The sequence below is a fragment of the Pseudodesulfovibrio tunisiensis genome (assembly GCF_022809775.1).
Classification (GTDB): Bacteria; Desulfobacterota; Desulfovibrionia; order Desulfovibrionales; family Desulfovibrionaceae; genus Pseudodesulfovibrio; species Pseudodesulfovibrio tunisiensis.
The window spans coordinates 1563826-1791186 of sequence record NZ_CP094380.1 but is presented as its reverse complement, the minus strand read 5'-3'; the positions used below and the strand labels follow the sequence as shown (position 1 = coordinate 1791186).

Genomic DNA, 227361 nt, shown 5'->3' with positions numbered 1-227361 from the left:
GCGCAAGGCTCGTATTCTGACCTCGGGCAGGCCGCTGGCCTTTTCCATGGCAGTGGACCTGAAGCTCAGGACCGGAGACACGGCCTGCAAATACGGGTATCGGTTTCGATCGGTCATGGGCAGGGGCATTCCCCGCATTGCCGAGGGGGATGAACGCAGGACCGGGCTGGATGCGCTCGTGCGCAAATACGCGGGGGAAGTGCTCCCCTGCGATGAGCGGGTGCTGGAAATCACCGAGGTGTTTGCCGTGGACATGGATGCCGCTTCGGTACGAACAAAGGAATAGGAGTCGTCATGGTCATCTGTTTCATCGGGGATTCCCTGACCCTTGGATTCGGGGACGAGACCGGGCTGGGCTGGACCGGACGCATTGCCCGGCAGCTTGCCGAGCAGGGCGAAAGCGTGACCGCGTACAATCTGGGCGTGCGCAAGGACACCACGGTCAGAATGCGGCATCGCTGGCAATCCGAGAGCTCGCTTCGGCTGTTGCCCGAGGAGCCAGCCAAACTGGTATTCAGCTTCGGCGTGGCCGATGTGGCCAACAGCATTCCGGCCGAGGAGAGTCTGGGCGCTGCCGTTGCCATGCTCATGCAGGCAAGGCAGGTCGGAGACGTGCTCGTGATCGGGCCGACCCCGGTGAACGACGCTGACAAACGGGCCGAGATTGCATCCCTGTCCCGCCAGTTCGAGGCCATGTGCCGCAGGCTGGAAATCCCGTTCGTGCCCGCATTTGACGCCATGCACCATTCCTTCGTATATGGCGAGGCGTTGAACAAGGGGGACGGCGTGCATCCGGCAGCCTCGGGCTATGCCGATCTGGCCGACCACATCCTGAAATCCGATACGGCAAGGACTTTTTTCGGGATCGCCTGATCCGGCGGTCGCAACCATGAAACCCGCGGATAGGGACCGCCCCGGGGGACTGTCCGCCAACGCGAGGAAATCCATGCGTTCTTTTGCCAGCGACAATAATTCCGGTGCGCATCCCGCCGTGATGCAGGCCCTTGTGGACGCCAATCCCGGCGACATGAAGGCCTATGGCGACGATGAAATCTCCATTCACACCGACGAGGTGCTCAAGGAATATTTCGGGTCTCAGGCCCGCATTCACTACGTGACCACGGGAACCGCGGCCAACGTGCTCGGCCTGCGCGCCGTGACCCATACCTACAATTCCGTGATCTGTTCGGACGTGGCGCACATCAACACGGACGAGTGCGGCGCGCCCGAGGCATTCGGCGGCATCAAGCTGGTGCCCGTGCCCACGGAGAACGGCAAGCTCACGCCTCGCGCCATTGCTCCGTATCTGGGGCACATCGGCTTCGTGCACGCCAGCCAGCCCAAGGTCATCTCCATCACCCAGCCCACCGAGGTGGGCACCCTGTATTCCCTGAAGGAGATCGAGGACATCTGCCAGTTTGCCCATGACCGCGACCTGCTCGTGCACATGGACGGCGCGCGCATCGCCAATGCCTGCGCCGCGCTGGACTGCTCGTTTTTCGACATGACCACGGCTCTGGACGTGGACCTGCTGTCCTTTGGCGGCACCAAGAACGGCTGCATCATGTCCGAGGCCGTGCTTTTCCTGAATCCGGACATCGGGAGCGGGTTTCCGTACCTGCGCAAGCAGGCCATGCAGCTCGTGTCCAAGATGCGGTTCGTGTCGGCCCAGCTTCAGGCGTATCTCAAGGATGACCTGTGGCTGAAGAATGCGAGCAACGCCAATGCCATGGCCCGCCGTCTGGCGGAAAAGGCCGGGCAGATTCCGGGCGTGACCATCAAGGGCAGCGTGGACTGCAACGCGGTGTTCGCCACCATGCCCCCGGCAGCCACGGAAATCCTGCTGGAGAAATACTATTTCTATGTCTGGGACGAGCATGACCACACCCTGCGCTGGATGACCTCATGGGCCACCACCGAGGAAATGGTGGACGAGTTCGTGGAGGACATGCGCAAGGCAGTGGAAAGCTGCTGACCACCCGTTTCGGGCGTTTCCGGCAACTTGTCGGAAAGGTCCGATTATTTCGTTGCCATGACAACGCAGGCCCTTCGCGCACGCAAGTGTGCGTTGGGCCTATGTTTTTCGAACCATCTGCATATTGACGAGGAAAACGGCATGAAACGGATTTGCGTGTATCTCGGGTCCAACCCGGGGAATCGGCCCGAATACAGGCAGGCTGCGGTCGCACTCGGCCGTGAACTGGCCGAACGCGGCATTGGCGTTGTTTACGGGGGCTCTTCAGTGGGCCTGATGGGCAGGCTGGCCGACGCGGCTCTGGAGGCTGGCGGCGAGGTCGTGGGCGTGATTCCCGAGCTGCTGGTGCAGAAGGAAATCGCCCATGAAGGGCTGACCGACATCCATGTGGTCACGTCCATGCACCAGCGCAAGAAGCGCATGGCCGACCTGTCCGACGGATTCATCGCCTTGCCCGGGGGCATCGGCACGCTGGAGGAATTCTTCGAGGTGCTGACGTGGAATCAGCTCGGCTACCACGCCAAGCCCTGCGGTCTGCTCGACGTGAACGGCTACTACAAATGCATGGCCGACCACTTTGATCGCATGGTGGATGAAGGCTTTCTCATGTCCGAACATCGCAGCATGGTCCTGACCTCGGACACCCCCGCCGACCTCCTCGACAAGTTCGCAGCCTACGAACCGCCCGTCGTGGAAAAGTGGATCGAACGGAAGAAGGGGCTGTAGAGAGAGGGGGCTAAGGCCCAAGTGGGCGGAGTACGGATTTAAGAAATTCTAGTTAGAGGCATAAAGTTGTATTCCTTGCGGATGAGAGCTGGGGAGCCGTCAGACGTTTTGTAGGATATTTGCGATAGTAGCGTGATGTGATTTTATTTGTTCAGCATTTACCCAGTAGCTGGGAGTAGTAATAATTCAGATGTGCGCTTGCACCATGTACATTAAGTTGTTATTATATCTGAAAATTAATATAGGAGAATGTCATGAACGGTATCTATTACATCCAATTTGGTGTTCCTGGCAACGGTGGCGTAGGTCTTGTGGTGCTTAGTGACGGCAAGGCACACGGCGGTGACGCATCTTATTTATACGCTGGCGAGTATGAAGGTCAGCCCGGTGGTTTTACTGCGAAAATTGACGTTTCCCATTGGAATGGGCCACATAACAATATTTTCGGAAATGTTGAAAAAATTAGTTTGGAGATGGAAGGGGAAGAGAAAGGCCCCGGCTTGATTGTGGGGAGCGGACATCCCGTGGGCTCCGCAGATCAAATGATATTTGAAATGCAAAAATTGCGTGACCTTGCTTAAAGACTTTTCGCAATCAATGGGCTTGCCAACAACTATCAAGCAGGCTTCTTTATTGCTGTACCAAGAGACTAGAGGCCTACGCAGACAAAACTAATGCCCCCTAAGGCTGATATCCTTGCCGTGAGGCTGCCTCTTTTTTGGTCGATGTGCTGAGATTGTTGGCGAATCATCAAAATCGTTCGGGATACAGATAGTTATATTTGGGGGAAAGCGTCCGCTATCCACATCCAGCCCCTCAATTCGAGGGGCTTTTCATTAGCCAAAACCTCCCCCCTCACCGCGTCCCCCAGACGTGCAGGATGTGGGCGCTGGTGCGGATGCCTTTTTCCTCGCGGAAATGGGTTTCGCAATAGTCCAGAAAATCGAGGTAGGCGGCCTTGGACGGGCGGACCTGTCCGGGGGCGGCCGTGGCTCCGGTGGCGCGGTGGGCGCGGAGCATGGCGCGGGCGTCGGGTGCGAACGTGGCGTGGCGGACCAGATGGAAGTGCATGGCCTGTGGTTTGGCCCGGGTGACAGCTTCAAGGTAGTCCTCGGGCGGACGCATGGGCAGGACCGAGCCGAATCCGGTTTCCTGCGCTGCTTCGGCCATTTCCACGAGCGTGCCCTGCACGAACACGGCAAGGGAGAACCGGCCGCCTTCATGCACCAGATTCAGGTTCGCGGGAATGGATTCCACCGGGGTCTGATACCATTGCATGGTCGACGAACTCAGCAGCAGGTCAAAGGACTTCGGAGGAAAATTCAGGTGTTCGCCGTCCGCGACAATGAAGCGGGGCGCGTTGAGCCGCGAGGTGTCCACCTGTTCCAGCATGGCCTCGGACAGGTCCACGCAGGTGTAGCGGTCATGTTCGAATTGCAGGGCCGCGACCTTGGTGAGTACACCGCCGCCAGCGCCGATTTCCAGTATTTCCGGGTAGTCGCCTTCGGGCACCATGGCCGCGCAGGCCTTGGCTGCCGCAGCCTGTACCCGGGCGGCTCCGGCATAGGAATCCACGGCGCGGTCGAACGCGCGGCGGATGCGGGACTTAGGCAAGAAAGGTTTCAAGTTCATCCTCGGGTATCCAGTGTCCGTGGGGCAGGGCCACGAAAGTGGCACCGCGCATGATTTCCCAGATGTCCTCGCTGGCCACGGGCGGGACGATCCGGTCGTGTTCGCCGTGCAGTATGGTGACCTTTTCCGCATGCAGATTGGAGGGCATGGCCCGGGATGCCCGCAGGTATTCCAGTCCGGTGAACAGGCCGTCCAGATGGCTGCGATCATATCTGTAGTTCCCGTTGTACCCGCAATTCCGGAGAAAGGCACGCACCACGGCTTCGTCGTCCCTGCGCAGGTCGCGGATCATGTGGCGGACGAGTTTTTCCCGCACATGGTCCGTGAAGCAGAGAAACGGGGCCACGAGCACGATGCGGTCGAACTTCGGGGCCACACGCGTCCAGCGCTTGAGCACCATGTGCGCGCCCGTGGACCACGCCACCAGTGTCGAGGCCGTGGTGGAATCCAGCCTGTCGAAGACCTCGCGTTCGGTCTGGTGGATGAAGGGCAGCAGGAATTCGGACCGCGCCGCCAGATTCGGGAACAGGTCGGCATATCCGGCCCAGCCCGTGACGAATATCGTGTCGCTCACAACACCTCCTCGTGCAGTCCGGTCAGGGCGGCATACAGGGTTTCCATGTCATTGTCGGTCAGGTCCGCGCGCAGGCTGATGCGCAGTCGGGCCGTGCCCTGCGGAACGGTTGGCGGACGCACTGCGCCCACGTACACGCCTTGGCGCATGAGTGCGTCGCGCGCGGCAAGGGCATGTTCGCTGTCGCCGATCATCACCGGAATGATGGGCGTGGCCGACTCCCCGGTGTCCAGCCCCATTTTCCGCAATCGGGTTCGGGCCTGATCACCCAGCGCAAGGACGCGTTTGCCCATGTCCGGGGTTTCGCGCACCAGCCGCAGGGCTGCGAGATTCGCGCCGATCACGGCCGGGGGCGGGAACGTGGAGAAGATGAACGGGCGGGCGCGGTTGCGCAGAAAATCGATGATCTGTCGGTTGGCGGCCACGAATGCGCCGCTCGATCCCAGCCCTTTGCTGAAGGTGGACATGTGTACGTCCACGCGGTCGGCAACGCCTTGCACATGGGCCAGTCCCGGCCCCATGACGCCGGTGGCGTGCGCTTCGTCAACCACGAGCAGGGCGTCGTGCCTGTCGCACAGGTCGGCCAGCCCGCGGAGGTCGGCCAGATCGCCGTCCATGCTGAACACGGTGTCGGTCACCACCAGCTTGCGCGTGGCGGACGCGTGTTTTTCCATGAGTGCGGCAAGGGCGGAAAGATCGTTGTGGGCGTAGCGGACGTGTCTGGCTCCGGACAGCCGCACCCCGTCGATGATGCTGGCGTGGTTGAGCCGGTCCGCAAACACCACGGTCTGCCGGTCGGCCAGCGCGGACATCACCGCGACATTGGCTGCGAATCCTGCCCCGAAGAACAGGGCCGCCTCGGTGTCCTTGAACGCGGCGGCTTCGGTTTCAAGCTCGTCGGCCAGCGCGAAATTCCCGGAAATCAGTCTGGACGCGCCGCTGGATGCGCCGTATTTCTCCACGGCTGAGACTGCGCCCGCCTTGAGAGCGGGATGTCCGGCAAGGCCGAGATAGTTGTTGGAGGCAAGGTTCAGCAGCGGTTTTCCGTCAAGGAGCAGAAATTTGTCCGCGCCGTGGTCCACGGGCGGAATTTGACGGAAAAGGCCGCTTTCCCTAAGCTCCCGCAGACTGTTTCCTATATGATTTTCATAACCAGCAAATGACATGGCGGTTCCTGACATGGAAAGACAGACGATTTGGCATCCCTGCACGCAGATGAAGGACCTCGAACAGTACGGACTGATCCGGGCCCACTCCGGCAAGGGAATATACATTTATGATGAGCAAGGCAAATCCTACATCGACGCGGTCAGCTCATGGTGGGTGAATCTGTTCGGCCATGCCAACCCGCGCATTGCCCGGGCCATTGCCGAGCAGGCCAGCCAACTGGAGCACGTGATCTTCGCAGGGGTGACCCACGAGCCCGCGCGCAGGCTGGCCGACAGGCTGGTGGACCTCATGCCCGAGGACATCTCCCGCGTGTTCTTTGCGGACAACGGTTCCGCTGCCGTGGAATGCGCCATGAAGATGAGCTACGGCTACCGCAGGAACACGGGGCAGGCCGAACGCAACCGGTTCGTGTATCTGACGAACGGCTACCACGGCGAAACCCTGGGCGCGCTCTCCCTGTGCGGCGAGGATTTGTACACCGAGTTGTACGGTCCGATCATGCCCCGGAACATCCGGGCGCAGGGACCGGACTGTTTTCGCTGTCCCTACGGCAGGACGCGTGACGATTGCGCGTGCGAATGCTTCGAGCACATGGAGCGGATTCTGGAGGAACAGGCATCGGAAATCACGGCGGTCATGGTCGAACCGCTGGCCCAGTTTGCCGGGGGATTCAAGTTCTATCCGCCCCTGTATCTGAAAAAGCTCCGCGAATGCACGGCGCGGCATGGCGTGCATCTCATTCTGGACGAGATCGCCACGGGCTTCGGTCGCACCGGAACCATGTTTGCCATGGAGCAGGCGGGCATCACCCCTGATCTGGTGTGCGTGTCCAAGGGCGTGACCTCCGGAACCCTGCCCCTGTCCGCTGTCCTGACCACGGACGAGATATACGGCGCGTTCTATGCGGATTACACCGAGATGAAGGCGTTCCTGCACAGCCACAGCTATACGGGCAATCCCCTTGCCTGTGCTGCGGCCGTGGAGACCCTGAACATTTTTCGGGACGACGACGTGATCAACGTGAACCGGGCAAAGGCCGCACATCTGCGCAAGGCCGTGGAAGCGCGGTTCGCCGGGCATCCCAATGTGGGCGAAATCCGTTCGCTGGGCTTCATCTGCGCCGTGGAACTGGTGAGTGATCCTGCCACGAAGGAGCCGTTCGACTGGAAGGCGCGCACCGGGTACCAGATCTACCGCAAGGCCGTGGAGCGGGGTGCGCTCCTGCGCAATCTGGGCGACGTGGTCTATTTTCTGCCGCCCTACGTGATCACCGAAGAGCAGATCGACGAACTGGCGGACATTGCCATTGCCTCGGTCACGGACGTTCTGGGGGAATGATGCTGCGCTATTTCGTTTCCGGCACGAACACGGACGTGGGCAAGACCGTGTTTTCCGGGCTGCTGGCCCGGGAACTGCGTGAAAAGGGCATGCGCGTGCGCTACGTCAAGCCCGTGCAGACCGGGCATCCCCCGGACAATGACGCGGAAACCGTACTGCGCATCTCCGGACTGGAACCGGACCGGGTTCACCTGCTCTTTACCGGGACCGAACCCGTGGCGCCGTGCTTTCTGTGGGATGAGTTCCCGTTTGAGGAAGCCGTGGACGCGATCAATGCCATCCGGGATTGCGACGCCCTGATCGTGGAAGGCGCGGGTGGTCTGCTCGTGCCGCTGGACCGTGAACGCTTCGTCTACGAGTTCGCCGGAGCGTGCAACCTGCAAACCTGTCTTGTGGTGCCCAATCGTCTGGGCTGCATCAGCGACGCGCTTCTGTCCACGCACTTTCTGCAAGCAAAGGGATTGCCGCTGGCCATGCTGGCCGTGAACAATCGCTATGCGTCCGATTCCGTGAACCGGGATCGCAACGTGGATTCCCTGATTCGGCTCGTTCCGGAAGCGTCGGTACGCACTTTTGATGCCGTGCCCGGCCTCTGATCCGGATTTTGAATGAATGAAAAAGGACTCCCCCGGCCGCAAGGTCGGGGGAGTTCTTTTTTTCATGAAGCAACGCCGCAGATTGCCGTTCGGGAACAGCCTGTCATGCGCGGACTCCGCCGGAAGGATACTTGGACATGTCCCAACGCGTGGGCCCGTCCCATTGGCCAACAGGACCGGATTCGTTCAGAAGCCGGTCCACGTATTTCAGGTTCAGATCGGCAAGCCGTTCGGATGTGGGCCTGCCGGACTCGGGATCATACCCCCGCGCCTCGTAGTAGCGGGCCACCATGGCATGATGCCGTTTCAGGTCTTCCCGGCCTTCCGGAGTGTCCCGGATTTCCGGCTTCTGGGGCATGCGGTCGTCCTTGCGGGTCACACCCATGCGGATGTTGAAGGCGTGCTCCATGGCATAGACGCGGTCCGCGACGCGCGCCAGTTCCTCGCCGGTGTAGTCCATGCCCGTGGCCGTGTTCAGGAGTTTGGCCAGCCCGTCGTAGATGGGATGCTTCCAGACAAGGGGCATGGCGCATATCCACGAGTTGACCGCGCCCTTGCATCGGCCGATGCAGTCCGTGAGCGTGGTCATGCGTTCGCCCAGAATCAGGGCGGCCACGGGATTGGTGTCCACGTCCCCGGGCAGGTATCCCTGTTCGCCGAGTTTCGGAAAGATGTCGGGATCGTTTTCGCCGTAGGCCCACGAGCGCCCGCGCAGATGGTCTGCCCCGCGCGTGGACGTGGCATGGGCCAGCGCGAACAGACCGGACGGGTAGGGACCGCGCGACAGCCCCTTGACGTGATAGCAGTAGTCCATGGCCTCGTCCCCGAGGCGGCGGGCAAGGGTGTACATGCCCTCGGCCACCATGCTGCCGAATCCCTGACGCAGGGCCGTGCAATGGATCAGTTCGACCTGTGCATCCGCGTCTTCCCAGCTCAGGTCAAGACCGTCGGTGTCCTTGCTGGTCATGATGCCCCGGTTGTACAGGTCCTTGACCATGGCAATGGTGTTGCCGAGCGCGATCACGTCCATGCCGTAGGCGTCGCACAGGTTTTCCATTTCCATGATGGCAATGGGATCGGTCACACCGCAATTGGTGCCGAGGCAGAAGATGCACTCGTACTCCATGGCCTGACCCTTTTCCCCGGCGCGTCTGCCGGACGGAATGCGGTACTGGTCCTTGCATTTGACCGGGCAGCCGTGACAGCCGTAGCGTCCGGTTTCGTACTGGAGCCATGCCTCGGGCTGCAATGCCTCGGGCACTTCGTCGCCGGAAAGGTATTTTTCGTAGTTGCGGTATCCCGGCTCCCACATGACCATGCCCACGTGCGTGCCGTACCTGCCGGCCACGTCCCGTTGCAGGTCGGATTCCGCAAAATATTTCCTGTCCTCGGCAGCCAGCACGCGATATGCGGAATCGTCGGCCCAGGGGCACGCGCTGATTGCCGCGTACCACCACGGCCTTGAGGTTCTTGGCTCCGAGCACTGCGCCGGACCCGCGCGCGGCGGATGCGTATTTGTCTACGATGGTGGAGGCGAAGCGCACGAGATTTTCCCCGGCCTGACCGATGCAGGCCACGCTGGATGCCCTGCCGTGCCGCTGCTTGAGGATGTCCGTGGCCTCCCATGTGGTCCTGCCCCACAGGTCGGATGCGTCCAGCACCTGAACCGTGTGGTTTTCCACCAGCAGATATTTCGGGGATTCGGCCCGGCCCGTGATGATGAACTGGTCCCAGCCCGCGCGCTTCATCATGAAGGCAAAGGCGCCGCCTGCATTGCCGTCGCCGAGGATGCCGGAATAGGGCGACAGGGTGCTGACTTCCACGCGGCTGGTCAGGCCCAGCGGCGTGCCGGACAGGGGACCGGGCGCGAAACAGATCACGTTGTCCGGGCCGAGAGGATCGGTACCGGGCCGGATTTCGTTCAGCAGGACATGGGAGTTGAGACCGCGCCCGCCGATGAGGTCGCGGGCGAGTTCGGGATCAAGGGGAAGACTGGTGGACCTTCGGGTGTTCAGGTCCACGCGCAGCACGTGGCCGGTCCATCCCCGGAAGGACGTTGCCTGGGTCATGGGTGCTCCTTGGGCTTGTGTTCCGGCCGCCATGATACGGCGGCCCGCAAGTCCGGCCCATGATAACCAGTGCGTCAGGTGTGGTGGGAACCGGAAAGTACCACCCGCGCGAAATATCAGAAGTCCATCAGGCCGAGGGGATCGAGCTTGTCCTGCTCCACGCGGTGGAACCGGGCCACGTCATAAAAGAGATCTTCCTCGATGGCGAAGAGCTGCCACTCGCCGCCCGAGCCGAACGCATTCCAGAGTTCGGTGTGGATGCCCTTGTGGACCAGCAGTTCGACAATGTCGGACTCCGCTCCTTCCAGATGGGTCTGCATGAGCGGCACAAGGCCGCAGGTCACGTGCTTGACGTCGTATCGTTCGATTTTTTCCTGACTCATGGCTACTTCCCGATGCAGAAGGTGTCGAAAATGGCGTTGAGAATGTCTGCGGAAGCGATCTCCCCGGTGATGGAGGAGAGCAGGTCGCACGCGGTTTCGAGCCGCACGCCAAGAAGGTCGTAGGGGATGCCCTGCCGCGCGTCAAGGACGAGCAGTTCCAGTTCGTCGTGCGCGGCCTTGAGTGTTCTGGCCTGCCGGGCATTGGGCGCGATTTCGTCCGGGTCGGGCTGGCCTTCCCCTTCCAGAATGCGTGCCCGGATGCGGGCACAGAGTGCATCCAGTTCCGTGCCGAACCTGGCGGAGATGCGTACGGTTTCAAAGCCTGCCTGTGCGAGCAGGTCTGCCGGAGCCGGATCGGCCGGGGCAAGGTCCACCTTGTTCAGGGCGATCAGGGTCTTGTCCGGGGAAATGGCGTGCAGGGCCGTTTCGGTTTCCGGAGACAGCGGAGCGCTGTTGTCCACCACGAACAGGATCAGGTCGGCCTGTTCCATGAGTTCGCGTCCCATTTCCAGCCCTGCTGCCTCGATGGCATCGTCCGTGCTGCGCAGCCCTGCCGTGTCCGCGATGCGCACGGTCAGACCGTCCAGATTCAGTGATTCTTCGAGATAGTCGCGCGTGGTGCCGGGCTGGTCCGTGACAATGGCCCGGTTCTTTCCGAGCAGCGCGTTCATCAGGCTGGACTTGCCTGCGTTGACCCGCCCGGCCAGCACCACGAGTGCGCCTTCGCGCCATGCCCGGGCACGGTTCACGGCCGAAAGCAGCGTGGCGATGGTGGTCATGACCTCGTTGCAGGCAGCCTTGAGCTCTTCCGGGGTCAGACATTCCATCTCTTCCTCGGGAAAGTCCACGGCAAGGCAGAGCTGGGCGCGTACCTGTTCCAGCCGGGCGCGAAGGTCGGCAATGGTGCGTCCGAGCACACCGGAGAGCTTGACCTGCGCCATGTGCATGGCGGCCCGGGTCGGGGCGTGGATCATTTCGGCCACGGCCTCGGCCTGCGTCAGGTCCATGCGGCCGTTCATGAAGGCACGGTAGGTGAATTCCCCGCGTTCGGCCATGCGTGCGCCGCGACTGAGGATTTCCTCCAGCACGCCTTGCAGCACGGCCCGGCCGCCATGGCAGTTGAACTCGATCACGTCCTCGCCCGTGTACGAATGCGGACCGGGCATGAACGCGGCAAGGCCGTCGTCCAGCGTGTTGCCGTGGGCGTCGGCAATGGTGCCGTAATGCAGGTGATGGGGCCGGAAATCCGTGAAGGAGGATGCGGCCGGGCGGAACAGGGCGCGGGCAATGGCCTTGGCTTCCGGGCCGCTGATGCGGATGATGCCGACGCCGCCCTCGCCGGGCGGAGTGGCTATGGCCGCGATGGTGTCCTTGGCTAGCCTCGGGTCTGGCATGGCCGCGCTCCGTGGAAAAAGGGGATTGCCGGGGAGGAGAAAAGGCTCCTCCCCGGCTGGGAATGTCGTATGTCGGGCCGGGACGCGGCTAGTGCCGCTGCTGGCCTCGACCGTTGTTGTAATTCTTGCGCTTGGGCACGATCAGCACGCGCTTGAGCGGGCCGTCTCCCTTGGAGCGCGTGAACACGGACTCGTGGTCCTGCAACGCAAGGTGCACGATCCGGCGATGATAGGAGCTCAGGGGCTTGGTGGACTGGGTCCGGCTCATCCTCAGCGCCTTGTCCGCCAGATGCTGTGCGAGCTGGCGCAGCTTTTCGTCCTGACGTTCGCGGTAGTCGCCGGTATCCACCTGCACGCGCACCGAGGCGCCCATGCGGCGGGCCACCAGTCTGTTCACCAGATACTGGATCGAGGACAGGGTCTGCCCCTCGCGTCCGATGATCAGGCCGCTGTTTTCCTCGTCGTCGATGAACACCTTGACGCGGTCCGTGTCAAAGGTGACCTCGAGTTCGGGCCTGCTCTGGACAATGGGCTCCAGAATGCGGGTGAGCACGTCACGCACGGTTTCCTGAAGCTCGTCGCGGTCCAGATCGGCCAGAGCACTGGCCATGGGAGCCTGAACTTCGTCCTCGGCTTCCCCGGCCTTTTCCTCTTCGGCAGGCTCGGCCTGAATAGCATCAGGAGCCTCGCGCACAGGCTCCTGAGCCGGGGCGACTTCGGGTTCCGGAGTCTCGATCTCGGGTTCGGCTGCCGGAGCTTCGGCAACAGGTTTCGGTTCGGGCTCGGGTTGCGCCTCGGGTTCCGGCTGCTGCCGGACCTGAGGTTCGGGCCTGGCTTCTTCCTTTGCCGGTTCGGGCTTGGGCTGCCTGGGCTTGCGTTCCTGGCGGGGTTTCTTTTCCGCCGGGCCGGAATCGCCATTCATCAGATCGGCCGTACGCATCTGGGCGCGGGGACGGGCCTTGATTCTGGCCTTTTTCACCCCGACGATGCCGAAGATGCCGGTCGATCCGCCGCCGACGATTTCGATCTCAAGGCGGTCGCGCTTGAGATTGAAGTAATCGCAGGCGGTGTCGATGGCTTCATCCAGGTTCTTGCCCTGGAATTCTTTGAAGTCTGTCATTTCAATTCCTTGCATGGCCGGGGAATCAGGCCCCCCGGTGGCGTTGGGTAATCGTTACGCGTTCGCCTTCTTCCTGGTCTTCCTGGCGATCATGAGCTGCTGGCCTATGGACAGAACGTTGTTCAGGAGCCAGTAGACGACCAGACCGGACGGGAACTGGAGGAACAGGAAGGTGAAGACCACGGGCATGATCAGCATGATCTTGCGCTGAGTCGGGTCGCCTGCGGACGGAGTCATCTTCTGCTGCAGGAACATGGTCGCGCCCATCACCAGCGGGGTGATGTAGAGCGGGTCCTTGGCGGACAGGTCGGCCAGCCAGGTGATGTCCGTGAAGGGCAGGTGGGCGATGAACGGTGCGTGTCGCAGCTCGACCGCGCCCAGAAGCGCCTTGTACAGTCCGAAGAAGACCGGAATCTGGACCACCATGGGCAGGCATCCGCCCATGGGGTTGACCTTGTACGTCTTGTACAGGGCCATGGTTTCCTGGTTCAGGCGCTGCTTGTCGTCACCATACTTCTCGCGCAGCTTGGCCACCATGGGCTGGAGCTTCTTCATCTGCTCCATGGACTGGTAGCTCTTCTGGGAGAGAGGCCAGAAGATCATCTTGATGATGATGGTCAGGATGATGATGGCAATGCCGTAGTTGTGGACGTACTGGTACAGGAAGTCCAGCATCAGAAGCAGGGGCTTCGCAAGTACGTCGAACCAGCCGAAATTAATGGCATCGGACAGGTCGTTGGGCATCTGGGCCAGCATGTTTCTGTCCGTGGGCCCGACAAAGTAGGACGCCTTCATGGTCTTGGCCACATTGGGCATGAAGGTCGCCTTCTCCTCGATGGCGAGGCGGAAGATGTTGTCCTGAAGCCCGGCGTACAGCGAGGAGTCCTTGCTGTCGGGCATGATGGCGAACATGAAGTAGTTGGATTCGATCACGCCCCACTTGAGGCCACCGGTCGCGGAAAAGCCCTTTTCCTTGAGGTCGTCGCGGTCGTCTTCCTCTTCCCGGCCGTTGTCGGTCAGGTAGGCCACCTTGGTGGGATTGTAGCGATCGTCTTCGGCGGACATGGACTTGGCCGCGCCCGTGAAGGACAGGGAGCCTTCCACGCCGATTCCGCCGAGGTTGGTCACGGTGGCGGATTCCTCGATCAGGTAGGTGTCCGCGTGAAAGGTGAGTACGCGCTCGATGCGGAAATTGCCGGAGCGGCCCACGAATTTCAGGGTGTTGGTTCCCTGGGCGATATTCAGGTCGTCGCCTTCGAAGGACCATTCACCGCGCTTCCAGGTGTGGAACTCGTCGCCGCCCTTGCGCAGGATCAGACCCAGCGGTCCCTTGCCCACGGCCTTGGCGCCCACGAGGTCGACATGGGGAGAATCGGCTTCCAGACTGTCCTTGAAATTGGTGAGAATGAATTTCTCGAGAATGCCACCCTGGGAGTTGAACACGGCGGTGTAGAGCGGGGTGGTGACAGTGACCTGCCTGCCCTTGGTGGGAACGAAATCGTCGGCCGGGGCAGCAGCCTCGGGCGCGGTCTGTTCAGCGCTTTTTTCGGTCAGGGCCGCCGCTTTCTGTTCAGCCTGCTGAGCCTGTTCGGCCATTTGGGCCTGTTCCTGAGGGGACGGGCTGAAAAAATACTGCCACCCGAAAAGGATGACGGCACTGAGAACAACAAAGATGATTACGCGGAATTGGTCCTGCTTTTCCATGGAAATGATCTCGCTTTGGGTTTGTCGCTGGGCCATTTTTCAGGCACGGGGTCATAGCCGCCTTTGCAGAGAGGTTGACAGCGAAGGAGACGCCAAAGCGCAAGGAGACCACCCTTGATCGCACCGTGCCGGATGATCGCCTGTCTCGCGTATTCCGAGCATGAGGGAACGAACCGGCAACTGGGGGGAAGCAGGGGGGAGATGAGTTTCTGATAAAACCAAATGAGCGCCAAGCATACCTTGCGCATCATTTCCTCTCATCAGAGTTGTTCCGCAAGAGCCGACGCTCGAAAAACGGGACGAACTCTTCCGTGGCGAGGGCGAGGTTCAGCTGCGTGGTCTTGAGATTGCGCTTGGGGATGACGACAACGTCCAGTGGCGACTCAAATGTGTGTTGGTGCAGCCTGAAGACCTCGCGGACCACTCTCTTGATTCTGTTGCGCGCCACCGCGTTCCCCATTTTCCGACTGACGGTCAGGCCCAGACGCAAGCCGTCGGGCCCGCCGTCCCTGCGGAATATGAAAAGGATGAAGTGCCTGGTGTGGTGCTTTTTCCCTTGTTCGTAGCAATGCACGAACTCGGGGCGTTTACGCAGGCGGCGCTCCTTCGGCCAAGTTAGACGGCTAATCTTTTGCGCCCCTTGGCACGGCGGCGGCGCAGCACGGCGCGGCCGTTTTTGGTGCGGGAGCGCACCAGGAATCCGTGAGTTCTCTTTCTGCGGGTTTTGCTCGGCTGATACGTTCTTTTCATATCAATGATCTCCTGAGAGTAGAATTTCGTTTACGGAAACGGTGAACGGAAGCATATATCCTTTGATGGACTTGCCGTCAAGAAGATAGTTGCCACTGCTCCCCGGAGCCTTCCCCTTGGGCCGCTTCCGTGCGGCGGGGATTTCTGCTACATGTTTTCCCCGGCTTTGGCAAAAGAAAAATCATTGCCCGCCCCGGGGCTTGCGCGATCTTGCGCGGTCCTGCCCCACATCCGGGTGAGCCAGCCGAATTCATACACGTTTCCCAAGGAGTAGTACATGAAAAATCCCATCGACAACTATTGGTCCGTTCGACTTGATCAGGTCAAGGCCCGACTGGAAAAGAACGGATTCGACGTCTTTTCCGCCACCGACACCGACGAAGCAAAGAAGATCGTTCTCGAAGACATTCTGCCGGGACTGGCTCCGAAAACCCTGTCCTGGGGCGGTTCGGTCTCCTTCGTGAAGTCCGGTCTGTATCATCATTTCCGCGACGAGAGTGATTTCGAATTGCTCGACCACTGGGGCAAGGGGTTGTCCGAAGAGGAAAGAGACGATCTGCGGCATCGCTCCCTGCTGTGCGACTGCTTTTTTGCCGGAACCAACGCCCTGACCGAGGATGGCCAGCTCGTTAATTTGGACATGGTCGGCAACCGTGTCGCTCCCATGATGTATGGCCCGAAGAACGTGGTGCTGATTGTCGGCCGCAACAAGCTGGTTGCGGATCTGGAAGGCGCCATGGCCCGCATCAAGGAATTCGCTGCCCCTGTCAACGCCATGCGTCTGGACATGAAGACCCCGTGCCGCAAGACCGGCTACTGCATGGATTGCGACAGCCCGGACCGCATCTGCAACATGTGGACGATCATCGAGAAGTGTTTCCCCAAGGGACGCATCAAGATCGTTCTGGTCAATCAGGACCTCGGATTCTAGAAGCTGTGGAAAAGCATGTTCGCAACATGTTCCTTTCCTGAAAACATCCGGAGCGCATCATGACCCGCCGCCATCTGTCACAGGATCGCACGTACCGGGAAATGGTGCGCCCCGGCACGGACGAGGTCCGGTTTCAGGTCGCCGTGGAGCAGACCGATCTGCTCGTGGTGGCCGAAACCGACCTGTCTGTGGAAATTTCGTCCTTCGTCACCCGCGTGCGCGGGGACATCAAGAACTGGATTCTCTTTCATCCCCAATTTCTGGAAAGCCTTGTCCCGGTTCCGGTTCCGGATTCGGCACCGGAAATCGTGCGTTGCATGGCCCGGGCTGCGGAAATCTGTGGCGTGGGCCCAATGGCCGCAGTGGCCGGGGCAGTGTCGCAGGCCGTGGCCGACGAATTTGTTTCCCGATCCCCGAACATCCTGATCGAAAACGGCGGGGACACCTATCTGCATTCCACGCATGAACGCGTGGTGGCCCTGCTGCCCGAACCCGAATCCGGGGCCATGATGGGGCTGCGCATCGAGAAGGACGGCTTCCCCGCCTCCATCTGCGCCTCGTCCGCCACGATCGGCCATTCCCTGAGTCTCGGACATGGCGATCTCGTGGCTGTGCGTGCCCGGTCCGGGGCGTTTGCCGATGCTGCTGCCACTCATCTGTGCAACATGCTTGGTTCTGCCGCTGATCTCGGACCCGTCCTCGAACGCACCCGGCAACTTGCCGACAAGGGACTTCAGGGAATCTTCGCCCAGTGCAACGGCAAGCTTGCCGCATGGGGCGAACTGGAACTCGTCGCGCTGGGGTGAGGATGCTTTCGGCGACCAGAGAAACTTTGATTCGGCCCGTCCTGGGCCTCACCCTTCGGGCGCTGCAAAGTCAGCGTCCAAATCCGCTGTCCTGCGGATTTGTCGTGAAAGTTTCTCTGGACTCTTCAAAGTCTTTTGGTTCTACGCCGCCTGTGAAGACGGGGGAACGTGAAAAGCTGCTTCGGCGGCGTAGTTGGTCGCGGAGCTGCCTGACTTGCCTTGTCGAAGGACAAGTCTCAGGGGAAACAACATATTGCAAAGAAGAAGCGTTTTCTTTTTGGGTATCCGTTTTCGGAATGTGAAGAGCCCGGCTGCCTGTCCCGTCAGGGCAGGCAGCCGGGCTCTTCACATTCCGAAAACAGATGGGGATCCAAGGGGCCTTGCTCCTTGGCGGGTCCAGGGCAGCGCCCTGGTCTCCCCCGAAGGGGCCGCCGGAGGCCTATTTCTTCTGTTTGAGCACGGCGTTGAGCAGATCGCGTTCGAGAATGCGGATGATGCGGGTGTCGTGCTCGTCGCGGCCGATGGCGATGAAATTCTGCTGTGCCAGCCCGTGCAGATAGCGTTCGATGGTTTCCGGGTTGGTGACAAAGGCTTCGGCGATGAGCCGCACGGCCGTGTCATAGCGCACCTCGGTGGTGTCGTTCACGGCAAAGAGCTGGAGGATGCGCACCATGCCCATGGGAATGCTGGGCACGCGCATGGCCTTCTTCGTGGTGGTCTTGAGGCGGCTGACGAGTACGGTGAGAATGGAGGAGATGACCTGCGGCATTTCGCGCATGGACTCGTCGAGATCGTCCTTGGTGACCACGATGACCTTGGAGTCCTCCAGAGCAATGGCCGTGGCGGTGCGGGTCTGATCTTCGAGAAAGAGCGCCATTTCTCCGAAAAGGGAGATGGGGGAGAGGATGGCGAAGACCTTCTTGTTGCCATCCACGATGCCGGAGATTTCGATCCTGCCATCCGTCAGGATGTAGGCTGCGTCGCCTTTGGTTCCCTCGTTGAAGACCACGTTGTGCTTGAGCACGTTCTTCATGAGAAAATTTCCGTGGGAAACGCGTTTCATCTGAAGCGACGGCTGCTGGATGATGGACATGCTTTTCTCCGGTCCGGGGAAGGCGGGATTGCCGAGTATGTACGGTTTGATACCAGAACCGTGGTGCAATGCAACCGGGTTATTTCCCGGACGCCTGTTTTGCACGGACACTGGCGACCTTTCTGTTCAGTCCGTCCGTGCGGTCGGCGCGATAGTCGATGCTCATGGTCATGTAGACGCGGTCGCAGTCCGGTTCCAGCTCGCGGAAACAGGCGGTGACGACCTGCATGACCTCGTCCCATTCGCCTTCGATGCTGGTGCTCATGGGGCCGAGTTCGTGGGGCAGGCCGGAGGCGGCGATCACGTTCAGAACACGAGCTACATACGGGCTGAGAGAGGTGCCGGGCTGGTTCGTTGGAAAGATGGAAAGGGCGGCAAGCACGCTCATGATGATTCTCCTTGCGTTGGAGTAGGAATTGATCTTGTCGGGCCGAACGCATTGACACGATTCCCCATGTGTCTGTAAATGGCCCGGTCATCGCAACTGAAAACCGCCTTTCGGGCGAGATAACATATGAGGTAATTCATGGGTGTCTACTATATGCCTGCCGAGGGCGACGGTCGAGTCGAACAATTGCTCCACTGGTACAAGACCAGGGAACGCCCCCGCCCGTCCTTTCCTCGGGCCATCCAGATCCAGACCACGAGCCGTTGCAATGCCCGGTGCCTGTTCTGCGGGTACATGGACATCCACAAGACCCTGCCCATGGGCGACATGGACGACGATCTCTTCAGGAAGATCGCGGACGAATGCTGCAATCATTACGTGGGCCGCATTTCCACCTATCTGATGAACGAGCCGCTCGTGGACCCCAAGCAGGCCGAGCGCATCGCGTACATCGAGGCGCGCAGAAAGCCGTTCACCAAGACCAAGATCAACAGCAACGGCGCCCTGCTCACCCCGGATGTGAGCGAGGGCCTGATCGATGCCAAGCTGCGCCATCTCTGGGTCAGCGTGCAGGGATATTCGCAGGAAAGCTACAAGAAGAGCATGGGCCTGTCCCTGACTCGCGTGCTGGACAATATCGACGCGTTTCTGGACATTCGGGACAGGAAGGGCGCGAAATTTCCCAAGCTGACCGTAACCACTCTGCGCACCAAGCTGGTGGAGGACGAGCTGGAATACGCCGCAAAATATTGGGCCGACCGCAACGTGCGGTTCAAGATTCACACCATGGACAACCGTTCTGGCAAGGACGAGATCAAGGAAATCGCGGTGAGCAAGCCCAAGTTGCGCCGCAATTGCGATCTGTTCCTGAAGCAGGCGTACATCCTTTATAATGGAGACATGATCCTCTGCTGCCACGACTGGAAGCGGACCGTGGTGCTCGGCAACGTGCGCGAGCATTCCATCGAGGAAGTCTGGAATTCTCCCCGGTTCCTGCAAGTGATTCGCGAGTACGAAGCCGGTGACTATACCAACTGCGAGATCTGTCGGACCTGCACCGGCTAGATCGGAATTTTCGGAAACTCCGGTTTCGTAAGACGGGAGCCCGTCGGACACATGCTGTCCGGCGGGCTCCCTGTCTTTCGGAATGTGTCATGCGGAACGACTGTTGCCTATTCCGGACGGCTCACAAAGGCGCGGGCCAGAAACTCCAGAAAACGGGCGGCCATGTCCTTGGCAGGGAGTTCGGGCAGCGGACGGTCCGTGAACGCGCCTTCCATGTGCAGGCTGAGGATGTGCGGAATCACTCTGGAGCGCTGTCCGCCCGTGCCCGTGAACGAGGCGAGTGCGCCGCCCACGTCCATCGGGTGCCTGACCACGCGAAGAGGAGTGCCGTCCTCGTATATGTGGGCGCAGAGTTCCGGGGGCGAGGTTACGGAATACTGACGGCAGGTCACGGGGCGCATGGGGTGGATCGAACAGGAACCGTCCTCCACGAACGGGCAGAGCAGGCGCTGGTCCCAGTAGAGCTTTTGCAGCTCGCGCACCTTGCGCCAGTCGTGAGCATGGTTGTTGAACACGTCCAGCAGCCGGGAGAGCAGGCCGTTTCCTTCCAGTTTGGCTACGGCATCGTGAAATCTCGTGGTAACACGATCGCGTTGTTCTTCCGGCAGGGAGCGGACCACGCGGGCCAGATGCACGGCCTCGTATTCGCTGATCGGAACCATCTGGTGGCAGCATACGCCGCAATTCGGACCGCAGGAGATGCGTTGGCCCATGTTTTCCAAATCCTGATTCGACCGGACAAAAATGGTATCAGCCATGGTGAAAATCGCAGGAAGCAGTTCCATGACCGTGACATTTTTTTGCGGAAGGTCGAGCTTCACGGGAAGTGGAGAACCCTTCGTGAATTCAAGCACAAAATGCCATTTTTTCATGTGTGGACGATTTCCCTTTTTTGGGATTAAGTGTTTGCCCTGAATACGTTTTTGCAAAATATTCCACAGATGACATAGCATAGGCTCTAATCGTGCGTTATGCAAGCAACCATGCGTGTAGCGCACCGATAGCGCTGGAAAATTTTCAAATTCCCTATTGATTTTGTTTGTAAAGCAGGCTACTACCCGATTAATTAGTTTTTCCGGGTGGTTATGGCACGAACTCGGGAAAAATGTGTGTATAATGTCACGAAGCCGTATTTCGTGTCATTGAAGAAAACGGATGGGTTTTTTCCCGGGTAATCCTGCCCGGAGTCGTGAGCGGGGCCACTTCGTTCCGCATCATGACAGACTTACCCTATTACGGAGGTGTTCTATGAAATTTTCCGTAGGTCATGGTAGGGACGGAGCCGTGGAACGGCTGGAAAAACGCGGCGTTTCCCGTCGTGATTTCATGAAGTTCTGTGGTACCGTGGCTGCTGTGATGGGCATGGGTCCGGCTTTTGCTCCGAAAGTTGCCGAAGCCCTGACCAATGACAATCGCCCCGATGTCATTTGGCTGCACAACGCCGAATGCACCGGCTGTTCCGAGTCCATTCTGCGTACTGTCGAGCCGTACATCGACGCGCTGATTCTTGACGTCATTTCCCTGAACTATCACGAGACCATCATGGCCGCAGCTGGCGAAGCCGCTGAAAAGGCCCTGTGGGATACCGTGAACAAGGGCAACTTCGTGGCCGTTGTCGAAGGCGGCGTTCCCACTGCCGCCGCCGGCATCGAAAACGAGCCCGGCGCGTACGGCAAGGTCTCCGGCCACACCATGCTGCACACCACCACCGAGGTGGTGAACAGGGCTGCCGCCACCATCACGTACGGCACCTGCGCCGCTTACGGCGGCGTGCAGAAGGCCGCCCCGAACCCGACCGGCGCCAAGGGGCTGGACGAGCTGTTCCCGGACAAGGCCATCATCAATGTACCCGGCTGCCCGCCGAACCCGTACAACCTGGTTGGCTCCATCGTGCACTTCCTGACCAAGGGCATCCCCGAGCTCGACGAAGTCGGTCGTCCCATGGTGTTCTTCGGCGAATCCGTGCACGACAACTGCCCGCGCCAGGAATTCTTCGACAACGACCAGTTCGCGCCTTCCTTCGGTTCCGAAGAGGCTCGCAAGGGCTGGTGTCTGCGGAAGCTGGGTTGCCGCGGTCCCGAGACATACAACAACTGTCCGACCGTGAAGTTCAACCAGTACAACTGGCCCGTTCAGGCTGGCCATCCCTGCATCGGCTGCTCCCAGCCCAACTTCTGGGACGGCGAGGACTGGGACGGCGAGACCTACATCTACGCCGACCTCACCTAGTGTGGCCCCCGTACAGGTTTCGTTGTTCTAACCCGCAGACTGTGTCAGAATTCCAAGGAGGATAGAATATGTCCGGTTGCTCCCCGAAAGCCGCCCCCATGGCCAAGGGCAAACATGAAGTCATCGTCGATCCGGTTACCCGCATCGAGGGTCACCTTCGCATCGAGGCCGTTGTCGAAGACGGCAAGATCGTCGACGTTCGCAGCAGCGCTCAGCTGTTCCGTGGCCTGGAAATCATCCTGAAGGGCCGCGATCCCCGTGATGCCCAGCACTTCACCCAGCGTTCCTGCGGCGTGTGCACCTACGTGCATGCTCTGGCTTCGGTTCGCTGCGTGGACAACGCCGTGGGCGTTGACAAGGTGCTGCCCCATAATGCCACCATCATCCGCAATCTGGTCATGGCCGCGCAGTTCATGCACGACCACATCGTGCACTTCTATCAGCTGCACGCTCTGGATTTCGTGGATGTTGCCGCCTGTGCCGAGGCCGACGTCGACAAGACCGCGGAAATCGCTCAGGCCGTTGCCAGAACCGTGCGCCCCAATCCGAAGATCGTGTCCTCCAAGGCCGACCTTCAGAAGACCAAGGACACCGTCATCGGCATCGTGAAGTCCGGCCGTCTGGGCATCTTCACCAACGCCTACTTCCTCGGCGGTCATCCGTCCTACGTGCTGCCGCCCGAGGTCAACCTGCTGGCGACCAACCACTACCTGAATGCCCTGCATCTTCAGGTCAAGGCCGCCCGCGCCATGGCCATTTTCGGCGCAAAGAACCCGCACACCCAGTTCACCGTGATGGGCGGCGTGACGTGCTACGAAGGCCTCACCGACAAATACATCAACGACTTCGTCGGCCTGTACGACGACATCCTCGACTTCATCCTGGATTGCTACATCCCGGATCTGATCGCGGTTGCCAAGGGCTACAAGAACTGGGCCTCCATCGGCGGCACCACGAACTTCATGACCTTCGGCGAATACCCGGCGCAGGGCGGCGAAGCCGACCTGAAATCCCGGTACGTCAAGCCCGGCGTGATCTTTGATCGCGACCTCGGCAACGTCATGGATCTCGATCCCGCGAAGATCGACGAACACGTCAAGCACTCCTGGTACAAGCCCGGCGAGCCGAAACACCCCTACGAGGGCGTTACCGAGCCGGAATACACCAGCCTCGACGACAAGGAACGCTACTCCTGGATGAAGGCCCCGCGCTACGACGGCCGTTCCACCGAGGTCGGCCCGCTGGCCACCTGCCTGGTGAACTATGGTCTGGGTCATCCCGAGTTCAAGAAGTACGTGGACTTTGTCCTTGCCCAGCTGGACGTGGGCCCTGAGGCCCTGTTCTCCACCCTCGGCCGTACTGCCGGCCGCGGCATCGAATGTCTGGTCACTGCCTTGAAGACCGCTGACTGGGTCAACGATCTCAAGGAAAACATCGCCAAGGGCGATCTGGACATCTGCAAGGATTGGGACATGCCTTCCGAGGCGCAGGGCGTTGGTTACGTCAACGCTCCTCGCGGTGCCCTGAGCCACTGGATCAACATCAAGGGCGGGAAGATCGACAACTTCCAGCTCGTGGTGCCCACCACGTGGAACCTTGGCCCTCGCTGCGACAAGGACCTGCCCAGCCCCGTGGAAGAGGCCCTCATGGACAACACCCCGATTGCCGATCCCGAGCGCCCGGTGGAAATCCTGCGCACGGTCCACTCGTATGACCCCTGCATCGCCTGCGGCGTGCACGTCATCGACAACAAGACCGGCAATGTGGCCAAATTCCGGGTTCTGTAGTTCCCGATAAACCGACCAACCGGCGGGAATCCGGAGTTGACCTCCGGGTTCCCGCCTTTTATGCAGGACCTATGGCAGACACAGAAAAGCGCATTCTCGTACTCGGCGTGGGCAATGTCCTGTTTTCCGACGAAGGCTTCGGCGTTCGAGTGGCCGAGGAACTGGACAGGGACTATGTATTTTCCTCCAATGTGGAGGTCATGGATGGAGGCACTCTGGGGCTTCGGCTCATGGGGCCGATCATGGAATCCGACTACCTGATTCTCGTGGATATCGTCATGAACGACGGCAGCCCGGGTGAAGTGTTCCGGCTGCTGGGACAGGACCTCGAAAAGGCCTGTTCGTTCCAGAATTCCATGCATCAGACCGACTTGCTCGATACGCTTGCCCAGTGTAATCTGGTGGGGACCGTTCCCGAGGACGTGATTCTTTACGGCGTGGAACCCAAGGATTTCACCACCATGTCCACGGCCCTGTCTCCCGAGCTGGAAGCCGTGCTCGGCAAGGTCAAGGAAACGGTGCTTGAGGAAATCAGGTCCGCGGGTGGCGAATTCGCGCCCCGGACAAGCAACAACCCTTCCACGGAGAAAGTCTATGTGCCTCGCGATACCTGCTGAGATTCTCGAAATTGAGGACGGCGTTGCCACCTGCAAGGTGGGTGAGGGCAATACCACTGTCCAGTGTTCCATCATGCTGCTGCCCGAAGAGGCGGTCATTGGCGACTACGTGATCATTCACGCGGGATTCGCCATCCAGAAGATGGACCCTGCCGAGGCAAAGGAAACCCTCAAAATCCTCCGCGACATGGTGGAGGTGATGGGCGGCGCGAATTATCAGCACGACATGCTGTAATTTGCCGTTCCCCGCAAGACGCAAAAGGCCCGGACCTTCAAGGTCCGGGCCTTTTGCGTCTTGCGGGCTTTGCCGACTGATGCTTTTGGGGAAGCTATGCTCTCCTCTTGCCCGGCAGAAACGCGGAGCGGATGAAGCTCGGGGAGAGAAAGACCAGCGGATTGCGGCATACCGAGTCGGGCAGGATGTGATACCAGCGATAGCCTCGGGACCGGAAATAGTCCCGGGCATGGGCGAGGTGCCCGGTTTCGGCTGCCGCCAGCAGGGCGGCGTCGCGCTGGCAGCGGGATGCGGATACCGGGGCGAGGATGCGCCGGTTGAATCCGTATCGGGCGAACATGGCCTTGATACGGCGGTATTCCCTGTGCCGGGAGATTCCGTCCGCTCCGGCGATCAGAGCGACCACGAGCCAGCCAAAGGCCCAGCAGGCGACCATTGCGGCTTCAAGACGCAATCCTTCGGCCAGCGAGGAACTGGCGTTCACCCCCAGCCCGAGAGCCACAAGCAGGGAACACAAAGCCGTGCCATGCGGCCAGGGCGCTGCCTTGATCCTCCGCATCCACCCCGTCTTCCATTCCTTCATTCCTTTTCCTCCCCGGGGCCTCTTTTCGACAGGACAAACCGAGCTGCCCCGCAATTCACTGCGCTGCCATGCAGGTCGCGCAAGCTCCCTTTGGACGGCGTAGCATCCTGATGTTCGGGATTTCCCCCCCCCGCATAGAGGGGAGCCGCCGAGTGCCTGTTTTTCCCTCCTAGCCTACGGTCACGTACCGGTCAACGAACTGGCACGCGAAAAAAAGCCCGCAGGGACGGCTGGGGCACGGATGCCGTCCTTGCGGGCCGGGCCATTCCCGAAACATGTGCCTCGGCTTTAGAAACCGGGCTGGCTTTCGGTCGCGGCTTCGCGATATTCCATGAAATCGTGACGCTTGAAGAGTCCCCAGACCGTGGCGGCGCAGAGCACCAGAGTGGCCCAGCCAAGAACCACGGGATGAGACCAGTTCACGTCCAGCCAGGGATTGCCTGCGGCGTCGTGGATCATGGTGAGGAAGACGCCGGGCCAGTCGAACTTCATGCCGATGTACTGGTACACGAGCATGAACCCGAATGACAGATACGTCATGGCGTAGAGGCCGACGAAAAAGTGGCGGAACCAGTTTCCTGCAATGGAGCGATGTGCGTTCATGTCAACCCATCCTGTTGTAGAACCAGAATCCGATGATCAGCACGAGGATGAGGATGATCTCCAGAAGCGTGACCTTCATGATGAAGGCACATATCCTGCGCTGGGTCGGATTCATCCTGAGCATGATCCGGTTCATGAAAAAGCGCCAGAACCGGGTCTTGAAAGTGTCCTCGGCATAGAGCCGGTAGTATTCCCGGAGGCTGGCGAGCCAGTAGCGGAGATTTTCCTCCATCTGTCCGATGGTGACCCCGTTTCCTGCGGGCTCGCAGACATAGGCCAGCGCCGTGTTGTCGCCCTGATTCATGGGCTTGGCCCGCAGGGTCAATCCCATGTCCGGAGCGTGCATGGTCCAGCCTGAGTCGCTTGCAACGCATTCCGTCCGGAGCGTGAAGCGGGTGCGCAGCAGGATGTCCTCGACCTCGAAACCTCCGTCGGGCATCGGCGTGATGTGCCAGTGCGGATTCAGGGCCAGCAACCTGTCCGGGGTGAGCGAGCTCCAGAACTCGGCGGTCCAGGGCAGGTTCAGTTCCATCCATGTGGATTCCATGCGTTCGGCTTTTCGGTTCATGGTCGTATGTTGGCCTGTTTTTCGTGTCATGGCAACGAACTACGGCGCCACGACAAGGGGGCAGGGCAGCAGGGGATGCAGTTCCTTGTTCTTGAGCCGCGCCTTGAATCCCGGGGCCTGCTTCTTCTGGTTTGCACCCACGACGAGCACGTCCGTGCCGAGTTCCCGAGCTGTTTCGGCCAGCACGGTTTCGGGTTTGCCCACCTTGCGGAGAAATTCCGGTTCCAGGGGGGCGAAATCCTGACGGATGCGCTCCCAGAGGCGGCCTATTTCCCCGGAAATCTGGTCTTCCACGTACTTGGCGAACTTGTTGCGGGTGGTGGAGGTATTGAGCCAGTCATCCCCGGTCATGAAGCTCCAGTCCTCGTTGACAATGGACAGCACGGTGAGTCTTGCGCCGGATTGTCTGGCCCAGTCCAGTGCGAGGGTCTCGGCCTTTTGCGCGCCCGGGGTTCCGTGGGTGGCGAGGAGAATGTGTCTGAACATGGCTATCCTGCTGGAATGCCGGAGGGGAGCGGATACTCCCCTCCGGGTCGGTTGTTGTCTGGCTGCTAGGCGAGCCACTTGGTGAACAGGAGCACGAAGAAGGTCACCACCAGCACGAGGCTGAGTGCGGTGAGGTCCTCATTCCGTTCCGAGGCGAACACGGACAGGGCGCGCTCCTCGTTGTCCTGCTGATCCTGCTGGCCGTTGTTCACGGTGCAATTTTCCGCTTTCACGTTCTTTTCCATGATGGTCTCCTTACTTGAGCACGACGTCCTTGACGAAGTACATGACGACGATGAAGGACAGGGTGGCCTTGGTCACGCCGGAGATGGCGCCCATGACCAGAGGCCAGCCGCCGGCCTGAGCCAGGGACTTGCGCGTGATCTGCATGCCGAGGCCGATGAGGCCGTAGGCAAAGAACCAGATCATGGCGTCGGTCAGGGTCACGATGGTCTTGGACTTCTTGTGTACCTGCTTGACCGCGTGCTTGATTGCGGACTTCACATCCTTGGCTATGGTGATTTCGCCGCCCTTGTCGCGGGCGATGATGGATTCCAGAGCCGCCATGCGCTTGCGGGCCGTGGCATCGAAAACGGACTTGTTGTCGCGTTCGTCATAGTTGCCCGCGATCTGGCGCTGGTGCACGAGATCGTTGAATGCGGCCTGTTCCTCGGCTTTCAGGCCGGGAATGCCCGCAGCCTGAGCAGAGCCCAGCACCACGAGTTCCTCGGGAGTGACTTCGGTGCGCTGGTTGTAGCTGAAGTCGAGATACTTGCCCTTGTAATGGCTGGGCGGTGAGAACACGCCCATGGAGGACATGAAGAACAGGATCAGGAAGCCGATGATGAACAGGGGAAACTTGTCGATCACCACTTCCTTGAAGGACAGTTTCTGCCCGGACTGCTTGCCGTACCAGGAGGCCAGAACCAGCACGATCACGGGCAGGAACAGGACGCGGGTGATGTTGAAGATTTCGCCGACCTTCAGGGTCTTGATGTCCACGGAGTTGAAGGCGAGGCACGCAGCCGCGACCTGTGCGGAGTTCAGGATGCCTGTACCGGCCCACGCGCCGAACTGGGTCGGGTTCATGCCCACGATCTTGCCGATGGTGGGGAAGGCGAACATGCACAGGATGCCGAAGCCGAGGATGGTGCCGATGGTATAGGCCATCTCGGAGCAGCGAGCGCGCACGACCGGGGCGCAGGCCACGGTGGCGGACACGCCGCACACGCCCATGCCTGCGGAAAGCACGCCGGTCATGGACTTGGGCTGCCGGAACATCTTGCCCAGAAAGAGCACGAAGAACACGGTGCCCAGCACGAAGAAGCCGATCATCCAGACGGAAACCATGCCCAGCTTGGCCAGCTCCGCAAAGGAGTAGCGCGCGCCGAGCAGGATGACGCCCATCTTCAGCACGAATCGGGCGGTCTTGACACCCGAGGCGGCAAAGGCCGGGATGCCCCAGCTGTTGGTGATCACGATGCCCACGATGATGCCGAGCACCACGTAGTTGAGGTTCAGGACCTTGTGAATCTTGAACCCGAGCACCGGCACCAGGCTGTCCGACATGATGGTGACCAGAGGCTCGGCAAACCAGCGGATGCCCATGGCCAGCACGATGATGAACAGGATGCCGGGAATGGTTTCCAGAACAAAGATGTCCAGTTTGGTCTGGGGTTTGTTCATGCGTCCGCCGCGCATCAGGGCCGTCACGACACCCACGCCGCCCAGAATGAAACTCATGGCCTCCATGAGGTCGACCTGCTTGTGGACATGCAGGGTCTTGAAAAGCTGTTCGAACATGCCGGAATAGACGAGGATTCCGTAGAGCAGCAGGAGTCCGCTCAGAATCCAGAGGGGGACGTTGCTCGGACGTCCGACATCGGAATTTGCCATATCACCTCTCCTTTGGGGTTGGTTTTGCCTTTTCCCTAGGCAAGGCGCGTGCCAAAAATCACAAACATGTATTCATATGAATTCATTGGATTTGATTTTCATGTCTTCTGGTTTGGTGCAAACCGCGGTTTGCAGGTTGAATAGTCGGGTTTGCGCTTTTCCCGATTGTGCTGTCCGGCTTGCCCTGAAACGCGGCATGAGCATACAATGGACGGGCCGTACATCGTGAATCGGGAGTTTCCAGTCTATGAAGTTTCCACCGCTCAGCCTTCAGACCAAGTTTCTGCTCGGGCTCGGAGCCATTGTCCTGACCCTCGGCATATTCTTTGCCGCTGGCATGTCCTTTCATCTCAATTCGCTGCTCCGCTCCCAGGTGCAGGACAAGGCGCATCTTGTGCTGGGACAGGTGGACGCGGTGCAGCGGTACGTGCGGGAAACCCTGCGGCCCAAGATGTTCGAGACCATCCCGGACGACGAATTCATCATCGAGGCCATGAGTTCCTCGTTCATTTCCCGGCAGGTCATGGATCGGCTCAAGATGACCGAGGCCGACTACCTGTATCGTCGCGTGGCCGTGAATTCCCGGAATCCGGATTATGAAGTGAATGCCATGGAAAAGGGGATTCTGGACCTTTTCCGGGCGAATCCCGCAATGGACATGTGGGCGGGGTATCGCAAGGTGGACGGCAACGAATACTTTCTTTCGGCCCGGCCCGTGCGGTTCCATGCCAAGTGCATGCATTGCCACGGCGAGCCCGGGGAAGCGCCCCGGGAGCTGCTGTCGCGGTACGGTTCGGAGCGCGGTTTCGGCCATACGCTGGACGGATTGGACGGGCTGGACATGGTGGGCGTGCCCGTGGAGGACGCAGTCATGCAGATTCGGGACGCCACGGTTGGCTATCTCGGGGTGTACGCCTCGGGAATGCTGATCTTCTTCGCCCTGATTCAGGTCTTTTTCAACAGACTGGTCACGCACAATCTGCGGCGGTTGACCGCGGTGTTTCGCGGTCGGTTCAGGGAGCAGGGCGATGTGGTCATGCCCCGGTCTCTGGAACACGGGGACGAGATCGAAGGCATGGTGCGCGGCATGGAGGAACTGGGCGACAGGCTGCTGGATGCGCAGCGGCAGCTCAAGGACAATGCCGCGAATCTGGAGCGGACCGTGGATTTGCGTACCCGGGAACTGTCCAAGGAGGTGGCCGAGCGTCAGGCCGACGTGCGGCTGTTCGTGCGGCTTCTGGGGCGGCTGAACACCAGTCAGTCCCGGCGGGTTCTCTGGGAACGCAGCCTGCCCCTTGTCGGGCGTCGTTTCGGTGCGGACCGCGTGGGATTTCAATGCATGCTGACCTCGACCCGCTTTCATTCCTGGCCGGACAGGGAACACAAGCCCGTGCTGCCCGATGACTGGAAGGAAATTCTGGTGTCGGCCATGCCCCGGTTCGTTCCGGGCCGGGCCTACATCCCGGTGGGCGCGACAGAGGCCGTGTCCGACGGGCTTCTGGTCATGGAATGGGAGGACGGCCGCACGATCCGGCTTCAGGATCAGGAGGTCCTGCGCGCTCTGGGACAGCAGCTCGGCATTGCCATGGAAAATCTGACGATTCTGGACAATCTGCTTCGTCAGAAGGACATGCTGCAATCCATTGTCGAGGGCATCAGCGATCCGCTTCTGCTGCTGGACGGCTCCTGCAAGGTCATTCTGGCCAATCAGGCGGCGCGTAACCTGACCGGCGATCTGACCGGACGGGAGTCCGGGGATGCAGGCAGCCTGCTGCCCGTGCTCTTTGGCGGGGATCAGGAAATGCCGGACTGCCCGCTCAAGTCGGCCATGGGGCGTGGCGTGCCTCATTCCGAGGAAATTCAGGCCGAGTCCCGGTTCTTCATGGTCAGCATGTACCCGCTTGCCGAGGCCGGGCGCATGGTCGTGTACATCCATGAAATCACCCAGCAGAAACGCATGATGGCCCGGGTACGCCAGAGCGAGAAGCTGGCCACGGTGGGGCAGTTCGCGGCCGGGCTGGCCCATGAGATGAACAACCCGCTGGGCGTGATCAAGTGTTACGGCGAGTTGCTCAGGAATACCCTGTCCGAGGAACAGGGCAGAGAGGACGTGATGGTGATTCTGCGTCATGCCACGCAGGCCCAGAACGTGCTTCAGGACCTGCTGACCTTTGCCCGACCCGAGCGCGTGAGCGACGAGACCTGCGATCTGCGTCAGGCCCTTGCCGCATCCGAGCGTGTGTTCAGCGTGCAGGCGGCGAAAAAGGGCGTGTCCGTGAGCGTGGACGTGGCCCCGGAGCTGGAGCCGTTTCAGGTGAACAGCCAGAAGTTCGAGCAGGTCATGGCCAACCTCTTCAACAATGCCATGGACGCGGTGGAGCCGGAAACCGGGAGCATTCGCATTGCCGCAGTCCCGGACCGCGAGGGAGGAGTGGCGGTCTCCGTGGCGGACAACGGTCCGGGCGTGCCCGAAGACCTGATGGACGCGGTGTTTGATCCGTTTTTCACCACAAAGGAAGTGGGCAAGGGCACCGGGCTGGGACTGGCCGTGGTCTATGGCCTGATCAAGGATCAGGGCGGCCGCATCGAGATCGGCTACGAGGACGGAGCCGTGTTCACCATTCATCTTCCCTCGCAGGAACAGAGGCATTCATGATCGAAGCAAGCGGAATACTCGTTGTCGACGATGAAAAGGATTTTGCGCACGGCATTGCCCGGCTGCTCCGGAGTCGGTTTCCGGAAGAACGCATAGCCACGGCCAATTCCGGGGCACAGGCCTTGGACATGATCCGGGAACAGCCGTTTCACGTCATGCTCACGGATCTGAACATGCCGGGCATGGACGGCATGGAACTCATGCGCCGGGTTCTGGACATTGCGCCCCAGACCTCGCTGGTCATGCTTACGGCCTATGGCACCATCGAGTCGGCCGTGGAGACCCTGAAGCTCGGGGCCTACGATTTTCTGACCAAGCCCATCGAGCCGGATCAGCTTTTCAAGGTCGCGGGCAAGGGGCTGGAACGCAGTCGGCTGCTCGGTGAGAATTCCCGGTTGCGCGCCATCGTGGCCCGGCAGGGCGCGGACGGCTCCCTTGTGGGCGAAAGCCTTGCCGTGCGGCGGCTCAAGGAGGCCGTGGCTGCCGTGGCCGCGTCCGAATACACCGTGCTCATTCGGGGCGAGTCCGGCACGGGCAAGGAACTGGTGGCCCGGACCATTCATCGTCTTTCCGCGCGACGCGACAGGGAACTGGTGACCGTGAACTGTCCGGCCATCCCGGACCAATTGCTGGAAAGCGAACTCTTCGGCCACGTCAAGGGCGCGTTCACCGGCGCGGATCGCGACCGCAAGGGACTGTTCCTGAACGCGGACAGGGGCACTCTGCTGCTGGACGAGATCGGGGACATCTCCCTGGATGTGCAGACCAAGCTGCTCCGCTGCCTTCAGGAAGGGGAAATCAGGCCGGTCGGCGCGAGCCGCAACCATGCCGTGGACGTGCGCATTCTGGCCAGCACCAATCAGTCCCTTGAGCAGCGCATGGAAGAGCATACCTTTCGCGAGGACCTGTACTACCGGCTCAACGTGCTCACCGTGCAGGTGCCGCCTCTGCGCGACAGAATGGAGGACATTCCCCTGCTGGCTCACACCTTCATGGCCCGGAGCTGCGAGGAGATGAACGCCTGCCCCAAGGAGATCGCACCCGAGGCTCTGGCCTATCTCTGCGCCAAGCCGTGGCCCGGCAATGTGCGGGAACTCCAGAATTTCATCCGGCGGCTCGCGGTGTTCGCGTCCGGGGAAACCGTGGACATGGCCATAGTGCGGCTGGTGGAAAGTCAGGGCGGCGCATCTCCGGGCGTGGAGGCATCCCCGGTCTCGGCGTACAAGGACGCCAAGGACGCGGTTCTGGACGGTTTCACCCGGGCCTACGTGAACCGGCTGCTCATATCCACAAGCGGCAACGTGTCCGAGGCCGCCCGCATCAGCAGTTTGTCCCGGGTCGCGCTTCAGAAGATGCTCAAGCGGCTCGAGATCAATGCGGACAAATACCGCTAAATCCTGCGGTTGGGGATAAAGGGCCGATTGCGGCGTTGCTGCAGGATGGACAGACTCTCGCGCAGTGTGCCTGCGCGTCGATCCCATTCTTCCTTGGCGGCGCGGCTGGGGCGTTCCCCAGCCGGAATGCAAAAAAGGCCGCCCGTTGAACAGGCGGCCTTCCGTTTTCATTGTTGGACGTGCGGCTACAGGTTGGCCAGCAGGATGTCGCCGAATTCGGCGCAGCCCACCTGAGTCGCGCCCTGAATCTGGCAGGCGAGGTCCACGGTGACCTTCTTGCCGGAGATGGCCTTTTCCACGGCGGCGTGGATCAGGCTGGCAGCCTCGTTCCAGCCGATGTGTTCCAGCATCATGGCGCCGGACAGGAGCAGGGAACCGGGGTTGGCCAGATCCTTGCCCGCAATGGTGGGCGCGGTGCCGTGGGTGGCCTCGAAGAACGCGAGCCTGTCGCCCATGTTCACGCCCGGGGCCAGCCCCAGACCACCGACCTGCGCGGCCAGTGCGTCGGAGATGTAGTCGCCGTTCAGGTTGGTGGTGGCGAGCACGGAATACTGTTCCGGCCGGATCAGGGCTTCCTGAAACATGGCGTCCGCAATGCGGTCCTTGAGCACGACAGGACCTTCCTCGCCCTCGCGTACCACCTTTCCGGCGTATTCCTGTTCGGCCAGTTCATAGCCCCAGGCCCGGAAGCCGCCTTCGGTGTATTTCATGATGTTGCCCTTGTGCACCAGCGTCACCGAGGGCTTGCCCTGTTCGATGGCGAAATCCAGCGCCCTGCGCACCAGCCGCTTCGACCCGGCAGGGGTGATGGGCTTGATGCCCACGCCTGCGCTCGCATCCACGTTCGCGCCCAGTTCGTCGGCCAGAAATTCGATGAGTCTGGCGGCCTCGGGCGTGCCGGACTGGAATTCGATGCCCGCGTACACGTCCTCGGTATTCTCCCGGAATACGGTCATGTCCACCAGATCGGGCCGCTTGACCGGAGATTCGATTCCCTGAAAATACTTGATGGGGCGGATGCATGCGTATAAATCGAATACTTGACGCATGGTGACGTTCAGGCTGCGAAAGCCCTTGCCCACCGGGGTCTGGAGCGGGCCCTTCATGGCGAGTTCGGCCTTGGCCAGCGCGTCCATGGTTTCGTCGGGCAGATGTTTTCCGGTTTCGCGGAACGCCCTTTCTCCGGCGAGCAGCTCGTTCCAGACGAGTCTGTGTTCGCCCTTGTAGGCCTTTTCCACGGCCGCGTTCAGAACGGGCCGGGCCGCTTTCCATACCTCGGGGCCGATGCCGTCGCCTTCGATGAAGAATATCGTTTTTTCAGCCAATGGAGACCTCCTTGCCGGTGGCGGATGACGTGGTGCACATTTTTTTACAAAAACGGAAGTGCATACTATCCCTGAATGCATCGGCTTGCAAGTTTTCGGTGTGCGAAGTCCTATAGAGCTCTGTAACCTGTTTTGATGACGGAATAAAAAATGTTGGCAAATTTGGAAATGGTCAAGGCTCTGCTGGATGGCGCCGAGCGCGTCGTGGTGCTGACAGGATCGGGCGTGTCCGCCGAGAGCGGCATTCCCACCTTTCGGGAGGCGGACGGTTTGTGGCGGCAGTTCCGGGCCGAGGAGCTTGCCCGGCCCGATGCGTTTGCCGAGGACCCGGAGCTGGTGTGGGAATTCTACAACTGGCGGCGGGAACTGGTGGCGAACAGTGAACCCAATGACGCGCATCTGGCATTGGCCGATCTGGAGTGCGTGGTGCCCGAGTTTCTGCTCATCACCCAGAACGTGGACGGCCTGCATTCCCTGGCCGGATCGCGCAATCTGCTGGAGATGCACGGTTCCCTGTGGGAATTGCAGTGCACGATGTGTTCCTGGCGAAACGAGGACAGGACCATGCTGTCCGGGGTGCCGACCTGTCCGGCCTGCGGGGCCCTGCTCCGGCCCGGAGTGGTCTGGTTCGGAGAGGCATTGCCGCCGGGCGTGCTCAATCAGGCCATTCGCGCCATTGCCGAGGCCGACGTGTTTCTGAGCGTGGGCACTTCGGCCATGGTCCAGCCTGCGGCCTCGTTTGCCCAGCTCGCCCGGGAGCAGGGGGCCGTGACCGTGGAGATCAATCTGGAACCAACGCCCAATTCCGGGTTGGTGGATTTTGCCCTGCACGGCAAGGCCGGGACCATTCTGCCCCGGTTGACCGGCGCCCTGTGCGCCTGATCCGTTTCTTTTGACAAAAAAAGGAAGCGTTGTTGTCCGAAGTGCGGTTCCTGCCGCCTTGCCAACAACTTTCACGACCTGCTACACGGATTCGGCTGTTTGAATCCGTTCAACCAATCTCAGCAAGGAGACATCGTCATGAAGCGTTTTGCCGCATATTCCCTGTGTGCCCTGTTGCTGGTTCTGGCCGGGTGCGCCTCGCACGAGCCCGCGCCCATGGATCAGGACACCCTGCTCAAGCTCGTTACCGGAAAGAAGTGGATGCTCGTGGATGCCTATGGCCGCGAGCCGCTGGAAGACACCGGAATCTTCATCCTGTTCGACGAGGACGGCAAGGTCTCGGGCAGTGCCGGCTGCAACAATTTCGGCGGCACGTATTCCATTGACGGCGAAGCTCTCGTCTTTGGTCCGCTCATGTCCACCAAGAAGTCCTGCGGCCCGTCCCTGGACGAGCAGGAGTATTTTTTTCTGAACGCCCTGTCGCAGGCCGACAGGATTCATGTCGAGGAAGGCGAGTTGCAACTGATTTCCGATGATCATCATGAGCCCATGCGGTTTGCCGTGGAGGGCGAGAATTCGTCCTGGCTCTGGTAGCCGCGTTTCCCCGTTTCGCAGAGCAATTCCGGTCCGTCGCAGTCAATGCGGCGGACTTTTTCCGTCATGTCCCTTTCAGCAAATAATTGCTCAAGGCAGACCGCCCTCCTATGGTGCGAGATCAAGGAGGGTTGTATGAAGAAAGGGATCGTATTGGCTGCGGTCTGCATTCTGATGCTGCTGATGGGATGCGTGGACAAACGGATGGCGTTTCAGGACATCGAGGAACAGCAGGACAAGGCCGTTGTGTACGTGTATCGGCCGGACAGTTTCGTGAACAGCGCGGAAACCATGGACGTGGACCTGAATGGCGCGGACATCGGCTACCTGACCAGAGGCGGGTATCGGTACGCGCTGGTCGACCCCGGGGATGCGACCGTGATCCTCAGGAAGAACGTCATTCCCTTCAATGAATACGGCAGCATCACGGTCAGGGATCTGAAGGCCGGGAAGAGCTATTACATCAAGGCCGATCCCGTTCCGTTCGGCGGGTTCGACATGATGCTGATGGACGAGGCGACCGGAAGGCGGGAAGCCTCGGCCACAGGACTGTATGTATCCGAGTAGAATCGGTGTTGATGAAATGAAAAAGCCCCTGTTCCGGAAAGGAGCGGGGGCTTTCGGTTTTCATGGCAGCGGGGATCAGAACCGTTCGCGCAGCACGCGGACGTCCAGCCCCTTGGTGCGCAGGCGCGCGGCAAGGCGTTCGGCACGCTCCCGGGTGGGCAGGGTGCTGATCACGAGCTGGGCCTGACCGTATTCGTCCCAGACCCAGACGTATTCGGAAATCATCACGCCTGCGGCCTCCACGCGAGTGCGCAGGGACTCGCGGGCCTGTTCGCGCTGCTCGAAGGAGTTCGCGTCCAGCTCCGCGCCAATCGCCACCACCCACCAGCCCTGAGGCCGGACTTCCGGGGAGGGATTCTCGCCGAAGCTCATGGCGGTTTTTCCTGCATCCACCTGCCGCACGCGTGCGGCCATGCGGCGTATGCATTGTTCCAGATCGCTGACGTTGCCGGACATGGTTCTCACCTGACAAAGACTCCTTTTTGACGGGAAGGCATTGTACGCTGTCGCCCCCTGAAAGCAAGAAAGAGCGGAAAAATCATATTCGTCCGCATTTCCGGTGTGTTGCATAAATGCGAGCTTGCGTGTAAGGAGCGGGTATGGTCAGACCTCTGCTGCACGCGCGAAAAAAACGCTCTCCCATGCACAACGCGGTTCGCCGGACCTTCGGCGTCCTGTTCATTGCCGCGTTTCTCTGGGGACTGGCCCTGATTCCCTACGACATTTTTCGCGAGGAGCGGTTTCGGCTGTATGGCGAGGTGAAAACCGTGGGGTTGGTCACTGCCGTGCGTACGCTGGGAGCGGGCGAGGATTCCCTGTCCCGCTATGGCGTGGAATATGCCTATGTGGACCGGGACGGGTTTGCGCGGCGTGCTGTTGCCCCCATGCCCCGGGAACGCTGGGCCGATCTTCGGCCCGGATCGCGTGTTGTGGTCTACTTTGCCAAATCCCAGCCGGGATTGTCCCGCATCCGGGGGCAGGTCGAACCCGTGTTTCAGGTCTGGCTGCGGGACATGCTGGACTGATTCGTCAGGCTGCGGCGCGCTGCTTTCCGGGCAGGAGCAGGGAAAGGAAGAAGCCGACCGAGGCCACGGCAATGATGGCCGCGCCGGATGTGATGTCCAGTTGGAACGAGAGCCAAAGCCCGGTCACGGTGAAGAGCGCGTTCAACACGCAGGAAACCGCCATCATGACTCCCAGCGTTCCGGTGCGGCGCTCCGCAATGAACGGCGGAATCGTGAGCAGGGCGATGACCAGTATCAGGCCCACCACCTGAATGACCATGACCACGGACAGGGCGATCATCACGATGAGCGCCACGTACAGGAAGTCCACGGGCACGCCACGGGCGCGTGCGAATTCCTCGTCGAAGCTCATGATCAGGAATCCCCGATAGAACACGGCCACCACGGCGAGCACGGACACGGATAGCGCGGCCATGTGCCACAGGTCCTCGTGCGGCACGGCGAGTATGCTGCCGAACAGGTAGCTCATCAGGTCCACGTTGTAGCCCGGGGTGAAATCCAGAAGAATGATGCCCAGCGCCATGCCTGCGGCCCAGAGCACGCCGATCACGGTGTCGGATCGTTCCCGGGCGTGCAGGGTGACGAGCGCCATGATCAGGGCCGCGCCCACGGTGAACGCCTCGGTGACGGGCAGTACGGGCAGCCCCAGAAAAAAGGCCAATCCGACTCCGCCGTACGAGGCGTGCGCAATGCCGCCCGAAATGAAGGATATGCGGTTGACCACCACCAGTGAACCGATCACCCCGCAGATCACGCTGGCGAGAAGACCGGCGATCAGGGCGTTCTGCATGAAGCCGTGTTGAAGGATATCCATTTATTCCGCCTCTTCCCGATCGTGTTCTTCCAATACCCGGTGGGGCACCGTGCCGTGGGCGATGAGTTCCACGGGGCAGCTCAGGCCGTCCCGTGCGCCGTAGGCCATGCGGAACATGTCTCCGGTTATTTCCGGCCGTTCGTGGAAATGCACGCTGCGATTCACGCAGGCCACGGATTTGACGCAGGTGGCAAGCGCGGAAATGTCGTGACTGACCATGACGATGGTCATGTCGTTGTTGAGCTCTCCGAGCAGGGTGAACAATTCGTTGCGGCTGGCCGGGTCCACGCTGGCCGTGGGTTCGTCCAGCAGGAGCAGCTCGGGGCGGGAAACCAGAGCCCGGGCAATGAACACGCGCTGCTGCTGGCCACCGGACAGGTCGGCCAGACGCCGTGTTTCAAATCCGGCCAGTCCCACGCGTTCCAGGGCTTCCCGTGCCTTGCCCGAATCCCGCTTCGGACTGCCCAATCCCATGATGCCGCCCAGTCCGGGCCGGATCATGCCCAGCCGGACCGCGTCCATCACGGAAATGGGGAATGCCTTGGAAACATGCGTGTGCTGGGGCAGGTAGCCGATGCTGCCGCCTGCGTCTCCCGGAGCACGGTCAAGGATGCGCACCGAACCGGAATCCGGGCGGATCAGGCCGAGCATGAGTTTCAGAAGCGTGGACTTGCCGCCCCCGTTCGGGCCGAGCATGGCCATGAAATCGCCCCGCCTCACGGTGAGGGTCACGTTGTCCAGAACGCGGGGACCGTTGTACGCAAAGCATACATCCCGCATTGCTATGATTGTATCGGACATGGTGTCACCATTCTTCCCTGTTGTTGCAACGGCGAGGAAACAAACAGAAACCCCGGTGCATGTCAATCGCCTCGTTGCGGATGCAGTGGCTCATGCAGCGAGCCATGCCGCGCTCCATGCCGCAATGGGCAGGAACAGGGCCAGCGCATACAGGATGCGGTCCGCACGCTGCCCCGGTCGGCCGAATCGGGCCGTGGCAGCTCCGGCGGCCAGCCCCAGAAACAGTCCGGCACCGAATCCGAAGAAATGGGCGCCGAGGTCCGTATCCTCGCCCGCCCCGAGCAGGGCAAGCAGGCCGAGGGACGCAGCCACGGGCACGAACGCGGACCTGATCGTCTTTTGCAGGCTCATGCGTTCGGGGTGGTTCGCTGCGAACGGCATGGTCCCGCCCAGCAGTCCGGCTGCGCCGAACACGGCCGTGGAAAATCCGATGGAATCATGGGGCGGGCCGAGCGCCAGAGCATTGAGCAGGTTCCCGGCAATGCCGCAGACCATGATCAGCAGCCATGCCAGACCGGAGCCGAGCCGGGCGCATGCCAGCCAGGCGAACACCCCGCCGATGACCGCGTTGCCCATGATGTGGGCTGCATCCCCATGCAGGGTCAGGCCGGTTGCCAGCCGCCACCATTCGCCGTCCAGTACGGCCGCTGCGTTGGCGCTGCCCAGCTCCAGCCAATGGACCGGGAGCGCGCTCATGCCAGGATACACGCGATTGCAGGCCGCGTAAAAGGCTACGAGCAGAAAGATGGCCCAGATCGAGGGGCCTGCCGGAGCGGTCTTGCCGGACACGGGCGGGAAACCGGGAATGGTTTCCCTGTTTTCCGCAAGGAACAAGGTAAGTTCGGAAACTGCTCTGTCCAGAGCAAAGGGGCGGACTCCCACTTCCCATCCCCCGGGGATGCGCCGGACCCGATGCGGCACGCGCCGGGCCGAGAGCACCAGTTCCCATAGTCGGGCGGTCTTTCGATCCAGAGGTGCATCTTCATGGCCCGGAATATGTCCGGCCAGATTCTCCCATGCATGGATGTGTCTGGTTCGAAGGCGTGGAGTGAGAAATACCCTGCGCATCATTCGATTGTATGAGAAAAACATGATTCCGCCTAGAGGGAAGCGGTGGGGTTGCGTCCCGGGGCGCGACCATCTATTCAGAAGCTGTCCCAAAAAGGAGTGCCCATGTCCCGATTGCTGTTCGTCGTCCTGTTCTGTCTCGTGCTGCTTGCGCCCGGTTCGGCCTGTGCGGAAAACCTTTCCGTGGAGTACATGGCCGGGCAGATGATCATGGCCGGATTCCGCGGGCTGGACGTGGATGAGACGTCGCCTGTTGTCCGGGACATCCGGGAGCGGCATCTTGGCGGGGTGATCCTGTTCGATCGCGATGTGGCCCTGAAAAGCCCGGTGCGGAACATTCAGAGCCCGGATCAGGTTCGGCGGCTCATTGCCCGACTTCAGGGATATGCAAGAACGCCGCTGCTCGTGGGCGTGGATCAGGAAGGCGGCAGGGTGCAGCGGCTCAAGGCGGAAAACGGGTTCGCGGAAACTCCGTCGGCAAGATCGTTGGGGGCCGGGACGTTGGCCGTGACCATGCTTGCCGGGGCCAAGGCCGGACAGCAGCTACGAAACTGCGGATTCAACATGGATTTCGCACCGTGTCTGGACGTGGCCGTGGCCCCGGACGGAGCTGCCATCGGGGCGTTGGACCGCAGCTTTTCCTCGGAGCCGGAAATCGTGGCAGCCCACGGAATGGCATTCATCGAAGGGCTGCATTCCGCCGGGGTGCTGGCTTGCGTCAAGCATTTTCCCGGGCACGGCAGTGCGGTCGGGGATACGCATCTCGGCGTGGTGGATGTGACCCACACATGGACGCGTTCCGAACTCGTTCCCTTTCGTCAGGCTGTCGAAGCCGGTTTGGCCGATGCGGTCATGACCGCGCATGTGTTCAATGCGAATCTCGACCCGGAGCGTCCAGCAACCCTGTCTCCGGATGTCCTCGGCGGACTGCTGCGAAAGGAACTGGGATTTTCCGGGGTGGTGATCACGGATGATCTGGACATGCGGGCCGTGGCCGATCGCTACGGACTGGAACGGGCCGCAGTCATGGCCGTGCAGGCCGGGGCGGACATGCTGCTTCTGGGAAACAATCTGCGCTACGATCCGGATGTGGCGGCCCGGGTGCACGGGGCGCTGGTCAGGGCTGTGGAGGCCGGGGAACTGACGCGAAAGCGGCTGGCCGAATCCTGCATGCGCATCCTGTGTCTCAAGGCGCGTCTCGATCGACCCTGACGGGGGCTACGCTGTTTCCGCGGGGTGGATGAGCGCCAGCCGCCGGAGTTCCTCTTCGATCTTTTCCTGACGGATGGGTTTGGTGATGTAGGACACGGCCTGTCCCTGAAAATAGGCACGGGTCGCGGCCATGTCATCGTCCAGAGCCGTGGTCACGATGACCCGGGCTTCGTCTTCCTGAGATACGCCGGTTTCGCGTTCCAGGGCGCGGATGGATTCCAGTGTCTGAAGTCCGTCCATGCCCGGCAGCATGATGTCCATGAAGATCAGCTTGAAGGGCGAATGCGCCTCCAGAGCCGCGCGTACCTGTCGGAGCGCATCCTCTCCGGTTTCGGACACCACGCACGTTCCCCACGGCTCCATGATCATCCTGAGGAATTCCTGATTGATGAGCGTGTCTTCGACGATGAGGGTGCGCATGGAGTTTCCTCGGATCAGTCGCCCTGGGACAGATAGGGGGTGAGCTCGGCCACGGCTTCGAACAGGAAGTGGTCCACAAGATGGCAGAGCATGTGTCCGGCCGCGATATGGACTTCCTGAATGATCGGGGTATCCCCGGATGGCACGGTGAGCACATGGTCGGCCACGGGGCCCATTTCCCCGGCGTTGCGACCGCTCAGGCCCACGGTGATGATGCCCTTGCGCCTTGCCTCGCGCATGGCGCGGATCACGTTCACGCTGGTACCGGACGTGGACAGGCCGACCAGAATGTCCCCGGGGCGGCCCAGCCCCATGACCTGCTTTTCGAACACTTCGTCAAAGGAATAGTCGTTGCCTATGGCCGTGAGAATGGAGGAATCCGTGGTCAGGGCCAGGCCGGGAAGGGCCGGGCGTTCCATCTTGAAGCGGTTCACGAATTCCGCGGCCAGATGCTGGCTGTCCGCTGCGCTGCCACCATTGCCGCAGAACATGACCTTGCCGCCCTCGGCCAGGCACACGGCCATGGTGCGGGCAATGTCCACGATCTGTTCGGATTTCGTATCAAAGAATTCCTTGCGGGCGACAAGGCCGCTTTCCGCATGGTCCAGGACTTTTTTCAGGGCGGATTCAGACATGTAGAGCATTCCTTTGAAGTATTGCGCTTTGCGCAGTGCCGGACATTACAGCAAATCCCCGGCCCCTGCAATTGTCCAGACAGCGGCAGGACGAATTCTTCTCTTCAGTTTCGTGGCGAATTGCGCTACTGCCAATGGCTGCGCATCGCGTTGCGCGCACATTTTACGGACAACATTCAGGAAAGACATATGAGCGATTCCACGAAAAGTACGGTCAGGCTGCTCATCACCTGCCCGGATCGGCCCGGCATTGTTGCCGCTGTCAGCGGTTTTCTGCATTCCCACGGGGTGAACATCATTCACTCGGACCAGCACTCCACCGACCCCGAGGGCGGACATTTCTTCATGCGCAACGAATTCTACCTCCCGGGCATGGACATGGACGGGCTGGAGGACCTGCGCGAACAGTTTCAGGCCGATGTGGCCGGGAATTTTGACATGGACTGGACCATGAATCCGGTCTGGCGCAAGAAGAAGGTCGCCATTCTGGTCTCCAAGGTGGACCACGCGCTCATGGAACTCCTCTGGCGCTGGCGCACCGGTTCCCTTGAAGCCGACATCACCATGGTCATCAGCAACCACCCGGATCTGCGCAAGTCCGTGGAATTCTTCGGCGTGCCGTTTCACCATGTCCCGGTGGGACGTTCCCTGCGCGAAAAGGTCGCTGCCGAGGACGCCATCCTCGCCCACCTCGACGGACAGGCCGATGTGGTGGTGCTCGCCCGGTACATGCAAATCCTGACCGGGGATTTCGTGACCCGCTATCCCAATCGGATCATCAACATCCACCACTCCTTTCTGCCCGCGTTCATCGGGGCCGATCCCTATCGCCGTGCCCATGAGCGCGGCGTGAAGCTCATCGGTGCGACTGCCCATTACGTGACCGAGGACCTTGATCAGGGACCGATCATCGAACAGGACGTGAACCGTGTCACCCACAGCCATACGGTCGAGGACCTCAAACGCCTCGGCGCGGACATCGAACGCCATGTCCTTGCTCGCGCCGTGCAGTGGCACGTTCAGGATCGCGTCATCGTGGACGGCAACAAGACCATTGTTTTTCGTCGGTAGGAATGCCTTTGGCGACCAGGGAAACTTCGATTCGGCCCGTTCTGCCCGAAAGGCTGTCTGACGGCGTAGCTGGTCGCTGAAGAGCGAGGATTTCCCTGCGAAAAAAAACGGAATTCAGGGGGAACTGGCAAAGGATGGAAGTGTTTTCTTGAGACTGCCCGTTTCCGGAACAGGAAGAGGCCTGCTGCTTGTCCCGTCAGGGCTTGCAGCCGGCCTCTTCCTGTTTCGGAAACAGATGGGGATCCAAGGGGCCTTGCTCCTTGGCGGGTCCGGGCAGCGCCCGGCCCCCGGGGAGGGTCGCCGAAGGCCGCTAGATTTCCTCTTCGGACGCGGCGGGTGCCACGCCGTATTTCCGCAGGATTTCGGCGAGCCTGTTCTTGAGATTGGTTGAGGTTCGCGCCACGAGTTCGAGGTTGACGAGCACCATGATGTCCACGCGGTACAGGCATTTGGTCCAGAAGGAGCGGATTCTTTCCACAAGTTCCGGTTCCAGACTGAGCATGTCCATGCTGGACGCGAGCTGCTTGGCGGTCTTGGGCTTGAAGAGCAGCATGCCTTCCCGGGTGGGGTCCTTGGCCCAGAGCTGTTTCTTGCGAATCTTGCTCATGTGCGGCAGCTCGTCCACAGCCGCTTCGGGCACGCGTCGCGCCCGTCCGCTGCGCACCTGCACCTTTCCGCCTTCGTCGCGGCCGATTTCCCGAAGCATGTGCATGTAGTGGTTCTCAAGCAGGAAGAAGAGGATTTTTTCCAGTGTCGGGATGCTGAAATCCTTGGCAAGGGCACGCATGGCCTCGATCTGATCGGGCACGAAATCGCCGAGCGCGCGGAAGAAGTGGTCACTGGTCATGCCGATGGCAATGGATGCGCCGGTTCCGGTGGCCACGACCTGATCCAGCAGGAACTTGAACTGCATCTGATCCTGCTTCTTCTGTTCCGTGTCGCGTTTGTCCGTGTCCGGTGTCTTGGCCAGAGCGACCTTTTCCTGATAGCGGGTGAAGAATTCCTGCGTGGCGGTGTCGATGCAGGCAATGCGGCTGGCCTGAAGAATTTCCTTGTTCGAGACTTCGCCGGTTTCGCCAAGGCTGGAAAAGTTCTTTGCGAGCAGTCCGTGCGTCAGCTTGGCCATGGCCTTGCCCTGTTCATCGGTGCGGCTGTGCACGTAGCCCTTCTGGATGCGGGTCTTGTCGATCTTCTGGCTGGTGGGGTTGAGCTTGGCCAGAATGTCGTCGAACAGGAAACGGATGACCAGGAAATTCTTTTCCTTGGAAATGTCGAACTTGGCGTTGGCCAGAATTTCGGCATGGGCTTCGTCCACGCGTTTGGCAATGAACTGTTCCACAAGTCCGGTCCAGAAGCGGTGGTCCAGTTCGTGCTTTTCGATCAGGGCGCTATATTCCTTGAGCGCCCCCTGTCCGAAATGGCGGAGTACCATTTCCTCGAAATTGTCCGTGATCAGGGCCATGGCATAGACAATGCCCTGAACGCACTTGATGAGCAGGCCTTCGGTATTGAGCAGGTTGGCCTGGTGGTCGGCCGTGGCGGCCTCGTCCCCGGTCTTGACCGCTTTTTCGTAATGGGCAAGCAGGACGATGAATCTGCCGACATGCTTGTGGATGTATTCGTACCCGGCATGCCCGGCCCGGCCGCACAGCAGTTCGACCACTGTTTTCTGCTGGGCTTCGAGCATCGGATATTCGCTGATGTTGCCGTGATTGATGTTGATGAACTCGAGCAGCAGTTCGCGTTCCACGACCTCGCGGAGCGCAGAGCGGTCCTTGAGTGTGCGAAGTTTTTTCTGGTAGGCGTCGAGACGCTCGTCTCTGCCGAGTTTTTTGGGTGCGATCTGATTCATTGTTTCGGGTGTTTCAAGTCTGTGTGCATCAGTATGTGAACGTGAAAAAACTAAGCCAACTCCGGCTTTTTTGCAAAATAATTCTCATCCGCGTTTATTGGAGTGGCCGGGCGCCGGGGCGACGCGGCGGGGGGGCTTTCTAAAGGGGCTTGCGCTTGACCCGGGGCAGTTCCACGGGCAATACATCCGGCATGATCACATGTACCGGATGCGGCAGGAAGAATCCCGATGACGCCAGATGTTGCGAGGGGTGCGGCCGCAAATTGCAGTCCGGGCGCTTCGGAGCGCCGCAGGAATCCGGCGGGACGCGTCCTTTGGAACGGTTCTCGTCAGGCTCCATGTCCGACGCCGCGCGCAGCGAACTGTGGCGCATGGTCGAGGCCTGGGGCTATGTGGCCGTGGTGCTGGCCGCGCTCGGGGCCTGTCTGTACACGGGCAGACTGTGGCCGCTGTATCCGGCCGTGGCCGTGGTGGCCCTGCTGCTTTGGCTCAGGAAAATCTGATTATTGGGCCTGCTGGTCCGGCGTCTGTTCCGGGTTCTGACTCGGCGGCCGCTGCTGGTTGGCCTTTTCCTTGTCTTCCTGCTTCGTGGTGTCCGTGTCCTGGAGGGCGCGGCGCAAATCCTCTTCAAGCAGTTCCGGTATGGGCCGGTTCCAGAACTTGTCGTCGAGCTGCTCCTCCACGGTCTTCTGCGAACAGCACACGATGCGTTCGTTCGTGGGACAGTCCGGCGAGGAATAGTCCACCACCGCGCATTTGGCCGTGGCGTCGAAATGGTAGGGGATGGTGCGGGTCATCTTCTGAAATTCCTTGCCCTGCACGCGGATGTACTTGCCGCCCACGCCCACGAAGAATCGCGCCTCGCGGTTGGCATAGAACACGCTGAACAGGTAGAGGTCCTGACGAATCTGGGCCACGTAGCTGACTTCGATGGGGTCCTTGCAGAGCATGCGCGCCAGAAGCTGCCTGCCCAGACAGATGTCCATGTCCTCGAAATCCGTGGCAGAAGCTCCGGCCGGAATGACCAGGGCGAGAAGCAGGGCGATCAGGAATCGTGTGACGTGTCGCATGGCAGGTCCATGCCGAGGAAGAGCTGGAACCCTTCCTGGCTGTCGGTTTCGCATTGCTCCCTGCAGCCGCAGCACTGGTAGCTGCCTTTCTTGTAGTACCAGACGGCCTTGGTGGAGTCCTTGCATTGAAAGTATTCGTACACCGAGGCATCCACCGCTCCGTGAAAGCGGCGGTACCCTTCCTTCCGTATGTAGTCCATGAATTTCATCGGCAGTTTTCCGGATAAGTTGAGGCCGGTCAGCGGAATTTTCATACACCGGCCCGCGCGTTTTTGCAAAAGGGTGGGGCTTTGGCAAGGGAAAACCGTGTTTGACACCCGGGCCCTTTTCTTCATTATATGGTATGCGTGAAAAAAAGGAAGAGCGTATGCTTTCGTCGATCAAGCACAAGGTATATCTGCTTCTGGAGGACCCGGAGGGGCGTGCTCCTGCTGCCCGGCGTGTCCGGCTTTTCCTGATCTGCCTGATCCTGGCCAGCGTGGGCGCGGTGATTCTGGAAACCGTGGAGGACATTTCGGCTTCCCGTCGCCACTGGTTCCGGATGTTCGAACTGTTTTGCGTGATGACATTCACCCTGGAATACGCGGCCCGGGTCTGGGTCTGTTCGGACTGCGGCCTGAAGGGGCGGCTTCGGCACATGCTGTCTCCGCTGATGCTTGTGGACCTTCTGGCCATTCTGCCGTTCTATCTGCCCCTGCTCCTGCCTGCGGACCTGATATTCCTGCGTGCGCTTCGGCTCATGCGTCTGGCCCGGGTGCTCAAGCTGGGGCGGTATTCCGATGCCATCCGTATATTCTTTCAGGTGGTACGCATGAAAAAGGAACAGCTTGCCGTGGCCTGGTTCATGCTCGCCATTCTGCTCGTGATCGCGTCCAGCCTCATGTATTATTGCGAGCACACGGTGCAGCCCGCCGCGTTTGCGAGCATTCCCCACGCCATGTGGTGGGCCGTGATCACCCTGACCACCGTGGGATACGGGGATGCCTATCCCCTGACCCTGATGGGGCGGCTGCTGGCTGCTGTCATCGCCATGCTCGGCATCGGCATGTTCGCCATCCCCGCAGGCATCCTCAGCGCGGGATTCGTGGAATACGGCCAGACTTCGCGTTTGCGGGACCTGATCTGTCCCCATTGCGGCAAGCGGCATTCCGATGCTCCGGACCCGGACGAGGAATAGGGTCAGCCGATCAGGTCGTGGACGAGCTCGGCCAGCGCCTGCTGCTGGCGTTCCAGCGGGAAACGGGACAGGGCATAGGCGCGCAGGCTGCGCGGGATCGGGCGGTCGCCCAGAAGCAGGCTCCGGCATTCCCGTACCGTGTTGAAGATGCATTCCGCGGGAAATATCCCGCCTGCGCCCGGAAAGTGGTGAATGGCCGGGAAGATGCCCTTGGCCATGGCCTCGGCGATGTTGTACCCGAAACTTTCGCGCATGCTGCACGAGATCAGGGCGTCCTTGTCTTCCAGCCATGCGTTCATGTCCGCGACCTGTCCGTGGAAATGGACCCGGTCGTTCAACCCCAGCACATGAATCATGTGATTCAGATACACGGCCAGCTCCATGCGTTCCAGTGGTTCGCCCGCGTATTCCCCGGCAATGTGCAGGGTCAGGTCCGGGGTGGAGTCGGCTGCCGAGGCAAAGCATTGCAGCACAAGGGGCAGGTTCTTGGTGTGGCGAAGCTGGCCCGCGAATGCGATTTTCCCGGTGCGCGCGAAATCCCTTTTCAGGGTGAAGCGTTTCATGTCCACCCCGTTGGGCAGCACGACCACGCGAGTGCGGGATTCAAGGTCCGGCATCCGAATCTTGAGAATTTCCGTGACATGCGGGGCCACCACGCACAATGCGTCAACGTTTTGCCACAGCACACGGGTCGGACCGGGCGTGTACGCCTCGAAGCTGTGCAGCCTTGCCACGAGCTTTCCGCGCCGTTTCATGCGGCTGGCTTCGGCTGCGAGGTCCTGCACCCATTCGATCCACGTCAGGTCGGCCCAGGCCAGGGCCTCCCGCAGGGTCTCGGTGTCCGGGGAGGCGAATTCGCGCACCTCGCAATCGCGGGAAAACCAGTCGCGCACCGGGGACAGAAATTTGCCGTTTCCTCCCTGAACGAGCAGGGCTATCTTTTTGGACATGGATTTTGCATATAGTCATTGTCCGCGCCAGTCAAAGGGGATCGGCGCGAAAACATGGGGCGTTCATCATGAAGAAACCGAAGATTTCCTTTTGCACCTACACTTGCAATGATGCGCAGTATGCTGCGGATCTGTTGCGCCGAACCCGGGAGTGGACGGTTCGACCCGATGAGTACGTGGTGGTGGACGACGGCTCCGGGCAGGCATTTTTCATGGAGGATGCCCCGGACAATCTGACCGTGATCCGCATCTCGCCGAACCGGGGCATCACCTTTGCCAAGCGTACGGGCCTGAGCGCCGCGTCCGGGGACGTGATTTTTTCCATGGACTGCGACACCCGCGTTGCGCCGGATTGGCTGGAGCTGAATCTCAAGTATCTGGGCGATCCGGAAATCGGATTGGTGGGCGGAGCGCTGGAATACCGTTCCGGCGACGATCTCGTGTCCCGGTATCTGGCGAAGTTCGGGGACAATCACAACCTGCATGAGGTGGGTCCCGTGGATTTCATCCCGGGCAACGCATTTCTGCTCCGGCGCGAAACATGGATCAATGTGGGCGGATTCGGCGAGTATCTGGAAACCAATTGTCAGGATCACGTGCTGAGCAATCGCATTGCGGATGCCGGGCTGACCCTGTTCTCCGATGCCCGCGCCCGGGCATGGCAGCTTCGCCGCATTTCCCGCACCACCATGTGCAAGCGGGTCTGGAAGTGGTGTCATCGCACGGTCAAGGAACAGATGCTTCCCGGGGATCGGGCGATTCCCTATCTGTTCGAAGCCACGGCCAAGCCCATGCTGGATCGGTTCGAGGATGCCATCACGGCACGGGAACCCCTGTTCCTGTATCTGGAGTTGCTCTATCTGGCCCATACCGTGCTGGACCTGATCGGATATGCGGAAGGGCGCGGCCTCATGCCTCGGACATCGGAGCAGGGCTTCAAGGCCGGGCTGGCCGAGCTGTTCCGGGGCTTTCCCGCCATTGGCGCAAGATTCCGGGATGATCTGGCCGAACTCGGGCATGCCGTGCCGCTGGAACCTGCCGGACCGCTCGGGCCATGGGAGGATTTCTTTCTGTTCGCCCCCATGCTGCGGGACGGTGGCCTCATGGAATGGCTCGACAGCGACGGTCTGGGCCTGCTTGTGCAGGAGGACAGGGAAACGGAATACGATTTTTCCTCGTATGCGACAGCATCGTTCGATATGCCGATCTAGTTGTTTTTCTTGGAATTGACGTTTGTGACAGCCGGGCAGCCCATGGTTGCCCGGCTGTATTTTGTGGACAACTCAACATGCCGGATTAAAACAGTTTAATGAAAATATTATGAAATTATGCTCAAAAAAAACGCTGGAGCTGTTGACAGTGCGGCATGACGGGATTATTTTGAACATAATTTCAAAACAGAGGTGAAGGATGGGTCGACGCAAGAAATGTCGGATCATAGGGCGGATGCCCGGGGCGGATTTGTTCAAGCCCCATGGAATACCCGCTGCCGGACTGCGCGGCGTTGTCCTGCCCGTGGACGGGCTGGAGGCGTTTCGGCTGGTGGACGGGGAAGGGCTGAGTCAGGAAGAGGCTGCGGAACGCATGGACGTGTCTCGGCCGACATTGTGCCGGATTCTGGCGGATGCCCGGCGCACCGTGGCAAAGGCCCTGAGTGAAGGGTGGGCCATTCGCATCGAGACCGGGGACCATGTGGTTCACCGGCCCGGGGATGACCCGGAAATGGAAACGCTCGCCTGCCGTCGGCATGGTCGCGGTCCGTGTGGCCGGGGCATGGGACGGGGTGGCGGTAATCGCAACAAGGGAGGCAACAATGCCTAATCGTTTTGGAAACTGGTTCGGTTTTGGTTCCGGCTCCGGACAGGGGCGTGGACGCGGCCAGGGTCGCGGCAATGGTCAGGGCATGGGCAATGGCCAGGGCATGGGCAATGGTCAGGGACGCGGACGCGGCATGGGATGCCGTGGGCGCGGTGGAAACGGCATGGGCCGTGGCATGGGAGCCGGAATGGGCAATGGTCAGGGCATGGGCCGTGGCATGGGAGCCGGAATGGGCAATGGTCAGGGCATGGGCCGTGGCCGGGCCATGCAGGCCGGATACGGCTATGGAAGTCAGGCTCCGGCCATTGACGTCGCTCCTGTCGACAATCAGGGCATGGGACAGGGTTCCGGCCGTGGCATGGGGCAGGGCGGAGGCGGAATCCAGCGCCGTCGCCGTGATGGTTCCTGCCGCTTTGACAGGTAGTCGGGATAGCATCCGGGCACCCCTGTTTTCATGTTGAAAACGAGTTGCATTTTCATAGGTGAAACCCGTTGACAGCCGGGGTGCCCGGGCGTAATTGCTCATTTGAGCAAAACGTCAACGGAGTTCTGAATGCCCAGACCGCGCAAGTGCCGCCGGGTGGAGGAAGCACCCAAGGCAACCTACTTCAAGCCCAGAGGGATTCCCCTCATGGATCTGACCGACATCTATCTTGCCGTGGAGGGGCTGGAAGCCCTGCGGTTGGCGGATTTCGAAGGTCTGACCATGGAAGAGGGCGCGGAGCGCATGAACGTGTCCCGTCATACTTTCGGCCGGATTCTGGCCGAGGCCAGACGGGTAACCGCCGAGGCCCTGGTCAAGGGGCAGGCGTTGCGCATCGAGGGCGGGAACTATGAGATCGAAGGCCGGTCGTCGGCCGAATCCGAATCAGAAGAACCGCGCCCAGCGCGCGGACCAATAAAGGAGTCTTCAATGACCAAAGTCGCCGTGACCAGTGAAGGACCCACTCTGCAGGACATGATCGATCCCCGTTTCGGACGCGCCGGGGGATTCGTCGTGGTGGACGTGGACACCATGGAATTCGAATACGTGGACAACGGCGCGTCCCAGACCATGGCTCAGGGCGCCGGGATTCAGGCTGCCGAGCGCGTGGCCCAGTCCGGTGCGCAGATCGTGCTGACCGGCTACGTCGGCCCCAAGGCGTTCGATGCGCTCAAGGCCGTGGGCATCAAGGTGGGGCAGGACCTCGATGGCATGACTGTTGCCGAGGCTGTCGAAAAGTTCAAGGCCGGCGAAGTCACGGTCGCCGACGCTCCCAACAAGTAGAGGGCGGATCATGATCATTTCCGTTGCCAGCGGAAAAGGCGGCACCGGCAAGACCACGGTAACCTCTTCGCTCGTCTCTGTCTGGGACAAGCCCGTGGCTGCCGTGGATCTCGATGTGGAAGAACCGAATCTGCATCTTTTCCTGCGCCCGGAAATCGACAAGGTGTCCACTGTGGACATGGAGATTCCCAAGGCCGACGATGCCAAATGCACTCATTGCCGCAAATGCGCGGACCTGTGCAGCTTCAAGGCCATCACCGTGATGGCCGAGACCCTGCTCGTGTTCGAGGAGATGTGTCACGGGTGTGGCGGCTGTCTGGCCATCTGTCCGGAGGATGCACTGACCCCGGGCGCACGGCCTCTGGGCACCCTTGAAGAGGGGAAGTCCGGAGACAAACCCTATCTCATGGGGCGACTCCGCATCGGCGAGGCCATGAGTCCGCCGCTCATGCGCCATGTCAAGAAACGCCTCGATCAGGTGATCGGGGAAACCGGGCGCGACGCGATCATCGATTCGCCCCCGGGGGTGAGCTGTCCTGCCGTCGCATCGGTCATCGACAGTGATTTCATAGTGTTGGTCACCGAACCCACTCCGTTCGGCTTCCACGACTTCAAGCTGGCCTGGGAAGCGTTCACGCCTCTTGGCAAGCCCATGGGCGTGGTGGTGAACCGGGCCGGAATCGGCGACCGGAGCGTACAGGACTTCTGTGCGGAGAAGGGCCTGCCCATCCTTGCGGAAATCCCCTTTGATCGCGCTGTGGCCGAAGGGTATTCCAAGGGACAGGTTGTCGCAGAGGTGAGCGACGACCTGAAACGCGTATTCGAGTCCTTGCGGGACGCCATTCGGAGGGAGGCTGCCCATGCGTGAGATTCTTGTAATCAGCGGCAAGGGCGGAACGGGAAAGACTTCGTTGACCGGCGCGTTCGCGCATCTGGCCACGGACAAGGTACTGTGCGACCTGGACGTGGATGCACCGGACCTGCATATCCTGCTTTCGCCCGAAGACCATAAGAAAGAGGACTTCGTGTCCGGCAACGAGGCAGTGATCGACCCGGACCTATGCACCGGGTGCGGCACGTGTGCCGAGATGTGCCGGTTCGACGCGGTCCGGGAAACCGGGGACGGCCTGTACGAGGTCGACCCCCTGCGCTGCGAAGGGTGCAACGTGTGCGTCACGTTCTGCCCGGCACAGGCAGTGAAGTTCCCGGCAAAGCATTGCGGTACCTGGGGAATCGGGGAAACCCGGTTCGGCCCCATGGTGCATGCCCGGCTTTTTCCGGGCGAGGAGAATTCCGGCCGCCTCGTATCGCTGCTCAAGCAGCATGCGCGCGAAGTGGCCAAGGAAAAGGGCCTGGGCACCGTGCTCTGCGACGGCGCGCCCGGCATCGGCTGCCCGGTGATCAGTTCCCTGTCCGGCACGGATCTGGCCGTGATCGTCACGGAACCGACCCTGTCCGGCCAGCATGATCTGGAGCGTGTGGCCGACCTGTGCGAGCACTTCCGCATCAGGCCCACGGTTCTGGTCAACAAGTTCGACCTGAACCCCGAACAGACCGAGCGCATCGAGGCGTACTGTTCGGAGCGGAATTACGAGGTCGTGGCCAAGCTGCCCCATGACTCCATCGTGGTGGAGGCCATGGTCGAACGCAAGGTCGTGACCGAAATGCCGGATTCCCCGTTCACCGACACCCTGCGTTCGGCATGGGCCAGGATCGAGGAACTGTCCGAGCAGTGTGCATCCGCATCCAAGTAACGAATATCAACACCCAAGGAGATTCTCATGGAAAAAGTGCTTATTGCCGTGCCGTCCGGAGCCCCCGGCGGACTTGATGCCCAGGTGGGCGCCCATTTCGGCCATTGCGACATGTACACCGTGATCGAAGCCGAGAACGGCGAGATCAGGAAGGTGGGTACCCTGCCCAATGTTCCGCATCAGCAGGGCGGTTGCATGGCCCCGGTGAACCACCTCGCTTCCAATGGCGTGAACGTGCTCATCGCCGGTGGCATGGGCATGCGCCCGCTCATGGGTTTCAATCAGGTCGGCGTGCAGGTCTACTACGGCGCCGATGCTCCCACTGTCGGTGCTGCGGTGCAGGCTTTCCTCGAGGGCAAGCTTCAGCCGTTCACTGCCGAGTTCACCTGCGGCGGCGGAAACTAGTCGTCCTGGGGAGGCCCGGCCATGTCGGTTGATGAGTCCCATAAGCTGGAATGCGTCGGGGATCGCTTTCTCAGCTACATGCACAATCCCCGAAACGTGGGCGAGATGGCCGCGCCCGACGGCAGGGCTGTCCTGACCGGACAGTGCGGCGACACCATCGGCGTGCACGTCGCGATTCGCGACAATGTGCTGGACAAGGTCATGGTGCAGCCGCAGGGATGCGTCTATACCACGGTCTGCGCCGGAGCCGTGAGCGTTCTGGCCAGGGGGTTGACCCTTGATCAGGCAGTCGGTCTGGAACCGCAGGACGTGGTGGAGGAACTGGGCGGCCTGCCCGAGGATCATCTCCACTGCGCGCGTCTGGCCCTGAATACGCTCGGCGAGGCCATCATCGACTATTATGCCCGGCAGGGGAAATCCCTTCAGGAGAAGTAGATGCCCATCTACGAGATTCACTGCAAGGATTGCGGATTTCAGGGAGAAACGCTCCAGCTTGGCGCGGCAGATGCGCCGGAGTGCCCTGAGTGCGGCGGCACGAACACGGAAAAGCTCATGTCCGCCACGAGTTCGCTGACCGGCAGGGCCGGACAGTCCATGCCCGGCCCCGGCGATACGGGCTGTTGCGGCTCCACTCCGGGGCATGCCGGCTGCGCCGGTCCGGGTTCCTGCTGCGGCAGGAAGTTCGATTGATCCACAAGGAGGAAACCATGCAGATCGTGATAGCCACCACTCGCATGGATGCGTTGAAAACGTTTGCCGAGGCTCTGTGCGCCAAGGCCGGAGCGGACCTCGTCCGGACCGGTTCGGGCGCGGAGACGCTGGAAAAGGTGCGGGAAGCCGCTCCGGCACTGGTTGTCGTGGACGAAAATCTGCCCGACTTCAAGCCGTTCGCCCTGGTCTCGGAGCTGCTCATGGTCAACGCCATGATCAACACCGCGACTGTCAGCTCCCTGAGCGACGCCGACTTCCATGAAGCCAGCGAAGGGCTGGGCATTCTCGCCCCGGTTCCGGTGAATCCCGGAGCCGCCGACGGCGAAAAACTCGCGGAAATTCTCGAAGGGGTGACCTTTTAGGCGTTCCCTTTTCGATGGATTCGGAATAAGGGCCGGACACTGTGTCCGGCCTTTTTTCGATGCGACATGGGCCCATGGGCGCGGCTTGCCGTTTGTCGGGTTCTGACGTATGACCCCGGCGTTGGCTGCTCGGGTCGATGATCGACCTGCTTTTTCCGGGAAAACGGGCATCCGTCCCGATGTCGGCGGCGTGTCCGATGGTTCGGCATTGTGCGGACCGTTTCCCCTACCCATGACGTGGTGACTGGTTCATGATTGATCTCAAGACGTTCGTGCCAAGGCGCATACTGGTCTGCCAGCTCCGGCAGATCGGCGACGTGCTGCTGTCCACTCCGGCTCTTGCGTTGCTCAAGCGCCGCTATCCGGATGCGGCAATCGATGTCGTGACCGAGAAGAAGTGCCTGCCTGTTCTGGAGAACAATCCGAACGTGGACCACGTGTGGCCGATCGACAAGAATATTTTGGGCAATCCGATCAGGGCGCTTTTCTACTATGCTCGTGTCGGCCGCGCCAACTATGATCTTGTTGTGGATTTCCAGCAGCTTCCCCGGTGCAAGTGGGTGGTCCGGTTCTCTTCGGCCCCGGTGAAGCTGAGTTTCGCGCCTCCGTGGTACAATCGGTATCTCTATACGCACTGGAGCGTTCCGGATGATGGCTACGCTGCGAAATGCAAAACCAGTGTATTGAAGCCGCTGGGCATCCAGTGGGACGGGGAGCGGCCGGAACTGTTTCTTACCGAACAGGAACGGGAATGGGCCGAGTCGTTTGTCGCCGGGCTGCATCTGGACGGCAAACGCTATGTCACGGTCGACCCGAGTCATCGCCGGGAAACGCGCCGTTGGCCGATCGAGCATTATGCCCGTCTGATGCAATTGATTCGGGAAGAAAAGCCCGACGTCTCCTTCATCATCATGTATGGCCCGGGCGAGCGGGAGCTGGCAGAGCAGGTGGCTTCCCGTGTCGGAAAAGGCGCGGTTGCGCCGGAACGCATGCTCTCCCTGCGGGAAATGGCCGCGGTTCAGGAAAAGGCGGCCATGCAACTGGGCAACTGTTCGTCTCCGCGACATTTTGCCGTGGCAGTGGATACGCCGTCCCTGACCATTCAGGGCGCCACGGGAACCGCATGGCGATTCCCCTCGGAAAAGCATATCAGCGCGTACAAGGGGCTTGAGTGCCAGTTCTGCAACAGGAACGAATGCGCTACCCGCGAGTGTCTGGTTTCGCTGCTTCCCGAAGAAGTCCTGCCTGACGCATTGAAGCTGCTTTCCCTGTCCGAATAGCGACCGGAACCGGATCGTTCCCCTTCTTCCCGTGCCGTTTCGGCATGGAAATCCTTTCTCGCATGTTTTTCAGGAAGATATGGCGAGGCAACGTTTTCATTGCCTCATGAATCTGGTATTCTCATGACACCGGAACCAATTGCCCGGCTGCCCGTTTTCGCGACTTTTGAAGCGGGCCCGGGGAATGCTCGCGGATATGTCCTATGGAAACACAGATGCTTCTCTGGCTGATCAGCCTTTTCTGGACTCTGGTCGAGGTGGCGGGCATTGCCACGGCAATCATGGCCGTGCGCGATACCCGGACCGCGCAGGGGGCCATTGCCTGGGCCGTGACTCTGGTGGGCATGCCCGTGGTGGCGCTGCCCCTGTACTGGATTTTCGGGCGCAGCAAGTTCCACGGCTATGTGGAGGCCATGCGCGCGCCGGGCGCAGGGAATATCTGCGCATGGTCGGCGGGGTGCACAACATTCCCGCACCGCTCAAGCCCTCGGAACGGCGGAATCCCCATGCTCCGCGCTGCGTGTTCGAATCCCTGGCAGGGCTTCCGTTCATCGGTGGCAATGATCTGGAACTGCTGGTTGATGGCAAGGCCACGTTTCAGGCCATTTTCCGGGCTGTTCGCAAGGCCGAAAAGTATGTTCTGGTCCAGTTCTTCATTGTGCATGACGACGAGATCGGGCGGCGTTTCAAGACATTGCTCATGGCCAAGGCCTCCCAGGGCGTGCGCGTGCATTTCCTGTATGACGAGATCGGCTGCCACTCCACGCCTGCGGCGTACTGGGAGGAATTGCGGGCCGCCGGAGTGGACGTCCGCCCCTTTCATACCCGCAAGGGACGGGGCAATCGGTTTCAGCTCAATTTTCGCAATCATCGCAAGATCGTGGTAGTGGACGGCCATACCGCCTTTGTGGGCGGGCACAACGTGGGTGACGAATATCTCGGTCTGGACGAGCGGTTCGGGCATTGGCGGGATACGCATGTCCGCTGCTCCGGTCCGGCCGTGCTCGGGGTGCAGGTCAGCTATGCCAAGGATTGGTACTGGGCCGCGCATGAACTGCTGCGTCTGAACTGGTCCCATGAGCCCAGACCGGGTGGGGCCGACGTGCTGGCTCTGGGCACCGGGCCCGGGGACAAGCTGGAGTCCTGCTCCCTCATGTATGTCCGCGCCATCAACGCATCCCGGGACCGCATCTGGATTGCCAGTCCCTATTTCGTGCCGGATTCCCCGGTGCTCAAGGCGCTTCAGCTCGCCGCCCTGCGCGGGGTGGACGTGCGCATCATGATACCGGAAAAGCCGGACCACAAGATCGTGTACTGGGCCGGGTTTTCCAGCCTCAAGGAATTGGACCTGCCGGGCGTGCGCGTATTCCGCTATGCGGACGGATTTCTGCATCAGAAGGTGTTTCTCGTGGACAACTGCCTTGCCGGGGTGGGCACGGCCAATCTGGACAACCGCTCGTTTCGCCTGAATTTCGAGATAACCCTGCTGGTTGAAAATGAATCATTCTGCAATGAAATCGAGCAGATGATGAAGGCTGATTTCAATAGGTGCATCGAGGTCGGCCCAAGCGAGTTCGATGACAAGAATGCGGCCTACAAGATGCTGGTCCGTTGCGCCCGGCTGCTTGCTCCGGTCCTGTGATCCGATTTTCCCTTTGTTCGAAACAGGAAAACGCCGTCCCACAGTGGTGGAACGGCGTTTTTCGTTTCATTGCCAAGGAAGGGTCAGGGCATGACCGGGGCCAGGCCAAGGCCCGTATCCACGGGCAGGCCGCAGATCAGGTTGGCATTGGCCATGGCCTGTCCGGAGGCGCCCCGGCACAGGTTGTCGATGGCGGACAGGATGATGAGTCGTCCGGTGCGCGGGTCCACCACAAGACCGATGTCGCAGAACATGGTGCCGCGCACGAACCGGGTTTCCGGGAGCTGGCCCTTGGGCAGGACGCGCACCCACGGCTTGTCCGCGTAGAAATCCGAGTAGATCGCATGCACCTCGTTCAGCGAACGGTCGCCTTTCAACGTGGTGTAGATGGTGGACAGGATGCCCCGATCAATGGGCAGAAGATGGGTGTTGAAGGACAGGGTCACGTCCGTTCCCGCCAGACAGGACACTTCCTGTTCGATCTCGGGGGTGTGGCGATGCGTGGGCAGGCCATAGGCCTTGAACGAATCGTGCACCTCGCAGAACAGGGAGGAAATCTTGGCGCCGCGTCCCGAGCCCGTGGTGCCGGACTTGGAATCGATCACGATGCCTGCGGGGTCGGCCAGACCGTTCTTCATGGCCGGTGCCAGTCCCAGAATGCAGGATGTGGGGTAGCAGCCCGGGTTGGCGATGAGGCGCGCGCCCCGGATGTCGTCCTCGTACAGCTCGATCAGGCCGTATACGGCCTCGGCCAGCAGGGCGGGGCGGGTGTGTTCCACCTTGTACCATGCCTCGTAGGTGGCCTTGTCCCGGATGCGGAAGTCCGCGGACAGGTCCACGACCTTGACCCCGTGTTCCAGCAGCTCGGCCGCGATTTCCATGGCGGTCTTGTGGGGCACGGCCAGAAACACCACGTCGCAGGAGGCGGCCAGATCGGCCGGGTCAGGCTGGGTGATGACGAGTTCGCCCAATTCCATTCGGTGCAGGAACGGGTAGAGTTCGGCCAGAGTTCGGCCCGCTTCGGAGCGAGAGGTGGCGCGGACCAGTTTCATGCTCGGGTGCCCGGGCATGAGCCGGGCCAGTTCCATTCCTGTATAGCCGGTCACGCCCACGAGACCGGCCCTGATGAATTCGGGCATCGGGAAATCTCCGTCTAGCTTGTCTTTTTCACGTACGACATCCGCAGATTGTACAGAATGTCGCACATGAGTTTCTTTTCATCGTCCGCAAGGCCGTTTTCGAACTTGTCCTGCAACATGGCCAGCACGTCGATGGTATGCTTGGCCACGCCGGGCTGGAATTCGGTCTTGCCCGTGGTCGGGTCCGGCACTTCGCCGAGAGCCACCATCACCGAAGAACTCAGGGAATAGATGAAGGTGGTGAAATTGATGTCCAGAGGCATCCCTTTCATGGGGTTTTCATTGCATTTGTTTTCGCTCATCCTTGCCTTCTCCTTTTCATGAAAACTCAGCGCTCCCCAGTTGTTACGGGCAGACGGAAAGAACGTCAATGCCAGAGCCGCATCCCGGCCCTGTCCTGCTCGGACCACGAAGAATAATAAGTGCCCTTTTCGTGGTGTGTGGCGTATGTTTCAGAAGACCCCATTTTTCTGAAACACAAGGGAGCAAACCATGAAACGAATCATTGTTCTGGGGATTCTGGTCTGTCTGCCTCTGGTCTTCACCATTGCCCCGGTCTGGGCCGGTTCGCATGATTTCTTCGGCGGATCGATGCTGGTGGCGGATGCCGACGAGGACATGCCCGGCTTGAGCAAGGAACGAAAGGCGGCCCGGAAGCAGGCTGCGTCCGAAGAGCGCGACCAGGCCAGGAAGCTGCGTGATCAGGAGCGGGAAGACCGCAAGACCCGCACAAAGAAGGAAAAGGCGGACCGCAAGTCGGCTGCCGAGCAGGAACGCGAGCGTGCCAAGGGACAGCGTGAACTGGAGCGCGAACGCGACAAGGATCAGCGCGAAGTGGAAAAGGAGGAACGCAAGGCGCGGAAGCAGGCGGAAAAGGACGCCCGAAAGACCGGCAAGTCCAAGGGAAAGGGCAAGCCCGGGAAGAAGTAGATCGGAAAATCCCGGAAGCCGTTTGGCTCCCGGGATTTCTTTTGGGCACGTTTCAGGGCGGTTCCGTTTTCGGATGGTTATCCCTCTGCACTCGCCCCCTGAGGTGATTCCACGGACTCGGAAAGTACGCGCAGGGTTTCCTCCGCCGCTTTCCGGTCCACCACGCGCAGGGCGAACCCGGCATGGATGATGACGAATTCGCCCGGGACCGGCATTCGGGGCAGCAGCATCAGGGACGCCTTGACCGTGGTCCGGCCCTGAGCCACGCGACACACGGCGATGTCCCCATCAATGGAAAGCACTTCGGCGGGAACGGCAAGACACATGGTTTTCTCCTTGGTTCCGCGTTAGTCGCCCAACAGTTGCGAGGCCAGATATTCGTATCCCTTGTCCACAGCGTATTCGTATTCCATGTCCCAGTGAATTCGTGCGCTCATGGCCGTGTGCGGCAGGGGGACGAATTTTCTTTCTCCCTTCAGCAGGGGACGGTAGCAGGGATCGGCCACGATCAGGTCGACGCTCGGATCGTTCATCAGTTCCCCGATCTGTTTTTCATCGTCGGTATCGCGATCGAAATGGCCGCGTTCCGCCAGTACGCCGATGCATCCCGGGCTTTGGCTGAACATCTGTTCCGAGGGCGTGACCGAGATCACATCCACCCTGCCCACGCCGAAATCGTGGCTCAGACAGTATTTCAGGCCATGGCTCAACACTGGTTCGCCAATGACCAGAGCGTGTCTGTACGGAACTGGTTCGCAGTCATCGTGGACAGAGGGTGTCGAGCCGTCGAGCATGTCCAGAAAGGCGTTGCAACCGGCCAGACCGACAGGCATGCCCACCACGAACGGGATGCCGTAATCCGCATGCATGTGTTCGGCCAGAGCCAGACCGCTGGTGGAGACCACGGCATTGATTTCCGCGCCCGGGGCCTTGCGAACTCCCTCAAGGGGATCGGTCTGATCAGGCAGAGGGGCTGAAAACATGCCCACGATCCTGAACCTGTCCTCCCGGAGCACGTCGAGCAGAGGCGCAAATCGGGTGCCTTTTCCCATGGTGAGGTGAATGGCTCCGAGTACGTTGATGCCGCCGGAGACCTTGGGCGCATTCGGGTCCATGAACTTGTCGGCGAGCGCGAGGAACGCCTTGGAAGCGCCTTCGGGATAGGGCTCGGACCCGGCTGTGGGCACCATGAACACCGGCATGTCGGTGCGGGCTTCGATGGTCCGGGCGAATCCCTTCAGGTCCGTGCCGATGATCTCGGAAATCGGGGTGCCGGACAGGGCCACGAAACTGCGCCCCAGTCCCTTGGCCGTCCTGACGATATTGTCGATGAACTTGTCGTCGTTGCCCAGAATGACGTCCATTTCCAGCAGCCCGGCGCCGACCACCGTGGCCGGGCCGCGATACCAGCGCGGTTCGTCCTCGATGTTGATGTGCCATGCGCCGCCAGCCGGGCCGTAGACAACGACAAGCCCGTCGAAATCGTACAATGCGGAACTGACGCCGAAGTAGCCCGTGGCCAGGGGAAGAAGGTGATGGTATTCTTTCATGGAAAATCCTTAGATGAGAAAGTCGTGGGCATAGATCCAGTCGTAGTTGCTGACCGGATGTGCCATGGCGTCGCGGGTCTGTTCCAGCATCCAGATGGTGGCCTCGTAGCCGTATTTCTGTTCCTGATAGCGAGACAGGGGAACATTCGCCGCATTGGCGCAGAACATGCCCGCGTCCACTCCGTAGGCGATTTCGACATGATCGAAGGGAGCGGTCTGTCCGCACAGGGCGGGATGCGATGCGTTGTAGACCTGAATGTCCGGCTTGGCGGCACCCAGTTTTGCGATCAGGTCCCATTCGTAGGGCTTGATGGTGCCGCGAGCGAACAGGGCGTCCACGTTCACGCCGTTTTCCACGAGGAACAGCGCCAGTTCGAAGGGACTGCCGTTGATGCTGCATCCGACTGCCGTGGACCTGCCGCGCAGGGAAGCCAGCAGCGGAGCCGCGGCTTTTCGCGCTTCCTGCTCCACGACTGCCACGTCCAGCGTTCTGCCCGCTGCCTGACCGATTCGTTCGTACTGCTCCCTGATGGAGGAAAACCCGTAGGCTGTCGGTGCAAAACAGGTCGGAATGCCCATTTCTCGCTCCAGCTTGCCACTCAGCCCGTTGGCCAGCGGGTGGAGCACCACCGAGGCCCGGCCATGGGCCATGCGGGCAAAGGTGTCGAGATCCGGGCACAGCGGTATCTGCACAACGTCGTCCAGCCCGGCATTGGCCAGTATTCGGTAGAATTCGCCGGATTCGGACAGGGGCATGAACGTGCCGAGCAGGTTGAGCCGGTTTTCGTTCAGTTGACGATGCTCGTGCTTGAGGAATTCGTAAAAGGAAGTGTAGGCCGAGGTGAACGGGGATTCCTTGAGCCCGATGGTGATGGGAGCCATGGCGCCGAGGATGATCCGTTTGCCTGTGGAGGCTTCCAGCCTGTTGATGACTCCGGTGAAATCCGTGCCCAGAATGTAGTCCGGGCATCCCACGATGAGAAAGGCGACCTTTTCGTCCCGCCGGGCAAGAATGTCCGCGATGCCCCGTTCCACCTTGGACAGGTGGTTGCCCATGGTCATGTCCAGTTCGGACACGCACAGCATATGGAAGCGCTCGGTGAATCCCCGCGCATGGGCCATGAAGGCCGAATGGCGCAGGCAGGCCGATGGGCCGACCATGATGGCCACGGACTCGGGCAGCAGCAGGCTGGTTTCGATGACGCCCCATCCCGCCAGATTGGGGCCGACGCCTTCCAGCGGGGCAAAGGGAAAATCGGATTTTTCCCGAAGATGTTCCACCCTGATTCGGGCGTGATCCGGATTCATGTCCATATCTCCTTTCCTGGCTGGCATCAGGCTGCGTTCCGTTCTTCGGCGAAATTGACGATGGTTGCGGCCAGATCGAGGAAGCGCTGCGACGTGGGCAGGGTTCTGTCGCCCTCGACAATGGTCCTGCCGTCCTCCTCGAAACGGTGGATGGCCGTGTCGCGGGGGATCACGCCGATGATCGAGGTGTCCATCTCGCGGGCAAACGCTTCCACGCGCTCCACCTCGTTGTCCATGTCCCGGCAGTTGAGGATCAGGCCTCCCAGTTCCGCATAGTTTCGATCCGCGAAATTGCGCAGGGCGAGGATGATGTTCCGGGCAGCCAGCAGGGCCATCTTTTCACCGGAAGTCACGATGCAGACCTTGTCCGCAAACCCTTCCCGCATGGGCACGGCAATGCCGCCGCAGACAATGTCGGCCATGATGTCGTAGAGCACCACGTCCGGCTTGTAGATGTCGTAGGCGCCCATTTCGTCGAGCAGTTCGAAGGCCGTGAGCATGCCTCGTCCAAAGCAGCCCACGCCCGGGGTGGGACCGCCCACTTCCATGCAGGTGACGTTGCCGAACCCTTTCCTGACTATGGCGTCGAGCGTGTCGGGCTGTCCCTTTTCCTGCAGGTATTGCAGAATGGGAGTCGGGGCAAAGCCGCCGAGCAGGTTGATGGTCGAGTCGGTCTTGGGGTCGCAGCCGATCTGCATGACATTGTGGCCGCCCAGTCCCAGCGCTGCGGAAATTCCGGAGGTTACCGTGGATTTGCCGATGCCGCCCTTTCCGTAAATCGCTACCTTTATCAAAGCAGTGCTCCTTGCTGTTTGAGAGAATGTCCCTTGCCCTCGCCTATGGTTCGTCCGGCCCGATCCACCACGCTTCTGGCTTCGTCCACCGAGACATAGCGCTTGCGGGTGGTGATCTGGAATTCGTATTCGATCTTGTCCGTTCTGCTTTTCAGGAACGGATTGCAGTTGGGCATGATGACGTTGGCTCCGCCCAGAGCGAGTGCCCGGTACTGGCCGTTGTCCGGGTCCAGAGTGGCCACGGTGTTGGCTGCGGCCATGTGCGTGTTGCCGGTGACGATTCGTGTCAGGGCAAAGACGCGGAGCAGCAGGTCCATGTCGCCCGCCGGATCGTCCCTGAACGGAGTCTGGGCATGGGGAATGAAGGGGCCGATGTTGATCATGTCCGGCTGGAAATCCTGAAAGAAGAGAATGTCTTCACAGATATCCTCCGGAGTCTGGCCCGGCAGTCCCACGATGTTGCCCACGCCCACCTGAAATTCCAGTTCGCGCAGCATGTCGATGAGCCGTAGCCGGTCATCGAGTTGCATGCCGGAACGCATCCGTGAATAGAGTTCCGGATTCATGGTCTCGTGCTTCATGAGATAGCGCTCGGCCCCGGCGTCCCTGAAGGACTTCAGGTCCTTGCGGGAGCGCTTGCCGAGACTCAGGGTGATGGCCACGTCCGCCTTGTCCAGAATGCGCTCGATGATGGAACAGAGCATGCTTCCGGTGAAATGGGGGTCCTCGCCGGATTGCAGCACCACGGTCCTGAGGCCGGCATTCGCAATGGCCAGAGCCGTGTTCACGATCTGATCCTCTGTCATGCGGAACCGTTTGCACTGGGCGTTGTCCTTCAGCAGACCACAGTACAGGTCGTTGCACCGGCAGTGGTTGGAGAAATGGACCACGCCGCGCAATTGCACGGCATCGCCCACCTGATCGCGGCGCACCTGATCGGCCTGTTCGAACAGAGCCGTCTGGTGGGCCTCGTCCCGAAGAGCCTCAAGTATGCTTTTCCGATTCATGGTCTGAGTCCTTGGTTCAGGGGGAAGATCAGGCCGTGGTCAGGGTGGTCCGGCCGGTGTCCCGGTCCTCGATCACCACGTGACAGGCGTTGCACGGGTCCAGTTGGTGCAGGGTGCGCAGGATTTCCAGCGGATGGTTGGGATTCGCCACGGCACAGCCGAGCAGGGCGTGCTCCAGCGGGCCGCGTTCTCCGGCGGAATCGCGCGGGGAAAAGTTCCACAGGGACGGAATGAGGTATTCGTGGCTGACGATTCTGCCATCGGCCCAGCGAATCCTGTGGGCCAGCGTGCCGCGTGGCACTTCCACCCGGCCTGTACCGATGCCGGATTTCGGCAGGGTGAATTTCGTGCTTCGACCTTGCCCGCTTGCCAGCACCGGTTCCAGTTCGTCCAGCAGGCCCTGAATGGAGCGCATCAGGCAGGAGGACTCGATGCCCCGCGACAGAACCCGTCCCATGGTGGAATTCATGGCGGACAGGGACAGTCCGCAATCGTCGAGCATCCGTTTCAGGAATTGTCCCATGGTCGGATCGGCTTCGGCAAAGCTGCTCATGACTCTGGCCAGCGGGCCAACCTCGCAGGCTGTTTTTCCGTGTCTGGGCGCGGTCAGCCAGAAATATCGTGCCTGACTCCAATGAAACGAAGGTTCTGCCCGACGTCGGAGAAGTCGGTAGCAATGACGGTCCCGATCATTCCAGTTCGGTTCCGCCTCCTCGGTCACGGCTTCCGGTACCGGCGTGGAACGGTGCCATGCCGTTGCGTTCGCGTCCGGAAGAAGAAGGCTGCCATGATTTGCGTCGTCCCAGGTCAGAAGAGCTCTGCTCCGGCCCTGTTCGGTGCACGGCGCATGCACCTTGGCAAGCCGGACCAGATCCGAGGGAAATACTGTTTCGACGAATTCCCGGCAGTTTTCGAGTTCGGCGTGCAGGGCTGTCAGCAGTGCCGGACTCAGGTCCATGTCGTCGGGGAGTCCGCCCGGCCGATAGGCCTGAAAGCCCTTGGAGTTGCAGCCGAGCAATTCCAGAGCCGTCTGCAGTGAAGAGCCGACCCGAACGGCCTGCAGGGCGTGGCCTTGAAGCATGAGGTGCAGTTCGTCCGGGCCGGCATGGGGGGCTTGTGCAACATGTCCCGGGCTTGCGTCCGAGGCCGTGGTGGCCATGGAGTGCAGCCAGTCCCGGGCTGTTCGGAAAAGGTCGGCATCGGCTCCGGGCAGGGAGGACAGGCGCGTTGCCTTGACCGGATCGGCCCGCAGTGCGGCTTCCCGGTTCACCCAGTCGGAGAGATGAAATTGATAGAAATGGAGCAGATGCTCCTGCATGCATCGCAGGGACTGGACCAGTTTGCGTACCAGAATCGCGCTACGCGGCAGAACCACGTCCGCAAGGTCCTCCACGGCGCGGATCGCGGCCAGAGCATGGCCGTCATTGCAGAGACAGTGCGGCTGACTGACGAATTTCGGGCGACCCCGATCATCCAGTTCCCCGCGCAGCAGAACGTTCATGTTCCGCACCATGCGGCCCGTGCTCCATGCTTCGTCGACCCGTCCGTCCACAAGTCGGACGCGCACGACGAACGCATTGCCGGGACAGGGAACCACTGGTCCGCTCCAGTCCGTCCTGACGGTCGGTTCGGCCATTCGAACGGCCATGGAATTTGTCATCGTACCTCCTCGGTATTCCGAGGAAGGGAAGGGGAGCGAAAGACCTGACGCACATGCGGGAAAGCGACGCGTCAGGGCACGCTCGCCCTAAGGTCAGAAAACCCTTCCTGCAGGATGCGTTCACAACATCAGGTTGTGCGAGGGCACGATATATTTGACAGTAGCACGTGTCAAGAATGCGTAACAAAAAATTATTACCATTTTAAAAATAGTAATACGAAAGAGGGTGCCATTCCCGAGTGTCGGGGCAGGGGCATGGGCTGCTCCGAAGGGTGGTTCGCAAAAAAAATCCCGGAAGCCGTCAGGCTCCCGGGACTTGCTTTTGTCTTTGCGCCGCCAGCACGGCCTTGCATCTGCTGGATTCCTTCAGGTTTTGCAACCGGGAAGTCTTGGAGTCCTGAACCTTCTGCAAAGGTTCAGGCTGCCGGAGGCCTCTTCCTGCTAATGCGCCTCGGCCCATGTAAAGCCGATGCCCATGTCCACCTTCAGGGGCACGTCCAGTTCGGCCGTGGTCTGCATGACCTCCATGAGCCGCTTTCCTGCCGCCTCGATGGTGTCCTTCGGCGCTTCGATGAGCAGTTCGTCATGCACCTGAAGGATGAGGCGTGCGTCCAGTTCGGCGAGCTGGTTGTCGTTGTGGGCCTTGAGCATGGCCATCTTGATGATGTCCGCGGCCGACCCCTGAATGACCGTGTTGATGGCCTGCCGTCGGGCCTGCGACACGACCTGGCTGTTGCGCGAATGCAGTTCGGGCAGCAGGCGGCGGCGTCCGGCCAGCGTGGTGACGAACCCGTTGTGCTGGGCTTCCTCCACCACGGAGTCGTAGAACTTCTTCAGGGTGTCGAGCTTCTCGAAGTACCGGGCAATGAATTCCTTGGCCTGATTCACCGTGATCTTGAGCTCGCGGGCAAGTTTCTGCGGCCCCATGCCGTAGATCAGACCGAAATTGATGGTCTTGGCGCTGCGGCGTTCATCCGGGGTGACTGCCTCGGGCGCGTCCTTGTCGTGCAGGAGCGCGGCAGTGCGCGCATGAATGTCCTGATCGTTGCGGAACGCGTCCAGCAGATTCGGGTCCCTGGAGAAGTGGGCCAGTACGCGGAGTTCCACCTGCGAATAATCGGCCGCGGCAATCAGATTGCCCGGCCCGGCCGTGAAACAGGCGCGCATGCGCGGGCCGTGCTTGCCCCGGATCGGGATGTTCTGGAGATTCGGTCCGGAACTGGACAGCCTGCCCGTTGCCGTGGCGAGCTGGTTGAAATGCGTATGGATGCGCCCGGACTTGTCCATGAGCTTGGGCAGCGGCTCCAGATAGGTGGAGCGGAGTTTTTCCAGCATCCGGTATTCGAGGATGTCCTCGATGATCGGATGCTGGGAGCGGAGCTTCTCCAGAACCTGATTGGCCGTGGAAAGCTGGCCGCCCGGGGTCTTGCCCGAGGGCTTGAGCTCCAGTCTGTCGAACAGCACGGTGGCGAGCTGCTGGCTGGATCGGATATTGAAAGGTTCGCCTCCGGACTGGTCGATGATCTTGCGGGTCAGGGATTCCAGCTCATGGCTCACTTCCTCCAGAAATTGGCGGAAGGCGTTGGCATCCACGCCGATGCCCTGCCGTTCCATGCCCACCAGCACCGGGATCAGGGGTTGCTCCAGATCGCGCATCAGAGGGAGGAGATTGGCGTTTTCCACGCTGTGGATCACGCCGCGCATGTAGGCCAGCGCGGCAAGGCCCTGAGCCTCGGGGTGCAATCCCTGCGCAACCTCGGCAAATCCGGGGCCGGGGTTCTGGTACAGGGATTGACGCAAGCGGTCCCATGCGTAGTTGCGGGCTTCCGGGTCCAGAAGGTAGGCGGCCAGCGACAGGTCGAACCACTGATCCGGGCGCAGGGCTTCCCATGCCGTGTCCGCGCGCAGCAGGTCCTGCACGCTGGGCGTGGCGATGCGTGCCGTCTTGCTCAGGGATTTGGCGAGGTCCGCGGTATCACCGGTATAGAGATATTCCCTGTCCTCCACGCCGAGCCGGAATTTCGTGTCTTCGGCGCACAGGCCCACGTCCTTGCCCGTCATGTCGGGCAGGGCCGAGGCCGTTGTGATTTCGGTCAGCCGGATGGGATCGGCCTTGGGCCTGGTTTCCCCCATGTCGAACAGTAGCCCCTGAGTCGCGGTTCCGGGAGCCGAGGGTTTGGCCGCAGGCGTGCTCACAGGCATTCTGACCGCAGCTCGAGTCTTGGGAATGGCCCGGGACAGGGAGCGCAGTTCGTATTCCTCGAAAAACGCGAGCAGGGCGTCGCGGTCCGGGGCATGCACCTCCAGTTCGGACAGGGGATTGGTGCAGCAGTCCAGCTTCATGCGGGTCAGTTCGCGGTACAGAAAGATGTTTTCCAGTTCAGGTTCGACTTTTGCCCGGAGCTTGGCTGGCAGGTTTTCGTACCCGTCGCGCAGGGATTCCAGAGTCGGGAATTCGGCCATGATCTTCTTGGCCGTGACCGGTCCGACCTTGGGAATGCCCGGAATGTTGTCCGCGGAATCGCCGATCAGGGCCTGAAAGTCGGGCCACTGGGCCGGAGTCATGCCTTCCTCTTCCTGAAATTCCTCCAGCGTGGTGAGCTTGTCCTTGCGCGCCTGATTCAGCAGGACCACGTTCGTGTCGAGGCATTGCTTGAGGTCCTTGTCCGCAGCCACGATGACCACGGGATGCTCGGCCTTGTACCGGGCCGCAAGGGAGGCGATGCAGTCGTCGGCCTCCACGCCGTCCGAGACCATGAGCTTGACCCCGAGCAGTTCGATGGCCTGACGCACGGGTTCGATCTGCATGACCAGAGGTTCAGGCATGGCGGGCCGCTGGGCCTTGTACGGTTCGTACATTTCATGGCGGAAGGTCGGTCCCTTGCCGTCCATGATGAAGGCCAGATGGGCGGGCTGCTCGTCGCGCATCAGATTCATGAGCACCCGGAGCGTGGTGTTGACCGCGCCGGTGGGGAATCCGTCGGAACGGGTCAGATCGGCGCGGGAGTAGAAGGCGCGATAGAAGAGCGCCGTGCCGTCGATGAGAAATACGGGGTCCGTGTCGAGATTGAGGCGTTCCTTGATAGAAGGCATGGCGTTTCCTGTTTGCCAGACCTCGGCGCGGTGGTCGCTGTGCCGCGAAAAAAGCCGCCGGAGAGCCACGCAGTGGGTACTGTATCGCTTCCGGCTTGTTTCCGCTTTGGCCGCGGCCGCCAGCCGGGCGGTCTGCGGTTGTCAGGCTGTCGAGTCATGCGTGCATTGTCCTGCGCGCGTTGCCGGACAGCCTGGAATTCGGTGTCGGTCCGTCAGATTCTGCGGATCACGGACTTGTTGCCTTGTCCCAGCCGCTTGAGCATGAAGATTTCCGGGTCTTCGCCTTCCAGAGCGGCCACTTCGACCTCTGCTCGCGCGGCCTGCTTGTGTCCGCCGGCGGAGCCCAGTCCGTTCATCAGGGTCTGGGCCATCTTGCCCATGTCCCGGCGCATGCCGTCGCCCCGGAAGATGACCACGAGCTTGTCGTCGGCCACACCCGAGACCACGACCCACGGCACGTTGTGCACGCGGGTGAAGAAGTCGGCCACGATGACCAGAATGTCCGGGTTCTCCACATTGCCGCAATGCGCGAACAGGCCGTGTCCGATGCGGCGCAGGTTGTAGAAGGCCCGGGAGAAGTAGCGCATCCAGTCCAGATGGAACTCGCTGCGGCTGATGCGGTTCATGAGCTTGGCATCCGCGAACTTGTGCAGGTACTTGAACGCCGCCATGTCCGCGTCGATGAATTCCCGTTCAAAGGTCTTGGTGTCGCACCGGATGCCGTACATGAGGGCCGTGGCCAGCAGTTTGGCCGGGCGGATCTTCATGTTGTACAGGTATTCGGTGAGCATGGTGCAGGTCGCGCCGTACTTGGGACGGATGTCCGCAAAGGGCGCTTCGACCGGGTTTTCCCTGGAAACGGGGTGATGGTCGATGACCACGGAGAAATCCAGCTTTTCCAGCTCCGGGTTGTGATGGGGCTGGGAATCCACCAGAGCGAACTTGTCGTACTGGGCCACCAGATTCGGTATGAGCTTGCGCGTGGGAATGCGCAGGTAGCGGATCATGGCCAGATTGTCCGGCCGCTGGATTTCATTGATCTGGCCGATGCCCACGGACTTGACCCGGCGGGTCATGATGCGTTTGAGGGCCAGGGCCGAACCCAGAGCGTCCGGGTCGGCATTGATGACGATCAGCCAGTTGTCATCCTTGCTGAGCAGGGAGAGCAGTTGCTCCACCTGTTCGTCCAGTTGTCTGAAAAGTGCCACAAATCATCCCTTTTTCAGGGTTAGCGGGAGCCCTGCGGCCACAAGGTGCACCGCATCCGCCAAACGGGCCGTCTCCTGATTGAGCGCCCCGAGGCTCCGCACGAAAGCCCGAATCGCGCTGCCGGCAGGCAGCGGCCCGAGCCCGGTCTCGCACGAGACCAGCACCAGATCCGGGCCGTCCCAGTTCCGGAGCGTGTCGAGAAATTCCTCGACGCTGGCCTGTTCGCATTCGGCTTCGCGAATGCTGAAAAGCCAGTAGTCCAGACTGTCCACCAGCACGGTCGGAAAGTCCGGTTTAGCGTTAATGAGCGCCCGAGGCAAGTCCCGGTCCACTTCGAATACAGTGGTTTCCGGGCCTCGATCCAGGCGGTGCCTGTTGATCTGGGCACGGAATTCCAGGTCGCGTGCCTTGCCTGTGGCGATGAAGAGCATGGGATGGCCCGACCGGGCCGCCAGCTCCAGTGCAAAGTCCGACTTGCCGGACTTGTTGCCGCCGAGAACGAGCGTGATCACGGACGGTTCCTCCATTTTGCGGTCAGTTCGACCAGGAGTTCCGCCGAGGCGAACAGCCCCTGCTCCTCGAAGACTTCCAGCGTGACCACGTTGCCGGGTTCAAGTCGGGCAAGCATGGTTTTAAGCAGCTTTCTGCCGTTTCGGTCCAGCCCGCCAAGGGGCTGGTGGTGCGCTCCGGTTCCGGGCGCGTATATGTGCAGCATGCGGACCCTGTCCCAGAGTCCGGGCAGGTCCATGATGCGCTGCTGGGAATAGGCCAGCATGTGGCCGATGTCCAGACATGCGGAAAATCCCGCCTCAACCGCTTCCGGCCAGATGTCGGCCAGATCGCCCTCTTCCGTGTTTTCCAGAAGGATATCCGCGGGATTCACGCCCATGTTGCGCAGCCGTTCCGCCAACGGCGCAAGCTGCGAGCCGTCCGGCGGATGCAGCACGTACCGTTCGGGAGCGAACAGGTCAACCTTTTTGATGAGCGGTTCCAGATCGCGGCACACCGCGTCCAGTCCGTGCTGCCATGGCAAATCCAGCGGCAGGTGCACGTGCCATGACACGTTCAGGTCGGCAAGGGTCGGAGGCAGGTCGGTTTCGGTATAGTTCAGGCAGGCTTGCGTCTCGAAGAAGAGCAGGCCGATTTCCGGGAAGAAATTCTTGAGAAAGCGGGTGTTCTCCGGCACTCCGGCGCGCAGTACGAAACTGGGCGCGGCAATGGTGAACGGGGCGTTCATTTCATGACGTTGCCAGAGGTCGGCGACGGCGGCATGACGCGTTCGGGCAGGGTTTTCCTGCCCGGCAGAAGGGGCGGAAGGCAAAGGTCCGGCCATCATTCAACTATCCTTTCCGGGCACGCGGATTGCAGCGTTTCGGGCAGAGACAACCCGTTTCCCGAGGATGAGGCCATGAAAGGATTCCGCAATTTCTGCCAGCATGTTTTCAACCCCCTGCACGTGTTCTGTCGGCTCCGGCAGGTGGGATTCTCCGGGCGTTTTGCCCGGCGGTTCTGCCGGATGTACGAGAGGAACGTGTATCGGTTCATGATCTGACAACGCATTTCGGACCGGGCGCAGGCCCGGCCGGTGCGTTCCGTCAGTCGAGCAGGCTCATCTGCTTTTCCTTGGTGACCTTCTTGGCGGCCAGTTGCGTCTTGGTGAACAACCCCTTGGGGATTTCGCGCAGGTAGCGCGAGCGGGGCAGTTGCAGGGTCTTGCCGAACAATTGCCGTTTCATGGCGTGGCTGAGGTACAGCAGTCGCTTGGCGCGGGTCATGCCCACGTACATGAGCCGCCGCTCTTCCGGAAATCTCTGGCCCCGGCCCGGAGTCAGGGTGATCTTGGCCGTGAGAAGGTCCATGCCCGCGAATGGCAGGATGCCCTCTTCACAGGCAGGCATGAATACTGCCTCGAATTCCAGTCCCTTGGCCGCGTGCAGGGTCATGATCTGGACCTTTTCCGCGTTGCGGCGCACCATTTCCAGATCGGACTGGAGGTTGACCCAGTTGATCAGTCCGGACCAGCCGCCGCGCTGGTCGTATTCCTTCTTGAGCTGGCTGAACTGCTTGCTGTCCCAGAAGAACTGGTCGAACGGGGCTGCGTCGCCGAGATAGGCTTCCAGACCGACCGGGCCCTTGGCCAGAATATGGTCGGGCAGGTCGAGCAGCTCGTCGGAATCGTCCAGAGACACGCCCAGTATCTGGCCCGCGGTGCGCAGGACCATGGCAATGCGCGGCTCGTGCCAGAATGCTTCCAGTTCCGGGGTGGCGCAGGGCAGGCCGAAACGGTTCAACGCCTTTTCCAGTACCGGGATCAGGGCCTTGAATCGTACCAGAATGGCGATGTCGCCGGGCGCGAGTTCCCCCTGGCCCGTGGCGTCGGCCACGGTATGGCTGGTCGCGCCGATCAGCCCCTTGACCCGGTCGCTGATCCATGCGGCTTCGCGCAGGGCATCCGGTGCCTCGAAAAGCTGGATTTGCGCGTCCACGTCAAGGTTGGCGCGCAGGGGGGCGTGTCCGGAAAGAGCGCGCCCGAGCTTTGCAGGATGATTTCGCCGGAACGGTAGTTGTCTTCCAGAGTCACGATTTTGAGACCGGACCACAATTCCCTGAGCCGTTCCTCCACATCGCCCACAGCACCGCGAAAGCCGTAGATGGATTGTCTGGGGTCGCCAATGCAGAAGAGGCCCTCTCCGGCTTCACCGGCAATGCCGCGCACCACGGCGATCTGAAGCGGAGTGAGATCCTGAACCTCGTCCACGAGCACGTGGCGGTAGGGCAGACGGAACGTGGGCGCGCCCGACTGTTCGAGCATGAATTCGAGAAGGTCTGTGTAGTCCACGAGATTCCAGTGATTCTTCTGGTTCCCGTAGTTGAGGTGCATTTCCGAAAGCTTGTCGTCCAGCTCCATGAGCCGTTCGCGGTACAGATTGTACTTGTTCCAGTAGTGATCGAGATATTTGGGCTCGATCTGGGGGTTGTTCTCCGCAAACAGCTTCTTGGCGGATGCCTCGCCCAGAACCACCGGGGTTTCGCCGTAGGCGTGCTTCCAGTAGTCGAAGCACAGGGCGTGCAGGGTGCCGGACTGGGGCAGTTCCTCGTCTTCGCCCCGGATGGCGCGCAGCCTGTCCCGCAATTCCTGTGCGGCTCTGCGCGTGAAGGTCAGGGCCAGGATTCGCCGGGGAGATTCCCCGCCTTCCAGCAGCCGGGTCACGCGGCCCATCAGGGTTTGCGTCTTGCCGGTTCCCGGGCCGGCCAGCACCAGCACCGGGCCGTCGGCCTTGATGGCCTTCTGCTGTCCCTTGTTGAACACCACGGCTCTTTCCACCTCGGCAAGCGGTTGTTTCGGCGTCAGGATGGGCAGGTCCTCCGGGACTTCGGCATCCTTGGCAGGCGCGGGCATGGGGATCAGGGTGGCGCCGTTTCTGATTTCCTCCTGCTCCTGCTTGGTGAACACGGAGATGACACCGAACTGGCCGTCGAAACCGGACTGGCGGATGACCTGACCGTCGCGCATTCGGGTCACGCCCTCGGAGAGATAGGGGTTTTCCTTTTTCAGATCTTCGGGCGGAACGCGTTGCAGCACGTTTGTTTCGGACCCGAATTTCCGCATGAGCTTCATGTAGAGCGCATTGACTTTTTTGGAGGTCGAACCCACGCCGAGCACCTCGGAAAGGATTTCCTTGAGTGGAATGAGGGAAGTGAAACCGGGCGCGCCCTGCGGCTGAACCGGTTCCTCGCGGTCGGCCAGATCGAGAATGCGGGCGTACACGCCCCGGGTCAGCGGCTTGCCGCAGACCGGGCACAGGCCGCCCCGGGCCAGCGTTTCCCGGGGATCGAGCACCACACCGCACTTGCGGTGGCCGTCCAGATGATATTTGCCTTCTTCCGGGAAGAATTCCGCAGTGCCCACGAATTTCTGGCCCAGTCCCTCGCCGCGCAGGGCGCGGTAGATGCCCTCGTAGGACATTTCGCCCCGGAACAGGTTGAATTCGCGGCCCAGTTTTTCGCCGGAATGGGCATCGGAGTTGGAAATGAGCTTGATGCGGTCCAGTTCGCTCCAGGTCCAGTTCATTTCCGGGTCCGAGGACAGCCCGGTTTCCATGGCGAATATTTCCTGCGAATAGTCCCCGAAGCATTCCCTGATGGAGTCGAATCCGGACTTGGACCCGAACAGGGCAAACCATGGGGTCCAGATGTGGGCCGGGATCACGAAGGCCTGATCATGGGTGTTTTTCACCAGGTCCACCAGATCGCGGCTGTCCAGACCGAGGATGGGCCTGCCGTCCGAAAGCAGGTTGCCCACCTGTCCGAGCTTTTCGTTGAATCGTCTTACGGCGTCGAGATCGGGCATGTACACGAGGTTGTGCACCTTGCGCACCTTGCCGCCGCGTTTGTAGATGGAACTGATCTCGGTCTGGAGCATGAACCGGGTCACGCCGGAAAAGGATCCCTCGAAAGTGGGGATCTGGCTTTCCAGCCCGGACGGGTCCTTGAGCTGCAACAGGCCGTTGCCATCTTCCTCAAGCTGTTCCTCGATCTCCGCGAGCCATTCGGGGTGGGTGAAATCCCCGGTGCCGAGCACCGAAAGCCCCTTTATTCGGCCCCAGGCGGCCAGATTGCGGATGGTGAGATTCTTGCTTGTGGCCCTGGAAAAACGAGAATGGATGTGGAGGTCTGCAGTGAATCGTTCCATACCCGGGACACTAAGATTATATGGCCTTCATTGCAACCCGTCCGGCCCGGAAAAAAGGGGTTGACCCTGCATATCGTTGAGCATACAACTTTCCGATGGTTCTCGACAGACTGAAACCGCGTGATTCCATGGGATTTCTCACATGGAAGAGCGCGCGCATATTTACTAATGAATTGGCGGCCCGTTTCGCGGCCAGCGGACTGGACATCACCGTGGAGCAGTGGCGTGCGCTGCTGCCTCTTTCCAAGTTCGACGGTTTGAATCAGGGAAACCTGTGCGGCATTCTGAATCAGGAAAAGACCGGGGTGAGCCGTCTGGTTGCGGCTCTGGAAAAGCGGGGGCTGGTTCGGCGCGTGCAGGATGAATCCGATCGGCGCGTCAAGCGGCTTTTCATCACGGATGCCGGGCGCAGGCTGCTGGAGACTTCCGTGGACATCGTGATCGACTGTCGCGACGAGATGGTCAATCACATCGATCCGGACGATGTGGCCGTGTGCAAGCGGGTGCTCTGGCAGATCGTTGTGCGCTACGCTGGCGACTGTGCCGGAAAATGCGAGGAATGACGTCATGGACGTGCTTGGTTCCACCTCCCGGAAATGGCTCAAGGGACTGCACCTTGTCGCAGTCTGTTCCTGGGTTGGCGGGGCCCTTGCCCTGACTCTGCTCCATTTTCTGAAGAGCGGGGTAACGGACGGCGGAGAGCTCTACGGCATCAACCGGGCCATTCATCATGTGGACATGCTCGTGGTGGTGATTCCGGGCGCGTTCGGTTGTCTGCTTACGGGGCTGGCGTACTCCGCATTGACCGGATGGGGCTTTTTCCGGCACGGTTGGATATTCTGCAAATGGGTCGTGACCATCGCGGCCATTCTGTTCGGCACATTCTGTCTGGGACCGTGGGAGGAACGCATGATGGAACTGTCCGGCCTTTTCGGAGCTGAAGCATTGAGCAATGCCGAGTATCTGCGTTCCCAGACATTGAATTTCTACTGGGGCGGGGCCCAGTTGGCCGTCCTGACGGTCATGGTATTCATTTCGATTTTCAAACCCTGGAAACACAGGGCAAAGCAAGCAGGAGAATAGTTGATGCGATTGACGACATTGCTTTGGATCGTGCTTTTCCTTTTCACCTCCATACTGCCTGCTTCGGCGCAGAAAAGCGGGGAGCGTCCCCCGTCTCCCGTGGTCACGGCCAAGGTTACCACGGGCGAAGTCGTGCCGCAGGGGGAATTCATCGGTACGGTCTACTTCACGGAAATTTCCGACGTGGCCTCCGAGGTCGATGGCAAGGCCGTTTCCGTGAATGTCGAGGACGGCCAGCGGGTCAAGGCCGGAGATGTGCTCGTGCAGCTTTCCTCGGACATTCTGGACCGCCGCATTGCCAATGCCCGGGCGCTTCAGGCCCAGGCCAAGGCGGATTTCGAGCTGGCCAAGCTGGAAAACCAGCGTACATCCACCCTGTTCAAGTCCAAGACCGTTGCCGAAGGCGAATACGACACCAAGCGCCTCAATGCCGAGGCCAAGGAGAAAACCTATTTTGCTGCCACGGCCACACTGCGTCAGCAGCTCATCGAGCGGGAAAAGAAGAACATCCGTGCTCCGTTCGACGGCGTGGTCATCGAGCGCAAGGTGGATCGAGGCGAGTGGGTCTCGCAGGGAACCACGGTTGCCGTGGTGGCCCGCGATGACGAATTCGACGTGGTCGTCAATGCGCCAGCGCGTTCCTTCAGTCTGGTCAAGCCGGGCATGAAACTCACTGTACATGTGGACGAGCGCGAGCTGCCCGGCAGGATTTTCGCCGTGGTGCCCAAGGGCGACGTGGCGACCCGTTCCTTCCCGGTCAAGATTCGCGTGAACAATCCGGGCGGAGCTTTTGCCGAAGGCATGGAGGCCCGCGTTTCCCTGCCCCGGGATGCCGGAGGCAGGAATCTTGTGGTGCCGCGCGACGCCGTGATTTCCTCGCGCGGCCAGCTTGTGGTCTGGGCCGTGCTGGATGGCAAGGCCGTGCCGTTTCCCGTGATGGTCGTCGGCTATCGCGGTCTGGACGCGGGCGTGAAGTCCGACAAGCTCAAGCCCGGCATGGAAGTGGTCATCAAGGGCAATGAGCGGCTCATGCCCGGTCAGCCCGTGGCTCCGGCAGCAGCGGGCGACAAGTAGGAGGGCGGCATGGATATCGTCAGTACCTCCATACGAAAGCCCGTCGCTGTTCTGGTGGGCGTGATTCTGGTTCTTCTGTTCGGTTCGGTGGCTCTGCTCACCCTGCCGTACCAGCTTGCTCCGGACGTGACCGAGCCGGTCATTTCCGTGACCACCACATGGACCGGCGCAACTCCATACGAGATGGAGCGGGACGTGATCGAGGAACAGGAAAAGGTGCTCAAGGGCATCCCTCGGCTCACGGAAATGGACAGCTCCTGCTTCAACTCGCGGGCCGAACTTTCCCTGACCTTCGAAATCGGCACGGACGTGGACAACGCGCTGCTGCGTGTTTCCAACAAGCTGAACGAGGTCCCGGAGTATCCCGACGGCGTTGACAGGCCGATCATTTCGGCCACGGGCGCATCCACGTCCCCGATCATCTGGATGATGCTCAAGGCTCTGCCGGAAAGCGGCAAGAATCCGGAAGGGTTCCGGACGTATTTCGAGAACGATGTGCGTCAGTACATCGAGCGTGTGCGTGGCGTGGCCGACCTGTTCATCGGCGGCGGACTGGAAAACGAGATGCATATCATCGTGGACCCGGTCAAGCTGGCCGCCTACAACCTGACCACTTCGGAGCTCATCAACGTGCTCAGGCGCGAGAACGTCTCGATTTCCGCCGGAAGCATGGGCGTGGGACGCAGGGACTACCGCATCCGTACGCCAGCCGAGTTCAACAGCCCCGAAGACATCCGGAATGTGGTGATTTCCTCTTCCGGCTCGTACAGGGTCAAGCTGTCGGACGTGGCCACGGTGCGGCCCGGTCTGGAAAAGGCCACGACCGTCATGCGGCACAACGCGGCACCCGGCATTGCCGTGGGCGTCAAGCCCGAGCCCGGGGCCAACGTGCTGGAACTCACGGATGCGGTGGAGGCCGTGGTTCAGGACCTGAATGAAACCGTGCTCAAGGAGCAGGGTGTGTTTCTCGACTGGTCCTATGACCAGCGGCCCTACATCAACGGCGCCATCGAGCTGGTCAAGCGCAACATCATGATCGGCGGCCTGCTGGCTGTCGTGGTGCTGTTCGTGTTTCTGCAGTCCATGTCGTCCACCATCATCGTGGCCGTGACCATTCCCATTTCCATCATCGGCGCGTTCATCATGTTCGCGGCGGCCGGACGATCCCTGAACGTGGTTTCCATGGCGGGCATCTCCTTTGCCGTGGGCATGCTCGTGGACAACGCCATTGTCGTGCTGGAGAACATCGACCGGCACAGGAACATGGGCAAGAATGCCTTCCGTGCCGCATACGACGGGGCCACCGAGGTCTGGGGCGCGGTGTTCGCGTCCACCCTGACCACGGTTGCCGTGTTCCTGCCCGTGGTCTTCATGGAGCAGGAAGCGGGCCAGCTCTTCAAGGATATCGCCATTGCCGTGACATGCGCCATTGTCCTGTCGCTGTTCGTCTCGGTTCTGGTCATTCCCATGCTGGCCAACAAGTTCTATTCCATCGCGGAAAAACGGCGCGGCAATCAGGCTGATGATTCGCCCCGGGATCCCGCAGGCCTGTCCATGATCAAACGGATCATGAAGCCGGTGACCGCGCTTGGTTCCCGGTTCGCCGATTTCATCATGATGCTGCTTGAGCGGGCCATCCGCTCCTGGCAGTCCCGCGTGGTCACGGTGCTGGCTCTGACCATGGCCTCGGTACTCATGGTCTGGGCGTTCTTTCCCAAGATGGAGTATCTGCCTCAGGGCAACCAGAACTTCGTTCTGTCCATCCTGATTCCGCCGCCGGGGCTTTCCTACGAGGAACGCACCGAAATCGGGGAGTACGTGTTCGAGCACCTCAAGCCGCACCATCGAAAGGATGTCGGGCCGTTTCCGGGCATCAAGGATATGTTTTTCGTGTCCGCGCCCACCATCAACATCTTCGGTGCTTCGTCAATCCACGAGCAGCGGGGCGGCGAACTCACGCCCCTGTTCTTTCAGCTCCTGAACTCCATTCCGGGCATGTACGGCGTGTCGCTTCAGGCGTCGATCTTCGAGCAGGGGCTCGGCGAAGGCCGCGTTGTGGATGTGGATTTTTCCGGCCCCAATCTGGAAAAGCTCGTGGCAGCGGCCGGAACCATGTTCGGCATGACCAAGCAGGCCATTCAGGGGTGCCAGATTCGTCCGGTGCCCTCTTTGGAATTGCTGTATCCCGAAGTGCGGTTTCACCCGGAGCGCGACCGCGTGCGTGCGGTCGGGCTGACCTCCGAGGATCTCGGCATTGCTCTGGACGTGATCATGGACGGTCGCAAGATCGGCGACTTCAAGGAAGAGGGCAAGAAGAAGATCGACCTCGTGCTCAAGGCCTCGGATGAGGATGCGCGTACGCCCGAGGAACTGCATTCCTCGCTGGTGGCCACGTCTCAGGGCTGGGCCGTGCCCCTGTCCTCTCTGGCCTCGATCGAGCGCACCTACGGCGTGAACGAGATCAGGCATCTGGAGCGGCAGCGCACCATCACGTTGCAGGTGACTCCGCCTGCGGAAATGCCTTTGCAGGAGGCCATGGAAACCATCCAGAACAATCTGGTGCCACAGGTGCAGAAGATGGGCTTGCTCGAAGGCGTGAAGGTCCGGCTCTCGGGCGCTGCGGACAAGCTGAGCGTGACCCGCGACGCCCTGCAGTGGAACTTCCTGCTCGCCCTGATCATCACCTATCTGCTCATGGCGGCATTGTTCGAGAACTTCCTGTATCCGTTCATCATTCTGTTCACCGTGCCTCTGGCTGGCGCGGGCGGATTCCTCGGCCTGAAGCTGGAGAATCTGCTCATTGCCCAGCAGCCTTTGGACATTCTGACCATGCTCGGGTTCGTCATTCTCGTGGGCGTGGTGGTGAACAACGCCATCCTCATCGTGCACCAGTCGCTGGGCAACGTGCGCGAGTACGGCATGGAGCACAAGGAAGCCGTGCTGGAAGCGACCCGCACCCGGTTGCGGCCGATCTACATGTCCGCTTCCACGTCCCTGTTCGGCATGCTGCCTCTGGCAGTGGCGCCCGGTCCCGGCTCCGAACTCTATCGCGGCCTCGGTTCCGTGGTCCTTGGCGGGCTCGCCCTGTCCACGGTCTTCACCGTGTTCGTGATTCCGTCCCTGCTCATGTTCTTCATTGGCATGGAAAAGCGCGGATCGCGCAAGCAGGAAGCCGAGTAGAACTCCTCATGCAACACATTGACGGCCCGGAAACCCGAGGGTTTCCGGGCCGTCGTCTTTTTCGGGACAATTGGCGGGACCAAAAAAATCATGCCGTCGAGTTGCAATCCTCGGCGTGATGGGCAAAAAAAAGTGTGGAAATGCAGGATATGAGCGGATTGCCTGATTCGAATTCGTTGGAAATGCGTCCCCGCAGGCCGTGGCTTGCGGGGCTGCTGTCGTTTCTGGTTTCCGGCGTTGGGCAGGTCTACAACGGCCAGTGGAAAAAGGGTGCGGTCCTTTTTGCGATCGAGACCGTGCTCGGGCTGGTGCTGATTCCGGCCTGTGCCTCGTTCGACACGCTGGTCGCGTCCTTTGGCGCGCTTCTGGCCCTGAACATGCTCGTGGCAGTCGAAGCGTGGTGGCAGGCTCGGGGACTGCGGGAATATTCGCTGCGATCGTGCAATCGGGGGTGGATTTACGGGCTGGTCGTTTTAACTGCATTCACGTCCGGCCCGCTTCTGGAAATCGTGGTTCGTTCCGCGTTCTATCGGAATTATTCCATTCCGTCCGGGTCAATGCTGCCCGCCCTGCATGTCGGAGATCAGATCATGGCCCGTGCTTTCGGCATGGATGATCCGGTTCGGCGTGGACAGGTGGTGGTGTTCGAGCTGCCAAGGGACCCGTCCAAGTATTTCATCAAGCGCGTGGTGGGGCTGCCCGGTGAGCGGGTGGAGCTGCGACGCAAGGTCGTGTTCGTGAACGGGAAGCGGCTGCAGGAACCCTATGTCCGGTTTGCCGACTCCGCGATCAGTCCGAGACGGGACAATCTGGCTGGGCTGCAGCTTGGGCCCGACGAGTATTTCCTGATGGGTGACAACCGCGACGCCTCGTATGACTCCCGTTTCTTCGGGCCGGTTCCCCGGTCCGCGTTTCGAGCCTCTGCCCTGTATGTCTATCTTCCCGGCGGAGCAGGGGGGGCGGAGTGGGCTTCCCGGTTCGGGCAGACCCTGAATGGATTTGAATCTACCAGAATTCCGGCGCGGTGAGCAGGCCGTCGGCCTCGTTGATCCTGAGAGGCGTCACCGAGGTGATGCCCAGAGAGTCCATGTACCCGAGCACGAGAATGAGGTCGCTGACCCGCGTGGGAGCATAGGGGCTGTCGATTTCCGCGTCGGTCTTGCCCATGTATCGATCCAGCGTGCGTCTGACGTCCTCCCGGGTGAAAAGCGGCTGCCGCACCCCCATGAGTTCCGGAATGCAGTAGTAGTGAACGCCGCCTATGCCTGCCACGCGCATGTCGCCTTCGCGGATGCGGGTCGCCAGTTCGGACGGGACATGCAGGCGGGCGTAGGATTTGGCGAAATCAAGGGCGCGGGCCGCCTGACTCGGGCTGATGGGGTTGGGCGAATTCTTTTCGGGCTGGCCCTGGATCACGTCCATCACGGTCTTGCAGAATGATACCGAGGCCATTTCATCCATGTAGAAGGCAAGGCTTGCATCCGCGTTGCGCGCGGTCATCTGCATGCTGTTGCCGCCGATGTCCCAGACCAGAAGCTTGAGTTCGGGCCCGTTCATTCTCTGTCGCACGGCATGGAAATTGAGCATGGAGGCCTGCTGCTGCGAGATGATGCGGGCGGGCAGCCCGGTTTCGCGGGTGATGCGGGAAAAATAGTCCCGGCCGTTGGCGGCCTCGTGAAAACATCGGGCTCCCACGGCGCTGAACTGTCTGGTTCCGCGTTCAATTGCGCGTGCCTTCATTTCCTTGAGTGCGGCGATTCCTTCATCCATGACCTTTCCGGACAGGACGCGCCGCTTCGAGCGTTCCAGAGACAGGGCAAAGTCGGCCTTGCGCGCGATTTCCTCGATTGTGCGCAATACGCGCCCGTTCTCCACATCCACATCCGCAATCTTGCATTTGATGGTGGCGGAACCGATGTCGAAAGCCGCGCGGCGTATGGTTTGCCCGCTTTCCGTCCATGCTGGAAAGGTTGCTGAAAGCAGGACCAGCAATCCGATGAGGAGTCCCCGGGAAAAAAACGATTTCATGCCGTCTCCAGGACCTGTAGTATCAATGATGACAAAGATATTACAAAATGTCAGAGGGATGGCAAGGTCGGTTCTGATTATTCCGAAATCGTGGACCGGTATGTGCTGCGGTTGCGTCGGAGCTGGTACCTGGCAACGGCCTTGTTGTGCTCCATGAGCGTCCGGCTGAAGTGGTGCGTACCGTCTCCCTTGGCCACGAAATACAGGTAGCCGTGCGGCTCGGGAAATGCGGCTGCGCGCAGGGATTCCAGACCGGGCGAACAGATCGGGCCCGGTGGCAGGCCCGGATGCGTGTAGGTGTTGTACGGGTTGTCCCTGTCCTGAAGGTGGGATTTGCGGATGTCGCCGTCGAACTGCGGCCCCAGCCCGTAGATGATCGTGGGGTCGGCCTGGATGAGCATCCGCTTCTTGAGCCGGTTGGCAAAGACGCCGGCAATGCGTTCGCGTTCGTGGGCTGCCCCGGTTTCCTTTTCCACCAGCGAGGCCAGAATCACTATCCGGTGCAGTTCCTCGGCCGGAGGCAGGCCGCCCGGCCAGAGATTTCTGGCGTTCTTGAGAAACTCCCGGATCATGGTTTCGGCCATGGCGCGGGCCTGATCATCGGTCGGCGGGGTGAGCAGATAGGTCTCCGGGAACAGGTAGCCTTCCGCAGAGTTCGCCGGAATGTCGTACTTGTCCAGCAGGGAACGGTCGAACACGGCCTTTTCAAAGGTCTCTGCGGTTCCGATTCCCGCCTTTTCTATGACTGCCGCGGTTGCCCACCATGTCAGTCCTTCGCGCACGGAAACCCGCTGCATGATGCCGGGCGATGTGGTCAGTTCATTCAGGATGCTGTCCGGAATCCAGCCGGTGTGGAGCCGGAATTGTCCGGCCCTGACCCGGCCCGTGTCCTTGCGCAGGGTGGCGAGCGCCACGAAGCGCCGGGCATCGGTCACCAGTCCCTGTTTCTTCAGGTTGCGGGCAATGGTCCACAGGGACTGGCCCGGTTCGACCCGAAACACGGCCTCGTGTCCCGGCGTTTCGGGCGGCACGGTCAGGAAGCGGTGTTCCTGCCACGTCTTGTAGCCGAAATAGCCCCCGGCCGAGAACAGGAGCAGCAGGACCGGTACCACGGTGAAGATTATGAGCGTCCGCTTTCGAGCCATGTGCGAAGGATGACGGTTGCGGCCTGGGCGTCCAGAGCCAGTTTCAGTTTCTCGCGCCGCAGTCCGGCGGACTTGAGTTCCTCTTCGGCTTCAACGGATGTCAGGCGTTCATCCATGAACTCGATGGGTACGTCGGTGCGACGGCCCAGACTTTCCGCGAAATTGCGGGCCTGACGAGTGGTCAGGGTTTCCTGTCCGTCCATGCCGTAGGGCAGTCCGACCACGATCATCTGCACGCCTTCCCGTTCCACCACGGCGAGGATGTCGTCGAAAAGTGCCTGTCGCGTGGTGCGTTCCAGAGTTCTGTAGGGCGAAGCCAGTGTGCCGGTGGGGTCGCTCAAAGCCAGCCCCACGCGTCTGGTGCCGAAATCTATGCCGAGTGCGCGCAATGGATTCCTCGTGGTTTTGCTGATGTGGACATGGGATGTCAAAGCATGGAGCAGGGGCCGAGGTCAAGAAAAACGGTCTGTTGCAGGATCAGACATGGTCACGGGGCAGCAGCAGGCTGACTTCCGCGCCTCCGGATTCCCTGTCCGCGACACGCATGGTGCCCTGATGCTCGGTCATGATGCGCTTGGCGCGAGTGAGCCCCATGCCCGCACCCACCGGCTTGGTGGTGAAGAACGGGTCGAAGGCCATGGACAGAGCCCGGGGACCAAACCCCGGCCCGTTGTCGGATACCGTGATGACCACGTTCGCATTCTGCGCCTTTGCGCTGATGGTGACATGCGGTTCTTCCCCGGAAAATTCCACGGCGTTGAGGAGAGTCTCGGCAAGGGCCTTTGCCAGCAGGGGGCGGTCGGCCACGACGCCCGCGTCCGGACAGTCCGCTTCCCACGTCACCTGCTTGCCGCGCACGGCCGGATGGTCCTCGATCAGGTGTTTTGCGTCCTCGATCAGGACCCAGATATTGACCGGAACCGGGTCCGACATCTTCAGGGCACTGTATTCGGCCACGGCACGGACCATGACGTCGAGCTTGGAAGCTTCTTCAGTGATGGCGGTCAGGGCTTCGGCCCCGTTTTCATCCACGCGAGGGGCAAGGATGCGGGCGAATCCGGCAATGGCCATGACCGGGTTGCGAATCTGGTGTGCCACGGAATCCGCAAATGCGGTCAGGCTTTCGGCCCGTTCGGTCGCGAGCTTGTGGTTCTGTTCCAGAATCTGCTTTTCCCGCTCGTGCAGGGTCTGGATTTCGGTCAAATCCTCCACCAGAATGACAATGGATTCCATCTTGCCGCGTTCGTCGCGCAGGGCTGCGGAGATGACCGACAGGTAGCGTTCCTCCCCGTTCTTCAGGCGGAACGGAGTCACGCGCTGGATTCGCGGCACTTCGCGTTGGATTGCGTCGAGCACCACTTCGCTGAATGCGCTGTTTTCCTGGTCCGGAAGAAATACCTCGCCCCATTTCCGGCCTGCAAAGCCGCCTTCGGGACAGCCCAGAATGGTGCAGGATGCGGGATTGGCCTCCCGGATCGTGCCGTCCGGGGAAATGACCATGAGTCCCACGGGCAGATTCTCCAGAACCGCGTGAATGACATTTTCGTACATGCCTTCCAGCATACAGGAAGTGGCTGCCCTGAGGCAATGAAAAGGAGGGATCAGACCCGCAGGTTCAGGCTCTGGTAGGCGGCTCCGGCCCCGAACATCATGCCGCCGTTGCTGAACCAGGAGGACGCGTCCATGTTGCTGCTCAGCCACCATGCCATGGATTTGGCCTGCATCTGCGCCTTGAAATCGTTTTGGGACAAAGTCTGCTGCGGACGGGTATAGCTTACGAGCTTGTCGAGCTGGAGCAGCTTCTTGAAGTCGTTCACCTTGTCGGGATTGTCCTCGAAATACTTGTCGATGATGGCCTTGTCCGGGTGATTGCCGTCCACCGTGACCTTGCCCGTTGCCCCGTCGTGAACCAGAGTGAACTTTCTGGATACGTCCACGCCCAATGCCTTCAGGTCCTTCTTGACCGAATCGTCGAATTCCTCATCGAGCTTGGCGCGGTAGTCGCGGATATCTTCGAAGGAAAGCTTGTCGTCGTCTCCCTTGGGAATCTCATCCAGCAGGGATTCGATTTCCGAACGGATGCGCCCGCGCCAGTCGCCACTGGTTTCTCCCGAGCTCTTGCGGGATGTGGAACCATCCGTTTCTTCCCGTTTTTCAAGCTCTCGCATGGTGCTGTACAGGCTGTTCTGGTAATCTCTTGAATAGGGATTGACGTACATTCTTTCACTCCTTGTCCGGACAGGTCGTTTTTTCCGGGTGCCGATAAAATGCATGAATCGTACCGGACCATTGCGCAAGCCGAACGCTTTCGTGTACCGTGAAGGCAATCACTTCAGGGAGGGAATCATGGCCGAGCTGCTGATACATGGCGTGGATGTTTCCGGCATACGAAACAGGAACGAACAGCGCGTGGCCCGTCTTGTTCCGACCATTCTTGCCGAGGAATACGAGGATTTCGAGTTCGAGGATCTGGATATTCAGGACATTTACGCGCTGGCGCTGAATCTGCTGCCCGCACGCTACGTCCAGCGCGGTACCATAGTCATTTCCGAACGCCTTTCCGATTACGAGATCAAGGGTAAGATTCGCATTGCGGTCGAGCGGGTGCTGGACAATCCCACAAGGTTCGAGGAGGGCGTCGCCCGCAACCCCTGACTGTGGCAGGCACGCCGATCGCTGCGTTGCTGCGAGCAGGGCGGACCCTCGCGTATGAGGAATACGCGTCGTTCCCGTCCTGCTCTTGCGCCTTGCGCTCGACGCACCTGCCCCAGTCAGGTTGCGTGGCAGGCACGCTGCTCGCTGCGTTGCTGCGAGCAGGGCGGCCCCTTGCGTATGAGGAATACGCGTCGTTCCCGTCCTGCTCTTGCGCCTTGCGCTCGACGCACCTGCCCCAGTCAGGTTGCGTGGCAGGCACGTCGATCGCTGCGTTGCTGCGAGCAGGGCGGCCCCTTGCGTATGAGGAATACGCGTCGTTCCCGTCCTGCTCTTGCGCCTTGCGCTCGACGCACCTGCCCCAGTCAGGTTGCGTGGCAGGCACGTCGATCGCGGCGTTGCTGCGAGCAGGGCGGACCCTCGCGTATGAGGAATACGCGTCGTTCCCGTCCTGCTCTTGCGCCTTGCGCTCGACGCACCTGCCCCAGTCAGGTTGCGTGGCAGGCACGTCGATCGCGGCGTTGCTGCGAGCAGGGCGGACCCTCGCGTATGAGGAATACGCGTCGTGTCCGTTTCATTCCCGTGGATTGTTCGGGAGCATTGGGTTGGACGAAGTTTGCGTGGGAAGCTTTCGGGAAATTTCAATTATACTTGCCCGGGCATTGCGCTCATGGGATAAGGGAATCGTGGAATACCCTGTTCAGGCGGGGAGGGTCGCCTGTCCGGTTTCGACGAGCAACAAGGAGGATGCCGTGTTCCGCAAGATTCTCTTGGCCACGAGCCCGAACGTGAAGAAGCAGGCTGCGCCCAAGGCCGCTTTCGATCTGGCACGCAAGCACGGTTCCGAGCTTGTTCTGTTTCACGCCCTGACTCTGGAAAGGAATTCCTGGGGCGCAGTGCGCGATCTTGTCCCGGAGCAGGAGCTGCTCAAGGGAACAGAGGAGCGCATTCGCGAGTTCTATGCCGAGGAGCTGGAGGGCATAGGGGACCATTCCATTCAGGTGACCACGGAAACCGCGCATGAGGCCATGCTCAAGGTCGTGCACAAGCAGGGATTCGATCTCATCGTCATGGGCGAGCATGTCTGCGATACCTGCGAGTCCGGGCGCATGCTCGGCATGGCCAACACCACCATTCGCAAGGTCTGCTCCAACGTCTTCTGCCCGGTGCTTGTGGTCACGGACCCGGCTCCGCAGATCAGCGGACGGCTGGAACGCATCGTGGTGGCCACGGATTTTGCCACGCCGTCGGAAACCGCTCTGCGATATGCTTGCGACCTGGCCCGGGCCGAAAATGCGCATCTTTCGCTTTTCCATGTTCTGGACGTGGGGCTGAGCTATCCCAACCCCAAGTACTATCTTCAGGACATGCACAGTTTCATCCAGTCCGCAAAGGATCGCATGGAAAGCAGATATTCCGGGCTGCTCAAGGGGATCGACCATTCCCTCGAATGCTGGGAAGGCATTCCCTACACCGAGGTCATCAAGTACGCCCGCTGGCAGAACGCGGACCTCATCGTCATGGCGCAGCATTCCGGCACCAGGGAATCCCAGAAGGCCTTGATCGGGTCCACAGTGATTCAGGTTGCCCTGTCACCGGGGTGCCCGGTGCTCATCGTCAATTACCGGGCCTTGTCCTGTCAGTAATGCCTTCGGCGACCCTCCCGGGGGGCCCGGGCGCTGCCCGGACCCGCCAAGGAGCAAGGCCCCTTGGATTCCCACTCTGTTTCGGAAATTGCAAAAGGTCCGAAACGGGGAGGTTTCACAAAAAAAGTTTCCTTTTTTTCAAAAGGTCGAGTCGCCGAAGGCCCTGCTACGCAACAGCCAGAAAGTCGCGGCCCGGGATATGGCCCATGGATTCGAGAAAGTCGACGATTTCCCGGCGCGCGCCTCGGGAGCCGACATAGGAAAGGAAGAAGGCGGAGCCCGGCGCGGGCATGTCGTTGCGATGACGGACCCGGATGCCGTGAACCACTTTGCCTATCTTGCGTGGATCGATGTCATAGAGTCCGACGATGCGAATGCCGTGATCAAGCAGCATTTCCGCACGTTTTCTGGCGGTCCGGCCCGAGCCGAGGATGTGGACGCCCGGATGATGCGCGTTGTTGCGTTCCAGCCAGCGGGCCAGATATTCGGCCTTGACCCGGTAGAAGGCGTTTACGTCGTAGCGGGGATGGTTGCGTGACAGCCGGGTGGGCGGATCGTTCCAGATCATGAGTTCCCGGTTCGCCTTGGCCATGCGTACCCCCTGATCCAGCCAGCGCAGGAACAGCTCGTAGTCCTCGGGAAAATCGCCATCCCTGTAAGGACCGTATTGCTCCAGACATTCGCGGCGGAACATGATGGACGGATTGGGTACGGGAAATTCCACGAATCGGTTCAGGCTGATGGCTTCGTGGTCGAGAAGGGTATTGGTCCAGTCCACGTAGTGGGCGTATCCGGCGCATTTCTGCCGGTCTCCACCGAAGCGGACAAGGCATCCGGCCAGACCGATGTCGGGCCGGGAATCCAGCAGTGCGGCCTGTTCGGCCAGTCGTTCGGGCAGGGCTTCATCATCCGCGTCCATGCGTGCCACGTATCGGCCTCGACTTGCGCGGATTGCGGCGTTGGCCGCGTGGATGACCCCGCCGTGCTCCAGCGAAAGAACGCGAACGCGGGAATCCCGGCATGCATATTCGGCAAGGATTCCCGCGGTATTGTCAGTGGAGCCGTCGTTTGCGGCGAGTATCTCGAAGTCGGTGCGCGTCTGGGCCAGCAGGGAATCGAGAGCCCGGGCCACGGTTTCCCCGCAATTGTAGCAGGGCATGGTCACGGAAATTCCCGGTCGGCTCATTGCTTGGTCACCCCTGTTGTTCGGCCTTGGCCTTGTTTTCCTGTACCGAGTGCCTGATGCGACAGACTCCGCACAGTCCTTCCGCGCTGGTGGGGGAGCCGCACTCCCGGCATGGCAGCAGTTCCGGTCCGTTTTCGTGTTCCATCATGGCGAATGCGGGTTTGCCCCGTTTCAGGAATCCGTCGTAGAATTGAAACTTGCTGCCCGGGCTGCGGTGTTCCAGTTCGCCCCAGATTTCCTTGTGGGACGTGAAGCTGGCGCCCGAGGAATATGGGCATGGATCGGAATGAATTTCAATGCCTTTTATGAAAGCGTAGTTCGCGGTCTCGAACTCGCTGAGGCGATAGAGCGGCTTGACCTTGCGCACGAATCCGTCCGAGGCCGGGAGCACCGGTCCCTGATCCGAAAGGTATGCGTTGTCCCAGCGCAGGGTGTTGGCGAACAGTCGGGCCACCTCGTCATCCAGATTGTGGCCCGTGGCAAGGGCGTCGAATCCGCCCTCGCGCGCCACGCGGTTGAAGTGGTGGCGCTTGATCTTGCCACACACCGCACAGACCGGACGATTCACGTATTTTTTTACGTCCGGGATGGGCAGTCCTTCCTTTTCCATTTCCAGCACCTGAAGCTGAAGACCGTGCAGATCACAGAAATCCTGCACCTTTTTGCGGGCCTTTTCCGAGGAATTCGGAATGCCCAGATCAATGTGCAGGCCCGTGACGTCGTATCCCTGAAGGTGGAGTTCCAGCATCAGGGTCAGGGAATCCTTGCCCCCGGAAAGCGCGACCAGAATGCGTTCGTCCCGGGTGAACATCTTCTGTCGGCGAATGGCGGTTTCCACCTGTCTGGTGAAGAATATCTGGAAGCATTCCTCGCAGAAACCGGAATGGTGGCTGGGAAGGGCCACGGCTGCCGGAGCCTTGCAGCGGCTGCATTTCATGGCGAAACCTCCTAGCCTGCGGATGTGACTTTGCGCACGAGAAGCGCATCGCCGTTGTAGAGTCGGCGGTCCGGGGTGAGCAGTTTGCCGTCCCGGACAACAATGGCCATGGTGGGGCGAAGGCTGAGCCTGTTGAGCATGCCGAGCACGGTTTTCGTTCCGCTGAGCTCGACCAGACGGCCTTCGGGTTCAAGCTGAACCTGAATCATGTCGAATATCCTCCTTGGGCGTCTGGACGATCTGATGACCGGACGCCGTGATGCGCGGACCCTACCCGGAGCCCGGGCAATATTCAAGACCATGAAGGCAGGGAATCCCGCAGGAGCGCGGTTCCCAGGGGGCAGGGTTAGATTTTCCCGGAAATCGGCAAGCTCGTATTGACCCTGCTTGAAATTATCCTGTACAGTGACACCAAGGCTAAATTTCAAGGAGGTTCGCATGAGCCAGCCGAAGATTCTCGTGGTCGATGACGAAAAACACATCCGCATGCTGTACCGGGAAGAACTGGAGGCGGAAGGCTATACCATAGCCACTTCGGACGGCGAAGAGGACATTCTGGACGTGATCGGCCGCGAAAAACCGACCATCGTCATCCTCGACATCAAGTTGGGCGTCAATCGTTCCGGGTTGGACCTGCTTCAGGAAATCCGGTCCGAGGATCAGACCATTCCCGTCATTCTTTCCACGGCCTACGATTCGTTTCAGCACGATCTGAAGTCCATTGCCGCAGACTATTACGTGGTCAAATCAGTGGACCTGACCGAACTCAAGGACAAGGTCAGGATGGCGCTGAACAAAGTGGGGATGTAGGCGGACAGCTTTTCCTTTCCCTTTCGAAACGGCGCTTCCTTCCTGCTGTTGGAGGAAGCGCCTCGCTTTTTGATCAACCAGGCCGGGTACAATGAGGCAGACATCCCTCCGTTTGATATTCATTCTCGCCGGAATTGCCGTTTTCCTTCTGCTGGCCGCACCGCAAAGCCTTCGGGCCAAAGACGACGGATTCTTCCTTTTTGCGGAGCAACTGCCTCCGTACAGCTATGTGGAGGGCGGGCAGACCAGAGGCGTTGCCGTGGACGTGGTTCTGGAGCTGTTTCTGCGTGCGGGAATGGCGGTTGCCCCCGAGGATATCCGTTTCGAGCCCTGGGCTCGCGTATTGCAGAATATCGAAACCCGTCCCGGTTCCGTGGCCATTTGCGTGGCCAGAACCCCGGAACGGGAGAAACGTTTCAAATGGGTCGGCCCGGTCTGTTCGAATCGGGGCGGACTGATCGCTCTTCGCAAGCGCAATTTCCACATCAGGAAGCTTCCCGAGGATGTGAGGGGGATGTCCATCGGCATTGTCCGGGGAAGCGCGGCCCGCGAAAGGCTTCTGGTGCGGGGCGTTTCGCCGGATTCCATCTTCAGCGTCAACTCGCAGGAAAGCCTGATTCGCATGCTGAATCGGGAACGCATCGATCTGCTGGCTTCGGACATGCGATCCTCCTTTCATGAAATGGAACGGCTGGGATATGGCAGCGAGGATTTCGAACTGGTTTTTCCCTTTGCTCTTCTGGATTTTCACCTGGCGTTCCATGTCGGCACGGACGATGCGCTCATAGCTCGGTTGCAGCGGATTCTGGACGACATGAAAAAGCCGGGAGAGGACGGGACAAGCGTGCACGAACAGATTCTTTCCCGCTATTGATCTTCGCACTTCCGGCGGGGTGCGAGTCATATTCCGCTTGCCCCGGACTCGGCTTCCATGGTAGCCGCAACTCCATGTTCGATATTGCCCGATTCATGCAGGAAGTCAGCGTCATGGCGATTCCGCTGCTGCTGGCCCTGAGCTTTCACGAGGCTGCCCACGGCTACGTCGCCCACATGCTGGGCGATCCCACTGCGAAAAATGCCGGACGGCTCACCCTGAATCCGTTCAGGCATCTGGACCTCATCGGTACCATCGTGTTTTTCGTGGCCCGATTCGGATGGGCCAAACCCGTGCCCGTGGACGCCCGCTATTTCCGCAATCCCCGCAAGGGCATGATGCTGGTGGCACTGGCCGGGCCGGGCGCGAACTTTCTGCTCGCGGCCCTGTTCGCGCTCGTGGTGCACTGCCTCCTGCTTCTGGACATGCCCGCGCCGGGTGGGATCGCGGAAAAGATCATCGTTCCCGCCTATCTCATTGCCCAGGCCGGGGTCTTCGTGAACCTGATTCTGGGCGTGTTCAACCTGCTGCCTCTGCCTCCGCTGGACGGCAGCAACATACTGGCGTACTTTCTGCCGCCCAGGCTGGCGTACAAGTATCTGTCTCTCGGCAGGTACGGTTTCATCATCCTGATCGGCATCATCCTGCTCGGCGACCTGCTGAACTTCAGCCTCGTCGGTCAGGCCATTCTTCCCGTTGTCTACGCCCTGATCCGTTTTCTGGGCGTTCCGCTGTAACCGAAACACAAGACACTGCCATGAGCGAAAACAAACGCATCGTTTCCGGAATGCGGCCTACCGGTCCCCTTCATCTCGGACATTATTTCGGCGTCATTGCCAACTGGGTCAAACTCCAGGAGGAAAAGGACTGTTTCTTTTTCGTGGCCGACTGGCACGCCATGACCAGCGAGTACACGAATCCCAACCGCATCAAGGGGTTTGTTCCCGGTCTGGTCAAGGACTGGATCGCCGCGGGGCTGGACCCGGAAAAGTGCGTGATCTTCCAGCAGTCCAAGATCAAGGAGCATGCCGAACTGTATCTGCTCCTGTCCATGATCACTCCTCTGGGCTGGCTGGAACGCAATCCCACCTTCAAGGAACAGCGCCAGGAGCTGACGCAGAAAGACCTGAATACCCACGGCTTTCTGGGGTATCCCGTGCTCATGGCCGGGGATATCATCATGTATCGTCCCTATGCCGTGCCCGTGGGCAAGGATCAGCTTCCGCATCTGGAACTGACCCGCGAGATCGCGCGTCGTTTCAATCATCTGTACGACTGTGAATATTTCCCGGAGATTCAGGACATGCTCACGGCCGAGGCCAAGCTGCCCGGTCTGGACGGACGCAAGATGTCCAAGAGCTACGGCAACTCCATCATGCTGTCCGAGTCCATTGACGAGATCATGCCCAAGGTGCGCGGCATGCTCACGGACAAGAACCGGCTGCGCAAGTCCGATCCGGGCGATCCCGGGATCTGCAACCTGTTCCCGTATCACAAGCTGCTCACCGATCCCGCGCGCCTGCCCGAGATCGAGGAAGGCTGCCGCAACGCCAGTTGGGGATGCGTGGATTGCAAGAAGGTGCTCATGGAGTCCCTCGACCGTTTTCTCGGCCCCATGCAGGAACGCCGTGCCAGGTGTTCGGATCAGGACGTGGCCGACATCCTGCACGCCGGCAATGCCAAGGCCCGCGCCGTTGCCTCCAGGACTCTTGAAGAGGTCCGGGAGATCATCGGATTCGAGGACTAGAACGGCGCCGGTTTGCATTTGCTGCCGATTCAGGTAGCATCCGGTAATTGCATTTTCGTATAACCAGCAAGGAGACATTATGGGTCCAGCCACAAAAGGCAGCACGGTCAAGGTTCATTACACGGGCACCCTCAAGGATGACGGTTCCCAGTTCGATTCCAGCGAAGGACGCGATCCTCTGGAGTTCCGGCTTGGTGACGGCATGGTCATCGCCGGATTCGAAAAGGCCGTCATCGGCAAGAGCCCGCCGGTGATTCCGTGACCGTGGAGATTCCGCCCGCAGAGGGCTACGGCGACCCCAACTCGGAACTGGTTTTCCAGGTTCGCCGCGAACAGCTGCCTTCGGACATTGAAGTGCAGGAAGGCATGATGCTGGAAGTTCGCACCGAGGAAGGCGGCGCCGCCTACGTCCGCATCACGGATTTCAATGACGAGTCCGTGACTCTGGACGGCAACCATCCGCTCGCAGGCAAGACCCTGGTCTTCGATATCGCTGTTGTGGAAGTAGCGTAACCTGCTATTGAACCATGCAGCCCTGCCGTGCGTACCCGTCGCGCGGCAGGGCTTTATTCATATTCTGGGGAGAGGGAATATGGGTATATCGAAACGCTGTTGCTCCATGACCCCGTTTCTGGTCATGGAGGTGTTGGAGGCTGCGCAGGAGATGGAGCGTGCCGGAGAGCATGTCATCCATCTGGAAGTGGGGGAGCCGGATTTCGACACTCCCGACTGCGTCAAGCAGGCCGCGTCCCGGGCCATGGATCAGGGACACACGCACTACACCCACAGCCTCGGCCTGCTCGAACTGCGTCAGGCCGTGAGCCGCGACTACGAAAAACGCTACGGCGTGACCGTGGACCCGGCCAACATCATCGTGACGCAGGGCACTTCGCCCGCCATGTTCATGCTCTTTTCCGCGATTCTGGAACAGGGCGACACCGTGGTCACGTCCGATCCCTGTTACGCCTGCTACGACAACTTCATCACCTTTGCCGGGGGCGAGTCCGTCAAGGTGCCGGTGTTCGAGCATGATGCCTATCAGTATCGCGTTTCCGCCATCCGGGACGCTCTGGATGACCGAACCCGCGCCGTGATGATCAATTCTCCGGCCAATCCCACCGGGACCCTGCTCTCACCCGAACGCATGCAGGGCATTGCCGATCTTGCCGGGGAGCACGGGCTCTGGATCGTGTCCGATGAAATCTATCACGGTCTGGTCTACGGGGAATCGGAACACTCCATCCTCGAATACACGGACCGTGCATTCGTGCTGAACGGGTTTTCCAAGCTCTACGCCATGACCGGCTGGCGGCTCGGCTATCTCATTGCTCCGCCGGAATTCGTGCGAACCTTTCAGACCATGTGTCAGAATTTCTTCATCTCGCCCAACTCCATGGCCCAGTGGGCTGGCGTGGCCGCGCTCGAACAGGCCGGGGACGATGTGGCGCGCATGAAGGACATCTACAACCAGCGCCGGGTCTACATGCTCGACCGGCTCAAGCGCATGGGGTTCGCCATTCCCAACGATCCGACCGGAGCCTTCTACATACTGGTGAACATGAAACATCTGGCCGAACGTTTCAACGGCAGTTCCCTCGAACTTGCCTATGACATTCTGCGCAAGGCCCGCGTGGGGTGCACGCCCGGCATCGACTTCGGCCCGGGCGCGGAAGGCTGCATCCGTTTCTCCTATGCGAATTCGATGGAAAACATTGCCGAAGCCATGGACAGGCTGGAACGATATGTAAGGGATTGCTAGGGGAAAGGCCTCCGGCAACCCCTTCGGGGAGGGCAGAGCGCTGCCCTGCACCCGCCAAGGAGCAAGGCCCCTTGGATTCCCATATGTTTCGAGAATGAAAAAGGCCCGGCCATCTACTGATGGCCGGGCCTTTTTCATTGTTGCATTCGGGGGCTGTCTAGTTGGCGCCCTTGCGGTCGAGCTGATTGAGGAGCTGGAAGCATTCGGTCTTCCAGTCCGTGCCACCGAGGCAGCGGGCGAGGTATTCCGAGGTATGCATGACCTCGTTCCTGCGCTTGAGCTGGATCAGGGACCGCTTGATGCCGACCTTGCAGGACGGGCAGCCGACCACTACGGGCCGTGCGGCGTTGGCGGCAAAGCCTTCCTCGAGCCGTTCCTTCTTGCGCTCGCGGATGCGGTTGTAGATGGCCGGGCTGGTCAGTGCGCCAAGGCCGGATTCGCCGCAGCAGCCCGGGGAGAGCTCCACGTCGCGTCCGGTCATGTCCGCCAGTGCGGAGCGGTAGCTCTCGGCGGCCTTCTTCTTGGGCGCATCCACCCATTCCGCGTGGCAGGCGGCATGGTAGAGCACGTCTTCGGAACAGCCTTCGATTTTCGGCAGCCGTTCCATGACGAACTGCATGATGTCCACGTGGCGCAGGGGATCGACCAGTTCCTGCGAGAAATCGTAGGACTGGAGCGACTCGCGGCAGGTGCCGCAGGCCGTGACCAGCGTGGTGGCCTTGAGGCCCGCCTTGCCGGTCTTCACGAGCAGGTCGAGCATGGCCTGCACGTTGCGGTGGCGGTTGGTCTTGTAGGCCTCTTCGCAGCCGCTGGCCAGCAGGGGATAGCCGCAGCACATGTGCTGGTCCGGCATGACCACGTTGGTCCCGGTCTTGAGCAGCAGATAGAAGGTGGCCAGGCCTATGTCGCTGGAAAAGAGCGACGCGCCGCAGCCCGGAAAGTAGAGAACCGTGTCCTCGCGTCTGGCGCCGTTGTTGCGGAAGACCGATCCCTTTTCCAGAACGAGCAGGTCCTGAAGCTGCTGGGTGCTCATTTCCGGGCCTGTGCTGCGGAAGATCGGGCTGGAGATGCGGGACAGCCATTTGCCCGGGATCACGCCGAGGGCCTTGTTCTGGAGAGTTTGCCCCAGAGCCAGAACTTTGGCGACCTTGGGAACGCGAGTGGCCGGGGACTTGGCCAGATTGCGGAGCACGAGATGCTTGACCTGATGCCCGGATTTGCCCCGGTATTCGAGAAATGCGCGCATGGCCAGAGCCGCCCCGGCCGAATCGATCTTCACCGGGCAGACCTGCGTGCACTTGCCGCAGGCCGTGCAGTGTTCCATGAGGTTGCGCAGGCGATCCATGAGATCGGGCGCGGGTTCTCCGGCCTGGATCTGCGAATAGTAGATGGCCTCGATGAGCGCGCCCAGACTGATGTTCTTGTTGCGCGGGTGGAACATCATGCCCTGCATGGGATGGTACATGGGGCAGACCTGCTTGCACTTGCCGCAGCGGGTGCAGGTCTGGATGTTCCTGAGCAGGTGCATCAGCTCTTCCTTGTCGCGGAGAGCCGTCTTGTCCAGATCATTGATCAGCCGGTTGAACGAGAAGGTGAAGGGCTCACCCGGGAGATTGCGGCGGGTCAGCTTGCCCGGGTTGAGCACGTCGCGCGGGTCCACCTTCTTCTTGTATTCGGCGAGCGCCCTGATCTTTTCATCGCTCAGGAATGCGATCTTGGTGATGCCGATGCCGTGTTCGCCCGAGACCTCGCCCTTGAACTCCAGAACGCGGGACATGACGATTCCGGCGGCCTCATGTGCCGAGGCCAGCATTTCCGGGTCGTTGGAATTGACCGGCAGGTTGACGTGACAGTTGCCGTCGCCCGCGTGCATGTGGTTGGCAATGACTATGCGCTTGGCCTGCATCTCCTCCCACATGGCCTTTATCTCGCGGTCCAGCTTGGGATACTTGTCCCGCAGCTTGACGAACAGAAACCTGCATTGGGCCTCCTGTTCCTGATCGGAAAGGTCTCTGGACGTGATCTTGCCGTCCATGATGTCCCGGGCTCGGGACAGGCCTTCCCGGATGTCTTCATCCTCGTCATTGACCAGTTCCATGTCCCGGACCCGTTTCAGGGTCTTGGCGTAGATCTTGGCCAGATAGATGAGGTTCAGATCTTCCAGAAAATCGGAGAAGTCCGGGATCACCTCCATGGGGATGACCACGTCCTCGTTGATCTTGAAGCCCGAGGTGCGCTTGGCGATGGCGGACAGCTTGTGGCGGTCCTCCCAGAAGAATTCGGCTTCCTTGTCGTCGCGGGCCGAGAAGATGTCCACGCCCTCATAGGGCTGGGCAATGGAAACAATGGTGGCCGCAGCCTCGTTCAGCGCGTCCTCGTGGTCCGAGTCGAGCTGGAGCAGAAGCACGGAAATCGGGTCGCCTTCGTATTGCATGGACTTGGCCTGATAATCGATGGCCTGCACGTACTTGGGACCGAATTCCTCAAGTGCGGAAATCTTGACCAGATCGCCTTCCTCGCGAATCCGGTCACGCAGCGCAACCACGTCCTTGATGACCAGCATGGCGTTGCGCATGCTCTTGCCGTAGAATTCCAGGCACAGGGTGCGGGAGTGGGCAAGCGTGGGGTAGCAGGTGAATTCGCAGACCGTGATCACGCCGTCCACGCCTTCCTTCTGCACGCCGGGCAGACCGCCGAGGTACTTGTTGGACACGTCCTTGCCCAGACCTTCCCCGCGAATCTGGTCGCCGGGCAGGGACACGGTGTCCACGAGCTTGCCGTTCGCGTCGTGGATGTCGAATACGGCGGTTTCGTCCGGGAAAATCTTGTGGCGCGGATGTTCCCTGCGCCGGACTTCCTGAATATCGCCCTCGGGGGAAACGATGCGGTAGCTCAGGATGTTGTCGATGGTGGTGCCGTACTCGAAACAGAATGGGCCGCCCGAGTTCTCGGAAATGTTGCCGCCGAGGCTGGAGCCCGCCTTGGAAGCCGGGTCCACGGTGAAGAGCATGTCCTTTTTCGCGGCCGCGTTGATGGCATCCAGCGTGATCACGCCGGACTGGGCCTTGATGGTCATGGTTTCGGGATTCACTTCCAGAATCCGTTTGAAACGGGACAGGGACAGGATCACGGTGCGGCCCAAGACCGGGATGGCGCCGCCGGTCAGGCCCGTGCCGCCGCCGCGCGGGATGATGCCGAATTCGAGTTCGTTGGCCAGACGCACGATCTGCTGAATCTGGGGTTCGGTCTCGGGAAAGAGCACGAGCAGGGGGAGCTCCATGCGCAGGTCGGTCGCGTCCGTGGCGGATTCCACGCGGCAGTTCGGCTCGTTGCCAATGGCGCGTTCGGGCAGAAATTTTCTGAGTCGGGACGTGAGTTTCTTGAGGAATGCCTGTTCCGCATCGTAAGCAGCCCAGAATTCATTGATGCCTGCGGTGAGAATCTTGGGAAATTCGCCGGACAGCAGCGGTTTGGCCATGTTCAACCGGCGGTCCACTGCCGTGCGGACCAGTTCCGGGTCGATAAAGGGGTTGTAGCGCACCATGAACAGTTCCGCGGCCAGTGTGGAGGCGAGCCGTTGCACGTCCTCCGGCCAGTCGTGGTACTGGTCCATGTCCACCACGCCGAGCACGCGCGTGATGAGCTGTTCATCTGATATGGAAATATGTGGTCCGAGTTGAGCCATGTGATATGCCTCCGGGAATAAGGGTGAAGGCTGGTGGTTACGGTGTTACGACGGAAATGGCAAGTTAAGAATCTTGAGCGCTTCTGGCAACCCCCAAGGCGGTCTTCCTCCTGAATTGTAACAAAAGCATTGCGATACGGTTGTTTTCGTCGGTTGCATTCTACCGGGGGAGGAGAATGGGTCGAAGGGCATGTCTGGACATGTGACAAGACAAGGGATAAATTCCGGTTTTCCGAACTGCCCGTGTTTCGCATTTTGCCAATTTTCGCAAAATCATTCAAAGGATGGAGCATGACCAAGCCTGATTTCACGCCGCTCAAGTTGTTCATAACCGGTCCCACCTATATCCGCGACGAGGCCAAGGCCGCCGGGGAACTGCCCGAGTTCGGGCATCGCGATTCCGAGAACGTGAAGCGCATGGCTCCGATCATGGAGAACCTGCGTCGCGTGGCTCTGGTGGATGATTCGTACCAGCCCATGCTCATCAACGGGTCCGGGTCCACGGCCATGGAAGCCGCAGTCCGCTCTCTCGTGGCGGACGGTGAGACCATGCTCAACGTCACTGTGGGCGCGTTCGGCGATCTGTTCGGCAGGATTGCGTCGGCCAACGGCAAGCAGTGCGAGCAGTTGCGGTTCGACTATGGCCGGGCCATTGATCCCGATGTGCTGCGGAAAACGCTTGAGCGCGTGCGGCCCGCCGTGGTCACGTTCACGCACAACGAGACCAGCACGGGCGTGACCAACGACATCGTCGCCGTGTGTTCCCTGATTCGCGAGTTCGGGGCCATGCCTGTGGTGGACGGAGTGTCCATCTTCGGCGGCACGGACCTGAAGATCATGGAGGCACAGCCCGCCATGTACGTGACCGCCACGCAGAAGAGTCTGGCTCTGCCTGCGGGGTTCGGCATCGCCCTTGTGGGGCGCGAGGCCGAGGAAAAGGCGGCCCGGGTTGCGAATCGCGGGTATTCGTCCTGCATCCTCAACCAGCTCGCCAAGGCGCGGATCAACCAGACCCTGACCACGCCCAACACCCAGCTTGTGAACCAGCTTTGGGCGCAGCTCGACTACATCGTGAACGAGGAAGGCGTGGAGAACCGGTTCGCCCGGCATGCGGCCATGCGCGCACAGACCGCGGAATGGGTGTCCTCCATGGACGGATTCGACCTGTTTGCGCAGGATGGCCATCGTTCTCCAACCCTGACCACGGTGCAGTGCCCGCAGGGGCTGACCGTGGAACAGCTCAAGAAGGGCGTCAAGGAATCCATGCGCGCCAAGGGCTATCTGTTCGATCCCGGCTACGGCAAGGTCAACGCGGAAATGGAAAAGGCTGGCAAACGCGTGATTTTTCGCATCGGCCACATGGGCGACATCACCCCGGCCATGCTCGCCGAATACCTTGAGGAACTCGGAGAGGTGCTGAAGGCGCTGTAGTCTTGTTATCTTTTTGGAATTGAAGGCCCGCCATGGTTATCCGTGGCGGGCTTTTTCATGGTTTTTCAGGGCGCGTAGCCGCGCCACCTTCGCCGTACCATCCTGCAAGGTGAGAATTTCGCCCTTCCCGGGCGAGTTCATTTTTTTGTTGAGGCAAAAAAATAAACGAAAAAAAAGCCCCTTTGCACTGTGCTCCCGACTCTCTCGGGCAGGAACCAGTAGCGACCTTTCGCCGGGCGATTGCGACGTTTCCTGCGGAAACCGCATCGCCCCGGCTTCGGTCGCTTCGACTGGTTCCAAGCCCTCGCGAGCCGAAATTCGGTCACGGTAAGGGACATCGCGCAAGGCGTGACAAGCTCCCCCGGCCTAGCCAACCTCCCACCGTTTCCCTTTGATCAAGGCATCCTTTCCTGTGGCGGACGCACGGCAGAACAGCCTTGATCAAGTAGGAAACGCGCACGGCCGGGGCGGTCCCAAAAGGCGGCTTTTGATTACTTTTATCCGCCTTGGAATAAAAGTAATTCGCCCGGGAAGGGCGAAATCTTCACTAAACAAGCTGACGCGCAGTCTACGGCGAATTGCTTCGCCCGGCCCGGCCCGTCAAGTTGGTACAGCCCCACCTCTTCAAGGCGCGTAGCCGCGCCGTATTCGCCGTACCATCCTGCAAGGTAAGGATTTCGCCCTTCCCGGGCGAGTTCATTTTTTTGTTGGGGCAAAAAAATAAACGAAAAAAAAGCCCCTTTGCACTGTGCTCTTGACTCCCTCGGGCAGGAACCAGTAGCGCCCTCCCGCCGGGCGATTGCGACGTTTCCTGCGGAAACCGCTTCGCCCCGGCTTCGGTCGCTTCAACTGGTTCCAAGCCCTCGCGAGCCGAAATTCGGTCTGAGTAAGGGGACAGTGTGCTGGGCGTGAGAAGTCGCCTCGTCCCAACCAAGCTCCCCCGGCCCAACCAACCTCCCATCGTTTCCCTTTGATCAAGGCATCCGTCCCAGTGGCGGACGCACGGCAGAACAGCCTTGATCAAGTAGGAAACGCGCACGGCTGTGGCGGTCCCAAAAGGCGGCTTTTGATTACTTTTATCCGCCTTGGAATAAAAGTAATTCGCCCGAGAAGGGCGAAATCTTCACTAAACAAGCTGGCGCGCAGTCGACGGCGAATTGCTTCGCCCGGCACGGCTGGCAGTGCTGGTGCAACTCCACCTCTTCAAGGCGCGAAACGCGCCGCCCGCTCTACTCCTCCAGAAGCAACTTTCTCTGCCCCCAGGCCGCCTGTCCGAGGGAAATGCAGGCATCATTGGGCGGCACCTGCGTATGCACCAAGGGGACAAGCCCTTCAGCTTCCAGAGCCATGGGGAGCTCCGTGGCAAGGGTCAGATTCTGCATCACACCGCCGGAGAGCGCGATGTGGGGGATGCCCAGCAGGGAGGAAAAGGCTGTGGCCATGTCGGTCAGGCCGCGAATCAGGCCAAGATGGAAGCGGCGGGATACCTTGGGGACCGGGGTACCGTGCTCAAGATCTTCGAACGCCGCGCGAAACAGGGACAGGGTGTCCAGCTGCGCCGGGTCTTCGGAAATCATGGGGCAGGGATAGGCCGAGGTCTCGCTCATGTCCTGCACCTTTTCCAGCTGGATCGCGGCCTGCCCTTCATAGGTGATCCTGTTGCACAGTCCGCACAGAGCCGCGACCGCGTCGAACAGTCTGCCGCAGCTGCTCGTGGCCGGACAGTTCACGCCCTTTTCCAGAAGCTGGGGCAGCATGCGGCTGACCGGGCCGAATTCGTCGAGCCACGACCAGCGGTACCTGCCGGGTTCGGTGATGCCCAGCTTCCAGAGCGCGGCCTGCGCAATGCGCCATGGTTCGCGCACCGCAGCCTCGCCCCCGGGCAGGTTGATGTGCGTGAAATGCGCCAGTCGCTGATGCTCCAGACTCTCCGGGTCGACGAACAGGCATTCCCCGCCCCAGATGGTGTGATCCTGGCCCAGTCCGGTGCCGTCCAAGGCAAGCCCGATGGCCGGAGTCCGATGCCTGTTCTCGGCCAGCACCGCATGAATGTGCGCATAGTGGTGCTGCAGCACGGCCAGCGGAATTCCGGTCTCTCCGGACAATTTCTCGGCCAGCGAGGATGTCATGTAGTCCGGGTGCAGGTCGTGCACGATGAGCTCGGGGCGCACCTGAAGGATGTCCTGAAGATGCGCAAGAATTTCCTTGTAGAAGCCAAGGTTCTCCAGATTGGTCAGGTTGCCGATGTGCTGGCTGGAAAAGGCCTGATTTCCCTTGGTCAGAGTCAGGGTGCACTTGAGTTCCGGGCCGGTTCCCAGAACCGTGGGGCCGGATTCGGCCAGAAATACCGGACCGGGAATGAACCCGCGCGCCCGGCGCATGTGCATGGGCTGGCCGGAAAAGGGATTCACGCGCAGCACCGAGTCATCCGTGCGGATCAGGATGTCCCGATTGTGGAACAGAAACACGTCCGCGATATCCTTGAGTCGGGATGCCGCTTCCCGATTGCCCAGACTGATGGGCTCGGAACTCATGTTGCCCGAAGTCATGACCAGAGCCGGAGCCGCATGGCCGGAGGCTTCGGCAAAATCGTGCAGCAGGATGTGGTGCAGCGGAGTGTAGGGCAGCATGATGCCCAGAAAATTCGTGTCCGGCGCAATGGACGCGGCAATGGGCGCGTCGGTACGGCGTGCGGCCAGCACGATGGGCCGCTGGATTCCGGTCAGCCATTCCTCTTCCGCAGGCTGGATGTCCGCAAGCTGCCGAGCCGCGTCCATGTTCGGCACCATTACGGCCAGCGGCTTGTCCGGCCTGTGCTTGCGAAGCCGCAGTTCGGCCACGGCCTGCTCGTTGGCCGCGTCGCACGCCAGATGGAATCCGCCGAGGCCCTTGATGGCCGCAACCTTGCCATCCGCCAGTTCATGGGCCAGCCGCCGAATGGATTCGTCGCCCTGCGCCAGAGTACGGCCGTCCGGCGTCGTGAGCCATGTTTTGGGACCGCACACCGGACAGGCATTGGGCTGGGCATGGAATCGCCGGTCGAGCGGATCGTTGTATTCATGCTCGCAATCCGGGCACAGGGGAAAGCAGGCCATGGAGGTCTTGGGCCGATCATAGGGAATGGATCGGGTAATGGTGTAGCGCGGCCCGCAGTTGGTGCAGTTGGTGAAGGGGTAGCGATAGCGGCGGTTGGTCGGGTCGCTCATGTCCGCCAGACAATCCGGGCAGGTGGCCACGTCCGGGCTGATGAGCACGGAATGCCCTTTTCCGCCCGTGGATTTCAGGATGGCAAAGGCTTCCTCGCCGTCCACCACGGAAATGTCCTCGGCTTCAAGGGTCACGATGCGCGCCAGAGGCGGCAGCTTGGCTTCGAGGTCCGAAGCGAATCCCGTCACCTGAATCGACGTGCCCTGTGTTTCGATGATCACGCCCTCGGACGAGTTGCGGACACAGCCGCAAACCCCGTTGTCCAAGGCCGTGCGATAGACGAAGGGACGAAATCCCACGCCCTGAACCTGACCGGTAATGGTGAAGCGGCGGCGAAGCAATGACATGGAATCCGTCATAGCCTCGGAAGCCGGGATTCGCAAGCTGGATTTAGTCTTTTGTGAACCGTTTCAACAGGCTGCGCAGCCGTCCCTTGGCCAGCCGCATGGGCTGAAATCGGATCGGGTCCAGAACTTCCGGAATCACGAATCCGGTTGCGTCAAAGGAGTCCGGCTTTTCCAGCGGATAGACAAGCGAATCGGGGCGCGCCCCGGGCAGGTCGCGTTTCACGGCCTCGGCCCACAGGGGCACGGCTTCGGGAGTCAGATCCAGCAGGTCGTACATGGCCGTGTCCAGAGCAACGGGATCGTGCGAGGCCGCAATCAGGCCCAGATCGAACGGTTCGCCCTTGGTCGGACCGTCCCTGTGCATGGGCCGCACCGCATCCATGAGCGCGGCCTTGGGCGGAAGAATCTCGTACAGGTCCATGATCATGGACCGGAACTGCTCCATGTCCGGAAACCGCCGGTGTGCAAATGCCTTGCGGAATCCCACCACGCAGCCGAACAGGTTCTTGACCGCGCCAGTGACGCGCATCTGGCCGTGCACCTTGAGCCGGGGAATGCTCACGATCAGGTCCGCTTCGAGTGCATCCCGGGAAACCGCAATTTTCCTTCCGCTTCTCAAGCGCACGGAGCGCGGCCTGCGCATGGGGCTGACGTTCATGGCGATGCGCGACAGTTCGTAGTCCAGACAGGAAGCCCTGGCCACGCTGTTGACCGTGCCGAAGGCCGGGGAATCCGCCACCGTGACATAGGCGCCGCAGTCCAGAAGATAGCGGCAGGCTGCGGCCGTGATCCGGGCATTGGTGCAACTGTGTTCCGCGTTGGTCGAAGAGATCAGGTTGGGTTTGACCAGCACCCGCGACCGGGGATCGGGCTTGATTCCCGCCTCCTTGAGCACAAGGCCCACGGCCGAGTCGAGCAGGGTGGATTCGTATTCCAGAATGCGTGCGATGGCTATGGTTTCGGACATGGCAGGAGCATACTGCGGAAGTCGATTCCCTGGCAAGCCCCTGTTTCGCTTGCCATTGCACCAAGGTGCGGGCAACAATGCGTCATGCCCGATCATCTGATTTCGCTGGAAAACGTCTCCGTAACCCGTGGTGGCCATGCTCTGGTGCGCGACATTTCATGGCAGCTCAAGCCCGGCGAGCATTGGGCCGTGGCCGGTGCCAACGGCTCGGGGAAGACCACGCTGCTTCGTCTGATGCGCGGAGAGCTGCATCCCGATCCCGGGGGCATTCGACGCTACGATTTCGGCGACGGCCCGCAGTCCACGCCCCTTGGCGTGCGGCAGCGCATTGCGCTGGTGTCGGCGGACATGCAGGATTTCTACAGGCTGCACGCACCTCGGGCGGTTGCCCGGGACGTGGCGCTGGCCGGATTTTTCGACACGCCCCTGCTCTACGAGTCTCCGACTGCGGAACAGGAACAGGCCGTGGCCAATGCCTTTGCCCTGCTTGGCATCCGTGAATTGGCCGACCGGGAAATGGGCACCCTGTCCACCGGGCAGGCGCGCAAGGTACTGCTGGCCCGGGCCGTGAGCATCGGGCCGGACGTGATCCTGCTGGACGAGGCACTGGATGGGCTGGATCGGCAATCCCGAGCAGACATGCTGCCCCTGCTGGAACGGATCGGGGAACGCGCCGCATTGATCTGTGCCGCGCATCGGGCCTCGGACGTGCCTTCCTGCGTATCCCGAGTGCTGGTCATGGAAAAGGGACGCATTCTGGCGCGCGGCGGTGTCGAAGCGCTGGACGCTCTCGGCCCGGACACGCCCGCCGAATGGCCGGAATCCCTGATGCCGTCCGCCCCGGACCTGTCCGCATATCCCTTTCTTGTTCGGGTGAACAACGCGTCCGTGGTGGTGAACGGCAAGCGCATTCTGGATGCGGTGAATTGGGAAATGAAGCCGGGTGAACACTGGGCCGTGCTCGGGGCAAACGGGGCCGGAAAATCCACCCTGCTCAAGCTGCTGCTTTCGGAACACGCGCCCTATGCGGACGGCGAAAGCTCGGGCACGGTGGAACGGCTCGGCGCAATGCCCATGGACCAGGCTCGGCAGCTCATCGGCGTAGTGTCCCCGGACTTGCAGACCCAGTATGCCCGGAAGCTGGGCTGGGAGGTCACGACGCTGGAGACCGTACTGTCCGGATTCCGGGGCAGTGTGGGCATGCTGGACGAACCCGTTTCCGGCGAACTGCTTTCCGCCCGGGAATGGCTGCACGCGTTCGGGCTGGAAGGACTCGCGCAGACGCCGCTCAGGCGACTGTCCTATGGCCAGCAGCGGCGGGTGTTTCTGGCCCGAGCTCTTGCGCCCGGGCCGCATCTGCTTTTGCTGGACGAACCGTTTGCCGGGTTGGATACGCGCTCCCGCAGAGCCATGCGGGACATGATTCAGCGCATTGCCTGTTCCGGCACGCCCGTCGTGCTGGTGACGCATCACGCCGGAGACATTGTGCCTGCCATTTCTCATGTACTGGAGCTACGTCACGGAAAAATCGTCCGTTGCGGAATTCGTTCCGCAGAACACGCAGCGTAAAAAAACAGTATTGGACATGTTGTGCAGGGTTGCCTATTTCCCCTCTACAGTATAGTGGTACAGTGCTTCCCTCATGCTGGGGAATCCCTGCTGAGGGAGGGATTTTTAGAGGAGGAATCATTGGTCATGGCAAAAGAAGAAGCCATAGAAGTCGAAGGCGTGATCCAGGAATCCCTGCCCAACGCCATGTTTCGGGTGGAGCTGGAGAACGGCCACACCATTCTCGGACACATTTCCGGCAAGATGCGCAAGCATTACATCCGCATCCTGCCGGGAGACCGCGTCAAGGTGGAACTGTCTCCCTATGACCTGACCCGTGGCCGGATCACTTTTCGGCTGCGGTAAACAGCATCCCCGGTTGCATCGGTCCGGGGACATGCGTAGAGTCGGCATATGCGGCATACAGGCATTGTCAGCTGGTTCAACGAACAGAAAGGGTTCGGTTTCATCTCCGACGATCAGGGCGGGGACGTGTTCGTGCACTACACGGAAATCGTGCGCGACGGCTTCCAGACTCTTGATCCTGGGGAAAGGGTCACTTTCGAATTGGTGGACGAGGAAATCGGTCCCAAGGCCGTGGATGTCCGCCTCCAGTCGTCCGAGTCGAGTTCCCCACTGCCATAGCCGTCGGTCCGATGCCAATTTTCACGAAAAAGGTCCCTTGCACGGTTCTCCGCGCAAGGGACCTTTTTCATTGTGAAAATCAGTTGGCTTCAGACTCCGGGAAATCGGCTACAGGCCATTCTCCTTCTGGTGCGCATCCAGAACATTGTCGATGGGAATGGTCTTGAATTCGATTTTCCCGTCGCGAATGACATAGCGCGTCACGGTCCATTCCACGTTGTCGATGTATTCGATGTTGCCGTAGCCTCCGTTGCCCAGCAGTCCGGCAATGGCTTCCATGAAATCGTCGATGTCCAGATACACGCCTTCGTGGTCCACGCGCAGCACGTCGCCGTCGTACTTGACCTGATCAAAGGGGATCATGCCCTTGACTTGCTCGTAGGCCTCGGGCGCGAGCCGATGAAAATCTCCGTATACGCGAACGTCTTCCATGTTGTCGTTTCCTCCGCTTGTCCTGTTACGCAGCGTGCGGAAGCATGATTTAAGACCGGATGTCCGCGTTGTCCAGCGATCTGGCGAATTCCTGCGCCAGACCGTGACTGCGGTCCAGATGTGCGGCGAGCATCGACGAATTCTCCCGGGCCAGCCGAACAAGTTCCTCGTCCGAATACCTGGTGTCCAGTTTGAACTTGTTGCCCATGACGTGGCCGATCTGCTTCACGGTTCTGGCCTTGGCCAGACTGGAATGCTGCACGTGGCGCACGGCCAGTCCGCCCGCGTACACGCTGGGCATGGACGCGAGATTCGAGCGGATGTCGCGGTCCAGATCGTCGAACTGGGACGGGGTATAGCGCAGATCGAACGCCCCGGCGCGGCGCACGGCCTCCATGTTCACCAGATGGCAGCAGCCGCTCACGGAAAGACAGGGGCGCGCATAGGTGAACAGTCCGTTGTCCAGACCGCCCGCGCAATTGTCATGCACCTGCACCCGATTGGGCAGTTCCCCGGGCGCGGGCTCCTGCGGCGGCGTGGGGAACAGGTTGTAGTCCCCGGACTGCAAGCCGTAGGGCGTGCGGGCCGAAGTGATGCGGCATCCCACGGCCCCGGCCGAGGCGTGCAGGGACGCGGCCCCAAGCAGCCGACGCAGCCAATCCTCGGGCAACACCACGTCATCGTCCAGAAAAGCGGCCCATTGGCATTCCCGAACCTGCGGCAGGGAAAGCAGCCAGTTGCGCGCGGCAGGTGCGCCCACGTTGATGGGCAGGGTTTCCACATGAAAACGGTCCGCGCCGAAACGGTCCCGGGCCGTTGCCAGCACGGTCGGGGTATGGTCGTCGGACCCGTTGTCCAACGCGAAAATCCGGGCCTCGCCCAAGTCGCCTTGCGCAAGGCTTTCCAGCGTATCGGCCAGCAGGTCGGCCTTGTTCCACGAATAGACCAGAATCGCAGCCTGTTCCCGCCGGATGGGTCCGGCAACGGGCGCGGGCTCGGCCAGTTCCGCCAGTTTCAGGGTCAGGTTCGGGTGCCAGTGCATGCATTGCCAAAGCGCGACCAGCAGGGAAGCGCCCTGTTCGCGTTCCCCGGCCCGGAGCAGAAGTTCGGCTTCCAGATACGCACGCCAGCCGTTCCAGATCGCAGGGTCAATCTTTCTGACGAAATCGATGGCTTCTTCCGGCGGCAGGTAGTGAAATGCCCATTCCGCTTCCAACCGAATCTTGAGCGGAAGCAGGGATTCAGGCCATGAAAACGTATCCAGGGCAACCCGGCCCAATTCCGGCTTTCCGGTAAGCAGCAGATCGCGCCAGACCAGAGCCAGCCACGGCATCCCGGTATCCGAATTGGCCAGCTTGGCGGCCAGAAAACGCAGGATCAGGGAACGATCGCCCTCGGCCGCGAGTTCCTGCCATGCCGCAGCGGTTTCCTCGGGTACGGTCAGGCTGTTCAGGCGGGCGAACGATTCCACGACAATGCGTTCGGACTCCCGGGACAGAAACGGAAATTGCTGATGATAGTGGGCCAGTAGCACGCACATGTCCCTTTCCAGCGGATGGCTCGTCCATGCCCAAAGAGCCAGCGCCTGTCCCAGCGATGCGAACAACGGTTCGCTTGCCGCAGCATTGGAAAAGGCGTGGAGCAACCCTTTCTGTCTGTCCGGCTGTTCCAACCCGAGACACCAGCCCGGTACGCGGGCCTCCATGTCCGAAGGCCGGAAATTCGGTACCCGGGGGAGCGTTCGAAAAAGATCGGAATACGGCATGGCGGCTCCTGTCCGGGACGAATCAGGCCCGGGGAATGTCGTTGAAAATGATTTCCGCAGCCCTTGCCACGGCTCCGGGTTCGCCCACTTCCTTGCGCAGGGCGGCCAGTTCGCTTCGCACTCGGGAATATTCCGTGTCGTCGAGCCAGCTTTCGGCCAGCCGGGTCAGATTCTCCGCGCGCGCGTCCTCCTGAATGTTTTCCGGAAAGATTTCCCGGTTCATGATCAGGTTGGGCAGGGAGATGAACGGCACGTTGATGATCATTCTGCCAATGAACACGCTGAGTTTGGAAAGCTGATACGCAATGATGGCCGGGGTGCCGATGAGCGCGCATTCCAGCGACACGGTTCCGGACGCGGCCAGCACGAATCGGGCCTGACGAATGGCATGGTAGCGATCGTCCGGCTCCACAAGGTCCACGGGAATGTCGTCCGGCCAGAATTCGGCCAGCCGTTCCGGCTCCATGCCCGGAGCACGCACCAGACTGAAGCGCAGATTCGGATTGTTCCGGAGCAGGTTGCGGGCCGTGGCCGCGAACTCGGGCAGCAGGCTTGAGACTTCCCTGTTGCGACTGCCCGGCAGGATGGCGATGCGGTCCGCCTCGCGGGAAATCGTGTCCAGTTCGTCCAGCGGAATCTGGTCCATGAGCGGATGTCCGGCGTACTCCACGTCCATGTCGTATTTGCGGTAGAACGCCTTTTCGAACGGCAGGATGCAGATGAGCTTGCGCACGTTGTCGCGCAGAAATCTGGCCCGGCCCGAACGCCATGCCCAGAGCTGGGGACTGATGTAGTAATAGACCGGTATGCCGAGCTTGCGCGCAATCTTCACTACCCGGAAATGGAAGTCCGGGCAGTCCAGCAGGATGATGGCCCGGGGCCGTTCCTGCATGAGCGATCGCTTGATTTCGCCGAGCAGCCGAATGATGCGCGGCAACCCCGCGAGAATCTCGGTACCGCCCACCAGCGAGATGAGCTTCATGGAATGGCGCACGTCCACGGACTGCGCCTCCATGGCCGGACCGCCCATGCCCATGATCTTCAGGCCGGGATTCAGGTTGCGCAACTCGCGGGCCAGCAAAGCGCCGTACATGTCGCCGGACGCCTCGCCCGCCCCGATCCAGATCGGACCGTCAGGATTGGAATAATGCATGCCCAAGCATGTAGCCTGATTGCCGAAGAGGCGCAATGGGGATGCGGAGGCGGGGGCGCGGCTACGCGCCCTGAAGAGGGGGAGTTGCACCAGCACTGCCAGCCGTGCCGGGCGAAGCAATTCGCCGTAGACTGCGCGCCAGCTTGTTCAGTGAAGATTTCGCCCTTTCCGGGCGAGTTCCTTTTATATCAAGGCGGATAAAAGGAACTAAAAGCCGCCTTTTGGGGCCGCCCCGGCCGTGCGCGTTTCCTACTTGATCAAGGCTGTTCTGCCGTGCGTCCGCCACAGGAAAGGATGCCTTGATCAAAGGGAAACGGTGGAAGGTTGGCTAGGCCGAGGGAGCTCGTCACGCCCAGCACACTGTCCCCTTACTCAGACCGAATTTCGGCTCGCGAGGGCTTGGAACCAGTCGAGGCAACCGAAGCCGGGGCGATGCGGTTTCCGCAGGAAACGTCGCAATCGCCCGGCGGGAGGGCGCTACTGGTTCCTGCCCGAGGGAGTCGAGAGCACAGTGCAAAGGGGCTTTTTTTTCGTTTATTTTTTTGCCCCAACAAAAAAATGAACTCGCCCGGGAAGGGCGAAATCCTCACCTTGCAGGATGGCACGGCGAAGACGGCGCGGCTACGCGCCTTGAAGAGGGGGAGTTGCACCAGCTTGGTTACCCGTGCCGGGCGAAGCAATTCGCCGTAAACGCCTTACGAGCTTTTAAGGGGATGTTTCGCCTCCCCCGGCGACCTACTTTTGTTTCAAGGCGAACAAAAGTAGGCAAAAAAGCGCCTTTTATCGACCGCCACAGCCGTGCGCGTTTCCTACTTGATCAAGGCTGTTTTGCCGTGCGTCCGCCACAGGGACGGATGCCTTGATCAAAGGGAAACGGTGGGGAGTTGGTTGGGCCGAGGGAGCTCGTCACGCCCAGCACACTGTCCCCTTACTCAGACCGGATTTCGGCTCGCGAGGGCTTGGAACCAGTTGAAGCGACCGAAGCCGGGGCGATGCGGTTTCCGCAGGAAACGTCGCAATCGTCCGGCGGGAGGGCGCTACTGGTTCCTGCCCGAGGGAGTCGGGAGCACAGTGTAAAGGGGCTTTTTTTTCGTTTATTTTTTTGCCCCAACAAAAAAATGAACTCGCCCGGAAAGGGCGAAATCCTCACCTTGCAGGATCGCACGGCGAATACGGCGCGGCTACGCGCCTTGAAGAGGTGGGGCTGTACCAACTTGACGGGCCGGGCCGGGCGAAGCAATTCGCCGTATACTGCGCACCAACTTGATAAGGGAAGATTTCGCCCTTCTCGGGCGAATTACTTTTATTCCAAGGCGGATAAAAGTAATCAAAAGCCGCCTTTTGGGGCCGCCCCGGCCGTGCGCGTTTCCTACTTGATCAAGGCTGACCTGTTGTGCGTTTGCCGCAGGAACGGATGCCTTGATCAAAGGGAAACGGTGGGAGGTGGTTAGGCCGAGGGAGCTTGGTAGGGGCGAGGCGACTTCTCACGCCCAGCACACTGTCCCCTTACTCAGACCGAATTTCGGCTCGCGAGGGCTTGGAACCAGTCGAGGCGACCGAAGCCGGGGCGATGCGGTTTCCGCAGGAAACGTCGCAATCGCCCGGCGGGAGGGCGCTACTGGTTCCTGCCCGAGGGAGTCGGGAGCACAGTGCAAAGGGGCTTTTTTTTCGTTTATTTTTTTGCCCCAACAAAAAAATGAACTCGCCCGGAAAGGGCGAAATCCTCACCTTGCAGGTTGGCACGGCAAAGGTGGCGCGGCTACGCGCCCTGAAGAAGTGGGGCATGATTCCGTAATGCAAAAAAATCCTGTGAATACAAGTCATTGACTTGCCGTGTTGCCGCCCGTTGCCAAAACTTGCCAACCCGGGCTTGAGAAGGTAGGAATCGGGGCGCGAGATCAACCTTAACCGGAAGATATACAACCATGATGAAAGTAGCCGTTATCGGCCTCGGCTGGATGGGCCGGGTCCATTTGAGGAATTACACCGAGATGTCCGGCGTGGAAGTCGTGGGCATCGTGGACGTGGACAGCAACACCCTGAAAGAGGTTTCCGAGCAGTTCAACGTGCCTGCCTTCGAGACCGTGGAGCAGCTTCTGGAACACGATCTGGATGCGGTGAGCGTCTGCGTTCCCACCGTGCTGCATCACGAGATCGGCCTCAAGGTCATTGAAAAGGGCGTGGCCGTGCTCATTGAAAAGCCGCTGGCCGCTACCGTGGAGCAGGGCGAGGAGCTTGTTGCCAAGGCCGCTGCCGGAAACGTGCCGCTCATGGTCGGCCATGTGGAACGCTTCAATCCGGCCGTGGAACGCGTCAAGGAACTGGTGGGCGACGATGTCATCTCCATCCAGATCGAACGTGTCGGCCCGTATCCGCCGCGCATTCAGGACGTGGGCGTGATCAAGGATCTCGGTTCCCACGACATTGACCTCATTCGCTACATCACGGGTTCCGATTACAAGTCCGTGTACGCGGTGTGTTCCACTTCCATCGGCAAGCATGAGGACACGGCCCTGATCACTGCGGAGATGGAAAACGGCGTACTCGCCAACATCAATACCAACTGGGTGACCCCGTACAAGTCCCGCAAGATTCACGTGGCCTGCGAGTCCAAGTACATCGAGGCCAACCTGATCACGCAGGAAGTCAAGGAATTCTCCAGCTTCTCGACCTATGACAAGAGCTATTCGGTCCGCGAATGGCCGCTCATCTGGCGCGAACCCGTGCGTTCGGAACTGACCCAGTTTCTGGACGCCCTGCGCAATGGCACGCCCCTGCCCATCACGGGCGAGGACGCGCTCAAGGTGCTCAAGGTCTTTGACCGCATCTTTGCCTGCACCTGCTAGCGGTTCGCCGCATATTCGAAATGAAGAATCCCCTGTCCGGCAACGGGCAGGGGATTTTTTGTTCGAGGGAAAAGCGGGCTGTCAGGCGAACAGTTCCGCGTTGTAGCTCGATCGCACCCTCGGGGCGCAGAACATGTGGGGGATGCCTTTGGCCCTTCCGGCTGCGGTGTATTCGTCGAAGAACGGGGGCGGCACGTAGCGTTCCACGCAGGGATGTTCGCGGCTCGGCTGCATGTACTGGCCGATGGTCACGATGTCGCACTGCACGTCGGCCAGATCGCCGATGGTGCGGATGACATCGGAGTCGTTTTCGCCCAGCCCGACCATCATGCCGCTCTTGGTGCGGACGTCCGGGCATAGCTTCTTGGCGCGGCGCAATAGCTCAAGACTTTGCGCGTAGTCGGCTTTGGGCCGGATCGCGGGATACAGGCCGGGCACGGTCTCGATGTTGTGGTTCAGGATGTCCGGCCTGGAGTCCAGCACGGTTCGCAGGGCGGATTCGCTGCCCTGAAAGTCCGGGATGAGCACCTCCACGGTACAGTCGGGCACGACCTTGCGCACGGCATGTACACAGGCGGCAAAGTGCGCGGCCCCGCCGTCCGGCAGGTCGTCGCGCGTGACCGAAGTGATGACCACATGCTTGAGTTCCAGCCGCCGGGCAGCCTCGGCCACCCGTTCCGGCTCGTCCGGTTCCAGAGGTTCGGTCTTGCCGGGCGTGATGTTGCAGAACGCACAGTTTCGCGTGCACACGCTGCCCATGATCAGGAACGTGGCCACGTTTCTGGAAAAGCATTCCCACTTGTTCGGGCATTTTGCGGACTGGCACACCGTGTTCAGGCGCAGGTCGTCCACCAGTCCCGAGGTGCAGGCGAATTTTCTATCCTCGGGCAGCCTGATTCGAAGCCACGGCGGAATGCGCAAGGGCTTTCTCGAATTCGCGCTTGAAGACATTCTTGACTTCCTCCACGGAGATGTCGCGTCCGGCCTCGGCGGACAGCGAGGTGGGCGCGGCATCCGGGATGCCGCACAGGGTGATCATGTCGAACAGGCTCACGTCCCGGCTCACGTTCAGGGCCAGTCCGTGCCACGTGACCCAGCGTCGAACCCCGATGCCCATGGAACAGATCTTCCGGGTCTCGTCGATCCAGACCCCGGGATGTCCGGGCCTGCGCATCGTGGTCACGCCAAAGGCGGCACAGGTGCGGATTACAGCCTCTTCCATGTCGTGGAAGAACGCCCGGATGCCGCCGGGCCGTTTTTCCACGCGTATCACGGGATAGGCCACGAGCTGGCCCGGGAAATGGCAGGTGATGTTCCCGCCGCGCGCGGTTCGGGCCAGTTCCACGCCCTGAGTAAGCAGCGCGGCTTCGCTGATGCGCAGGTTCTCCGCACCGCCCTGACGGCCGTAGGTCACGACCCTGGGGTGTTCCAGCAGGAAGACCGTGTCCTCCTGTCTGTCGGCCATGACCGCTTCCAGCGTTGTTTTCTGGATGGCCTCGGCTTCGGCATAGGGAATCACCCCGAGATCGATGAACCGCATGTCTATTTCTTTGGTCCGGCCGGGGACGAGGTCGGCAGGATCAGGGCTCCGGATTTCCGGTCGGTTTCGGGATGCTCCGGCCAATTCGCCTTGGTCAGTCTGCCCGGGAACAGGGTGGGCGTGGTGGCACCGCGATAGCCCAGCAGGGTCAGGCCGCGGTCCGAGCATGCGTACTGGCCGCGGCCTTCCGGGATGGGAAAAGCCTCGGACACGGTGCGCACGCCGCCGGAAAGTTCGCCTTCGCGGGACATGTACAGAAAGTTCATGGTGGCGTTGCGTTTGCCCAGTCGTGCGCGTTCCGAAAGGTCGCGCAGCCATTCCGGTGCGGTCTTGACCATGAAGTTGAAATGGCACCACGCTTCCTTGCCCTGACCCGCCATGGGGCACGGTTCGGCGTGCGGACAGGGCGCGAGCGGCAGCAGGCCCTGCTCCATGAGCGCGGTGCGGAACAGGTCCAGAATGTGCGCGGTCTGGCGCACCCCGGTCTCGATGATCAGTACCTTGCCGTCCGGCTTGACGGTCTCGGCCATGCGTCGGGCGATTCTGCCCGTCTGTGCCTCGTCCCTGCCGGTCCAGACCAGTTCGTTCAGGGCATTGGCCGAAACCAGCAGGTCCGCGTTGCCTGCGATGCGGTCCGAGAACAGTCCCTTTACGGTCTTGATGCGCCATGGCGAATCCTTGCCTGCGAGCTGGCGGAAGATGTCCAGCCCCATGTGCATGGGCTTGGGCGAACGGTCCACGCAGGTGAAGTTCAGCTTGCGCGTGCGCAGTTCGGGCCGGGAAATCCACAGGGCGAGAGGCACGGTCAGCGGGCCGGATCCGAGGTCCACCACATGGCCGCCGTCCGGAACGTCCAGACCAAGCCCCGGGAACAGGCGTGACTGGCGGTACAGGTTCCACGGCAGAAAATAGTAGAGGTACGCGGACAGGAAGTTTGCCTCGGTCATGTAGTTCTTGCGCGCGCCTCGGGATTCCGAGGTCATGGCCCGGGACATGTCCCGGATGTCGTAGGGCAGGGACTGCCAGTGCTTGCTTTTGAGCGGTACGGCTTTTTTCAGCACCAGTCCGAAGTTTTCCAGAGCCTGTGCGGTCTGGTCGTCGAGTTCAGGAAAAAGGGGATCAATCCACATAGATGAAACGCATCCTTTGCAGGTAGCGGGCCCCGAACTTCGGGTCCGAGGCCAGGTCCAGGGCGCGGACGGTTGCGGGAATGGATTCCAGCCACGCCCGGGCGGCGGAATCCGTCAAAAGTCGTTCAGTCCCGGCAAGGGAGGTGTTGCCCGCCTTGCGGGCCAGTGCGCGGGTGCCGGGGGGCAGAAAGCCGAGCTGTTCCAGATCGGCTACGGAAACATGTTCTCCAAGCGCTCCGGCCAGATGAATGGCGGCCAGATCGGACACGGACAGTCCGGCCCGGTCCAGCAGGGCGGAGAGCGCTAGGTTGAAGGCCGCCTTGACCTTGAGGATTTCCTCCACGTCCGAACCCGGCAGGTACAGCCCGTCCGCGACATGGAATGCGGGTTCCCCGTCCCGCGTGGTCAGTTTCGCGGCCAGTCGGGCCGCGAGCGGAGTCGAACCTGAGGCAAACAGCCCCTCGGTGTCAAGCACGCCGTGCTGTCGGAGAATGGAGCACAGGGAAAGATATCCGGTTCCGGTCATGCCCGGCCTGTCGGTCCGGCCCTCCAGTCTTCGGGGTACCAACCCCTGTGGAGCGAGCGTGAATCCGGTCACGGCTCCGGGCGATGCGGTCCGGCCGAAGCTCAGTCCCACGCCCTCCAGTGCCGGGCCGAGTGGCACGCTGGCGCACAGCCGTTCCTCCGGCGACAGGGCAAGAATGAATTCGCCGTTGGTGCCCATGTCCGCCAGCACGAACGGATACGTTGCCTTTTCGGCATATTCCACGGCCACCAGTCCGGCGCTCAGGTCAGCGCCCACGAACGGGGCCAGCAGCGGCGGGATCAGGGCAGGGGGCAATCCGTTTGCGATCTCGCGCGAGTCTCCGCCAGCATAATTCAGTCGGTACGGGGCATGGCTCAGGCCGTCCACGTCCAGATTCAGCAGGATGTACGTCATGGCCGAGTTGCCGGACACGGCCATGGATTCGCACGGGCCGCCAAGTTCCCGTTCCAGTTCCCGGCATATTTGATTCAGCCGGTCCGTGACCAGCGCGGAGAGCGTGGCGCGGCCTTGCGGTTCCCTTGCCACGGCGAGTCGGGACATGACTTCGCTGCCCAGACCGATCTGGGGATTGAGTTCCGATCCGGTTGCCACGAGTTTGCCATCGGCCAGAGCCGTCCAGTGAATGCTGGTGGTGCCGAGGTCCACGGCCAGAGCGAACGGTCCGGCCTTTTGGGTCACGTGTCTTTCGACTCGTGCGCGGATCGGATTCGGCAGTTCGATTTCGCACGCGTTTGCCGGATGCAGGCAGGCCAGTCGCCAGCCATCACTCACCGCGTTCCGACCGAGCTTTTTCAGTTCTTCTGCCACCGGAGGCGGAGCATCCGACAGGAATCGCACTCGGCACAGCCCGCATTTGCCCAGTCCCGAGCACAGGGGCACGCCCTGCCACAGGCCCGTGAGAAACACGGCCCGCGCCAGAGAATGTCCGGCATGGGATTCGGCTGCGACGGTCTGCCCGTCATGCGTTCGGATGTGAATGGTCATGGTTGTTATCGGCAATGCGCCGTCTCTCTGAATAGCCTATGCCCGGTTGATTGAATAGCTTTTAACATTGACGTGAAAGGGGAGTTTTTTTAATAAGCAGCAAGTGTTGGTTATTTTTAGTTAAAGAGTGGAAAATGAAGAAGCAAGTTTATATCCATATTGGCATGCCTAAGACTGGATCAACATCAATCCAGCATTATATATATTTAAATCGAGAAAAAATGGCAAGGAGGGGTGTTTTTTATGATGTCGGTGAAAGGCAAAAGGAATCTCATGCACACCTGATTTCAGAAAGCAACAATGGCTTTTTGGAAATAGCTGGACTTGGATGTCAAGAAGCTGCGTGGAAGCGTTTGTTGAAAAAAGCCAATCATAGTAACTGTGAAAAGATTGTTGTCAGCAGTGAATTGTTTTCTGCTTACGTCAACAATTATTTTATTACGGAGGAAAGTGTTCAGTTAATTAAAGGGGCTGTACCAGATAACTAGCCCATATGCTTCTTAACCCACTGTCTCAACTGTTTAAGTTGGCTTCGCGGATTGCTGTTGTTAAAACGCCACTCGCATTCCTTCAAAAAGAGATGGAAATGCTTGGTCGGAATGCCGTTGAATTTTCTCATGTGACGCTTGGCCTGGTTCCAAAAGTTCTCAATCCCATTGATGTGATTCTGGCTGTCGGCGAACAGCTTGGAATGGTTGATCCTGAAGTGCTTGAACTCGGACACATCAAGGACATTGTAGCCGTACCAGCAATCTGAGTAAACGACGCTGTCGGGCTGAATCTTCTCTTGGATAATCGGCATCAACGTTTTGCCCTTGGCGTCGGGAATCACCTGTGTGTATACCTTCCCGCCTCTTTTAAGAATTCCGAACACCGGCACTTTCCCTGCGGCCCCACGACCACGTTTGCCCTTTCGTCTGCCGCCGAAATAGCTTTCATCAACTTCAAATTCGCCGAAAGCCATTCCTTCGCTGGACTCTTCTTCGGCTATAATTTCACGAAGCCGGTGAAAATAGTACGCAGCCGTTTTGAAGTTCACACCGACCAGATCAGCGGCACATCGTGCTGTTGTCCCAGCTACAAAATGCTCAATCAAACGGAGCTGCTTCTTGCGATCTAAACGGCTCTTTCGCATTGCCATACCGATACCCCAACGGAGTTATCTGGTACAGCCCCTAATTAAAAAGTTACTGAAGGGATGTATTGTCAAGGTTATATGCTATGTTCGCCGTCATGATTTATGGCTAAATTCTGCTTGGTTAGAAGCCATTCAGAATGCTCAAATTGGAAGGACCTGGAGTTCTATTGAGAACGTAGGTTATCTTGGTGTGTTGAACAGGTGGGCTGAATGCTTTGGAGACGAGAATGTGGAAGTTATTCCTTTCGAAAAAGCAACCTTTTCTTCTTCTTCCTTGATAGCGACTTTTTTTAATGCCATTGATGAAAAAATATACCCGGAATATCAGCTCAATAGTATGAAAAATGTATCACCTCGGGGTGAGTTTTTCAAAGCTTCATTTTTTTTCTATCAGCTGTACGGTGCAGGTCTTTTAGAAAGGAAAGATTTGGAAGCATGTTGTTCCATTGTACGGAGAATGCCTAAAGAAATTTGGCCACAATACTCAGTTAATATTTTGACTCCAGAGCAACAACGACATTTTATCGAAATAAATCAGGGCGAATATGAAGAGATTGCTAACCGGTTTGTTCCGGAAAGCAATGGAGTACTTTTTCATGATTCTGTTGTTATTGATGAAAAAGGTGGCGACATGTCCATGACTTCAGAAAATTTGTTTCTTGCTTCTTTTGTTTTGCAGAAGACGAATCTTCGTAAAATTGAACGCCTTGAACAAAAGATGTTGCGAAACCAATTGCGTCGTTTTTGGGGAAAAATGAAGTTGCGGTTAGGAATGAAATAGTTGGTGCTTCCTACCCGCGTTGCAGGCGTTGCATGGCGTCGGAGAGGTGGTCGAGCCAGATCTGGACGAGCTGGTCGTATTCGCCGGCGCCCTTGAGGATGGCTTCGCAGTGGATGCCTGCCTGTTCGAGTCGGCTTTTCCAGCTTTCCGGGTGATCGCCGACCATGTCTTTGGCCGCGTGCCAACCTGCGCCGAACAGGAAGGGCAGGAGATGGGCGCGGGTGATGTTCTGTCTGGCGAGCCGGACGAGGATGTCGTCGATGCCGGGTTCGGCTTCGAGCGCGCCCACGTGCACGGACGGGTCGTGTTCCTGAATGGCGGCGTGCAGGGCTTCGTAATAGGCGTTGCCCGGGTGCATGGTGCCGTGTCCCATGAAGATGACGGCCTCGTGGCTGGTGTTGCACTGGGGCACGAGTTCGGCAATGGCTCTGGCCACGCGTTCCACGCCGCGTTCTCCGGCCACGAGCGGAAAGCCGACCTCCACGCGTGTGAATCCGCCCTTGCGCAGCATGAGGTCGTTCGCCAATGACAGCAGTTCGTGGTACTCGCTGCCCGGAATGATGTGCAGGGACTGGATGACGGCATGGGTCACGCCTTCGTCGAGCAGGCGGTCCAGTGCCTTGGGCACGGAGTCCGCTTCCTGTCCCTGCTGTTTCATGTGGCCGCGCACGGTGCGGGAGGTGTAGGCCAGCCGGACCGGAACGCCCGGGAACGACTGGCGCACCCGAGTGGCTATGTGATCCAGCGAGGCCACGGCCTTTTCGTGGCGGGAACCGTATGCGGCGAGGACAATGGCTTGCTTCATGGCTGTTTCTTGACCAGTACGAGGGAAAAGTAGTGGGGCCGGGCCGGGGCGTCCCTGATGTCCATGACCACGGATTCCCCTTCCATGCCCAGCCGGGAGACCAGAACGGTCCTGTCGCCCAGCCGCAGTTTTTCCAGCAGGGACCGAATTTCGTCGAAGTTCTTGTATGCCTTCAGGATAACGGCATTGTCTGCTGCGTCAAGCTGGGATTCGAGCCGCTGCATGTCGGCCACGCCCGAGGTCACCAGCAGGCTCTGGCTGGATTCCGCGAGAATGAAGCCCACCTTGGCTGCGGCTGCGTGAAAGGACGTGATGCCCGGAATGATCTGCACGGGCAGTGACGGGTCCAGATCGAGCAGGGTTCGGTGCAGGTAGCCGAATGTGGAATAGGTCAGGGGATCGCCCAGCGTGAGAAAGGCCGCGTTTTCGCCCTTGCGCAGGGATTCGGCCACGATGGCCGCGTTCTTGTCCCATGCGGCCTGAAGTTCGGCCTTGTCGCGCGTCATGGGGAAGCCGAGCTGTTCCACGCGCACGTCCTTGCGCAGGTGCGGCCCGGCAATGGACAGGGCCGTGGAGTAGTCGTTCCTTGTGGAGGCTGCGGCAAAGATCACGTCCACGCTGCCGAGGACGCGTACCGCCTTGATGGTGAGCAGTTCCGGGTCGCCGGGGCCGACTCCGATGCCGTACAATGTGCCGGTCTGGTTCATGTATGGGTATCCTTGCGCCCGGAAGTGCCGGGCTGAGTATTGTGAATTGTTGTGGCCGGGGCGTCAATCCCGGGTCGGGTACAGAAGTGCGCGTACGGTCCGTATGCCGTCCAGCAGCCGGATCGTGGGTCGGGAAACCAGCCGTTCGTCAACAAGATGCACCCGGCCGTTTTGCACGGCCAGTATTGTTCCGAATCCGGGCTCGTCAGCAATGGTTCGTGCGTCTACCCGGTTCATGGTGCCTGTCTGGGCCAGATACACGTCAATGGCGTGCCCTTTGGCCAGAATCCGTTCCTTGCCGTATTCCGCAATGTTGGTGTTGTGCCGGGGAATCGCATCGCTTGCCGTGTTCACGCCGCCTGCCGCGTCCAGTACCAGCATGGGCATGGAGCCGGGCGGGAACGTGGCGAGTTTGCGGTGGATGGACTCGAAAAACACGCGGGGGCGGTCTGCCTGCGGGATGGTCGCGGTCTGCGTTCGGGCCTTGTTCAGCCCTGTACGGAAACGGTCGATCATGGTGCGCGCCTGTCTTTCGCGGCCGGAGAGCCGTCCGAGATCAAGCCAGTAGTCGTACATGTCGTCCAGACTGCCGGGCTGCAGGGCAATGACCGTGATTCCGGCCTGTTCCAGAGCCGCGCGCAGTTTGGGATGGGCCCGGGCATGCATGGGCCGCATCAGCACGAGGTCGGGCCGGGCTGCGAGAAAGCGTTCCACCCCGTCCCGTGCCGAGAATACGGGCTTTTGCAGGGCCGCTGCCGGATGATCCTCGTTGCGCGAGACGCCGATGATCTCCCGGTCCAGCCCGAGGGAGAACAGGTTCTCCGTGTGCGCGGCATACAGGGAGATGATGCGTGTGAACGGGCGGTCCCATGTGACGGAAAGGCCGGTGTCGTCCGTGATGGTCTGCTGGGCCCGAGCCGGAGCGTACAGGCAGAGCAGGAGCGACAGAAGTGCGGCGAGTCGTTTCATCAATGGCGAATCCTTCGATATTCCAGACTGGGCGCATTGGTGAACGCGCTGTGTCCCACGCGGGCTTCCACGTTGAATACTTTGCGGATCGCGTCCGGATTCAGCACGGTTTCGGCCGGACCCTGTGCATGGATTCTGCCGTGCGAGAGCATGGTGATCTCCGCACAGAACGTGGCGGCCAGATTCAGGTCGTGCAGCACTGCAATCACGGTCTTTCCCTTGTTCCGGCACAGGTCGCGCATGTGTTCCAGACAGGCGAGGGCGTGGCGCACGTCCATGCTGGAGGTGGGTTCGTCCAGCAGGAGCAGGGGCGTATCCTGCGCCAATGTCCGGGCCAGCACGGTGCGCTGTCTTTCTCCGCCCGAAAGGTCGGTCAGGGGCCGGTTTGCCAGATGGGCCACGTCCATGACGCGCATGGCGTTGTTCACGGCCTTGGTATCCTGATCGGAGGGGCCGGAAAAGCGGGGGATGTGCGGATGACGGCCCATGAGCACGGTTTCCCGGACCGTGAACGGGAAGTTGAAGGCGAATTCCTGCGGAGCCAGTCCGGCCAGCAGCGCGTATTCCCGGCGGGGCAGGGTGCGTGCGTCGCGCCCGGCCAGCATCACTGTGCCGGATACGGGCGCAAGGTTCCCGGCCAGCAGGTCCAGCAGGGTGGACTTGCCGCTGCCGTTCGGTCCGACAATGCCGTGCAGGGTTCCGGCCGCAAGGTTCAGGTTGATGTCCTGAAGCACCGGGGCGTCGGCATAGGCAAAGGATGCGTTGCGCAGGCTGACTACGAAATCAGGCATGATGTCTCCGGGTGCGGCTGCGGATGAAGAGCCAGCAGAACACCGGGCCGCCGATGAGCGCGGTGAGCACGCCGATGGGCACTTCGTGAGGCAGCATGGCGCGGGACACGGTATCCGCCACCAGAAGCAGGGCTGCGCCGCCCAGTCCGGACGCGGGCAGAAGCCAGCGGTTGTCCGGGCCGGTGATCAGGCGCATGAGATGGGGCATGATCAGTCCCACGAAACCGATGATTCCGGACACGGACACACAGACCGCACTGATCAGGGATGCCGTGGCCAGCAGCACAAGCCGGGTGCGGGCCGTGTTCACGCCCAGCGAGCGCGCAGTGCGTTCGCCCAGACTCATGATGTTCAGGTCGCGGGCAAGCAGCAGGCAGATCAGGAATCCGGCCAGCCCCACCAGTCCGGTCAGGGCTGCGTCAGTCCATGTCCGGGCCGTGAAGCTGCCCATGAGCCAGAACACGATGGCCGAGACGCGCTCGTCCGCAAGATACTTGATGAAACTGATGCCTGCGGACAGGATTGCGGCCACGATCACCCCGGCCAGAATCAGGCTGGACGGAGAGAGTGCGGAATCCCTGCCAGCCATGGCCAGCACCAGAAACAGGGTGGCCGAGGCCCCGGCAAAGGCCATGACGCAGAGCGTGGACGGTCCCAGAAAGGACAGGCCCAGCAGGATGGACAGAGATGCGCCGAATGCGGCCCCGGACGACACGCCCAGCGTGAACGGGTCGGCCAGCGGGTTCAGCAGGATGGACTGGAACACGGTTCCGGCCACGGCCAGCCCGAAACCCACGGACAGGGCCGTGAGAATGCGCGGCAGCCGCACGTCCAGCACCACGCTGGCATGCAGGCCGGAAACGTCCGCCCCCCGCGCCCAGTCCGCGAGCGCGCCGAGCACTTCCGCCGGAGACACGGGGATGAATCCCATGCCCGTGGCAGCCACGGCCAGAAAGGCCACGGCCAGCGCCAGCAGAAGGAGGCAGAGCCCGTTGCGGCCGGGCATGCGGGAGGCGGTTTTCGTCATGTGTCGAGTCCTATTCGGCCATGGCGTCCCTGAGATGGCGCACGTAGATGTCGGCCCACGCGTCGATCATGCCAAGGCCGCGCAGTTCGGTCTTCACCGAGAATCCGGCCTTTTCCAGCATGACCTTCCATGCGTCGTCCTCGTCCCCGGCCATGTCGTTGGAGGCGTGGTCGCCCGCCACGATCATGAAGGGCTTCATGAGCACCTTCCTGTTGCCGGACGCCTTGAGCTGCTTCAGCATTTCGTCGAAGCCCGGAAAGCCTTCCACGCAGCCCACGAATACGGGGTAGTCGTATTCCGCCTGCATGGCGGCCTGGAATTCCGCATAGATGCCCGTGGAAAAGAAGTCGTTGCCATGGCCCATGTAGACCAGAGCCGCGCCCATTTTCCCGGCTTCGGCCACGTCGCCCTTGAGGGCCTTGGTCGCAGCGGCGATGTCCTCGGCATACGGGTGGGCCACGCCGGGCATGCCCAGAGCGGGACGGCCCACCACGATACACTTGAAGGGCTTGTGCTGCGGTTTGAGCGTGGAGATGGAACGCAGACCCGCCACCATGGTCAGGGTGTCGTGGAACTCCTCGCCCGCGAATACGTGCATGGATTGCACCGCGATGTCGGTGTAGCCTTCATCCTGAAGGTCGGCGATGGTGGCCAGCGGCGTGCGCACGAAGAGTACGTCTTCCGGAATGCCGGGGTTGGCCTTTTTCCATGCCTCGTCGGACCGGCGTTCCTGCCATATCCTGCGGATGATGTTCGAGGTGAAGGCCAGCTTCACGGGCGTGCCGGGGTTGGCCTTGGCCACCTTGTCGCGGATGTGCAGAATGGATTGCAGCGCCTCGGGATAGCTGGTGCCGAATGCGGTGAGGACAATGGCCTGCCTGCCGGTTTCGGCCTTGGCGTGTCCGGCCGTTGCCGGGGCGGCGAGCAGGAGCATGGCCGCGAGAATCGGGAAAAGGGTGAGCGCACAGATGCGCGACCTGTAACGGAGCATGATGCTTCCTCCCTGATTGGAGGGCTTGTTTGCGGGATACAAAAATCCCTTCCCCGCTGTGCGGAGAAGGGGTTCCGTATTTGTCCCTTCGAACGTGTCCCGGACGGCAAAAGCCCTCGTTGCCTCCGAGCGAACCATTGGTCGGCCTTCAGGCAGGTCTTCCGGCTGGCCCCTCCTGCGCCGCCTTCCCGGGGTGGCCCAGTGGCATGATGGCGAGGATTCGCGGGGCGTCACGGCGGCGGGTCCGCTCCCGATTCGCACGGGATTCCCTATCAAGTCCGATGGACACCTGAATTGTCACAGGTTCTAGGCGCAGTGGTGCAGTCGTGTCAAGACGATTGGAGCCGGGTGCGGACGTGCGGCAGGAGGCCGGGTCAGGCGTTCCGGTTTTCCCGATGAATGCGGTCCTGAAAGTTCTGAAGCAATTCCTCGGTGTTGATGACGAGTGCGTCGGATTCACCCATCATGCCGTAGCCCAGAATCGGGATGTCGAACACTTCTTCCACGGGCACGGTGAATCCGGTGATGACCACCTGCTGCTGGCGGAGCACTTCGTCCACCAGAATGGCGGCCTTGTATTCGCCCACGCGGACCACCACGGCCTGAGCCAGCTGGATGTCCTCCACCTCGGCGGTCAGGCCGAGCAGGTCGGCGAGTCTGAGCAGGGAATGGACCGAGCCGCGCACGTCCACGGTTTCGCGGCCGTCCGGCAGTTCCACCACCTCGTTCAGCTTGGGCATGTAGATTTCCACCACGTCCCGGCTCGGGATGATGAACACGTCGCCGCCCACCTTGCAGACCAGTGCGTCCACGATGCCTTCGTTGGCCGAGCGGTCCAGCGGAATGCTGATGGTGAACTCCGATCCCTTGCCCAGTTCGCTGGATATTTCCACATCGCCGTCAAGGGATACGCGGATGGCATTGACCACCGCATCCATGCCCACGCCGCGGCCGGACACATCCGTGATCTTTTCCGCAGTGCTGAATCCGGATTGGAGCACGAACTGAAGGATTTCCTCTTCGGAATATTCGGCCCCGACCTCGGCAATGCCCTTTTCCAGCGCCTTGTTCAGAATGCGTTCCGGGTCCATGCCCTTGCCGTCGTCCTGAACCGAAATGTACGCGTATTCCCCCTTGCGCCAGGCCGACAGAGTGACGTGGCCGATTTCGGGCTTGCCTGCGATCTTGCGTTCGTCCGGGAGTTCCAGACCATGGTCCACGGCGTTGCGCAGCAGATGGACCAGAGGCTCGTTCAGGCTCTCCACGATGGTCTTGTCCAGAGGCAGTTCCTCGCCCTTGACCTCGAAGTCCAGCTTCTTGCCGATCTTCTGGCTCAGACTCTTCACCAGTCGATGCATGGGCATGAAAATCTGCTTGAGCGGCACCAGTCGAATGGCGTCCACTTCCTTCTGGAGCTGGCTGATCACGTTGTCCAGTTCACGCAGGCTGGCTGCCACCTGATTCATGTTCTGAGCGCCGCCCTGAGCAATGACCGCGTAGGTGACCATGAGCTTGCCCACCAGTTCGATGACCCGGTCAAGACGGTCCGTGGGCACGCGGATGGAGGATATGGCCTGTGGGGCAGGAGCCTTGTCCGGCTTGGCCGGGGTCTTGGCCTGTTCCGCTGGTTTGGCTTCGGGCTGCATCGGTTCGGGTTCGGGCTCCGGTTCCGGAACGGGCATGTCCGCGGTTTCCTCGGCCATGTCCTCTTCCATGCCCATTTCCTTTGCCATGGCCGCCATGCCGGCCATGTCCTCGCTCGGGGCTTCCGCTTGAGGTTCTTCCACGGGGGCGGACTTTGCTGCCGGGGCCTGTTCCTCCACCACGTCGCCCTTTCGGAGCAGGCCGGAAATGGCGTACAGAAAACGCTTGTGCGCCTCGCATACGTTGAGGCAGGCCGTGACGATTTCGTCGTTGACCGGGGTGATCCCGTCGATCAGCATGTCCAGAACCGCGATGAGCTGGGCGGAATTCAGGCGCATGTGCGACAGGCCAAGCGCATCGAGTATTTCCCCGATGCCCTGGCCGGTTTCCGCCACCTTCAGGACTCGTTCCTGCAATTCCTCAACGCATTGGTCGATGCTCTCGCGCATGCTGTCCTCTTATTGGGTCGTGAAAAAGGCTTCTTCGTCGGGATAGACGGTGATATCCCTGTCGTATCCCCATTGGTACAGGGTCTGCTTGCAGTCCGGGTTCACGTTGAACGCGCCTATGTGAAAGGTGACGCCCATGGTGGAAAGCATGGCCCAGGCCGACGAGCCGAAGGACAGGACATGGGCCATGTCCAGCAGGATGGTGTCCCCGGGTTCCACGGAAAGAATCTCGGACACGATCATGTCCCGGTGAACCTTCAGGTGGATTCGCTTGTCCTGGATGCGCAGAATATGCACGTCGCCCCTGTGCTCCACCTCCACTCCGGCGAGGACCACCTCGGCTTCGGACTGGGCTGGTGTGGAGGCGGTCAGGATCAGGCCGAGCACTTCCTCCTGCTCCTCGCGGTCCGTGTCTCCGTCCCGGAGCATCTCCAGAACCTGAAAGATCATGTTCACGGAACGGGAGAGCAGGGTGATGTTTTCGGAGGTGTGTTCCACTTCTCCGGCCTGCACCTTCTTGAGAAAGTCCTCGACCTTGTGGGTGAAGCCCGAGGCTTCCTCGTATCCGGCCATGAATCCGGTCACGCCCTTGATGGTGTGCAGGGGGCGCGCGAGTATCTCGATGCCCTGTCCGACGTCGCCGGAATCGAGCAGTTCGAGTCCCTCCATGACCTGGGGATAGTACTTGTCGTTCACCTCGGAAAAGAATTCCTCGACCATGGGGTCGTCAGTCATTCCCGCACCCGCCTATTTGTTGAGCAACCCGAGTTTTTCCAGTTCCGTGTAGAGCTTGTCCTTGGCCACGGGCTTGACGATGTAGGCCGAGGCCTCGCCGTCGTAGAAGGATTTGATCACGGTCTGCGGATCATCAAGGGCCGTGGTCATGATGACCTTGACCTTGGGCTTGAGTCCGCCCGCGTCTTCCATTTCCCGAATCTTGCGCAAGGCCTCGATGCCGTCCACCTCGGGCATCATGATGTCCATGAGGATGAGGTCGTAGGGTGATCCTTCCTTGTGCGCCAGACGAAACGCTTCCACGGCCTCGCGACCGTTGACAACGATGTCCACCTCGAAAAGGGTCATGAGAAAGGACCGCAGTACCTTTCTGCTCAGAAATTCATCTTCAACGATAAGTGCCCGCATAGCCCCGTCCCTGTGTGTTGCAGGAAATTTCCCATGATTACCTTTTCATTCTGGTATCCAATGGAAAACCTTGTCAATAAAACCTTGAAAAAAATAATCGATATCCTTGCCTGATTACGGATGATCATGTACCAAGCCGCCCATGCTCAGAGACATTTCCGAACACCGCAGGCAGCGTATCCTGAACGTGCTGAAACGGCGCCAGAAGGATCTGACCCTGGTCATGGACAACATTTGGGACCCGCACAATGTTTCCGCAGTCCTCCGCAGTTGTGATGCCTTCGGCGTTGCAAGGGTCAATCTGTACTATACCACGGCCCAATGGCCGAATCTGGGCCGGAAGACATCGGCCTCGGCCAAGAAATGGGTGGATCGCGTCCGTCACGACGACGGTCCGGCCATGATTCGCGAACTGTGCGAACAGGGGTGCCAGGTCCTCAAGACCGGGTTTTCCGAAACCGCGCGTCCGGTCATGGATTTCGACTTCACCCGGCCCACGGCCGTGATTCTCAGCAACGAGCACAGCGGGACTGCTCCGGAGCTGTCCGAGCTGGTGCCTGACGAAGTATACATCCCGATGCAGGGGATGGTCCAGAGCCTGAATGTGTCGGTTGCCGCCGCACTGATTCTCTACGAGGCGTTTCGTCAGCGCCATGCCGCAGGCATGTTCGATTATCCGGATTTCTCCGAGGAGGAACTGGAGGAGAAGTTCCGGGAATGGTCCTGGCGCTGACTTCGGCGCACGGGAATGCTGCGGACCATTAGTATTTTGCGTTTCGGTATTGAAACCTGACGCATCCGGCTGTATACAGTTGCCGGATAACAGGCTGCTCCAGAAAGGCCCGAATGCGGCGATGCAGCGGAAAAGCATGCCGGCCGCACCCTGGCCCTGATTCCTTCCGCAGCCCGACATTCGAATCTTTTTGCGCAGCCTGTGGTTTTTGCAGGCAGAACAACACTAGCCGCCTGGAGGGTCGCGGTGCACGAAATACTGAAAGCGCTGAATGCCGGGGAAGCCGTCATTTATCCCACGGAAACGCTCTACGCCATCGGGTGCGACGCGTACAACGTCGAAGCCGCGAACAAGGTTGCGGAAATCAAGGGGCGCTCCAAATCCAAACCCCTGCCGCTCATCATCGGCGGGCTGGACATGCTGCGGCTCGTCACCGACCATGCTCCCGAGGAGATGGTCTCCCTGGCCCGGGCGTTCTGGCCCGGTCCCCTGTCCATTCTGGTCAAGGCCAGGCCCGAATTGCCGGACATCGTGTCCGATGCGGACGGGTACACCTCGGTCCGCTGGTCCGGGCATCCCTTTGCCAGCGAACTTTCCCGCCGTCTGAAGCGGCCCGTGGTGGCCACCAGCGCCAATCTGAGCGGCAATCCTCCGGCCGCCGTGCCCGAAGCCATTGATCCGGAACTGCTCGCCATGTGCGGCGCAGCGTATCTGGATCCGCCGTGGCCCCGGGGCGGCAAGGCTTCGTCCGTGGTTCGCGTGCTTGGGCCCACCAGCCTGAAACTGCTTCGCGAGGGGGCCGTGAGCCTGAAGAAGCTCTGCGACAAGGGCTTTGCCGTCACTTTTTCCTGATGCCGCACAACACAATGGCTTGCAGAGCCGGGACCGGACGCGTGTGCGTCGGGTTCCGGTTCTTTTCGTGGATTCGCACGTGAATTCCGGGCAGGTGTTCGTCTTTTTATAACCTGCTGTTCAAGAATTCGCCGACAGGCTATTCTGCATGGGAATCCCAGGAGGGAAAGCATGCGGTACGAGCCCGGAAAACCCGATCTTCCGATCATCCTTCTGGTGGAGGACAGCAGGTCCATTGTCGCGGAACTGGAGCGGAGACTTGCCGTTTCCGGCCGTTTCGACGTGCGGACTGCGGAAAGCCTTGCCCAGGCCCGGACCTTGGCGCTTGCCTTTCAGGATCGCATCTTCCTCGCCATACTCGATCTGATCCTGCCGGATGCGCAGGACGGAGAGATCGTGCCCCTGTTCTGCGACATGGGCATTCCTTCCCTTGTCTTCACTTCGGACTTCAATGAAACCACCCGGCAGCGCGTGATGTCCTCGGGCGTGATCGATTACGTGGTCAAGGACAGTTTTGCCGTGGACATGCTCCTTGAATACGTGGAGCGGCTGTTTCGCAATCGGGACGTGACCGTGCTCGTGGTGGATGATTCGGATTCCTCGCGGCATTCCATGACCGGGCTGCTGCACCGCCAGATGTTCCGCGCCGTGGTGGCCGAGGATGCGGAAGGCGCGCTGGCTGCGCTGGATGCGGATTCGTCCATTTCCGTGGTGCTGGTGGATCAGGAGATGCCGGGCATGAAGGGCGTGGAACTGACCTCGGTCATACGCAAGCGGTTTCCGGCCCGCCCTCTTTCCCTGATCGGGGTGTCCCATCTGGATGATCCGCTTCTTGCGGCCCGGTTCATCAAGGCCGGGGCCGACGATTTTCTTTCCAAGCCGTTCGAGGCCGAGGAATTCAACTGTCGCGTGACCCATTCGGCCCAGATGCTGGAACAGGTGGCCGAACTCCGGGAACTCGGGGAGTTGCGGAACCGTTTTCTGGGCATGGCTGCCCACGACCTTCGCAGCCCGATCAACGGGATTCACGGGTTTTCCAAGATGCTCATGGAAGGGCTGTGCGGCGAACTGAACGAGGATCAGCGCGAGGTCATCGAGTACATTCATACTGCCAACCGCCACATGAACAGCATGGTCAACGATCTGCTCGACATCTCGGTGATCGAGTCCGGCCAGCTCAAGCTGCTTCGGCGCGAGCAGGACTTCACCCGCATGGTCGAGTTCCGGCTTCGCGTCCACACCGTGGGAGCGCGACAGAAGAACATCAGACTGGAACAGGAATTCGAGCCATTGCCCGAATTCCTGTTCGATGAACGCCGGATGGGGCAGGTCGTGGACAACCTGCTGTCCAATGCCCTGAAATTCTCTCCGGCCGGTGGCACGGTTCGGGTTTCGCTGCATGGTGAGGGGGCAGACCTTGTCTGTTCCGTGTGTGATCAGGGAGAGGGTATCCCGCCCGGCGAGGAGGACAATCTGTTCGCGAGTTTCGGCAAGACCAGCGTGCGGCCCACGGCCGGGGAGTCCAGTACCGGACTGGGATTGTCCATTGTCCGGCGGATCGTGGAGGAGCATGGCGGCAAGGTCTGGGTGGAGAGCGAATACGGCAAGGGTGCCTGTTTTTTCTTCAGCCTGCCTTTGGACAGGGAAACCGCGGGTGAAAAAAATTGAACTTCGAGGTGACGCAGTTGCCGGGTTTCGGAAAAGCGGTTGAAATTTTTGTACGCTGTCCGCATTGTTCCGACCGATGCCAAGCCGTTTTCTTTTTTCTTAATACTCTGAAATAAAATGATAAAAATGTTTTTCATGGTGTTGTCCATGTTTTGGCACGCAGAATGCTAGAAACAGATCATCCTTACTTCCTTCTTTTGCACGATCAAGCACGAAAACGGCTTTTCAGGACTTCCTGAAAAGCCTTTTCGTTTTTCAGGCGTTTGACTCGACTGCGGAATGGCGGCACACCTGTGCGTGAACTGCATGCCGTGAGGAGGCTGACGTGACCTATTCCAAACCGTGCCCGGCCTGCGGGCATCCCGTGGAAATGTACAGGAACCCGGTTCCCACCGTGGACGCCGTGATTCTGATGGAACTGTCCGACGGACGGGAAGGCGTCGTGCTGGTGGAACGGGCCAACCCGCCGCACGGCTGGGCCCTGCCCGGCGGATTCGTGGACTACGGCGAGACCTGCGAGAACGCGGCCGTGCGCGAGGCGCGCGAGGAAACCGGGCTGGACGTGATCCTGACCGGACTGCTTGGCGTGTATTCCGACCCGGCGCGCGATCCCAGACATCACACCATGAGCGTGGTGTATTCGGCAGTGGCGAGGAATCCCGATGCCCTGTGCGCCGGGGACGATGCGGCGCGGGCCGTGGTTCATCCTCTGGACAGTCTGCCCGAACTGGTGTTCGACCATGCTCGGATCGTGGCCGACTTCATCCGGCAGCGTGAACATCTGCGCTGAGCCGGTTTGACTCGCCACAGGGCCGGGACTATGGTTTCGCGGTCGTTTTCAACCTCTTCGCACTACGGACGGAACAGTGAAGAATCTCTGCATCACTCTTGGCGATCCCTGCGGCCTGGGCCCGGAACTGGTCTGCCGCCATTTTACGGAACATCCGCCTCTTGAAGGCGAGCGGCTGCTGCTCATCGGCCCGAAGCTGGCGCTCGACCGCGAACTGGAGCGGCTGGGCGCGCCCGCGTTCTTTTCCGTGCTCAAGTCTCCCGAGGCCCTGCTGGAGCAGGAAGCTGGCGCATATCTGTACGAACCTCCGCAGCTCGCACGGCTCGGGTTTCCTCTTGGCAAGGCCGTGGTGGAAGGCGGCCTGGCTGCCGGGGTCAGTCTGGACGCGGCCATCGAGACGCTCAAGGCCGGGATATGTCATGGCCTGCTGACTTGCCCCCTGAACAAGGCCATGCTGCAGAAGGCCGGGTTCGCGTTTCCCGGACATACCGAATTCCTTGCGGAAAAGCTGGGCGTGGGCCGGGACAATGTGTGCATGCACCTGTGCGGCCATGATCCCGAGAACCCGCAGGCCCCCATGCTTCGGGTCAGTCTGGCCACCACGCATCCGCCTCTTTGCGATGTCCCGGGCATGATTTCGCGTGAACGCATTCTGCGCTGCCTGCGGCTGACCGCCGCGTTCACGGCCCGGCTCGGTCTGGACGCGCCCATTGCCGTGTGCGGCCTGAACCCCCATGCCGGGGAATCCGGATGCATCGGAAGCGAAGAGGGCAAGACCATCATCCCGGCCATCGAGGCGGCCCGGGCCGAGGGCATGAACGTGGAAGGCCCGTTCCCCGGGGACACCATTTTCCATTTCGCGGCGCGAGGCCAGTATTCCGCCGTGCTCGCCATGTATCATGATCAGGGATTGGCTCCGCTCAAGCTGGCGCATTTCAGTCAGGCCGTGAACGTGACCCTCGGCCTGCCATATCCGCGCACCTCGCCGGATCACGGCACCGGGTACGACATCGCGGGCACGGGCAAGGCCTCCACCGAAAGCTTTCATTCCGCCTTGGACATGGTCCGGCTGCTGACCGAAAGACAGGACGGGTAAATGGCAAAACGATTCATCCTGCTGGACCGCGATGGCACGATCATGGTGGACAAGCACTACCTGCATGATCCCGATGAAGTGGAACTGCTGCCCGGCGCGGCTTCGGGACTGGCCCGGATGCGGTCCATGGGGTTCGGCCTGATTCTGCTTTCCAACCAGAGCGGTGTGGGCCGGGGATATTTCGACCATGATTCGGTCAGGGCCGTGAACCAGCGGCTTTTCGACCTGCTTCGGCCGCATGGCGTGGAATTCGACGGCTCATTCTATTGCCCGCATGCCCCGGAAGAGGCCTGCGACTGTCGCAAACCTGCCCCCGGACTCATGAAACAGGCTGTCGAGGTCCTTGGATTCGATCCGCGTGAATGCGTGATGATCGGGGACAAGGAGAGCGACATCCTGCTGGGCAGGAATACCGGGAGCGCCACCATTCTGGTGCGCACGGGCAAGGGCGCGGCGCACGAGGCGCGATGCGCGGATGTGGCCGATCATGTGGTGGACGATCTGGACCGGGCTGCGGATGTGATCGAGGAATTCTACAGGTAGAAGGGTTGGTCCGTCCTGCCTTTTCTGTCTGCGGCCAAAAGCATGGCGGTTGCGGCCAGTGACAGCTCCGGTCCTGACGAGTGTGCGACGTCCCGGAGCTGGTCCGGAAAATCGGTCAGCTCCGGTTTTTCCGTTTTCAAGTCCGGGAATGTTGCGAGTCGCGTCATTTCCTTTTGCAATCCTGCCCATTCAGCGGCCTCTGCCTTGGAAGGCTGGGCCGTTTTTTTTGCGTCTGCGCATGCTTCCCGAAATCGGGATTGTGAACAGAGGGCAGTACTGGCGGCTTCCTGTGCAGCCATGATGCCGGCCCTGTGACCAAAGACCTGCGTGGCCAGCACCATGCAGCCGCCCATGCGGTTGGCGCCGTGCATGGACGCGGCGCATTCGCCCACGGCGAACAGGCCGGGCACGGATGTTGCGCCGTGCTCGTCCGTGACCGCGCCACCATTCCCGGCATGGGCCATGAGCCCGACTTCTTCCATTCCGCGCGGCGTTTCGATTCGTGCGAATCCGTCGTGATGCCGGGCATCCCGAAGCAATGCATCCAGTTTCGACTGCGGCTGGCCGAAAAAGGCCGGGCAATGCAGGGCGCGGGCCGAGCGCAATGCTTCCAGTTCGCTGCCAACGGCCTGTTCCGCCGTGACGGGAGTGCCGGAGTCGGGATGGATGCGGTTGCCCGGGGACAGAAGCGCGGCAGGGGAGCGGAATTGTCGATCGCGCGTGTACCACATGAATTGGAGAAAGCCGGTGTTGACCATGCGCGTCCCGGCCCGGGCCAGAATTGCGTGCCCATAACCGGGATTGGCCCTGCCGCTCACGTTCAGGGCAAAAAGCGGGGCCGGACCGCCAACGGCCATGATCACGGTCCGGGCGCGGATGGCTGCGGGGCGTCCTTCATGCATCCCCCATGCGCCCACGCATCGGGCATTGTCCATGGCAAGGCCCAGAACCGTGAAGCCGGGCAGAAACAGGGCTCCGGCCTGTTCGGCCCGTTGCGTGAAACAGGCGTGGGCATGGGCAAGATCGTCGAATATCGCGGCCCGGGGAATCCGGCTGCCGCATCCGGGAAACAGGGCAAGGTCGCCCGAGTCGTTTCGGCGGAAGTCCAACCCCATTTCTTCCAGTTCCGCGAAGCGCGCTTCGGCGTCCTCGGCCATGATCCGGACAAGATGCGGATTCACGAATCCGGGCCGGGCAAGGGCGAGAACCTCGCGGCAGAAGTCGTCCCGGTCGTGTTTCCCGGGCCGCTGGATGCCCAGGGCGTTGTTGCGGTTGGTGAAGGAGGATCCGGATGGCGCATTTGAAGGACTTGCCACGGTCACGGACAGGTGCGGGGCCGCGGCTGCGGCGTGTGCGGCGCGAAGTCCGGCAAGGCCGGAGCCGAGGACCAGAACGTCCGTGTCACGATGCGCGGGAGTGACGGGAGACATGGGACATGATCGGCGTGTTCCGGGAAGATGGTCAAGAAAAAACCGGGCCGAAGCCCGGTTTCACCCTAAGCGGCTTTTTTCATCCGCTTTCTGTCGAGCCGTACCCCTATCCAGCAGGCGACTACGGCGAATCCGATTTCGATGGCATCCATGGGGATGATGATCCATCCGAGTTCGGTCCAGTAGTTCATGATACGCTCCTCCCTATACGCTTTCCCCTGTGGGGAACCGCCCGAGTAACAGAGCTGGGCCCGGTTGTAAACCTCGTGAGTATCTTATTTTCGAACGGTATTCGCCTGCTCGAATATGCTGGAATACTTGCCGTATCCCTCCTTTGCCAAGTCTTCAGCCGGCACGAAGTGCAGGGAGGCGGAATTGATGCAGTAGCGCAGTCCCGTGGGCGGCGGGCCATCCCGGAACACGTGGCCGAGATGGGAATCCCCGTGGCGCGAGCGCACTTCCGTACGGAGCGTGAACAGGGTCTCGTCCTTTTTTTCCACGATGTTTTCCGGTTCGAGCGGTCTGGTGAAGCTCGGCCAGCCCGTGCCCGAGTCGAACTTGTCCAGCGAGCTGAACAGCGGCTCTCCGGACACGACGTCCACGTAAATGCCCGGCTTGTGGTTGTCCCAATGGGCATTGGCAAAGGGCTGCTCCGTGCCGTTCTCCTGCGTGACCTTGTACTGGAGCGGGGTCAGTTTCTGGCGCAGGGTTTCATCGTCCGGTCTGGCATAGGTCGGGGCCTTGGTCCGTGCCTTCGGCATTGCTGCCGGCATTTCGGCTTCGTCGCCCCAATGCTTGTCCACGAAGCGGTCGCGTCCCGAGAGAAAACGGTAGCTTTTGTATCGTACCGGATTCTTCCTGTAATAGTCCTGATGGTATTCCTCGGCCTTGTGGAACTGGTTCAGCGGCAGGATTTCCGTTGCCACGGGCTTGCTGAATCTGCGGGATTCGTTCAATGCGTCGCGCGAGGCTTCGGCGATGCGCTTCTGGTCGTCATTCTGATAGAATATGGCCGAGGTGTACTGGTGCCCCCTGTCTCCGAACGATCCGTCCGGGTCCGTGGGGTCATGATGCTTCCAGAATACGTCCAGAATCCGGGCATAGGTGATCCGGGCGGGATCGAATTCCACCTGAACCGCTTCCCTGTGGCCGGTCGTGCCGCCGGAAACCTGCTCGTAGCTCGGGTTCGGCTCGGTGCCGCCCACATAGCCGGACACGGCGCGTATCACGCCCGGCGTCTTTTCCATATCCGCCTCCACGCACCAGAAGCAGCCGCCCGCAAGTACTGCCGTTTCCGTTTTCTTCGATTCGGTCATGTCGTCTCCGATTGCTTTCCTTCCATCCGCGAACAGCAGAATCCCGAATGCCAGGAGTGCCATTCCAATGATGGCAAACATTTTTTCAGTCGGGTTCATGATTGTCACCACCTGTCGTAAATGGTTATTTTTATCATTAATAGAAGATAGGGTCTTGATGCCCGCAGTCAATGAGAATCAGGAGGCGGGCAACAGGAAAAAGCCCTCCTGCACAAGATGCAGGAGGGCTTTGTCAACGGATGGGGGCGGCCTGTCAGGCTGCCAGCGTGTCCTTGGGGCAGACGTGGCGGTCCACTTCCCGGACCTTGCGGATAACGGTTTTCATGATTGTGCGAAAGGTCTGGAAATCCTTGGCTTCGTAACGGAACTTGGCGCGAGTCAGACCGGCCATGTCCACGGTTTCATTGTACAGGTAGGGAATGTACAGGGCGTCCTGCTTTATGAATTCCTCCACCTGCTGCATTGTTTTGTGGATTTCCTCCTGATTGTCGGCCACGTGCTTGAACAGCTTCCTGAGTCGTTTTTCCACGTTGCGCAGGGAAGCGGCCCAGGAGGGTCCCTGAGGCACGGCGGACATGCGCGGCCGGATCGTGCGGCAGGTTTCCAGCGCGGCCAGAAATCGGGTCACGCTGCCCGGAGTCGAGGCCAGATGACCCCGCATGCGGGCCTGTTCCACGCTTTCCGGCGTGGTGCCGTCAATGGGCGCACCGCCACCGTAGAGGTTGAAGACCGGGAAATTTCCGCGTGTGAGGTCTTCTTCCATCTCGCGTTTCGCGGTCAGGTACTGGATGGAGGAAATGAGTTCGTTGCCATGGATATCCGTGATCCTCTGGTGCATGCGCGGATTGAACTTCAGGTTGCCCGTGGCGTGGTGGCCGTTGGCATGGGTGCGTGCGCCCACATAGGCGAAATCCTGACCGGCCAGCACGATGTGGCTGACCCCGCACCAGCGCAGGAAGCGGGCAAGGGCAAGGCTCACGTTGCCGCCCGCGTCCAGAACCAGTTCCCGGTCCTTCATCACGAAGGTGCCCATGCCGCCCACGGTCCACAGAGGAACGGTGGGGCCGGGGTACCGCTCCACCACTTCGGGATTGAGCTTGGTGGAGTAGATCAGGGGAATGTCCCGAGCGAATTCCGGGTCCAGACGGTCATAGACCTTGAGCATGCTGTCATCGAAGTCGATGGCCAGACAGATGTGCGGCTTGAGTCCGTGCTGCTGAAGTACGGGCAGGGTCTGGAGCGCCGTGGTGTAGAGCATGTTTCCGGGATCGGCCGCAAGCTTGGGTGCGGTTTCCGCGATGCTCGGCCCGGCGCCCAGAATGACCGCGCCCATGCCCTGTGCCGCTCCTTCGAGCTGAAGCAGGCTGCCGTCGTTCAGGGCGCGGCGGAAATTCTTGAGTTCGTTGCTCACCATGGTGTCCTGCCGGTGGCGCAGCGTGGACAGTTCCAGAGAGAAGTTTTCCAGCTTTTCCTTGATGATGCGCGTCCAGTGCGCGTACTCGGGACCTATCTGTCGGCTGGGCAGGTCGCCGCGCAGATGAATCTGGCCGTAGATGAACTGCATGTCCAGATTGCGGATGACTTCCTGAATGTAGTTTTCGTCCGGGACCATCAGGTGCAGCTTCTTCGCTTCCATGAACGGGCGGTAGTCGGTCTGGCCGAGGCAGGCCATGAGCATTTCGGGCCGGGGTTCGAGCAGGATGACCTTGTGCGTGTCCGGGGTGTTCATGAGCACGTGGTTCACGCCGTAGCCGAGATTGCAGCCCACGATGATGGTGGCGCTGGTTCCGGCCTTTTCCCCGGGATTCCAGTTCTTGTATGCGCCCACGGGTGGCAGGGCCTCGAAAATGCCCGTGCCGTTGTCCATGCGCCAGTCGTGCAGGCCGAGGTCGTTGATGAACAGCCTGCTGGTCATGTCTTCCTGATCATACTGGCCGCTGGCAAGCCAGGTATAGACCGGGTGGCCCATTTCCTTGAGGGCCTCTATGTTGTCCTTGATGAACGGGTAGCCTGTCATGACGTCTCCTTGGGGCGCTGGTTTCATGGCGGATCGTCGGAAAATTTGCATGATGCGTGCCAGTTGCGTCCATCGGATTTTTGCCCTACCGTGCGGATGACAAATATAACTTCATGTTCCCTGATTTCAAGGAAATGCCATGAATAGAGACCTGCTTTCCCTCATCGGGTCCACACCCCTTGTGGAAATACGCCGCCTGAATCCGAATCCGAACGTCAAGATTTTGGCCAAGCTGGAATGCGCCAATCTGGGCGGCTCCATCAAGGACCGTGTGGCTCGCGCCATGATCGAGGCTGCGGAACGTTCGGGCGAGTTGAGCCCTGACAAGATCATCATCGAGCCCACATCCGGCAATACCGGCATCGGTCTGGCCATGGTGGCCGCGGTCAAGGGATATCGCATCCGGCTGATCATGCCCGAGACCGCCAGCGAGGAGCGCAAGATGATCATGCGCGCCTACGGAGCCGAGATCGAGTTGACTCCCGGCCATCTTGCCACGGACGGGGCCATCGAGCTGGCCTATCGTCTGGCCCGCGAGGAACCGGACAAGTATGTGCTCATGGACCAGTACAACAATCCGGCCTGCATCGAGGCACACTACAACGGCACCGGGCTGGAAATCTGGGAACAGACCGAGGGAAAGGTCGATTACGCCGTGGTGTGTCTGGGCACCTCGGGCACGGCCATGGGCATTGCCAAGCGATTGCACGAGATGAGTCCCACGGCCCGCGTCGCAGCGGTGGAGCCGTATGCCGGGCACAAGATTCAGGGCCTCAAGAACATGCTGGAGTCCTATCCTCCCGGAATTTATGACAAGAAACAGATGGATGAAATCCTGCACGTGGAGGACGAGGTTGCCTTCGACTACTGCCGCAGGCTGGCCCGGGAAGAGGGCATTTTCGCGGGCATGAGTTCGGGGGCTGCCCTTGGCGGAGCTGTGCAGCTCGCCAAACGCATGAAGAGCGGTGTGATCGTGGCCATTTTTCCGGACGGTGGCGAACGCTACCTGAGCACTCCGCTGTTCGCGCCCAAGGCCGCGAGCTGCATGTCCCTGATGGACGCGGCTTCTGCAACGCTCAAGCCGCTGAACGCCTCGGGCGGGTTGGGCCTGTATTCCATGGGGCCGAGTCTCGACAACATTTCCGGCCTTGATTCCTGGCGGCGGCTCGTGGTGCTGGACGTGATGCGTCGCGCCCTGTCTGCCCGCGGGATCGATGTGACTGCCGTGGCCGGGCTGGCCGACATGGACGACCGGACTTTGGCTGCATCGCGCGATGCAGGCATGGCATGGGCGGATTTTGCCGCGCAGACCCGGGAGGCCATTCGGACCAAGGCCAGGGACATGGGCATTTCCGAGGAAATGCTGTTTCCTCTGGCTTCGGATTCCCGCTCCACGGCCGTGGACCTGTGCCGCAAGCTGCTGGGCAAGGGGCTGGCCTATGAAAAGCTGCGTTCCGTGTATTTCGACGTGTTTCGCGACAAGCGGTACGGCGAGGTCGGGACCATGGATCTGGAAAAGGTCTCGGCAGGGCGCACGGTTGATCTGGGTGCCTACGTCAAGGACAACCCCCTTGATTTCACTCTGTTCAAGCGCGCTTCGCTCATGGATTTGAAGCGCGGCGAAGTCATGGAGACCGAATGGGGCAATGTCCGGCCTTCGTGGTTTCTCCAGCACGCTGCTGCGGCGCTGGATTCCCTGTCGCGCATCGACGTGTTCATCGGCAGCGAAACCCACCAGTTTCCGCATCTGGAAAACATGCGCGCCATCTGGAGCGCAGCCCGGCGCGAGTTGCAGACGTGGGTGATCAACAAGATGGCCGTGGATTGCGAGGGCATGAATCTGGATTCCGTGGCCAAGACCTTGGGCGGATATCGGGCTGCTCGATTCTGGCTGCTTTCCGCCACCCATTCCAAGCCGTTGTGCGCCACGCCCGAGAATCTGGCCATGTGGACGCGCAACTGGCAGCGGGTGCAGGAGGGCGCGGCAGCGTTGGCTGCCATGCAGGATGCCCCGGGCGACGAGGTCTCCCGCGATGTGGATCAGGCCGTTTTCGATCTCAAGGCCGGACTGCGTGATGCCTTGGAGGATGATCTGGCCCTGCATCGGTTCTGGGCTGTGCTGTTCCGGTTCATCAAGCAGGCCAACGCCTGTATTTCCGAGTCCCGGTTGACCGGTGCCGAGGCCCGGACCTGCCTTGACCAGTTGCTGGCTGCGGACGACATTCTCGGCATTCTGGATCGGGAGCATCTGCCCGTGCCGCTGTCCGGTCTGCCCGATGAGGTGCAGGCAATGGTGGCGGACCGTCAGAAGGCGCGTCAGGGCAAGGATTTTCAGGCTTCCGACGCCCTTCGGGACCGCTTGGCGTCCGCTGGATACCGTGTTGAGGACACGGCCAAGGGACCGAGGGTCTTTCCCATATAGAAATTGGTTTCAGCAGAAATCTCCTCAAGCGCATCCTTGCGGGATGCGCTTTTTTTGGGGTTGCCCGGCAATGTGCGAGCCTTGTTTCGGGCTTGTCCGGACGTGTGCGAAACGCTCGAAGTGGAGCATAGGAGAGCCTGTTTTTTTCCGACCTGTGGAAGAGGCAATACCCGCAGGTTTTCCACAGACGGCGTAGCTGGAACGGGTGATACAGAAAGGGCGATTTGGGGGCAAAAATTGATTGACCAATCAATTAATTTTTGAAGAAATTTTATTTGTCCAAATATTGCGATATGTTAAAGGCGATATTTTTTCTGGCTTTTTTGTTTGACTGTGGTATTTCTGGACTCACGAACGGCGAGGAAGTCGTTCCAAAGCACAGGAAAGTTTTACACAGGGGTATAGTCATGAAGCGTATGGGTATGGTTTTGATTCTTATGTTGGTGATGGCTGGAACCGCCATGTCGGCTGTCAAGGCGGAATCCTTCGGACCTTACAAGGCAACCTCCGTGGCCGAGGCCAAGACCTGCGGCGTCGATACCGGCGTGGTGCTCAGCGGCCATCTGGTCCGCAAGGTCAAGGACAACGTGTATCTGTTTTCGGATGGTACCGGCGAACTGCTGCTCCAGACCGAGGACGGCGCACTGGACAACGTGGACATGCAGCACGCCACCGTGAACGTGAACGGCCGGATCGCCAGCAGTTTCATGTACACGGAAGTGGAAGCCACCACGGTCACCGTGCAATAGTTTTCGATTACGGCAGGGTATGGGAAAGGGAGCCTCTTTCGAGGCTCCCTTTCTTTTGTGCGGTCATGGGGACGGGGAACGTCAGAAACGTTCGTACACGTCCTGTTCGTCCCGGATCGGCACCGGGAATACCTGACGGGGGTGGGAGCCGGGAAGGGCCTGCCTTTCCTGTGTCGGGGCCGAAAGCGCATGTCCGTTGCCGTTCAGCTTGAAAAAGCCCACCGAGTCCTGAAGCTGGAGAGCCTGGGAGGACAGCCGGTCCGAAGTGGAAGCCACCTCCTCGGCTGCGGCCGCATTCTGCTGCACCACCTGATCGAATTCCTGAAGCGCGCGGTTGATCTCGTCGGCTCCGGAACTCTGTTCCGCCGTGGCCCGGGAAATGGCGTGTACCAGTTCGGCGGTGCTCTTGATGTCCGGGACCACGTCCACGAGCATGGACCCGGCGCGTTCCGCTATCTGCATGCTGGTGGCCGAGAGTTCGCTGATCTCTCCGGCAGCCGTTCCGCTGCGTTCGGCCAGCTTGCGCACTTCCGCCGCCACCACGGCAAATCCCTTGCCCTGTTCTCCGGCCCGCGCCGCCTCGATGGCCGCGTTGAGCGCCAGCAGGTTGGTCTGCCGGGCGATTTCCTCGACAATGGCAATGCGTTCCGCAATCTTTTTCATGGCTTCCACGGTTTCGGTCACGGCCTTGCCGCCCTTTTCCGCTTCATCGGCTGCCTGTCGGGCCGTGATTTCCGTCTGGGACGCGGTCTCTGCGTTCTGGGTGATGTTGGCGGTCATCTGTTCCATGCTGGCGGAAATCTGTTCCGCGGATGCGGCCTGCCGTGATGCGCCAGCAGCCAGATTCTGGGACGAGGCCGCGAGTTCTTCGCCATTGGAGACCACGGCATCGCTGCCTTCCTGCACGTTCTGCACCACGTCGCGAATATGGTCGGCCATTCGGTTCATGGCCCGGGTGAGCTGGCTCACCTCATCCTTGTGATTGTCTTCCAGATGCACGTCGAGCCGCCCCTTGGCAATGGCGCGGGCCGCGTCCACGCACCGGGACAGGGGCTGGGTGATGCTGCGCGCGATGAAGAGCACGAGCGGGATGACCACCAGTACCAGCCCGAGAATCACGGCCATGGCGATCCAGAAGACCAGCTTGTTGGTGAAGGCGTTGAACTTGTCGGCAGTGGCCGCACTGCATTTGTCGATGGCGTCGATGTAGATGCCTGTGGCGACCCAGAAATCCGTGCCCGGGATCAGTTCGGCGTAGGCCAGCTTGGGGGAGGGGACCTTCTCCCCGGGCTTGAAGAACCAGTAGGTGACGAATCCGCCGCCCTGCCGGGCTTTTTCCGCGAGCTGGCGAATGTAGGGCTTGCCCTTCTTGTCCTGAATGTTGATGCGGTCCGTGCCCTGGAATTCCGGGCGAAGGGGATGGGCCACGTTCACGCCCGAGGTGTCGTAGGCAAAGTAGTAGCCGTTCCTGTCGAAGCGGATGTTCCTGAGTTCGCGCTGGACCGCTTTTTCCGGTGCTGTTCCTGCTGCCTTGGCTTCGCTTACGGCATCGGCAACCCGGGTGGCCACGGATTGGACCGAGAATTTCAGGGTTCGTTCGAAGCCTTCCATGATTGCGGCCCGGGTTTCCCCGGTTCCTTCGGCCGAGAGCTGGATCAGCCCGGCCCAGAATGTACCGCCGGTAAAGATGGTGGACAGGACAATCAGAAGCAGGAGAACCAGAATTCTGGTTCGGATGGAAAATTTCCGCCACATACGCACCTCGAACAGAAGTTGGGGATTATGAAGGTCGGTTCGTGCTACTCGTCGAAATCCTTTGAAAAAAACGGTGAATGACAGATTGAATGAAAGTTCGTTCTCGTTTTCGGGCCTCCCGTGTGCGCGGGAGGCCCGGCATGGGCCCGGCTGGTCAAGGGAGCTCGGTACGTTTCCATTGCGGTCGGAAAACCGGGCCTCGTGCTTGCGGAAAAGGGAGCGCGGACAGCCGCGCTCCCTTCTGTCTTTCGTTGCCTATTCTTCGCCCGCCATGTGCTTGTACTGCTCGTAGCGGTTGTTGTAGTCCTGTTCGATCTTTTCGCGCAGGGCCTTGGACGCCTCGGGATGGAACTTCTCGAGGATGGCATACCGGTTTTCACCGGACAGGAATTCCTGCAGTGTGCCGTCCGGGGCCTTGCAGTCGAGGGAGAAGGGATTCTCGCCCTTGTCCGCCAGTTCCGGGTTGAAGCGATACAGCGGCCAGTAGCCGGACTTGACTGCAAGCTGCTGCTCGAACTGGGTCTTGCCCATGCCCTTGCGGATGCCCTGGTTGATGCAGGGAGCGTAGCAGATGATCAGGGACGGGCCCTTGTAGGCCTCGGCTTCCTTGAAGGCCTTGATCATCTGCTGCTTGTCCGCGCCCATGGCCACGGAGGCCACGTACACGTAACCGTAGGTCATGGCCATGCGGCCCAGATCCTTCTTGCCGGTGCGCTTGCCAGCGGCAGCGAACTTGGCAATGGAGCCGAGCGGGGTGGCCTTGGAGGACTGGCCGCCGGTGTTGGAGTACACTTCGGTGTCCACGACAAGGATGTTGATGTCCTCGCCGGACGCCAGCACGTGGTCCACGCCGCCGTAGCCGATGTCGTAGGCCCAGCCGTCACCGCCGAAGACCCAGACGGACTTCTTGGTGAACAGGTCGGCCATGGATGCGATTTCGGCCAGCTTTTCATCCTTGGTTCCGGCCAGAGCTGCCTTGAGCTTGTCGCCGGTTTCCTGGGAAGCAGCCGCATCGTCCTTTGCGGCCAGCCATGCTTCCAGCGCTTCCTTGACTTCGCCGGAAGCGGACTGGGCAGCTTCGGCTACCTTGGCAGCCAGAATGTCGCGGCGGTTGGACACGGCCATGTTGATGCCGTAGCCGAACTCGGCGGCGTCCTCGAACAGGGAGTTGCCCCATGCCGGACCGTGGCCGTCGCGGTTCATGCAGTACGGCGTGGACGGAGCGGACGCGCCCCAGATGGAGGAACAGCCCGTGGCATTGGCAATGACCATGCGTTCGCCGAAGAGCTGGGTCAGCACCTTGACGTACGGGGTCTCGCCGCAACCGGCACAGGCGCCGGAGAATTCCATCAGGGCCTGACGGAACTGGCTGCCCTTGACCGTGTCGCGCTTGAACGCGTCCTTGTAGGAAACGGTCTCGGAGAATTCGAAGTTGGGAATCTGTTCAGCGGTCTGGGTGGCGATGGGCTTCATGACCAGCGCGGTTTCCTTGGCCGGGCAGATGTCGGCGCAGTTGCCGCAGCCCAGACAGTCCTGCGTGTTGATCTGGACGCGGAACTTCATGCCCTTCACGTCCTTGCCCTTGGCTTCCAGCGTGGAGAAGGAGGCCGGAGCGCCCTTGAGTTCCTCATCCGTGGCCAGAACCGGGCGGATGGCGGAATGCGGACACACGAACGCGCACTGGTTGCACTGGATGCAGTTGTCCGCGATCCATTCGGGCACGTTGATGGCCACGCCGCGCTTTTCATATTTCGCGGTGGCAACGGGCATGGTGCCGTCCTCGGAAAAGGCGGAAACAGGCAGGGAATCGCCCTTCTGCGCCTGAATCGGGCGCATCACGTTCTTCACGTAATCCGGCTCGTCGCGTTCCACGGGGGCTTCGTCGGCCAGGGACTTCCATGCCTCGGACACCGGGATTTCCACGATGGCGTCGGCAGCCTTGTCCACGGCGGCGTTGTTCATGTTGACGATCTTGTCGCCCTTCTTGCCGTACGCTGCCTTGATGCCGGCCTTGAGCAGATCCACGGCCTGCTCGAAGGGGATCACGTTGGACAGCTTGAAGAAGGCGGTCTGCATGATCATGTTGATGCGTCCGCCGAGGCCGACTTCACCCGCGATCTTCACCGCGTCCACGGTGTAGAACTTCAGGCCCTTTTCCGCGATGGTGCGGCGCATGGCTGCGGGCAGTTCCGTTTCCATCTGTTCCGCGCTCCAGGGACCGTTCAGGACGAAGGTGCCGCCGTCCTTGATGCCTTCCAGCACGTCGTACAGGTGGACGTAGTTGGGATTGTGGCAGGCCACGTAGTCGGCCGTGTTCACCAGATAGGTGGACTGGATGGGCTTTTCGCCAAAACGCAGATGGGAAATGGTGATGCCGCCGGACTTCTTGGAGTCGTAGGCAAAGTAGCCCTGCGCATACATGTCGGTGTTGTCGCCGATGATCTTGATGGCCTGCTTGTTCGCGCCGACCGTGCCGTCGGAACCCAGACCCCAGAACTTGCACTGCACAGTGCCTTCGGGCGTGGTGTCCAGCGCTTCGCCCAGCGGCAGGGAGGTGCCGGTCACGTCGTCCTCGATGCCCACGGTGAACTGGGTCTTGGGCTGGGCCTGCGTCATGTTGTCGAACACGGCCGCGACCATGGCCGGGGTGAATTCCTTGGAGCCGAGACCGTAGCGGCCGCCGATGATCTTCGGGGCGTTTTCCCTGCCCAGAAATACGGTGCACACGTCCTGATACAGGGGCTCGCCCAGGGAACCGGGTTCCTTGGTGCGGTCCAGCACGCACAGGGTCTTCACGGATTCGGGCAGCACGGCCAGAAAGTGTTTGGCCGAGAACGGACGGTACAGGCGGACCTTGAGCAGGCCGACCTTTTCGCCCTTGGCCACGAGCATGTTGACCACTTCCTCGATGGCCTCGCACGAGGAACCCATGGAAATGATCACGCGTTCGGCGTCGGGAGCGCCCACGTAGTCGAAGGGCTTGTAGGAGCGGCCGGTCAGGGCGCTGACCTTGTTCATGTAGCCTTCCACGATTTCGGGCAGCTTGTCGTAGTAGGCGTTGGCAGCCTCGCGGCCCTGAAAGTAGATGTCCGGGTTCTGGGCGGTGCCGCGGATGTTCGGATGCTCGGGGTTCATGGCGCGGGCGCGGAAGGTCTCGACCTTTTCCATGTTCACCAGCGGTTTCATGTCCTCGTAGTCGATCAGTTCGATCTTCTGGATTTCATGCGAGGTCCGGAATCCGTCGAAATAGCTCACGAACGGCACGCTGGATTCGATGGCGGACAGATGCGCCACGAGGGCGAGGTCCATGACTTCCTGCACCGAGGCTTCGGCCAGCATGGCGAAACCGGTCTGGCGGCAGGCCATCACGTCCTGATGGTCGCCGAAGATGGACAGGGCGTGTCCGGCCACGGCGCGGGCCGAGACATGAAAAACGCCGGGCAGGAGCTCGCCCGAAATCTTGTACATGTTGGGAATCATCAACAGCAGGCCCTGCGATGCGGTGAAGGTGCTGGTGAGCGAACCTCCGGCAAGTGCGCCGTGCACTGCGCCGGCTGCACCGGCCTCGGACTGCATCTGGCGGACCTTGACGGTCTGGCCGAAAATGTTCTTTCGTCCCTGGGATGCCCATTCGTCCGCGATCTCGCCCATGGTGGACGAGGGCGTGATTGGGTAGATGGCCGCGGTCTCGCTCAGGGCGTAGGCCACGTGGGCGGCAGCGGTGTTGCCGTCCATGGTCTTCATTTTCTTGGACATGATAAGCTCCGTTGTTATTGGTGTACCCTTTTCAGATTATACGCTTATTCAGTCATCAGCCGGCAACGATGGCCCTTGTCGTCTGCGCAATCTCCAGTTCCTCGTTCGTGGGAATCACGAGCACGGACACGGCGCTTCCACTGGTGTGGATGGCCCTGATCCCGGGGGAGCGGGTCGCATTCAGTTCCGGGTCCACAGATATTCCGAGGAGGGAGAGACCGTCACAGGCAGCGGCGCGGACCGCGTCGTCATTCTCGCCAATCCCGGCCGTGAACACCACTGCGTCCACGGAACCGAGGATTGCCGCATATGCGCCGAGAGTCTTCTTAACGCGATACGCAAACATGTCAAAGGCCAACTGGGCGTTTTCATCCCCTTTTTCCCTGGCGGCGTGCACGTCGCGCATGTCGCTCAGGCCGCAGATGCCGAACATGCCGCTCTTCTTGTTGAGCAGCGTGTCCACTTCCCTGGGGTCGAGATCCGTATTGTCCGCCAGATAGGCATGGATCGAGGGGTCGATGTCGCCCGAACGGGTGCCCATCATCAGCCCGGCCAGCGGGGTCAGGCCCATGGTGGTATCCACGCATTTGCCGTTCCGTATGGCGGCCATCGAGCAACCGTTGCCCAAGTGTACCGTGATCAGGTTGCTCTGGTCCAGCGGCTTGTTCAAAAAACGGGCCGCTGCCTTGGACACATACTTGTGCGACGTGCCGTGGAACCCGTACCGGCGAATCTTGAGCCGGGTGTAGAACTCCATGGGCAGGGGGTAGAGGAACGCCTTTTTCGGCATGGTCTGATGGAATTCATTGTCGAACACGATGACTGCGGGGGTGTTCGGAAAGAGTTCCCACGCTACTTCTATGCCGGTCATGTTCGCACTGTGATGCACCGGGGCCAGAGACTGGATCGACCACAGGTCGTCGATGACCTTTTTGGTGACCCGCACCGGGGCGGCAAAGAGTTCTCCGCCCTGAACCACCCTGTGGCCGATGGCGTCCACTTCCTCCATGGAGGCGATTACGCCGAGATCCTTGCCGGTCAGCTTGTCGATCATGATCTGCATGGCCGCACCGTGATCCGGCACCGGAAGCTGTTCGGAGTGCTTCTGCTCCCGATCCGTGCCGGGATGCGACTTGTGGCTGGCTCCGCCCATGGGGTCGCCGATGCGCTCCACAACTCCCGAGGCCAGCGCGGCCTCGGTCTCCATGTCCAGAAGCTGGTACTTGAGCGAGGAGCTCCCGCTGTTGATGACGAGAATCTTCATTTATGCGTCCTTTTCCGCTTGAGCCTGTATGGCGGTGATGGCCACGGTATTGACGATGTCGCGAATGCGGCACCCGCGGCTGAGGTCGTTGACGGGCTTGTTCAGCCCCTGAAGAACCGGGCCGATGGCTGTGGAGCCGGGCACGGCGCGTTGCACTGCCTTGTAGGTGTTGTTGCCGGTGTTCAGTTCCGGGAAGATGAACACGGTGGCGCGGCCGGCAACCTTGCTGTCCGGCATCTTGGTGCGCGCCACTTCCGGATCCACGGCTGCGTCGTACTGGAGGGGGCCTTCGATGGGCACGTCCAGTCCGCGTTCCCGGGCCAGTTCCTGGGCAATCTCGGTCGCCCGCGCCACCTTTTCCACGTCCTGACCCGATCCGGACTTGCCCGTGGAATAGGAGAGCATGGCCACATAGGGATCAATGCCGAAGATGCGTGCGGTCTCGGCCGAACTGAGCGCGATTTCCGCAAGCTGGCGTTCGTCGGGATTCGGGTTCACGGCGCAGTCGCCGAATACCACCACCCGGTCGCCCATGCACATGAGGAACACGCTGGAAACGATGGACGCGTCCGGCTTGGTCTTGATGAACTCGAAGGCCGGGCGGATGGTCTGGGCCGTGGTGGTCACCGAACCGGACACCATGCCGTCCGCGTCCCCGGTCTGGACCATCATGCTGCCGTAGTACGTGGGATCGCTCATGCGGTCCCGGGCGTCCTCCATGCGCACGCCCTTGTGCTTGCGCGCCTCGAAGTACAGCTTGGCGTATTCCTCGAACCTGTCGGATTTCGCAGGGTCGAGAATCCGCGTGCCGTTCAGGGAGACGCCCAGTCGGGAGGCCTGTTCCCGAACCGCGTCCGGATCGCCGAGCAGGGTGATGTCCACCACCTGCCTGCGTTGCAGGATTTCCGCAGCCTGAAGCACGCGGTCGCTCGTGCCCTCGGGCAGAACGATGTGCTGTTTTGCGGACTTGGCCCTTTCGATCAGGTTGTATTCGAACATGAAAGGGGAAATCTTTCTGGATTTGGTGGTAACCAGCCGCTTGCGCAGTTCCTCGGTGTCCACGCAGGATTCGAACAGGCCGATGGCGGACGCGATCTTGGCCGGGTGTTCCGGGTCGATGGTGCCGTGCAGTCCCTGTAGAATCTGGGTGGTCTTGTAGGTGTGGTGCTCCACGCTCAGGATGGGCAGGGGCACGCCGGTCCATCCCTCGATGAGTCTGTGGATGGTGTCCGGGGGCTGGAGGCCGCCGGTGAGCACGATGCCCGCGATGTCCCCGTAGGACGAGGACTGGCGCGAGGTGATGCTTGCCAGAATGATGTCCGAACGGTCACCCGGGGAGATGACCAGAGTGCCATCATTGATGTACTTGAGAAAGTTGCCGATGTGCATGGCCGCGGTCACGAATTCGTCCACCTGCGTGTCGAGCCTGCCGTGTCCGTAGAGCACGCGCGCATCCAGCCATTTGATCACGTCGTGGATGGTGGGGTTTCCGAGGCGCTTGTCGTCCGGGATCACGTAGGCAAGCAGGGGATGGGACGCCTGCGTGTTGGCCTTGATCTCCTCCAGCATGGATGCAGGCAGGTCGGGCCGGGCCCGGTTCACGACCAGCCCCGTGACTTCCAGTCCCTTTTCCTCGAAGGTTTCGACAATGCGCTGGGTCGAGCCCGTGATTTCGGGTGCGGTCTTGTTCAGGCCGTTGACCACCAGCAGCACGGGGCAGCCCAGATTGGACACGACCGACACGTTCATCTCGTATTCCAGCGCTGCATTGTCCCCGATGTAGTCCGTGCCCTCGCAGAGCACGAAGTCGTACTGCTTTTCCAGTTCCTTGAACTTGTTGAGCGTGTTTTCCAGAAGCAGGGACTGCTGGCCCTTGTTCAGGAGCCGCCGCGCCTCGCTCAGGGTATAGGCGTAGGTCTGGTCGTACTCCATTTCCAGCTTGAAATGCTTGAGCATCAGGTCGATGTCGTGATCCCGGCCATTGTCCAGCGGATCATTGATGATCGGGCGAAAGACGGCCACGCGTCGAACATGGGCGCGCAGGAGCTGCATCACGCCGAGAACGATGGCGGACTTGCCGCTTCTGGCTTCGGTTGCCGCTATGTAAAGGCTTTTGGACATGTCGCGTTCCTTTGGGGTTCCGATGGAGGGGAGGGGCGGCAGGGCAGCCGCCCCTCCCGGATAATCGCGCCGACTTCGTCATCGAGGTGAACCGGCGTTATCCTGCTCTCCGGGGATGGGGTGGTGTTCTTTATGCATTCTCGGTTGCTGTCGGGGCGTCCTCCGCAACATCCTTGTCGTAGCAGATCAGGCCGCAGCGCAGGCAGCGGTCAGCCTCGGCCCGAGCCTCGGCTTCGGATATCGCGCCTTCGACTTCGCTGAAGGTGCAGTTGCGGTCGTCGCCGTGGCACAGGTGCGGCATGACTGCACGCTTCTTGCGTTCAACATGGTCGATCTCCCGGAACAGGGTATAGGGGATCATGTCCTTCTGCGTGGTTTCCGGGACCGGAATGTCGCCCTGGGTCATGTAGTAGTGCATGGACCGGGCAGCCTTCCTGCCATCGCCGATGGCCGAAATGACCAGATCCGGGCCGGTGTATACGTCGCCTGCGGTGAACACGCCGGGGATTGCGGTCTGGAACGTGTGTTCGTCGGCCACGATGGTTTGCCAACGGGTGGTTTCCAGAGGGCAGGTTTCGGCGTTCTCGTCGTACAGGCATTCCAGATTCGGCTTCTGACCGATGGCCGGGATGATCAGGTCCGCAGCCATTCGCGCTTCGGAGCCTTCCTTCTTGATGGGCCTGCGGCGGCCGGATTCATCGGGTTCGCCCAGCTCCATCTCATAGTATTCGAGATGCGTGGCCTTGCCGTTCTCGTCACCGATGACCCGGGCGGGTGCGGCCAGAAAACGGAACTGCACGCCTTCTTCCTCGGCGCCCACGATTTCCTCGGGGTTGGCTGGCATTTCCGCACGGGTGCGGCGATACATGAGCGTGGCTTTCGCGCCCAGACGTACACAGGTGCGGGCCGCGTCAATGGCGGTGTTGCCGCCGCCGACCACGATCACGTGTTCGCCCACTTCGGGCCGCTGGCCCAGCGCATGGGCCGTGAGGAACTCGATGCCGCCCATTACGCCGTCAAGGTCTTCACCCTCGGCGTACATGCCGCTGGCCTGCCATGCGCCGATGCCGAGGAAAACGGCTTCGTAGCCTTCCTCCTTCAGGGTCTCCATGGTGAAGTCCCTGCCGAACCGGGTGTTGAGCCGTGCCTCGATGCCGAGGTCCAGAATGCCCTGAATCTCCCAGTCGAGATCGGCCTTGGGCAGCCGGTATTCGGGAATGCCGTAGCGGAGCTGGCCGCCCAGATGGGGCATGCCCTCGAAGATGGTGGGGCTGTGCCCGAGGCGGCGCAGGAAGTAGGCGCAGGACAGACCGGCAGGTCCGCCGCCCACGATGGCGACCTTCCTGCCGGTGTCCTTGGCACAGGGTATGGTCAATCTGTTCCCGGAATGCAGTTCGCGATCCGCCACGAAACGCTTGAGCATGTTGATGCCCACGGCTTCGTCAACGTACTGGCGGCGGCATTCGGTCTCGCAGGGGCGCGGGCATACGCGACCGCACACGATGGGCAGGGGATTGCGCTCGCGGATGGTCATGAGTGCGCCGTCGTAGTCTCCGGCCTTGACCTGTTCGATGTATCTGGGAATATTGATCTGTCCCGGACATTTCTGGCGGCACGGGGCCAGACAGTCCGTGGTCTGGTTGAGATGCAGGAGCCGGGCCGTCATGCCGGTCACGGCGATCACGCCGCGCGGACACGCGTCCACGCAGTTGCCGCATGCCTTGCACATGGCCGGATCGATCACGGGCAGGTGGTCCGGGCCCATGTGGATGGCGTTGAACGGGCAGGCACGCACACAGGAGCCGAGGCCCAGGCAGCCTTCGGGGCAGGATTTCGATCCGCCGTAGAGCTGGTGGGCGGCGCGGCAGTCCAGCACGCCTTCGTAATTGAAGGCGTCCTCGGCGCGGGTGCCGCCAGTGCAGTCGCGCTGGGCCAGCTCGGGTTCGCGCTCGATGACTTCCTGTCCCATGATGCCGGCGATGATTTTCGAGGCTTCGGCGTCGGCCACGATGCAGACCGTTGCCGGGGCCTTGCCCGCCACGATGGCCGCGGCAGCGCCGGAACAGCCCGGAAAGCCGCAGCCGCCGCAGTTTGCGCCGGGCAGGTTGTCCTCGATCAGGGCGATGCGCGGGTCTTCCTTGACGTAGAGCAGCTTGGAAGCCACGCCCAGAATGGCGGCCGCGCCTAGACCGATGCCGAAAAGAGTCAGTCCCGATGTGGTTATCATATCATTCTTCCTGTATGGCAGCTCGTTAAATCATGCCCTTGAAGGCGAAGAAGGCCAGGGACATCAGCCCGGCCATGACCAGCCCGATGGGCGTGCCACGCATGGCGATGGGCAGCCGTCGCACGGCCAGCCGTTCGCGGATGCCCGCCAGCAGGACAAGGGCGACCATGAAGCCCAGACCCGAGGCGAACGCGAACAGCACGGTGTGCAGCAGACCGAATTCCTCGCGCTGGCAGATCAGGGCGATACCCATGACAGCGCAGTTCGTGGTGATGAGCGGCAGGAAGATGCCCAGCGATTTGTACAGGGGCGGGACCATCTTCTTGAGAAACATTTCCACGAACTGGACAAGGGACGCGATGACGAGAATGAAGGCCAGAGTCTGGAGATAGCCCAGACCGAAAGGCACCAGAATGTGGCGCTGGACCAGCCATGTGATGGCTGCGGCCATCACGGCCACGAACACCACGGCTCCGCCCATGCCGACGGCCACGCCCGTATCCTTGGACGTGCCGATGAACGGGCAGTTGCCGAGGTACTGGGCCAGCACGATGTTGTTGACGAACATCGCGCCTATGAAGAGAAGAAAGTATTCCTGCATGATGTTGTTCTCCCTCGACTAGGCGGATTGTGCCTTGTTGCATGCGCCGCAGGACTTGCAGTCGTGGGTCGGTCCCTCGACTGCCTTGAGGCCCTGACGCTTGCGCCGCACGTTTTCCGAGAAGTTCATGATGGCCAGCAGAATGCCGAGGCTCACGAATGCGCCCGGCGCCTCGACCATGAATCCGAAGGGTTCGAATCCCTGCCATGTGGCGTCGATGCCGAAGAGCTGACCCTTGCCCAGAAATTCGCGCAAGGCGCCCAGAAAGGTCAGGGACATGGTGAAGCCGATTCCCATGCCCAGACCGTCGGCAATGGCGAGAAGGGGCGGATTCTTGGACGCGAATGCCTCGGCCCGGCCCAGAATGATGCAGTTGACCACGATGAGGGGCACGAAAATGCCCAGTTGCTGGTACAGGGGATAGGCGAACGCCTGCATGAGCAGCTCCACGGCCACGACCAGGGATGCGGAAATGGCGATGAAGCAGGCGATGCGGACCTTGGCCGGGATTATCTTGCGCACCAGCGAGATCAGCAGGTTGGACAGGGTGAGCACGAAGACCACGGCCATGCCCATGCCCAGCCCGTTGTCCGCGGTGTTGGTCACGGCCAGCACCGGGCAGAGGCCCAGCACCAGTTTGAACGGGGGCAGGTCCTTCCAGAGACCCTTGGAGAATTCCTTCCATAATCTGTTCATGAGTATGCTCCAGACCAGAGTGTTTGCCCGGGGGCGGCTAGGACCAACCCTCGGCGAACTTGCCCTTGAGGGTATTGAAGATGGAAACGGCCTCGCGCACGGCGGACACGGTGCCCGTGGAGGAGATGGTGGCCCCTGCCACGGCGTCGATGTCTCCGCCGTTCTTCTTGAGCTTCATGGAATCCAGGGCATGGCCCTTGAATTGGGTGGTGAAGCCGTGGCCCGTGACCCGGGAGCCCAGCCCCGGGGTTTCCTTCATGGTGGTGATGCCGATGCCGGACAGGGTGTTCGCGGTCATGTCAAAGCCGACCATGACGCCGATCTGGCCGCCGTATCCCTTGCCCGAGGTCTCGAAGGCCACGCCGTTGAGCCTGCCGTCCTTCATGGCTGGAAACACCGTGATGCTGCTGCCGTCCATTTCGAATTTTCTGCGGTCCTTGATGGGGTTGTTGTCGTAGTCGTTCAGCACCTGTTCAATGGCCGGGGCCTGAACAAAGGTGAGCACCTGTTCCTCGATGATCGGAGCGGTGGCCTGCTTGAGAGCGGCCAGCGTCACGCCGGAAAGGCCGCAGATCAGGGACAGGACAACCATCATTTTCATCATTTCCTTCATGGTTTACCTCACTCCGAACGGCCGGGGCCGGATGCGCTCGAAAACAGGGGTGAACAGGTTGGCGAGCAGTATGGCGAACGGCACGCCGTCCGGGTAGATGCCGTACGTGCGGATGACGACGATCATGGTTCCGGCCAGCAGTCCGAAGAGGAGCATGGGGATGCGCCTGTTCGGCGAGGACGGGCCGTCCGTTGCCAGAAAGAAGGCGCCGAACAGCGTGGAACCGGTAAAGAGATGAAAGGCCGGGCTGGCATGGGTCGCGGGATCGATCATGTTGAAGACCCACGCCGTGAGCAGTACGCCGATGATCACGCCGGCCGGGATGATGGACGAGATGTGCTTGCGCACCAGCAGGAACAGGCCGCCGACGATGACGCCGGCCATCTGCACCGCGCCCAGACCGCCGAGCTGCTTGCCCAGTATCAGTTCCCGAAGGCTGCTTACCGTGACCGCATCCAGACCGAAGTCCTTGAGCTGGGCCAGAGGGTACACCATGTCCGTGTTCAGCATGGTGGCGTTGATGTCCATGAACGCGGGCCATGAGAGTCTGCAAATGGCCCAGCCGATCAGCGGGGCGCAGAACGGGCTGCCGCCGAGTCCGCCGAATACCATCTTGCCGAGCACGATGGACATGGCACTGCCCGTTGCCACCAGCCACCACGGGGCCGAGGAGGGCAGCAGAAAGGCGAAGCACAGTCCCACTGTCAGGGCGTGCAGATCGTGGATCTGGGTTTCCCGGTCCATGAAATGGTCGCAGATTCTCTCGGCGAGCAGCGCCACGGCCATTGCCAGAGCCATGACCCGGAACGCGGCCAGACCGAGGCTGGATACGGCCATTGCCGCTGCCGGGATGAGGGCCAGAAGAATGTTGAGCATCCTGTCCCGTACGGTCACGCCGCAATGGCGGTGGGGCGGAACCGAAACGGTGAGGATGAGCGGGGTGAGCTGTTTCACGGTTAGTTCTCCTCTGCAGTGAGGGCTTTGGCGCGTGCCAGTTCGCTTTTGGCGAGCCGGATGTATTGCAGCATGGGGCGGCGGGCGATGCAGAAGAATCCGCACAGGCCGCATTCGAAACAGGCTTCCACGTGCTCTGCTGCGGCCTTGTCGTACATGCCGAATTCCGCATAGCTGGTGATCATGGCCGGATCGAGACGGGCCGGACAGTGGCGGACGCATTCGCCGCACCCCACGCACGGGGAGTCCACGGCCACAGGAGCCTCGTTGGTCACGACCGAGATCGCGCTCGTGTTGCGCGCAACGCCCTGCATGGGCGAGGCCGCAGCTGTTCCGCGAAGGACGCCGCCAAGGACGATGCGGTCCAGATTGCCGGGCTTCTGTCCGGTCTTTTCCAGAAGCAGTCCTGCCGGAGTGCCCAGCGGTACCAGACTGGCTGAATTGCCCAGCGTGACCATGGTTTCCATGACCGGAAGCCCGGTCTCCATGATGCGGCCCACGTGAAACAGGATTTCCAATCCCAGCACCACGGTCTTGTCCGGGGCTTCCACCCCGGTCACGGTATAGGCGACCATGGGGTCGAGTCCGGCCGGGTACTGTTCGGAAATCTCTGCGGATTCCGTATCGGAAAAAGCCTTGCCAGACCCCTTGAGCGTGGCCAGAACCGTCCTGCTAGGGGCGTATAGGGCGATGACGGCCTCAAGGCCGCGCTCAAGGGTTGCTCGGGAGGAAGAAAGCAGTTCCTGTCTGGCAAGAACGCCGGGTTCGGCATCCACTGCGTTGATGATGAGAAAATCCGTTCCCGCTTCCGGGATGGGAGCCAGATCCGCGCCCAGTCCGGCCAGTCTCGTCCGCAGCTCGGCTCCGGAGATGTCCCGGAGGTCTTCGGGCTCGACTTCGGCGTTGCCTTCGGCGGTGATCCTGACCCGGAACGCGTCAACCTGACTCACTTTTCCGGCAATGGGAGTATGGATGTCGCCCATGTCCGGCACGGACGAAGTGGCGACCCGTTCTCCGCGCCTGACTTCCTGTCCGCACGTGACGAGCGGACAGTGACGCATCAGGGTCAGTTCGACATGCGGCGGCAAAGGATGTGTTTCATGCGTATTCATCGTGACCTACCTGCTGATGTGGCACTTTTTGCAGTTGTCCGGGCCGTAGGGGCCTGCATCCATTCCCTCGTGGCAGGACATGCACTGATCGTGGAAGGCGTTCATGCGCGGCAGCACCAGCTCCCTGACCTCGGAGTCGTGGCACTTGTCGCAGGAAGTGTAGTCGCCCTCGTACTGGGTCATGTCCACGGGCACATGGCAGGACTTGCAACTGGAGAGTCCCTTCTCGAACATGTCGTCGTGACAGTTGGCGCAGCTCTGATGACCGGCCAGCCGCATGCTGAGAAGTTCGCCCGAATCGTCATCCTTGTGGCAGTTCGCGCACTTCTGGGGTTCCGGCTCGATCTCCTTGCCGTGGTGGCAGTCGTAACAGTCGCTTGCGTAGTCCTTGTGCGCCTCGTGGTCGAAAATTACTTCGCCGTATTCCGTGTGGTGGCAGCGCACGCAATAGGTTTCGTCCGGGAAGGAATCCATGTGTGCGGCCATGTAGTCGTCGTCGAATTCCGTGGGATGGCACGATCCGCAAGCCATGGTTTCGTCGTCCTTGCCGTGCGGCATGGGCTTTCTGTCGTGATGACATTGGGCACAGTCGATCTGATAGTCCCGATGGTGCACGAGATGGGAGAAGATGACCTTGCCTCCGTTGTTCTTGAACAGGATTCGCACCGGCATTTTCGGGGTGTCGTCGGATTTGACGTATCCCAGGACGGCTGCCCCAAGGAGCACGACCGCTATCACTATCACCGGAAGAGTCTTCGAGTTTGCACGCATTTTTCTCTCCGCCGCACGTCGGGGGCAGCTCAACGGTTATTGGATTGACGGTATCATCCCGGGGCGGCCGTACGACCGCCCTCGGGAAGTGTTTGCAAGGTTACTTGGGAATCACGCCCCAATCCGGAACCACGCCCAGGTCGATGCCCCAGACGATGGGCAGGACGTAGACCACGAAGGCGGTGATCAGGATTGTGCCGATGATGTTCAGCCATATGCCTGCCTTGGCCATCTGCTTGATGGAGACGCACCCGCTGCCGAAGATGACGGCGTTGGGCGGAGTCGCCACGGGAAGCATGAAGGCAAAGGAGGCGGCCACACAGGCGCTGATGATGGTGGCGTAGGGATGCACGCCCATGGCGATGGCCGCGCTGCCCATGATCGGCACCAGCAGGGTCGCGGTGGCCGTGTTGGAGGTGATCTCGGTCAGGAAGATGGTCATCAGGACCACGGTGGACACGAAGATGAGCATGCTCGCGCCTTCCAGTCCGCCGAGCTGTCCCGCGATGTAGGTGGCGAGTCCGGTCTTGGCAAAGCCGTTGGCAATGGCCAGACCGCCGCCGAAGAGCAGGATCACGTCCCAGGGAATCTTGACCGCGGTCTTCCAGTCCAGCAGAAATTCGCCCTTCTTGAAGTTGGTCGGAATGGCGAACAGGATCAGGGAACCGAGAATACCGATGGTTGCGTCGTGAATGAAGCCGAACTTCGGCATGATATCCAGCACGAAGGGCATCTTCTTGAGGAAGCCGCGCGCCAGCCAGAAGGAGGCGATGAAACAGCCCACGATCACGATTTTCTTTTCTTCGGGAAGCATGGGGCCGAGTTTTCTGATTTCCTCTTCGATGATGGCCTTGCCGCCAGCCAGTTCCATGTCACCGGTCGGGAAGAGCATCCTGGTCAGCAGCACCCACGCGATGGCCAGCATGACCACGGACAGGGGCACGCCGAAGAGCATCCACTGGCCGAAGCCGATTTCCACGCCGAACATCTTTTCGACCATGCCCACCATGACGGTGTTCGGGGGCGTGCCGATGATGGTGGCCACGCCGCCGATGGAGGCTGCGTAGGCAACGCCGAGCATCAGGCCCTTGCCGAAGTTGTGTTCGGGGTCGTTCGTGCCGGTCATGCGCAGCTGGTCGGAATTGAATCCCGTGGCCTGCTGGATGACTGCCAGTCCGATGGGAACCATCATCATGGCCGTTGCCGTGTTGGACACCCACATGGACAGCAGGGCCGTGGCGACCATGAACCCGAGCGTCATTCTGGCCGGGCTGGTGCCCACCAGACGGATCGTGTGCAGAGCCACGCGGCGGTGCAGGTTCCACCGTTCCATGGTCACGGCGAGGAAAAAGCCGCCCATGAACAGGTAGATCAGATGGTTCGCATAGGGTGCAGTGGCCGCATTCGACTTCATGACGCCGAGGAGCGGGAAAAGGGCGATGGGCATCAGGGACGTGGCGGGAATGGGAATGGCTTCGGTGATCCACCAGATAGCCATGAATGCCGTCACCGCGGCAACGCGCCACGCCTCGGGATTCATTCCTTCGGGAGCCGGGAGCAGGAGCATCGCTATGAAGACGATCGGCCCGAGAAAAAAGCCGACTATCTTTCCTTTTCCACTGTCTTGTTGTGCGCTCATTGGTTTTCCTCTCTCTTGTGTTGGCGGCACCGCTGCCGCTGTCGTTCACCTCAACCGACACGCTCCTCGCATTGCCGGGCGGGGCCGCAATCCCCGCCCGACAGAGGATTTTCCGAATCTAGAATCCCAGGTGATAGGATTCCACGAACGCGCCCACGCGGGCCGAGGAATCGGCGATGCGCTTGCGCAGTCCCTTGGCATATTCGGCCAGATCGATGGTCTTCCGGGCCACCCCGGTTTCCATGGCGGCCTTGGCAACGGCCACGGACACGTATTCGATCAGGCGAAGGTCAAGAGCCTTGGGGATGATGTAGTCGATGCCGAATTCCAGCTTGTCCACGCCGAACGCCTTGCACACGTATTCCGGTGCGGGCTGCTTGGCGAGGTCGGCCAGGGCCTGGGCGGCAGCGAGCTTCATTTCTTCATTGATGGCCGTGGCCCCGACATCCAGAGCGCCGCGGAAGATGAAGGGGAAGCCGAGCACGTTGTTCACCTGATTGGGGAAGTCGGAGCGACCGGTGCCCATGATGGCGTCGGGGCGGGCTTCCTTGGCGTCGGTGTAGGAAATCTCGGGATCCGGGTTCGCGCAGGCGAAGATGATGGGATTGGCGGCCATGGTCTTGACCATGTCCTTGGACACCACGTCCTTGGCGGACAGGCCCAGGAAGCAGTCGGCGCCGACCATGGCTTCGGCCAGAGAGGCGTATTCCTTGTTGGTGGCGTAGGCCTGCTTGGTCGGGTTCAGGTCGGTGCGGCTCTTGTTGATGTGGCCGCGGGAGTCGAACATGGCGATGTTCTCGGGATCAACGCCCATGTTCTTGTACAGGTTGGTGCAGGCGATGGCGGCCGCGCCAGCACCGGAAACCACCACGCGCAGGTTTTCGGCCTTCTTGCCGGAGATTTCCAGAGCATTCATCATGCCGGCGGCCGTGACGATGGCAGTGCCGTGCTGATCGTCATGGAAGACCGGAATGTTCATTTCCTTTTTCAGGGTCTCCTCGATGTAGAAGCACTCGGGGGCCTTGATGTCTTCCAGATTGATGCCACCGAAGGTGGGCTCCAGCGCCTTGACGATTTCGATGATCTTGTCGGGATCGGATTCGTTCAGGTTGATGTCGAAGACGTCCACATCGCCGAATACCTTGAACAGAACGCCCTTGCCTTCCATGACCGGCTTGCCTGCGGGAGCGCCGATGTTGCCGAGGCCCAGCACGGCGGTGCCGTTGGAAACCACGCCGACCAGATTGCCGCGACCGGTGTATTCAAAGGATTTCGCTTCGTCTGCGGCGATTTCCATGCACGCTTCGGCAACGCCCGGGCTGTAGGCCATGGACAGATGCTTCTGGGTCACGCAGGGCTTGACCGGAACCACTTCGATTTTGCCTTTCCGTCCCTGGGAATGGTAATCAAGAGCTTCTTGCTTGGTGAACAATGCCATTTCAATCTCCTTGTGGTTGATAACCGTTATTCGATCCCGGCCGCCTTGCGGTCCGGCACTGCATACAGTTCGTTGCCGTGTGCGTCGTTGATGACGAGAAGCGGGAAGTCCTGCACCTTCATTTCGCGGATGGCTTCGGGGCCGAGTTCGTCAAAGGCGATGACCGTGGACTCCACGATGGAGTTGGACAGCAGGGCACCGGCTCCGCCGGTGGCGCCGAAGTACACGGCCTTGTAGTCCTGCATGGCCTGACGGGTGGGCTCGTCGCGCTTTCCCTTGCCGATGGTGGCCTTGAGGCCGAGGCTGTACAGGCGCGGGGCAAAGGAATCCATGCGGTAGCTGGTGGTGGGACCGGCAGCGCCGATGGGGCGGCCCGGAGGCGCCGGGCTGGGGCCGACGTAGTAGATGGCCGCGCCTTCGAGGTCGAAGGGCAGTTCCTTGCCCTGATCCAGAAGCTCCACGAGTTTCTTGTGCGCCGCGTCGCGGGCCGAGTAGATGGTTCCGGTCAGGAAGACCACGTCTCCGGCCTTGAGCTGCACGATGTCTTCATCGGTCAACGGGGTGTTCAGCTTGTATTCAGCCATTAGAGTACAACCTCCTCGTGCCTCTGGGAGTGGCACTGGACATTGACGGCCAGGGGAAGGCTTGCCAGATGGCAGGGTTCGACGGTGATCTTGACGCTCAGGACCGTGGTCTTGCCGCCGAGGCCCATGGGGCCGACGCCGAGCTTGTTCAGGTCTTCTTCCAGTTCCTTTTCCATGGCCGCGATTTGCGGATCCGGATGCGTGTCGTCCAGGCGGCGCATCAGGGATTTCTTGGCGATCTTGGCAGCATGGTCGAAGGTGCCGCCGATGCCGATGCCCACGATGGTGGGCGGGCAGGGGTTGGGGCCGGCTTCGGCAATGCGGTTGATGACGAATTTCTTGATGCCTTCCCAGCCCTGCGCCGGAGCCAGCATGGTGACGCGGCTCATGTTTTCGCTGCCGCCGCCCTTGGCCATGAAGACCATCTTCAGCTTGTCGCCGGGCACCATGTCGAAGTGGATGATGGCCGGGGTGTTGTCGCCCATGTTGGCGCGGGTCAGGGGATGGCAGGAGGACTTGCGGAGGAAGCCGTCCTTGTAGCCCTTGCGTACGCCTTCGTTGATGGCTTCGCGCAGGTTGCCGCCCTCGATCTTCACTTCGTCGCCCAATTCCACGAACAGCACGGCAAGGCCGGTGTCCTGACACAGGGGCAGTTTGGTGTCGCGGGCCAGATCCGCGTTTTCCAGAAGCTGACGAAGCACTTCCTTGGCGGACGGGGAGGTTTCCTCTGCCAGGGCCTGTTCCAGCTTGGCGCGGACGTCGTCCGGCAGCTCGGTGTTGGCCTTGATGCACATGTTGGCCACGGCATCAATGATTTCGCTGGTGTGAATAGTGCGCATGTTACTTCTTCCTGAATATTTCCTTGATTGCGGTGATGCCCATCTTGCGACGCAGGAATCCGAGCTGGTTCTGCAAAGGCAGCTTCTTGGGACACACGTCCTCGCACGCCAGCAGGCCCATGCAGCCGAATATGCCGTGATCGTTGCCGATGATTTCGAAGTACTGCTTGTCGGTGCGCTCGTCGCGCGGGTCGACCACGAAGCGGGCAATGCGGTTCAGGCCCGCCGCGCCCATGAAGTCGTCACGCAGCCGGGCGGTTCCGCAGGCCGCCACGCAACATCCGCATTCGATGCAGCGTTCGAGCTCGTAAATCTGCTCGGCGACCTCGTTGTCCATGCGTTCTTCCTGCCTCTTGGGGTCGAACTGCTTGGTCGTGTGCACCCAGGATTCGGTCTTGGCGTACATTTCGCGGAACCAGACACCGGTATCCACGGCCAGGTCGCCGACCAGCTTGAAGATCGGCAGGGGATGCAGGGTGATCCTGGACGGCTGGTCCTTGGTCTTGGTCTGGCAGGCCAGACCGGGGCGCCCGTTGATGACCATGGCACACGCGCCGCAGATGCCGGCGCGGCAGCAGAAGTCGAACATCAGGCTGGAGTCCTGCTCCTCGCGCAGCCTGTTCAGGGCGATGAACAGGGTCATGTTCGGGGTTTCGTCAAGGGTGAACGTCTGCATGTGCGGCACGTCTCCCTTTTTCTGGGGATTGTACCGGAATATTTCGAACTGTAATTGTCTGCCCATGATGCATTCCTCTTTTTGATCCGGGTTACTTCTTCTTGCCGATTTCGGTGACGGGGCTCTTGACGGTGCGCTCCTTCACATACTTTTCATCGGCGGGAATGATCGTGCCGCCGCCGTAGCCGCGGTCGCCCGGAGGCAGCTCGAAGACGGAAGTGGTGTCTTCGTAGGAGAGCTCGGGCATGTCAGCGCCTTCAGGCCAGTAGGCCAGAGTGCGGTTGAGCCAATCCTTGTCATTGCGCTCGGGGTAGTCTTCGCGGTTGTGGGAGCCGCGGGATTCGGTGCGCTGCAGGGCTGCCTGGGCAATGCACAGGCCGAGACGGACCTGGCCTTCCAGCTTCATGGCTGCGCCCAGCTCGTAGTTCGCGCCGATGCCGTCGGATACCAGACCGACCTTGCGGGATTTTTCCAGCGTCTTCTGCAGGGTCTCCACGCATTCCTCCAATCCTTCCTGATTGCGGAACACGAAGCAGCCCTTCATCAGGGCTTCCTGCAACTCGTTGCGCACCTGATACACATTGAGCTTGCCCTTGCGGCCGTGGATCAGGTCATGGATGCGTTCTTCCTGCTTCTTGACGGCCAGATTGACGGTACGGGTATCGAAGCGGGTTTCGTAACCCTGGAGGAATTCCACGATCTTGGAACCGATGATGCCGCCGGCAACAACGGTTTCGGCCAGGGAGTTGCCGCCCAGACGGTTGAAGCCGTGCATGTCCCAGCAGGCGGCTTCACCGGCGGAGTACAGGCCTTCCAGTCCGTAGGCCGCGCCGTCCTTGTTGGTGCGGATGCCGGCCATGGTGTAGTGCTGGGTGGGGCGCACGGGAATGAGTTCCTTGCGCGGGTCCACGCCGAGGAAGTGATGGCAGATTTCATCCACTTCGCGCAGCTTGGTGGAGATGTGGTGGTCGCCGAGATGGCGGATGTCCAGCCAGAGGTGTTCGCCGTATGGGGTCTTGACGCCCTTGCCCTGCCGCATGTGGTGGGTCATCCAGCGGGAGACCACGTCGCGGGAGGCCAGTTCGGCCTTGTCCGGCTCGTAGATGTGCATGAAGCGTTCTTCATTCACGTCGAGCAGGGTTCCGCCGTCGCCGCGGCAGCCTTCGGTGACCAGAATGTCCGTGGGCACGATGCCCGTGGGGTGGAACTGGATGGACTCGGGGTTGCCGATGGGCACCAGTCCGGTTTCGTGGGCGATGATGTGACCGCCGCCGTCGCAGATGACTGCGTTGGTGGTGGCCTTGTAGATGCGACCGAAACCGCCGGTGCAGATGGCGGTCGCCTTGGCAAGGAAGACCTCGAGCTGGCCGGTGCGCAGGCAGCGGACCACCGCGCCCATGCAGGTCTTGCCGTCATGGATCAGGGAAATGGCTTCCTTCTTGTCGAACACGTCGATGCCGAGTTCGGCGCAGCGGTTGTCCATGGTGCACATGACCGCATGGCCGGTGCCGTCCGAAGTATAGCAGGTGCGCCATTTGGCGGTGCCGCCGAAGGAACGGGCCGTGATCAGGCCTTCCTTTTCTTCCTTTTCATATTTCTCGAATTTTTCCCCGCCCTTGAAGTAGAAGGACTGTCCGGGAACGACGCGGTTCCACGGCACGCCCCAATGAGCCAGGCGGCGCATTTCGATGGGAGCGGCGTCCGCGAAGAGACGGGCCACTTCCTGGTCGCAGCCCCAGTCCGAGCCCTTGACCGTGTCGATGAAGTGGATGTCGCAGCAGTCGCCTTCACCCTTGGCACAGTTGCCGAGTGCGGCCTGCATGCCGCCCTGGGCCGCAGAAGAGTGGGAACGCCTGGCCGGGACGATGGAGAGACAGGTGGTCTTGAAACCGCTCTGGGCAGCTTCACAGGCTACGCGCTCACCAGCCAGTCCGGCGCCGATCACGAGCAGATCTGAGTAGTATGTTTGCATGGAATGAACCTCGTTAGCCTAACGTTACAAAGCGGATCAGGGTAATGATGCCGATGGCCATGAAGATGGAGAACAACGTGGTCTCGAACTTCTTGAAACCCTGACGCTGCTCGGATTTGACGAATCCCCATTTCACGCCGATGCGGTAGAAGCCGACGCTGACGTGGAGTTCGACGCAGGGAAGCAGGATCATGTAGAACACGAACCACCAGAAGTGCTGCATGCGCGCGGCGGACTTGGCCGCGGTGATGGGCAGGTCGTTGAGCACGACCCACATGTGGATGGCACCGAGAATCAGGATGATCATGGCGGTGACGGCCTGAACGACCCACAGCCATGTGTCGCGGTGTTTCAGCATCTTTGCGTGAGCCCAGATGGTGCTTTGCCCTTCCACGCGAAACGGAATCTTCCGCGCGGCAAGCACGAAGTGAAGCAGGAATGTCAGAAAGATCAGGGGACCGCCGACCTGAGCCATGTAGGTGGCCTCGAAGAACTCGGCGATGGCGTTCATGATGCTCGGCGAGATCACCACTGAAGAAACGAGCAGCATGTGACACCACATGAACAGAATGAGACTTGCGCCCGTGAGCATCTGAAGCCAGTCAAGACCGGCGTCGACACGGGACAGGCCTGCTACGGATGTCGTGTTGGTTTTCAGCATTGGTTCACCTGTTTTTCATAGAATTGAAATGAAACTGGCATGCGCCAGGGCCTCGTGCTCGGGTGCTGCAGCCTGCGTGGCGGCCAGGCCGGGCCTGCGCCCGCAGTCCTGTGAAAACACCGCCCCATTCCTCATTCAAACCTCCTCGTTTATGGCGATTCACAAAATTTTTTGGGTCGCAACGGAAACGAATGAGCAACAGTTGTGCCAAGGCATTATAATTTATAATGCCTTTTAAAACAGGTAGTTATATTTTGGTGGATAGAAAGGAAGGCGGATTTTCGCTTATGCCGAGACGGGCAATGAGCGAAAATCCGCCGATTGATATGTTAGGAACGTTTCAGGCCGTATTTGGCCATCTTTTCATTGAGGGTGCGACGGGGGACGCGGAGGTCCGCAATGACCTTCTTGATATTGCCGTTGTGGCGGGCCAGGGCTTCCCGAATGATGTGCTGTTCGAACGTGGCGACCTGATCCCTGAGGCAGACAGAGGAGGCGTGCTGGTCCACGTTGCGCGTGGAGAGCAGCTTGGAGATGCGCTCGTTGGGAGGCAGGGCCGAGAGCACGTAGCGTTCGGCCAGACTCTTGAGTTCCCGCACGTTGCCGGGCCAGTCATGGCCCATCATGATGGTCAGGCTTTCCGGGGAGAGCGGCTCCACGGCCTTGCCGTAGGTGTCGGCCGCGCGTTCCAGAAAGAAGGAGAACAGCATGGGGATGTCGTCCTTGCGTTCCCGCAGGGGAGGGACGCGCAATTCAACGGTATTTATGCGGAAATACAGGTCTTCCCTGAGCCTGCCTTCTTCAATGGCCTTGCGCGGATTTTCGTTCATGGCGGAAATCAGCCGAAACTCCACGGGCTGGGGCGTGTTGCCCCCGAGCGGGGTGATCTCCTTGCATTCCAGAGCGCGCAGCAGCTTGCTCTGCACGTCCATGGGCATGGAACTGAGCTCGTCCAGAAACAGGGTGCCGCCGTTGGCCGCTTCCAGCTTGCCGATGCGCTTGCCCTGCGCACCGGTGAATGCGCCGGGCTTGTGGCCGAAGAGTTCGCTTTCCGCCATGTTCACGGGAATGGCGGCGCAGTTCAGGGCCAGTGACGGACCTTTTTTCCGGCCGCTCAGGTTGTGGATGGACCGGGCAATGACTTCCTTGCCCGTGCCGGTTTCGCCGATGATCAGGACATTGGCGATGGTGGGCGCGATGTGGGCGATTTCCTGCTTGAGTTCGCGCATGGGCCTGCTGGTGCCGACCAACCGGGATTCGAGTCCCTGATTGCTGGCCAGTTCTTCCTTGAGGCGTCGGTTTTCCAGAATGAGCTGGCGCTTTTCCAGAGCGCGCTTGATGGTTTCCACGATGCGCTCCGGATCGAACGGCTTTTCCACGAAATCGTAGGCTCCGCCCCGGATGGCTTCCACGGCCATGGCAATGTCGCCGTGGCCGGTGAAGAGCACGACCGGGATGTCCGGATCGATCTTGGCGATTTCCTTTTGAAAGGCCAGACCGTCCAGCCCGGGCATTTTCACGTCCGAGAGCACGATTCCGGCATAGTTGCGGGCAATGGTGCCCAGTGCTTCCCGCGCGTCCGGATAGTCCTCCACGGTGAAGTCGGAAAGTTCGAGCCATTGCCGGGCCGAATCCCGGACAGATTGCTCGTCGTCGACAAGAATGACCTGGGGCATTGGCTACCCCTCCTCCAAAGGTTTGGACAGGGGCAGGCGAATCACGAATTCCGCGCCGCTTCCGTCTCGGTTTCCGCCACGAATTTCGCCGCCCATCTCCTTGATTATCTTGTATGAAATGGAAAGTCCGAGTCCGACGCCAACACCGTCCTTCTTGGTGGTGACAAAGGGTTCGAACAGCCGTTTGCCGACCTCGGACGCAATGCCCGGGCCGTTGTCCCAGACATGGATTTTCGCGTGCTCCATGCCCAGACTCAGGGTGACGCCCACAAAGGGCGAAGGGGTGCCCTGGAGCGAATCCAGCGCGTTGCGGAACAGGTTGATGAGCACCTGCTCCAGCCTGACACGATCGCCCAGAATGAATACGGGTTCATCGGGCAGGGTCAGCTTGAGGTCGCAGGCTTCCACCTGAAACTGGTGCTTCATCAGGGTCAGGGATTCATTGATGGCCAATCTGAGATCGAATTCGCTCTTCTTGTTCGAGGATTTGCGTACAAAGGATTTCAGGTTGCCCGTGACCTTGGCCAGCCTGTCGCCGAGGTCCGATATTTTCGTTAGCGTTTCTTCCAGTCTTTCCGGCTTGTTGCGTGCCATCATGAGCTTGCAGCTCGCAATGTAGGTCTTGATGGCCGCAATGGGCTGGTTCAGCTCGTGTGCCACGGCCGTGGACATTTCCCCGAGCGCGGCCAGTTTGCCCGCCTGAATGAGTTCCTCCTGCGCCTCGCGCAATTCCTGTTCCGTGCGTTTGCGTTCCTCGATTTCCTGAGCAAGCTGCCGGTTGATGGCCCGGACGCGTTCGGCCTCGATGGCCTGCTGGCGGGATATCTCCTTCTGGCGACGTTCACGCAGGAAAAGTCGTGTCAGGATGGCGAGTCCCACCAGAACAAAGGAGGTGAGGGAGGTCCCCAGCGTGCGTTCCCACAGGGCATCCTGCTGCATGAGGTAGCGGATTTCCCAGTCCATGTCCGGGATGGATCGGGTCTTTTCCAGAAAACGTTCGGTGCCGATGGTCACTTCCTCCATGGCACCCATGCGGGACGTGCGTTTGGAGGGCAGGTACTTGAGCTTGAGTTCCGGGTACTGCCAACGCTCGTGAATGGTGTCCAGAATGTCCGAGGAGAGCGCTGCCAGCGTACGATACTTCCATGACGGACGACTGGACAGCACGATCACGCCGTTGGAGTCGGCCACGAATACGGTTTCGCCGCCCTCCTGCCACAGGGCTTCCAGCTGGGAGAGCACGATCTTGACCGTGGCCACGCCCACGACCTTGCGATTCACGAGAATGGGATGGGAAATGTAGAACCCGGGCTTGCCCACGGTTACGCCCACACCGAAGAATTTTCCGTCGTTTCCGCGCAGGGCGTCCTTGAAGTACGGGCGGAAACTCAGGTTCAGACCGACGAAGTTGTTCTTTTCCCGCCAATTGCTGGCTGCCACCACGATGCCATCGGGATTGAGGATGTACAGGGCTGCGGACCCGGCCTTGAGATTGGCCTGTTCCAGAAACATGTTGACTTCGGTGAGGTCCTTGCCCGTGGTCAGGAGTTGGTGCGCGATATCGGTCTTGGCAACGAGATAGGGCAGGTATTCGTATTTCTGCAGGGCGGAATTGAGCGTGCTTTCATACAGGGTCAGGCGTTCGTTGGAGACCCGCTCCAGGTCCTGAAGATAATTGTAATAGACCACCAGTCCCACGAGAAAGGGGATTCCAAGCATGAAGAATCCGCTTATGGCTATGGGAAAGGCCCTGGTTTTGGTCTTCTGCAAGATGTTTGGATGTTCATTCATTTTTGCAAACTGCTTTCGGTAAAAATCGAATCACGTTGTTTCGAAATGCGCAAGCAAACTGCTTTTGCGCGGGATTCGGCTCTGTTTTTCGGTCTGGTCGGCGAAAATCCGCCTATTTTTCAAATCATTTCCGCTCTCAACAGGCGGAAAAAGCATGACAAGTCGCCTCCATGGCCTTTTTTCCCCGATTGCATGGGGCATCCTTGCCTTCAAAGCAAGTTGCATACCGCAAGTCGGGGGAGAGTGCACCCGGCGGTGCATTTCAAGGACGATCATCTCGGGAAATTGTCGGTCACGGCAACGGACAGATCGGGTCTGAACCAGAGCGCCGCATCCTTGGGAAAGTGCTCCCGCATGAATGCGCGCCCCCTGTTCGGGCCGAGGATGAACAGGGTCGTGGCAAGGGCGTCGGCTTTTTCCGCCGAGTTCGCGATGACCGTCACGCCTACGGATTCGTGGGCGGAGTCCATGTCCGAAGGATTGATGATGTGATGGCGGAGAATGGTTTCCTGCTCGTCCTGGATGGCCACGAACTGCTGATAGTCGCCGGAGCCGCAGACGCCCTTTTCCCGCACCGTGACCGTGGTGTAGATTTTCTGGGCCCGGGGATGGCGGACGCCCACGGTCCAGTCGCGGTTGCCGAAACAGTAGAAGTCGCCGCCAGCTTCGACAATGCCTGCCTTGATGCCCTGCTTTCTGAGTATGGCCACGGCTTCATCGATGATGGTGCCCTTGGCTATGCCGCCCATGTCCAGGGCCATGCCCCGTTTCTTGAGCCGCACGCGCTTGGTGGTCTCGTCGACAATGATCATGCGGTAGTCCACGAGATCCTTTTTGGCCTGGGCTATTGTTTCGTCCAGAGCGTAATACAGGGGCGAAGTGGTCAGCGCACCGACCGTGGGATCGAAAATGCCGTTTGAAAGGCGGCTCAGGTTCAGGGTGCGCTGAAGCAGACCGTAGGCGCGAGGCGTGGGAGTGACCCAGTTCCGGCCTGCGTTTCGGTTGATGCGGCCGATGGAGCCGCTGGCGGAACGGAAATCGAGATCGCGCTGGATCGAGCGCATGGAGGTGAGCACCTTGTCAAAGGCCGCGTCCGCTTCGGTTTCGTTGCGGGCCACCAGAGTGAGGCGCACCACGGTGCCCATGGCCACATCGGTGTAATAATACAGGCCGGGCGCGGATTTGGGGATGACCTGCTTCTGCAGGACAAGAGGCAGGGAACCGAATCCGGCCATGGCGATGGTGCAGAACAGGGCTCCGCCCCATGCCAGACGGCGGCCCCATTTGAGCTGGTCCTCAAAGGCCGGAACCATGAGCGGCAGGCACAGGCAGGCACCGAGAATGGCGGCGACCTGCATGGCCGGGCCTATGGAGTGATAGTTCCGGATGATGAGTCCGCCTAGCAGCGGGCCGACAAGAAAGCCGATTCCCGCAGCAAAATGTGCGGTTCCGAAGATTTTTCCCTGACTGCGGGCAAGAGAGGAGGCCAGAGCCATGGAACTGGGAATGGAGATGGCCGATCCAAGGCCCATGATGGTCCCGGCCAGAGCGAACTGCCAGAGTTCCCGGCATGCTCCGAGGGCGAAAACTCCGGCTGCGCTCAGGAGCATGCCCGCCACCACGGTCATGGGGCGGGGACGTCCGCGGAATATGTGGCCGGACAGGAACAGCCCCAGGCAGGCCACCAGATTGGGCGTGGCGAATGTTGCGCCGATGACCATGCCGTGTCTGCCCAGCATGGTGGAGAGCAGGATGGGATAGAAGGTGACGACCATGCCGATGCCCAGAGTGCGCCCGGCCAGAGCCATGCAGAGGGCGGTCATGTCGAACGGGGACGGCTGTCGTGCCGAGGCGGACATGGCACTGCGCTGCTTCCGGGTCCTGATGTGGTTCGGCAGACCGATGCCGAGGATCACGGTGGTCAGGGCCATGCAGAGGGACAATCCGGTCATTATGGGCGTCATGTCGCGATTCAGGTACAGGATGCCGCCGACCATGGGACCGCAGAAGAGTGCGACATTGAATACCAGCGCGTGGAGGCTGAACCATCGGGAAAGCTCCGACTGCCTGCCACTCCCACCGAGCACGGCGAGGCCCACGGGTTTTATCAGGCCCGAGACGAGTCCCATGACGAACTGGATGAAATACAGGATGGGCATGCCCGGATGCAGGAGATACAGCAGGGGGGCCGCGGCTCCCATGAGCGAGGCGGCGAGCAGCGGCGTGCGCGGTCCGGCCCTGTCCGCCCAGAGGCCGGACAGCGGGGCTATCAGCAGCTTGGCGAAGTAGTAGCCGGCAAACGCACTGCCAAGCCATGCCCCGCTCACCTTTTCGTCCAGGCTGACCAAGGGCATGGTGAAGGAAAACAGGCCGACCCCGAGCGTGGACAGGAAGCCGCTGCTCAGGATGACCGCGAATATTCGCTGTTCGGCGAGGGAACGTTTTTCTACAGTGTTGGTAGACATTGCATATCCTGAAAACGATTCCGGGCAATGTGACTGCAAAACACCCTTTTTGGCAAGCGGTTCCTGCATATTTCAACCAATTGTTTTATCAGACGATCTTTTTCAATGTACTTCGTGAACGAATTGGCTGGCGAAAAAAGATCGCGATAATGCGCAGTGCCGGCCGTTTTTTCGGCCTGTAACGTTTTTGCGATATGGGGAGGGGGGGCGGAGAGCGGATTATGCCTTGGCGCAGGGCAGGGTCACGCGGACGCAGGTCCCGGTTTCCTCGGACGTGGTCATGGCGATGTCACCGTCATGCACGCGCGCGGTCAACCATGCACTGTAGGTGCCGAGACCAGTTCCGCCCGACTTGCCCGAAGTCGCGTACTTTTCGAAAAATTTGTCGCGGATTTCCCGTGGTACGGCAAGCTTGTTGCGGATTTCCATGACGCATTTCCCATCCGTTTCAAATTTGATTTCCACAGGCTGGTCGTCCGAAGCCTCCACTGCGTTGAGCAGCAGATTTTCCGCCATGTTTCGCAGCAGATTGGGGTCGCCGGGAACTTCCATGGAATCGTTTTCCCGGATCGGCCTGCCGTTCAGGTGGATACGGACAGGCACCTTGCGTGTGCGCAGTTTCTGCACATCTTCTCCGGCCTTGGCCGCCACTGCGACCAGATCCACGGGTTCGGCCTGAAATTCGTATTGCCCGGCTTCCATCTTGTAGAGATTCAGGGAGCTGTTGATCATGTTCATCATGCGCAGCCCGGTTTCCTCAAGTGCGTTCAGAAGCTCCAGCTGTTCCGGGGTGAGATTTCCGTCGTCGCGCATGGCCTTGGGTACGCTGATGATTCCGGCGAGCGGGGACTTGAGATCATGCCGGACGATGCGCGCTACATCCTCGCGAAAGGCCTCGGCCGCCTTGCGGGCCGTCACGTCCAGCCCTACGGAAAGGAATTCCGAGGTCTCTCCGTTGGCGTTGCGCAGGCTCGAATGCGCCCAGGAGAGCCATATGCGGGAACCGTCCTTGCGCATGCATTCGGATTCCGTGAAGTCCGGGCCATGCATTTTCGAAATGAGGCTGCCGACGGTCTGTTCGGATTGCTGACCGTTTCGATCCACCGAAGGCAGTATGGTCCCGACGACGTGTCTGCCGAGAAGCTCTTCGGCGGCATATCCGAAAAGATCCGCCCCGTAGCTGTTGATGAAGGAAATGCGTCCGCTGGTATCCATGCGGAGCACCACGCACAGGGCCTGTTCCACAAGGTCCTGATACTCCCGGCGACTGGCGCGCAGGGCTTCCTCCGTGCATTTGCGCGTGTCGATGATGCGGTTGCTGGCCCGGATGCCCGCATACACTCCGTTTTCGTCGTGGACCGGGGTGCAGTGATGCACCAGCCAGTGCTCGGAGCCGTCCCTGGCCCTGATGCGGAAGTCCAGATAGCCGGGGTCGCGGTCTTCTCCCTCCAGAGCGAAATGTCGGGAAACGGTCTCGTGATCGTCCGGATGCACAATGCGTTCGAGCAGGCCGGGATCGGCCATGAATTCGTCGCGGGTGTAGCCGGTGATGCGTTCGCAGGCCGGAGACATGTAGGCAAAGGAACCGTCACGGGCCTGCCAGTATTCCCATGCCCGGGTCGTGTCCGCCACGATGCGGAACCGTCGTTCGCATTCCGTCAGTTCGTCCCGTCCCTGCTTCAGGGTGCGGAACAGGGGAATGAGCATGAGAAGACCGAGGAACAGGGCCGCGGAAACGAACAGGCCGACCAGTTCGAAGTCCATGCGTGGTATGCGGTCGCCGAGCAGTACGTCCTTGAGACTGTACAGTCGCCGGGCTGCCATGCCGAATATGCCGATGGAGATGATGGTCCAGGACCAGTTGCGTCCCGTGAGAGGGATGAGTCGCAGGGCAAGGAACGCGGCTGCGAATTGCAGCATGGTCGAAACAAGCAGTATGGCGTACATCGTTCCCCGCAATGCAACATTGGGTTTGGTGAATGTATAACGCCTACCTGTTTTTTAGTCCTTTGTCCAAGGAATGCAACAGGTCTTGCGGGAATGCCTATCGCGATTCGCGTTCGCCCCAGTGGGCGGCCACGATTTCGGATTCCCGGTCCAGCGTGCGTTTCACGCCGTCCGGCACAAGCAGACGCAGGCTGCGTCCGGCGCGCCATCTGTCGCGGATATGTCCGCCCTTGATGTCCAGCCGGGGAATGTCCACGACCCGGATTTCCGTACCCGCGTCAAACGTCCATACCCCCTTGTCGCACCGTTCGGCCTCGGGCCAGTGGTCGTGCACGAAGCCTGCGACCTCGCCCGCAGCCTCCCAGCGGTTGACCACGGTCAGGGACACGAAATGCACGATTTCCAGCCCCTGATTCCATTTGCACAGTTCCAGAAACGTGGATGCGCCGAGCAGGAAGTGGAAGTGGTCCTGCGGGTGGTCGGCGGTGAGCTGGCGCATGGTGTCGTAGGTATAGGAAGGGCCGGGCCGTTCGCCTTCGATGGCGGTCACGCCCAGTCCCGGAATGTCTTCCACGGCCCGGCGCACGAGTTCCAGACGCAGGCTGAAGGGCAGCATGCCCTCGAAACCCTTGTGGGGCGGCACATTGGCGGGCATGAGGTCCACGCGGTCCAGACGCAGGGATTCGAGCACCTCGATGCCCATGCGGACGTGTCCGGTATGCACGGGGTTGAAGCTGCCCCCGAGTATGCCGATGTTCATGCGCAGTCTCCTTGACCAGACAGGGTAGACGTGTCCCGGTTTTCAGGCAAGCCGAAACCCGGGGCAGGACAGTGAAAAAAACGGGGCCGCCTGATGGCGGCCCCGGTGATATCTGCTATTCCGGCGAATTCTTTCGACGCCCCTTCTTGGGCTTGCTCTGGGAGAATCGTTTCACGTCGATGCCGTACTTCTTCACCTTGTAGTTCACGATGCGGTAGGACACGCGCAAATCCCTTGCGGACTGGAGCATGTTGCCCGAGGTCTTTTTCAGGGAGTCCACGAGCAGTTCCTGTTCGAACTTGGCCACGGCCTCGCCAAAGGAGAGGTTGGTCCCGGTGGCCGAGCTTTCCGCGGACTGGAGCGTGGGGGGCAGGTGATAGGTGCGGATGACCGCCTCCTCGCACAGCAGCACCGAGCGTTCCATGCAGTTGCGCAGCTCGCGCACGTTGCCGGGCCAGTGGTACATGGTCAGCAGTTCGATGGCCGGAGTGGAGATGCGTTTGACCTCCTTGCTGTACTCCTTGGAGAATTCGTCCAGAAAGTGCTCGGCCAGAGGCAGGATGTCCTCGCGCCGCTCCTTGAGCGTGGGAATGAAGATCGGGAACACGTTGATGCGGTAGTACAGATCCTCACGGAATCTGCCCTGTTCCAGAAGTTCCTCCAGCGGCTGGTGCGTGGCGCAGATCAGGCGCACGTCCACGGTGATGGGCTGTTCGCTGCCCACGCGCTGGATTTCCTTTTCCTGAATGGCGCGCAGCACCTTGGCCTGCGCATCCAGAGAGAGTTCGCCTATTTCGTCCAGGAACAGGGTGCCCTGATCCGCTACCTCGAACAGGCCGCGCTTGGTCTGGAACGCGCCGGTAAACGCGCCCTTCTGGTGTCCGAACAGCTCCGATTCGATCAGCTCGGACGGCAGGGCCGCGCAGTTGAGCTTGATGAGCGGCTTGTCCGCGCGCGGACTGGCCGAATGGATGTATTCGGCCAGCAGTTCCTTGCCCGTGCCGGATTCGCCGCGCAGCAGGGCCGTTGCCCGGCTGGGCGCGACCTGCTTGGTCTGGCGGAGCACAAGGCGCATGGCCTTGGATGCGGCCACGAAGTTCTTGGGCGGCGGTGCGTCCATGTTCACCATCAGGCCCTGAGCCAGATGGTGGGTCTGGGCAGCCATCTCTTCCTGCAACTGGGCCACGTAACCCGCGATGATGTCGGCCACGACTTCGAGGAACTGCATGTGTGCCCTGAGGTCTTCGGCCGGGATCAGGGGCACGTCCACGGAGAGCGCGCCGATGACCTCGTCCTCCTCCTTGCGCCGGTTGACCACCGGCACGCAGATGAAGCCGAGTTTCCTGAGTTCCTCCTCGCTTCTGCCGAACGCCTTGTTCAGAAATTCCGGGTCGTCGGACATGCGCGGAATGCTGATGGACTTTCCGCTGTCGAACACCCGGCCTATCACGCCGCGTCCGGGCGAGTAGGTCACGTCCTCGGCCTGTGCCGGGCTGTAGGTGAGCGAGAGTTTCAGGTTCTCGGTTTTCGGGTCCAGAATGACCATGAATGCCCGGACGTATTCCATGTCCTCGGCAAGGATTCGCAGCAACCCGTTCAGGCACTCCTCGAGCGGAGCGCGGCGAACGAGTTCCTGCTGCACCTTTTTCAGGGTCAGCAGATAGGAGAGATTGGATGTGTCCTGGTAGTGAGGCATAATTTTCTATGCGTTGCGGACAGCCGCCACGCCGAGCTCCAGGGCTTTGAGGTTGACGTCGAGAATCTTGGCCGGGAGGTTGACCCGCATGGCCGACTCCAGCGCTTCGGGGCCGAAGGGCAGCGCTCCGCCTGCGCACATGGCGGCCAGAAGCGCGACATTGCCGCTCTGCACGGCTCCGGCTTCCAGTCCCAGGGATTGGCAGGGCAGGTAGTGGGCGTTGTCCGTGCACGCGGCCACCTTGGCCTTGACCTCGTCGAGGGTCACGCTTTCCTGCTTGCCCATGGCCACGGACAGGGGCGGCATGAATTCGGTGCTGGAGAACACGGCGCCACCCGGCTTCAGATAGGGCAGGGCGCGCAGGGTTTCCATGGGCTCGAAGCCGAGCAGGATGTCTGCTTCGCCCGGGCCGATCTTGGGACTCTTGCAGCCGATGAGCACCGTGGATTCCACCACGCCGCCGCGCTGGGCCATGCCGTGAATCTCGCCGGAGGTCACGGGCAGGCCCTGGGACAGAACGGTTTTCGCCAGCAGGGTTGTGGCGGTCAGGGTGCCCTGTCCGCCCACGCCGGTCATGAATATGCGAATGGGCTTCACATCACGCATTTACTTGCCCCTTTTCTTGGCTTTGATGTGACCGCAGATCTGGAGACAGAGCATGCAGCCGTTGCAAAGGATGGGGTTGATGGCGGCCTTGCCGTCTTCCTTCTTGTAGAAGGCGGGGCAGGCCAGCTTTTCCAGACAGTCGCCGCGCTTCACGCAGGAATCCGCCACGTACGCCACCTGGGGCGCGACCTTCTTGTACACGCGGCGGGCATAGAGCGGGCAGGGCTCGCGAGCGATGAGCACGCGGACGCCGGACATGTCGCCCAGCTCCTTGAATGCTTCCACGGTCTTCTTGTGGTTGAAGGGATTGACCGTGCGGATTTCCGTGACGCCAAGTCCCTTGCATATGGATTCGATGTCCAGAGGATGGTCGTTTTCCCCGATCGTGGTCTTGTCCACGCCCGGGTTGGGCTGATGTCCGGTCATGGCCGTGGTGCGGTTGTCCAGCACCACGAGCAGGATGTCATGGCTGTTGAACACTGCGTTGGCAATGCCGGTCATGCCGGAATGAAAGAAGGTGGAGTCGCCGATGAATCCCACCACGGGCTTGTCGGACGCCATGGCCGCGCCGCTGCCTGCGGAGATGGAGGACCCCATGCACACCAGAAAGTCGGCCGTGGCCAGAGGCGGCAGCAGACCCAGCGTGTAGCAGCCGATGTCCGAGGAATAGAGCACGTCGTCGCCGAACACCTCGCGGGCAGCGAAATACGTGCCGCGATGCGGACAGCCTGCGCAGAGGTTCGGCGCGCGGACGGGCAGGTCCTGCACCGAGGCGCAGCCCTTGACCTCGACCGTGTCCATGCCGGCAAAGGCGCGGACCACGTTCTCCACCTGAGTGACCGTGAATTCGCCATATTCGGGCAGCACGTCCTTGCCGGATATTTCGAGGTTCAGGCCGTTTTTCTGGGCCAGAACGCGCAGGTCGTTTTCCAGCAGGGGTTCCAGTTCCTCCACGACCAGTACCTTCTTCACGGACTTGAGGAAGTCGAGGCACAGGGTTTCGGGCAGAGGATGGGTAAAGCCGAGATTCAGGACCATGACCTTGCCAGCCAGCCCCGCGTTCTCCAGTGCGTCGGCCAGATAGGCGCGGCTGATGCCCGAGGCCACGATGCCGATTTCACCTTCCCCGGAAACCGTGTTGTACGGGGAATGCTCGGCTTCTTCGCGCAGGGCGTTCAGCCTGTCGATCAGGCTCAGGTGCATGGGCCGGGAAAAGGCCGGAATGGGCACGAATTTGGACGGATTGCGGGTAAAGCCCTCGGGTTTGCCCGGATCGGGCGCCGGACCGAACTCCACGGGGCCGCGTAAATGGTTCACGCGGGTGGTGGTGCGCAGGAGCAGGGGCGCGCCGTGCTTTTTGGAAAGCAGCAGGCCGTCGCGGGCCATGTCCTTGCATTCCTGAGCCGTGGCCGGTTCCAGCACGGGCATGCCGCCCAGTCGCGCATAGTGGCGGTTGTCCTGTTCGTTCTGGCTGGAGTGACAGCCCGGGTCATCGGCGGACAGCAGCACGAGGCCGCCGGGCGCGCCGGTGTAGGTCAGGGTCATGAGCGGGTCGGCGGCCACGTTCACGCCGACGTGCTTCATGGTGGTCAGGGTCATGGCGCCACACATGGTCGCGCCACCGGCCACCTCGAGGGCGACCTTCTCGTTGACCGAGTATTCGAAATAGTACTTCCCTTCCGGGGAAAGACGGTAGAACGTGTCCGGCACCTCGGAAGAGGGGGTTCCGGGGTAGCAGGTCACCACCTGGATTCCGGCTTCCACGGCACCGCGCACGATGGCCTCGTTGCCGAGGAGCAGGTGCGTTTCGCCGGGAGTGTCGGCCAAAAGCGGATTGGGCATGAGTCTGAGTCTCCGTTTCCTGGGTTACTTCCCTTTGAGCTGGGATACCTTGTATTCGATGTACTGCTTGTCGGGCATGGGTTGACCGAGCAGCTTTTCGTAGGCTTCAAGGGCTGCGGCGGATTCTCCGGCAGCCTCGGCGGCTTCGGCGAGCTGGCGGTTCACGGGAACGGTGAAGCTTTCGGGAGCGGACTGGGACAGGGGACGCAGCACGGCGAGTGCTTCGGCATTCTTGCCTTCGAGCAGCAGGCACTTGGCCTTGCCCAGTTCCGCCATGACAGCGGTGTCGGTGTCCGCATCCGCAGCCAGACGGGTCCAGTACTCCGCAGCCTTGGCATAGTCCCGGCTCTCCATGCTGGCGGACGCGAGTTCCAGCAGCACGGCGGATTCCGCCACGGAAGGGGCCTGCTTGAGCAGTTCCTCGAGCTTGGCGATCTTTTCCTGACCGGCGGCTTCGAGGTTGATTGCTCCGAGCTGGTCCCGGGTCTGGTTCATGGCGTGGGCGTCATACCACTGGAATCCGCCGACAGCCAGACCAAGGGCCACGATGGCGGCCAGGCCGGTGACGAACTGTTTCCGGAATTTCAGGACGAATTCGAAGGCGCGCTGCACCGTGGTGGGCATGTTCTTTTCGAGCTCTTCGACATTGATGGATTGGGTCTCTTGCTGGGCCATTGAAAGGGAGTCCTCCGTGTACGCTGAAAATATGCTTTTGCGCACCGGCTTCAGGGCCATGTACGCGCAAGGATGGTTGATAAGCAAAATTGTAAAAAAGGTCAAAGAATATTTCCCAAACGCAGGCTGATTTTCGCAAGTTGCGACACAGTTCCGGAATTTCGGGTAGGGGAATATGACAAAAAAGAAAATTCAGCCTGAAAACAGGGTGCACGAGCGGTTTGACTTTTTCGGCCCGCCAAGGTTAGCCAGATGCATTCACCATGAATTTTCTTCGGCCATGCCGGCCGGAAAACCGATTTTTGCCAAGCAGGCCCTGCCGGGCGCGGATTCGGCGGGTGCTTCAAGGAGTTGGACATGAATTGCAGGGAAATGATGGAAGACATGGGCCGCAAGGCGCGCAAGGCCTCGCGGGAACTGGCCAATGCCTCGGGAAATGCCCGGCAGCGGGCGCTGGAGATTCTGGCCGACATGCTGGAGTCCGAGGCCGAGGCCGTGTACGTAGCCAATGGCAGGGATTTGGACGCGGCTGCCGAGCGCGGTCTGGACAAGGCGCGCGTGCAGCGGCTGACCATTTCCGAAAAAGTGCTGAAATACATGGTGGACGGCTGCCGTTTCGTGGCTGCCATGCCTGATCCCATCGGCGAAATCGAGTCCATGAAGAAGCGGCCCAACGGCATGCTGGTGGGCAGGATGCGCGTGCCCCTCGGCGTGGTGGCCATGATCTACGAATCCCGGCCCAACGCCACCGTGGACGCGGGCATCCTCTGCCTCAAGGCCGGAAACGCCGTGATCCTGCGCGGCGGTTCCGAGGCGTTTCACTCCAACCGTTTTCTGGCCGACCTCATGCATCGCGCCCTTGAGCAGGCCGGTCTGCCCCGCGATGCCGTGCAGGTGCCGCCCACCACGGATCGCGAGGCCGTGGCCGAAATGCTCAAGCTCGACGAGTACATCGACGTGGTCATCCCTCGCGGCGGCGAAGGTCTGATCCGCGCCGTGACCGAACAGGCGTCCATGCCCGTGCTCAAGCACTACAAGGGCGTGTGCCACATGTTTGCGGACGCGTCCGCGGACATCGACAGGGCCGTGCCCATCGTGGACAATGCCAAGACCCAGTATCCCAGCGGCTGCAATGCCCTTGAATGCCTGCTCGTGCATCGGGACGTGGCCGAAAGGCTGCTGCCCCGCGTGGCCGAGGCGCTCGGCCCCAAGGGTGTGTCCTTCCGCTGCTGTCCCGAAAGCCTGCCCCTGATGGGCGAACATGCAAAAGCCGCCGAACCCGGGGATTGGGGCTTTGAATTTCTGGACCTGATTCTGGCCGTGCGCGTGGTGGGCGACATGGACGAGGCCATGGATTTCATTGCCGAACATGGTTCCAACCACACCGAGGCCATTCTCACCGAAAACTACGAGCACGCCATGCGGTTCATTCGCGAGGTGGATGCCTCGCTGGTCGTGGCCAACGCCACCACCCGGTTCAACGACGGGGCACAGCTCGGACTGGGCGCGGAAATCGGCATCTCCACTTCCAAGCTCCATGCCTATGGCCCCATGGGTGTGCAGGAACTCACCTCCGCCAAATTCGTGCTGCTTGGCGAGGGCCAGATTCGCGAATAGCCCGGACTGTCCCGGGACGGCGGTCTGCTGCGTTGCTGCGAAAAGCGCAAACCCTCGCGTATTACCTATACGCGTCGGTCTTGCGCTTTTCTTGCGCCTTGCATCCCACCATCCCGGAACAGTCCGGATGTGGGACGGCGGTCTGCTGCGTTGCTGCGAAAAGCGCAAACCCTCGCGTATTGCCTATACGCTTCGGTCTTGCGCTTTTCTTGCGTCTTGCATCCCACCATCCCGGAACAGTCCGGATGTGGGACGGCGGTCTGCTGCGTTGCTGCGAAAAGCGCAAACCCTCGCGTATTGCCTATACGCGTCGGTCTTGCGCTTTTCCTGCGCCTTGCATCCCACCATCCCGGAACAGTCCGGATGTGGGACGGCGGTCTGCTGCGTTGCTGCAAAAAACGCAAACCCTCGCGTATTGCCTATACGCGTCGGCCTTGCGCTTTTCCTGCGCCTTGCATCCCATCATCCCGGAACAGTCCGGATGTGGGACGGCGGTCTGCTGCGTTGCTGCGAAAAGTGCAAACCCTCGCGTATTGCCTATACGCGTCGGCCTTGCGCTTTTCCTGCGCCTTGCATCCCATCATCCCGGAACAGTCCGGATGTGGGACGGCGGTCTGCTGCGTTGCTGCGAAAAGTGCAAACCCTCGCGTATTGCCTATACGCGTCGGCCTTGCGCTTTTCCTGCGCCTTGCATCCCATCATCCCGGAACAGTCCGGATGTGGGACGGCGGTCTGCTGCGTTGCTGCGAAAAGCGCAAACCCTCGCGTATTGCCTATACGCTTCGGTCTTGCGCTTTTCCTGCGCCTTGCATCCCACCATCCCGGAACAGTCCGGGGGACGGGACGGCAATCTGCTGCGTTGTTCTGTAAGAAATATAAAGAAATGGGCCGTCCTTTCGGGGCGGCCCGTTTTTTTGTGCATGCGGGAATTGGCTGATTATTCCTGCAGAATGGTGTTCACGGCTGCAAGGGCATCCTGCGGCGTGATGGAGGTCAGGCATTCGAGTCCGCGTTCGCAGCCCCTGGCTCCGTGCAGGGAACAGGGGCGGCAGTCCAGCGGGCGTTCCAGCACCATGTCGCGCGGGCCGGATGGCTGGAAGCCCCACGCCTTGGCCGTGGGACCGAAAAACACGGCCACGGGCGTGCCCACTGCCGAGGCAAGGTGCATGGGACCGGAATCATTGGTCACGAGCGCATTGGCCCGGGCAAGGAGCGCACAGGTTTCGCGCAGGTTCGTGGCATTGGTCAGGTCGCGGGGAGCATTCGGGAAAAGCGGCTGTTCGTTCCTGCCTACCACAAACCAGTCCATGCCTGCCTTGTCCAGCAGGCCGGTCAGTTTCGCCCAGTGGTCGTGAGGCCATGCCTTGGTCGGATGTGTTGCATAGGGGTGCAGGGCGATCAGGGGCGCGTCCGAGGCTATGGCCGCCAGTCTGGTTGCGGCTGCCTCGGTTTCCGCCTTGTCCGGAAAGATTCGCGGCAGCACTTCGGTCCTGTCGGGCGGCGAGGCTTCCAGTGCCAGAGCATAGCGCTGGGGCACGTTCACGGCTTCCAGCGGCAGGCGGAAGCGGTCCCACCGGGTCAGGTTGAAGAGCCGTCGGGTCAGTCCGAACTTGGGGTAGCGATATACAGGAGCCTTCCAGCGCAGGCCCAGAATGCGTGAACGCAGGGTGCCGTGCAGGTCCACCAGGGCGAGGTTGCGGTATTTCGTGGCCAGCCGGGCGCATTCCGTAGCCCATGCCTTGCCGTGCAGTACGGATTCATCCAGACCCACGACCTCGCGCACGGCCGGGTTGCCGTGGAGCAGGGGCGCGTTGCCGGATCGGGTGAGAACAACGAAAGTGTGGCCGAATCGTTCATGCCAGCGGTGCAGGACGCCCGTGGTCAGGACCACGTCGCCCATGTGGCCGAGCCGGAACACCGCGAGAGGGCTGCCTGGTGCGGGATGCTTCATGCGCGCAAAATGCCTGCGAATCACCCCTTGCGTCAAGGGCCTTGCGTATTGCGCCACGCTGTCGCATCTGGTAGAGTCGAGTGTTCAATACGCGGCTTTCAGGCCGCCTTGTTGCAAGGAAAAACAAAACATATGTTGGAACTCGTACTTGCCGTCAGTCTGGCGGTGTTTGTTTCCATGTTCTGCTCCGTGGCCGAGGCGGCCCTGTATGCCATGTCCTGGAGCGATATCGAGAAACTCAAGAGAAGCGGCAAGCGGTCGGCCAGGACGCTCGAGGCCCTGCGAACCGACATCGAGGCGCCCATCACGGCGATCCTCACCCTGAATACCGTGGCCCACACCGCGGGTGCCGCTGTTGCGGGCTGGGCCTGGGCCGCTCTGTACGGCAAGGAAACGCTCTGGCTTTTCACATTTGCCTTTACAGTAATCATTCTTATCTTTACAGAGATATTGCCCAAGACGCTCGGCGTGGTCTTCCGCAACCAGATCGCGCCCGTGCTCGCGGGGCCCTTGCGGTGGCTGGTCCTGATCTTTCGGCCTGTGGTGGCCGTGGTTGTCGTGGTGTCCCGCGCCTTTCACGGCAAGCATGCCGGGCCGGACCACACCGAGGAGGACATCAAGGCCGTGGCCGCCCTGACCCGGCGATCCGGCGTGATCAAGGCGTACGAGGAAAAGACCATTCGGAACATCCTGTCCCTGGACTACAAGACAGTGGAACAGATCATGACTCCGAGAACCGTGGTGTTTTCCCTGCCCGCGGACATGACCGTGGCTCAGGCCAGAGCCGAGAATCCGACCTGGCCCCACAGCCGGGTTCCGGTGTATGGGGACGACCCCGAGGACATCGTGGGACTGGTCAGCAGACGGCGGGTTCTGGAGTGTCTGGCTGACGGCAAGGGCGACAGCACCATGGCGGACATCATGCGCGAGGTGCGGTTCGTGCTGGAGACCCTGACTCTGGAAAAGGTGCTGCTCAAGTTTCTGGGCAGCCGCCAGCATCTGTTCGTGGTGCTCGACGAGTACGGCGGACTGGCCGGGGTGGTTTCCCTTGAGGACGTGCTCGAGGAGATTCTGGGCAGCGAGATCGTGGACGAAACCGATCAGGTCGTGGACATGCGCGAGTTTGCCCGCGCCCAGCGCGACAGGCTCAGGGTCAAGGATCCGGCCACGAGAAACAGCAAATGACACAGCCGCGCCCGACGCGCGGGGGGATATTGAATGGCGAAGAAATCCAACAAGATGGTGTATGTCGTGGCCATGCTGCTTTTTCTGGGCGGTCTGGGCTACCTCGTTGTTTCCGGTCTGACGCAGGACAGCGTGTATTTTCTGAACGTGTCCGAGGCTCTGGCAACGGACAAGGCAGACCTCGGACAGGCGCGGCTGTTCGGCAAGGTTTCTCCGACCAATCTGGACATTGCGGAAGGCAAGCTTGGCGCATCCTTCGACCTTGTGGACAAGGTGAACGCGGGACAGCATATCCGCGTTGTCTACAAGGGCGCGCTCCCGGATACTTTCAAGGAATCCGTGGAGGTGATCGTGGAAGGGGTGTTCGACCACGATGCAGGTGTGTTCAACGCCAGAACCCTGGTGACCAAGTGTCCCTCCAAGTACAAGGAACAGAGTGAGGAAATGGAGCGGAGCAAGGGGTGATTCCCGGTCTGGTGAAAAATGTTTCACATGCTTGCCAATGTGATTGAATCCCGACTATCCGACTCTGAAATTCGGCAAGAATCCGTTTTCACAACGCGCGTACTCAAGGAGCACGTATGCATCTGACCGGTTACATAGGCCTGCTGTTCGGCCTTCTGGCATCCCTTTTCCTTGCGGCATGGGCCGCCATTGCGGCTTGGACCGAACGGTACGAGGGCCTGGTTCTGGTGGAGCGGGGCCAACTCGCGGCAGCGGGCGGGGTCGTGCTGTCCTCCCTGATTCTGCTGGTCGCCCTGACCTCGCGCGACTATTCCTTCATGTACGTTGCGGACAACGTGGACAACGCCCTGACCTTTGTCTACACCCTGACCGCGTTCTGGGGCGGGCGCGAAGGTTCCCTGCTGTTCTGGGAACTGCTCATCGCCCTGTCCGGGGCGGTATTCGTGTTCTCGCCGGGCTACAAGTCTCTTGCTCCGCGCACCAAACTGTATTTCTGGACCATTTTTCTGACCATTCAGGGCTTTTTCCTGCTGCTGCTCACGAGCTGGAGCAATCCCTTCATCGAAGTGGTGCCGCCCCGAACCGATGGGCGCGGGCTCAATCCTCTGCTGCGCAACCCGGGCATGATCTTTCATCCGCCGCTCCTGTTTCTGGGGTTTGCAGGATACACCATCCCGGCCGCCTGTGCGCTGGCCGCGTTCATCGCGGGCGAGAAAAAGAGCTGGATCGCGGTGACGCGCAACTGGAACGTGCTGTCATGGATGTTCCTGACCGCAGGCATCCTGCTGGGCTGCTGGTGGTCCTACATGGAACTGGGCTGGGGCGGCTACTGGGCATGGGACCCGGTGGAAAACGCCTCCCTGATTCCGTGGTTCGCGGGCACTGCCGTGCTGCATACCTGCATCATCGAGTCCCGGCGCGGGGCCTTGCAGCGCAGCAACGTATTTCTCATGTCCCTGACCTTTCTGCTCTGCATCTTCAGCACTTATCTGACGCGTTCCGGCGTGATCGATTCCCTGCACACCTTTGGCGAGTCCGGGGTTTCCTTTCCCCTGTTCATGTGCATGGTCGTGGGCCTTGCCGTGACCCTGGTCGTGGTCTTCATGAGCGAGCGTCACGTGACCCGGGCCCTGTCCGAGTTCCTGAGCCGTCAGGGGCTGCTCGTGGCTGCGGCATGGTTTCTGCTCGCCCTCGGACTGGTGGTGGCCATGGGCACGATGTGGCCGGTGATCAGCAAGCTCTGGAGCCCCCGTCCTCTGGGACTGGACGCACATTTCTACAACCGCGTGTGCCTGCCGTTCATGGCTGTGCTGGTCTTCTTCTTCTGTCTGTGTCCCTGGCTCGGATGGAAGGGCGGCATCCGCAATATGAAGGGCTTCATCCTTTCCTGCGCTGCGTTCGCGATTTCCTTCGGCGCGTTTTACGCCACGGGCATGACACGTTTCTGGCCTGCGTTCGGTGCGGCCTCGGCCGTGGGTGCCATGACCAGCATCGTGCTGCTCTTCGCGTTCTATCCGGCCATGCGGTCCCTGCGCCGGAACTGGGGAGCCTACGGCATCCATCTCGGCGTGGCCCTCGTGGCTTTGGGCATCGCGTTTTCCGGGCCGTACAAGGTGGAGCGCGAGTTCGTGCTGAAAAAGGGCGAAGTGGCCTCCATCGAGGAATATCAGGTCAAGTATCTTGATCTGGTCGAGGACTCCACGCCTGAACTGCGCGCCCGCGCCACGGCCACGCTGGAAGTGAGCCGTGACGGTTCCGTGCTCGGATATCTGGCCCCGGACAAGCGCATCTACGTGAACTTCGAGCGGCAGCAGTTTGCCGAGGTGTCCACGATCTTCAGTCTGGGCGATGAAATCTATGCCACTCTGCTCGGCCTGACCGAGGACGACGGGGCCAGCTTCAAGCTGAGCATCAATCCGCTGGTCAACTGGCTGTGGATCGGCGGAACCATCATGAGCCTGTTCCCGCTGCTTCTGCTGCGGCGGATTGCCAGACCCGGGGAGAAGGGCGATGCCTGAGGACGGCGGCAAGATTGTCCTGACGGTCAAGCGGGCCGCCAAGTTCTACGGTTCCAAGCTTGTGTTCAAGGATGTTTCCTGCGAACTCCATGCGGGCGAGGTCATGCTTGTGGCCGGTCCCAACGGCGCGGGCAAGTCCACGCTCATGCGCATCATGGCCGGATTGTCCCGGCCCACGGCGGGCGAGGCCGTCATGCATGTGGCCCCGGAACGGTTTGCGTATCTGGGGCACGCCACCTTCATCTATCCAGGCATGTCCGCGCTGGCCAATCTCCGGTTCTGGGCCGGGATGTATGGGATGTCCCCATCCCGCGACGAACTTGTCTCCCTGCTGGAACGGGTCGGGCTGGAGCGCGCGGCAGAGGAAAAGGCAGGCGGGTTTTCCCGGGGCATGGCCCAGCGGCTGAATCTGGCCCGGGTCTACATGGTGGGGCCGGAACTCGTCTTTCTGGACGAGCCGGGCACCGGACTTGATCCGCGTTCCCTGAACGTGCTTCGCCGGGAGATAGCGGGATTTCGCGAGCAGGGAACCGCCGTTGTCTGGATCAGCCATCATGTGGCCGAAGACACCATGCTGGCCGATACCGTGCTGGCACTGGGCGGAAGACGCGTGGACTATTTCGGTCCGGCATCCGGATTCGACGCCGGGAGGCTGGCATGCTGAAGCGTTCCATGCTCATGGCATCCAAGGACCTTCGGCTGTCCGTGTCCGGCGGGCAGGGGCTTGTTCAGGCCGTGCTGCTCGGCCTGCTCCTGATCTTTCTGTTCTCCCTGTCCAAGCCGCTTGGCGGGGCCATCACGGCTCAGGCCGCCGGAGCCATTTTCTGGCTGGCCTCGGCCTTCGGGCTGGTTCTGGTCTTCAACGACCTGTTCAGCCTCGAGGAACTGAACGGCCAGCGCATCGGCATTCTGTCCTCGCCCGCGCCCGTGCATGCCGTGTGGATCGGCAAGGCCGGGGCTGGGTTGTGCCTGCTGCTCGTGTCCCAGCTTGTGTTCTTTCCGGCCACCATCGCGTTTCTGGGCCAGACCCTGCATGGTCCGGCATGGCTGCTTGCGGCCACGCTGGCCGGTGCCGACATCGGACTGGTGGTCATCGGCGCACTGCTCGGCGCACTGTCGCAAGGGCAGGCCGCGCGCGAATCCCTGCTTTCCGTGATTGTTTTCCCGCTGCTGCTGCCCGTGCTTCTGGGCGGAATCACCCTGTTCGGCATGGTGTTTTCCCCGGAAGCTGCCAAGGGGTATGACGGGTGGCTCGGCCTGATTTTCGCTTTTGACGCCCTGTTCTCCGGAGCCGGGCTGTTCCTGTTCCCGTTCGTGTACAGCGGGGAAGAGTAGGAGAATTCATGATGTCCAAGGAACGGATTCTGGCCCTGCTGGCCGGGCTCGGCCTGTGCGCTCACCAGTACATGATCTGGTTCTATGCGCCGGTTGCCCAGTCCGGGCCGGTACAGAAGATTTTCTACATGCATCTGCCGTGCTCATGGTGGGCATTGGTCAGCTTTTTCGTGGTGTTCCTGTCCAGCTGTGGCTACCTGCTGACGCGCAGGGAATCTCTGGACAGGCTGGCTGGTGCCGCTGCCGAAATCGGCGTGCTGCTTGCCACGCTCGCCCTTGCGTCCGGCTCGGTCTGGGCTCGGGCCGAATGGGGCCACTGGTGGCTCTGGGACCCCAAGCTCACTACGGCCCTGATCATGTGGTACGTGTACGCCGGATATCTGGTGTTGCGTAATTCGCCCATGGGCCGCGACAGGCGCGCTCTGGTCTGTGCCGTGCTCGGCATCGTGGCATTTCTGGACGTGCCGCTGGTATTCTACGCGGCCAAACTCTGGGGGAGCGCCCATCCCGACGGCCTTGCGCGGCAGGGCGGGGGCATGGCTCCGAAGATGTGGCACACCGTGTTCACCGGGCTGGTCGCCTTCGGACTGCTCTGGGGCGGCATGCTGCTGACCCGCGTGCGTCAGCTCGGGCATCAGGCCCGTCTGGACGCACTGCTGGCCTGGGACGAGGAATAACGGACCGCTGACAACGGCCCGGCGAGGCTCGCGCGGGACCGACAACCGAAACGAGGACGACATGTCTGCAGAAACGTATCTGTTCATGGCCAACGTGGCTGTCTGGCTCGGCATAGCCGGGTATCTGTGCTTTCTGGGCGGAAAGGCTTCCGGGCTGGAAAAGCGCGTGGCACAACTGGAACTTCTGGGAGACCGCGATGACTGATGGCAAGGCCACGCTGGGCCGCAAGACTGTCCTGCTGATTCTGCTCGGTTCCATTGCCGCGATTTTCGCGGTCAGTTTTCTGTACCGCATGCAGAATCCCAACCTGCAGGTGCATGTCAAGCAGCAGAGCCGCACCCGGGCTCCGGAAGGCATGACCCAGAACATGGCGGGCATGGCGCAGGTCAAGGAACTCATGGCTCGGGTGGAGAAGAACCCGGAAGATGTGGAGGCCCTGACCGAACTGGGCAACATGTTTCTCATGATGCGCGCCTGGGATCGCGCTCTGGAACCGCTGGAAAAGGCCGTGCAGCTCCAGCCGAAGAACGTGAATCTGCTCAAGGGGGTCGGCATCTGCTATTACAACAAGAAGCAGTACGACAAGGCCATGCAGGTTTATGGCGAGATTCTGGAGATCACGCCAGATGATGCACTGGTGTTTTACAATATGGGCGTCATTTCAAAATATGCCCTGTCCAAGCCGGATCAGGCCAAATCGTTTTTCCGGCAAGCTGCTGAATTTGCCGGGCAAAATGAAGAGTTGCGCCTGCATGCCGAGGAAGAGCTGAAAACCTTGGAATCCAAGTAGAAAAGTCAGGAATTTCAACTGCCATCAAAAGTCGAGGAGTATTGACAAGATTTATAAAGTCACTACAATGCTGAGTTTCTGAGGACTGTGCGTCATGGGGAGATGATGCGCGGCCTCGGATGCGGGCGTTGGGGAGAACGCCCGGAGCTTCATACCCGTTGGAAACGTCTTACCCAGGAGAGGTAGCATGAGAGGGAAACTCACGCTGTTCGCGCTCGTTTTCGCGATGGCTTCGCTGTTGCTTGCCGGTTGCGGAGGAGAGCAGAAAGAGGAAAAGAAGACCGAGGCTCCCGCAGCCAAGAAACTGGTTCTCGGCGTTGCGGGCGCGCATTCCGGCGATCTGGCCTCCTACGGCCTGCCCACGGTCAACGCGGCCAAGCTGGTCGCGGCCAAGTTCAACGCTGCTGGCGGCGTGAACGGCATGACCGTGGAAATTGCGGCGCAGGACGACCAGTGCAAGCCCGAACTGGCAACCAATGCGGCCACCAAGATGGTGTCCGACGAGGTGAAGATCGTGCTCGGCCACATCTGCTCCGGCGCGACCAAGGCGGCTCTGCCCATCTATCTCGAGTCCAGGATTGTGTGCATGTCGCCGTCCGCCACCAATCCGCCCCTCACCCAGAGCGGTGAATACCCCAATTTTTTCCGTACCATTGCGCCTGACGATGCCCAGGCTCGTCTTGAAGTGGATTTTGCAAGGAAGCTTGGTCTGACCAAGGTTGCGGTGATCCATGACAAGGGCGACTATGGCAAGGGCTTTGCTTCGTTTTGCAAGGACTTCGCGGATCAGGAGCCCGGCATGGAAGTGGTGCTGTTCGAAGGCGTGACTCCGGGGGCGGTGGATTATTCCGCCGTGGTCCAGAAGATCAAGAATTCCGGCGCGGAAGGCGTGATCTTCGGTGGCTATCATCCCGAGGCCTCCAAGATCGTTTCCGGCATGCGCAAGAAGGGGCTGGAGATTCCGTTCATGTCCGACGACGGCGTGAAGGACGAGACCTTCATCAAGGTGGCGGGCAAGTACGCCGAGGGCGTGTACGCCACCGGCCCCCGCGACTTCTCGGCCAATGCCCTGTACAAGGAAGCCGTGGAGGCGCACAGGAAGGAATTCGGCACCGATCCCGGTCCGTTCTTTCCGGAAGCCTATTCCGCTGCCATCGCCTTGCTCAAGGCCGTGGAAAACGCCAAGTCCATGGCGTATGACGATCTGATCGAAGCCCTGCATTCCAACTACGTGGAGACCGCCGTGGGCAAGATCAAGTTCGACGGCAGGGGCGATGCCGAGGGTGTCGGCTTCTCCGTCTATCAGGTGCAGAACGGCCAGTATGTCGAAATCAAGTAGCAACCGCTGAAAATTCGCAGAAAATACAGGGGACGGGCTTTTGCCTGTCCCCTGGTAGTATCTAGCGTACAGGAAACGTGACTGATGGATTATTTCCTTGAATTGTTTTTCGGCGGATTGACCCGGGGCAGCATCTACGCCCTGATCGCGCTCGGGTACACCATGGTGTACGGCATCATCGAGCTGATCAATTTCGCGCATGGCGAAATCTACATGATCGGCGCGTTTACCGGGCTGATCGTGGCGGGCGTGCTGACCCATCTCGGGTTCCCGGAAGGCTCCATGCTGGTGATCGCCCTGACGTGCGCGGTCATCTGGTCCGCGGCCTACGGGTTCACCATCGAAAAGATCGCCTACAAGCCCTTGCGCGGTGCACAGCGCCTTTCGCCGCTCATCTCCGCCATCGGCATGTCCATTTTTCTTCAGAACTACGTGATGCTCGCCCAGACCTCGGATTTCCTGCCCTTTCCGGAACTGCTGCCCAGGTTTGCGTTTCTGGACAGGTTCTCCGGCGTGCTCGGTTCGTCCGAGCTGGTCATCATCGCCATGACCGCACTGGTCTGCGTGGGACTGTCCCTGTTCATCAAGTACACCAAGATAGGCAAGGCCATGCGCGCCACGGCCCAGAACCGGAAGATGGCCATGCTGGTGGGCATCAACGTGGACATGGTCATTTCCGCCACGTTCGTGATCGGTTCCAGCCTGGCAGCCGTGGGCGGGGTGCTCATTGCCTCGCACATCGGCCAGATCAACTACTTCATCGGCTTCATTGCCGGCATCAAGGCGTTTACCGCGGCCGTGCTGGGTGGCATCGGGTCCATACCCGGAGCCATGCTCGGCGGCCTGATTCTCGGATGGACCGAGGCATTCGCCACGGGCTATGTGTCCTCGGACTACGAGGACGTGTTCGCCTTCTGTCTGCTGGTGCTGATTCTGATTTTTCGTCCGTCCGGCCTCATGGGCAAGGAAAAGACGCAGAAGGTGTAACCCGGCCGCAAGACGGATTTCGTCTTGGGAGCGCAATCGCAACAAGGTAAGTCGACGTGAGCAACACAATGAATGCCAACGGTCGAAACAACGGCTTTCCGGGCTTCTTCCTCACTGCCGGGTGCTCCGGCTTTCCCGAGGCCCTGAAAAAGTCGCTGATCGCGGCCGTGTGGTTCGTATTTCTGACTTTTCCCATCATGGTGATCCGCGTGAACACCATCGAGGATACCGTGGACTGGCGGTGGATGAACATGGTCTACGTGGCCGTGGCCGTGTTCTTCGGTTCCTTTGTCTGGCGCTGGCTGTTGGCCCGCAAGGAGTTGAAGAAGGACGAGACCAGAGAGGAAAACCGGGTCGAGGCGCTCATGACGCGCATTGCCTCGGACAAGCGGCTCAAGCTCATTGCCGTGGCAGTGATGGCCTGCATGGTCGCGGCCTTTCCCATGGTCTTCAACCTGTATCAGACCAACATCATGATTTCCTGTCTGACCTACATCATGCTCGGGTTGGGGTTGAATATCGTGGTCGGGCTGGCCGGTCTGCTGGATCTGGGCTACGTGGCCTTCTACGCGGTGGGCGCATATGCCTACGCCCTGCTGAACATGCACTGGGACATCGGATTCTGGGCCGTGCTGCCTCTGGGCGCGGTTCTGGGAGCCGTGACCGGCATCATCCTCGGCTTTCCCGTGCTTCGTCTTCGTGGCGACTATCTGGCCATCGTCACTCTGGGATTCGGCGAAATCATTCGCCTCGTGCTGGAGAACTGGGGCGACGTAACGCAGGGGCCGTCCGGCATTTCCGGCATCGACAGGCCCACTCTGTTCGGCGTGAAGCTGGGCGTGATCGATTCCACCATGTACATGTACTACATCATGGCCGGGCTGGTGGTTCTGACCATCTTTGCGGTGAACCGGCTCCAGAATTCGCGCATCGGCAGGGCATGGCTGGCCCTGCGCGAGGACGAGATAGCCTGTCAGGCCATGGGCATCGACAAGACGAAGACCAAGCTCATGGCCTTTGCACTGGGCGCGACATGGGCAGGCATGGCCGGGGTCGTGTTCGCGGCCAAGACCACGTTCATCAATCCGGCCAGCTTCACCTTCTGGGAATCGGCCATCATCCTGTCCGTGGTGGTCATCGGCGGCATGGGCTCCATCCGGGGCGTGATCGCCGGAGCCATCATCCTGATTCTGGTGCCCGAGTATCTGCGCGATTTTGCGGAGTTCCGCATGCTGCTGTTCGGCTCCATCATGGTGCTGGTCATGGTTTTCCGTCCGCAGGGACTCATCAGCGCCAAGCGCAAGGTCTACAAGTACGAACCAGCGAACACTGCGAGTGCAGGCAATGAGCAATAATTCCGTCCTGAAAGTCAGCGACATGAGCATGGACTTCGGGGGCATCCGCGCCCTTGACGAAGTGGACTTCCACATCGCCAAGGGAGAAATCGTGGCCCTGATCGGGCCCAACGGTGCGGGCAAGACCACCTTCTTCAACTGCATCACCGGCATCTACACCCCCACCCACGGCGATGTCGTGGTCAATGCCGGATCGTCCGGGAAACCCAAACGCATCAATGGCATCAAGCCCAACAAGGTCACGGAATTGGGCATGGCTCGCACGTTTCAGAACATCCGACTGTTTCCGTCCATGACCGCGCTGGAGAATGTCATGATCGGCACCCATTGCCGGACGAAGAGTTCGGTCTGGGGAGCGGTTTCCCGCAACAGGGTCACTCGCGAAGAGGAAAGGGCGGTGGTTGCCAGAAGCTATGAGCTGCTCGAGCTTGTCGGGCTGGACAAATACGTGAACGAATTGTCCAGCAACCTTCCCTACGGCAAGCAGCGCAGGCTGGAGATCGCCAGAGCTCTGGCCACGGACCCGTTCCTGCTGCTTCTGGACGAACCCGCCGCAGGCATGAATCCGCAGGAAACGCTTGATCTGGAAAGGCTCATTGTCCGCATTCGGGACAAGTTCGACATCTCCATTCTGCTCATCGAGCACGACATGAAGATGGTCATGAGCATGTCCGACCGCATCTACGTGCTGGACTACGGCCGGATGATCGCGGACGGAACGCCGTCGGAAGTGGGGTCCAACCCGGACGTCATCAAGGCTTATCTCGGGGAGGACGACGATGACTAGGATGCTGGAACTGAAAAACGTCAACAGCTTCTACGGCAACATTCAGGCCCTGTACGACGTGAGCCTGCACATCGACCACGGCGAGATCATCACTCTGATCGGTGCCAACGGCGCAGGCAAGTCCACCACGCTCATGACCATCTGCGGCGTGGTGCAGGCCCGGTCCGGCGAGGTGGTCTATCAGGACGAGTCGCTGGTGGGGCAGCCGCCGAATCGGATCGTGTCCAGGGGCGTGTGTCAGGTGCCGGAGGGGCGGCTCATCTTTCCGGAACTCACGGTGCAGGAGAATCTGGACATGGGCGCGTTCATGCGGAAGGACAAGGAAAACATCAAACGCGATTTCGAGTATTGCTTTGATTTGTTTCCCATTCTTGCCCGCAGACGCAGGCAGCAGGGCGGAACTCTGTCCGGAGGGGGAGCAACAAATGCTTGCCATTGCACGGGCACTTATGGCAAAGCCTCGCCTACTGCTTCTGGACGAGCCTTCAATGGGGCTGGCCCCGTTGGTGGTCAAACAGATATTCGAGATAATCCAGAAAGTGAATCAAGAGCACAACACGACCATTTTCCTTGTGGAACAGAACGCCAACCTGGCCCTGAAGATCGGGGACAGGGGCTATGTCATGGAAAACGGGAGGATCGTGCTCAGCGACACCTGTCGAAAGCTGCTCGCCAACGAGCAGGTCAAAAAGGCCTATCTGGGCCTATAGAAGAGACAACCGCGGCCGGGCCTTGAGCCCGGCCGCAAACATATTGGGAGGAAAACCATGACAAAGATTCTGGATAAGGCCCTGACTTTTGATGACGTATTGCTCCTCCCCGCGTATTCGGAAGTGCTTCCCGACTCGGTGGACGTTACCACCCAGCTGACTCCCTCCATCAAGCTGAACATCCCTCTGATCTCTGCTGCAATGGACACGGTGACCGAAGCGCGGATGGCCATTTCCATGGCTCGTCACGGCGGCGCGGGCGTTATTCACAAGAACATGAGCGTGCGCGAACAGGCCCGCGAGATCGACCGGGTAAAGAAATCCGAATCCGGCATGATCAGCGATCCCATCACCGTGCATCCGGACGACACCATTGCCAAGGTCAAGTCCATCATGACCGAGTATCGCATTTCCGGTCTTCCGGTCGTGCGAGGCGAACTGCTGGCAGGCATCATCACCAACCGCGACATCCGTTTCGTCACCGATGACGACACTCCGGTCTCCGAGGTCATGACCAGCCGCGATCTGGTGACCGTGCCGGAAAAGATTTCCAAGGACGACGCCAAGAAGTACCTGCACCGCCACCGCATTGAAAAGCTGCTCGTGGTGGACGACGAGAACCGGTTGCGCGGCCTGATCACCATCAAGGACATCGACAAGGTCAAGAAGTACCCCAACGCCGTGAAGGACGACAAGGGCCGCCTGCTCGTGGGCGCTGCCATCGGCGTGGGCGCGGATTGCCTGAGTCGCGCCGAGGCCCAGCTTCGTGCCGGTGCCGACTTCCTGGTTCTGGATTCGGCCCACGGCCACTCCCGCAACATCCTCAAGTCCGTGGCCGATCTGCGCGAGGCCTTCCCGGACTGCCAGCTCGTGGGCGGCAATGTCGCCACCTACGAGGGGGCCAAGGCTCTGCTCGAAGCGGGCGTGGACACCGTGAAGGTGGGCATCGGTCCCGGCTCCATCTGCACCACCCGCGTGGTGGCCGGTGTCGGCGTGCCCCAGATCACGGCCGTGATGGAAGCCGCCCGTGCTGCTCGCGAGGCGGACAAGTGCATCATCGCGGACGGCGGCATCAAGTTCTCCGGCGACATTGTCAAGGCGCTGGCCGTTGGCGCGAATTCCTGCATGATGGGTTCCCTGTTTGCGGGCACCGAGGAAAGCCCGGGCGAAACCATCCTGTACCAGGGCCGCACCTACAAGCAGTACCGCGGCATGGGCTCCATCGACGCCATGAAAAAGGGCAGCTCGGACCGCTACTTTCAGGAAAAGTCCAAGAAGCTGGTGCCCGAGGGCATCGTGGGCCGGGTCCCATATCGCGGCGTTGTGGGCGAATCCATCTATCAGCTCATCGGCGGTCTGCGTTCCGGCATGGGCTACACCGGATGCGCCTCCATCGAGGAACTTCAGGAAAAGGCCCAGATGGTCCAGATTTCCAGTGCCGGACTTCGTGAATCCCACGTCCACGACGTGAGCATCACCAAGGAGTCCCCGAACTACCGGATCGACGGCGCGTAAGCCTCTTCGTCCGGTCCGGGCCGTGGGTTTCCGCTTTTCATTTGCCCGGTTGTGACATATGTAGTGGGTCTGGTTCCTGTGTGGACCAGACCCGATTCATGCTTTATCCAGGGGAATCCGTCGAGAGATGCGGCGCCGCTTTCTCGGCAGGGGATTGCCCCTCAACCAGGAAACAGGTTTTATGCAAGCAAGCGACAAGGTTCTTATCCTGGATTTCGGTTCACAGTTCACCCAGCTCATTGCGCGGCGAATCCGCGAGGCCGGAATCTACTGCGAAATCCATCCGTGCAACGTGGACCCCGAGCGGGTCAAGGCTTTCAACCCGCAGGCCCTGGTCCTGTCGGGCGGTCCCTCCAGCGTGCTGGATGCCGATTCCCCGAAGCTGAACCCCGTCTACCTTGAAATGGGCCTGCCCGTGCTCGGCATCTGCTACGGCATGCAGCTTCTGGCCCACAATCTGGGCGGCAATGTCGTGGCTTCCGCGGACCGCGAATACGGTCGCGCCCAGTTCACGGCCATGAACGACTGCCCGTTGTTCGAAGGCATCGAGGAAGCTGATGACCTGACCGTCTGGATGTCCCATGGCGATCGCGTTCAGGCCATCCCCGAGGGCTTCGAGGTCATGGGCAGGACCGATTCCATCGAGTTCGCGGCCATGGGCGATCGGGAACGCCACATCTATGCGCTCCAATTCCATCCCGAAGTGGCCCACACCACGGACGGCAACGTCATTATCCAGAATTTTCTGTTCAAGGTGGCCGGGCTCAAGCCCTCCTGGTCCATGGCGTCCTTTGTGGACAATTGCATCGAGGACCTGAAGAAGCAGGTGGGTGACGCCAAGGTCGTGCTCGGCCTGTCCGGCGGCATCGATTCCACCGTGGCCGCCGTGCTGCTGCACAAGGCCATCGGCAAGAATCTGCACTGCATCTTCGTGGACAACGGCCTGCTTCGCCTTGGCGAACGGGACGAGGTCATCGGTTTTCTCGAGGAACATTTCGACCTCAACGTCAAGTGCGTGGACGCTTCCGAGGAATTCCTCGGCAAGCTCGCAGGCGTGACCGATCCCGAAAAGAAGCGCAAGATCATCGGCTACACCTTCATCGAGGTGTTCGACCGCGAGGCCAAGGCCATCGACGGCGTGAAGTTTCTGGGGCAGGGCACCCTGTACCCGGACGTGATCGAGTCCGAGTCCTTCAAGGGCCCCTCGGCCGTGATCAAGAGCCACCACAATGTGGGCGGCCTGCCCGAGAAGATGAATCTGAAGCTGGTGGAGCCGCTCCGCGAGCTGTTCAAGGACGAAGTGCGCCGCGCCGCCTATGAACTCGGCCTGCCCGAGCACATCATCTGGCGGCATCCCTTCCCGGGCCCCGGCCTTTCGATCCGCGTGATCGGCGAGGTGACCGAGGAACGGCTGTCCATCCTGCGCGTGGCCGACAAGGTCGTGCAGAACGAGCTCATGGCTTCCGACTGGTACCGCAAGGTCTGGCAGGGATTTGCCGTGCTGCTGCCCCTCAAGACCGTGGGCGTGATGGGCGACGATCGTACCTATGAAAACGTCATTGCCCTGCGCATCGTGGATTCGCTGGATGCCATGACTGCGGACTGGAGCCGCCTGCCCTCGGAACTGCTGGCCCGGATTTCCAACCGGATCATCAATGAGGTCAAGGGCGTGAACCGAGTTGTCCTCGACATCTCCTCCAAGCCGCCGAGCACGATTGAGTGGGAGTAACCAAGACCCAACCCCGAAGGTGAGATTATGTTTGGAATTGGCGGACCGGAACTGCTGATAATCGTTGTCGTGGCCCTCATCGTGATCGGTCCCAAGAAATTGCCGGAAATGATGAAGGGGCTGGGCAAGGGCATTGCCGAATTCAAGCGCGTGGGCAACGACGTCAAGAGCACGCTGGATGTGGAAATCCAGCAGGCCGAAGACGATGCCCGCAAGCGTGAGGCCGAAGCCGAGCTGGCGCGCCGCAAGGCTGAGCAGGCCAAGGCCGAAGCCGAAATGGAAAAGGCCAAGGCCGAACTGGCTCAGGCTGAAGTGGACAAGGCCAAGGCGGCGGCGACCGTGGACAAGGCCGGAGACGGCAAGGAGTCCGCATGACCCTGGACAAGGACGGCATCAAGGCCGAGGACACCCCGGAAAACGAAACCGGGGCGGAACTGTCGGCTGATGATCCCTCTCTTGACGACAACGAAGACGGCGATTCCGCGAACAGGGGGCTGACTCTGTCGCCCGCCAAATCCGCGGATTCCTCTTCGGAAGACGACGAAAACCCCGCTGGCCACGGAGATTCCGCGGCCGGCGGGGATTCTCCTGTTTCCGACTCCGACGATTCCGGCGAAGAGGACGACCTTGAAGACGAGGATCAGGAGGACGAGGAGGAAGAGAGCGGGCAGATGAGTCTTCTGGCGCATCTTTCCGAACTGCGTACCCGTCTGGTCCGGTGCGTGATTGCCGTTGGACTGGGCATGCTCGCCTGCTATCCGCTGGCCGAAAGGATGTTCGACCTGCTCATGGAGCCCATGAAGGTCGTGCTTCGCAAGGTGGCCGAGTCGCACACCGTGTTTCCGGCGGATTTCTTCATCGAGCTTCGCCGCTCTTTGGGCATGGTGCTTCAGGGTACGGATTTCAAGTACCCGGACAAGCTCGATCTGTTTGTTCAGGCGCTTCAGGATTCCATGTCCACCATCATGGTGGGCGGCCATTTTCAGTACACCTATCCGGCCGAGGCATTCTTTTCGCACATCAAGGTTGCTGTGGTGGCCGGACTGTTTCTGGTCAGCCCGTACCTGTTCGCCCAGATATGGGGGTTCATCGCTCCGGGATTGTACGATCACGAGCGCAAATGGGTCGTGCCCATGGCCATGGTTTCCGCGCTGTTCTTCACGGCCGGAGCCCTGTTCGGCTATTTCATCGTGTTTCCGTTCGGTTTCGATTTCTTTGCCAGTTTCGCCACCACGGAAATCGCGTTCACGCCGAAGCTGAACGAGTACCTGAGTTTCTGTCTCAAGCTGCTTTTCGCGTTCGGTGTCGTGTTCGAACTGCCGTTGTTCATCTTTTTTCTGGCGCGGCTGGGAATCGTTTCCTCCAAGGGACTGCGCAAGAAGCGCAAGTACGCGATTCTCGTTTCCTTCATCGTGTCGGCCATTCTGACGCCGCCCGATCCGTTCACGCAGACCCTCATGGCCGGTCCGCTCATCATCCTGTATGAACTGGGCGTGTGGGTAGCGTATTTCTTCGGCAAGAAGGAAGATCGGAAATTGAAAAAGAAGATCAAGGAAGAACCGGAGCAGGAATCGGAATCCGACGAGGATTCCGGGGAAGCCGAGACTTCCGAGTCCCGATAGGGCATATTGGCCGGGCAGGGCGCGAGCGCGCTTTGCCCGGTTTTCTTTTCTAGAGTTTTCCTATACAGTCCTCCGAAAAAAAGGAGTGCGGCCGTGACCAAGCGTGCATCAGCGGTGGAACGCGCCACCAAGGAAACCAGCATCAGGCTCAGGCTTTCGCTGGACGGCGAGGGCAGTGCGACCATCTCCACAGGCGTGGGGTTTGCCGACCACATGCTGACGCTCATGGCCTTCTGGGGCGGATTCGATCTGGAAGTCGAATGCCGGGGCGATCTGGAAATCGACAGCCATCACACCCTTGAAGACCTCGGCCTCTGTCTGGGGCAGGCTTTCAGCGAAGCTCTTGGTGACAGAAAGGGCATCGTGCGCACCGCGTTCACCAAGGTGCCCATGGACGAGGCGCTGGCCGAAGTCGTGGTGGACCTGTCCGGCAGGCCGTATCTGGTCTATGACGACGAACTCCTGCCTGCGATCATTGCGGGCGATGAAAAGGACGTCTGGCGCGAATTCTTCAAGTCCGTGGCTTTTCGAGCGGGCATGAATCTGCATATCAAATACGAGTACGGCCGCAACGGCCATCACCTTCTGGAAGCCGCTTTCAAGGCGCTCGGCATTGCCCTTGGGCAGGCCGTGCGCATTGGACGCAAAGGTGTTTCAAGCACAAAAGGGAGTCTTGACTGATGCAGCGAATCGTTTCGGTTTTTCTGCTCACGGCCTTTGGCCTGTTCCTGATCCTCGGTGCCGGATGTGCACCCAAGCAGCAGGCTGCGGTGCCTCGGCCGGACGGCAAGCTGGCTGTGGTCGGCTTTTCCAACCCGGTTTACAACTGGCAGCTTCTTGCCGGGTATCTCGAGGAGGAGGGCAAGCCGGTTCCGGATGGTGTTCTGCAATCTCTGGACATTGTCCTGCGTGAAACCCTTCAGCGTCACAGCGTGTTCGATTACGTCACGCCCCCGGCTGTCGAGCCGTGCGAGGACGTGGTTGTTTTCGAGGAGGCCGGGCTGCCCAAGGTTTCGGCCTGGAAATACTGGCTCGGCGTGGCCAAGTGCATTCCCTGCGATGTGCTGCTCGTGCCTCAGGTCACCCATTGGGTGGAGCGCGAAGGCAGTGGTGCCGGAGTTGTTCGCCCTGCCTCGGTGACCATGGAATTCTATCTCATCGACGTGAAGAACGAGCGCATGCAGCGGGTTCGGTACGAGGAAACCCAGCAGGCTCTGCTGGACAACCTGTTCTCCGCTCGCAAGTTTGCTGACCGCGGCGGCAAGTGGGTGACTGCCATGCGCATTGCCTCGGATGGCATAGAGGAAAAGCTCATGGAACTTGGATTATGATTCTTTTTCCCGCTGTAGATATCAAGGACGGCCAATGCGTGCGTCTGGCTCAGGGCAGGGAGGATCAGGTCACGGTCTTTGCCGCCAACCCGGTCGAACAGGCCCGCAAATGGGCGGACATGGGCGCTCGTTTTCTGCATGTGGTCGATCTGGATGGCGCGTTTTCCGGGTTGCCCCGAAATTTCGAGCTGATTCGTCGCATTTGTGCCGAGATCGACATTCCGGTGCAGCTTGGTGGCGGCATTCGTGACATCGAGACCGCGCGCAACTATGTCAAGGCTGGCGTGGAACGGCTGATCATCGGCACCATGGCCTTGGAACAACCCGAACTGTTTTCCGAATTGTGCCGCGCCTTGCCCGGCAGGATTGGCGTATCTCTGGACGCAGTGGACGGCAGACTCAAGACCAAGGGCTGGGTCGAGGATTCCGGGCAGATGATCGATGACGTGTTGCCCCGGCTGGAAAAGGATGATGTCCGGTTCATCGTGTACACGGACATTTCCCGGGACGGGATGCAGACCGGCGTGAATTTGGAGGCTCTTGAGCGGCTCTGTTCCCTGACGTCCATCCCGGTCATTGCTGCTGGTGGCGTGCATACGCTGGATGACATCAGGAATCTCCATCCGCTTTGTGCCAAGGGCCTTGAAGGCGCGATTTCCGGGCGGGCCATTTATGTCGGCACGCTGGATGTGCGCGAAGCCAACGAGTGGATTGACGGGCAAGCGTAGCTGTTTTTGTTTTTTCGATTTGAAGGAAGCCCTTTCCCTTGCGGGAAAGGGTTTTTTTTGTTGGGGGTGGGGCAGTTTGGCCACCCGTGCCGGGCGAAGCAATTCGCCGTATACTGCGCGCCAGCTTGTTCAGTGAAGATTTCGCCCTTCTCGGGCGACATCCTTTTATTCCAAGGCGGATAAAAGGATGCAAAAGCCGCCTTTTGGGATCGCCCCGGCCGTGCGCGTTTCCAAGTTGATCAAGGCTATTCTGCCGTGCGTTTGCCGCAGGAACGGAGGCCTTGACCAAAGGGAAACGGTGGAAGGTTGGTTGGGCCGGGGGAGCTCGTCACGCCCGGAACAGTGTTCCTTACACAGATCGGATTCCTGCCCGAGGGAGTCGGGAGCACAGTGCAAAGAGGCTTTTTTTTCGTTTATTTTTTTGCCTCAACAAAAAAATGAACTCGCCCGGGAAGGGCGAAATCCTCCCCTAGCAGGATGGCACGGCAAAGACGGCGCGGCTACGCGCCCTGAAGAGGTGGGGCCGTGCCAGCTTGGTTACCCGTGCCGGGCGAAGCAATTCGCCGGACACGCCTTACCAGCTTTTAAGGGGATGTTTCGCCTCCCCCGGCGACCTACTTTTGTTTCAAGGCGAACAAAAGTAGGCAAAAAACGCCTTTTATCGACCGCCCCAGCCGTGCGCGTTTCCTACTTGATCAAGGCTGGTCTACTGTGCGTCCGCCACAGGGACGGATGCCTTGATCAAAGGGAAACGGTGGAAGGTTGGTTGGGCCGGGGGAGCTTGGTAGGGGCGGGGCGACCTCTCACATCAGGAACACTGTTCCTTACTCAGATCGGATTTCGGCTCGCGAGGGCTTGGAACCAGTCGAGGCGACCGAAGCCGGGGCGATGCGGTTTCCGGAGGAAACGTCGCAATCGCCCGGCGAAAGGGCGCTACTGGTTCCTGCCCGAGGGAGTCGGGAGCACAGTGCAAAGGGGCTTTTTTTTCGTTTATTTTTTTGCCCCAACAAAAAAATGAACTCGCCCGGGAAGGGCGAAACCCTCACCTTGCAGGATGGCACGGCAAAGACGGCGCGGCTACGCGCCCTGAAGAGGTGGGGCCGTGCCAGCTTGGTTACCCGTGCCGGGCGAAGCAATTCGCCGTATACTGCGCGCCAGCTTGTTCAGTGAAGATTTCGCCCTTCTCGGGCGACATCCTTTTATTCCAAGGCGGATAAAAGGATGCAAAAGCCGCCTTTTGGGATCGCCCCGGCCGTGCGCGTTTCCTACTTGATCAAGGCTGTTCTGCCGTGCGTTTGCCACAGGAACGGATGTCTTGATCAAAGGGAAACGGTGGAAAGTTGGTTGGGCCGGGGGAGCTTGGTAGGGGCGGGGCGACCTCTCACATCAGGAACACTGTTCCTTACCCAGATCGGATTTCGGCTCGCGAGGGCTTGGAACCAGTCGAGGCGACCGAAGCCGGGGCGATGCGGTTTCCGGAGGAAACGTCGCAATCGCCCGGCGAAAGGGCGCTACTGGTTCCTGCCCGAGGGAGTCGGGAGCACAGTGCAAAGGGGCTTTTTTTTCGTTTATTTTTTTGCCCCAACAAAAAAATGAACTCGCCCGGGAAGGGCGAAACCCTCACCTTGCCGGATGGCACGGCAAAGACGGCGCGGCTACGCGCCCTGAAGAGGTGGGGCTGTGCCAACTTGGCGGGCTGTGCCGGGCGAAGCAATTCGCCGTATACTGCGCACCAACTTGATAAGGGAAGATTTCGCCCTTCTCGGGCGACCTCCTTTTACTCCAAGGTGGATAAAAGAATGCAAAAGCCGCCTTTGGGGATCGCCCCGGCCGTGCGCGTTTCCAAGTTGATCAAGGCTATTCTGCCGTGCGTTTGCCGCAGGAACGGATGCCTTGATCAAAGGGAAACGGTGGGAGGTTGGGTAGGCCGGGGGGACTTGCCATGCCTTGAAGAATCAAGGCTACCTTTCCTCGCCCCATGGAGTTTTTTCCTCCACGCGGATGTATTTCTGAAACACGTAGATGAAACTGACCAGTGCGTTGATGAATCCGGCCTTGCCGTCGAGGAGGCCGAGTTTGAGCAGATAGGTTTTGACGAATCGGGCCGAGGCATGGAGCAGGGCACGCAGCAGGCCGCCCTTGCGACCCTTGCGGCGCAGGTCTTCGGCACCGACCTGCGCGTATCGGTTGATGCGGGCCATGTGGTCGTGGAAGCTGACATAGGGCAGGTGCAGGATGTCCCCGGACAGAAGCCGGGTTTCGCCCTTCGGGGTGAAGCGGTAGTGTGGCCCGTTGGCGGAAAGTTCCATTCTGTCGGGTCGGAATACGCGCAGGAGCCGGTCCGGATACCAGCCGCTGTGCTTCATGAATCTGTCGTGATACCAGGAACTGCGCGAGACCCAGTATCCGGCGAGCGGTTCATCCTTTTCCAGTGCGGCCATGACATCGGCCCTGAGTTCCGGGGAAAGCCATTCGTCCTGATCCAGCGAGACGATCCACGGCGTGGTGATGTGGGAAAAGGCGAATCGGAATTGCTTGAGAGGGCCGTCCCACGGGTTGACGATTACCCGTGCGCCGCAGGCTTCGGCTATTTCCCGCGTGCGGTCCGTGCTTTGGGAATCCACCACCAGCAGTTCGTCGCAGAAATCCAGCGAACGCAGGCATTTTTCCAGCAGGCGTTCGCCGTTGTATGTCAAAATCAGTCCGGTCGTCTTTTTCGTCATGAGTTCTCCCTTGTCGGAGGCGCATCCTAGCGTTTTCAGGCCTCGCGGTCCACGGGTATGGTGCGCCTCGATAATAACGGGATGGCGGAATCCTTCCCGCTGACATATGGAAAAGGTATGCGCGGAAAAATCTTCGCTCTGTTTTTCGTCTGCATCATGGTGTGCAGTGCGGAGCCCGTTTCGGGACGTGGGCCGCTCGTGATTGCCTCCCTCAAGGGAGATCCGTTCGGTGGCGAGGTGAAGTACGTGCTGCGCCGGGCCTATGCCCGTCTGAACATGGATGTCCGGTTCGAGGACATGCCTTTGGCGCGGTCGCTCATGGAAAGCAGTTCCGGCTTCGTGGATGGGGAATTGTGCCGTATGGAAGGATTGGAAAAGCAATACCCGACGCTTGTCTGCGTGCCTGTGCCAGTGCATCGAGTGGAGATGCTCGCCGTGTCGGTCAAGGGCGGGATTCGGATTTCGGACTGGGATTCGCTGAAGGGAATGCGTGTGGCCCGAAGGAATGTGCTGGTGGTCATGCGGAATCTTCCGGCTTCAGTGGAACAGGTTGTCATAGAACGATATGAGCATGGAGCGTCCATGCTTGAAGAGGGGCGCGTCGACGTACTCGTTGCACCGCGTTCCCTTGTGCGCAGCCTTGCGTGGCTGGAGCGCGGTTTTCAGGTTCATGAACCGCCTTTGGTTTCCATTCCCCTGTTTCATTATCTGCACAGGAAGCATGAAGCCCTTGTTCCCGTGCTGGGCCGGGTGCTTCGGGACATGGAACGGGAAGGATTGCTGTAAGGGATGCGGGATGATCGAAAGGAACAGCCCCCGGCTTTCGGGCCGGGGGCTGTTTGCGTCTATCGGGGAAGAGGAGCGGCCTAGAGGTCGTCCAGCGGCGTTTCGTCGTTGCAGTCCTTGCAGGGCAGGATCAGGTTCAGGACAACGCCGATCACGCCGGCAAGGCCGATGCCCGTGAGCTTGACCGAAGCCATCTCGAAGCTCATGCCGCCGATGCCGAACACGAGGATGATGGCCACGATGGCGAGGTTGCGGGGCAGCATGAGGTCGTGGCCCGCACGCACCAGCGTGTTGATGCCGATGACCGTGATGGCGCCGAAGAGCAGCACCATGATGCCGCCCATGACCGGAACCGGGATGGTGGACAGGAAGGCGCCGAGTTTGCCCACGAAGGCCAGAACAATGGCGGCGATGGCTGCCCAGGTCATGATGGCCGGGTTGAACACGCGGGTCAGGGCCACGGCGCCGGACACTTCGGAATAGGTGGTGTTCGGCGGGCCGCCGAGCAGGGAGGCCAGAGTGGTGGCAAGACCGTCGCCGAGCATGGTGTTTTTGATGCCCGGGTCCTTGAGGTAGTCCTTGCCCGTGATGCCGCTGATGGCAAGCACGTCGCCGAAGTGCTCGATGGCCGGGGCAATGGCGACCGGAACGATGAAGGCCACGGCCTCCCATTTCCATTCGGGCAGGGTGAAGTTGGGTACGGCCAGCACTGCGGCATCACGCACGGGCTGGAAGTTGACAAGGGCGGGAGCGGTCCAGTTCTGGAGCGCGCCCGGATCGAACGCGGCCTGTGCCGCAGCGGTGTACCCGGTCAGGTCCAGACCGAGGGAGGTCAGGTAGCCCGCAGTGATGCCGCTGAGAATCGGCACCAGACGAAACCATCCCTTGCCCAGCAGGGAAACCATGATCGTGGTGATCAGGGAAACCGAGGCCACGATCAGGGCCGGGGTCTCGGGCACGAGCCATGCGCTGCCGTCACCCGTGCGTCCCAGAGCCATGTGCACGGCGGTGGGGGCCAGAATCAGGCCGATGACCATGATGACCGGGCCGGTCACCACGGGCGGCAGGATGCGGCGCACGATGTCCACGCCGAAAAAGCGGATCAGAAAGCTCAGCACGACATAGAAGACGCCAGCCGCGGCAAGACCGCACATGGTGGCCGGGATGCCCCAGGTCTGCACGCCGTGGATGATGGGCGCGATGAAGGCGAAGGACGATGCCAGAAAGATGGGCACGCGTCCCCGGGTTACCACCTGAAACAGCAGCGTGCCTGCTCCGGCAGTGAACAGGGCCACGTTCGGGTCAAGGCCGGTAAGCAGGGGCACCAGCACCAGTGCGCCGAACGCCACGAAAAGCATCTGGGCGCCGAGCAGGCCGTCCTTGAGTCGGAAGTTGTACACGGTCGGGTCGATTTTGTTCATCGGGTCGGGTCCTCCTCTCCTGAAAATGATGAAATGGGTCTCTACCTAAAAAAAGGGACAAGCCCTTGAGCTTGTCCCTATTTGGTGCCGAAAATCTTGTCTCCGGCATCCCCGAGTCCGGGGATGATGTAGCCGACGTCATTGAGACGTTCATCAACTGCCGCACAGTATATGTCCACGTCCGGGTGGGCCTTCTGGATACGTTCCACGCCCTCGGGCGCGGCAACCAGAAACAGGCCGCGAATGGACTGGCAGCCAGCATCCTTGAGGAGCTGGATGGTCGCTTCCAGAGTGCCGCCGGTGGCGAGCATCGGGTCCAGAATGATGGCCATGCGCTTGTTGATGTTCTTGGCGAGCTTGACGTAGTACTGCACCGGCTGGAGGGTTTCCTCATCGCGGTAGAAGCCCACGACGGACACCTTGGCGCCGGGAATCATGTCATATACGCCGTCGATCATGCCGAGACCGGCGCGGAGAATGGGAACCACCGTGACTTTCTTGCCCTTGATGTTGTCCACTTCCACCGGTCCGGCCCAACCCTCGATGGTGACCTTTTCGGTTTCGAAATCCTTGGTCGCCTCGTAGGTGAGCAGGCGGGTAATTTCATTGGCCAGCTGCCGAAAGCGGCTGGTGCTGATGTCATGCTTTCTTAAAATGCCGATCTTATGTCGGATGAGCGGGTGGTCAACCACGTGCAATGCCACAGGTTTTCCTCCTCCTTGGCTATGATTTCCGGATTGTTTTCATGAAAAGTTTCAATTGCGCAAAACTTCGTCCTTATAGTCTTCAGCCATTTTCAGGTCAAGAGACATTTTTGTAAAAGACGACAACTTTTTCGATCCTCGTTTACTTTCCAATGATTCGAGGTATATCCTCATGCCATGAATCAGGATAATGCAACCACGACATGGGAAAGGACTGCGCAGGCTTCGGACCGGGGAATGCGGCTCGATGCGTTCTGGGGACGGGAGCTTGCGGGCGAAGGCATTTCCCGGGGCAGAGTCAGGGGCTGGATCGAGGAAGGATGTGTCCTTGTGGACGGCCGGGCCGTGACCAAGGCCAGTCTCAAGCTCAAGGGCGGCGAGCAGCTCCGGCTGGTCGGACCTGAAGGCGTGTCGTCCGGGGGGGGGCCCGTACCCGATCCTGTCGATCTCGACGTAATTCACGAGGATGCACACATGGCCGTGGTGCACAAACCGGCCGGGGTGACCACGCATCCCGCGCCGAGCGAATCCGGATCGACGCTGGTTCACCGGCTTCTGCACCGCTGGCCCGACATGGCCGGGCACGTGTCCGGCATGGAGGAGCAGCGACCCGGCATCGTGCATCGATTGGACAAGGATACGTCCGGCCTCATTGCCGTGGCACGGACCGAGGCGGATCGTCTGGCGCTTTCCTCGGCCTTTGCCCGGCGCGAGGTGTGCAAGGTGTATCTGGCCGTTGTGCACGGCGTTCCCGAATCGGAATCCGGCCTGATCGATGCTCCGTTGGGCAGGCATCCGTCCCGCAAGACCTGCATGGCCGTGCTGACCAAGGGCGGCAGGGACGCGCGCAGCGCCTATCGTGTGGTCTGGACGGATTCGCGTTCCCGGGCAAGTCTGGTTGCGGTACGCATCTTCACGGGCCGTACCCATCAGATTCGCGTGCACATGGCCCACATCGGGCATCCTCTGGTGGGTGATGTCTTATATGGATCGCGCGAACACAAGGAGTGGGTCGCTCGTGGTGGCGCACTGGCTGGGCTGGCTCCGCGCCAGATGCTGCATGCCTTCTACCTTGCCCTGAACCATCCGGCTTCGAACGAGCCTTTGGAATTCTGGCGCGAGCCGCCCGAGGACTTTCAGGCGCTTTTGCGCGGCTTGAATGCGGGGTGCCTGCGCATCGGCCTGACCGGAATGCCCGGATGCGGCAAGTCCACGGTACTGGGAATGCTGCGGGACATGGGGTTGCCCGTGTTCAGCGCGGATGCGGCCGTGGGGGAATTGTACGAGGCGGGCTGCGACGGCGCGGTCATGGTGCAACAGCGGTTCGGAGGACGTTTTTCCCGGGATGACGGGAGCGTGGACAAGCCGGCCCTGTTTCAGACCATGCTGGAATCCGATGCCTTTCGACGGGAAATCATGGACATGGTTCATCCGATGGTGCGTCATGCCTGCATGGAGTTCTTTGCAGAAAATCGGGATCGGAAATTGGCGGTTGCGGAGGTGCCTCTGCTGGTGGAAGCCGGGTGGCATCGGGAAGACATGGTGGATTTGTGCGCCTATGTGGACTGTCCTGACGAGCGGCGGCATTCCATCATGCGCGAGTCGCGCGGACTTGCCCCGGAAACGCTGGCCGCGTTCGATTCCTGGCAATGGCCTGCGGAACGGAAGCGTGAAGCGTGCGACGTGATCGTGCCGAACCGGGGAACTCTGGACGAATTGCGCGTTGGAGTCGAACAACTGGTGACCCGAGCCCGGGAACTGATCCGGGAACGCGAGGCCGGATTTCGTGACAGGCTGGCCGCGTTGTGGCCGGAGTTGGCCCGGCAGATCCGGGAAATGGAGGACAGTGCATGATTCCGATCCGGGACAATGTGCCGCGTGTGCATATGCCGATCATGGTCATCGGCATCATCGCGCTCAATGTTCTGGGTTTTCTGTACGAGCAGAGCCTCGGCCCGCGCGCCGTGGTGCAACTCTTTCATCTGTTCGGCGTTGTTCCGGCCCGATTCTTCGAGCCGGAATGGGCGGCATGGGCCGGGTATCCGCACACTCTTGGCTGGCCGCTGTTCACCTACATGTTTCTGCACAGCGGTTGGCTGCATCTGCTGCTGAACATGTGGATGCTCTGGATTTTCGGGGACAATATCGAGGATGTGACCGGTCACGGCGGATTCGTGGTCTTCTATCTGCTGTGCGGACTGGCTGCCGTGGCTTTGCACATGCTGTCCGACACCGGTTCGGCCATTCCGATCGTGGGCGCGTCCGGTGCCGTGGCCGGAGTCATGGGCGCCTATGTGGTGCTGTATCCCCATGGCAATGTGCTGACGCTGGTGCCTCTGTTCTTCCTGCCCCTGCTGCTGCGCATTCCGGCTCTGGTGTTTCTGGGCGTGTGGTTCCTGACCCAGATCGTGTCCGGGCTGCTTCCCGATGGCGACGGTGCCGCAAGCGTGGCCTGGTGGGCGCACATCGGCGGATTCGTTGCCGGAATCCTGCTGATCCAGATATTTCGCCGCAGAGGGCACTGCTACTTCTGCTACAATCCGGATTCCCGGGATTACGATCAGGATTCCCCGGTTCAGTGATTCTGCCCGAGCCGTCTTGCAATGCCGAGCTGTTCCACGAGTTCGGCAACCGGAGGCGGCACCTTGTCCTTCCATGCGTTCCCTTGACGGATGGCCTGCCGGATTGCGCGGCCCGAAATGCCCTTTTCGTGCGGAGCTTTTTTCCACAAGATGCAGGTGGTCAGGCCCAGCCGTTCAAGGCGGGCCTTTTTTTGCGCGTCCCCAGTCGTCATATATGGTGAGGTAATAGACCGCGTCCTTCGGGGCATAGTGGATCAGCAGATCGGGCCGGGAGATGGGCAGAGGAGTGACGCTGAAGTCCGTCAGCGGAATTCCGGCCCGGACCAGAGCGGCCCGGACCATGCGGCTGCGTTCGTAATAGGTGCAGGGATTGTTCAGGGGATCGGACCGGGCCGGGTCCGTGGTTTCGTTTCCGGATAGAATCGGGTCCGGATTGGTCACGCCCACGAGGAGGTGGCGGCAGCGTTTCTTTCCGGCGAGGAGATAGGTGAGGTGGTCGTTGTGCAGAATCTGGAATCGTCCGTGAATCACGCCCAATTCGTGCATTCGGCCTCCTTGGAGAATCGGTCGGCCGCGCCGAAGGTCCGGCGCGACCGACCGTGGTTAGCGGGTCGTCATTTGATGACGAAGGGTTGATAGTCGCCGGGCCAGCTGTCCTGATTCTGCGGGCAGTCCCGGATGCCCTGAAGCCGCGCGCGGTCAAGGCCGTTGAGCATCATGCCCATGATCTCGGTGCCGCGCAGTCCGCCGAGGGAGCCGGAGCAGACCGAAACTTCGTTGAATTCGGTCACGTTGTCCCGGCGTACGCCGTCGCCGATGAACATGCACGGCACGGGCTCGCCCGAGTGGACCATGTAGCCCTGACTGGGGGTGGAGTGGTCCGCCGTGACCACCACGAGCATGTCGTCGGTCAGGAAGTTTTCGATGGTCTCGGCCAACCCCTTGTCAATGGCCGCGATGGCCTTGCGCTTGGAGTCCGGGTTCTTGGTGTGGGCCGCCTTGTCCGGCGCATCCATGTGCAGATGCACGAAATCGTGGGTTTGCAGGGCTTCTTCCGCCAGCAGCATGCGTTTCTTGATGTCGCGCGCATGGTCGCCGGTGTTGACGGCATGGATCGCGTCCAGACCGAGATATTTGGCAATGCCCTTGTACACGACGCCATTGGAAATGGACGCGCCGTGCAGACCGAAGCGGTCCGTGAACTGGCGCGGGGTCTTGAGCCTGCCTGCGCGCTGCGTCACGATGCCGTTGAAGGGCGGCAGCTTCTGGCGTTTGCGCAGGGCGGCCTGCGGATGCTTTTCCAGTTCCTTGTGCGCCCAGGTCAGATATTCGGTCAGGGCTGCTGCCGTGCGGATGGTCGCGGGATCGTTTTCATGGCCTTCCAGCGGCACGATCTCGGAAATGAATCGTCCGTCGATCATGGGGTTGGAATCCGTGACGTACGGGGAGACGTCGCCCTGAAGCGTGAGCACGCCGAACAGCCGGTTGCTTTTCTGGAATCTGATCTTCACTCCCTGGGTTTCGTATTCGCCCACGGCCTCGTAAAGCTCGTTGGCCTCTTCGATCGTGGCGCAACTTCGGTCGTATTTGAGGATGAGTCTGCCGTCCAGATCCTTGAGCAGGTGGGTGAAGTGGGCGAGAATGGCCACGTCGTTCGGCGCAAGGTCGATGTCCGAACCCAGAGCCTCCAGAGGACCGCGTCCCGGGAAATCGGTCATCTCGTAACCGAAAAGGGCAAAGTGCGCGTTTTCACTGGGCAGGGCCTCGCCATAGCGCGAGGCATGGAACAGCCCGGTGCCTGCCCGGGCCGCAAGGGAGTCCAGACACGGAGTCTCCGCGGCCTGAAGCGGGGTTTGATGGTCGTAGCTGGCATAGGAACGGTCTCCAAGACCGTCCAGCAGTATGAGAAGGCATTTATCCGGCAAGGGTATGCTCCTTGAAAGGTTGTATCGAAAGAAACTATGTTTCGAATTGACTCGGGTCGTGTATCCAGATGCTAGCAAGGTGCGCCTCCTCGGGCAACCAGGAACCTTGCAGGGAGAAAAATTTATGATCATCGATCTGCATGTCCATTCCACAGTGTCGGAATGCAGCGTCATGGATATCGGGGAAATTCTCGGCAATGCGCGTGGCGCGGGGCTGGACGGAGTGTGCATCACGGATCACGAATCCATGCGCGCGGCCGGCATGGTGCGTCCGGGATTGCAGGATGACGGCCTGCTCGTGCTGATCGGCGTGGAATGCCACACCCCTCAGGGGGATGTGCTGGTGTTCGGGGATTTTGTCGAGCCGCCCGTGGGGCTGGATGCGCCCGGTCTGTTTCGGTTTGCGCTGGAAAACAACGGGGCAGCCGTGTTCGCGCATCCCTTTCGGGGAAGGGGGGCGGTGGACGGACGAGGCCATGCTGCGCGGTGCGCGGCCTGTTGTGGAAGTGGAGAACGGACGCAATTCCCTTGCGGAAAACCGTCTTGCCGTGGACCTTGCCCGTCGCCACGGCCTGACGGCGTGCGCCGGATCGGATGCGCACACCCTGTCCGAACTGGGCACGCACCCCACGCATTTCCTTTCGCCAGTGACCTGCCTGGCCGACCTGACGTCCGCCCTGCGGTGCGGCGCGTGCGAACCGGCCCTGTCCCGTGCCGAGGCCGTCTGATCGCCGTCTATTCCGAAGGGATCAGGAATGACGTGACCTTGCGCACGCCGTCCACATCCCGGGCAATGCGCTTGGCCGTGGCTTCATCGTTCCGGCTTCGCACCATGCCCAGCATGATCACCTCACCGTTGAACACCTCGGTTTCCACCTGCGTGGAACTGAAATCCTTTTCTGCCACGAGCCGCGTCCTGACCTTGGCCGCTATCTCCAGATCCGTTGCCATGGTGTCGCTTTTGCGCACGAAATGGCGCTTCACGTTGCGCACGCCATCGGTCGACTTGGCGGTTTCCAGAGCGAACACCTGAAATCCGGGATCATCCAAAGCGCCGACAAGGTAGACGTTGCCCAGAAAAGAGTACACCTTGACACCGAGTGCCTTTTTCGCATCCCGGTCGGCGAGCTTGGCCTTGATGGACAGGGATATTTCCTTGTCCGCGGCCTGATCGGCCAGACCTCTCTCGTCACGCGCCGCATCGTAGATGGCTCCCCATGGAGTCCATGCCAGGTTTATCATGGCGAATCCGATGACGGTGAGGCACAGTGCGATGTGTGAGAGTCGTGTCATGCGTCCTCCAAACGGCTGGGTGTTGAAAAAGGTGTGGAAAAAATGCGATGAGATGCAAGTCGCCTTCTTGACAGATTGGAAATGCGGTTTATTTTTCAGTCTGGAATCGCATAAGTTTTTCGCTCCAGCAAGGAGAAACGCCCGTAATGGAATACAAGGACTACTACAAAATTCTCGGTGTCTCCCGCTCGGCTTCCAAGGACGAGATCGCAAAGGCGTTCAAGAAGCTGGCCCGGAAGTATCACCCCGACCTCAACCCCAACGACCCCGGGGCGGAAGCCAAGTTCAAGGAAGTGAACGAGGCGTATGAGGTGCTCAAGGACCCGGAAAAGCGGAAAATGTATGACCAGTTCGGTTCAAACTGGGAACATGGTCAGAATTTTCAGCCGCCTCCGGGGTACGAAAACGTGCATTTCGACTTCGGCGGAGCCGGAGGCCCGGGCGGCGGATTCTCCGGTGGCGGGTTTTCGGATTTCTTTGAGACCATCTTCGGCGGCGGAGGTGCGGGATTCCGCAGCGGCTTTCAGCAGTCGGGCGGTTTCCAGCAGCGTCCCCGACGCGGCGCGGATTCCGAGGCAATCTACGAATTGACTCTGGACGAGGCCTACAAGGGGGGCAACAAGTCCATCACCCTGCAGGAACAGTCGACCGGCCCGGACGGACGGCCCAGAACCACGACCAAGACTCTGGAGGTCAAGGTCCCGGCCGGAGTCAAGGACGGCCAGCGCATCCGTCTGGCCAGCCAGGGGAATCCCGGCATGGCCGGAGGCGCCAAGGGAGATTTGTATCTCAAGATCAAGCTGCTGCCGCATCCGTTGTTCACGGTCAAGGACTGCGACGTGATTCTGGACCTGCCCCTGTCTCCGTGGGAAGCCGTGCTCGGCACCAATGTGCGTGTTCCCACTCTTGATGGCGTGGTCGAGATGAAGATTCCTCCGGGAATCGGTTCCGGCAAGAAATTGCGCATTCGCGGAAGGGGACTCGGTTGCGGCGTCAAGCGCGGCGATCAGTTCGTGCGCATCATGATCCAGACCCCGGATCGCGTTTCCGGCGAGGAAAGGCGGCTCTGGGAGGAACTCAGGGAAAAATCGGCATTCACGCCGAGAAACTTCTAGGAGCGGCCATGGTGTTCAAGAAATTCAGGGAGCTTGATCTTCGGATGTCCGGCACGAACCTGCCCGAACGGTCCGATTGCGTGGCTTGGAATCAATTGGTGGAGCTGACCCAGATTCAGCCTGCGGATGTTGCCGAATTGCTTGAACTGGGCTGGATTGAGCCTGCCAAGACCGGGGCGGACGAATATCTTTTCCGTCTCAAGGACGTGTACCGCATCATCAGACTGATGCGGCTGGTCAAGGATCTGGACGTGTCCCTGAACAGCGGGTCCATCATCGTGGACCTGCTGGAACGGGTCGAGGAACTGGAAAAGGAAATCAAGGCGTTGAAACGGCTGGTTTAGCGGCCCGGCCCGGAAGGGCCGCAAACAAGGTTCAGTCCCGTCAGCCGTATTTTCCGCTTTCGGTTCTGGACTTTTTTTGCGGCCGATCATCGGGCCGTGACTGCGGTCTTGTGAACTGTCGCTGCATTTCGGAATACAAGGAGGAACACATATGGACCCCAACAAATTCACGCGAAAAACGCAGGATGCCGTGTCCGAGGCCCAGAATCTCGCCATTCGCCACGGTCATCAGCAGATAGATTGCGAACATCTTCTTCACGCCCTGGCTTCGCAGGAAAACGGCCTTGTGCCGCAGGTGCTCGAAAAGCTGGGCGTGAACCCGGCCGCCTATGTCGCGGAACTGGACAAGGAGATCGGCAGGCTGCCCAGAGTGAGCGGCCCGGGCGCTCGTCCGGATCAGATAGTGATCACGCCCCGGCTCCAGAAGGCGCTGGTGGCGGCGGACGACCATGCCAGGCGAATGCAGGACGAATTCGTGAGCGTGGAGCATCTCTTCCTTGCGTTGCTGGACGAACCTTCGTCCACTGGCGCGGGCAGGGTGAATCGGGAGTTTCGTCTGGACCGCGACCGGGTGCTTTCCGTGCTCACCGAGGTCCGGGGCAGCCAGCGCGTGACCTCGGACAATCCCGAGGCCACCTATGATTCCCTGAAGAAGTACGGCCGCGATCTGGTCGAGGAGGCGCGCAAGGGCAAGCTTGATCCGGTCATCGGCCGCGATGCCGAGATTCGGCGCGTGATCCGCATTCTGTCCCGCCGCACCAAAAACAACCCGGTGCTCATTGGCGAGGCCGGCGTGGGCAAGACCGCCATTGCCGAGGGACTGGCCCAGCGCATCGTCAAGCAGGACGTGCCCGAAGGCCTCAAGGACAAGACCGTGTTCGCTCTGGACATGGGCGCACTCATTGCGGGCGCCAAGTATCGGGGCGAATTCGAGGAGCGGCTCAAGGCCGTGCTCAAGGAGGTCCAGTCCTCGGAAGGCCGCATCATCATGTTCATCGACGAAATCCACACCATTGTGGGCGCGGGCAAGACCGACGGCGCAATGGACGCGGGCAACCTGCTCAAGCCCATGCTGGCGCGCGGCGAACTGCACTGCATCGGTGCGACCACCACGGACGAGTATCGCAAGTACATCGAAAAGGACCCGGCACTGGAACGCCGTTTCCAGACCGTGATGGTGGAAGAACCCGGCGTGGAGGACACGATTTCCATTCTTCGTGGTTTGCGAGAGCGGTTCGAGGTGCACCACGGCGTGCGCATTTCCGACGGTGCCGTGGTGGAGGCGGCCGTGCTGTCTCACCGGTACATTTCCGACCGTCAGTTGCCGGACAAGGCCATTGACCTGATTGACGAGGCTGCGGCCATGATTCGTACCGAAATCGATTCCCAACCCTACGAGCTGGACAAGGTCAATCGTCAGATCATGCAGCTCGAGATCGAGCGCGAGGCCCTGAAGCGCGAGACCGACAAAAAGTCGGCGGAGCGGTTGAAGAAGATCGAAAAGGAGCTGGCCGACCACAAGGAGGCGCAGGCCGCACTGCTTGCCCAGTGGGAGAACGAGAAGGGCGGCATCGAGCGCGTGCGCAGTCTCAAGGCCGAGATCGAGGCCGTGCGTCTGGAGATCGACGAGGCCAAGCGCGTGCTGGATTACAACCGCGCTGCCGAACTGGAATACGGCAGGCTCAACTCCTTGAATAATGAATTGGCCGAGCGGGAACAGGTGCTCCAGTCCGGAGACGGTCCGCGCATGGTCAAGGAGGAGGTCGGTCCGGACGACGTGGCACAGGTCATTGCCCGCTGGACCGGCATTCCGGTGTCCAAGCTCATGGAGGGCGAGCGCGACAAGCTGCTCAAGCTGGCCGACGTGCTGCACGAGCGCGTCATCGGTCAGGATCAGGCCGTGCAGGCCGTGGCCGACGCGGTGCTGCGCGCCCGGGCCGGACTCAGGAATCCCACGCGTCCCATCGGATCGTTCATCTTCCTTGGTCCCACGGGCGTGGGCAAGACCGAACTGTGCAAGACCCTGGCCTCGGCCCTGTTCGATTCCGAGGACAACATGATCCGCATCGACATGTCCGAGTACATGGAAAAGCATACGGTCGCACGGCTCATCGGTGCGCCTCCGGGCTACGTGGGCTACGACGAGGGCGGTCAACTGACCGAAGCGGTCCGGCGCAAGCCGTACTCCGTGGTCCTGTTCGACGAGATCGAAAAGGCGCACCACGACGTGTTCAACGTTCTGCTCCAGATTCTGGATGACGGACGGCTCACGGACAGCCATGGCAGGACCGTGGACTTCAAGAACACGATCATCATCATGACCTCCAACCTCGGCGCGGAATTCATGCTGGACGGCATCGACCAGTCCGGCGAGTTCCGGCCCGGGGTCGAGGAACAGGTCATGGAGGTACTGCGACATCATTTCCGGCCCGAATTCCTGAACCGCGTGGACGAAACCGTACTGTTCCGTCCTCTGCATCCGGAACAGCTCATGGGCATCATCGACCTGCTCGCAGCCGGATTGCGCAGGCGGCTCGAGGATCGCAAGATCGGTCTGGAACTGACGGACAGGGCCAGAAGGTTCATTGCCGAGGCTGCGTATGATCCGAATTTCGGCGCGCGTCCCCTGCATCGGTATCTTCAGGTTCATCTGGAGACCCCGCTTGCCCGGCGCATCATTGGCGGCGAGCTTGCGGACGGGGAAAACGTGACCGTGGATGCGAATGAATCCGGGCTGATATTCAAGTAATTCAAGAAGACAAATGAAAAATCCGCCAGCGTCCCCTTGCCGGGAAGCTGGCGGATTTTATATTATACGTATGTGGTATGAATTATCATTGACCCAACGCCAAGCCCCGGATAACGACCTTGGCTCCAAGGAGGGTGTTTGTGCGGAGAATGTTTTTCAGGCTGTTGCCTTTTGCCATGCTTTTCCTGTTTTCGGCGGCCCCCGGCGCGGCCATGCAGGTTCCGGAACAATATGCAAATGGCATCATGGTAAGCGGTTCGGCTTCCATGCCCCCGATATGTTCCCTTGGACTGAACGGCGAGGCAAAGGGGTTGGCCGTGGATTTGTGGCATGCATGGTCGGTCAGAACCGGGGTGCCGGTAAGGTTTGTGCTGGGAACATGGCCGGAATCATTGGCAATGGTACGCGACGGCAGGGCCGATGTGCATAGCGGACTTTATTTCAGCAGGGAACGGGAGTCCTTTCTCGATTACGGCGAGCCCTACGCCGTATTGCTGGACAAGCTGTTTGCACGCAAGTCCCTTGGTGCCTCGTCCGTGGCTGATCTCGCAGGCAGGAAGATCGCCATTCTGCGGGAAGGCTATTCCGAGTACCATATGAACAAGTTTTATCCCGGCATGATAACCGTGGCGTTCGATTCGTCCGAGGACATGGTCAGGGCGGCAGTGGAAGGGCGGGTGGACGCCTTTCTTACGGAATATCCCACGCTTCAGTATCAGCTCGGCGCCATGGCCGCAAATGACGATTTCGTTGCCGTGCAAGTCATGTATGAAATGACGCTCCATCCGGCAGTGTCCAAGGGCAATGGAGAGTTGCTCGATCTGATCGACCGGGGATTTGCGGAAATTCCCGCCAAGGACAGGGAGCGTATCAAGCGGCGGTGGATTCCCGAGGAACCAGGCATGCCCAAGTGGCTCGTGCCTTCCATCGTGATCGCGGCCCTTGTGCTTCTGGGGGTCGTACTCTGTCTGCTTTCCGGCGGACGTTGCATCAGCCGGAGTCTGTGATTCCCGTTTCGGAGCCGCTTCAGCTCCGGCTTTCCAGAAAATTCGCGGCCCGTGCTTCGGACCAGTAGGTTTCTCCCCGGTCGAGCGGCATGAAGCCGACGTGCCCGCCGTATTTGGGCATTTCCAGAAACAGGAACGGACTGGTTCCGGCCTGCTGCTCGGGATAGCACGATCTGGACAGGAACGGATCGTTTCTGGCCTGCACCAGCAGGGTGGGGATGCGGATGCTGTCCAGAACACGAAGCGACGAGCATTTTTCATAGTAGTCCGTCGCATCCCGGAAGCCGTGCAGCGGGGCTGTGTATCTGTCGTCGAACGGGGCGAACGCCTTGATGCGGTCCAGCCCGTCCGTGTTCACCAGTTCCGGGAACATGTTTGCCTTGATCCGTACCTTTTCGCGCAGTCCCTTCATGAAATATTCCATGTAGACCCGGTTTATGGTCCGGCTCATGACCCGACACGATCCGGCCAGATCGCACGGCACCGAGAATACGGCCGCGCATTTGACCTGACTGGGCACCTTGTCCGGGTTTTCCCCCAGATATTTCAGGGTCTGGTTGCCCCCCATGCTGAACCCGACAAGCGCGGCTTCGGCATATCTGCCCGTTGCGAGACCATGGCAGAGCACGGTGTGCAGGTCGTCGGTCACGCCCGAATGGTAGAGGCGGGGCAGTCGGTTCGGTTCCCCCGAGCACCCCCGGAAGTTCAGGCAGATCACGTCCCAGCCGCGTCGGGTCAGTTCCCGGGCCATGCCCAGCGGATACTTCTTGCGCGAATTTCCTTCCAGACCGTGGCTGACCACGGCCAGCCTGTGCGCATTGCCGGACGAACATTCGTGCCAGTCGATGTCCAGAAAGTCCTGATCCGGAGTTTCGATGCGTTCCCTGCGCGGTTCGGCCTCGGGCTCGGGCCGGAACAGCGTGGGATACATGGTCTGGACATGTCCGCTGGTGAACGGGAAGCGGGGTGAATAATCGGGCGTGGGCAGTGTGGGCATGGCTGAGTGTGTACGGCGGTGCGGTTCGGATGTCAAAGGCGGAAAATTCATTGCCACCTGTCGGGAAGAGTGTCTATCCTGCCGCAGAAACACCAGAAGGATGGATTTGCAGTGTCTCTGTATGAATTCGACGATATCCGGAACTATGCGGAAATTCTTGTCCGGGCCATGGAGCGCACGCGGGGCATGCCGTTTCGAAACGGCGACATTGTGGTCATCCGCTACGACATCCCGGGGCTGGCTCTGGCCGAGGCCGTGTATTCCCGGCTCATGGACGCGCATCTGCGGCCCGTGCCCATGGCGAGCCCCACCCCGAACATGGAAGTGGAGCGGTACATGAATTCCAGCTACGGCCAGCTCATGTTTCAGCAGCCCGGGCTGGAGGAGCTGTATTCCCGGGCAGCCGGAGGCATCTCCATTCTTGCGCCCGAAGACCTGACTCATCTTCAGACCGTGGACCCGCGTACCATTGCCGAGGCGCGCCGGGCCGAGGAACCGTGGCGGGCCGTGCTCAGACGGCGCAGGAATTCCGGGGTGCTGGGGTGGACCACCTGCATCTATCCCACGGAAGCCCTTGCCCTTGCCTCGGGCATGAAGCTCGAGGAATACGCCTACGCTCTTGCCCGTGCCTGCTGGTTGAACATGCCCGATCCCGTGGCCGAGTGGAGGCGGCTGGCCCGCGAATCCCGCGAGATATGCGACTGGCTGGATTCCCTGTCCATTCAGTCCCTGCGGGTGGAGTCGGAAAACATCGATCTGCGGATCGGACTGGGGGACAACAGGCATTTCGAAGGCGTGAACGGAGTGAACGTTCCGGGCAGCGAAATATACATCGCCCCGGACTGCCGCGAGGTGGACGGCGTGTATTTCGCGGATCAGCCCACCATCCGTTACGGACGCCTCGTGCTCGGAGCCATGCTGGAGTTTTCCGGGGGCGTGGCCGTGCGCACCTCGGCCGAGCGCGGCGAAGTGTTTCTGCAGAACCAGCTCCATTCCGATGCCGGAGCGCGGCGCATCGGGGAGTTCTCCCTCACGGACAAGCGGTTTTCCCGCGTGGACCGATTCATGGCCCACACCCTGCTGGACGAAAATCTCGGCGGCGAGTTCGGCAACTGCCACATTGCGCTGGGCGGTTCGGTACTGGAGTGCTTTTCCGGCGCGTGCGAACTGCTCACCCCGGAGATGGAAGCATTGCTCGGGTTCAATGCTTCGTCCCTGCACTGGGACCTGGTGAACACGGAAAGCAAGCGTGTCACGGCCCGGCTTGCGGATGGCAGTCCCCGACTGATCTATGAAAACGGGATGTTCAGATTATAACCTGATGCCCGGCAGGGCTGTGTGCTGCTCGATCTTCTGCCGATTATTGCACATTTCTCCCCACCGGCCCCATTGACAACCTTTCCGCTGTGTTTATGTTTCGGAATAAGCCTCGCTTCGGCGGGGTTTTTCATGCGAAAATCCAATGAAGGAAATGTAATAGATGGCCAAACAGACCAAAGACACGGAAGTGCCCATCAACGGGATCGACGAGGAGCCCCTGTTCGGCGGCGAAGCCGGGCAGGAGGGCGACGCTCCGGTCGAGGAAGCCGAGGCCGGGGAAACCCAGAAAATGGACCTGAGCCAGGAAGAACTGGAAGTGCTTTGCCGGGAAAACGTGTGCCCGAACTGTGAGCGGGAACAGGAGGCAGCCCAGATGCGCCTGCGCGTGCTGGCCGACTCCGAGAATCTGCGCAAGCGGCTCATGCGCGAGACCGAGGAAATGAAGAAGTTCGCGGCGGAATCCGTTCTGGCGGACCTGCTGCCCGTGCTCGACAATCTCGACCTCGCTCTGGCGCATACCGGTTCCCTGGACGGCGCCTGCAAGAATTTCGTCGTGGGCGTGGACATGACCCGGAAGATTTTTCTGGACACCCTCAAGGGACACGGGCTGGAACTGGTGGAAACCACGCGCGGCACCGAATTCAACCCCGAGTTCCATGATGCCGTGGGCACTGCCCAGGATCAGGAACTGGCAGACAACACCGTGACCCAGATGGTGCAGGCGGGCTACGTGCTCAAGGGCAGACTGCTTCGTCCGGCCAAGGTCATGGTCAACAAATTATCGTAAAGGATCGCCCCGGGGGTTTACAACCCGAATCCGGTGCTTATTGAAGAAAAAGCGCTTCGCTACTGAAACGAAACAAGATTTTACAGAGATAATCGAGGAGGAACTTTTTATGGGCAAGATCATCGGGATCGACCTCGGAACCACCAACTCCTGTGTATATGTGATGGAAGGCAAGGACCCCAAATGCGTGACCAACCCCGAAGGGGGCCGCACCACGCCGTCCATTGTCGCCTTCACCGACAAGGAGCGACTGGTCGGCGAAATCGCCAAGCGTCAGTCCGTGACCAACCCGGACAAGACCGTGTTCGCCATCAAGCGCCTCATGGGCCGCAAGGTGGACTCCGCGCAGGTCAACAAGTGGAAGGAACACTGCCCCTACAATATCGTTCCCGGCAACAACAATGATGCCTGGGTCGAGATCGCGGGCAAGAAGTACAGCCCGCCCGAAGTGTCGGCCATGATCCTTCAGAAGCTGAAGAAGGATGCCGAGAACTATCTGGGCGAGACCGTGACCGAGGCCGTCATCACTGTTCCGGCCTACTTCAACGACTCCCAGCGTCAGGCCACCAAGGACGCTGGCAAGATCGCCGGTCTTGAGGTCAAGCGCATCATCAACGAACCCACTGCCGCTTCCCTGGCCTACGGCTTTGACAGGAAGACCAACGAGAAGATCGCGGTCTTCGACCTCGGCGGCGGAACCTTCGACATTTCCATTCTGGAAGTGGGCGACAACGTCGTGGAAGTGCGCGCCACCAATGGCGACACCTTCCTTGGTGGCGAAGACTTCGACCATCGCATCATTTCCTATCTGGTGGACGAGTTCAAGAAGGAGAACGGCATCGATCTCGGACAGGACCGCATGGCTCTCCAGCGCCTCAAGGAAGCTGCGGAAAAGGCCAAGCACGAGCTGTCCAGCTCCATGGAGACCGAGGTCAACCTGCCGTTCATCACGGCCGACCAGAACGGTCCCAAGCACCTCATGGTCAAGATCAGCCGCGGCAAGCTGGAAAAGCTGGTCGAGGATCTGGTCGATCGTACCGTGGAACCCTGCCGCAAGGCCCTCAAGGACGCCGGTCTTTCCGCTGGTGACATTGACGAGGTCATCCTTGTGGGCGGCATGACCCGCATGCCTCTGGTGCAGGAAAAGGTGAAGCAGTTCTTCGGCAAGGAACCCAACCGCAGCGTGAACCCGGACGAAGTCGTGTCCATGGGCGCGGCCATTCAGGGCGGCATTCTGGCTGGCGACGTCAAGGACGTGCTGCTGCTGGACGTAACGCCTCTGTCTCTCGGCATCGAGACCATGGGCGGCGTCATGACCCGGCTGATCGAGCGGAACACCACCATCCCGACCAAGAAGTCGCAGGTGTTCACCACCGCTTCCGACAATCAGCCGTCCGTGTCCATCCGCGTGTTTCAGGGCGAACGCCCCATGTCCGCAGACAACAAGCTGCTCGGCAATTTCGAGCTCTCCGGCATTCCGCCGGCGCCTCGCGGCGTGCCGCAGGTCGAGGTCGCCTTCGACATCGACGCCAACGGCATCGTGCATGTCAGCGCCAAGGACCTGGGTACCGGTCGTGAACAGTCCATCCAGATCACCGCGTCCTCCGGCCTGAGCGACGACGAGATCGATCAGATGGTCAAGGACGCCGAGTCCCACGCCGAAGACGACAAGAAGAAGCAGGAGCTGATCGAGGCCCGCAATCAGGCTGATACTCTGGTCTACACCACGGAAAAGTCCCTGCGTGATCTGGGCGACAAGGTGGACGCCACGCTCAAGGGCGACATCGAGACCAAGGTCGAGGCCCTGAAAAAGGCGCTGGAGTCCGACGACCTCGATGCCATCAAGAAGGGCACCGAGGAACTGTCCCAGTCCTCCCACAAGCTGGCTGAACAGCTCTATGCCCAGCAGGGCCAGAGCCAGGCCGGAGCCGGTCCCGAGGCCGGACCGCAGGCTGGTCCCGCCACGGACAAGAAGGATGACGACGACGTGGTCGACGCCGACTACACCGAGGTCAAGTAAACCAACTTGCCTTGAGTGCGTAAGCAAAGTATAGCATTACCCGGTCTGCGGCAGCGCAGGCCGGGTTTTTTCATGCCAATCCATCCGGACGGATACAACGCCATGCACGCACGACACATATCGACCCGAGCGGGCAGGTTTGCCGCTCTTCTGGCCCTGCTCGCGCTTTTCGCGGTTTTTGCCTGGGGGTGCGCCGCGCCCAAGCAGGTAAAGAGCGTGGAACTGCTCTCCACGCCCAACCTGCTTCAGGAAGCGGACGCCGCCTGGCGCGCTCGGGAGTTTGCGGCTTCGGAGCTCTATTACAGCAAGGCTCTGGAACGCGCGGATCTCGCCGCGAACCGCCTTTCCCTCGTCTATTCCCGGCTGGCGCAGAGCGCCTATGCCTCGGGACATTTTCAGCAGGCACGCATCGCCTTGGAAAAATGGGCGAATCTCGACGCAAAAGCTTTGGGGAAGTGGGACTGGGAACGCACCTATCTGGATACGCTCAAAGGGCTTGGCAAGGATCAACGGCTGCACAACCATCTGGAATGGATGCTGCGCAGCACCAACCTGCCGTGGCAGACCCGTCGGGATGTGGCCCTGTGGTTTTCCGGCTATTATCTGGAACGCGAGGACTATGAACTCGCTCTCGGCGTGCTGGAAGGCTTTTATCGTCAGGCCCCGGATCGTGCGGATTGCGGCGCGTTTGAACAGACCTTTTCCAAGATGCTGCGTGAGTACGGCGACAACGATGTCGAGAATCTCGCCAAGGCCGTGACCGCGGAAAACCAGTGGCGGTTTCCCTATGCGCTGGTCGCGTTCGACAAGGCCGCACGTCAGGCCGTGGACAGTGACCTCTGGCCCCGTGCGTGGCGCAGGCTGCGCAATATTGCGGCCCATGCCCAACTCGCTGACCGGACCGCCCTTGAATCCGCGTTGCAGACCCTTGAGAGCCGCCATGGCACCCCCCGGGTGGGCCTTGCGCTGGCATTGCCCCTGACCGGCCCCTATGGCAAGGTCGGCGCCGAGATTCTTCGCGGCGCGGGACTGGCCCAGTGGACCATGGCTCAGGAGGGCATCGACCTCGACGTCAAGGTGATCAACACCATGGCTCCGGGCTGGGAAAAGCGGCTGTCCGAAATGCCGTCCCAGTACGCCGTGGTGGGCGGTCCCCTGCGCATTGACGCGTTCAAGGGGCTGCTGGGCGCGACTGGACACAGCGTTGTGGGCCAGCGTGTGTTCTTCACCTTCCTGCCGTCCCTCGGCGAACTTCAGGAGGGCAGGGATGCATGGCGGTTCTTTTCCAGCCGGAACGACGAGGTGCGCAGTCTGGTGCATCTGGCCGTGGACCAGCTCGGCATCAAGGACCTTGCCGTGTTCTATCCCAAGGAGAAGTTCGGCCGCACCATGGCCCAGACCTTCTACCGCGAGGCCCTGCCGCTCGGCGGACGCATTCGGGGCATGGAAGCCTATCCCTCCCGTGATCTCCCGGCATGGGGCCGGAGCATTGCCCGGCTTCTGGACGTGCCCGACGATTTTTCCGACAACAAGGATGCGCCATTGCCCATGCCGGATTTCGGGGCCGTGTTCATCCCGGACGGCTGGAATCAGGCCCAGAATCTGCTGCCCAACTTCTTTTTCTATGAAGGGGACCAGCTTCTGTTCCTCGGCCCGAGCCTGTGGAGCCGTGCGCTTGACCGGGCCAAGGGCATCGAGGAACACTACTACCGTCTGGCCGTGTGCCCGGGCGCGTGGTGGCCGGACAGCGAGGGCGGGCGCAGCCTGCAACGCGCATTGACCGAGGAAGGGCTGGGACATGCCGATTTCTGGGTGGCCCTCGGCTACGACTTCATCCGCTTTGCGGGCAGATTCGGCACGGTGCCCGCCTCATGGTCGCCCGAGGATGTGAACAATCGCATCGCCTCGGCCCAGAACATGGATTTCAGCATGGCTCCCATGACCTGGGACGAACAGGGCGTGGCCAGTCAGGAACTTTTTCTCTTCAGCCCCAACCGTAACGGCAAGGAGCTGGTGAACGTGGAAAGGCTCACGGCGCGCATCGAGCGGGCCAAGGAACGCCGCGCCAGGCGCGTGGAAGCCTATGAGCAGCGCCTTGAGGAAGAAAAGGCCAAACAGGAACAGAGCGTATTTGCTCCGGGCCTTTAGCCCGGTCGAAAGCATAGGAGTTTCAGCATGAAGATCAGCCCGGAAGAAGTGGACAAGGTCGCCCGTCTGGCGCGGCTCGACCTGCCTCGGGAAAAAGTGGAGCTGTTCGCCGGGCAGCTCGGCGACATCCTCGACTACATGGACAAGCTCGGCGAGCTGGACACCTCGGACGTGGACCCCATGTACAGCCCGGTGGAGCATACCACCGTGCTTCGCAAGGACGAGGTGAAAAAGGAATATTCCCGCGAGGACGTGCTTTCCAACGCGCCCGAGCAGGACGGCCAGTTCTTTGTCGTGCCCAGAATCGTCTAATCGCAACCCAACGAAATCATCATGTCCGATCTTCATACCAAGACGCTTTCCGAGCTGCGCGAGGCCCTGCTTGCCCGCGAAGTCACTGTGGAACAGGTTGTCCGGGCCTGCCTGGACCGTATCGAGGCGACTGAGCCCGAGGTGCATGCGCTGATCAGCGTGCAGGCCGAGGAGGCCCTGAAACAGGCGCGCGAAATGGACGCTGCCGGACCCGATCCGGACAAGCCGCTCTGGGGCGTGCCCATGGTGCTCAAGGATTTGCTTGCCACCAAGGGCGTGACCACGACCTGCGCTTCGAAAATCCTGGAAAATTTCGTTCCGTTCTATGACGCCACCTCGGTCGCCAGATTGCGCGAGGCCGGGGCCGTGTGCATTGCCAAGGCAAACATGGACGAGTTCGCCATGGGGTCTTCCACGGAGAATTCCGCGTTTCACACCACCCTGAACCCATGGGACACGGATCGCGTGCCCGGCGGTTCCTCGGGCGGTTCCGGTGCGACCGTGGCTGCCTGTCAGGTGCCTGCCGCACTGGGCACGGACACGGGCGGGTCCATTCGTCTGCCTGCGTCCTTCTGCGGCATCGTGGGCCTCAAGCCGACCTATGGCCGGGTTTCCCGGTTCGGCATGGTGGCCTACGGCTCCTCCCTTGACCAGATCGGTCCCATGACTCGCAGCGTGGAGGACGCGGCTCGCGTGCTTCAGGTCATTGCCGGGCATGATCCCAAGGATTCCACGTCCGTGGATTGTCCGGTGCCGGATTATCTGGCCGCGCTCGGACGCGGGAATCTGGACGGCGTGACCATCGGCCTGCCCGAGGAATACTGGGGCGAAGGGCTTGATCCCGAAGTGGAGAACGCATGCCGCGCCGCCATTGCCAAGGCCGAGGAGCTGGGCGCAAAGACCGTTCCGGTGTCCCTGAAGCTCACGGACTACGCCATCGCCACCTATTACATCATTGCCATGGCCGAGGCGTCCTCCAACCTGTCCCGGTTCGATGGCGTACGTTACGGCCATCGGAACAGGGATGCCGAGGAACTCATCGACATGTACACCCGTTCGCGCACCGAAGGGTTTGGCGACGAGGTGCAGCGCCGCATCATCATGGGCGCATACGTGCTGTCCTCGGGCTACTACGATGCCTACTACCGCAAGGCCGCGCAGGTGCGTCGTCTGCTGCGCCGGGATTTCGACAAGGCGTTCGAGCAGTGCGACCTGATCGCCGGGCCGGTCTGTCCCACCGTGGCCTTCAAGGCCGGTGACAAGGCCGATCCGCTCCAGATGTATCTGATGGACATCTTCACCATTTCCGCCAATCTTGCCGGTCTGCCCGGCATGAGTCTGCCCGTGGGACTCGGCGCGGATTCGAAGATGCCTGTCGGCCTCCAGTTCATGGGCCGCGCCTTCAGCGAGGAACTCATGCTTGGTGTTGGCGAGTGTCTGGAACGGAACCTTGAAGCCATGCCGGTTCCGGAAATGTAGTTTCGCAATATTTGCATTGTTTTGAAGCGGCCCTTTCCCTTGCGGGAAAGGGCTTTTTTGTTGGAGTTGCACCAGCTTGGTTACCCGTGCCGGGCGAAGCAATTCGCCGTAGACTGCGCGCCAGCTTTTTGAGGGAAGATTTCGCCCTTCCCGGGCGACCAACTTTTACGCCAAGGCGGGTAAAAGTTGGCAAAAGCCGCCTTTTGGGACCGCCACAGCCGTGCGCGTTTCCTACTTGATCAAGGCTGTTCTGTCGTGCGTTCGCTACTGGGACGGAAGCCTTGATCAAAGGGAAACGGTGGGGAGTTGGTTGGGCCGGGGGAGTTCGGTAGGGCCGAGGCGACTTTTCACATCTGGAACACTGTCTCTTACTGTGACCGAATTTCGGCTCGCGAGGGCTTGGAACCAGTCGAAGCGACCGAAGCCGGGGCGATGCGGTTTCCGGAGGAAACGTCGCAATCGCCCGGCGGGAGGGCGTTACTGGTTCCTGCCCGAGGGAGTCGGGAGCACAGTGCGTAGAGGCTTTTTTTTCGTTTATTTTTTTGCCTCAACAAAAAAATGAACTCGCCCGGGAAGGGCGAAATCCTTACCTTGCAGGATGGCACGGCAAAGGCGGCGCGGCTACGCGCCTTGAAGAGGTGGGGCTGTGCCAGCTTGGGGGCTGTGCCGGGCGAAGCAATTCGCCGTCAACTGCGCGCCAGCTTTTTGAGGGAAGATTTCGCCCTTCCCGGGCGACCAACTTTTACGCCAAGGCGGGTAAAAGTTGGCAAAAGCCGCCTTTTGGGACCGCCACAGCCGTGCGCGTTTCCTACTTGATCAAGGCTGGTCTGCCGTGCGTCCGCCGCAGGAACGGGTGCCTTGATCAAAGGGAAACGGTGGAAGGTTGGTTGGGCCGAGGGAGCCTGGTAGGGATGAGGCGACCTCTCACGCTCGGAACAGTATTCCTTACTCAGATCGGATTTCGGCTCGCGAGGGCTTGGAACCAGTCGAAGCGACCGAAGCCGGGGCGATGCGGTTTCCGGAGGAAACGTCGCAATCGCCCGGCGGGAGGGCGTTACTGGTTCCTGCCCGAGGGAGTCGGGAGCACAGTGCGTAGAGGCTTTTTTTT

General features: G+C 60.7%; 211 protein-coding genes, 5 pseudogenes and 1 riboswitch (1 of these 217 only partly in view). Of the genes and pseudogenes, 102 read left to right on the top strand and 114 right to left on the bottom strand.

The genetic code is table 11. From position 1 onward, the window contains the following. From MPN23_RS08815 to MPN23_RS08795, 5 genes are all read left to right on the top strand, one after another. Positions 1–286: the 3' portion of a pyridoxamine 5'-phosphate oxidase family protein gene (locus tag MPN23_RS08815; protein ID WP_243547326.1), read on the top strand. It extends 161 nt beyond the left edge of the window; only the last 286 of its 447 coding nucleotides appear in the window; its start codon lies beyond the left edge, outside the window; the stop codon is at positions 284–286. An 8-nt stretch (positions 287–294) separates the two neighbouring features. Next, on the top strand, positions 295–873 hold the full coding sequence (locus MPN23_RS08810) for a GDSL-type esterase/lipase family protein (protein WP_243547325.1): 579 nt from the start codon (positions 295–297) through the stop codon (positions 871–873). Positions 874–946: 73 nt separating this feature from the next. After that, positions 947–1975 (top strand): threonine aldolase family protein, encoded by a 1029-nt coding sequence (locus MPN23_RS08805; protein WP_243547370.1) that lies wholly within the window; start codon positions 947–949, stop codon positions 1973–1975. A gap of 141 nt (positions 1976–2116) precedes the next feature. Further along, positions 2117–2701 carry an LOG family protein gene (locus MPN23_RS08800; protein WP_243547324.1) on the top strand — a complete coding sequence of 195 codons (585 nt, stop codon included), beginning with the start codon at positions 2117–2119 and terminating at the stop codon, positions 2699–2701. A 254-nt stretch (positions 2702–2955) separates the two neighbouring features. Beyond that, positions 2956–3282, top strand: coding sequence for a GrlR family regulatory protein (locus MPN23_RS08795; protein ID WP_243547323.1), 327 nt, complete (start codon positions 2956–2958; stop codon positions 3280–3282). Positions 3283–3556: 274 nt separating this feature from the next. On the opposite strand, the gene MPN23_RS08790 is transcribed toward MPN23_RS08795, so the two are convergent. From MPN23_RS08790 to bioF, 3 genes are read right to left on the bottom strand one after another with little or no spacing between them, the layout of a single operon-like run. Further along, entirely contained in the window at positions 3557–4315 is a 759-nt protein-coding gene (locus tag MPN23_RS08790; protein WP_243547322.1) for a methyltransferase domain-containing protein, read from the bottom strand. Then, positions 4308–4907 (bottom strand): alpha/beta fold hydrolase, encoded by a 600-nt coding sequence (locus MPN23_RS08785; RefSeq protein WP_243547321.1) that lies wholly within the window; start codon positions 4905–4907, stop codon positions 4308–4310. Before MPN23_RS08785 ends, MPN23_RS08790 begins: the two co-directional genes overlap by 8 nt. Further along, positions 4904–6073, bottom strand: coding sequence for an 8-amino-7-oxononanoate synthase (gene bioF / locus MPN23_RS08780; protein WP_279388707.1), 1170 nt, complete (start codon positions 6071–6073; stop codon positions 4904–4906). Before bioF ends, MPN23_RS08785 begins: the two co-directional genes overlap by 4 nt. A 13-nt stretch (positions 6074–6086) precedes the next feature. Here bioF and bioA point away from each other — a divergent pair, with 13 nt between their 5' ends. Both bioA and bioD read left to right on the top strand, forming a co-directional pair. Next, complete coding sequence (gene bioA, locus MPN23_RS08775) at positions 6087–7415, top strand: adenosylmethionine--8-amino-7-oxononanoate transaminase (protein WP_243547319.1); 1329 nt, start codon at positions 6087–6089, stop codon at positions 7413–7415. After that, positions 7412–8011, top strand: a complete 600-nt coding sequence (gene bioD, locus MPN23_RS08770; protein ID WP_243547318.1) for a dethiobiotin synthase — start codon at positions 7412–7414, stop codon at positions 8009–8011. Before bioA ends, bioD begins: the two co-directional genes overlap by 4 nt. A 103-nt stretch (positions 8012–8114) precedes the next feature. Here the strand turns inward: bioD and MPN23_RS08765 are convergent, their stop codons facing one another. The 9 genes and pseudogenes from MPN23_RS08765 to rpmH form a co-directional block, all read right to left on the bottom strand. Continuing rightward, positions 8115–9413 (bottom strand): aldehyde ferredoxin oxidoreductase C-terminal domain-containing protein, encoded by a 1299-nt coding sequence (locus tag MPN23_RS08765; RefSeq protein ID WP_243547317.1) that lies wholly within the window; start codon positions 9411–9413, stop codon positions 8115–8117. Positions 9414–9513: 100 nt separating this feature from the next. Continuing rightward, positions 9514–10080: pseudogene (locus MPN23_RS08760) on the bottom strand (aldehyde ferredoxin oxidoreductase N-terminal domain-containing protein); the annotation flags it as partial. A 116-nt stretch (positions 10081–10196) separates the two neighbouring features. Beyond that, a complete protein-coding gene (locus MPN23_RS08755) occupies positions 10197–10463 on the bottom strand; it encodes a hypothetical protein (RefSeq protein WP_243547316.1) in 267 nt (88 codons plus the stop codon). A gap of 2 nt (positions 10464–10465) precedes the next feature. After that, positions 10466–11857: a tRNA uridine-5-carboxymethylaminomethyl(34) synthesis GTPase MnmE gene (gene mnmE / locus MPN23_RS08750; RefSeq protein WP_243547315.1), complete on the bottom strand. Its 1392-nt coding sequence runs from the start codon at positions 11855–11857 to the stop codon at positions 10466–10468. A gap of 88 nt (positions 11858–11945) precedes the next feature. Further along, positions 11946–12977, bottom strand: a complete 1032-nt coding sequence (gene jag / locus MPN23_RS08745; protein WP_243547314.1) for an RNA-binding cell elongation regulator Jag/EloR — start codon at positions 12975–12977, stop codon at positions 11946–11948. Between the two features lie 54 nt (positions 12978–13031). Next, positions 13032–14681: a membrane protein insertase YidC gene (gene yidC / locus MPN23_RS08740; protein ID WP_243547313.1), complete on the bottom strand. Its 1650-nt coding sequence runs from the start codon at positions 14679–14681 to the stop codon at positions 13032–13034. Continuing rightward, on the bottom strand, positions 14654–14929 hold the full coding sequence (yidD, locus tag MPN23_RS08735; RefSeq protein ID WP_243547369.1) for a membrane protein insertion efficiency factor YidD: 276 nt from the start codon (positions 14927–14929) through the stop codon (positions 14654–14656). The genes yidC and yidD overlap by 28 nt, the downstream gene beginning before the upstream one ends. Beyond that, entirely contained in the window at positions 14929–15309 is a 381-nt protein-coding gene (gene rnpA, locus MPN23_RS08730) for a ribonuclease P protein component (protein ID WP_279388712.1), read from the bottom strand. The genes yidD and rnpA overlap by 1 nt, the downstream gene beginning before the upstream one ends. Further along, complete coding sequence (gene rpmH, locus MPN23_RS08725) at positions 15297–15431, bottom strand: 50S ribosomal protein L34 (protein WP_243547311.1); 135 nt, start codon at positions 15429–15431, stop codon at positions 15297–15299. Before rpmH ends, rnpA begins: the two co-directional genes overlap by 13 nt. A gap of 277 nt (positions 15432–15708) precedes the next feature. Here rpmH and MPN23_RS08720 point away from each other — a divergent pair, with 277 nt between their 5' ends. Together MPN23_RS08720 and MPN23_RS08715 are read left to right on the top strand one after the other, a co-directional pair. Continuing rightward, positions 15709–16362 (top strand): lactate utilization protein, encoded by a 654-nt coding sequence (locus MPN23_RS08720; RefSeq protein ID WP_243547310.1) that lies wholly within the window; start codon positions 15709–15711, stop codon positions 16360–16362. Positions 16363–16421: 59 nt separating this feature from the next. Then, the gene (locus tag MPN23_RS08715) at positions 16422–17168 is read left to right on the top strand and encodes a UPF0280 family protein (protein ID WP_243547309.1); all 747 of its coding nucleotides are present in this window, start codon (positions 16422–16424) and stop codon (positions 17166–17168) included. 439 nt (positions 17169–17607) lie between these two features. Here the strand turns inward: MPN23_RS08715 and MPN23_RS08710 are convergent, their stop codons facing one another. After that, positions 17608–18261: a Crp/Fnr family transcriptional regulator gene (locus MPN23_RS08710; protein ID WP_243547308.1), complete on the bottom strand. Its 654-nt coding sequence runs from the start codon at positions 18259–18261 to the stop codon at positions 17608–17610. A 79-nt stretch (positions 18262–18340) separates the two neighbouring features. After that, positions 18341–18649: an MTH1187 family thiamine-binding protein gene (locus MPN23_RS08705; RefSeq protein WP_243547307.1), complete on the bottom strand. Its 309-nt coding sequence runs from the start codon at positions 18647–18649 to the stop codon at positions 18341–18343. 138 nt (positions 18650–18787) lie between these two features. Between MPN23_RS08705 and MPN23_RS08700 the strand changes: the two genes are divergently transcribed. After that, a complete protein-coding gene (locus tag MPN23_RS08700) occupies positions 18788–19714 on the top strand; it encodes a radical SAM/SPASM domain-containing protein (protein ID WP_243547306.1) in 927 nt (308 codons plus the stop codon). A gap of 107 nt (positions 19715–19821) precedes the next feature. Here MPN23_RS08700 and MPN23_RS08695 read toward each other — a convergent pair whose 3' ends face one another. Beyond that, positions 19822–20472 carry a YkgJ family cysteine cluster protein gene (locus MPN23_RS08695; RefSeq protein WP_243547305.1) on the bottom strand — a complete coding sequence of 217 codons (651 nt, stop codon included), beginning with the start codon at positions 20470–20472 and terminating at the stop codon, positions 19822–19824. A gap of 490 nt (positions 20473–20962) precedes the next feature. On the opposite strand from MPN23_RS08695, the gene MPN23_RS08690 reads away from it, so the two are divergent. From MPN23_RS08690 to MPN23_RS08675, 4 genes are all read left to right on the top strand, one after another. Further along, positions 20963–21943, top strand: coding sequence for a hydrogenase small subunit (locus MPN23_RS08690; protein ID WP_243547304.1), 981 nt, complete (start codon positions 20963–20965; stop codon positions 21941–21943). Positions 21944–22011: 68 nt separating this feature from the next. Then, a complete protein-coding gene (locus MPN23_RS08685) occupies positions 22012–23730 on the top strand; it encodes a nickel-dependent hydrogenase large subunit (RefSeq protein WP_243547303.1) in 1719 nt (572 codons plus the stop codon). Positions 23731–23801: 71 nt separating this feature from the next. Then, on the top strand, positions 23802–24347 hold the full coding sequence (locus MPN23_RS08680; RefSeq protein ID WP_243547302.1) for a HyaD/HybD family hydrogenase maturation endopeptidase: 546 nt from the start codon (positions 23802–23804) through the stop codon (positions 24345–24347). Beyond that, a complete protein-coding gene (locus tag MPN23_RS08675; protein WP_243547301.1) occupies positions 24325–24582 on the top strand; it encodes a HypC/HybG/HupF family hydrogenase formation chaperone in 258 nt (85 codons plus the stop codon). The genes MPN23_RS08680 and MPN23_RS08675 overlap by 23 nt, the downstream gene beginning before the upstream one ends. A 94-nt stretch (positions 24583–24676) precedes the next feature. Here MPN23_RS08675 and MPN23_RS08670 read toward each other — a convergent pair whose 3' ends face one another. The 6 genes from MPN23_RS08670 to MPN23_RS08645 all read right to left on the bottom strand — a co-directional run bounded on the left by MPN23_RS08670 (position 24677) and on the right by MPN23_RS08645 (position 28718). Further along, positions 24677–25165, bottom strand: a complete 489-nt coding sequence (locus MPN23_RS08670) for a hypothetical protein (protein WP_243547300.1) — start codon at positions 25163–25165, stop codon at positions 24677–24679. A 288-nt stretch (positions 25166–25453) separates the two neighbouring features. Further along, entirely contained in the window at positions 25454–25768 is a 315-nt protein-coding gene (locus tag MPN23_RS08665) for a hypothetical protein (protein WP_243547299.1), read from the bottom strand. A 1-nt stretch (position 25769) separates the two neighbouring features. Beyond that, positions 25770–26336 (bottom strand): hypothetical protein, encoded by a 567-nt coding sequence (locus tag MPN23_RS08660; RefSeq protein ID WP_243547298.1) that lies wholly within the window; start codon positions 26334–26336, stop codon positions 25770–25772. Between the two features lie 39 nt (positions 26337–26375). Then, positions 26376–26822 carry a universal stress protein gene (locus tag MPN23_RS08655; protein WP_243547297.1) on the bottom strand — a complete coding sequence of 149 codons (447 nt, stop codon included), beginning with the start codon at positions 26820–26822 and terminating at the stop codon, positions 26376–26378. Positions 26823–26887: 65 nt separating this feature from the next. After that, complete coding sequence (locus MPN23_RS08650; protein ID WP_243547296.1) at positions 26888–27067, bottom strand: hypothetical protein; 180 nt, start codon at positions 27065–27067, stop codon at positions 26888–26890. Between the two features lie 10 nt (positions 27068–27077). Beyond that, entirely contained in the window at positions 27078–28718 is a 1641-nt protein-coding gene (locus MPN23_RS08645; RefSeq protein ID WP_243547295.1) for a YeiH family protein, read from the bottom strand. Between the two features lie 247 nt (positions 28719–28965). Between MPN23_RS08645 and MPN23_RS08640 the strand changes: the two genes are divergently transcribed. Continuing rightward, positions 28966–31374, top strand: coding sequence for a c-type heme family protein (locus tag MPN23_RS08640; RefSeq protein ID WP_243547294.1), 2409 nt, complete (start codon positions 28966–28968; stop codon positions 31372–31374). Beyond that, positions 31371–32768, top strand: a complete 1398-nt coding sequence (locus MPN23_RS08635) for a sigma-54-dependent transcriptional regulator (RefSeq protein ID WP_243547293.1) — start codon at positions 31371–31373, stop codon at positions 32766–32768. Before MPN23_RS08640 ends, MPN23_RS08635 begins: the two co-directional genes overlap by 4 nt. A gap of 185 nt (positions 32769–32953) precedes the next feature. Here MPN23_RS08635 and icd read toward each other — a convergent pair whose 3' ends face one another. Continuing rightward, positions 32954–34093, bottom strand: a complete 1140-nt coding sequence (gene icd / locus MPN23_RS08630; RefSeq protein WP_243547292.1) for an NADP-dependent isocitrate dehydrogenase — start codon at positions 34091–34093, stop codon at positions 32954–32956. A 150-nt stretch (positions 34094–34243) separates the two neighbouring features. On the opposite strand from icd, the gene MPN23_RS08625 reads away from it, so the two are divergent. The 3 genes from MPN23_RS08625 to MPN23_RS08615 all read left to right on the top strand — a co-directional run bounded on the left by MPN23_RS08625 (position 34244) and on the right by MPN23_RS08615 (position 36136). Continuing rightward, positions 34244–34975 (top strand): SIR2 family NAD-dependent protein deacylase, encoded by a 732-nt coding sequence (locus MPN23_RS08625; RefSeq protein WP_243547291.1) that lies wholly within the window; start codon positions 34244–34246, stop codon positions 34973–34975. 138 nt (positions 34976–35113) lie between these two features. Further along, positions 35114–35569, top strand: a complete 456-nt coding sequence (locus MPN23_RS08620) for an META domain-containing protein (RefSeq protein WP_243547290.1) — start codon at positions 35114–35116, stop codon at positions 35567–35569. Positions 35570–35704: 135 nt separating this feature from the next. Then, positions 35705–36136 (top strand): DUF2846 domain-containing protein, encoded by a 432-nt coding sequence (locus MPN23_RS08615; protein WP_243547289.1) that lies wholly within the window; start codon positions 35705–35707, stop codon positions 36134–36136. 75 nt (positions 36137–36211) lie between these two features. Here the strand turns inward: MPN23_RS08615 and MPN23_RS08610 are convergent, their stop codons facing one another. Then, complete coding sequence (locus MPN23_RS08610; protein ID WP_243547288.1) at positions 36212–36592, bottom strand: hypothetical protein; 381 nt, start codon at positions 36590–36592, stop codon at positions 36212–36214. Positions 36593–36735: 143 nt separating this feature from the next. Here MPN23_RS08610 and MPN23_RS08605 point away from each other — a divergent pair, with 143 nt between their 5' ends. Then, positions 36736–37161, top strand: a complete 426-nt coding sequence (locus MPN23_RS08605) for a DUF3592 domain-containing protein (protein WP_243547287.1) — start codon at positions 36736–36738, stop codon at positions 37159–37161. Between the two features lie 4 nt (positions 37162–37165). On the opposite strand, the gene MPN23_RS08600 is transcribed toward MPN23_RS08605, so the two are convergent. From MPN23_RS08600 to MPN23_RS08590, 3 genes are all read right to left on the bottom strand, one after another. Further along, the gene (locus MPN23_RS08600) at positions 37166–37975 is read right to left on the bottom strand and encodes a metal ABC transporter permease (protein WP_243547286.1); all 810 of its coding nucleotides are present in this window, start codon (positions 37973–37975) and stop codon (positions 37166–37168) included. After that, a complete protein-coding gene (locus MPN23_RS08595; protein ID WP_243547285.1) occupies positions 37976–38776 on the bottom strand; it encodes a metal ABC transporter ATP-binding protein in 801 nt (266 codons plus the stop codon). A 90-nt stretch (positions 38777–38866) separates the two neighbouring features. Continuing rightward, positions 38867–39868: a rhomboid family intramembrane serine protease gene (locus MPN23_RS08590; RefSeq protein WP_243547284.1), complete on the bottom strand. Its 1002-nt coding sequence runs from the start codon at positions 39866–39868 to the stop codon at positions 38867–38869. A gap of 81 nt (positions 39869–39949) precedes the next feature. Here MPN23_RS08590 and MPN23_RS08585 point away from each other — a divergent pair, with 81 nt between their 5' ends. Further along, positions 39950–41056 (top strand): glycoside hydrolase family 3 protein, encoded by a 1107-nt coding sequence (locus tag MPN23_RS08585; RefSeq protein ID WP_243547283.1) that lies wholly within the window; start codon positions 39950–39952, stop codon positions 41054–41056. Between the two features lie 6 nt (positions 41057–41062). Here the strand turns inward: MPN23_RS08585 and MPN23_RS08580 are convergent, their stop codons facing one another. Next, the gene (locus tag MPN23_RS08580; protein ID WP_243547282.1) at positions 41063–41476 is read right to left on the bottom strand and encodes a response regulator; all 414 of its coding nucleotides are present in this window, start codon (positions 41474–41476) and stop codon (positions 41063–41065) included. Positions 41477–41490: 14 nt separating this feature from the next. Continuing rightward, a complete protein-coding gene (locus MPN23_RS08575) occupies positions 41491–42111 on the bottom strand; it encodes a D-sedoheptulose 7-phosphate isomerase (protein WP_243547281.1) in 621 nt (206 codons plus the stop codon). 189 nt (positions 42112–42300) lie between these two features. On the opposite strand from MPN23_RS08575, the gene purU reads away from it, so the two are divergent. Then, positions 42301–43182, top strand: coding sequence for a formyltetrahydrofolate deformylase (gene purU / locus MPN23_RS08570; protein ID WP_243547280.1), 882 nt, complete (start codon positions 42301–42303; stop codon positions 43180–43182). A gap of 310 nt (positions 43183–43492) precedes the next feature. Here the strand turns inward: purU and MPN23_RS08565 are convergent, their stop codons facing one another. Beyond that, the gene (locus MPN23_RS08565) at positions 43493–45034 is read right to left on the bottom strand and encodes a hypothetical protein (RefSeq protein WP_243547279.1); all 1542 of its coding nucleotides are present in this window, start codon (positions 45032–45034) and stop codon (positions 43493–43495) included. A gap of 191 nt (positions 45035–45225) precedes the next feature. On the opposite strand from MPN23_RS08565, the gene MPN23_RS08560 reads away from it, so the two are divergent. Next, complete coding sequence (locus MPN23_RS08560) at positions 45226–45537, top strand: zinc ribbon domain-containing protein (protein ID WP_243547278.1); 312 nt, start codon at positions 45226–45228, stop codon at positions 45535–45537. Here the strand turns inward: MPN23_RS08560 and MPN23_RS08555 are convergent, their stop codons facing one another. Both MPN23_RS08555 and MPN23_RS08550 read right to left on the bottom strand, forming a co-directional pair. Continuing rightward, entirely contained in the window at positions 45538–46104 is a 567-nt protein-coding gene (locus MPN23_RS08555) for a hypothetical protein (RefSeq protein WP_243547277.1), read from the bottom strand. After that, entirely contained in the window at positions 46080–46304 is a 225-nt protein-coding gene (locus MPN23_RS08550; RefSeq protein ID WP_341540108.1) for a DNA-binding protein, read from the bottom strand. The genes MPN23_RS08555 and MPN23_RS08550 overlap by 25 nt, the downstream gene beginning before the upstream one ends. A gap of 167 nt (positions 46305–46471) precedes the next feature. Here MPN23_RS08550 and MPN23_RS08545 point away from each other — a divergent pair, with 167 nt between their 5' ends. After that, entirely contained in the window at positions 46472–47281 is an 810-nt protein-coding gene (locus MPN23_RS08545; RefSeq protein ID WP_243547275.1) for an ion transporter, read from the top strand. A 2-nt stretch (positions 47282–47283) separates the two neighbouring features. Here the strand turns inward: MPN23_RS08545 and MPN23_RS08540 are convergent, their stop codons facing one another. Then, positions 47284–48231: a glycosyltransferase gene (locus MPN23_RS08540; RefSeq protein WP_243547274.1), complete on the bottom strand. Its 948-nt coding sequence runs from the start codon at positions 48229–48231 to the stop codon at positions 47284–47286. A gap of 68 nt (positions 48232–48299) precedes the next feature. Between MPN23_RS08540 and MPN23_RS08535 the strand changes: the two genes are divergently transcribed. From MPN23_RS08535 to MPN23_RS08485, 11 genes are all read left to right on the top strand, one after another. Next, a complete protein-coding gene (locus MPN23_RS08535) occupies positions 48300–49442 on the top strand; it encodes a glycosyltransferase family 2 protein (RefSeq protein ID WP_243547273.1) in 1143 nt (380 codons plus the stop codon). Positions 49443–49641: 199 nt separating this feature from the next. Then, positions 49642–50052, top strand: a complete 411-nt coding sequence (locus MPN23_RS08530; protein ID WP_243547272.1) for a DUF134 domain-containing protein — start codon at positions 49642–49644, stop codon at positions 50050–50052. Beyond that, complete coding sequence (locus tag MPN23_RS08525; protein WP_243547271.1) at positions 50045–50473, top strand: hypothetical protein; 429 nt, start codon at positions 50045–50047, stop codon at positions 50471–50473. The genes MPN23_RS08530 and MPN23_RS08525 overlap by 8 nt, the downstream gene beginning before the upstream one ends. A 129-nt stretch (positions 50474–50602) precedes the next feature. Next, on the top strand, positions 50603–51316 hold the full coding sequence (locus MPN23_RS08520; protein ID WP_243547270.1) for a DUF134 domain-containing protein: 714 nt from the start codon (positions 50603–50605) through the stop codon (positions 51314–51316). Between the two features lie 10 nt (positions 51317–51326). Further along, positions 51327–52184, top strand: a complete 858-nt coding sequence (locus tag MPN23_RS08515; protein WP_243547269.1) for a nucleotide-binding protein — start codon at positions 51327–51329, stop codon at positions 52182–52184. After that, positions 52177–53070 carry an ATP-binding protein gene (locus MPN23_RS08510; RefSeq protein WP_243547268.1) on the top strand — a complete coding sequence of 298 codons (894 nt, stop codon included), beginning with the start codon at positions 52177–52179 and terminating at the stop codon, positions 53068–53070. The genes MPN23_RS08515 and MPN23_RS08510 overlap by 8 nt, the downstream gene beginning before the upstream one ends. 27 nt (positions 53071–53097) lie before the next feature. Further along, positions 53098–53475 carry a NifB/NifX family molybdenum-iron cluster-binding protein gene (locus MPN23_RS08505; protein WP_243547267.1) on the top strand — a complete coding sequence of 126 codons (378 nt, stop codon included), beginning with the start codon at positions 53098–53100 and terminating at the stop codon, positions 53473–53475. A 21-nt stretch (positions 53476–53496) separates the two neighbouring features. After that, positions 53497–53910 (top strand): iron-sulfur cluster assembly scaffold protein, encoded by a 414-nt coding sequence (locus MPN23_RS08500; protein WP_243547266.1) that lies wholly within the window; start codon positions 53497–53499, stop codon positions 53908–53910. Further along, the gene (locus MPN23_RS08495) at positions 53911–54165 is read left to right on the top strand and encodes an FmdB family zinc ribbon protein (RefSeq protein WP_243547265.1); all 255 of its coding nucleotides are present in this window, start codon (positions 53911–53913) and stop codon (positions 54163–54165) included. Between the two features lie 17 nt (positions 54166–54182). Further along, positions 54183–54548 carry a response regulator gene (locus tag MPN23_RS08490; protein WP_243547264.1) on the top strand — a complete coding sequence of 122 codons (366 nt, stop codon included), beginning with the start codon at positions 54183–54185 and terminating at the stop codon, positions 54546–54548. A 251-nt stretch (positions 54549–54799) separates the two neighbouring features. Next, complete coding sequence (locus tag MPN23_RS08485) at positions 54800–55828, top strand: glycosyltransferase family 9 protein (protein ID WP_243547263.1); 1029 nt, start codon at positions 54800–54802, stop codon at positions 55826–55828. A 121-nt stretch (positions 55829–55949) separates the two neighbouring features. On the opposite strand, the gene MPN23_RS17265 is transcribed toward MPN23_RS08485, so the two are convergent. Beyond that, positions 55950–56219: a hypothetical protein gene (locus MPN23_RS17265; RefSeq protein ID WP_481374255.1), complete on the bottom strand. Its 270-nt coding sequence runs from the start codon at positions 56217–56219 to the stop codon at positions 55950–55952. A gap of 54 nt (positions 56220–56273) precedes the next feature. On the opposite strand from MPN23_RS17265, the gene cls reads away from it, so the two are divergent. Then, positions 56274–57470, top strand: a complete 1197-nt coding sequence (gene cls / locus MPN23_RS08475) for a cardiolipin synthase (protein WP_243547262.1) — start codon at positions 56274–56276, stop codon at positions 57468–57470. Between the two features lie 83 nt (positions 57471–57553). Here cls and argC read toward each other — a convergent pair whose 3' ends face one another. Continuing rightward, positions 57554–58609 carry an N-acetyl-gamma-glutamyl-phosphate reductase gene (argC, locus tag MPN23_RS08470; RefSeq protein WP_243547261.1) on the bottom strand — a complete coding sequence of 352 codons (1056 nt, stop codon included), beginning with the start codon at positions 58607–58609 and terminating at the stop codon, positions 57554–57556. 14 nt (positions 58610–58623) lie between these two features. Beyond that, complete coding sequence (locus MPN23_RS08465) at positions 58624–58911, bottom strand: DUF1844 domain-containing protein (protein WP_243547260.1); 288 nt, start codon at positions 58909–58911, stop codon at positions 58624–58626. Between the two features lie 190 nt (positions 58912–59101). On the opposite strand from MPN23_RS08465, the gene MPN23_RS08460 reads away from it, so the two are divergent. Beyond that, entirely contained in the window at positions 59102–59539 is a 438-nt protein-coding gene (locus tag MPN23_RS08460) for a hypothetical protein (RefSeq protein WP_243547259.1), read from the top strand. Positions 59540–59616: 77 nt separating this feature from the next. Here the strand turns inward: MPN23_RS08460 and MPN23_RS08455 are convergent, their stop codons facing one another. The 10 genes from MPN23_RS08455 to cbiR form a co-directional block, all read right to left on the bottom strand. After that, complete coding sequence (locus MPN23_RS08455) at positions 59617–59865, bottom strand: HypC/HybG/HupF family hydrogenase formation chaperone (RefSeq protein ID WP_243547258.1); 249 nt, start codon at positions 59863–59865, stop codon at positions 59617–59619. Positions 59866–59886: 21 nt separating this feature from the next. Further along, a complete protein-coding gene (locus MPN23_RS08450) occupies positions 59887–61089 on the bottom strand; it encodes a nitrogenase component 1 (RefSeq protein ID WP_243547257.1) in 1203 nt (400 codons plus the stop codon). A gap of 9 nt (positions 61090–61098) precedes the next feature. Continuing rightward, positions 61099–62397: a nitrogenase component 1 gene (locus MPN23_RS08445; protein ID WP_243547256.1), complete on the bottom strand. Its 1299-nt coding sequence runs from the start codon at positions 62395–62397 to the stop codon at positions 61099–61101. A gap of 26 nt (positions 62398–62423) precedes the next feature. Further along, positions 62424–63191: a nucleotide-binding protein gene (locus MPN23_RS08440; protein ID WP_243547255.1), complete on the bottom strand. Its 768-nt coding sequence runs from the start codon at positions 63189–63191 to the stop codon at positions 62424–62426. Next, a complete protein-coding gene (gene hydE, locus MPN23_RS08435) occupies positions 63188–64198 on the bottom strand; it encodes a [FeFe] hydrogenase H-cluster radical SAM maturase HydE (RefSeq protein WP_243547254.1) in 1011 nt (336 codons plus the stop codon). The genes MPN23_RS08440 and hydE overlap by 4 nt, the downstream gene beginning before the upstream one ends. Before the next feature lie 28 nt (positions 64199–64226). Next, positions 64227–65858 (bottom strand): nickel-dependent hydrogenase large subunit, encoded by a 1632-nt coding sequence (locus MPN23_RS08430; protein WP_243547253.1) that lies wholly within the window; start codon positions 65856–65858, stop codon positions 64227–64229. Between the two features lie 441 nt (positions 65859–66299). Beyond that, positions 66300–68951: a DNA polymerase I gene (gene polA / locus MPN23_RS08425; RefSeq protein ID WP_243547252.1), complete on the bottom strand. Its 2652-nt coding sequence runs from the start codon at positions 68949–68951 to the stop codon at positions 66300–66302. A gap of 212 nt (positions 68952–69163) precedes the next feature. After that, positions 69164–70159 (bottom strand): DHH family phosphoesterase, encoded by a 996-nt coding sequence (locus MPN23_RS08420; RefSeq protein WP_243547251.1) that lies wholly within the window; start codon positions 70157–70159, stop codon positions 69164–69166. 3 nt (positions 70160–70162) lie between these two features. Then, on the bottom strand, positions 70163–70672 hold the full coding sequence (locus MPN23_RS08415) for a bifunctional adenosylcobinamide kinase/adenosylcobinamide-phosphate guanylyltransferase (protein WP_243547250.1): 510 nt from the start codon (positions 70670–70672) through the stop codon (positions 70163–70165). Beyond that, a complete protein-coding gene (gene cbiR / locus MPN23_RS08410) occupies positions 70669–71397 on the bottom strand; it encodes a cobamide remodeling phosphodiesterase CbiR (protein WP_243547249.1) in 729 nt (242 codons plus the stop codon). The genes MPN23_RS08415 and cbiR overlap by 4 nt, the downstream gene beginning before the upstream one ends. A 171-nt stretch (positions 71398–71568) precedes the next feature. On the opposite strand from cbiR, the gene MPN23_RS08405 reads away from it, so the two are divergent. Then, positions 71569–71712, top strand: a complete 144-nt coding sequence (locus MPN23_RS08405) for a hypothetical protein (RefSeq protein WP_243547248.1) — start codon at positions 71569–71571, stop codon at positions 71710–71712. 43 nt (positions 71713–71755) lie between these two features. On the opposite strand, the pseudogene MPN23_RS08400 reads toward MPN23_RS08405, so the two are convergent. Further along, a pseudogene (locus MPN23_RS08400) lies at positions 71756–74853 on the bottom strand (UvrD-helicase domain-containing protein). Between the two features lie 95 nt (positions 74854–74948). Here MPN23_RS08400 and MPN23_RS08395 point away from each other — a divergent pair. From MPN23_RS08395 to lepB, 5 genes are all read left to right on the top strand, one after another. After that, complete coding sequence (locus MPN23_RS08395; protein ID WP_243547247.1) at positions 74949–75416, top strand: MarR family winged helix-turn-helix transcriptional regulator; 468 nt, start codon at positions 74949–74951, stop codon at positions 75414–75416. Between the two features lie 4 nt (positions 75417–75420). After that, positions 75421–75936 (top strand): hypothetical protein, encoded by a 516-nt coding sequence (locus MPN23_RS08390; protein ID WP_243547246.1) that lies wholly within the window; start codon positions 75421–75423, stop codon positions 75934–75936. A gap of 3 nt (positions 75937–75939) precedes the next feature. After that, a complete protein-coding gene (locus MPN23_RS08385; RefSeq protein ID WP_243547245.1) occupies positions 75940–77010 on the top strand; it encodes an efflux RND transporter periplasmic adaptor subunit in 1071 nt (356 codons plus the stop codon). Between the two features lie 9 nt (positions 77011–77019). After that, on the top strand, positions 77020–80190 hold the full coding sequence (locus tag MPN23_RS08380) for an efflux RND transporter permease subunit (RefSeq protein ID WP_243547244.1): 3171 nt from the start codon (positions 77020–77022) through the stop codon (positions 80188–80190). 149 nt (positions 80191–80339) lie between these two features. Beyond that, entirely contained in the window at positions 80340–81218 is an 879-nt protein-coding gene (gene lepB, locus MPN23_RS08375; protein ID WP_243547243.1) for a signal peptidase I, read from the top strand. Here lepB and MPN23_RS08370 read toward each other — a convergent pair. The 5 genes from MPN23_RS08370 to MPN23_RS08350 all read right to left on the bottom strand — a co-directional run bounded on the left by MPN23_RS08370 (position 81196) and on the right by MPN23_RS08350 (position 85582). Then, a complete protein-coding gene (locus MPN23_RS08370; protein ID WP_243547242.1) occupies positions 81196–82218 on the bottom strand; it encodes a Ppx/GppA phosphatase family protein in 1023 nt (340 codons plus the stop codon). The genes lepB and MPN23_RS08370 overlap by 23 nt on opposite strands. A gap of 77 nt (positions 82219–82295) precedes the next feature. Next, positions 82296–83363 (bottom strand): endolytic transglycosylase MltG, encoded by a 1068-nt coding sequence (gene mltG / locus MPN23_RS08365; protein ID WP_243547241.1) that lies wholly within the window; start codon positions 83361–83363, stop codon positions 82296–82298. Beyond that, positions 83339–83752 (bottom strand): Holliday junction resolvase RuvX, encoded by a 414-nt coding sequence (gene ruvX / locus MPN23_RS08360; protein ID WP_243547240.1) that lies wholly within the window; start codon positions 83750–83752, stop codon positions 83339–83341. Before ruvX ends, mltG begins: the two co-directional genes overlap by 25 nt. An 88-nt stretch (positions 83753–83840) precedes the next feature. Next, positions 83841–84914, bottom strand: coding sequence for a sensor histidine kinase (locus MPN23_RS08355; RefSeq protein WP_243547239.1), 1074 nt, complete (start codon positions 84912–84914; stop codon positions 83841–83843). A 50-nt stretch (positions 84915–84964) separates the two neighbouring features. Beyond that, entirely contained in the window at positions 84965–85582 is a 618-nt protein-coding gene (locus MPN23_RS08350) for a hypothetical protein (protein ID WP_243547238.1), read from the bottom strand. 52 nt (positions 85583–85634) lie between these two features. Between MPN23_RS08350 and MPN23_RS08345 the strand changes: the two genes are divergently transcribed. Both MPN23_RS08345 and MPN23_RS08340 read left to right on the top strand, forming a co-directional pair. Further along, entirely contained in the window at positions 85635–86018 is a 384-nt protein-coding gene (locus MPN23_RS08345) for a late competence development ComFB family protein (protein WP_243547237.1), read from the top strand. Positions 86019–86767: 749 nt separating this feature from the next. Next, positions 86768–87661, top strand: coding sequence for a universal stress protein (locus MPN23_RS08340; protein WP_243547236.1), 894 nt, complete (start codon positions 86768–86770; stop codon positions 87659–87661). A 166-nt stretch (positions 87662–87827) separates the two neighbouring features. On the opposite strand, the gene MPN23_RS08335 is transcribed toward MPN23_RS08340, so the two are convergent. The 3 genes from MPN23_RS08335 to MPN23_RS08325 are packed head-to-tail and all read right to left on the bottom strand — an operon-like array spanning position 87828 to position 89993. Further along, on the bottom strand, positions 87828–88847 hold the full coding sequence (locus MPN23_RS08335; protein ID WP_243547235.1) for a glycosyltransferase: 1020 nt from the start codon (positions 88845–88847) through the stop codon (positions 87828–87830). 7 nt (positions 88848–88854) lie between these two features. Beyond that, the gene (locus MPN23_RS08330) at positions 88855–89784 is read right to left on the bottom strand and encodes a PP-loop family protein (RefSeq protein WP_243547234.1); all 930 of its coding nucleotides are present in this window, start codon (positions 89782–89784) and stop codon (positions 88855–88857) included. Positions 89785–89795: 11 nt separating this feature from the next. Continuing rightward, positions 89796–89993, bottom strand: coding sequence for a ubiquitin family protein (locus MPN23_RS08325; protein WP_243547233.1), 198 nt, complete (start codon positions 89991–89993; stop codon positions 89796–89798). Between the two features lie 229 nt (positions 89994–90222). Here MPN23_RS08325 and MPN23_RS08320 point away from each other — a divergent pair, with 229 nt between their 5' ends. From MPN23_RS08320 to MPN23_RS08295, 6 genes and pseudogenes are all read left to right on the top strand, one after another. Further along, positions 90223–90594 carry a response regulator gene (locus tag MPN23_RS08320; RefSeq protein ID WP_243547232.1) on the top strand — a complete coding sequence of 124 codons (372 nt, stop codon included), beginning with the start codon at positions 90223–90225 and terminating at the stop codon, positions 90592–90594. Positions 90595–90685: 91 nt separating this feature from the next. Further along, on the top strand, positions 90686–91468 hold the full coding sequence (locus tag MPN23_RS08315; protein WP_243547231.1) for a substrate-binding periplasmic protein: 783 nt from the start codon (positions 90686–90688) through the stop codon (positions 91466–91468). 74 nt (positions 91469–91542) lie between these two features. Then, positions 91543–92205: a site-2 protease family protein gene (locus MPN23_RS08310; RefSeq protein WP_243547230.1), complete on the top strand. Its 663-nt coding sequence runs from the start codon at positions 91543–91545 to the stop codon at positions 92203–92205. A 20-nt stretch (positions 92206–92225) separates the two neighbouring features. After that, positions 92226–93215 (top strand): tryptophan--tRNA ligase, encoded by a 990-nt coding sequence (trpS, locus tag MPN23_RS08305; protein WP_243547229.1) that lies wholly within the window; start codon positions 92226–92228, stop codon positions 93213–93215. Between the two features lie 79 nt (positions 93216–93294). Next, positions 93295–93728, top strand: a pseudogene (locus tag MPN23_RS08300) (FKBP-type peptidyl-prolyl cis-trans isomerase). A 79-nt stretch (positions 93729–93807) separates the two neighbouring features. Continuing rightward, complete coding sequence (locus MPN23_RS08295; protein ID WP_243547228.1) at positions 93808–94974, top strand: pyridoxal phosphate-dependent aminotransferase; 1167 nt, start codon at positions 93808–93810, stop codon at positions 94972–94974. A gap of 157 nt (positions 94975–95131) precedes the next feature. Here the strand turns inward: MPN23_RS08295 and MPN23_RS08290 are convergent, their stop codons facing one another. Further along, entirely contained in the window at positions 95132–98659 is a 3528-nt protein-coding gene (locus MPN23_RS08290; RefSeq protein WP_243547227.1) for an FAD-binding and (Fe-S)-binding domain-containing protein, read from the bottom strand. 291 nt (positions 98660–98950) lie between these two features. Here MPN23_RS08290 and MPN23_RS08285 point away from each other — a divergent pair, with 291 nt between their 5' ends. After that, positions 98951–100090, top strand: coding sequence for a pyridoxal-phosphate-dependent aminotransferase family protein (locus tag MPN23_RS08285; protein ID WP_243547226.1), 1140 nt, complete (start codon positions 98951–98953; stop codon positions 100088–100090). A 1229-nt stretch (positions 100091–101319) separates the two neighbouring features. On the opposite strand, the gene hypF is transcribed toward MPN23_RS08285, so the two are convergent. Further along, positions 101320–103644 (bottom strand): carbamoyltransferase HypF, encoded by a 2325-nt coding sequence (gene hypF / locus MPN23_RS08280; protein WP_243547225.1) that lies wholly within the window; start codon positions 103642–103644, stop codon positions 101320–101322. 43 nt (positions 103645–103687) lie between these two features. Next, positions 103688–104611 (bottom strand): DUF362 domain-containing protein, encoded by a 924-nt coding sequence (locus MPN23_RS08275; RefSeq protein WP_243547224.1) that lies wholly within the window; start codon positions 104609–104611, stop codon positions 103688–103690. 84 nt (positions 104612–104695) lie between these two features. Between MPN23_RS08275 and MPN23_RS08270 the strand changes: the two genes are divergently transcribed. The 3 genes from MPN23_RS08270 (at position 104696) to MPN23_RS08260 (ending at position 106804) form a co-directional block, all read left to right on the top strand. Next, positions 104696–106180 carry an ABC transporter ATP-binding protein gene (locus tag MPN23_RS08270; RefSeq protein ID WP_243547223.1) on the top strand — a complete coding sequence of 495 codons (1485 nt, stop codon included), beginning with the start codon at positions 104696–104698 and terminating at the stop codon, positions 106178–106180. A gap of 126 nt (positions 106181–106306) precedes the next feature. After that, positions 106307–106525 (top strand): translation initiation factor IF-1, encoded by a 219-nt coding sequence (infA, locus tag MPN23_RS08265; protein WP_243547222.1) that lies wholly within the window; start codon positions 106307–106309, stop codon positions 106523–106525. A 48-nt stretch (positions 106526–106573) separates the two neighbouring features. Further along, entirely contained in the window at positions 106574–106804 is a 231-nt protein-coding gene (locus MPN23_RS08260) for a cold-shock protein (RefSeq protein ID WP_243547221.1), read from the top strand. A 108-nt stretch (positions 106805–106912) separates the two neighbouring features. Here the strand turns inward: MPN23_RS08260 and MPN23_RS08255 are convergent, their stop codons facing one another. The 3 genes from MPN23_RS08255 to lpxB are packed head-to-tail and all read right to left on the bottom strand — an operon-like array spanning position 106913 to position 110154. Further along, the gene (locus MPN23_RS08255) at positions 106913–107236 is read right to left on the bottom strand and encodes a hypothetical protein (protein ID WP_243547220.1); all 324 of its coding nucleotides are present in this window, start codon (positions 107234–107236) and stop codon (positions 106913–106915) included. Between the two features lie 49 nt (positions 107237–107285). After that, positions 107286–109001 (bottom strand): glycosyltransferase, encoded by a 1716-nt coding sequence (locus tag MPN23_RS08250; RefSeq protein WP_243547219.1) that lies wholly within the window; start codon positions 108999–109001, stop codon positions 107286–107288. A gap of 22 nt (positions 109002–109023) precedes the next feature. Continuing rightward, entirely contained in the window at positions 109024–110154 is a 1131-nt protein-coding gene (gene lpxB, locus MPN23_RS08245) for a lipid-A-disaccharide synthase (RefSeq protein WP_243547218.1), read from the bottom strand. 1925 nt (positions 110155–112079) lie between these two features. Between lpxB and MPN23_RS08240 the strand changes: the two genes are divergently transcribed. After that, a complete protein-coding gene (locus MPN23_RS08240) occupies positions 112080–113000 on the top strand; it encodes a Gfo/Idh/MocA family protein (protein ID WP_243547217.1) in 921 nt (306 codons plus the stop codon). 81 nt (positions 113001–113081) lie between these two features. On the opposite strand, the gene lipA is transcribed toward MPN23_RS08240, so the two are convergent. From lipA to MPN23_RS08220, 4 genes are read right to left on the bottom strand one after another with little or no spacing between them, the layout of a single operon-like run. Beyond that, complete coding sequence (gene lipA, locus MPN23_RS08235) at positions 113082–113951, bottom strand: lipoyl synthase (protein ID WP_243547216.1); 870 nt, start codon at positions 113949–113951, stop codon at positions 113082–113084. Further along, positions 113878–114540, bottom strand: coding sequence for a lipoyl(octanoyl) transferase LipB (lipB, locus tag MPN23_RS08230; protein ID WP_243547215.1), 663 nt, complete (start codon positions 114538–114540; stop codon positions 113878–113880). The genes lipA and lipB overlap by 74 nt, the downstream gene beginning before the upstream one ends. A gap of 2 nt (positions 114541–114542) precedes the next feature. Further along, positions 114543–115670 carry a small ribosomal subunit Rsm22 family protein gene (locus MPN23_RS08225; RefSeq protein WP_243547214.1) on the bottom strand — a complete coding sequence of 376 codons (1128 nt, stop codon included), beginning with the start codon at positions 115668–115670 and terminating at the stop codon, positions 114543–114545. After that, positions 115660–117201, bottom strand: a complete 1542-nt coding sequence (locus MPN23_RS08220; protein ID WP_243547213.1) for an ASKHA domain-containing protein — start codon at positions 117199–117201, stop codon at positions 115660–115662. Before MPN23_RS08220 ends, MPN23_RS08225 begins: the two co-directional genes overlap by 11 nt. A 134-nt stretch (positions 117202–117335) precedes the next feature. Between MPN23_RS08220 and MPN23_RS08215 the strand changes: the two genes are divergently transcribed. Continuing rightward, entirely contained in the window at positions 117336–117689 is a 354-nt protein-coding gene (locus MPN23_RS08215; protein ID WP_243547212.1) for a hypothetical protein, read from the top strand. Here MPN23_RS08215 and MPN23_RS08210 read toward each other — a convergent pair. Further along, positions 117686–118336 (bottom strand): IS1595 family transposase, encoded by a 651-nt coding sequence (locus MPN23_RS08210; RefSeq protein ID WP_243547368.1) that lies wholly within the window; start codon positions 118334–118336, stop codon positions 117686–117688. The two genes, MPN23_RS08215 and MPN23_RS08210, sit on opposite strands and share 4 nt — an antisense overlap. 232 nt (positions 118337–118568) lie before the next feature. Between MPN23_RS08210 and MPN23_RS08205 the strand changes: the two genes are divergently transcribed. Beyond that, positions 118569–119120, top strand: a complete 552-nt coding sequence (locus MPN23_RS08205) for a hypothetical protein (protein WP_243547211.1) — start codon at positions 118569–118571, stop codon at positions 119118–119120. Positions 119121–119130: 10 nt separating this feature from the next. Here MPN23_RS08205 and MPN23_RS08200 read toward each other — a convergent pair whose 3' ends face one another. From MPN23_RS08200 to MPN23_RS08160, 9 genes are all read right to left on the bottom strand, one after another. After that, positions 119131–119925 (bottom strand): sirohydrochlorin cobaltochelatase, encoded by a 795-nt coding sequence (locus MPN23_RS08200; RefSeq protein ID WP_243547210.1) that lies wholly within the window; start codon positions 119923–119925, stop codon positions 119131–119133. Continuing rightward, a complete protein-coding gene (cobI, locus tag MPN23_RS08195) occupies positions 119922–120632 on the bottom strand; it encodes a precorrin-2 C(20)-methyltransferase (RefSeq protein WP_243547209.1) in 711 nt (236 codons plus the stop codon). The genes MPN23_RS08200 and cobI overlap by 4 nt, the downstream gene beginning before the upstream one ends. Positions 120633–120695: 63 nt before the next feature. Further along, positions 120696–121601 (bottom strand): ABC transporter substrate-binding protein, encoded by a 906-nt coding sequence (locus tag MPN23_RS08190; RefSeq protein WP_243547208.1) that lies wholly within the window; start codon positions 121599–121601, stop codon positions 120696–120698. Then, the gene (locus MPN23_RS08185; RefSeq protein ID WP_243547207.1) at positions 121601–122392 is read right to left on the bottom strand and encodes an ABC transporter ATP-binding protein; all 792 of its coding nucleotides are present in this window, start codon (positions 122390–122392) and stop codon (positions 121601–121603) included. Before MPN23_RS08185 ends, MPN23_RS08190 begins: the two co-directional genes overlap by 1 nt. Next, entirely contained in the window at positions 122385–123419 is a 1035-nt protein-coding gene (locus MPN23_RS08180; RefSeq protein ID WP_243547206.1) for a FecCD family ABC transporter permease, read from the bottom strand. The genes MPN23_RS08185 and MPN23_RS08180 overlap by 8 nt, the downstream gene beginning before the upstream one ends. Positions 123420–123429: 10 nt before the next feature. Further along, positions 123430–124410 (bottom strand): sirohydrochlorin cobaltochelatase, encoded by a 981-nt coding sequence (locus MPN23_RS08175; RefSeq protein ID WP_243547205.1) that lies wholly within the window; start codon positions 124408–124410, stop codon positions 123430–123432. A gap of 134 nt (positions 124411–124544) precedes the next feature. Next, positions 124545–124718, bottom strand: a riboswitch (cobalamin riboswitch). Between the two features lie 66 nt (positions 124719–124784). After that, complete coding sequence (locus MPN23_RS08170; protein WP_243547204.1) at positions 124785–126503, bottom strand: chemotaxis protein CheA; 1719 nt, start codon at positions 126501–126503, stop codon at positions 124785–124787. A 9-nt stretch (positions 126504–126512) separates the two neighbouring features. Further along, complete coding sequence (locus MPN23_RS08165) at positions 126513–127238, bottom strand: Hpt domain-containing protein (RefSeq protein WP_243547203.1); 726 nt, start codon at positions 127236–127238, stop codon at positions 126513–126515. Positions 127239–127250: 12 nt separating this feature from the next. Continuing rightward, positions 127251–127646, bottom strand: coding sequence for a response regulator (locus tag MPN23_RS08160; protein WP_243547202.1), 396 nt, complete (start codon positions 127644–127646; stop codon positions 127251–127253). A 142-nt stretch (positions 127647–127788) separates the two neighbouring features. On the opposite strand from MPN23_RS08160, the gene MPN23_RS08155 reads away from it, so the two are divergent. The 6 genes from MPN23_RS08155 to MPN23_RS08130 all read left to right on the top strand — a co-directional run bounded on the left by MPN23_RS08155 (position 127789) and on the right by MPN23_RS08130 (position 133328). Next, entirely contained in the window at positions 127789–128379 is a 591-nt protein-coding gene (locus tag MPN23_RS08155; RefSeq protein ID WP_243547201.1) for a TrmH family RNA methyltransferase, read from the top strand. Between the two features lie 246 nt (positions 128380–128625). Continuing rightward, positions 128626–129231: an L-threonylcarbamoyladenylate synthase gene (locus tag MPN23_RS08150; RefSeq protein WP_243547200.1), complete on the top strand. Its 606-nt coding sequence runs from the start codon at positions 128626–128628 to the stop codon at positions 129229–129231. A gap of 171 nt (positions 129232–129402) precedes the next feature. Further along, on the top strand, positions 129403–130899 hold the full coding sequence (locus MPN23_RS08145) for a hybrid sensor histidine kinase/response regulator (protein ID WP_243547199.1): 1497 nt from the start codon (positions 129403–129405) through the stop codon (positions 130897–130899). Between the two features lie 325 nt (positions 130900–131224). After that, positions 131225–131689 carry an NUDIX domain-containing protein gene (locus MPN23_RS08140; protein ID WP_243547198.1) on the top strand — a complete coding sequence of 155 codons (465 nt, stop codon included), beginning with the start codon at positions 131225–131227 and terminating at the stop codon, positions 131687–131689. A 76-nt stretch (positions 131690–131765) separates the two neighbouring features. Further along, on the top strand, positions 131766–132785 hold the full coding sequence (gene pdxA, locus MPN23_RS08135; protein WP_243547197.1) for a 4-hydroxythreonine-4-phosphate dehydrogenase PdxA: 1020 nt from the start codon (positions 131766–131768) through the stop codon (positions 132783–132785). Next, positions 132786–133328: a D-glycero-alpha-D-manno-heptose-1,7-bisphosphate 7-phosphatase gene (locus MPN23_RS08130; RefSeq protein WP_243547196.1), complete on the top strand. Its 543-nt coding sequence runs from the start codon at positions 132786–132788 to the stop codon at positions 133326–133328. Here the strand turns inward: MPN23_RS08130 and MPN23_RS08125 are convergent. The 4 genes from MPN23_RS08125 to MPN23_RS08115 all read right to left on the bottom strand — a co-directional run bounded on the left by MPN23_RS08125 (position 133319) and on the right by MPN23_RS08115 (position 138091). Further along, positions 133319–134758 carry an FAD-dependent oxidoreductase gene (locus MPN23_RS08125; RefSeq protein ID WP_243547195.1) on the bottom strand — a complete coding sequence of 480 codons (1440 nt, stop codon included), beginning with the start codon at positions 134756–134758 and terminating at the stop codon, positions 133319–133321. The two genes, MPN23_RS08130 and MPN23_RS08125, sit on opposite strands and share 10 nt — an antisense overlap. A 65-nt stretch (positions 134759–134823) precedes the next feature. Then, a complete protein-coding gene (locus MPN23_RS17025) occupies positions 134824–134949 on the bottom strand; it encodes a hypothetical protein (protein ID WP_279388706.1) in 126 nt (41 codons plus the stop codon). An 84-nt stretch (positions 134950–135033) separates the two neighbouring features. Then, complete coding sequence (gene msrB, locus MPN23_RS08120; RefSeq protein ID WP_243547194.1) at positions 135034–136074, bottom strand: peptide-methionine (R)-S-oxide reductase MsrB; 1041 nt, start codon at positions 136072–136074, stop codon at positions 135034–135036. 253 nt (positions 136075–136327) lie between these two features. Continuing rightward, positions 136328–138091, bottom strand: a complete 1764-nt coding sequence (locus MPN23_RS08115; protein ID WP_243547193.1) for a motility associated factor glycosyltransferase family protein — start codon at positions 138089–138091, stop codon at positions 136328–136330. A gap of 139 nt (positions 138092–138230) precedes the next feature. On the opposite strand from MPN23_RS08115, the gene MPN23_RS08110 reads away from it, so the two are divergent. Next, positions 138231–140513 carry a cysteine synthase gene (locus MPN23_RS08110; RefSeq protein ID WP_243547192.1) on the top strand — a complete coding sequence of 761 codons (2283 nt, stop codon included), beginning with the start codon at positions 138231–138233 and terminating at the stop codon, positions 140511–140513. Positions 140514–140806: 293 nt separating this feature from the next. After that, complete coding sequence (locus MPN23_RS08105) at positions 140807–141262, top strand: NirD/YgiW/YdeI family stress tolerance protein (RefSeq protein ID WP_341540112.1); 456 nt, start codon at positions 140807–140809, stop codon at positions 141260–141262. A gap of 81 nt (positions 141263–141343) precedes the next feature. On the opposite strand, the gene MPN23_RS08100 is transcribed toward MPN23_RS08105, so the two are convergent. The 27 genes from MPN23_RS08100 to MPN23_RS07970 all read right to left on the bottom strand — a co-directional run bounded on the left by MPN23_RS08100 (position 141344) and on the right by MPN23_RS07970 (position 178399). Further along, positions 141344–143017 (bottom strand): methyl-accepting chemotaxis protein, encoded by a 1674-nt coding sequence (locus MPN23_RS08100; protein ID WP_243547190.1) that lies wholly within the window; start codon positions 143015–143017, stop codon positions 141344–141346. A 255-nt stretch (positions 143018–143272) separates the two neighbouring features. After that, the gene (nifJ, locus tag MPN23_RS08095; protein ID WP_243547189.1) at positions 143273–146773 is read right to left on the bottom strand and encodes a pyruvate:ferredoxin (flavodoxin) oxidoreductase; all 3501 of its coding nucleotides are present in this window, start codon (positions 146771–146773) and stop codon (positions 143273–143275) included. 55 nt (positions 146774–146828) lie between these two features. Further along, the gene (locus MPN23_RS08090) at positions 146829–148037 is read right to left on the bottom strand and encodes an acetate kinase (RefSeq protein ID WP_243547188.1); all 1209 of its coding nucleotides are present in this window, start codon (positions 148035–148037) and stop codon (positions 146829–146831) included. After that, on the bottom strand, positions 148038–150158 hold the full coding sequence (gene pta, locus MPN23_RS08085) for a phosphate acetyltransferase (RefSeq protein WP_243547187.1): 2121 nt from the start codon (positions 150156–150158) through the stop codon (positions 148038–148040). It abuts the gene before it with no gap. 130 nt (positions 150159–150288) lie between these two features. Next, positions 150289–152385 carry an FAD-dependent oxidoreductase gene (locus MPN23_RS08080; protein WP_243547186.1) on the bottom strand — a complete coding sequence of 699 codons (2097 nt, stop codon included), beginning with the start codon at positions 152383–152385 and terminating at the stop codon, positions 150289–150291. A gap of 25 nt (positions 152386–152410) precedes the next feature. Next, positions 152411–152986, bottom strand: a complete 576-nt coding sequence (locus tag MPN23_RS08075; protein WP_243547185.1) for an electron transport complex protein RnfA — start codon at positions 152984–152986, stop codon at positions 152411–152413. A gap of 18 nt (positions 152987–153004) precedes the next feature. Further along, positions 153005–153682, bottom strand: a complete 678-nt coding sequence (gene rsxE / locus MPN23_RS08070) for an electron transport complex subunit RsxE (protein WP_243547184.1) — start codon at positions 153680–153682, stop codon at positions 153005–153007. Positions 153683–153719: 37 nt separating this feature from the next. Continuing rightward, entirely contained in the window at positions 153720–154295 is a 576-nt protein-coding gene (rnfG, locus tag MPN23_RS08065) for an RnfABCDGE type electron transport complex subunit G (RefSeq protein ID WP_243547183.1), read from the bottom strand. 3 nt (positions 154296–154298) lie between these two features. Continuing rightward, positions 154299–155249: an RnfABCDGE type electron transport complex subunit D gene (locus MPN23_RS08060; RefSeq protein ID WP_243547182.1), complete on the bottom strand. Its 951-nt coding sequence runs from the start codon at positions 155247–155249 to the stop codon at positions 154299–154301. A 2-nt stretch (positions 155250–155251) separates the two neighbouring features. Next, complete coding sequence (locus tag MPN23_RS08055) at positions 155252–156361, bottom strand: 4Fe-4S dicluster domain-containing protein (protein ID WP_243547181.1); 1110 nt, start codon at positions 156359–156361, stop codon at positions 155252–155254. A gap of 6 nt (positions 156362–156367) precedes the next feature. Then, on the bottom strand, positions 156368–157132 hold the full coding sequence (locus tag MPN23_RS08050; protein WP_243547180.1) for a cytochrome c3 family protein: 765 nt from the start codon (positions 157130–157132) through the stop codon (positions 156368–156370). A 100-nt stretch (positions 157133–157232) separates the two neighbouring features. Beyond that, positions 157233–158771, bottom strand: a complete 1539-nt coding sequence (locus MPN23_RS08045; RefSeq protein ID WP_243547179.1) for an SLC13 family permease — start codon at positions 158769–158771, stop codon at positions 157233–157235. A 118-nt stretch (positions 158772–158889) separates the two neighbouring features. Next, the gene (locus MPN23_RS08040) at positions 158890–160209 is read right to left on the bottom strand and encodes a malic enzyme-like NAD(P)-binding protein (protein WP_279388705.1); all 1320 of its coding nucleotides are present in this window, start codon (positions 160207–160209) and stop codon (positions 158890–158892) included. Positions 160210–160235: 26 nt separating this feature from the next. Beyond that, positions 160236–160793 (bottom strand): Fe-S-containing hydro-lyase, encoded by a 558-nt coding sequence (locus MPN23_RS08035; protein ID WP_243547178.1) that lies wholly within the window; start codon positions 160791–160793, stop codon positions 160236–160238. Further along, on the bottom strand, positions 160793–161632 hold the full coding sequence (locus tag MPN23_RS08030) for a fumarate hydratase (protein ID WP_243547177.1): 840 nt from the start codon (positions 161630–161632) through the stop codon (positions 160793–160795). The genes MPN23_RS08035 and MPN23_RS08030 overlap by 1 nt, the downstream gene beginning before the upstream one ends. Position 161633: 1 nt before the next feature. After that, complete coding sequence (locus tag MPN23_RS08025) at positions 161634–162374, bottom strand: fumarate reductase iron-sulfur subunit (RefSeq protein ID WP_243547176.1); 741 nt, start codon at positions 162372–162374, stop codon at positions 161634–161636. A 25-nt stretch (positions 162375–162399) separates the two neighbouring features. Continuing rightward, entirely contained in the window at positions 162400–164280 is a 1881-nt protein-coding gene (locus MPN23_RS08020) for a fumarate reductase flavoprotein subunit (protein ID WP_243547175.1), read from the bottom strand. Between the two features lie 13 nt (positions 164281–164293). Then, on the bottom strand, positions 164294–164941 hold the full coding sequence (locus tag MPN23_RS08015; protein WP_243547174.1) for a succinate dehydrogenase/fumarate reductase transmembrane subunit: 648 nt from the start codon (positions 164939–164941) through the stop codon (positions 164294–164296). Positions 164942–165270: 329 nt separating this feature from the next. Next, on the bottom strand, positions 165271–166617 hold the full coding sequence (locus tag MPN23_RS08010) for a sigma-54-dependent transcriptional regulator (RefSeq protein ID WP_243547173.1): 1347 nt from the start codon (positions 166615–166617) through the stop codon (positions 165271–165273). 3 nt (positions 166618–166620) lie between these two features. Then, a complete protein-coding gene (locus MPN23_RS08005; RefSeq protein ID WP_243547172.1) occupies positions 166621–168336 on the bottom strand; it encodes a sensor histidine kinase in 1716 nt (571 codons plus the stop codon). Positions 168337–168680: 344 nt separating this feature from the next. After that, the gene (locus MPN23_RS08000; RefSeq protein WP_243547171.1) at positions 168681–170873 is read right to left on the bottom strand and encodes an MFS transporter; all 2193 of its coding nucleotides are present in this window, start codon (positions 170871–170873) and stop codon (positions 168681–168683) included. Between the two features lie 219 nt (positions 170874–171092). Then, positions 171093–172820 carry a PAS domain-containing sensor histidine kinase gene (locus tag MPN23_RS07995; protein ID WP_243547170.1) on the bottom strand — a complete coding sequence of 576 codons (1728 nt, stop codon included), beginning with the start codon at positions 172818–172820 and terminating at the stop codon, positions 171093–171095. 97 nt (positions 172821–172917) lie between these two features. Next, the gene (gene nadD / locus MPN23_RS07990) at positions 172918–173580 is read right to left on the bottom strand and encodes a nicotinate (nicotinamide) nucleotide adenylyltransferase (protein WP_243547169.1); all 663 of its coding nucleotides are present in this window, start codon (positions 173578–173580) and stop codon (positions 172918–172920) included. Between the two features lie 115 nt (positions 173581–173695). After that, positions 173696–175276: a sigma-54-dependent Fis family transcriptional regulator gene (locus MPN23_RS07985; protein WP_243547168.1), complete on the bottom strand. Its 1581-nt coding sequence runs from the start codon at positions 175274–175276 to the stop codon at positions 173696–173698. 6 nt (positions 175277–175282) lie between these two features. Then, the gene (locus MPN23_RS07980) at positions 175283–175882 is read right to left on the bottom strand and encodes an indolepyruvate oxidoreductase subunit beta (RefSeq protein WP_243547167.1); all 600 of its coding nucleotides are present in this window, start codon (positions 175880–175882) and stop codon (positions 175283–175285) included. Beyond that, complete coding sequence (iorA, locus tag MPN23_RS07975) at positions 175883–177724, bottom strand: indolepyruvate ferredoxin oxidoreductase subunit alpha (RefSeq protein WP_243547166.1); 1842 nt, start codon at positions 177722–177724, stop codon at positions 175883–175885. Positions 177725–177748: 24 nt separating this feature from the next. After that, positions 177749–178399: a transcriptional regulator gene (locus tag MPN23_RS07970; protein ID WP_243547165.1), complete on the bottom strand. Its 651-nt coding sequence runs from the start codon at positions 178397–178399 to the stop codon at positions 177749–177751. A 357-nt stretch (positions 178400–178756) separates the two neighbouring features. Between MPN23_RS07970 and MPN23_RS07965 the strand changes: the two genes are divergently transcribed. Further along, positions 178757–180016 carry a glutamate-5-semialdehyde dehydrogenase gene (locus MPN23_RS07965; RefSeq protein WP_243547164.1) on the top strand — a complete coding sequence of 420 codons (1260 nt, stop codon included), beginning with the start codon at positions 178757–178759 and terminating at the stop codon, positions 180014–180016. A 937-nt stretch (positions 180017–180953) separates the two neighbouring features. On the opposite strand, the gene MPN23_RS07960 is transcribed toward MPN23_RS07965, so the two are convergent. Continuing rightward, complete coding sequence (locus MPN23_RS07960; protein ID WP_243547163.1) at positions 180954–181967, bottom strand: glycosyltransferase family 9 protein; 1014 nt, start codon at positions 181965–181967, stop codon at positions 180954–180956. A gap of 132 nt (positions 181968–182099) precedes the next feature. On the opposite strand from MPN23_RS07960, the gene MPN23_RS07955 reads away from it, so the two are divergent. The 20 genes and pseudogenes from MPN23_RS07955 to hisA all read left to right on the top strand — a co-directional run bounded on the left by MPN23_RS07955 (position 182100) and on the right by hisA (position 200541). Then, a complete protein-coding gene (locus tag MPN23_RS07955; RefSeq protein WP_243547162.1) occupies positions 182100–183152 on the top strand; it encodes a hemolysin family protein in 1053 nt (350 codons plus the stop codon). A gap of 33 nt (positions 183153–183185) precedes the next feature. Next, a complete protein-coding gene (locus MPN23_RS07950; protein ID WP_243547161.1) occupies positions 183186–183617 on the top strand; it encodes a cytochrome c maturation protein CcmE in 432 nt (143 codons plus the stop codon). A gap of 116 nt (positions 183618–183733) precedes the next feature. Next, positions 183734–185635, top strand: a complete 1902-nt coding sequence (locus MPN23_RS07945) for a heme lyase CcmF/NrfE family subunit (protein WP_243547160.1) — start codon at positions 183734–183736, stop codon at positions 185633–185635. Beyond that, entirely contained in the window at positions 185628–186299 is a 672-nt protein-coding gene (locus MPN23_RS07940; protein ID WP_243547159.1) for an ABC transporter ATP-binding protein, read from the top strand. Before MPN23_RS07945 ends, MPN23_RS07940 begins: the two co-directional genes overlap by 8 nt. Continuing rightward, entirely contained in the window at positions 186293–186970 is a 678-nt protein-coding gene (locus MPN23_RS07935; protein ID WP_243547158.1) for a heme exporter protein CcmB, read from the top strand. The genes MPN23_RS07940 and MPN23_RS07935 overlap by 7 nt, the downstream gene beginning before the upstream one ends. Before the next feature lie 11 nt (positions 186971–186981). Next, a complete protein-coding gene (locus tag MPN23_RS07930; protein WP_243547366.1) occupies positions 186982–187647 on the top strand; it encodes a cytochrome c biogenesis protein in 666 nt (221 codons plus the stop codon). 61 nt (positions 187648–187708) lie between these two features. Further along, complete coding sequence (locus MPN23_RS07925) at positions 187709–187852, top strand: CcmD family protein (protein WP_243547157.1); 144 nt, start codon at positions 187709–187711, stop codon at positions 187850–187852. Continuing rightward, a complete protein-coding gene (locus MPN23_RS07920) occupies positions 187845–188438 on the top strand; it encodes a tetratricopeptide repeat protein (protein WP_243547156.1) in 594 nt (197 codons plus the stop codon). The genes MPN23_RS07925 and MPN23_RS07920 overlap by 8 nt, the downstream gene beginning before the upstream one ends. A 187-nt stretch (positions 188439–188625) precedes the next feature. After that, positions 188626–189777 carry a branched-chain amino acid ABC transporter substrate-binding protein gene (locus MPN23_RS07915; RefSeq protein WP_243547155.1) on the top strand — a complete coding sequence of 384 codons (1152 nt, stop codon included), beginning with the start codon at positions 188626–188628 and terminating at the stop codon, positions 189775–189777. A gap of 84 nt (positions 189778–189861) precedes the next feature. Further along, a complete protein-coding gene (locus tag MPN23_RS07910; RefSeq protein ID WP_243547154.1) occupies positions 189862–190764 on the top strand; it encodes a branched-chain amino acid ABC transporter permease in 903 nt (300 codons plus the stop codon). A 56-nt stretch (positions 190765–190820) separates the two neighbouring features. Next, the gene (livM, locus tag MPN23_RS07905) at positions 190821–192119 is read left to right on the top strand and encodes a high-affinity branched-chain amino acid ABC transporter permease LivM (protein WP_243547153.1); all 1299 of its coding nucleotides are present in this window, start codon (positions 190821–190823) and stop codon (positions 192117–192119) included. Next, positions 192109–192906, top strand: coding sequence for an ABC transporter ATP-binding protein (locus MPN23_RS07900; protein WP_243547152.1), 798 nt, complete (start codon positions 192109–192111; stop codon positions 192904–192906). The genes livM and MPN23_RS07900 overlap by 11 nt, the downstream gene beginning before the upstream one ends. A gap of 1 nt (position 192907) precedes the next feature. Then, positions 192908–193616 (top strand): annotated as a pseudogene (locus tag MPN23_RS07895) (ABC transporter ATP-binding protein). A 57-nt stretch (positions 193617–193673) separates the two neighbouring features. Next, positions 193674–195131 (top strand): IMP dehydrogenase, encoded by a 1458-nt coding sequence (guaB, locus tag MPN23_RS07890; RefSeq protein WP_243547151.1) that lies wholly within the window; start codon positions 193674–193676, stop codon positions 195129–195131. Between the two features lie 181 nt (positions 195132–195312). Next, on the top strand, positions 195313–196860 hold the full coding sequence (gene guaA / locus MPN23_RS07885) for a glutamine-hydrolyzing GMP synthase (protein WP_243547150.1): 1548 nt from the start codon (positions 195313–195315) through the stop codon (positions 196858–196860). Positions 196861–196887: 27 nt separating this feature from the next. Next, positions 196888–197235: a Sec-independent protein translocase protein TatB gene (gene tatB, locus MPN23_RS07880; protein WP_243547149.1), complete on the top strand. Its 348-nt coding sequence runs from the start codon at positions 196888–196890 to the stop codon at positions 197233–197235. Then, positions 197232–198482 (top strand): twin-arginine translocase subunit TatC, encoded by a 1251-nt coding sequence (gene tatC / locus MPN23_RS07875; RefSeq protein WP_243547148.1) that lies wholly within the window; start codon positions 197232–197234, stop codon positions 198480–198482. The genes tatB and tatC overlap by 4 nt, the downstream gene beginning before the upstream one ends. 93 nt (positions 198483–198575) lie before the next feature. Beyond that, entirely contained in the window at positions 198576–199163 is a 588-nt protein-coding gene (gene hisB / locus MPN23_RS07870) for an imidazoleglycerol-phosphate dehydratase HisB (protein WP_243547147.1), read from the top strand. Further along, positions 199163–199813, top strand: a complete 651-nt coding sequence (locus tag MPN23_RS07865; RefSeq protein ID WP_243547146.1) for a hypothetical protein — start codon at positions 199163–199165, stop codon at positions 199811–199813. Before hisB ends, MPN23_RS07865 begins: the two co-directional genes overlap by 1 nt. Further along, positions 199810–200541, top strand: coding sequence for a 1-(5-phosphoribosyl)-5-[(5-phosphoribosylamino)methylideneamino]imidazole-4-carboxamide isomerase (hisA, locus tag MPN23_RS07860; RefSeq protein ID WP_243547145.1), 732 nt, complete (start codon positions 199810–199812; stop codon positions 200539–200541). Before MPN23_RS07865 ends, hisA begins: the two co-directional genes overlap by 4 nt. Before the next feature lie 1961 nt (positions 200542–202502). On the opposite strand, the gene MPN23_RS07855 is transcribed toward hisA, so the two are convergent. Next, positions 202503–203264 (bottom strand): glycosyltransferase family 2 protein, encoded by a 762-nt coding sequence (locus MPN23_RS07855; RefSeq protein WP_243547144.1) that lies wholly within the window; start codon positions 203262–203264, stop codon positions 202503–202505. Positions 203265–203381: 117 nt separating this feature from the next. Between MPN23_RS07855 and MPN23_RS07850 the strand changes: the two genes are divergently transcribed. Continuing rightward, complete coding sequence (locus tag MPN23_RS07850; RefSeq protein WP_243547143.1) at positions 203382–204050, top strand: hypothetical protein; 669 nt, start codon at positions 203382–203384, stop codon at positions 204048–204050. A gap of 80 nt (positions 204051–204130) precedes the next feature. Here MPN23_RS07850 and MPN23_RS07845 read toward each other — a convergent pair whose 3' ends face one another. Together MPN23_RS07845 and upp are read right to left on the bottom strand one after the other, a co-directional pair. After that, on the bottom strand, positions 204131–205471 hold the full coding sequence (locus MPN23_RS07845; RefSeq protein ID WP_243547142.1) for a uracil-xanthine permease family protein: 1341 nt from the start codon (positions 205469–205471) through the stop codon (positions 204131–204133). A 77-nt stretch (positions 205472–205548) separates the two neighbouring features. Continuing rightward, the gene (gene upp / locus MPN23_RS07840) at positions 205549–206175 is read right to left on the bottom strand and encodes a uracil phosphoribosyltransferase (protein ID WP_243547141.1); all 627 of its coding nucleotides are present in this window, start codon (positions 206173–206175) and stop codon (positions 205549–205551) included. A 177-nt stretch (positions 206176–206352) separates the two neighbouring features. Here upp and coaE point away from each other — a divergent pair, with 177 nt between their 5' ends. Together coaE and MPN23_RS07830 are read left to right on the top strand one after the other, a co-directional pair. Next, positions 206353–208029, top strand: a complete 1677-nt coding sequence (gene coaE / locus MPN23_RS07835) for a dephospho-CoA kinase (RefSeq protein ID WP_243547140.1) — start codon at positions 206353–206355, stop codon at positions 208027–208029. Next, positions 208026–208757 (top strand): rhomboid family intramembrane serine protease, encoded by a 732-nt coding sequence (locus MPN23_RS07830; RefSeq protein WP_243547139.1) that lies wholly within the window; start codon positions 208026–208028, stop codon positions 208755–208757. Before coaE ends, MPN23_RS07830 begins: the two co-directional genes overlap by 4 nt. Here the strand turns inward: MPN23_RS07830 and MPN23_RS07825 are convergent. The 3 genes from MPN23_RS07825 to MPN23_RS07815 form a co-directional block, all read right to left on the bottom strand. Further along, entirely contained in the window at positions 208751–208906 is a 156-nt protein-coding gene (locus MPN23_RS07825) for a nucleotidyl transferase family protein (protein ID WP_243547138.1), read from the bottom strand. The genes MPN23_RS07830 and MPN23_RS07825 overlap by 7 nt on opposite strands. 25 nt (positions 208907–208931) lie before the next feature. After that, entirely contained in the window at positions 208932–209303 is a 372-nt protein-coding gene (locus MPN23_RS07820; protein ID WP_243547137.1) for a nucleotidyl transferase family protein, read from the bottom strand. A gap of 68 nt (positions 209304–209371) precedes the next feature. After that, a complete protein-coding gene (locus MPN23_RS07815) occupies positions 209372–210682 on the bottom strand; it encodes a BPG-independent phosphoglycerate mutase family protein (protein WP_243547136.1) in 1311 nt (436 codons plus the stop codon). Here MPN23_RS07815 and MPN23_RS17205 point away from each other — a divergent pair. Further along, positions 210660–210944 (top strand): annotated as a pseudogene (locus MPN23_RS17205) (PHP domain-containing protein); the annotation flags it as partial. The gene MPN23_RS07815 and the pseudogene MPN23_RS17205 overlap by 23 nt on opposite strands. Positions 210945–211158: 214 nt before the next feature. After that, the gene (locus MPN23_RS07805; protein ID WP_243547134.1) at positions 211159–211410 is read left to right on the top strand and encodes a PHP-associated domain-containing protein; all 252 of its coding nucleotides are present in this window, start codon (positions 211159–211161) and stop codon (positions 211408–211410) included. A gap of 7 nt (positions 211411–211417) precedes the next feature. Here MPN23_RS07805 and MPN23_RS07800 read toward each other — a convergent pair whose 3' ends face one another. Further along, entirely contained in the window at positions 211418–211975 is a 558-nt protein-coding gene (locus tag MPN23_RS07800; protein ID WP_243547133.1) for a BON domain-containing protein, read from the bottom strand. A 146-nt stretch (positions 211976–212121) separates the two neighbouring features. On the opposite strand from MPN23_RS07800, the gene MPN23_RS07795 reads away from it, so the two are divergent. The 4 genes from MPN23_RS07795 (at position 212122) to MPN23_RS07780 (ending at position 217190) form a co-directional block, all read left to right on the top strand. Then, positions 212122–213090: a DnaJ C-terminal domain-containing protein gene (locus tag MPN23_RS07795; protein WP_243547132.1), complete on the top strand. Its 969-nt coding sequence runs from the start codon at positions 212122–212124 to the stop codon at positions 213088–213090. Positions 213091–213098: 8 nt separating this feature from the next. Further along, a complete protein-coding gene (locus MPN23_RS07790; protein WP_243547131.1) occupies positions 213099–213434 on the top strand; it encodes a chaperone modulator CbpM in 336 nt (111 codons plus the stop codon). Between the two features lie 151 nt (positions 213435–213585). Continuing rightward, complete coding sequence (gene clpB, locus MPN23_RS07785) at positions 213586–216183, top strand: ATP-dependent chaperone ClpB (protein WP_243547130.1); 2598 nt, start codon at positions 213586–213588, stop codon at positions 216181–216183. Between the two features lie 149 nt (positions 216184–216332). Continuing rightward, positions 216333–217190 (top strand): transporter substrate-binding domain-containing protein, encoded by an 858-nt coding sequence (locus tag MPN23_RS07780; RefSeq protein WP_341540111.1) that lies wholly within the window; start codon positions 216333–216335, stop codon positions 217188–217190. A 19-nt stretch (positions 217191–217209) separates the two neighbouring features. Here MPN23_RS07780 and MPN23_RS07775 read toward each other — a convergent pair whose 3' ends face one another. After that, entirely contained in the window at positions 217210–218187 is a 978-nt protein-coding gene (locus MPN23_RS07775; RefSeq protein ID WP_243547128.1) for a YheT family hydrolase, read from the bottom strand. A 111-nt stretch (positions 218188–218298) separates the two neighbouring features. Between MPN23_RS07775 and MPN23_RS07770 the strand changes: the two genes are divergently transcribed. The 6 genes from MPN23_RS07770 to gatA all read left to right on the top strand — a co-directional run bounded on the left by MPN23_RS07770 (position 218299) and on the right by gatA (position 226253). Then, entirely contained in the window at positions 218299–219504 is a 1206-nt protein-coding gene (locus tag MPN23_RS07770) for an aminopeptidase (protein ID WP_243547127.1), read from the top strand. A 163-nt stretch (positions 219505–219667) separates the two neighbouring features. Then, the gene (locus MPN23_RS07765) at positions 219668–220294 is read left to right on the top strand and encodes a nucleotide exchange factor GrpE (RefSeq protein ID WP_243547126.1); all 627 of its coding nucleotides are present in this window, start codon (positions 219668–219670) and stop codon (positions 220292–220294) included. A gap of 109 nt (positions 220295–220403) precedes the next feature. Next, positions 220404–222314: a molecular chaperone DnaK gene (gene dnaK, locus MPN23_RS07760; RefSeq protein WP_243547125.1), complete on the top strand. Its 1911-nt coding sequence runs from the start codon at positions 220404–220406 to the stop codon at positions 222312–222314. Positions 222315–222416: 102 nt separating this feature from the next. Next, complete coding sequence (locus MPN23_RS07755; protein WP_243547124.1) at positions 222417–224462, top strand: type 1 periplasmic-binding domain-containing protein; 2046 nt, start codon at positions 222417–222419, stop codon at positions 224460–224462. A 27-nt stretch (positions 224463–224489) separates the two neighbouring features. Then, a complete protein-coding gene (gene gatC, locus MPN23_RS07750; RefSeq protein ID WP_243547123.1) occupies positions 224490–224774 on the top strand; it encodes an Asp-tRNA(Asn)/Glu-tRNA(Gln) amidotransferase subunit GatC in 285 nt (94 codons plus the stop codon). 21 nt (positions 224775–224795) lie between these two features. Then, the gene (gene gatA / locus MPN23_RS07745; protein ID WP_243547122.1) at positions 224796–226253 is read left to right on the top strand and encodes an Asp-tRNA(Asn)/Glu-tRNA(Gln) amidotransferase subunit GatA; all 1458 of its coding nucleotides are present in this window, start codon (positions 224796–224798) and stop codon (positions 226251–226253) included. Positions 226254–227361 lie beyond the last annotated feature (1108 nt).

Excerpts from the sequence above, each read along its gene's own strand:
- MPN23_RS08810 (WP_243547325.1), top strand. The coding sequence starts at position 295 with ATGGTCATCTGTTTCATCGGGGATTCCCTGACCCTTGGATTCGGGGAC.
- MPN23_RS08805 (WP_243547370.1), top strand. The coding sequence starts at position 947 with ATGCGTTCTTTTGCCAGCGACAATAATTCCGGTGCGCATCCCGCCGTG.
- MPN23_RS08800 (WP_243547324.1), top strand. The coding sequence starts at position 2,117 with ATGAAACGGATTTGCGTGTATCTCGGGTCCAACCCGGGGAATCGGCCC.
- MPN23_RS08795 (WP_243547323.1), top strand. The coding sequence starts at position 2,956 with ATGAACGGTATCTATTACATCCAATTTGGTGTTCCTGGCAACGGTGGC.
- bioF (WP_279388707.1), bottom strand. The coding sequence starts at position 6,073 with ATGTCATTTGCTGGTTATGAAAATCATATAGGAAACAGTCTGCGGGAG.
- bioA (WP_243547319.1), top strand. The coding sequence starts at position 6,087 with ATGGAAAGACAGACGATTTGGCATCCCTGCACGCAGATGAAGGACCTC.
- bioD (WP_243547318.1), top strand. The coding sequence starts at position 7,412 with ATGATGCTGCGCTATTTCGTTTCCGGCACGAACACGGACGTGGGCAAG.
- MPN23_RS08755 (WP_243547316.1), bottom strand. The coding sequence starts at position 10,463 with ATGAGTCAGGAAAAAATCGAACGATACGACGTCAAGCACGTGACCTGC.
- mnmE (WP_243547315.1), bottom strand. The coding sequence starts at position 11,857 with ATGCCAGACCCGAGGCTAGCCAAGGACACCATCGCGGCCATAGCCACT.
- jag (WP_243547314.1), bottom strand. The coding sequence starts at position 12,977 with ATGACAGACTTCAAAGAATTCCAGGGCAAGAACCTGGATGAAGCCATC.
- yidC (WP_243547313.1), bottom strand. The coding sequence starts at position 14,681 with ATGGAAAAGCAGGACCAATTCCGCGTAATCATCTTTGTTGTTCTCAGT.
- yidD (WP_243547369.1), bottom strand. The coding sequence starts at position 14,929 with ATGCGCAAGGTATGCTTGGCGCTCATTTGGTTTTATCAGAAACTCATC.
- rpmH (WP_243547311.1), bottom strand. The coding sequence starts at position 15,431 with ATGAAAAGAACGTATCAGCCGAGCAAAACCCGCAGAAAGAGAACTCAC.
- MPN23_RS08720 (WP_243547310.1), top strand. The coding sequence starts at position 15,709 with ATGAAAAATCCCATCGACAACTATTGGTCCGTTCGACTTGATCAGGTC.
- MPN23_RS08715 (WP_243547309.1), top strand. The coding sequence starts at position 16,422 with ATGACCCGCCGCCATCTGTCACAGGATCGCACGTACCGGGAAATGGTG.
- MPN23_RS08710 (WP_243547308.1), bottom strand. The coding sequence starts at position 18,261 with ATGTCCATCATCCAGCAGCCGTCGCTTCAGATGAAACGCGTTTCCCAC.
- MPN23_RS08705 (WP_243547307.1), bottom strand. The coding sequence starts at position 18,649 with ATGAGCGTGCTTGCCGCCCTTTCCATCTTTCCAACGAACCAGCCCGGC.
- MPN23_RS08700 (WP_243547306.1), top strand. The coding sequence starts at position 18,788 with ATGGGTGTCTACTATATGCCTGCCGAGGGCGACGGTCGAGTCGAACAA.
- MPN23_RS08695 (WP_243547305.1), bottom strand. The coding sequence starts at position 20,472 with ATGGCTGATACCATTTTTGTCCGGTCGAATCAGGATTTGGAAAACATG.
- MPN23_RS08690 (WP_243547304.1), top strand. The coding sequence starts at position 20,963 with ATGAAATTTTCCGTAGGTCATGGTAGGGACGGAGCCGTGGAACGGCTG.
- MPN23_RS08685 (WP_243547303.1), top strand. The coding sequence starts at position 22,012 with ATGTCCGGTTGCTCCCCGAAAGCCGCCCCCATGGCCAAGGGCAAACAT.
- MPN23_RS08680 (WP_243547302.1), top strand. The coding sequence starts at position 23,802 with ATGGCAGACACAGAAAAGCGCATTCTCGTACTCGGCGTGGGCAATGTC.
- MPN23_RS08675 (WP_243547301.1), top strand. The coding sequence starts at position 24,325 with ATGTGCCTCGCGATACCTGCTGAGATTCTCGAAATTGAGGACGGCGTT.
- MPN23_RS08670 (WP_243547300.1), bottom strand. The coding sequence starts at position 25,165 with ATGAAGGAATGGAAGACGGGGTGGATGCGGAGGATCAAGGCAGCGCCC.
- MPN23_RS08665 (WP_243547299.1), bottom strand. The coding sequence starts at position 25,768 with ATGAACGCACATCGCTCCATTGCAGGAAACTGGTTCCGCCACTTTTTC.
- MPN23_RS08660 (WP_243547298.1), bottom strand. The coding sequence starts at position 26,336 with ATGAACCGAAAAGCCGAACGCATGGAATCCACATGGATGGAACTGAAC.
- MPN23_RS08655 (WP_243547297.1), bottom strand. The coding sequence starts at position 26,822 with ATGTTCAGACACATTCTCCTCGCCACCCACGGAACCCCGGGCGCGCAA.
- MPN23_RS08650 (WP_243547296.1), bottom strand. The coding sequence starts at position 27,067 with ATGGAAAAGAACGTGAAAGCGGAAAATTGCACCGTGAACAACGGCCAG.
- MPN23_RS08645 (WP_243547295.1), bottom strand. The coding sequence starts at position 28,718 with ATGGCAAATTCCGATGTCGGACGTCCGAGCAACGTCCCCCTCTGGATT.
- MPN23_RS08640 (WP_243547294.1), top strand. The coding sequence starts at position 28,966 with ATGAAGTTTCCACCGCTCAGCCTTCAGACCAAGTTTCTGCTCGGGCTC.
- MPN23_RS08635 (WP_243547293.1), top strand. The coding sequence starts at position 31,371 with ATGATCGAAGCAAGCGGAATACTCGTTGTCGACGATGAAAAGGATTTT.
- MPN23_RS08625 (WP_243547291.1), top strand. The coding sequence starts at position 34,244 with ATGTTGGCAAATTTGGAAATGGTCAAGGCTCTGCTGGATGGCGCCGAG.
- MPN23_RS08620 (WP_243547290.1), top strand. The coding sequence starts at position 35,114 with ATGAAGCGTTTTGCCGCATATTCCCTGTGTGCCCTGTTGCTGGTTCTG.
- MPN23_RS08615 (WP_243547289.1), top strand. The coding sequence starts at position 35,705 with ATGAAGAAAGGGATCGTATTGGCTGCGGTCTGCATTCTGATGCTGCTG.
- MPN23_RS08610 (WP_243547288.1), bottom strand. The coding sequence starts at position 36,592 with ATGTCCGGCAACGTCAGCGATCTGGAACAATGCATACGCCGCATGGCC.
- MPN23_RS08605 (WP_243547287.1), top strand. The coding sequence starts at position 36,736 with ATGGTCAGACCTCTGCTGCACGCGCGAAAAAAACGCTCTCCCATGCAC.
- MPN23_RS08600 (WP_243547286.1), bottom strand. The coding sequence starts at position 37,975 with ATGGATATCCTTCAACACGGCTTCATGCAGAACGCCCTGATCGCCGGT.
- MPN23_RS08595 (WP_243547285.1), bottom strand. The coding sequence starts at position 38,776 with ATGTCCGATACAATCATAGCAATGCGGGATGTATGCTTTGCGTACAAC.
- MPN23_RS08590 (WP_243547284.1), bottom strand. The coding sequence starts at position 39,868 with ATGTTTTTCTCATACAATCGAATGATGCGCAGGGTATTTCTCACTCCA.
- MPN23_RS08585 (WP_243547283.1), top strand. The coding sequence starts at position 39,950 with ATGTCCCGATTGCTGTTCGTCGTCCTGTTCTGTCTCGTGCTGCTTGCG.
- MPN23_RS08580 (WP_243547282.1), bottom strand. The coding sequence starts at position 41,476 with ATGCGCACCCTCATCGTCGAAGACACGCTCATCAATCAGGAATTCCTC.
- MPN23_RS08575 (WP_243547281.1), bottom strand. The coding sequence starts at position 42,111 with ATGTCTGAATCCGCCCTGAAAAAAGTCCTGGACCATGCGGAAAGCGGC.
- purU (WP_243547280.1), top strand. The coding sequence starts at position 42,301 with ATGAGCGATTCCACGAAAAGTACGGTCAGGCTGCTCATCACCTGCCCG.
- MPN23_RS08565 (WP_243547279.1), bottom strand. The coding sequence starts at position 45,034 with ATGAATCAGATCGCACCCAAAAAACTCGGCAGAGACGAGCGTCTCGAC.
- MPN23_RS08560 (WP_243547278.1), top strand. The coding sequence starts at position 45,226 with ATGATCACATGTACCGGATGCGGCAGGAAGAATCCCGATGACGCCAGA.
- MPN23_RS08555 (WP_243547277.1), bottom strand. The coding sequence starts at position 46,104 with ATGCGACACGTCACACGATTCCTGATCGCCCTGCTTCTCGCCCTGGTC.
- MPN23_RS08550 (WP_341540108.1), bottom strand. The coding sequence starts at position 46,304 with ATGGACTACATACGGAAGGAAGGGTACCGCCGCTTTCACGGAGCGGTG.
- MPN23_RS08545 (WP_243547275.1), top strand. The coding sequence starts at position 46,472 with ATGCTTTCGTCGATCAAGCACAAGGTATATCTGCTTCTGGAGGACCCG.
- MPN23_RS08540 (WP_243547274.1), bottom strand. The coding sequence starts at position 48,231 with ATGTCCAAAAAGATAGCCCTGCTCGTTCAGGGAGGAAACGGCAAATTT.
- MPN23_RS08535 (WP_243547273.1), top strand. The coding sequence starts at position 48,300 with ATGAAGAAACCGAAGATTTCCTTTTGCACCTACACTTGCAATGATGCG.
- MPN23_RS08530 (WP_243547272.1), top strand. The coding sequence starts at position 49,642 with ATGGGTCGACGCAAGAAATGTCGGATCATAGGGCGGATGCCCGGGGCG.
- MPN23_RS08525 (WP_243547271.1), top strand. The coding sequence starts at position 50,045 with ATGCCTAATCGTTTTGGAAACTGGTTCGGTTTTGGTTCCGGCTCCGGA.
- MPN23_RS08520 (WP_243547270.1), top strand. The coding sequence starts at position 50,603 with ATGCCCAGACCGCGCAAGTGCCGCCGGGTGGAGGAAGCACCCAAGGCA.
- MPN23_RS08515 (WP_243547269.1), top strand. The coding sequence starts at position 51,327 with ATGATCATTTCCGTTGCCAGCGGAAAAGGCGGCACCGGCAAGACCACG.
- MPN23_RS08510 (WP_243547268.1), top strand. The coding sequence starts at position 52,177 with ATGCGTGAGATTCTTGTAATCAGCGGCAAGGGCGGAACGGGAAAGACT.
- MPN23_RS08505 (WP_243547267.1), top strand. The coding sequence starts at position 53,098 with ATGGAAAAAGTGCTTATTGCCGTGCCGTCCGGAGCCCCCGGCGGACTT.
- MPN23_RS08500 (WP_243547266.1), top strand. The coding sequence starts at position 53,497 with ATGTCGGTTGATGAGTCCCATAAGCTGGAATGCGTCGGGGATCGCTTT.
- MPN23_RS08495 (WP_243547265.1), top strand. The coding sequence starts at position 53,911 with ATGCCCATCTACGAGATTCACTGCAAGGATTGCGGATTTCAGGGAGAA.
- MPN23_RS08490 (WP_243547264.1), top strand. The coding sequence starts at position 54,183 with ATGCAGATCGTGATAGCCACCACTCGCATGGATGCGTTGAAAACGTTT.
- MPN23_RS08485 (WP_243547263.1), top strand. The coding sequence starts at position 54,800 with ATGATTGATCTCAAGACGTTCGTGCCAAGGCGCATACTGGTCTGCCAG.
- cls (WP_243547262.1), top strand. The coding sequence starts at position 56,274 with ATGGTCGGCGGGGTGCACAACATTCCCGCACCGCTCAAGCCCTCGGAA.
- argC (WP_243547261.1), bottom strand. The coding sequence starts at position 58,609 with ATGCCCGAATTCATCAGGGCCGGTCTCGTGGGCGTGACCGGCTATACA.
- MPN23_RS08465 (WP_243547260.1), bottom strand. The coding sequence starts at position 58,911 with ATGAGCGAAAACAAATGCAATGAAAACCCCATGAAAGGGATGCCTCTG.
- MPN23_RS08460 (WP_243547259.1), top strand. The coding sequence starts at position 59,102 with ATGAAACGAATCATTGTTCTGGGGATTCTGGTCTGTCTGCCTCTGGTC.
- MPN23_RS08455 (WP_243547258.1), bottom strand. The coding sequence starts at position 59,865 with ATGTGTCTTGCCGTTCCCGCCGAAGTGCTTTCCATTGATGGGGACATC.
- MPN23_RS08450 (WP_243547257.1), bottom strand. The coding sequence starts at position 61,089 with ATGAAAGAATACCATCACCTTCTTCCCCTGGCCACGGGCTACTTCGGC.
- MPN23_RS08445 (WP_243547256.1), bottom strand. The coding sequence starts at position 62,397 with ATGAATCCGGATCACGCCCGAATCAGGGTGGAACATCTTCGGGAAAAA.
- hydE (WP_243547254.1), bottom strand. The coding sequence starts at position 64,198 with ATGAATCGGAAAAGCATACTTGAGGCTCTTCGGGACGAGGCCCACCAG.
- MPN23_RS08430 (WP_243547253.1), bottom strand. The coding sequence starts at position 65,858 with ATGACAAATTCCATGGCCGTTCGAATGGCCGAACCGACCGTCAGGACG.
- polA (WP_243547252.1), bottom strand. The coding sequence starts at position 68,951 with ATGCCTTCTATCAAGGAACGCCTCAATCTCGACACGGACCCCGTATTT.
- cbiR (WP_243547249.1), bottom strand. The coding sequence starts at position 71,397 with ATGAACGCCCCGTTCACCATTGCCGCGCCCAGTTTCGTACTGCGCGCC.
- MPN23_RS08405 (WP_243547248.1), top strand. The coding sequence starts at position 71,569 with ATGAAAGGATTCCGCAATTTCTGCCAGCATGTTTTCAACCCCCTGCAC.
- MPN23_RS08395 (WP_243547247.1), top strand. The coding sequence starts at position 74,949 with ATGGTTCTCGACAGACTGAAACCGCGTGATTCCATGGGATTTCTCACA.
- MPN23_RS08390 (WP_243547246.1), top strand. The coding sequence starts at position 75,421 with ATGGACGTGCTTGGTTCCACCTCCCGGAAATGGCTCAAGGGACTGCAC.
- MPN23_RS08385 (WP_243547245.1), top strand. The coding sequence starts at position 75,940 with ATGCGATTGACGACATTGCTTTGGATCGTGCTTTTCCTTTTCACCTCC.
- MPN23_RS08380 (WP_243547244.1), top strand. The coding sequence starts at position 77,020 with ATGGATATCGTCAGTACCTCCATACGAAAGCCCGTCGCTGTTCTGGTG.
- lepB (WP_243547243.1), top strand. The coding sequence starts at position 80,340 with ATGAGCGGATTGCCTGATTCGAATTCGTTGGAAATGCGTCCCCGCAGG.
- MPN23_RS08370 (WP_243547242.1), bottom strand. The coding sequence starts at position 82,218 with ATGAAATCGTTTTTTTCCCGGGGACTCCTCATCGGATTGCTGGTCCTG.
- mltG (WP_243547241.1), bottom strand. The coding sequence starts at position 83,363 with ATGGCTCGAAAGCGGACGCTCATAATCTTCACCGTGGTACCGGTCCTG.
- MPN23_RS08355 (WP_243547239.1), bottom strand. The coding sequence starts at position 84,914 with ATGTACGAAAATGTCATTCACGCGGTTCTGGAGAATCTGCCCGTGGGA.
- MPN23_RS08350 (WP_243547238.1), bottom strand. The coding sequence starts at position 85,582 with ATGTACGTCAATCCCTATTCAAGAGATTACCAGAACAGCCTGTACAGC.
- MPN23_RS08345 (WP_243547237.1), top strand. The coding sequence starts at position 85,635 with ATGAATCGTACCGGACCATTGCGCAAGCCGAACGCTTTCGTGTACCGT.
- MPN23_RS08335 (WP_243547235.1), bottom strand. The coding sequence starts at position 88,847 with ATGAGCCGACCGGGAATTTCCGTGACCATGCCCTGCTACAATTGCGGG.
- MPN23_RS08330 (WP_243547234.1), bottom strand. The coding sequence starts at position 89,784 with ATGAAATGCAGCCGCTGCAAGGCTCCGGCAGCCGTGGCCCTTCCCAGC.
- MPN23_RS08325 (WP_243547233.1), bottom strand. The coding sequence starts at position 89,993 with ATGATTCAGGTTCAGCTTGAACCCGAAGGCCGTCTGGTCGAGCTCAGC.
- MPN23_RS08320 (WP_243547232.1), top strand. The coding sequence starts at position 90,223 with ATGAGCCAGCCGAAGATTCTCGTGGTCGATGACGAAAAACACATCCGC.
- MPN23_RS08315 (WP_243547231.1), top strand. The coding sequence starts at position 90,686 with ATGAGGCAGACATCCCTCCGTTTGATATTCATTCTCGCCGGAATTGCC.
- MPN23_RS08310 (WP_243547230.1), top strand. The coding sequence starts at position 91,543 with ATGTTCGATATTGCCCGATTCATGCAGGAAGTCAGCGTCATGGCGATT.
- trpS (WP_243547229.1), top strand. The coding sequence starts at position 92,226 with ATGAGCGAAAACAAACGCATCGTTTCCGGAATGCGGCCTACCGGTCCC.
- MPN23_RS08295 (WP_243547228.1), top strand. The coding sequence starts at position 93,808 with ATGGGTATATCGAAACGCTGTTGCTCCATGACCCCGTTTCTGGTCATG.
- MPN23_RS08290 (WP_243547227.1), bottom strand. The coding sequence starts at position 98,659 with ATGGCTCAACTCGGACCACATATTTCCATATCAGATGAACAGCTCATC.
- MPN23_RS08285 (WP_243547226.1), top strand. The coding sequence starts at position 98,951 with ATGACCAAGCCTGATTTCACGCCGCTCAAGTTGTTCATAACCGGTCCC.
- hypF (WP_243547225.1), bottom strand. The coding sequence starts at position 103,644 with ATGTCATTGCTTCGCCGCCGCTTCACCATTACCGGTCAGGTTCAGGGC.
- MPN23_RS08275 (WP_243547224.1), bottom strand. The coding sequence starts at position 104,611 with ATGTCCGAAACCATAGCCATCGCACGCATTCTGGAATACGAATCCACC.
- MPN23_RS08270 (WP_243547223.1), top strand. The coding sequence starts at position 104,696 with ATGCCCGATCATCTGATTTCGCTGGAAAACGTCTCCGTAACCCGTGGT.
- infA (WP_243547222.1), top strand. The coding sequence starts at position 106,307 with ATGGCAAAAGAAGAAGCCATAGAAGTCGAAGGCGTGATCCAGGAATCC.
- MPN23_RS08260 (WP_243547221.1), top strand. The coding sequence starts at position 106,574 with ATGCGGCATACAGGCATTGTCAGCTGGTTCAACGAACAGAAAGGGTTC.
- MPN23_RS08255 (WP_243547220.1), bottom strand. The coding sequence starts at position 107,236 with ATGGAAGACGTTCGCGTATACGGAGATTTTCATCGGCTCGCGCCCGAG.
- MPN23_RS08250 (WP_243547219.1), bottom strand. The coding sequence starts at position 109,001 with ATGCCGTATTCCGATCTTTTTCGAACGCTCCCCCGGGTACCGAATTTC.
- lpxB (WP_243547218.1), bottom strand. The coding sequence starts at position 110,154 with ATGCATTATTCCAATCCTGACGGTCCGATCTGGATCGGGGCGGGCGAG.
- MPN23_RS08240 (WP_243547217.1), top strand. The coding sequence starts at position 112,080 with ATGATGAAAGTAGCCGTTATCGGCCTCGGCTGGATGGGCCGGGTCCAT.
- lipA (WP_243547216.1), bottom strand. The coding sequence starts at position 113,951 with ATGTCTTCAAGCGCGAATTCGAGAAAGCCCTTGCGCATTCCGCCGTGG.
- lipB (WP_243547215.1), bottom strand. The coding sequence starts at position 114,540 with ATGCGGTTCATCGATCTCGGGGTGATTCCCTATGCCGAAGCCGAGGCC.
- MPN23_RS08225 (WP_243547214.1), bottom strand. The coding sequence starts at position 115,670 with ATGTGGATTGATCCCCTTTTTCCTGAACTCGACGACCAGACCGCACAG.
- MPN23_RS08220 (WP_243547213.1), bottom strand. The coding sequence starts at position 117,201 with ATGACCATTCACATCCGAACGCATGACGGGCAGACCGTCGCAGCCGAA.
- MPN23_RS08215 (WP_243547212.1), top strand. The coding sequence starts at position 117,336 with ATGAAGAAGCAAGTTTATATCCATATTGGCATGCCTAAGACTGGATCA.
- MPN23_RS08210 (WP_243547368.1), bottom strand. The coding sequence starts at position 118,336 with ATGCGAAAGAGCCGTTTAGATCGCAAGAAGCAGCTCCGTTTGATTGAG.
- MPN23_RS08200 (WP_243547210.1), bottom strand. The coding sequence starts at position 119,925 with ATGAAGCAAGCCATTGTCCTCGCCGCATACGGTTCCCGCCACGAAAAG.
- cobI (WP_243547209.1), bottom strand. The coding sequence starts at position 120,632 with ATGAACCAGACCGGCACATTGTACGGCATCGGAGTCGGCCCCGGCGAC.
- MPN23_RS08190 (WP_243547208.1), bottom strand. The coding sequence starts at position 121,601 with ATGAAACGACTCGCCGCACTTCTGTCGCTCCTGCTCTGCCTGTACGCT.
- MPN23_RS08185 (WP_243547207.1), bottom strand. The coding sequence starts at position 122,392 with ATGCCTGATTTCGTAGTCAGCCTGCGCAACGCATCCTTTGCCTATGCC.
- MPN23_RS08180 (WP_243547206.1), bottom strand. The coding sequence starts at position 123,419 with ATGACGAAAACCGCCTCCCGCATGCCCGGCCGCAACGGGCTCTGCCTC.
- MPN23_RS08175 (WP_243547205.1), bottom strand. The coding sequence starts at position 124,410 with ATGCTCCGTTACAGGTCGCGCATCTGTGCGCTCACCCTTTTCCCGATT.
- MPN23_RS08170 (WP_243547204.1), bottom strand. The coding sequence starts at position 126,503 with ATGCGCGAGAGCATCGACCAATGCGTTGAGGAATTGCAGGAACGAGTC.
- MPN23_RS08165 (WP_243547203.1), bottom strand. The coding sequence starts at position 127,238 with ATGACTGACGACCCCATGGTCGAGGAATTCTTTTCCGAGGTGAACGAC.
- MPN23_RS08160 (WP_243547202.1), bottom strand. The coding sequence starts at position 127,646 with ATGCGGGCACTTATCGTTGAAGATGAATTTCTGAGCAGAAAGGTACTG.
- MPN23_RS08155 (WP_243547201.1), top strand. The coding sequence starts at position 127,789 with ATGCTCAGAGACATTTCCGAACACCGCAGGCAGCGTATCCTGAACGTG.
- MPN23_RS08145 (WP_243547199.1), top strand. The coding sequence starts at position 129,403 with ATGCGGTACGAGCCCGGAAAACCCGATCTTCCGATCATCCTTCTGGTG.
- MPN23_RS08130 (WP_243547196.1), top strand. The coding sequence starts at position 132,786 with ATGGCAAAACGATTCATCCTGCTGGACCGCGATGGCACGATCATGGTG.
- MPN23_RS08125 (WP_243547195.1), bottom strand. The coding sequence starts at position 134,758 with ATGTCTCCCGTCACTCCCGCGCATCGTGACACGGACGTTCTGGTCCTC.
- MPN23_RS17025 (WP_279388706.1), bottom strand. The coding sequence starts at position 134,949 with ATGAACTACTGGACCGAACTCGGATGGATCATCATCCCCATGGATGCC.
- msrB (WP_243547194.1), bottom strand. The coding sequence starts at position 136,074 with ATGACCGAATCGAAGAAAACGGAAACGGCAGTACTTGCGGGCGGCTGC.
- MPN23_RS08115 (WP_243547193.1), bottom strand. The coding sequence starts at position 138,091 with ATGACAGGCTACCCGTTCATCAAGGACAACATAGAGGCCCTCAAGGAA.
- MPN23_RS08110 (WP_243547192.1), top strand. The coding sequence starts at position 138,231 with ATGAATAGAGACCTGCTTTCCCTCATCGGGTCCACACCCCTTGTGGAA.
- MPN23_RS08105 (WP_341540112.1), top strand. The coding sequence starts at position 140,807 with ATGTTAAAGGCGATATTTTTTCTGGCTTTTTTGTTTGACTGTGGTATT.
- MPN23_RS08100 (WP_243547190.1), bottom strand. The coding sequence starts at position 143,017 with ATGTGGCGGAAATTTTCCATCCGAACCAGAATTCTGGTTCTCCTGCTT.
- nifJ (WP_243547189.1), bottom strand. The coding sequence starts at position 146,773 with ATGTCCAAGAAAATGAAGACCATGGACGGCAACACCGCTGCCGCCCAC.
- MPN23_RS08090 (WP_243547188.1), bottom strand. The coding sequence starts at position 148,037 with ATGAAGATTCTCGTCATCAACAGCGGGAGCTCCTCGCTCAAGTACCAG.
- pta (WP_243547187.1), bottom strand. The coding sequence starts at position 150,158 with ATGTCCAAAAGCCTTTACATAGCGGCAACCGAAGCCAGAAGCGGCAAG.
- MPN23_RS08080 (WP_243547186.1), bottom strand. The coding sequence starts at position 152,385 with ATGATAACCACATCGGGACTGACTCTTTTCGGCATCGGTCTAGGCGCG.
- MPN23_RS08075 (WP_243547185.1), bottom strand. The coding sequence starts at position 152,986 with ATGCAGGAATACTTTCTTCTCTTCATAGGCGCGATGTTCGTCAACAAC.
- rsxE (WP_243547184.1), bottom strand. The coding sequence starts at position 153,682 with ATGAACAGATTATGGAAGGAATTCTCCAAGGGTCTCTGGAAGGACCTG.
- rnfG (WP_243547183.1), bottom strand. The coding sequence starts at position 154,295 with ATGAAGGAAATGATGAAAATGATGGTTGTCCTGTCCCTGATCTGCGGC.
- MPN23_RS08055 (WP_243547181.1), bottom strand. The coding sequence starts at position 156,361 with ATGAATACGCATGAAACACATCCTTTGCCGCCGCATGTCGAACTGACC.
- MPN23_RS08050 (WP_243547180.1), bottom strand. The coding sequence starts at position 157,132 with ATGCGTGCAAACTCGAAGACTCTTCCGGTGATAGTGATAGCGGTCGTG.
- MPN23_RS08045 (WP_243547179.1), bottom strand. The coding sequence starts at position 158,771 with ATGAGCGCACAACAAGACAGTGGAAAAGGAAAGATAGTCGGCTTTTTT.
- MPN23_RS08040 (WP_279388705.1), bottom strand. The coding sequence starts at position 160,209 with ATGGCATTGTTCACCAAGCAAGAAGCTCTTGATTACCATTCCCAGGGA.
- MPN23_RS08035 (WP_243547178.1), bottom strand. The coding sequence starts at position 160,793 with ATGGCTGAATACAAGCTGAACACCCCGTTGACCGATGAAGACATCGTG.
- MPN23_RS08030 (WP_243547177.1), bottom strand. The coding sequence starts at position 161,632 with ATGCGCACTATTCACACCAGCGAAATCATTGATGCCGTGGCCAACATG.
- MPN23_RS08025 (WP_243547176.1), bottom strand. The coding sequence starts at position 162,374 with ATGGGCAGACAATTACAGTTCGAAATATTCCGGTACAATCCCCAGAAA.
- MPN23_RS08020 (WP_243547175.1), bottom strand. The coding sequence starts at position 164,280 with ATGCAAACATACTACTCAGATCTGCTCGTGATCGGCGCCGGACTGGCT.
- MPN23_RS08015 (WP_243547174.1), bottom strand. The coding sequence starts at position 164,941 with ATGCTGAAAACCAACACGACATCCGTAGCAGGCCTGTCCCGTGTCGAC.
- MPN23_RS08010 (WP_243547173.1), bottom strand. The coding sequence starts at position 166,617 with ATGCCCCAGGTCATTCTTGTCGACGACGAGCAATCTGTCCGGGATTCG.
- MPN23_RS08005 (WP_243547172.1), bottom strand. The coding sequence starts at position 168,336 with ATGCTTGGAATCCCCTTTCTCGTGGGACTGGTGGTCTATTACAATTAT.
- MPN23_RS08000 (WP_243547171.1), bottom strand. The coding sequence starts at position 170,873 with ATGTCTACCAACACTGTAGAAAAACGTTCCCTCGCCGAACAGCGAATA.
- MPN23_RS07995 (WP_243547170.1), bottom strand. The coding sequence starts at position 172,820 with ATGTACGCCATACTGCTTGTTTCGACCATGCTGCAATTCGCAGCCGCG.
- nadD (WP_243547169.1), bottom strand. The coding sequence starts at position 173,580 with ATGAACATCGGCATACTCGGGGGCAGCTTCAACCCCGTGCATACCGGA.
- MPN23_RS07985 (WP_243547168.1), bottom strand. The coding sequence starts at position 175,276 with ATGCCTCACTACCAGGACACATCCAATCTCTCCTATCTGCTGACCCTG.
- MPN23_RS07980 (WP_243547167.1), bottom strand. The coding sequence starts at position 175,882 with ATGCGTGATGTGAAGCCCATTCGCATATTCATGACCGGCGTGGGCGGA.
- iorA (WP_243547166.1), bottom strand. The coding sequence starts at position 177,724 with ATGCCCAATCCGCTTTTGGCCGACACTCCCGGCGAAACGCACCTGCTC.
- MPN23_RS07970 (WP_243547165.1), bottom strand. The coding sequence starts at position 178,399 with ATGGCCCAGCAAGAGACCCAATCCATCAATGTCGAAGAGCTCGAAAAG.
- MPN23_RS07965 (WP_243547164.1), top strand. The coding sequence starts at position 178,757 with ATGAATTGCAGGGAAATGATGGAAGACATGGGCCGCAAGGCGCGCAAG.
- MPN23_RS07960 (WP_243547163.1), bottom strand. The coding sequence starts at position 181,967 with ATGAAGCATCCCGCACCAGGCAGCCCTCTCGCGGTGTTCCGGCTCGGC.
- MPN23_RS07955 (WP_243547162.1), top strand. The coding sequence starts at position 182,100 with ATGTTGGAACTCGTACTTGCCGTCAGTCTGGCGGTGTTTGTTTCCATG.
- MPN23_RS07950 (WP_243547161.1), top strand. The coding sequence starts at position 183,186 with ATGGCGAAGAAATCCAACAAGATGGTGTATGTCGTGGCCATGCTGCTT.
- MPN23_RS07945 (WP_243547160.1), top strand. The coding sequence starts at position 183,734 with ATGCATCTGACCGGTTACATAGGCCTGCTGTTCGGCCTTCTGGCATCC.
- MPN23_RS07940 (WP_243547159.1), top strand. The coding sequence starts at position 185,628 with ATGCCTGAGGACGGCGGCAAGATTGTCCTGACGGTCAAGCGGGCCGCC.
- MPN23_RS07935 (WP_243547158.1), top strand. The coding sequence starts at position 186,293 with ATGCTGAAGCGTTCCATGCTCATGGCATCCAAGGACCTTCGGCTGTCC.
- MPN23_RS07930 (WP_243547366.1), top strand. The coding sequence starts at position 186,982 with ATGTCCAAGGAACGGATTCTGGCCCTGCTGGCCGGGCTCGGCCTGTGC.
- MPN23_RS07925 (WP_243547157.1), top strand. The coding sequence starts at position 187,709 with ATGTCTGCAGAAACGTATCTGTTCATGGCCAACGTGGCTGTCTGGCTC.
- MPN23_RS07920 (WP_243547156.1), top strand. The coding sequence starts at position 187,845 with ATGACTGATGGCAAGGCCACGCTGGGCCGCAAGACTGTCCTGCTGATT.
- MPN23_RS07915 (WP_243547155.1), top strand. The coding sequence starts at position 188,626 with ATGAGAGGGAAACTCACGCTGTTCGCGCTCGTTTTCGCGATGGCTTCG.
- MPN23_RS07910 (WP_243547154.1), top strand. The coding sequence starts at position 189,862 with ATGGATTATTTCCTTGAATTGTTTTTCGGCGGATTGACCCGGGGCAGC.
- MPN23_RS07900 (WP_243547152.1), top strand. The coding sequence starts at position 192,109 with ATGAGCAATAATTCCGTCCTGAAAGTCAGCGACATGAGCATGGACTTC.
- guaB (WP_243547151.1), top strand. The coding sequence starts at position 193,674 with ATGACAAAGATTCTGGATAAGGCCCTGACTTTTGATGACGTATTGCTC.
- guaA (WP_243547150.1), top strand. The coding sequence starts at position 195,313 with ATGCAAGCAAGCGACAAGGTTCTTATCCTGGATTTCGGTTCACAGTTC.
- tatB (WP_243547149.1), top strand. The coding sequence starts at position 196,888 with ATGTTTGGAATTGGCGGACCGGAACTGCTGATAATCGTTGTCGTGGCC.
- tatC (WP_243547148.1), top strand. The coding sequence starts at position 197,232 with ATGACCCTGGACAAGGACGGCATCAAGGCCGAGGACACCCCGGAAAAC.
- MPN23_RS07865 (WP_243547146.1), top strand. The coding sequence starts at position 199,163 with ATGCAGCGAATCGTTTCGGTTTTTCTGCTCACGGCCTTTGGCCTGTTC.
- hisA (WP_243547145.1), top strand. The coding sequence starts at position 199,810 with ATGATTCTTTTTCCCGCTGTAGATATCAAGGACGGCCAATGCGTGCGT.
- MPN23_RS07855 (WP_243547144.1), bottom strand. The coding sequence starts at position 203,264 with ATGACGAAAAAGACGACCGGACTGATTTTGACATACAACGGCGAACGC.
- MPN23_RS07850 (WP_243547143.1), top strand. The coding sequence starts at position 203,382 with ATGCGCGGAAAAATCTTCGCTCTGTTTTTCGTCTGCATCATGGTGTGC.
- MPN23_RS07845 (WP_243547142.1), bottom strand. The coding sequence starts at position 205,471 with ATGAACAAAATCGACCCGACCGTGTACAACTTCCGACTCAAGGACGGC.
- coaE (WP_243547140.1), top strand. The coding sequence starts at position 206,353 with ATGAATCAGGATAATGCAACCACGACATGGGAAAGGACTGCGCAGGCT.
- MPN23_RS07830 (WP_243547139.1), top strand. The coding sequence starts at position 208,026 with ATGATTCCGATCCGGGACAATGTGCCGCGTGTGCATATGCCGATCATG.
- MPN23_RS07820 (WP_243547137.1), bottom strand. The coding sequence starts at position 209,303 with ATGCACGAATTGGGCGTGATTCACGGACGATTCCAGATTCTGCACAAC.
- MPN23_RS07805 (WP_243547134.1), top strand. The coding sequence starts at position 211,159 with ATGCTGCGCGGTGCGCGGCCTGTTGTGGAAGTGGAGAACGGACGCAAT.
- MPN23_RS07800 (WP_243547133.1), bottom strand. The coding sequence starts at position 211,975 with ATGACACGACTCTCACACATCGCACTGTGCCTCACCGTCATCGGATTC.
- MPN23_RS07795 (WP_243547132.1), top strand. The coding sequence starts at position 212,122 with ATGGAATACAAGGACTACTACAAAATTCTCGGTGTCTCCCGCTCGGCT.
- MPN23_RS07790 (WP_243547131.1), top strand. The coding sequence starts at position 213,099 with ATGGTGTTCAAGAAATTCAGGGAGCTTGATCTTCGGATGTCCGGCACG.
- clpB (WP_243547130.1), top strand. The coding sequence starts at position 213,586 with ATGGACCCCAACAAATTCACGCGAAAAACGCAGGATGCCGTGTCCGAG.
- MPN23_RS07780 (WP_341540111.1), top strand. The coding sequence starts at position 216,333 with ATGTTTTTCAGGCTGTTGCCTTTTGCCATGCTTTTCCTGTTTTCGGCG.
- MPN23_RS07775 (WP_243547128.1), bottom strand. The coding sequence starts at position 218,187 with ATGCCCACACTGCCCACGCCCGATTATTCACCCCGCTTCCCGTTCACC.
- MPN23_RS07765 (WP_243547126.1), top strand. The coding sequence starts at position 219,668 with ATGGCCAAACAGACCAAAGACACGGAAGTGCCCATCAACGGGATCGAC.
- dnaK (WP_243547125.1), top strand. The coding sequence starts at position 220,404 with ATGGGCAAGATCATCGGGATCGACCTCGGAACCACCAACTCCTGTGTA.
- MPN23_RS07755 (WP_243547124.1), top strand. The coding sequence starts at position 222,417 with ATGCACGCACGACACATATCGACCCGAGCGGGCAGGTTTGCCGCTCTT.
- gatC (WP_243547123.1), top strand. The coding sequence starts at position 224,490 with ATGAAGATCAGCCCGGAAGAAGTGGACAAGGTCGCCCGTCTGGCGCGG.
- gatA (WP_243547122.1), top strand. The coding sequence starts at position 224,796 with ATGTCCGATCTTCATACCAAGACGCTTTCCGAGCTGCGCGAGGCCCTG.